At 45.6% G+C, this 230,686-nt stretch carries 213 protein-coding genes, 2 tRNA genes, 7 pseudogenes and 1 other annotated feature (2 of these 223 only partly in view); of the genes and pseudogenes, 58 read left to right on the forward strand and 164 right to left on the reverse strand.

The window, feature by feature from the left end; genetic code table 11:
- From spoIIIAG to MKY35_RS15635, 11 genes are all read right to left on the reverse strand, one after another.
- Positions 1-410 carry the 5' portion of a stage III sporulation protein AG gene (gene spoIIIAG / locus MKY35_RS15585; protein ID WP_029517255.1) on the reverse strand. 232 nt of this gene lie to the left of the window's left edge, so only the first 410 of its 642 coding nucleotides appear in the window; it begins with the start codon at positions 408-410; its stop codon lies beyond the left edge, outside the window.
- A gap of 16 nt (positions 411-426) precedes the next feature.
- Entirely contained in the window at positions 427-1,197 is a 771-nt protein-coding gene (gene spoIIIAF, locus MKY35_RS15590; RefSeq protein ID WP_342444181.1) for a stage III sporulation protein AF, read from the reverse strand.
- Between the two features lie 39 nt (positions 1,198-1,236).
- Positions 1,237-2,427 (reverse strand): stage III sporulation protein AE, encoded by a 1,191-nt coding sequence (spoIIIAE, locus tag MKY35_RS15595; protein ID WP_029517253.1) that lies wholly within the window; start codon positions 2,425-2,427, stop codon positions 1,237-1,239.
- Positions 2,428-2,439: 12 nt separating this feature from the next.
- Positions 2,440-2,829, reverse strand: coding sequence for a stage III sporulation protein AD (gene spoIIIAD, locus MKY35_RS15600; RefSeq protein ID WP_013310826.1), 390 nt, complete (start codon positions 2,827-2,829; stop codon positions 2,440-2,442).
- 8 nt (positions 2,830-2,837) lie between these two features.
- Positions 2,838-3,041 carry a stage III sporulation protein AC gene (spoIIIAC, locus tag MKY35_RS15605; RefSeq protein ID WP_010345636.1) on the reverse strand — a complete coding sequence of 68 codons (204 nt, stop codon included), beginning with the start codon at positions 3,039-3,041 and terminating at the stop codon, positions 2,838-2,840.
- A 12-nt stretch (positions 3,042-3,053) separates the two neighbouring features.
- On the reverse strand, positions 3,054-3,572 hold the full coding sequence (gene spoIIIAB / locus MKY35_RS15610; RefSeq protein ID WP_029517252.1) for a stage III sporulation protein SpoIIIAB: 519 nt from the start codon (positions 3,570-3,572) through the stop codon (positions 3,054-3,056).
- The gene (gene spoIIIAA / locus MKY35_RS15615) at positions 3,565-4,560 is read right to left on the reverse strand and encodes a stage III sporulation protein AA (protein ID WP_322251772.1); all 996 of its coding nucleotides are present in this window, start codon (positions 4,558-4,560) and stop codon (positions 3,565-3,567) included. Before spoIIIAA ends, spoIIIAB begins: the two co-directional genes overlap by 8 nt.
- A gap of 412 nt (positions 4,561-4,972) precedes the next feature.
- Entirely contained in the window at positions 4,973-6,226 is a 1,254-nt protein-coding gene (locus MKY35_RS15620; protein WP_029517250.1) for an aspartate kinase, read from the reverse strand.
- Positions 6,227-6,420: 194 nt separating this feature from the next.
- A complete protein-coding gene (gene efp, locus MKY35_RS15625) occupies positions 6,421-6,978 on the reverse strand; it encodes an elongation factor P (RefSeq protein WP_029517249.1) in 558 nt (185 codons plus the stop codon).
- Between the two features lie 33 nt (positions 6,979-7,011).
- Positions 7,012-8,085 carry a Xaa-Pro peptidase family protein gene (locus tag MKY35_RS15630; protein WP_342444182.1) on the reverse strand — a complete coding sequence of 358 codons (1,074 nt, stop codon included), beginning with the start codon at positions 8,083-8,085 and terminating at the stop codon, positions 7,012-7,014.
- Positions 8,086-8,166: 81 nt separating this feature from the next.
- Positions 8,167-8,748: a YqhR family membrane protein gene (locus tag MKY35_RS15635; RefSeq protein WP_340955816.1), complete on the reverse strand. Its 582-nt coding sequence runs from the start codon at positions 8,746-8,748 to the stop codon at positions 8,167-8,169.
- A 285-nt stretch (positions 8,749-9,033) separates the two neighbouring features.
- On the opposite strand from MKY35_RS15635, the gene MKY35_RS15640 reads away from it, so the two are divergent.
- The 3 genes from MKY35_RS15640 to MKY35_RS15650 all read left to right on the forward strand — a co-directional run bounded on the left by MKY35_RS15640 (position 9,034) and on the right by MKY35_RS15650 (position 11,527).
- Positions 9,034-10,032, forward strand: coding sequence for an iron-siderophore ABC transporter substrate-binding protein (locus tag MKY35_RS15640; protein WP_340955818.1), 999 nt, complete (start codon positions 9,034-9,036; stop codon positions 10,030-10,032).
- A gap of 174 nt (positions 10,033-10,206) precedes the next feature.
- On the forward strand, positions 10,207-11,199 hold the full coding sequence (locus MKY35_RS15645) for a DUF1385 domain-containing protein (RefSeq protein ID WP_342444183.1): 993 nt from the start codon (positions 10,207-10,209) through the stop codon (positions 11,197-11,199).
- A gap of 7 nt (positions 11,200-11,206) precedes the next feature.
- On the forward strand, positions 11,207-11,527 hold the full coding sequence (locus MKY35_RS15650) for a hypothetical protein (protein WP_029517244.1): 321 nt from the start codon (positions 11,207-11,209) through the stop codon (positions 11,525-11,527).
- 120 nt (positions 11,528-11,647) lie between these two features.
- On the opposite strand, the gene MKY35_RS15655 is transcribed toward MKY35_RS15650, so the two are convergent.
- From MKY35_RS15655 to mntR, 3 genes are all read right to left on the reverse strand, one after another.
- Positions 11,648-12,637, reverse strand: coding sequence for a patatin-like phospholipase family protein (locus MKY35_RS15655; RefSeq protein WP_029517243.1), 990 nt, complete (start codon positions 12,635-12,637; stop codon positions 11,648-11,650).
- Positions 12,638-12,732: 95 nt separating this feature from the next.
- Entirely contained in the window at positions 12,733-14,475 is a 1,743-nt protein-coding gene (locus MKY35_RS15660; RefSeq protein ID WP_342444184.1) for a family 10 glycosylhydrolase, read from the reverse strand.
- Positions 14,476-14,611: 136 nt separating this feature from the next.
- Positions 14,612-15,037, reverse strand: coding sequence for a transcriptional regulator MntR (gene mntR / locus MKY35_RS15665; RefSeq protein WP_013310838.1), 426 nt, complete (start codon positions 15,035-15,037; stop codon positions 14,612-14,614).
- 252 nt (positions 15,038-15,289) lie between these two features.
- On the opposite strand from mntR, the gene splB reads away from it, so the two are divergent.
- Positions 15,290-16,354 (forward strand): spore photoproduct lyase, encoded by a 1,065-nt coding sequence (gene splB / locus MKY35_RS15670; protein ID WP_023989268.1) that lies wholly within the window; start codon positions 15,290-15,292, stop codon positions 16,352-16,354.
- Here splB and MKY35_RS15675 read toward each other — a convergent pair.
- From MKY35_RS15675 to adhE, 8 genes are all read right to left on the reverse strand, one after another.
- Positions 16,347-17,063 carry a cytochrome c biogenesis protein CcdA gene (locus tag MKY35_RS15675; protein WP_029517240.1) on the reverse strand — a complete coding sequence of 239 codons (717 nt, stop codon included), beginning with the start codon at positions 17,061-17,063 and terminating at the stop codon, positions 16,347-16,349. The genes splB and MKY35_RS15675 overlap by 8 nt on opposite strands.
- A gap of 160 nt (positions 17,064-17,223) precedes the next feature.
- Positions 17,224-19,242 carry a methionine--tRNA ligase gene (metG, locus tag MKY35_RS15680; protein WP_342444185.1) on the reverse strand — a complete coding sequence of 673 codons (2,019 nt, stop codon included), beginning with the start codon at positions 19,240-19,242 and terminating at the stop codon, positions 17,224-17,226.
- Between the two features lie 414 nt (positions 19,243-19,656).
- The gene (yidD, locus tag MKY35_RS15685) at positions 19,657-19,947 is read right to left on the reverse strand and encodes a membrane protein insertion efficiency factor YidD (RefSeq protein WP_029517238.1); all 291 of its coding nucleotides are present in this window, start codon (positions 19,945-19,947) and stop codon (positions 19,657-19,659) included.
- Position 19,948: 1 nt separating this feature from the next.
- Positions 19,949-20,440, reverse strand: a complete 492-nt coding sequence (locus tag MKY35_RS15690) for a Fur family transcriptional regulator (protein WP_039270917.1) — start codon at positions 20,438-20,440, stop codon at positions 19,949-19,951.
- A 253-nt stretch (positions 20,441-20,693) separates the two neighbouring features.
- Positions 20,694-22,916 carry a copper amine oxidase N-terminal domain-containing protein gene (locus MKY35_RS15695; protein WP_342444186.1) on the reverse strand — a complete coding sequence of 741 codons (2,223 nt, stop codon included), beginning with the start codon at positions 22,914-22,916 and terminating at the stop codon, positions 20,694-20,696.
- Between the two features lie 219 nt (positions 22,917-23,135).
- Positions 23,136-23,894 carry a pyruvate formate-lyase-activating protein gene (gene pflA / locus MKY35_RS15700; RefSeq protein ID WP_029517235.1) on the reverse strand — a complete coding sequence of 253 codons (759 nt, stop codon included), beginning with the start codon at positions 23,892-23,894 and terminating at the stop codon, positions 23,136-23,138.
- Positions 23,895-23,945: 51 nt separating this feature from the next.
- Positions 23,946-26,207, reverse strand: a complete 2,262-nt coding sequence (gene pflB / locus MKY35_RS15705) for a formate C-acetyltransferase (protein ID WP_029517234.1) — start codon at positions 26,205-26,207, stop codon at positions 23,946-23,948.
- Positions 26,208-26,535: 328 nt separating this feature from the next.
- Positions 26,536-29,148 carry a bifunctional acetaldehyde-CoA/alcohol dehydrogenase gene (gene adhE / locus MKY35_RS15710; protein ID WP_029517233.1) on the reverse strand — a complete coding sequence of 871 codons (2,613 nt, stop codon included), beginning with the start codon at positions 29,146-29,148 and terminating at the stop codon, positions 26,536-26,538.
- Positions 29,149-29,406: 258 nt separating this feature from the next.
- Here adhE and MKY35_RS15715 point away from each other — a divergent pair, with 258 nt between their 5' ends.
- Entirely contained in the window at positions 29,407-30,123 is a 717-nt protein-coding gene (locus tag MKY35_RS15715) for a Crp/Fnr family transcriptional regulator (protein ID WP_013310849.1), read from the forward strand.
- Positions 30,124-30,261: 138 nt separating this feature from the next.
- On the opposite strand, the gene MKY35_RS15720 is transcribed toward MKY35_RS15715, so the two are convergent.
- Positions 30,262-31,029 carry a class III extradiol ring-cleavage dioxygenase gene (locus tag MKY35_RS15720; RefSeq protein WP_342444187.1) on the reverse strand — a complete coding sequence of 256 codons (768 nt, stop codon included), beginning with the start codon at positions 31,027-31,029 and terminating at the stop codon, positions 30,262-30,264.
- Between the two features lie 318 nt (positions 31,030-31,347).
- On the opposite strand from MKY35_RS15720, the gene MKY35_RS15725 reads away from it, so the two are divergent.
- The gene (locus MKY35_RS15725) at positions 31,348-31,647 is read left to right on the forward strand and encodes a hypothetical protein (RefSeq protein ID WP_223821919.1); all 300 of its coding nucleotides are present in this window, start codon (positions 31,348-31,350) and stop codon (positions 31,645-31,647) included.
- Positions 31,648-31,769: 122 nt separating this feature from the next.
- Here MKY35_RS15725 and MKY35_RS15730 read toward each other — a convergent pair whose 3' ends face one another.
- The 6 genes and pseudogenes from MKY35_RS15730 to MKY35_RS15755 all read right to left on the reverse strand — a co-directional run.
- The gene (locus tag MKY35_RS15730; protein WP_034095058.1) at positions 31,770-32,114 is read right to left on the reverse strand and encodes a helix-turn-helix domain-containing protein; all 345 of its coding nucleotides are present in this window, start codon (positions 32,112-32,114) and stop codon (positions 31,770-31,772) included.
- Positions 32,115-32,361: 247 nt separating this feature from the next.
- Entirely contained in the window at positions 32,362-33,093 is a 732-nt protein-coding gene (locus tag MKY35_RS15735) for a ThuA domain-containing protein (RefSeq protein ID WP_029517231.1), read from the reverse strand.
- Positions 33,094-33,113: 20 nt separating this feature from the next.
- Positions 33,114-34,082: a sugar phosphate isomerase/epimerase gene (locus tag MKY35_RS15740; RefSeq protein ID WP_029517230.1), complete on the reverse strand. Its 969-nt coding sequence runs from the start codon at positions 34,080-34,082 to the stop codon at positions 33,114-33,116.
- Positions 34,083-34,158: 76 nt separating this feature from the next.
- The gene (locus MKY35_RS15745; protein ID WP_029517229.1) at positions 34,159-35,241 is read right to left on the reverse strand and encodes a Gfo/Idh/MocA family oxidoreductase; all 1,083 of its coding nucleotides are present in this window, start codon (positions 35,239-35,241) and stop codon (positions 34,159-34,161) included.
- Positions 35,234-36,001: a sugar phosphate isomerase/epimerase gene (locus MKY35_RS15750; RefSeq protein ID WP_029517228.1), complete on the reverse strand. Its 768-nt coding sequence runs from the start codon at positions 35,999-36,001 to the stop codon at positions 35,234-35,236. The genes MKY35_RS15745 and MKY35_RS15750 overlap by 8 nt, the downstream gene beginning before the upstream one ends.
- 183 nt (positions 36,002-36,184) lie before the next feature.
- A pseudogene (locus MKY35_RS15755) lies at positions 36,185-36,478 on the reverse strand (Gfo/Idh/MocA family oxidoreductase); the annotation flags it as partial.
- A 166-nt stretch (positions 36,479-36,644) separates the two neighbouring features.
- Here MKY35_RS15755 and MKY35_RS15760 point away from each other — a divergent pair.
- Complete coding sequence (locus MKY35_RS15760) at positions 36,645-37,463, forward strand: AraC family transcriptional regulator (RefSeq protein ID WP_340885784.1); 819 nt, start codon at positions 36,645-36,647, stop codon at positions 37,461-37,463.
- Positions 37,464-37,547: 84 nt separating this feature from the next.
- Here the strand turns inward: MKY35_RS15760 and MKY35_RS15765 are convergent, their stop codons facing one another.
- The 5 genes from MKY35_RS15765 to MKY35_RS15785 form a co-directional block, all read right to left on the reverse strand.
- Positions 37,548-39,032 (reverse strand): alpha-N-arabinofuranosidase, encoded by a 1,485-nt coding sequence (locus MKY35_RS15765; protein ID WP_069012739.1) that lies wholly within the window; start codon positions 39,030-39,032, stop codon positions 37,548-37,550.
- Positions 39,033-39,352: 320 nt separating this feature from the next.
- Positions 39,353-39,631 (reverse strand): hypothetical protein, encoded by a 279-nt coding sequence (locus MKY35_RS15770; RefSeq protein WP_029517224.1) that lies wholly within the window; start codon positions 39,629-39,631, stop codon positions 39,353-39,355.
- 95 nt (positions 39,632-39,726) lie between these two features.
- Positions 39,727-40,047 (reverse strand): hypothetical protein, encoded by a 321-nt coding sequence (locus MKY35_RS15775; RefSeq protein WP_342444188.1) that lies wholly within the window; start codon positions 40,045-40,047, stop codon positions 39,727-39,729.
- 72 nt (positions 40,048-40,119) lie between these two features.
- Positions 40,120-41,064, reverse strand: coding sequence for a Gfo/Idh/MocA family oxidoreductase (locus MKY35_RS15780; RefSeq protein WP_039270905.1), 945 nt, complete (start codon positions 41,062-41,064; stop codon positions 40,120-40,122).
- Between the two features lie 165 nt (positions 41,065-41,229).
- Positions 41,230-41,919 carry a TerC family protein gene (locus tag MKY35_RS15785; RefSeq protein ID WP_029517222.1) on the reverse strand — a complete coding sequence of 230 codons (690 nt, stop codon included), beginning with the start codon at positions 41,917-41,919 and terminating at the stop codon, positions 41,230-41,232.
- 351 nt (positions 41,920-42,270) lie between these two features.
- Between MKY35_RS15785 and MKY35_RS15790 the strand changes: the two genes are divergently transcribed.
- Together MKY35_RS15790 and msrA are read left to right on the forward strand one after the other, a co-directional pair.
- On the forward strand, positions 42,271-42,888 hold the full coding sequence (locus tag MKY35_RS15790) for a TVP38/TMEM64 family protein (RefSeq protein WP_029517221.1): 618 nt from the start codon (positions 42,271-42,273) through the stop codon (positions 42,886-42,888).
- A 177-nt stretch (positions 42,889-43,065) separates the two neighbouring features.
- Positions 43,066-44,037 (forward strand): peptide-methionine (S)-S-oxide reductase MsrA, encoded by a 972-nt coding sequence (gene msrA / locus MKY35_RS15795; protein ID WP_342444189.1) that lies wholly within the window; start codon positions 43,066-43,068, stop codon positions 44,035-44,037.
- Between the two features lie 108 nt (positions 44,038-44,145).
- Here the strand turns inward: msrA and MKY35_RS15800 are convergent, their stop codons facing one another.
- A complete protein-coding gene (locus MKY35_RS15800; RefSeq protein ID WP_342444190.1) occupies positions 44,146-44,949 on the reverse strand; it encodes a lipid II flippase Amj family protein in 804 nt (267 codons plus the stop codon).
- A 151-nt stretch (positions 44,950-45,100) separates the two neighbouring features.
- Here MKY35_RS15800 and MKY35_RS15805 point away from each other — a divergent pair, with 151 nt between their 5' ends.
- Complete coding sequence (locus MKY35_RS15805; protein WP_029517218.1) at positions 45,101-45,292, forward strand: hypothetical protein; 192 nt, start codon at positions 45,101-45,103, stop codon at positions 45,290-45,292.
- Positions 45,293-45,405: 113 nt separating this feature from the next.
- Here MKY35_RS15805 and MKY35_RS15810 read toward each other — a convergent pair whose 3' ends face one another.
- Positions 45,406-46,110, reverse strand: coding sequence for a YitT family protein (locus MKY35_RS15810; RefSeq protein ID WP_029517217.1), 705 nt, complete (start codon positions 46,108-46,110; stop codon positions 45,406-45,408).
- 460 nt (positions 46,111-46,570) lie between these two features.
- A complete protein-coding gene (locus tag MKY35_RS15815; RefSeq protein WP_342444191.1) occupies positions 46,571-47,461 on the reverse strand; it encodes a DMT family transporter in 891 nt (296 codons plus the stop codon).
- Positions 47,462-47,762: 301 nt separating this feature from the next.
- Between MKY35_RS15815 and MKY35_RS15820 the strand changes: the two genes are divergently transcribed.
- The 6 genes and pseudogenes from MKY35_RS15820 (at position 47,763) to MKY35_RS15845 (ending at position 49,140) form a co-directional block, all read left to right on the forward strand.
- A complete protein-coding gene (locus MKY35_RS15820) occupies positions 47,763-48,164 on the forward strand; it encodes a hypothetical protein (RefSeq protein ID WP_039270894.1) in 402 nt (133 codons plus the stop codon).
- 16 nt (positions 48,165-48,180) lie between these two features.
- Positions 48,181-48,306 carry a hypothetical protein gene (locus MKY35_RS15825; RefSeq protein ID WP_342444192.1) on the forward strand — a complete coding sequence of 42 codons (126 nt, stop codon included), beginning with the start codon at positions 48,181-48,183 and terminating at the stop codon, positions 48,304-48,306.
- 6 nt (positions 48,307-48,312) lie between these two features.
- Positions 48,313-48,462: a hypothetical protein gene (locus tag MKY35_RS15830; protein ID WP_342444193.1), complete on the forward strand. Its 150-nt coding sequence runs from the start codon at positions 48,313-48,315 to the stop codon at positions 48,460-48,462.
- Positions 48,441-48,497: pseudogene (locus tag MKY35_RS15835) on the forward strand (hypothetical protein); the annotation flags it as partial. The gene MKY35_RS15830 and the pseudogene MKY35_RS15835, both read left to right, overlap by 22 nt.
- 85 nt (positions 48,498-48,582) lie before the next feature.
- A pseudogene (locus MKY35_RS15840) lies at positions 48,583-48,678 on the forward strand (spore germination protein); the annotation flags it as partial.
- 159 nt (positions 48,679-48,837) lie between these two features.
- Positions 48,838-49,140, forward strand: coding sequence for a Ger(x)C family spore germination C-terminal domain-containing protein (locus tag MKY35_RS15845; RefSeq protein ID WP_342444194.1), 303 nt, complete (start codon positions 48,838-48,840; stop codon positions 49,138-49,140).
- A 14-nt stretch (positions 49,141-49,154) separates the two neighbouring features.
- On the opposite strand, the gene MKY35_RS15850 is transcribed toward MKY35_RS15845, so the two are convergent.
- Positions 49,155-51,680, reverse strand: a complete 2,526-nt coding sequence (locus MKY35_RS15850; RefSeq protein ID WP_342444195.1) for a transglycosylase domain-containing protein — start codon at positions 51,678-51,680, stop codon at positions 49,155-49,157.
- A 217-nt stretch (positions 51,681-51,897) separates the two neighbouring features.
- Between MKY35_RS15850 and MKY35_RS15855 the strand changes: the two genes are divergently transcribed.
- Positions 51,898-53,166, forward strand: a complete 1,269-nt coding sequence (locus MKY35_RS15855; RefSeq protein ID WP_342444196.1) for a DNA polymerase IV — start codon at positions 51,898-51,900, stop codon at positions 53,164-53,166.
- A 150-nt stretch (positions 53,167-53,316) separates the two neighbouring features.
- On the opposite strand, the gene MKY35_RS15860 is transcribed toward MKY35_RS15855, so the two are convergent.
- The 4 genes from MKY35_RS15860 to MKY35_RS15875 all read right to left on the reverse strand — a co-directional run bounded on the left by MKY35_RS15860 (position 53,317) and on the right by MKY35_RS15875 (position 58,469).
- The gene (locus MKY35_RS15860) at positions 53,317-53,604 is read right to left on the reverse strand and encodes a stage VI sporulation protein F (RefSeq protein WP_013310877.1); all 288 of its coding nucleotides are present in this window, start codon (positions 53,602-53,604) and stop codon (positions 53,317-53,319) included.
- Between the two features lie 111 nt (positions 53,605-53,715).
- Positions 53,716-55,764 carry an ATP-dependent DNA helicase RecG gene (gene recG / locus MKY35_RS15865; protein WP_342444197.1) on the reverse strand — a complete coding sequence of 683 codons (2,049 nt, stop codon included), beginning with the start codon at positions 55,762-55,764 and terminating at the stop codon, positions 53,716-53,718.
- A 1-nt stretch (position 55,765) separates the two neighbouring features.
- Positions 55,766-56,635: a DegV family protein gene (locus MKY35_RS15870; RefSeq protein WP_039270887.1), complete on the reverse strand. Its 870-nt coding sequence runs from the start codon at positions 56,633-56,635 to the stop codon at positions 55,766-55,768.
- Positions 56,636-56,684: 49 nt separating this feature from the next.
- Entirely contained in the window at positions 56,685-58,469 is a 1,785-nt protein-coding gene (locus MKY35_RS15875) for a DAK2 domain-containing protein (RefSeq protein WP_342444198.1), read from the reverse strand.
- Between the two features lie 509 nt (positions 58,470-58,978).
- Between MKY35_RS15875 and rpmB the strand changes: the two genes are divergently transcribed.
- Positions 58,979-59,167: a 50S ribosomal protein L28 gene (gene rpmB, locus MKY35_RS15880; protein ID WP_013310881.1), complete on the forward strand. Its 189-nt coding sequence runs from the start codon at positions 58,979-58,981 to the stop codon at positions 59,165-59,167.
- 224 nt (positions 59,168-59,391) lie between these two features.
- Here rpmB and spoVM read toward each other — a convergent pair whose 3' ends face one another.
- The 19 genes from spoVM to MKY35_RS15975 all read right to left on the reverse strand — a co-directional run bounded on the left by spoVM (position 59,392) and on the right by MKY35_RS15975 (position 81,955).
- The gene (gene spoVM, locus MKY35_RS15885) at positions 59,392-59,472 is read right to left on the reverse strand and encodes a stage V sporulation protein SpoVM (RefSeq protein ID WP_010345573.1); all 81 of its coding nucleotides are present in this window, start codon (positions 59,470-59,472) and stop codon (positions 59,392-59,394) included.
- Positions 59,473-59,862: 390 nt separating this feature from the next.
- Positions 59,863-60,531, reverse strand: coding sequence for a ribulose-phosphate 3-epimerase (gene rpe, locus MKY35_RS15890; RefSeq protein ID WP_342444199.1), 669 nt, complete (start codon positions 60,529-60,531; stop codon positions 59,863-59,865).
- Between the two features lie 4 nt (positions 60,532-60,535).
- Positions 60,536-61,453, reverse strand: a complete 918-nt coding sequence (gene rsgA / locus MKY35_RS15895; RefSeq protein WP_039270882.1) for a ribosome small subunit-dependent GTPase A — start codon at positions 61,451-61,453, stop codon at positions 60,536-60,538.
- Positions 61,454-61,525: 72 nt separating this feature from the next.
- A complete protein-coding gene (gene pknB, locus MKY35_RS15900) occupies positions 61,526-63,805 on the reverse strand; it encodes a Stk1 family PASTA domain-containing Ser/Thr kinase (RefSeq protein ID WP_342444200.1) in 2,280 nt (759 codons plus the stop codon).
- The gene (locus MKY35_RS15905) at positions 63,802-64,578 is read right to left on the reverse strand and encodes a Stp1/IreP family PP2C-type Ser/Thr phosphatase (RefSeq protein WP_342444201.1); all 777 of its coding nucleotides are present in this window, start codon (positions 64,576-64,578) and stop codon (positions 63,802-63,804) included. Before MKY35_RS15905 ends, pknB begins: the two co-directional genes overlap by 4 nt.
- A gap of 6 nt (positions 64,579-64,584) precedes the next feature.
- Positions 64,585-65,625: a 23S rRNA (adenine(2503)-C(2))-methyltransferase RlmN gene (gene rlmN / locus MKY35_RS15910; protein WP_029517204.1), complete on the reverse strand. Its 1,041-nt coding sequence runs from the start codon at positions 65,623-65,625 to the stop codon at positions 64,585-64,587.
- A 187-nt stretch (positions 65,626-65,812) separates the two neighbouring features.
- On the reverse strand, positions 65,813-67,228 hold the full coding sequence (rsmB, locus tag MKY35_RS15915; protein WP_342444202.1) for a 16S rRNA (cytosine(967)-C(5))-methyltransferase RsmB: 1,416 nt from the start codon (positions 67,226-67,228) through the stop codon (positions 65,813-65,815).
- Positions 67,225-68,184 carry a methionyl-tRNA formyltransferase gene (fmt, locus tag MKY35_RS15920; RefSeq protein ID WP_342444203.1) on the reverse strand — a complete coding sequence of 320 codons (960 nt, stop codon included), beginning with the start codon at positions 68,182-68,184 and terminating at the stop codon, positions 67,225-67,227. Before fmt ends, rsmB begins: the two co-directional genes overlap by 4 nt.
- 6 nt (positions 68,185-68,190) lie before the next feature.
- Entirely contained in the window at positions 68,191-68,688 is a 498-nt protein-coding gene (gene def, locus MKY35_RS15925; protein WP_013310890.1) for a peptide deformylase, read from the reverse strand.
- 139 nt (positions 68,689-68,827) lie between these two features.
- Entirely contained in the window at positions 68,828-71,404 is a 2,577-nt protein-coding gene (gene priA, locus MKY35_RS15930) for a primosomal protein N' (protein ID WP_342444204.1), read from the reverse strand.
- Entirely contained in the window at positions 71,404-72,708 is a 1,305-nt protein-coding gene (coaBC, locus tag MKY35_RS15935; protein WP_342444205.1) for a bifunctional phosphopantothenoylcysteine decarboxylase/phosphopantothenate--cysteine ligase CoaBC, read from the reverse strand. Before coaBC ends, priA begins: the two co-directional genes overlap by 1 nt.
- 90 nt (positions 72,709-72,798) lie before the next feature.
- Entirely contained in the window at positions 72,799-73,002 is a 204-nt protein-coding gene (gene rpoZ, locus MKY35_RS15940) for a DNA-directed RNA polymerase subunit omega (protein ID WP_039270867.1), read from the reverse strand.
- A 122-nt stretch (positions 73,003-73,124) separates the two neighbouring features.
- A complete protein-coding gene (gene gmk / locus MKY35_RS15945; protein WP_013310894.1) occupies positions 73,125-73,697 on the reverse strand; it encodes a guanylate kinase in 573 nt (190 codons plus the stop codon).
- 14 nt (positions 73,698-73,711) lie between these two features.
- The gene (locus tag MKY35_RS15950) at positions 73,712-73,972 is read right to left on the reverse strand and encodes a DUF370 domain-containing protein (protein WP_005548256.1); all 261 of its coding nucleotides are present in this window, start codon (positions 73,970-73,972) and stop codon (positions 73,712-73,714) included.
- 56 nt (positions 73,973-74,028) lie between these two features.
- Positions 74,029-74,916 (reverse strand): YicC/YloC family endoribonuclease, encoded by an 888-nt coding sequence (locus MKY35_RS15955; protein WP_342444206.1) that lies wholly within the window; start codon positions 74,914-74,916, stop codon positions 74,029-74,031.
- Between the two features lie 35 nt (positions 74,917-74,951).
- Positions 74,952-76,838, reverse strand: coding sequence for a bifunctional homocysteine S-methyltransferase/methylenetetrahydrofolate reductase (locus tag MKY35_RS15960; protein WP_340955859.1), 1,887 nt, complete (start codon positions 76,836-76,838; stop codon positions 74,952-74,954).
- 147 nt (positions 76,839-76,985) lie between these two features.
- Complete coding sequence (locus MKY35_RS15965) at positions 76,986-78,008, reverse strand: hypothetical protein (RefSeq protein ID WP_342444207.1); 1,023 nt, start codon at positions 78,006-78,008, stop codon at positions 76,986-76,988.
- A 205-nt stretch (positions 78,009-78,213) separates the two neighbouring features.
- On the reverse strand, positions 78,214-79,047 hold the full coding sequence (dapF, locus tag MKY35_RS15970; protein ID WP_342444208.1) for a diaminopimelate epimerase: 834 nt from the start codon (positions 79,045-79,047) through the stop codon (positions 78,214-78,216).
- A 109-nt stretch (positions 79,048-79,156) separates the two neighbouring features.
- On the reverse strand, positions 79,157-81,955 hold the full coding sequence (locus MKY35_RS15975; RefSeq protein ID WP_342446657.1) for a calcium-translocating P-type ATPase, SERCA-type: 2,799 nt from the start codon (positions 81,953-81,955) through the stop codon (positions 79,157-79,159).
- Between the two features lie 229 nt (positions 81,956-82,184).
- Between MKY35_RS15975 and MKY35_RS15980 the strand changes: the two genes are divergently transcribed.
- Positions 82,185-83,930: an NFACT RNA binding domain-containing protein gene (locus MKY35_RS15980; RefSeq protein ID WP_342444209.1), complete on the forward strand. Its 1,746-nt coding sequence runs from the start codon at positions 82,185-82,187 to the stop codon at positions 83,928-83,930.
- 93 nt (positions 83,931-84,023) lie between these two features.
- Here MKY35_RS15980 and MKY35_RS15985 read toward each other — a convergent pair whose 3' ends face one another.
- The 9 genes from MKY35_RS15985 to MKY35_RS16025 all read right to left on the reverse strand — a co-directional run bounded on the left by MKY35_RS15985 (position 84,024) and on the right by MKY35_RS16025 (position 93,392).
- Positions 84,024-84,893 (reverse strand): PHP domain-containing protein, encoded by an 870-nt coding sequence (locus MKY35_RS15985; RefSeq protein WP_342444210.1) that lies wholly within the window; start codon positions 84,891-84,893, stop codon positions 84,024-84,026.
- Positions 84,893-85,849 carry a selenium metabolism-associated LysR family transcriptional regulator gene (locus MKY35_RS15990; protein ID WP_342444211.1) on the reverse strand — a complete coding sequence of 319 codons (957 nt, stop codon included), beginning with the start codon at positions 85,847-85,849 and terminating at the stop codon, positions 84,893-84,895. Before MKY35_RS15990 ends, MKY35_RS15985 begins: the two co-directional genes overlap by 1 nt.
- A gap of 211 nt (positions 85,850-86,060) precedes the next feature.
- A complete protein-coding gene (locus MKY35_RS15995; protein ID WP_025717787.1) occupies positions 86,061-86,498 on the reverse strand; it encodes a hypothetical protein in 438 nt (145 codons plus the stop codon).
- Positions 86,499-86,727: 229 nt separating this feature from the next.
- Entirely contained in the window at positions 86,728-86,988 is a 261-nt protein-coding gene (locus MKY35_RS16000) for a YlbG family protein (protein WP_029517637.1), read from the reverse strand.
- Between the two features lie 39 nt (positions 86,989-87,027).
- Positions 87,028-87,468: a YlbF family regulator gene (locus MKY35_RS16005; RefSeq protein ID WP_342444212.1), complete on the reverse strand. Its 441-nt coding sequence runs from the start codon at positions 87,466-87,468 to the stop codon at positions 87,028-87,030.
- A gap of 108 nt (positions 87,469-87,576) precedes the next feature.
- Positions 87,577-89,601, reverse strand: a complete 2,025-nt coding sequence (locus MKY35_RS16010) for a helicase-associated domain-containing protein (RefSeq protein ID WP_342444213.1) — start codon at positions 89,599-89,601, stop codon at positions 87,577-87,579.
- Positions 89,602-89,607: 6 nt separating this feature from the next.
- Positions 89,608-91,374, reverse strand: a complete 1,767-nt coding sequence (locus MKY35_RS16015; protein ID WP_342444214.1) for a DNA repair helicase XPB — start codon at positions 91,372-91,374, stop codon at positions 89,608-89,610.
- Between the two features lie 299 nt (positions 91,375-91,673).
- Complete coding sequence (locus MKY35_RS16020) at positions 91,674-92,102, reverse strand: CBS domain-containing protein (protein ID WP_023989320.1); 429 nt, start codon at positions 92,100-92,102, stop codon at positions 91,674-91,676.
- A gap of 84 nt (positions 92,103-92,186) precedes the next feature.
- A complete protein-coding gene (locus MKY35_RS16025; RefSeq protein WP_342444215.1) occupies positions 92,187-93,392 on the reverse strand; it encodes a M20 family metallopeptidase in 1,206 nt (401 codons plus the stop codon).
- Between the two features lie 249 nt (positions 93,393-93,641).
- Between MKY35_RS16025 and ftsW the strand changes: the two genes are divergently transcribed.
- The gene (gene ftsW, locus MKY35_RS16030; RefSeq protein ID WP_342444216.1) at positions 93,642-94,901 is read left to right on the forward strand and encodes a putative lipid II flippase FtsW; all 1,260 of its coding nucleotides are present in this window, start codon (positions 93,642-93,644) and stop codon (positions 94,899-94,901) included.
- A 226-nt stretch (positions 94,902-95,127) separates the two neighbouring features.
- Here the strand turns inward: ftsW and MKY35_RS16035 are convergent, their stop codons facing one another.
- Complete coding sequence (locus tag MKY35_RS16035; protein ID WP_013310912.1) at positions 95,128-95,493, reverse strand: Asp23/Gls24 family envelope stress response protein; 366 nt, start codon at positions 95,491-95,493, stop codon at positions 95,128-95,130.
- Positions 95,494-95,685: 192 nt separating this feature from the next.
- On the opposite strand from MKY35_RS16035, the gene cax reads away from it, so the two are divergent.
- Complete coding sequence (gene cax, locus MKY35_RS16040; RefSeq protein ID WP_013371868.1) at positions 95,686-96,756, forward strand: calcium/proton exchanger; 1,071 nt, start codon at positions 95,686-95,688, stop codon at positions 96,754-96,756.
- A 140-nt stretch (positions 96,757-96,896) separates the two neighbouring features.
- Here cax and MKY35_RS16045 read toward each other — a convergent pair whose 3' ends face one another.
- From MKY35_RS16045 to MKY35_RS16065, 5 genes are all read right to left on the reverse strand, one after another.
- The gene (locus MKY35_RS16045) at positions 96,897-97,187 is read right to left on the reverse strand and encodes a YlaN family protein (protein ID WP_007431028.1); all 291 of its coding nucleotides are present in this window, start codon (positions 97,185-97,187) and stop codon (positions 96,897-96,899) included.
- A 141-nt stretch (positions 97,188-97,328) separates the two neighbouring features.
- Positions 97,329-97,571, reverse strand: coding sequence for an HPr family phosphocarrier protein (locus MKY35_RS16050; RefSeq protein ID WP_013310915.1), 243 nt, complete (start codon positions 97,569-97,571; stop codon positions 97,329-97,331).
- An 89-nt stretch (positions 97,572-97,660) separates the two neighbouring features.
- Entirely contained in the window at positions 97,661-98,776 is a 1,116-nt protein-coding gene (locus tag MKY35_RS16055) for an aminopeptidase (RefSeq protein ID WP_342444217.1), read from the reverse strand.
- A gap of 76 nt (positions 98,777-98,852) precedes the next feature.
- Positions 98,853-99,704 carry a hypothetical protein gene (locus tag MKY35_RS16060; RefSeq protein WP_342444218.1) on the reverse strand — a complete coding sequence of 284 codons (852 nt, stop codon included), beginning with the start codon at positions 99,702-99,704 and terminating at the stop codon, positions 98,853-98,855.
- A 195-nt stretch (positions 99,705-99,899) separates the two neighbouring features.
- A complete protein-coding gene (locus MKY35_RS16065; protein WP_342444219.1) occupies positions 99,900-101,885 on the reverse strand; it encodes a sensor domain-containing diguanylate cyclase in 1,986 nt (661 codons plus the stop codon).
- 436 nt (positions 101,886-102,321) lie between these two features.
- On the opposite strand from MKY35_RS16065, the gene rpsD reads away from it, so the two are divergent.
- Positions 102,322-102,921 carry a 30S ribosomal protein S4 gene (rpsD, locus tag MKY35_RS16070; protein WP_013310919.1) on the forward strand — a complete coding sequence of 200 codons (600 nt, stop codon included), beginning with the start codon at positions 102,322-102,324 and terminating at the stop codon, positions 102,919-102,921.
- A gap of 78 nt (positions 102,922-102,999) precedes the next feature.
- Here rpsD and MKY35_RS16075 read toward each other — a convergent pair whose 3' ends face one another.
- Together MKY35_RS16075 and tyrS are read right to left on the reverse strand one after the other, a co-directional pair.
- Positions 103,000-103,869, reverse strand: a complete 870-nt coding sequence (locus MKY35_RS16075; protein ID WP_342444220.1) for an AraC family transcriptional regulator — start codon at positions 103,867-103,869, stop codon at positions 103,000-103,002.
- 201 nt (positions 103,870-104,070) lie between these two features.
- Positions 104,071-105,324 carry a tyrosine--tRNA ligase gene (gene tyrS / locus MKY35_RS16080; protein WP_342444221.1) on the reverse strand — a complete coding sequence of 418 codons (1,254 nt, stop codon included), beginning with the start codon at positions 105,322-105,324 and terminating at the stop codon, positions 104,071-104,073.
- 65 nt (positions 105,325-105,389) lie between these two features.
- Positions 105,390-105,655, reverse strand: a binding site (T-box leader).
- Positions 105,656-105,790: 135 nt separating this feature from the next.
- Here tyrS and MKY35_RS16085 point away from each other — a divergent pair.
- Positions 105,791-108,814: a transglycosylase domain-containing protein gene (locus tag MKY35_RS16085; protein WP_342444222.1), complete on the forward strand. Its 3,024-nt coding sequence runs from the start codon at positions 105,791-105,793 to the stop codon at positions 108,812-108,814.
- Positions 108,815-108,903: 89 nt separating this feature from the next.
- Here MKY35_RS16085 and acsA read toward each other — a convergent pair whose 3' ends face one another.
- On the reverse strand, positions 108,904-110,619 hold the full coding sequence (acsA, locus tag MKY35_RS16090; protein ID WP_342444223.1) for an acetate--CoA ligase: 1,716 nt from the start codon (positions 110,617-110,619) through the stop codon (positions 108,904-108,906).
- 240 nt (positions 110,620-110,859) lie between these two features.
- Between acsA and MKY35_RS16095 the strand changes: the two genes are divergently transcribed.
- On the forward strand, positions 110,860-111,492 hold the full coding sequence (locus MKY35_RS16095) for a GNAT family N-acetyltransferase (RefSeq protein WP_069010578.1): 633 nt from the start codon (positions 110,860-110,862) through the stop codon (positions 111,490-111,492).
- A 13-nt stretch (positions 111,493-111,505) separates the two neighbouring features.
- On the opposite strand, the gene MKY35_RS16100 is transcribed toward MKY35_RS16095, so the two are convergent.
- The 4 genes from MKY35_RS16100 to MKY35_RS16115 all read right to left on the reverse strand — a co-directional run bounded on the left by MKY35_RS16100 (position 111,506) and on the right by MKY35_RS16115 (position 114,323).
- The gene (locus MKY35_RS16100) at positions 111,506-112,204 is read right to left on the reverse strand and encodes a 5'-methylthioadenosine/adenosylhomocysteine nucleosidase (protein WP_025724019.1); all 699 of its coding nucleotides are present in this window, start codon (positions 112,202-112,204) and stop codon (positions 111,506-111,508) included.
- Between the two features lie 114 nt (positions 112,205-112,318).
- A complete protein-coding gene (gene ccpA / locus MKY35_RS16105; protein ID WP_029517652.1) occupies positions 112,319-113,326 on the reverse strand; it encodes a catabolite control protein A in 1,008 nt (335 codons plus the stop codon).
- Between the two features lie 107 nt (positions 113,327-113,433).
- Entirely contained in the window at positions 113,434-113,775 is a 342-nt protein-coding gene (gene ytxJ / locus MKY35_RS16110; protein ID WP_069010576.1) for a bacillithiol system redox-active protein YtxJ, read from the reverse strand.
- Between the two features lie 101 nt (positions 113,776-113,876).
- On the reverse strand, positions 113,877-114,323 hold the full coding sequence (locus MKY35_RS16115) for a hypothetical protein (RefSeq protein ID WP_039270826.1): 447 nt from the start codon (positions 114,321-114,323) through the stop codon (positions 113,877-113,879).
- 338 nt (positions 114,324-114,661) lie between these two features.
- On the opposite strand from MKY35_RS16115, the gene MKY35_RS16120 reads away from it, so the two are divergent.
- Complete coding sequence (locus tag MKY35_RS16120) at positions 114,662-115,192, forward strand: type 1 glutamine amidotransferase domain-containing protein (RefSeq protein WP_029517654.1); 531 nt, start codon at positions 114,662-114,664, stop codon at positions 115,190-115,192.
- A 193-nt stretch (positions 115,193-115,385) separates the two neighbouring features.
- Here MKY35_RS16120 and ptsP read toward each other — a convergent pair whose 3' ends face one another.
- The 4 genes from ptsP to aroA all read right to left on the reverse strand — a co-directional run bounded on the left by ptsP (position 115,386) and on the right by aroA (position 121,075).
- A complete protein-coding gene (gene ptsP, locus MKY35_RS16125) occupies positions 115,386-117,131 on the reverse strand; it encodes a phosphoenolpyruvate--protein phosphotransferase (protein WP_342444224.1) in 1,746 nt (581 codons plus the stop codon).
- The gene (locus tag MKY35_RS16130; RefSeq protein ID WP_023989337.1) at positions 117,128-119,011 is read right to left on the reverse strand and encodes a glucose PTS transporter subunit IIA; all 1,884 of its coding nucleotides are present in this window, start codon (positions 119,009-119,011) and stop codon (positions 117,128-117,130) included. The genes ptsP and MKY35_RS16130 overlap by 4 nt, the downstream gene beginning before the upstream one ends.
- 303 nt (positions 119,012-119,314) lie before the next feature.
- Positions 119,315-119,749 carry a CoA-binding protein gene (locus MKY35_RS16135; protein ID WP_069010574.1) on the reverse strand — a complete coding sequence of 145 codons (435 nt, stop codon included), beginning with the start codon at positions 119,747-119,749 and terminating at the stop codon, positions 119,315-119,317.
- Between the two features lie 33 nt (positions 119,750-119,782).
- Positions 119,783-121,075 carry a 3-phosphoshikimate 1-carboxyvinyltransferase gene (gene aroA, locus MKY35_RS16140; RefSeq protein ID WP_342444225.1) on the reverse strand — a complete coding sequence of 431 codons (1,293 nt, stop codon included), beginning with the start codon at positions 121,073-121,075 and terminating at the stop codon, positions 119,783-119,785.
- Between the two features lie 268 nt (positions 121,076-121,343).
- Between aroA and MKY35_RS16145 the strand changes: the two genes are divergently transcribed.
- Positions 121,344-121,649 carry a rhodanese-like domain-containing protein gene (locus tag MKY35_RS16145; RefSeq protein WP_010345522.1) on the forward strand — a complete coding sequence of 102 codons (306 nt, stop codon included), beginning with the start codon at positions 121,344-121,346 and terminating at the stop codon, positions 121,647-121,649.
- 248 nt (positions 121,650-121,897) lie between these two features.
- On the opposite strand, the gene gndA is transcribed toward MKY35_RS16145, so the two are convergent.
- Together gndA and MKY35_RS16155 are read right to left on the reverse strand one after the other, a co-directional pair.
- Positions 121,898-123,304 carry an NADP-dependent phosphogluconate dehydrogenase gene (gene gndA, locus MKY35_RS16150; RefSeq protein WP_013310934.1) on the reverse strand — a complete coding sequence of 469 codons (1,407 nt, stop codon included), beginning with the start codon at positions 123,302-123,304 and terminating at the stop codon, positions 121,898-121,900.
- A 173-nt stretch (positions 123,305-123,477) separates the two neighbouring features.
- Complete coding sequence (locus tag MKY35_RS16155) at positions 123,478-124,077, reverse strand: hypothetical protein (protein WP_039270817.1); 600 nt, start codon at positions 124,075-124,077, stop codon at positions 123,478-123,480.
- Positions 124,078-124,356: 279 nt separating this feature from the next.
- Here MKY35_RS16155 and MKY35_RS16160 point away from each other — a divergent pair, with 279 nt between their 5' ends.
- The gene (locus MKY35_RS16160; protein WP_165150291.1) at positions 124,357-124,989 is read left to right on the forward strand and encodes a DUF1054 domain-containing protein; all 633 of its coding nucleotides are present in this window, start codon (positions 124,357-124,359) and stop codon (positions 124,987-124,989) included.
- A gap of 25 nt (positions 124,990-125,014) precedes the next feature.
- Here the strand turns inward: MKY35_RS16160 and MKY35_RS16165 are convergent, their stop codons facing one another.
- Positions 125,015-126,298 carry an MFS transporter gene (locus tag MKY35_RS16165; protein ID WP_029517662.1) on the reverse strand — a complete coding sequence of 428 codons (1,284 nt, stop codon included), beginning with the start codon at positions 126,296-126,298 and terminating at the stop codon, positions 125,015-125,017.
- 187 nt (positions 126,299-126,485) lie between these two features.
- Between MKY35_RS16165 and MKY35_RS16170 the strand changes: the two genes are divergently transcribed.
- Positions 126,486-127,961, forward strand: coding sequence for an aminotransferase class I/II-fold pyridoxal phosphate-dependent enzyme (locus MKY35_RS16170; RefSeq protein ID WP_029517663.1), 1,476 nt, complete (start codon positions 126,486-126,488; stop codon positions 127,959-127,961).
- Between the two features lie 107 nt (positions 127,962-128,068).
- Here MKY35_RS16170 and MKY35_RS16175 read toward each other — a convergent pair whose 3' ends face one another.
- Together MKY35_RS16175 and MKY35_RS16180 are read right to left on the reverse strand one after the other, a co-directional pair.
- Entirely contained in the window at positions 128,069-128,374 is a 306-nt protein-coding gene (locus MKY35_RS16175) for a DUF1292 domain-containing protein (protein WP_007431055.1), read from the reverse strand.
- 79 nt (positions 128,375-128,453) lie between these two features.
- Complete coding sequence (locus MKY35_RS16180; protein ID WP_013310940.1) at positions 128,454-129,011, reverse strand: hypothetical protein; 558 nt, start codon at positions 129,009-129,011, stop codon at positions 128,454-128,456.
- A gap of 201 nt (positions 129,012-129,212) precedes the next feature.
- Here MKY35_RS16180 and MKY35_RS16185 point away from each other — a divergent pair, with 201 nt between their 5' ends.
- Complete coding sequence (locus MKY35_RS16185) at positions 129,213-129,971, forward strand: MBL fold metallo-hydrolase (protein WP_342444226.1); 759 nt, start codon at positions 129,213-129,215, stop codon at positions 129,969-129,971.
- A gap of 108 nt (positions 129,972-130,079) precedes the next feature.
- Here MKY35_RS16185 and MKY35_RS16190 read toward each other — a convergent pair whose 3' ends face one another.
- On the reverse strand, positions 130,080-130,316 hold the full coding sequence (locus MKY35_RS16190; protein ID WP_029517665.1) for a DUF3892 domain-containing protein: 237 nt from the start codon (positions 130,314-130,316) through the stop codon (positions 130,080-130,082).
- 87 nt (positions 130,317-130,403) lie between these two features.
- The gene (locus tag MKY35_RS16195; RefSeq protein WP_029517666.1) at positions 130,404-130,847 is read right to left on the reverse strand and encodes a GNAT family N-acetyltransferase; all 444 of its coding nucleotides are present in this window, start codon (positions 130,845-130,847) and stop codon (positions 130,404-130,406) included.
- A gap of 142 nt (positions 130,848-130,989) precedes the next feature.
- Here MKY35_RS16195 and MKY35_RS16200 point away from each other — a divergent pair.
- Positions 130,990-131,061, forward strand: a tRNA-Val gene (locus tag MKY35_RS16200).
- Between the two features lie 248 nt (positions 131,062-131,309).
- Here MKY35_RS16200 and nirD read toward each other — a convergent pair.
- Entirely contained in the window at positions 131,310-131,639 is a 330-nt protein-coding gene (gene nirD, locus MKY35_RS16205; protein WP_342444227.1) for a nitrite reductase small subunit NirD, read from the reverse strand.
- A 12-nt stretch (positions 131,640-131,651) separates the two neighbouring features.
- Positions 131,652-134,084 (reverse strand): nitrite reductase large subunit NirB, encoded by a 2,433-nt coding sequence (gene nirB / locus MKY35_RS16210; protein WP_342444228.1) that lies wholly within the window; start codon positions 134,082-134,084, stop codon positions 131,652-131,654.
- Between the two features lie 445 nt (positions 134,085-134,529).
- On the opposite strand from nirB (MKY35_RS16210), the gene MKY35_RS16215 reads away from it, so the two are divergent.
- On the forward strand, positions 134,530-135,132 hold the full coding sequence (locus MKY35_RS16215; protein ID WP_342444229.1) for an ANTAR domain-containing protein: 603 nt from the start codon (positions 134,530-134,532) through the stop codon (positions 135,130-135,132).
- A gap of 19 nt (positions 135,133-135,151) precedes the next feature.
- Positions 135,152-136,225, forward strand: a complete 1,074-nt coding sequence (locus tag MKY35_RS16220) for an anthranilate phosphoribosyltransferase (protein WP_342444230.1) — start codon at positions 135,152-135,154, stop codon at positions 136,223-136,225.
- A gap of 126 nt (positions 136,226-136,351) precedes the next feature.
- On the opposite strand, the gene MKY35_RS16225 is transcribed toward MKY35_RS16220, so the two are convergent.
- Positions 136,352-138,532, reverse strand: coding sequence for a molybdopterin oxidoreductase family protein (locus MKY35_RS16225; RefSeq protein ID WP_342444231.1), 2,181 nt, complete (start codon positions 138,530-138,532; stop codon positions 136,352-136,354).
- A gap of 81 nt (positions 138,533-138,613) precedes the next feature.
- Positions 138,614-140,788, reverse strand: coding sequence for a nitrite reductase large subunit NirB (nirB, locus tag MKY35_RS16230; RefSeq protein WP_342444232.1), 2,175 nt, complete (start codon positions 140,786-140,788; stop codon positions 138,614-138,616).
- A 418-nt stretch (positions 140,789-141,206) separates the two neighbouring features.
- On the opposite strand from nirB (MKY35_RS16230), the gene MKY35_RS16235 reads away from it, so the two are divergent.
- The 4 genes from MKY35_RS16235 (at position 141,207) to MKY35_RS16250 (ending at position 147,695) form a co-directional block, all read left to right on the forward strand.
- Positions 141,207-142,448 carry a nitrate/nitrite transporter gene (locus MKY35_RS16235; RefSeq protein ID WP_342446658.1) on the forward strand — a complete coding sequence of 414 codons (1,242 nt, stop codon included), beginning with the start codon at positions 141,207-141,209 and terminating at the stop codon, positions 142,446-142,448.
- Positions 142,449-142,827: 379 nt separating this feature from the next.
- Positions 142,828-144,546 (forward strand): NAD-dependent malic enzyme, encoded by a 1,719-nt coding sequence (locus MKY35_RS16240; protein ID WP_039270797.1) that lies wholly within the window; start codon positions 142,828-142,830, stop codon positions 144,544-144,546.
- Between the two features lie 99 nt (positions 144,547-144,645).
- Entirely contained in the window at positions 144,646-145,605 is a 960-nt protein-coding gene (locus MKY35_RS16245; RefSeq protein WP_342444233.1) for an AEC family transporter, read from the forward strand.
- 326 nt (positions 145,606-145,931) lie between these two features.
- On the forward strand, positions 145,932-147,695 hold the full coding sequence (locus MKY35_RS16250; protein ID WP_342444234.1) for a HAMP domain-containing methyl-accepting chemotaxis protein: 1,764 nt from the start codon (positions 145,932-145,934) through the stop codon (positions 147,693-147,695).
- A 96-nt stretch (positions 147,696-147,791) separates the two neighbouring features.
- Here the strand turns inward: MKY35_RS16250 and MKY35_RS16255 are convergent, their stop codons facing one another.
- The 7 genes from MKY35_RS16255 to MKY35_RS16285 form a co-directional block, all read right to left on the reverse strand.
- The gene (locus MKY35_RS16255) at positions 147,792-148,844 is read right to left on the reverse strand and encodes a glycosyl hydrolase 53 family protein (protein WP_342444235.1); all 1,053 of its coding nucleotides are present in this window, start codon (positions 148,842-148,844) and stop codon (positions 147,792-147,794) included.
- A gap of 102 nt (positions 148,845-148,946) precedes the next feature.
- On the reverse strand, positions 148,947-151,034 hold the full coding sequence (locus MKY35_RS16260) for a beta-galactosidase (RefSeq protein ID WP_342444236.1): 2,088 nt from the start codon (positions 151,032-151,034) through the stop codon (positions 148,947-148,949).
- A gap of 26 nt (positions 151,035-151,060) precedes the next feature.
- Entirely contained in the window at positions 151,061-151,939 is an 879-nt protein-coding gene (locus MKY35_RS16265) for a carbohydrate ABC transporter permease (protein WP_029517680.1), read from the reverse strand.
- A 27-nt stretch (positions 151,940-151,966) separates the two neighbouring features.
- Positions 151,967-152,857, reverse strand: coding sequence for an ABC transporter permease subunit (locus MKY35_RS16270; RefSeq protein WP_029517681.1), 891 nt, complete (start codon positions 152,855-152,857; stop codon positions 151,967-151,969).
- Positions 152,858-153,108: 251 nt separating this feature from the next.
- Positions 153,109-154,791 carry a sugar ABC transporter gene (locus MKY35_RS16275; protein WP_342444237.1) on the reverse strand — a complete coding sequence of 561 codons (1,683 nt, stop codon included), beginning with the start codon at positions 154,789-154,791 and terminating at the stop codon, positions 153,109-153,111.
- 136 nt (positions 154,792-154,927) lie between these two features.
- A complete protein-coding gene (locus tag MKY35_RS16280; protein ID WP_342444238.1) occupies positions 154,928-156,553 on the reverse strand; it encodes a response regulator in 1,626 nt (541 codons plus the stop codon).
- A complete protein-coding gene (locus MKY35_RS16285; RefSeq protein WP_342444239.1) occupies positions 156,528-158,348 on the reverse strand; it encodes a sensor histidine kinase in 1,821 nt (606 codons plus the stop codon). The genes MKY35_RS16280 and MKY35_RS16285 overlap by 26 nt, the downstream gene beginning before the upstream one ends.
- Positions 158,349-158,462: 114 nt before the next feature.
- Here MKY35_RS16285 and MKY35_RS16290 point away from each other — a divergent pair, with 114 nt between their 5' ends.
- Positions 158,463-158,615 (forward strand): hypothetical protein, encoded by a 153-nt coding sequence (locus MKY35_RS16290; protein ID WP_165150326.1) that lies wholly within the window; start codon positions 158,463-158,465, stop codon positions 158,613-158,615.
- A 16-nt stretch (positions 158,616-158,631) separates the two neighbouring features.
- On the opposite strand, the gene MKY35_RS16295 is transcribed toward MKY35_RS16290, so the two are convergent.
- On the reverse strand, positions 158,632-159,072 hold the full coding sequence (locus MKY35_RS16295) for a NucA/NucB deoxyribonuclease domain-containing protein (RefSeq protein ID WP_342444240.1): 441 nt from the start codon (positions 159,070-159,072) through the stop codon (positions 158,632-158,634).
- Positions 159,073-159,212: 140 nt separating this feature from the next.
- On the opposite strand from MKY35_RS16295, the gene MKY35_RS16300 reads away from it, so the two are divergent.
- Together MKY35_RS16300 and MKY35_RS16305 are read left to right on the forward strand one after the other, a co-directional pair.
- A complete protein-coding gene (locus tag MKY35_RS16300; protein ID WP_029517686.1) occupies positions 159,213-159,407 on the forward strand; it encodes a hypothetical protein in 195 nt (64 codons plus the stop codon).
- 385 nt (positions 159,408-159,792) lie between these two features.
- A complete protein-coding gene (locus tag MKY35_RS16305; protein WP_013310964.1) occupies positions 159,793-160,095 on the forward strand; it encodes a hypothetical protein in 303 nt (100 codons plus the stop codon).
- A 68-nt stretch (positions 160,096-160,163) separates the two neighbouring features.
- On the opposite strand, the gene MKY35_RS16310 is transcribed toward MKY35_RS16305, so the two are convergent.
- The 5 genes from MKY35_RS16310 to MKY35_RS16330 form a co-directional block, all read right to left on the reverse strand.
- Complete coding sequence (locus MKY35_RS16310) at positions 160,164-162,050, reverse strand: Ig-like domain-containing protein (protein WP_342444241.1); 1,887 nt, start codon at positions 162,048-162,050, stop codon at positions 160,164-160,166.
- 120 nt (positions 162,051-162,170) lie between these two features.
- On the reverse strand, positions 162,171-162,593 hold the full coding sequence (locus tag MKY35_RS16315) for a hypothetical protein (protein ID WP_029517688.1): 423 nt from the start codon (positions 162,591-162,593) through the stop codon (positions 162,171-162,173).
- A gap of 16 nt (positions 162,594-162,609) precedes the next feature.
- Positions 162,610-163,278, reverse strand: a complete 669-nt coding sequence (locus MKY35_RS16320; RefSeq protein WP_029517689.1) for a uracil-DNA glycosylase — start codon at positions 163,276-163,278, stop codon at positions 162,610-162,612.
- A gap of 259 nt (positions 163,279-163,537) precedes the next feature.
- Positions 163,538-164,200: an S-layer homology domain-containing protein gene (locus MKY35_RS16325; protein ID WP_342444242.1), complete on the reverse strand. Its 663-nt coding sequence runs from the start codon at positions 164,198-164,200 to the stop codon at positions 163,538-163,540.
- A 120-nt stretch (positions 164,201-164,320) separates the two neighbouring features.
- Complete coding sequence (locus MKY35_RS16330) at positions 164,321-166,381, reverse strand: glycosyl hydrolase 115 family protein (RefSeq protein ID WP_342444243.1); 2,061 nt, start codon at positions 166,379-166,381, stop codon at positions 164,321-164,323.
- A 257-nt stretch (positions 166,382-166,638) separates the two neighbouring features.
- Here MKY35_RS16330 and MKY35_RS16335 point away from each other — a divergent pair, with 257 nt between their 5' ends.
- The 3 genes from MKY35_RS16335 (at position 166,639) to cysK (ending at position 170,788) form a co-directional block, all read left to right on the forward strand.
- Positions 166,639-168,582, forward strand: a complete 1,944-nt coding sequence (locus MKY35_RS16335; protein WP_342444244.1) for a serine hydrolase domain-containing protein — start codon at positions 166,639-166,641, stop codon at positions 168,580-168,582.
- Positions 168,583-168,763: 181 nt separating this feature from the next.
- A complete protein-coding gene (locus MKY35_RS16340) occupies positions 168,764-169,321 on the forward strand; it encodes a carbohydrate binding domain-containing protein (RefSeq protein ID WP_342444245.1) in 558 nt (185 codons plus the stop codon).
- Positions 169,322-169,849: 528 nt separating this feature from the next.
- Positions 169,850-170,788 (forward strand): cysteine synthase A, encoded by a 939-nt coding sequence (cysK, locus tag MKY35_RS16345; protein WP_342446659.1) that lies wholly within the window; start codon positions 169,850-169,852, stop codon positions 170,786-170,788.
- A gap of 79 nt (positions 170,789-170,867) precedes the next feature.
- Here cysK and MKY35_RS16350 read toward each other — a convergent pair whose 3' ends face one another.
- The 3 genes from MKY35_RS16350 to MKY35_RS16360 form a co-directional block, all read right to left on the reverse strand.
- Entirely contained in the window at positions 170,868-171,074 is a 207-nt protein-coding gene (locus MKY35_RS16350) for a hypothetical protein (RefSeq protein ID WP_342444246.1), read from the reverse strand.
- A gap of 162 nt (positions 171,075-171,236) precedes the next feature.
- Complete coding sequence (locus tag MKY35_RS16355) at positions 171,237-171,584, reverse strand: YolD-like family protein (RefSeq protein WP_342444247.1); 348 nt, start codon at positions 171,582-171,584, stop codon at positions 171,237-171,239.
- A gap of 854 nt (positions 171,585-172,438) precedes the next feature.
- Positions 172,439-173,665, reverse strand: a complete 1,227-nt coding sequence (locus MKY35_RS16360; protein ID WP_241081056.1) for a beta-lactamase family protein — start codon at positions 173,663-173,665, stop codon at positions 172,439-172,441.
- Positions 173,666-173,964: 299 nt separating this feature from the next.
- Here MKY35_RS16360 and MKY35_RS16365 point away from each other — a divergent pair, with 299 nt between their 5' ends.
- Positions 173,965-175,758, forward strand: a complete 1,794-nt coding sequence (locus MKY35_RS16365; RefSeq protein ID WP_241081055.1) for a response regulator — start codon at positions 173,965-173,967, stop codon at positions 175,756-175,758.
- A gap of 43 nt (positions 175,759-175,801) precedes the next feature.
- Here MKY35_RS16365 and MKY35_RS16370 read toward each other — a convergent pair.
- The 9 genes and pseudogenes from MKY35_RS16370 to MKY35_RS16410 all read right to left on the reverse strand — a co-directional run.
- Positions 175,802-176,080 (reverse strand): annotated as a pseudogene (locus MKY35_RS16370) (transposase); the annotation flags it as partial.
- Between the two features lie 1,341 nt (positions 176,081-177,421).
- Positions 177,422-178,090 carry an MFS transporter gene (locus tag MKY35_RS16375; RefSeq protein WP_342446660.1) on the reverse strand — a complete coding sequence of 223 codons (669 nt, stop codon included), beginning with the start codon at positions 178,088-178,090 and terminating at the stop codon, positions 177,422-177,424.
- Between the two features lie 30 nt (positions 178,091-178,120).
- Positions 178,121-178,648 (reverse strand): annotated as a pseudogene (locus tag MKY35_RS16380) (MFS transporter); the annotation flags it as partial.
- On the reverse strand, positions 178,645-179,787 hold the full coding sequence (locus MKY35_RS16385; RefSeq protein WP_342444248.1) for a glycosyltransferase: 1,143 nt from the start codon (positions 179,785-179,787) through the stop codon (positions 178,645-178,647). The gene MKY35_RS16385 and the pseudogene MKY35_RS16380, both read right to left, overlap by 4 nt.
- Positions 179,788-179,800: 13 nt before the next feature.
- Positions 179,801-180,502 carry a polysaccharide deacetylase family protein gene (locus MKY35_RS16390; protein WP_342444249.1) on the reverse strand — a complete coding sequence of 234 codons (702 nt, stop codon included), beginning with the start codon at positions 180,500-180,502 and terminating at the stop codon, positions 179,801-179,803.
- 30 nt (positions 180,503-180,532) lie between these two features.
- Complete coding sequence (locus tag MKY35_RS16395; protein ID WP_342444250.1) at positions 180,533-181,699, reverse strand: glycosyltransferase; 1,167 nt, start codon at positions 181,697-181,699, stop codon at positions 180,533-180,535.
- Positions 181,700-181,723: 24 nt separating this feature from the next.
- Positions 181,724-182,245 (reverse strand): phosphatase PAP2 family protein, encoded by a 522-nt coding sequence (locus tag MKY35_RS16400; RefSeq protein WP_039272208.1) that lies wholly within the window; start codon positions 182,243-182,245, stop codon positions 181,724-181,726.
- Positions 182,223-182,849, reverse strand: a complete 627-nt coding sequence (locus MKY35_RS16405) for a VTT domain-containing protein (protein ID WP_342446661.1) — start codon at positions 182,847-182,849, stop codon at positions 182,223-182,225. Before MKY35_RS16405 ends, MKY35_RS16400 begins: the two co-directional genes overlap by 23 nt.
- Before the next feature lie 153 nt (positions 182,850-183,002).
- Positions 183,003-183,632: a polysaccharide deacetylase gene (locus MKY35_RS16410; protein WP_342444251.1), complete on the reverse strand. Its 630-nt coding sequence runs from the start codon at positions 183,630-183,632 to the stop codon at positions 183,003-183,005.
- 918 nt (positions 183,633-184,550) lie between these two features.
- On the opposite strand from MKY35_RS16410, the pseudogene MKY35_RS16415 reads away from it, so the two are divergent.
- A pseudogene (locus MKY35_RS16415) lies at positions 184,551-184,880 on the forward strand (response regulator transcription factor); the annotation flags it as partial.
- Between the two features lie 192 nt (positions 184,881-185,072).
- Here MKY35_RS16415 and MKY35_RS16420 read toward each other — a convergent pair.
- From MKY35_RS16420 to MKY35_RS16505, 18 genes and pseudogenes are all read right to left on the reverse strand, one after another.
- Positions 185,073-185,338 (reverse strand): annotated as a pseudogene (locus tag MKY35_RS16420) (cupin domain-containing protein).
- 1,723 nt (positions 185,339-187,061) lie between these two features.
- Positions 187,062-187,340, reverse strand: a complete 279-nt coding sequence (locus MKY35_RS16425; RefSeq protein WP_342444252.1) for a phBC6A51 family helix-turn-helix protein — start codon at positions 187,338-187,340, stop codon at positions 187,062-187,064.
- Positions 187,333-187,722, reverse strand: coding sequence for a hypothetical protein (locus tag MKY35_RS16430; protein WP_342444253.1), 390 nt, complete (start codon positions 187,720-187,722; stop codon positions 187,333-187,335). The genes MKY35_RS16425 and MKY35_RS16430 overlap by 8 nt, the downstream gene beginning before the upstream one ends.
- 50 nt (positions 187,723-187,772) lie before the next feature.
- Positions 187,773-189,812 carry a phage tail tape measure protein gene (locus tag MKY35_RS16435; protein WP_342444254.1) on the reverse strand — a complete coding sequence of 680 codons (2,040 nt, stop codon included), beginning with the start codon at positions 189,810-189,812 and terminating at the stop codon, positions 187,773-187,775.
- 42 nt (positions 189,813-189,854) lie between these two features.
- The gene (locus MKY35_RS16440; RefSeq protein ID WP_342444255.1) at positions 189,855-190,199 is read right to left on the reverse strand and encodes a hypothetical protein; all 345 of its coding nucleotides are present in this window, start codon (positions 190,197-190,199) and stop codon (positions 189,855-189,857) included.
- A 51-nt stretch (positions 190,200-190,250) separates the two neighbouring features.
- The gene (locus MKY35_RS16445; RefSeq protein WP_264453569.1) at positions 190,251-190,451 is read right to left on the reverse strand and encodes a phage scaffolding protein; all 201 of its coding nucleotides are present in this window, start codon (positions 190,449-190,451) and stop codon (positions 190,251-190,253) included.
- Positions 190,452-190,510: 59 nt separating this feature from the next.
- On the reverse strand, positions 190,511-191,392 hold the full coding sequence (locus tag MKY35_RS16450) for a hypothetical protein (protein ID WP_342444256.1): 882 nt from the start codon (positions 191,390-191,392) through the stop codon (positions 190,511-190,513).
- 19 nt (positions 191,393-191,411) lie between these two features.
- Positions 191,412-191,732: a cold shock domain-containing protein gene (locus MKY35_RS16455; RefSeq protein WP_342444257.1), complete on the reverse strand. Its 321-nt coding sequence runs from the start codon at positions 191,730-191,732 to the stop codon at positions 191,412-191,414.
- The gene (locus MKY35_RS16460; RefSeq protein WP_342444258.1) at positions 191,729-192,007 is read right to left on the reverse strand and encodes a hypothetical protein; all 279 of its coding nucleotides are present in this window, start codon (positions 192,005-192,007) and stop codon (positions 191,729-191,731) included. Before MKY35_RS16460 ends, MKY35_RS16455 begins: the two co-directional genes overlap by 4 nt.
- A gap of 151 nt (positions 192,008-192,158) precedes the next feature.
- The gene (locus MKY35_RS16465; RefSeq protein WP_342428428.1) at positions 192,159-192,323 is read right to left on the reverse strand and encodes a hypothetical protein; all 165 of its coding nucleotides are present in this window, start codon (positions 192,321-192,323) and stop codon (positions 192,159-192,161) included.
- Positions 192,324-192,476: 153 nt separating this feature from the next.
- Positions 192,477-192,689 (reverse strand): hypothetical protein, encoded by a 213-nt coding sequence (locus MKY35_RS16470; RefSeq protein WP_342444259.1) that lies wholly within the window; start codon positions 192,687-192,689, stop codon positions 192,477-192,479.
- A gap of 67 nt (positions 192,690-192,756) precedes the next feature.
- A complete protein-coding gene (locus MKY35_RS16475) occupies positions 192,757-193,692 on the reverse strand; it encodes a hypothetical protein (RefSeq protein WP_342444260.1) in 936 nt (311 codons plus the stop codon).
- A 412-nt stretch (positions 193,693-194,104) separates the two neighbouring features.
- Positions 194,105-194,404 carry a helix-turn-helix transcriptional regulator gene (locus MKY35_RS16480; RefSeq protein ID WP_342444261.1) on the reverse strand — a complete coding sequence of 100 codons (300 nt, stop codon included), beginning with the start codon at positions 194,402-194,404 and terminating at the stop codon, positions 194,105-194,107.
- A gap of 415 nt (positions 194,405-194,819) precedes the next feature.
- Entirely contained in the window at positions 194,820-195,158 is a 339-nt protein-coding gene (locus MKY35_RS16485; RefSeq protein ID WP_342444262.1) for a hypothetical protein, read from the reverse strand.
- A 67-nt stretch (positions 195,159-195,225) separates the two neighbouring features.
- On the reverse strand, positions 195,226-195,666 hold the full coding sequence (locus MKY35_RS16490; protein WP_342444263.1) for a helix-turn-helix transcriptional regulator: 441 nt from the start codon (positions 195,664-195,666) through the stop codon (positions 195,226-195,228).
- Between the two features lie 931 nt (positions 195,667-196,597).
- Complete coding sequence (locus tag MKY35_RS16495) at positions 196,598-196,963, reverse strand: hypothetical protein (RefSeq protein ID WP_342444264.1); 366 nt, start codon at positions 196,961-196,963, stop codon at positions 196,598-196,600.
- Between the two features lie 2 nt (positions 196,964-196,965).
- The gene (locus MKY35_RS16500) at positions 196,966-197,166 is read right to left on the reverse strand and encodes a hypothetical protein (protein WP_342444265.1); all 201 of its coding nucleotides are present in this window, start codon (positions 197,164-197,166) and stop codon (positions 196,966-196,968) included.
- A gap of 93 nt (positions 197,167-197,259) precedes the next feature.
- Positions 197,260-197,748 (reverse strand): hypothetical protein, encoded by a 489-nt coding sequence (locus MKY35_RS16505; protein WP_342444266.1) that lies wholly within the window; start codon positions 197,746-197,748, stop codon positions 197,260-197,262.
- Between the two features lie 197 nt (positions 197,749-197,945).
- Here MKY35_RS16505 and MKY35_RS16510 point away from each other — a divergent pair, with 197 nt between their 5' ends.
- Positions 197,946-198,188: a helix-turn-helix transcriptional regulator gene (locus MKY35_RS16510; RefSeq protein WP_342444267.1), complete on the forward strand. Its 243-nt coding sequence runs from the start codon at positions 197,946-197,948 to the stop codon at positions 198,186-198,188.
- A gap of 52 nt (positions 198,189-198,240) precedes the next feature.
- Here MKY35_RS16510 and MKY35_RS16515 read toward each other — a convergent pair whose 3' ends face one another.
- On the reverse strand, positions 198,241-198,816 hold the full coding sequence (locus tag MKY35_RS16515) for a hypothetical protein (RefSeq protein ID WP_342444268.1): 576 nt from the start codon (positions 198,814-198,816) through the stop codon (positions 198,241-198,243).
- A 269-nt stretch (positions 198,817-199,085) separates the two neighbouring features.
- Here MKY35_RS16515 and MKY35_RS16520 point away from each other — a divergent pair, with 269 nt between their 5' ends.
- Both MKY35_RS16520 and MKY35_RS16525 read left to right on the forward strand, forming a co-directional pair.
- Complete coding sequence (locus MKY35_RS16520; protein ID WP_342444269.1) at positions 199,086-199,298, forward strand: hypothetical protein; 213 nt, start codon at positions 199,086-199,088, stop codon at positions 199,296-199,298.
- A gap of 40 nt (positions 199,299-199,338) precedes the next feature.
- Positions 199,339-200,505 (forward strand): hypothetical protein, encoded by a 1,167-nt coding sequence (locus MKY35_RS16525; protein ID WP_342444270.1) that lies wholly within the window; start codon positions 199,339-199,341, stop codon positions 200,503-200,505.
- Positions 200,506-201,652: 1,147 nt separating this feature from the next.
- Here the strand turns inward: MKY35_RS16525 and MKY35_RS16530 are convergent.
- Positions 201,653-202,603 carry a tyrosine-type recombinase/integrase gene (locus tag MKY35_RS16530; RefSeq protein ID WP_342444271.1) on the reverse strand — a complete coding sequence of 317 codons (951 nt, stop codon included), beginning with the start codon at positions 202,601-202,603 and terminating at the stop codon, positions 201,653-201,655.
- Positions 202,604-202,745: 142 nt separating this feature from the next.
- Positions 202,746-202,831 (reverse strand) — tRNA-Leu (locus tag MKY35_RS16535).
- A 237-nt stretch (positions 202,832-203,068) separates the two neighbouring features.
- On the opposite strand from MKY35_RS16535, the gene MKY35_RS16540 reads away from it, so the two are divergent.
- Together MKY35_RS16540 and MKY35_RS16545 are read left to right on the forward strand one after the other, a co-directional pair.
- Positions 203,069-203,227, forward strand: coding sequence for a hypothetical protein (locus tag MKY35_RS16540; protein WP_013311032.1), 159 nt, complete (start codon positions 203,069-203,071; stop codon positions 203,225-203,227).
- Between the two features lie 129 nt (positions 203,228-203,356).
- Complete coding sequence (locus MKY35_RS16545; RefSeq protein WP_023989396.1) at positions 203,357-203,545, forward strand: hypothetical protein; 189 nt, start codon at positions 203,357-203,359, stop codon at positions 203,543-203,545.
- A gap of 75 nt (positions 203,546-203,620) precedes the next feature.
- Here the strand turns inward: MKY35_RS16545 and MKY35_RS16550 are convergent, their stop codons facing one another.
- The 3 genes from MKY35_RS16550 to MKY35_RS16560 all read right to left on the reverse strand — a co-directional run bounded on the left by MKY35_RS16550 (position 203,621) and on the right by MKY35_RS16560 (position 204,430).
- Positions 203,621-203,773, reverse strand: a complete 153-nt coding sequence (locus tag MKY35_RS16550; protein WP_165149143.1) for a hypothetical protein — start codon at positions 203,771-203,773, stop codon at positions 203,621-203,623.
- A 95-nt stretch (positions 203,774-203,868) separates the two neighbouring features.
- Complete coding sequence (locus MKY35_RS16555) at positions 203,869-204,195, reverse strand: YnfA family protein (RefSeq protein WP_023989398.1); 327 nt, start codon at positions 204,193-204,195, stop codon at positions 203,869-203,871.
- A gap of 52 nt (positions 204,196-204,247) precedes the next feature.
- Entirely contained in the window at positions 204,248-204,430 is a 183-nt protein-coding gene (locus MKY35_RS16560; protein WP_029517708.1) for a hypothetical protein, read from the reverse strand.
- 353 nt (positions 204,431-204,783) lie between these two features.
- On the opposite strand from MKY35_RS16560, the gene MKY35_RS16565 reads away from it, so the two are divergent.
- Together MKY35_RS16565 and MKY35_RS16570 are read left to right on the forward strand one after the other, a co-directional pair.
- Entirely contained in the window at positions 204,784-205,062 is a 279-nt protein-coding gene (locus MKY35_RS16565) for a hypothetical protein (protein WP_342444272.1), read from the forward strand.
- 31 nt (positions 205,063-205,093) lie between these two features.
- Positions 205,094-206,125 (forward strand): glycosyl hydrolase, encoded by a 1,032-nt coding sequence (locus tag MKY35_RS16570; protein ID WP_029517710.1) that lies wholly within the window; start codon positions 205,094-205,096, stop codon positions 206,123-206,125.
- Between the two features lie 72 nt (positions 206,126-206,197).
- Here the strand turns inward: MKY35_RS16570 and MKY35_RS16575 are convergent, their stop codons facing one another.
- The 6 genes from MKY35_RS16575 to MKY35_RS16600 form a co-directional block, all read right to left on the reverse strand.
- Positions 206,198-206,413: a hypothetical protein gene (locus tag MKY35_RS16575; protein ID WP_013311038.1), complete on the reverse strand. Its 216-nt coding sequence runs from the start codon at positions 206,411-206,413 to the stop codon at positions 206,198-206,200.
- A gap of 187 nt (positions 206,414-206,600) precedes the next feature.
- Entirely contained in the window at positions 206,601-207,704 is a 1,104-nt protein-coding gene (locus MKY35_RS16580) for a glycerol dehydrogenase (protein WP_029517711.1), read from the reverse strand.
- Positions 207,705-207,837: 133 nt separating this feature from the next.
- Positions 207,838-208,386 carry a GNAT family protein gene (locus tag MKY35_RS16585; RefSeq protein WP_029517712.1) on the reverse strand — a complete coding sequence of 183 codons (549 nt, stop codon included), beginning with the start codon at positions 208,384-208,386 and terminating at the stop codon, positions 207,838-207,840.
- A 201-nt stretch (positions 208,387-208,587) separates the two neighbouring features.
- The gene (locus MKY35_RS16590) at positions 208,588-209,574 is read right to left on the reverse strand and encodes a ketoacyl-ACP synthase III (protein ID WP_342444273.1); all 987 of its coding nucleotides are present in this window, start codon (positions 209,572-209,574) and stop codon (positions 208,588-208,590) included.
- 31 nt (positions 209,575-209,605) lie between these two features.
- Complete coding sequence (locus tag MKY35_RS16595) at positions 209,606-209,956, reverse strand: hypothetical protein (RefSeq protein WP_029517714.1); 351 nt, start codon at positions 209,954-209,956, stop codon at positions 209,606-209,608.
- Positions 209,957-210,138: 182 nt separating this feature from the next.
- Positions 210,139-210,792 (reverse strand): cell wall hydrolase, encoded by a 654-nt coding sequence (locus MKY35_RS16600; RefSeq protein WP_342444274.1) that lies wholly within the window; start codon positions 210,790-210,792, stop codon positions 210,139-210,141.
- 457 nt (positions 210,793-211,249) lie between these two features.
- Here MKY35_RS16600 and MKY35_RS16605 point away from each other — a divergent pair, with 457 nt between their 5' ends.
- Both MKY35_RS16605 and MKY35_RS16610 read left to right on the forward strand, forming a co-directional pair.
- Positions 211,250-211,915: a cupin domain-containing protein gene (locus MKY35_RS16605; protein ID WP_342444275.1), complete on the forward strand. Its 666-nt coding sequence runs from the start codon at positions 211,250-211,252 to the stop codon at positions 211,913-211,915.
- Between the two features lie 112 nt (positions 211,916-212,027).
- Positions 212,028-212,258: a hypothetical protein gene (locus MKY35_RS16610; RefSeq protein WP_029517718.1), complete on the forward strand. Its 231-nt coding sequence runs from the start codon at positions 212,028-212,030 to the stop codon at positions 212,256-212,258.
- Positions 212,259-212,447: 189 nt separating this feature from the next.
- Here the strand turns inward: MKY35_RS16610 and MKY35_RS16615 are convergent, their stop codons facing one another.
- The gene (locus tag MKY35_RS16615) at positions 212,448-212,576 is read right to left on the reverse strand and encodes a hypothetical protein (protein WP_013371969.1); all 129 of its coding nucleotides are present in this window, start codon (positions 212,574-212,576) and stop codon (positions 212,448-212,450) included.
- 168 nt (positions 212,577-212,744) lie between these two features.
- Between MKY35_RS16615 and MKY35_RS16620 the strand changes: the two genes are divergently transcribed.
- The gene (locus MKY35_RS16620) at positions 212,745-213,011 is read left to right on the forward strand and encodes a DUF2642 domain-containing protein (protein WP_025719729.1); all 267 of its coding nucleotides are present in this window, start codon (positions 212,745-212,747) and stop codon (positions 213,009-213,011) included.
- Positions 213,012-213,082: 71 nt separating this feature from the next.
- Here MKY35_RS16620 and MKY35_RS16625 read toward each other — a convergent pair whose 3' ends face one another.
- Both MKY35_RS16625 and MKY35_RS16630 read right to left on the reverse strand, forming a co-directional pair.
- Entirely contained in the window at positions 213,083-214,627 is a 1,545-nt protein-coding gene (locus MKY35_RS16625) for a GH25 family lysozyme (protein ID WP_342444276.1), read from the reverse strand.
- A 239-nt stretch (positions 214,628-214,866) separates the two neighbouring features.
- The gene (locus tag MKY35_RS16630) at positions 214,867-215,892 is read right to left on the reverse strand and encodes a putative sulfate exporter family transporter (protein ID WP_342444277.1); all 1,026 of its coding nucleotides are present in this window, start codon (positions 215,890-215,892) and stop codon (positions 214,867-214,869) included.
- A 118-nt stretch (positions 215,893-216,010) separates the two neighbouring features.
- Here MKY35_RS16630 and MKY35_RS16635 point away from each other — a divergent pair, with 118 nt between their 5' ends.
- On the forward strand, positions 216,011-216,898 hold the full coding sequence (locus tag MKY35_RS16635) for a LysR family transcriptional regulator (RefSeq protein ID WP_342444278.1): 888 nt from the start codon (positions 216,011-216,013) through the stop codon (positions 216,896-216,898).
- 60 nt (positions 216,899-216,958) lie between these two features.
- Here MKY35_RS16635 and MKY35_RS16640 read toward each other — a convergent pair whose 3' ends face one another.
- From MKY35_RS16640 to MKY35_RS16670, 7 genes are all read right to left on the reverse strand, one after another.
- Positions 216,959-218,536: a glycoside hydrolase family 43 protein gene (locus MKY35_RS16640; RefSeq protein ID WP_342444279.1), complete on the reverse strand. Its 1,578-nt coding sequence runs from the start codon at positions 218,534-218,536 to the stop codon at positions 216,959-216,961.
- Between the two features lie 16 nt (positions 218,537-218,552).
- Entirely contained in the window at positions 218,553-219,509 is a 957-nt protein-coding gene (locus MKY35_RS16645; RefSeq protein ID WP_342444280.1) for a pectinesterase family protein, read from the reverse strand.
- A gap of 25 nt (positions 219,510-219,534) precedes the next feature.
- Positions 219,535-220,419: a prolyl oligopeptidase family serine peptidase gene (locus MKY35_RS16650; RefSeq protein WP_029517724.1), complete on the reverse strand. Its 885-nt coding sequence runs from the start codon at positions 220,417-220,419 to the stop codon at positions 219,535-219,537.
- 23 nt (positions 220,420-220,442) lie between these two features.
- Positions 220,443-221,804, reverse strand: a complete 1,362-nt coding sequence (locus MKY35_RS16655; RefSeq protein ID WP_342444281.1) for a glycoside hydrolase family 28 protein — start codon at positions 221,802-221,804, stop codon at positions 220,443-220,445.
- A 170-nt stretch (positions 221,805-221,974) separates the two neighbouring features.
- On the reverse strand, positions 221,975-223,495 hold the full coding sequence (locus tag MKY35_RS16660; protein WP_029517726.1) for an extracellular solute-binding protein: 1,521 nt from the start codon (positions 223,493-223,495) through the stop codon (positions 221,975-221,977).
- Between the two features lie 28 nt (positions 223,496-223,523).
- The gene (locus tag MKY35_RS16665) at positions 223,524-224,147 is read right to left on the reverse strand and encodes a DUF624 domain-containing protein (RefSeq protein WP_342444282.1); all 624 of its coding nucleotides are present in this window, start codon (positions 224,145-224,147) and stop codon (positions 223,524-223,526) included.
- Between the two features lie 21 nt (positions 224,148-224,168).
- Positions 224,169-225,128, reverse strand: a complete 960-nt coding sequence (locus MKY35_RS16670) for a sugar ABC transporter permease (protein WP_023989418.1) — start codon at positions 225,126-225,128, stop codon at positions 224,169-224,171.
- Between the two features lie 268 nt (positions 225,129-225,396).
- On the opposite strand from MKY35_RS16670, the gene MKY35_RS16675 reads away from it, so the two are divergent.
- Positions 225,397-226,296, forward strand: coding sequence for a carbohydrate ABC transporter permease (locus MKY35_RS16675; protein ID WP_013311057.1), 900 nt, complete (start codon positions 225,397-225,399; stop codon positions 226,294-226,296).
- On the opposite strand, the gene MKY35_RS16680 is transcribed toward MKY35_RS16675, so the two are convergent.
- Positions 226,293-228,554, reverse strand: a complete 2,262-nt coding sequence (locus tag MKY35_RS16680; RefSeq protein WP_342444283.1) for a helix-turn-helix domain-containing protein — start codon at positions 228,552-228,554, stop codon at positions 226,293-226,295. The genes MKY35_RS16675 and MKY35_RS16680 overlap by 4 nt on opposite strands.
- Before the next feature lie 168 nt (positions 228,555-228,722).
- Between MKY35_RS16680 and MKY35_RS16685 the strand changes: the two genes are divergently transcribed.
- On the forward strand, positions 228,723-230,219 hold the full coding sequence (locus MKY35_RS16685; RefSeq protein ID WP_342444284.1) for a GDSL-type esterase/lipase family protein: 1,497 nt from the start codon (positions 228,723-228,725) through the stop codon (positions 230,217-230,219).
- Positions 230,220-230,511: 292 nt separating this feature from the next.
- A protein-coding gene (locus MKY35_RS16690) for a hypothetical protein (RefSeq protein WP_342444285.1) crosses the window boundary here: on the forward strand, positions 230,512-230,686 show its 5' portion. 158 nt of this gene lie beyond the right edge of the window; the window shows 175 of its 333 coding nt (coding positions 1-175); its start codon is at positions 230,512-230,514; the stop codon falls past the right edge of the window.

A 230,686-nucleotide genomic window follows, 5' to 3' on the forward strand; every position in this document is an offset into this window, starting at 1 on the left:
TGTCCACCATTGGCGTCCGTCTCGTTGTTCTCTTCCTGCATGTCTTTTACATTGCGTTGAACGATAACTTCTTCGGTGGAGTCTACCGTAACCATGACATCAACGGTTCCTACGCCAACAATCTGCTCCAGCATCTGTTTCATATTGTCCTCAAAAACCTTCTCAATCCCGGCAAAGGAACTTTCTTCACCTGTTGTTGTCTCTAACGTAGGCTCATTTTTCATCACGCCAGGCGGCTCACGCCCTACGTTTTCTGGATCAACCTTTTTTACATTAACGAATGAATTAAAGAGCATAATCGCTACACCGATAAGGCCAAGAATAAGCAACCAACGAAATGAATTGAACCTTTTCGCCCCATCCGCCCCTCCACCCAGCCATTGCTCCAGCTTTTTCAGCCATTTGCTCATTCCTGCTCACCTCCTGTTACCATTCATGTGTTCCATCCTGCGAAGAAAGCACCTGAACATTTTTGCTATCTATCCCCCATTTTTCACGTAAAAGTCCTGTAATTAAGCCAAATGCTTTCGTATCTGTTGGCTTTCCGTCCTCAACAGTTTTGTCAGGATTACGATCATCCTCTCGCGTTCCTTCATTAAAATCTGAAGTTTTTGCATGTGTTGGCTCTACACGAATATTCACTGTCTTTTCGGCTACAGGCTCCACCATAATCGGCTTGACATCTGCACCAGGCGAGACGTCTGTGTTTTTCTTTTCTTTTTCTGGCTGCTGTTCTGCCAATTGGACCACTACCGACTGGACACCCGTTCCTGCCTCCAGCTCCGATTCCTTCTGTTGAATCTTTGCAAGGGTAACCTGGACCGACTGAATTGCTAACCCAGTATATTGTTCCAATTGTCCTTTCATTTCCTTAGCTACCTCTTTGCCAGCCCATTGCATGGAGCTTTGTTCTTGCTGTTGCTTCAACTGGCTGCCTTTTGCTAAAATCTCCTCCAATGTCGGTTCCCTTTTGCCTGTCTCAGCCTGACGTTGAAGATCCAATGCTCGCCCTAGAACCTCGGAGGGGCTGCTGCTCAGTAAGCGCACGACCGGAGACAGCAACGTCAGCAGAATAAGCAGGCTGAGAACGAGTTTGACATACCTCTCCATAGATCGGCTCGGTAAGATCATATCGACAAAAGAAGCCAGCAACACGATTAGCACCAGTTCCTTGAGCCAGCCTCCCAGCCAGGTCACGTCACTCTCCTCCCCCCTTGTTGGTTTACGTGCATTGGTTCACCTCATCATGACTGTCATATTGCCTGCTGCGAGCATGACTGTAATTGCAAGGAAGGACATCAATCCCACTGCTGCCAGCGCCGCGAAAACATAAATCATGCTCTTGCCGATCGCATCCAGACATGCCACGATAGGCGTATCACCCAAAGGCTGCATGATCGCTGCTGTCACTTTATAAATGAGCGCCAGCGTCAGAATCTTGAGGGCGGGAAAGGCGCATAGGAACAAAATAATAATGACTCCTACCAGACCAATGGCATTTTTAACGAGCAGCGAAGCCGAAATAACTGTATCTGTCGCATCTGCCAACGCCTTGCCGACCACCGGAACAAAGCTACCTGTAATATATTTGGCTGTACGGATCGTTAATCCGTCAGTAACGGACGATGTCAAGCCTTGTACCGAAATGACTCCTAGAAAAATGGTCAGCAGCACTCCCAGCACTGCTACTCCAGCGTTCCGCAACAGATCGGCTAGCTGGGTCAGCTTGTATTTGCCCGTCAGCGAGTTGACCAAATACAGCACAGCCGAGAAGAACAGCAGCGGGAAAACCAGCGTATGAATGACTGTTCCGACTGTGTTGATCATAAATACAATCAGCGGGTGGGTCACCGAAACTGTTACGACGTTCCCCATCGAGGCCAGCATGGTAAACAGCAAAGGCAACATTGCCATCATGAAGTGAATCATGCTATCAATCGCTTCTTTGGCATAACCAATCGCTACACTAAAGCTATTAATCGCCAAAATGATAATGACCATGTATACAATAGCGTAGGCCACTTTGCTGACCTGTTTGCTTTCAAAAGCGCTTTGTAGCGTTTCCAGCACCATACTCATAATGCTGAGCATGACGATGGTGACGAGCAACTTGGCATTTACTCGGATTTCATGGATGAAAAAATCAGCTATAGCGCTCAATACACCCTTTATGCTGAACCCTTCACCGCCTGGAAGCAGCATGTCCATGAAGGAAGGCGTTTTCTGATCAGGGAAAAATCCGCCGTATTGCTGCATGAGCCCGTCCCAATAATGTTCTACTTCGTCTTTGGGCATTTGCTCCGCCTGCTGTCTGATCCATTCGTTTGTCGGTGTATCTGCAAAGAGGAACGCAGCCGAGGCACACCAGAGACATAGCAGCAACATTGCAATTACTTTGAGATTCGGCATGCCCCCCAGCCTTTTCATGGCATCACCTCCTCAGGCGGGCATCAGCTTCAGAATGGTATCAATAATAATGCTGATAATTGGGATTGCGAGCACCATAATGAGTACCTTTCCGGTAAGCTCAATTTTGGAAGCAATCCCGTCTTGTCCTGCATCCCGAACGATTTGCGCTCCAAATTCAGCAATATAAGCGATACCGATTATTTTCAAGACGGTTTTAAAATAGATCATATCCATGCCTGAAGACCGGGCCAGTCGCTCCAGTACAGCAACCACAGATCCGATCTTGCCAATCAGCAGCAAAAAAATGACGATTCCCGCAGCTGTTGCAATCAAAAAGGCAAACATCGGCTTCTGTTCCTTAATGACTAAAATAAGGACTGTGGCAATGAGGGCGAAGCCCACTACCTGAATAATTTCCATGTGTCCACCTACTGAAAAAGAAAGATAGATTTGATCTCTTGCAGAAGGTTATCCAGCATTCGCACCACCATGAACAGGACCACGACGAAGCCGATGACCGTTACCCAGTGCGCCATGTCTTCTTTGCCCATTTGCTTTAATACGGTATGAATCATAGCGATAATAATGCCAATTCCAGCAATTTGGAAAATTGCGTTCACTTCTAAATTCATTCGAGCACCCCGCTAATAGATCAAAATGACGATCAATGCTCCGATCAGCAGTCCCAGGCTCCTGCTCATACGCTCGTACCTCACCTGATCTGCCTGCGCCTGCGCTTCCTCATGGGATAACTGCTGGATGGTCAACGCAATGTGCTTGATCTGGTCTTCACGGTCGCTGGTTCCAAGACTGTAAGCAAGCTGCCGCATCGCTTCCTTCTCGGCTTGCTTCATAGAGGAACGGCTCCACGAGTCTTCAATGGCTTTATGCAAGCTTTCTCTGGCAGTCAGGCCAAAAGAGGGGTGCATCCAGCGTGAAGCTTGCTGAAACAGAGTGCGTAAGGGCTCTCGCAAGGGCTCTCCTGTCTTGGCGAAAGCATCTGGTAGCGGAGACACCCCGTAGGAAACCTCGGTCGTCAATCTTTGCAGCGCAAGAATCAACTCCCTGATTTGCCGCGGCCTCATTGCAAACTGCCTTGCCCGTTGCCAACCTGCCAGCGTAGCGGCCAGTATAACCAAGGCTGCACCCAGCAGCTTAAGCATAGGAGATGCCCCCATTCTGCCCTTCTCCAGACAGTGTAAGCCTGCGTTGCTTGGCATCTGCCAGTCGGAATGAGACGCCCCGGCTCGTCCGCTCCAGCATGACGTAGAGTTGAAATAGCTCTTGTCCTGTAGTTAATCCAGCAAAAGCAGGCCGGGTCGCCATTTCAGCCACATCGCGACCATGTGCGGAAGCAATGACTGCAATGCCTGCATGAAGCGCTTCGCGCACCGCCTCCGCATCTTCCGGTCGTCCGATTTCATCAACAATGAGGACATCCGGTGACATCGAGCGGATCATCATCATCATGCCTTCTGCTTTCGGACATCCGTCCAATACATCGGTGCGAGGCCCGACATCAAAACCGGGGATACCTTTGTGACTACCAGCGATCTCAGAGCGTTCGTCTATAATGCCTACCTTGAGTCCATTCCGTCGCCCCCCATGGCTTTCCATCCCTCCGTAACTGAGTTGCCGAGCCAAGTCCCTAAGCAGTGTCGTTTTGCCATGCTGAGGAGGGGACAAAATGAGGGTATGCCGGATTTTCCCGGACATTCGATCTGCTACATAAGGCAATATCCGATCAGCTATGCCGGGAATTGCACGCGCAATTCTTACATTAAAGCTGCTTATATCCCTCAAATGCTCCACTCGTCCCCGGTTGAGCACGGTTCTCCCTGCCAAGCCAATACGATGACCGCCAGGGATCGTAATAAACCCTTTACGAAGCTCCTCTTCCATCGTATAGAGGGAATGATTGCTGATAAAATCCAGCAGTCGGTGGGCATCCTCACGGTCAGGCTTATAGGCTTCCACATGGTTCAAAGTCAGCTGACCAGCAGACGTTACAAAATGATGTTCACCGTTTGCATTAATTTCCAACGGCCTTCCTTCCCTGACCCGGATTTCTTCCAGTTGCTCAAATACCGTTTCTGGAAGCCTTCCGAGTATACCGTGCAACGGTTCGGGAAATAACTCCAGCCATTCCATACCGATGCCGCCCCCTCACAGTTGTCCTTTTTCTTTAAGACAAGTCTATGGTTGACTCTCGCTTTTTATGCCGAAAATATATTGAAAACCTAGGCAAACTTTTGCTAACTCCTATCAACGCTCAACAGACCTTTCCCCCGCTTGTTTAAGCACCATTCTCTAATTTGCACAAATAAAAAAGGGCCTCTCAAAGCCTTGTCGGCTAAGGGAAACCCTTGGGTAGAAAAGATAGATTCAGAAAAAAAGAGGCTGCCCTCAGTTTAACTCTCACTGATGGAACAACCTCTTAACCTACTGCTGTATTCTATGATTTATCAAACTATAAATAGAGGGCATATAATGTATCGACCTTCACCAGTCATAAGCATCGTTCACTTTATACATATTCGGTGTCTAGATCACCTTGCAGTTATTAACGACGGTCTTGCGGACCACCCACAAACGCTTGCTCCTCGGTGTCCAGGTTATAAGCTGTATGCAACGCCTGAATAACCTCATGAAGCTTACCCGCTTCAATTACACACGATACTTTGATTTCAGATGTGCTTACCATTTTAATGCTAACGCCTTGCTCTGCCAGTACGGCAAACATTTGCGCAGCAACACCCGGATGGCTAACCATTCCTGCACCTACAATGGAAACCTTCACCAAGTTTTCCTCAGACGTTACTTCACGGTACGGAAGCTCTCCACGAATACCTTCCAGCGTCTTTAGTGCCGCTTCACGATCCGTCAGAGCTACTGTAAAGGAGAAATCCGCTTTACCAGCTTCAACCCCGCTCTGTACAATAATGTCTACATCAATTTTGGCTGCCGCCAGTGTTCCAAATACTTTCGCCAGTACGCCGGGAATATCGGCGACGCCCAAAATACTGATTCTTGCTACATTTTTATCATATGCAATCCCACTGACTACAACGCCTTGTTCCATTACTGCATCCTCCTTTACGACCGTTCCTTCATTATGGTTAAAACTGGACCGCACGATCAGCGGTACCCGGTTATGTTTGGCATATTCTACCGCACGAGGATGCAATACAGCTGCACCCAGATTAGCTAATTCCAGCATTTCATCATAAGAAATTTCTTTTAGCTTACGAGCAACCTTCACGATCCGTGGATCTGTTGAATAAATGCCGTCCACATCCGTGTAAATTTCACAGGCATCCGCTTGAATCGCCGCCGCCAGCGCAACCGCCGTCGTATCAGATCCACCACGTCCCAACGTCGTAATGTCTCCCTCTACAGACATCCCTTGGAAACCAGCTACAACAACGATCTTGTTGCTGCTCAGTGCATCCAGCACACGCTGAGGTTGAATATCCGTAATCCGTGCTCGACCAAAGTCAGATTCAGTACGGAAACCAGCCTGCCATCCCGTAAACGATACCGCTTCATGACCCAACTGCTGAATAGCCATCGACAACAAGGCGATTGAAATTTGCTCACCTGTCGTCATCAACATATCCAACTCACGTGCAGGCAACTGCTCATTCAACAATTTGGCCTGGTCAATCAGTTCGTCTGTCGTGTCTCCCATTGCGGAAACGACCACTACACATTGATGCCCTTCACTCTGTTTCTCCACAACGCGTTTTGCCACGCGTTTCATGCGCTCCGTGTCACCGACGGAACTGCCTCCGAATTTCATGACATACAAAGACAACGATATTCACTCCCTCAGACTCAGTATGTAACCTTGAGATGGCACCCAACGACTTGAACGTGACATCCTGCGGAATAACTTTAGTACAGTATAATACGAAAGTGCTGTGCGGAGCCATTGTTTTTTAATATTAGTGCTTATAAAAATATCCCCTGCCCTTCACAAGGACAGAGGAAATCTAAAAGCAGCAAATTTTATGCGCGAGACATGTATTTGCCGTCACGTGTATCAATTAACAATACGTCATCTTGGTTAATGAACAAAGGAACTTGAACATTCAAACCCGTTTCCAATTTGGCATTTTTGGTAGCACCTGTAGCTGTATTACCTTTAATACCTGGTTCTGTTTCGATTACTTTGAGTTCCACGCTGGTAGGCAGGTTAATACCCAGGATTTCGCCATTATAGCTGACGATATTTACATTCATGTTTTCTTTCAGGAAGTTAAGTTCCCATTTCAGTTGATCGCTGGACAATGTGAATTGATCATATGTTTCATTATCCATGAATGTATGATCGTCTGCACTAGCATACAGATAAGATACACCGCGATTTTCGATTTGCGCCCGACCGATCGTTTCACCCGCACGGAATGTACGTTCAACGGTGTTACCGTTACGCAAGTTTTTCAACTTGGAGCGTACGAATGCTGCACCTTTACCCGGTTTTACGTGTTGGAAATCCAGTACCGTAAAAATATCTCCGTCTACCTCGACGGTCAAACCTGTTTTAAAATCATTAACGTTAATCACTAAAATACCCCTCCTACAGGACTGTTATCGTTATTAAACGACTCTAAATTCTTTGCTCGAATGTGTTAATAATTTGATGCCGCTATCTGTAATAACGATATCATCCTCGATCCGTACACCGCCCAATCCAGGCACATAGATACCTGGCTCGACCGTTACCACCATACCCGGCTCCAGAATATCATCACTCGCCTTCGACAGGCGTGTAGATTCATGTACTTCAAGACCCAGACCATGACCTGTACTGTGCCCGAAATTGTCTCCATAGCCATGGCTTGCAATAATATCCCGGGTCAGAGCATCCGCTTCACGGCCTGTCATGCCCGGCTTAATATGTTCAAGTGCGTGAAGTTGCGCCTTAAGTACAATATCGTAGATCTCACGCAACTGGGGCGCTAAATCCCCTTGTGTGGCCACTGTACGTGTCAAATCGGAGCAATAGCCATCCAGCAACGCACCAAAATCAAACGTAATCAGCTCGCCTGCTTGTACTAACTTAGCACTGGCTACGCCATGAGGCAATGCCGAACGAACTCCAGAAGCCACAATTGTGTCAAATGAAGAGGATGTAGCTCCCTGCTTGCGCATGAAGAATTCCATTTCCAGATCCAGCTCACGCTCGCTGACACCTGGCTTGATGTAAGGTAAAATGTGTGCAAAAGTAGCATCTGCCAAATCCGCTGCCCGCTGCATCACTTCCAGCTCTTCCGCATCCTTGTACACCCGTAATTTCTCTACAATGCCCGACACCGGAACCAGTGAAATAGGTGACAAATCTTCGCTATAAGCTTTATGCGTCGCAACAGTTACAGCGTCTTGCTCAAAGCCTGTTTCGCTGATCTGATGGGAAGACAGCAATTCTTTCACCGTTTCCATGACCTGTGCAGCGTGCTGCACTACCGTGAAGCCTTCGGCTTGTTCGGTCGCTTGCGTCATATAGCGAAAGTCAGTCAGCAAATAGCTATGGGATTCCGTAATCAGCACATAACCTGCCGAACCTGTGAAGCCTGTCAAATATCGACGATTGACAGGGCTAGTAATCAGCATAGCCCGCAGATTATGCTCGCCCAGCGCCTGCCGCAGCTTTAACACCCGGTCATTCTTCATCTTTCATTCCGCTCCCCTCTGTCAAATAACCAAATGCTATTTTAACACAGGGAATAGGCGCTTGAGAAGTTTTTGTTACGTTCAGCCCTCAGCTTTCTCAGGCTCGCGCTTTCTTTCATCCGTATACTCGACAGCAACGGTATATCCGATAAATAGTCCCCACAGTAAAAACACACAAATTTCCGTATATAAGGAATTCCATGTTAACCGATCAGGAGCATTCATCATCCCTAGCTTAGGACCTGTTAATACAAATAAAACAACCCACCAAATCAGGCCATACACAATGCCGGGTAAAGGACCCTTAAATCTGCGCAGCAACAGAGTGTACACCAGTGAAGCTACGACAGATAATCCAATAAAAAACAGTAGCCCTACCAGATGTCCCGCCATGGTGTTCATAAATGAATGCTTGAAAAAAGGCTCTGCGAGAAAGCCAGGCGCTACTACGGTAAAGTGCAACTTATAAAACAGCCAGCGCAGCAATCCCCAGAGCAAACCCGAAAAAAAACCCAACTCAAGCGCAAAAGGAATGAGAGGCGTATGTATTTTGCCTGACTGCTGCCTGCCTCTACCACTGTCGTTATGATTACGTGGATCCTGAGATCCACGAGGCTGCTCCTGTTCATGTCCTATCTTGGGTATAGAGAAGGTTTCGCTCATGTTGTTTAATCCCCTTTCAATATGAAAACTTTTCCCCATCGTAAAGACTATTGCAATCGGAAATGCATGTACTTCCATCGGATTCTGCATTCCATTTTGCTGGTAGTATGCTCCAAGGGGGGAGAGTTTAACAATGAACAGGAATGCTGAATAATGGCAGCTTTCGACTTGAGTGCACGGACCCGTTTTTTACATTGACAAAATTTCAATCCTCTATCATAATATAATGGTGAAAATGATAATCATTATCATTTTATAAAAACATATATACGGGAGAACGCTTCTATGAAAAAGGGATTCATCGGGATTTTATTGTTAATGGTTTTTACGCTCACTCTGGCAGGTTGCGGAGCAGCCGACAATGCATCGGACAAAGATCAGGTAGCCACGGGTAGTAAACCGACTGACACAGCGACCGGTCCTGTGACGGTAAAGCATAATCGTGGTGAGGTCACGCTCGACAAGCCCGCACAGCGTGTCGTAGTGCTGGAATGGACATTTACAGAGGATTTGGTTGCGTTGGGCGTTCAGCCGGTGGGTAATGCTGACAATGCCAACTACAAGGTGTACGTGACACCGGAGGCGGCTCTGGATAGTAGCGTGGTCGATGTCGGCACGCGTAACGAACCGAATCTGGAAGCGATTGCTGCATTGAAGCCGGATCTGATCATTTCCAATGTTGATGGGAATGAAGCTATCTATGAGCAACTTAAGGCCATCGCTCCTACGATCGAATATAATCTGAACAATGGTAATGGCTACGATCATGATAAAATGGTAGAAATTTTTAATAGCATCGCGGTTGCTCTGGGAAAAGAAGACAAAGCTAAGCAGGTGCTTGCCGAACTGGATCAGCATTATGCTGAAGCCAAAGAAAAGCTCGCCGCTGCTGGCAAATCGGATTATCATTATGTACTGACACAAGCTTTCACTTCGCAAAATGCGGCCAGCCTCCGTATGTTTTCGGATAACTCAGTGGTCGTGGCAACACTGGCCAAGATCGGTATGATTAATGATTGGAAACCAAGCAAAGTTGAACCGTATGGCTTTACAACCGTCGGTATTGAAGCTCTGTCTGCTGTTCAGAACAGCAACTTTATCTATATTGTGCAGCCGGACGATGATGTTTTCGGGGCACCTATGAAAAATAATTCGGTCTGGAACGGTCTGAATTTCGTTAAAGAAAAACGCACCTATCCACTGAACGGTACGACATGGACATTTGGCGGCCCTCTCTCATCAAAAGGACTGGTTGATCAGGTTGTTGGGGCAATTACGCAATAGGTTGTTTCCGAATATTATTCGGTTTTATAATGACTAGCATTTATGTGAGCAGTCTGACGCTCCATAAATGCTTTTTTTATAAGCCTGTGGTTACACCAGTTTCATCTAACTAGATATTCCCTTCCAAATTCGATACAATATACAAAAAAGCATGTATTAAGAGAGGTGAGACGGTTGTCACAAGCATCCAAGCCTGTGAGCTACGGCGGTCAGGCAGTCATTGAAGGTGTCATGTTCGGCGGCAAGCGTGTCAATGTCACGGCAGTTCGCCGCAAAACTGGCGAAATCACATATTTGGAAGTACCACGCAAGAAGCAATCCTGGGTATCCAAATTCCGCAGAATTCCTTTATTGCGGGGGATTGCAAGCATCATCGACTCCAGCGCCAAAGGTACCAAGCACTTGAACTATTCAGCCGATGCGTATGCTGATGATGAAGTAGATCCGGAAGAACGCGCTGAGCAAAAGAAAAAAGAAGAATCTCGCTGGAGTCTGAGTATGATGATCGGTGTAGCGGCAGTCGGGATTATCTCCTTTTTGTTCGGCAAAATTGTGTTAACCCTCGTTCCGGTTGTTGTAGAAGACTTCCTGTTCGACGGCTTGTTTCACAGCCAAATTTTGCATAACCTCGCCGAAGGAGCCATTAAGCTGATTCTGCTGCTGGCTTATTTATGGGGCATTTCCCAAACTCCATTGATCAAACGACTGTTTCAATATCACGGTGCAGAGCATAAAGTAATTACGGCATTCGAAGCTGGAGAAGAACTAACCCCGGCCAATGTGCAAAAATACAGCCGTTTGCATTACCGCTGCGGTAGCAGCTTTATTATGCTGACCGTGATCATCGGGGTACTAGTCTATTCCCTATTCACCTACGATAATCTGTGGGAGCGTATGGGGCAACGGCTTCTACTGCTTCCGATCGTACTGGGGCTTTCTTTTGAATTTCTCAAGCTGACCAATGCTCTTCGTGAAATTCCGGTACTTCGTTATTTAGGTTACCCCGGTCTGTGGCTGCAACTACTTACCACCAAAGAACCGACTGATGATCAAGTGGAGGTATCCATTGCCTCATTTAAGCGTATGCTTGAATTGGATGCTGAGTTGGAAAATGTACCTGTAAAGGAGACCTTCAACAGTCCTGCCCTTGATCCTGTGAAAGGATGAGTGAATAATGAACAGACATGCTGTTATTTTCTGGCTTACCCTTGCTTTGGGTGCATATGGGATTGTGGATATGCTATGGAGAGGAAGCTGGGGCTTTCTCATGAGTTTACTCATTCCCGTCCTTGTTTTTGCAGTTATATTTCTGCTATACAAATACCTGCCAGGACAAAGCAATCGTACTCCCAAAATCAAACCCTCTGTGCGCACCATGGCCAAAACAGCCAACGCACGTAAGCAGCAGACTACGGGCAAGCGCAAAGCGTATCCTTTTCATGTGATTGAAGGTTCCAAGGGCAAAAATGAAGAAGAACAACCTAAATATCATTAACGATAATAATCATCCTTTAAAATGCAACACAAAGGAGCCGTCACCCGCGTATTAAAATATGACCGGGAAGAGGCTCCTTTTTTCACACCATTTTAAATTACTTTAACTGCCAATTAGTGTTCATTTCATAGCGTACATGGTATCCTTCATCAATTGGTATTTGCTATACTGCTGCTGGTAAGAAGTGATGCTCCATTTGTGGAAAAAAGCATCCCCTGCCTGCACACCGGAAGCATACAGCAAATCACTTTGCACTGTAGAAATGTTAAATTGTGCAGTGCGGATCCCCAATGTTGGAATTTTAATCGTCCGATACCGATTCTCCTGCTCAATATATCGTTCATCGTGTGCTGATAGCATGGTATCGAAAATAGCCTGCAGCATAGTCAATGGACCCCGTATATAAGAAACTTTGGTCTCCGTCCCCGTTTTGCCCACCATTTGAAACCCTACAGTTGGAATCGTTTTGGCTTCACGTTCATTTACAGGCTCATCAAAAAGCCACAAAGGCAAATTGCTTAGTAAAGCCCCATCAACTACAAATACAAATTGCTGGGAAAAGGTTTTTCCCTTGGCAAGTGCAGAATCAAGTCTTAACATAACGGGATCAAAAAAGTAAGGGATACTTGTGCTCATCCGAATGGCCTTTGCTACCTCCAGTGAAGAGGGATTGATACCAAAACGTTTGATATCCTCAGGTAGCACCAGAATGCGTCCATTCGTGATATCTGATGCAATAATGCGCAGTTTGCCAGGAGGTAAATCCGCAAACGTACGCACTCCCTTAGCTCGTAACAGCTCACGTACCCAGTGCTCCAGTGCCTCCCCTGAGTAGAGACCTTTTTTAAGAAAGATACGAGCTGCTGGTCCAACCCACTTAATATTGAACACTGGAGAACGTCGTAACAACTTGACCAAGGGGGTTTTCTCAATTACGGCTTTCATTTCATCCGCAGAGTATCCCGCAGCCAATAAAGCAGCTACAATAGCACCTGATGATGTACCTGCTAAACGATTGAATACAATTCCATGCTCCTCCGCAGCCTTAACTGCACCCGCCAGCGAAATTCCCTTAACCCCTCCACCCTGGAACACAGCATTGATCAGCATAGATCAAAAAACCTCCGTTCTCTTGGGAGTAAGCAGTTCTACTGCTTATCTATGAGAACGGAGGCCCAAATAGAACCTATATGATCCAATTTATATCACATTTGATAATAATTTTGAAGAAGCTGAATGAGTCCATATGGATTTTTACGCAAATGCTGTGCACTAAAGTAAATATCCCCTTTGACCTGTTTATAATCTTTGTTCAGTTCAAGCTGCTTAATTAGCTCTTGAGCCGTTTGCCAGCCCTTTTCAGGGGTGCCGATTTTATACGGAGAATGACCGATATACAGCTTAACATCTGAATTTTTGACCTCATTGGACCACCATGCGACAAGCTTGTCATATCCCGCCGCAGGGAAACCGATACTCCAGTAAACTTGTGGAGCTACATAATCAATCCATTCCTTGTTAATCCAGGTTCTTACATCCGCAAACGTTGTATCATACGCTGTAACGCCTGCCTTCGTGTCTGAGCCCGTTAAGTCCTGAGATTTGTTACGCCATACCCCAAAAGGACTGATTCCGAATTGAACTTTCGACTTGCTGGCATGAATGCTTTTGCCCAAGTCCCGAACAAAACTGTTCACATTATCTCTCCGCCAGTCGCCCTTGTTAGAGATTTTGTTGGTATTATTTGCTTTGAAGGTCGCATCATCATCAAAAGTCCCGCTGTAAGGATAAAAATAATCGTCCAAATGGACGCCGTCAATATCATATCCGTTCACGACCTCCATAATCGCCGCAATGACATGCTGACGTGCAGCTGGGATTCCTGGATTGATGTACAATTGGCTACCATTCTTAACAATCCAATCCGGGTGTTGATTAGCCACATGGTTTGCAGCCAAACCGTTGGTCGTTCCTGTAGAATTCGCACGGAACGGATTAAACCAGGCATGAAATTCCATCCCTCGCTTATGCGATTCGCTAATCATAAATTTCAAAGGATCATAGCCTGGATTTTTACCTTGGGTGTTGGTCAAATACTTGCTCCATGGTACGAGACTCGAGGGATAGAGCGCATCACCGCTGGCACGAACCTGAACAAATACCGCATTAATGCCCATCCCCTGCAAATCATCGAGCATTTTAGTAAACTCCTGCTTTTGCTTCTCGGAGCTGCTTCGGGCAGAAGAAGAAGGCCAATCTCCATTGATGGTAGAAATCCATGCTCCACGCATGGAAGTTGAAGCCTTTACCTGAACAACATTTGCCTGTGAAGAACTTGAATCATTCACACTAGTAGACGTTGACGGTGAAGCGACAACTGCCTGCTCATCATCGATGGCTCCCTGACCTGAACTTACACTGTCCTGATTGCCAGATGCAGACGTATCTGATATGGAGCCACTGCTTCCCGCAGAAGTGTTCCCGCCAGTAGAGACACCTTCCTTACCACTGTTTAACGTAATGACTCGCTGTGAAGCTTGCCAATCCACTTTTAATCCCAACTCTTCCCCAACAAAACGCAGAGGCACCATGACTCTCCCGCTTGTCATACGGGCAGATGCATCCAATCGAACGGACTTGCCATTCACCGTAGCGCTTTGTGCACCGTTCTCCATAGATATATTTTTGTTCTGTGCTGTAATCGTTACCATACCGGACGATTCCGACCAGTTGACCTGAGCGCCCATTCCCTCACTAATCACGCGCAAAGGAACCATCGTAACATTGGCTCCCTGTACAATATACGGTGGCGCGTCGCTTTGCAGGGACTGTCCGTCCAATATAATTTCAATATCACCAGTTGGAGCTGCTTGAACTCCAGGAACGATGGCAGTCTGCACTGCTAAGAGTAGGCCTGCAGCCAATGCCACTATTTTCTTTTGATTCATATTATTACAATCCTCCGCTAACCCTGTTAATTTTAACCCCTATCTTGTCCTGCTATATAATGGATAGACGCTAATCACCGGATATTTGTTGCGGTCGGGACAAATAAAAAAGCATCGTCCATAAGGACAGATGCTTTTAGGAATCTCCACTCAATTCCTTGTGTATGTCATGAAGCTGGCGCAAGCGATCTTCATCCCGACGAAAATATTCAACCAATGTTTCGATACGGGTGATGGAATCCCAGCTCAAATGATGCTCAATACCTTCCACATCTTTATATATCAGTTCCTTGTCAACCCCAATCATATCCAGAAATTGCTCTAATAACTGATGGCGATCAACCAACCGTTTGCCGACCTTTTTCCCTTTTGGTGTCAAAATGAGTCCCCGATACTTCTCATATACAAGATAATCGTCCTTATCCAACTTCTGAATCATTTTGGTGACGGACGAAGGATGCACCTCTAAACCCTCTGCGATGTCCGAGACACGAGCATATCCCTTCTCATCAATCAGTTGGTAAATGCGTTCCAAATAATCTTCCATGCTTGGCGTTGGCACTTGTTTCCCTCTTTTCTGTTATTGAACGGGCGCTTACCGCCTTCATTTCCTGCGTTAAACCTACTATGTAATGATACATGTTATCATTGCCCATTGGCAAGTCTCATCCCTTCACTCACATCTATTGCCACGATTTGTTCAATTTAAGCCGGGTACACTAATATCGTCGTCCCTGTATCGTTTACTTCTGCGGCAATATGTTAAAGTTGGACACCAGAGCACTGTGGATTTATTTTGAAAGGAGCGTTAGCCATGTCTACGCTTGAGCGTACTCCTGTTCAAACCAGAGGAACCAAGCCATTTTTGCCTGACCTGGTGTTTTTTGAGCCAGACGCACTAAATTATCCCAAGGGCCAGCGTATTATGGATTGGGTTAAAGCCAAGGATATTCCGTACCGGATGACTACCTCTCACAACCGAATTACCAATTTACCAGGTGAAACTGAAGTTGAAAAGTACCGAATGGCAAAAAAAACTTTGGTAGTCGGTATCCGTAAAACGTTAACTTTTGATCAATCCAAGCCTTCTGCTGAATATGCCATCCCCATTTCGACTGGTTGCATGGGGCATTGTCACTACTGTTATTTACAAACAACCTTGGGAGCAAAGCCGTATATTCGTGTATATGTCAACACTGACGATATCTTATCAGCAGCTAAAGCTTATATCGAGGAGCGTGCGCCTGAAATTACCCGTTTTGAAGCAGCTTGTACCTCCGATCCGGTTGGTTTGGAGCATATCACCGGAACGCTTGGAGACTTGATTCGTTTCATGGCAGATGAGGAATTTGGCCGTCTGCGTTTTGTTACTAAATATCATCATGTTGATCCATTGCTGGATATTAAACATAATGGTCATACTCGCATCCGCTTTAGCATTAATTCCGATTATGTTATTAAACAGTTTGAACCTGCAACTTCCCGCTTCGAGGAACGTATTGAAGCCGCGGGCAAAATCGCACGAGCCGGTTATCCGCTGGGGTTCATCATTGCACCCATCATCTGGTATGACGGCTGGGAAGAAGGTTACGGCGAGTTACTGCGCAAATTGGGAGAAACCTTGCCCCAGCATGCTACAAAAGATTTGACGTTCGAATTAATACAGCATCGCTTCACCAAAACATCCAAAGCTGTCATCGAGAAACGTTATCCGAAAACCAAGCTGGAGATGGACATAGAGAAACGCAAGAAAAAATGGGGACGCTGGGGACAAAACAAATACGTTTATCCCGATGAACAGCAAAATGCACTGCGAGAGTTTATCACAGAGCGTATTTTTGAACATTTTCCTTTAAGTCGTATTGAGTATTTCACATAACTAGCATCCAACCCGGGGTAATCCGTTGTAAAAATAGCGTTACATCGGTCATATGATCCGTTACCAGTAAAATGCCAGTGATAACAAGTAGTATGCCACCTGTTTTGATGAGGATGGAGGTATAGCGAGAGGATAGCCGAACAGAGCCTACCAGCAAAGCTAATACAAAAAATGGAATCGCAAACCCAAGCGCATAGCCTGTAATCAGTTTGAACCAAATGTGATGCTCTACTGCCGCCAAAGCGATAATAGCTGTTAGCATGGGACCAATACAGGGCGACCAGCCTGCCGCAAACCCAATTCCGATTACAAAGGAACCGGCGTACCCGGCAGGCTTCCATGTCCAGCGAAGCTTATGCTCCCTCATTAGAATCAAAGGACTTACCACACCAAGAGATACCAGTCCCATTAGTAAAATAAGTAACCCTGCTACCACTCTTAGCGTATCCCCATAATTGGCAAACCATTCTCCAAGCAACCCGACACCTGCACCCAGTGAATAGAAAACGACCGAAAAGCCCAGTACAAAAGCAAGTGTATGCCCCATCGTACGATAACGAACCTCGGCCTTATGCCGTCCTTCAGCCAGTTCACGCGCAGACATCCCTGTCATATACGATAAATAAGATGGATACAGCGGTAAACAACACGGTGAAAAAAAAGAAACCAGTCCGGCTACGATCGCCAATCCGGCGTTAATATCTGTCATCCTCATTTCCTCCCCTGTCTTAAGTGAACACGAGCAAACAAGCCCTGCCTACTAAACATACGTGTAGCGGGAGCAAAATATGATGCACGCCAAAAAGCGCATGCCCAAGAAGAATGATTCTCGGGCATACGCTCATTACGTTCTTTTATTAACTAGCATACTACTTTACAACTGCACCATTCGGCATACCTTCCGGTACGGTGGCGAGCGTAAGCTGATCTCCATGTGAAGCTGCCAAAATCATACCTTGCGACAGCTCTCCCCGAAGTTTTACTGGCTTAAGATTGGTCACACAGATCACCTTGCGCCCAATGATATCTTCAGGTGTATAAAACTTCGCAATCCCTGATACTACCTGCCGTTGCTCATAACCAAGATCAAGTTGGAGCTTCAACAGTTTATCGGCCTTCTTTACAGGCTCGCAGGCGACGACCTGAGCAACGCGCAGTTCCACCTTGGCAAAATCCTCAATGCCAATCTCTTCCTTTGCCTCCGGCGCTTCCTGGCTCGCCTCAGATGCATTCTGTGGTTGAACTTGTGTCGTAGCTTCCTCTGGTTTCTTACCTCCTGTCATTGCTTCCACGATAAAAGCAACCTCTTGCTCTGAATCCAGACGTGGGAAGATCGGATTACCTTTGACCAACTGTGTTCCTTCCGGAATACGACCAAACTGCTTGCCGCTATCCCATGTAGTCAGCTCACCTTTGCTAATACCGAGCTGTTCCCAAATTTTATGAGGAGCACGGGTTAAGAATGGCTGAAGTAAGATGGAAGCGATGCGCAAGCTTTCTACCAAATGCAACATAACCGATGCCAATTCACGACGTTTTGCCTCATCCTTAGCCAAATTCCATGGTTGCGTCTCGTCAATATATTTGTTGCTACGGCTAATAAATTGGCTAATCGCCGTTAATGCCACGGAAAACTCCATGTTTTCCATGGCTTCTTCTACTTTGCTATAAGTCGATGTTGCCATGTCTTCCAAAGCTCCGTCGAATGCTGTTACATTCGCTTCATAAGCCGGAACTTTGCCGTCAAAATATTTATCTACCATCGCCACGGTACGATTCAACAAGTTGCCCAGATCATTTGCCAAATCCGAATTAACTCGATCTACAAAACTTTCTGGTGTAAATGTTCCATCTGCCCCAAAAGGCACCTCGCGCAGCAAGTAGTATCGAAGTTGGTCCAGACCATAACGGTCAATCAACGTTACCGGGTCTACCACATTACCTTTAGATTTCGACATTTTACCATCTTTCATGAGTAACCAACCATGTGCAAATACTTTTTTAGGCAACGGAAGATCCAGCGCCATCAGCATGATCGGCCAATATATCGTGTGGAACCTTACAATTTCTTTACCTACGATATGCACATTTGCAGGCCAGAATTTATCATACAGCTCGGTATTGGAAGAGCCATAACCCAAGGCTGTGATGTAGTTGGAAAGTGCGTCAATCCACACATACACGACATGCTTCGGATCCCCCTTCACCTTAATGCCCCAATCGAAGGTAGTACGAGATACAGCCAAATCCTCCAGACCCGGCTTGATGAAGTTATTGATCATCTCTTTTTTACGTGATTCCGGCTGGATAAACTGTGGGTTCTCTTCATAAAATTGCAGCAACCGATCAGCATACTTGCTCATGCGGAAAAAGTAGCTCTCTTCCTTGACCAATTCTACAGGGTGTCCACTATCTGGGCTCTTACCGCCAGTCACATTGCCTTCAGCGTCCTTCACCACGTCAACCAGCTGAGTTTCTGTGTAGTACGTCTCGTCAGGAATGCTGTACCAGCCTTCGTATTCTCCCTTGTAAATATCGCCTTGTTTTAATAAACGATCAAAGATTGCCTGTACGACAGCCTTATGACGTTCCTCCGTAGTACGGATAAAATCGTCATTGGAAATGTCGAGCTTCCGCCACAGGTCTTGGATGCCTGCCACAATGTCATCTACGAAACGTTGTGGCGTTTTGCCAGCTGCACTTGCCTTTTGCTCAATCTTCTGACCATGCTCATCCGTTCCTGTCAAATAACGCACTTCATAACCGCGTAGCCGCTTGTAACGGGCCATTGCATCTCCCGCAACTGTCGTGTAAGCATGACCTATATGTAGCTTGTCGCTCGGATAATAGATCGGTGTCGTAATGTAAAATGTGTTCTCATTGGACATGTATGTTGCCTCCTATTTTGTTCACGGCAGCTCGATAAGACCTGCTGACATGATGGTACTCCAATTTATGAATTTGGCACAAATTGGGCACAAAAAAGACCCCCGCCCCTATGGGACGAGAGTCACCTCACGCGTTACCACCCAATTTTCCTGTATCCTCGCAGACTACAGGCTTCACCGGTCACATCTGACCGCCCATTAACGCTGGAACACGCCTCCCCCTTACGTTTGCCTTCCGTGCACAAATAACTGTGGCAAATACGCTCGAAAAAGGTTCCTCCAGGACCATATTCAGGCTTAGCTCCAGACCGGTTTGCAGCTAACCCCGGCTCTCTGTACTGGACAATTCACCCTACTCATCCCTTCGCAGGAAAACAATATTAACCAAAATATAACCAAATCCGCATAGCGCTGTCAAGTCAGACTCTTCTCGGAATGAGTAGCCAAACGATCTTCGCTAGACCTGTCTGTCTCCTTTTTTGCAGGAGGAACCAAATCTACGCCTCCTGGATGAAAGGGATGGCATTTGGCTATACGCTTAGTAGCAAGCCATGAACCTTTGAGCGCACCATGCACTTCTACCGCCTCCAACGCGTACGCTGAACACGTTGGATAGAATCGGCAGGTAGCCGGCTTTAACGGTGAAATATAGGAACGATAAAACTTAATCGGAGCCTGTACCACTCTGCGTGTGGTGATTTTCATTTCAGTAGCCCCCGTGGCTGTGAGTGTGACTGCTCGTCTGTCTGAATCCCCCATCCGAATTACTATCAGTATGTCCATTTTTCTGTTGACATTCTTTACAATAACCAAAAATTTCAAACTTGTGCTCGACGATTTGGAATTGATCCGTTGTATCCGTCATTTGCATTGGGCAAAAAGAAATCGGTAATGTTTTCTGACAGCTCAAGCAAATCATATGGTGATGGTGATGATGCTCATTACAGCTCACCTTGAACTTCATTCCATCCTCAAAAGATACCTGTTCCAGCACACCCAATTCCTGCATTACACGCAAATTACGATAAACTGTATCAAAGCTAAGTCCACTGTACTTCTTACCCATATATTCATAAACGTCTTTGGGGGACAGATACCCTTCATTCTCGGAAAATAACGTGGCCAACGTCTTGCGCTGATCTGTAATACGCAGCCCCTGAGCGGACATTGTTGCAATAATCTCATCCTTTGTCAGCATGCGTTTCACCCTCCCCTGTCTGTAGTTTCAGGTTTTCTGATGCAGGCTTAGGCTTGCATCTATTTATTATACCACGATTAAAGTCAATATTATAAGAGATATTCGCATCTATACATAAGAAAAAGACGCTCTCCAGCGCTACGATCAAATTCGCAGCAGGAGAACGTCTATATTCTGCAAGTGACATCGACTTTTAAACGGTGAATGACGAGACCCAAGGTCTAAGCCGGTAAACAGTACCGGTTAATTCATATTAATTTTTAATAGCTGGTAAAGGCATAACTACTACGGAAACCGGCAAGTTACTTCCTGCAGCAGCAGTGAAATACATCTCTACACTTTCCTCGATATGCCCTGTGCGATACAGCACACTCATCTCATTTGGAGCCCATACCGAGCCGTTTGTCGGGATACCCACAACCTGATTGTTTACCATCGCATAGCCGGAATATTCGCCTCCACGCGGGTTGAACGTAATCAGTGAATACGGCGCTACATGATCCAATTTAACTTTATATACAACACCAAAATTACCGGCATTGGAAGCAGAAGAGCCGTCCAGACCGTCCGTACCAATCAGGTTCGGGTCTACCTTATTATCGCCAAGAACGATACGTTGAGCTGTTTTACCAACCTCTTCGGTATAATTGAGCGAGATATCCGAATTAGCGTACGTTCCACGGTTATGAATACCGTCCTTAGGCAGTTTTGCCAAAGTAGGCAACACGGTCAACGGATCTGTATTTGCATCTAACACAATAACCGTGTATTGAATAGGTTGATCCGTATATAAATCGGATAATAGAGAAATGACTTGTTTTTGCTTGATTTTTTGTGCGTTCAGATCCTGTAAAATAACGCGGCTTTCGCCAGGATTTAGAACTGTGCTAGAACGCTTGCTTCCATCCTGCATGGATTGAAAATATCGTTGAATCGAGATTTTACCCGCAGCCGTTGCAAATTCAGATGGTCCGGCAAAACCAGAATTTTCGACATTCATGTTGGCAGGAGTAATATTGTTGTTGGTTGCAATCACGTACATTTTCACATCTCGACCCGTTTCATTCACATGATGGACGAGTATGCGCGTGCTTCCTGATCCGGTTTCCTGATACACAATTCCGTCCTGAAATACACGTTCCGGGCTGTTAGCACGGATCAAAAGACGCGGTGAAGATGTACTTGTCAAAGGAATGGTAGCCATGGTAGGCACCTGACTGCCGTCTACTGTATATTTATCACCATATGGTGTGAAGATTTTATTGAAATCATCTTCGTTGTACAGCAGTTCATTCGTAATTTTAATCGTTTCACTTTTGGTACCTGTTGCGCCGTGCTTATCAGTCACGGTTAACGTAATTGTTACATCACCTGGTTGGAAGAAGGCAAGTTTCTTGTTCTCCCAATCACGCTTAGTAATAGCATTCTCATCATCCGTACTCAGGTCCGTAATGGTGATCTTTTCACCCATCTTGTACTCTTTTTTATCTGTAGTAAACAGAGCGACTGGCGGTTGGTTCGGCGGTCTTACTGTAATTGTAACTGAGTAAGGATCACTCCAGTTTCCAGCAGAGTCAAGAACAGAATAGGTAACTACATATGTACCCGGCTCCTGAAATACGTCCTGCTTACCTTCCCAACGTTGGTTCACAATCGGTAGACCTGTAGGAGAAGATTCCTTCGTCAAATACGTAACTTGAGTTTCGCCCGCATATATATCTTTTTGCTGAACCGTGAAGGAAGCTTTAGGCTTCTGATTCAAATCCATGATAACTTGTTTAGTCGTATTATTCACAGTATAAGGAATATTTAAGGCCTGTGTAATCGAGGTCAACGGCACCATAAATACGTTCTTTTGCTGAAAAGCCGGTCCCTTCATTTGTCTGGCTTCACCGTTAACCGTATAAACCTTGCTGTCTGTTTTGAAGCGCATGACATTTGTTCCTTGTGTAATTACGGTTTCTTTGGTGGCAGTGTCATAACTAAACTGCAATCCGACACGGCTGACAAGTGAACGGATAGCTACATAGGAAACTCCGTCCTTAACAGTCATCGGCTGAGTTGCCGTATATACCTGTCCGTTTTGTTCCATTTTCGCGCTGTTTAAATACAAAATCAGTTGATTAGCACCCATGTTTGTTGGAGCTCCACCAGGATTGGTGATCGTTCCGTCTCCACCGTATACATCATTGGATACGTTCGATCCGTTGGTTGTATCCGTAGGTAGGCCAGTCAATGGATCATTGGTTACGCCTGTGTTATCTGGTGTTACCGTGTTGTTTTGTGTGCCTGTTCCCTCTTGAGCTCCGATACTATTCTGAACGCTGGAATCAGCAACATTGGTCTGAGCCTGCTGTGCGCTAACCGAATCGGTGGATTGAATGGTTGTTGATGCTGCTTCTGCTCCTACAGGGGCTACTGCGGCCACCTGAGCTACCGCCAAAGCGGTGAGCATGGTCCATTTCTTGAAATTCATTGTCTGTCTCCTTCTATCACCAAATTATTATCATTCCCGTAAAAAGTCATACTATTAGACGCGTCAGTTGTTAAAAAGTTTCTGGAAATTTTGCTTATCATGAAAAAAAGGGAACTTTCTCCTGTGACTGCAAAAAATTCAACAACAAAAAACCGCCACCCATCTGACCTGATGTGGCGGCGGCTTCATTACTAAGAAATAGCTTTTGCACCATTTACATTATGATGGACGACAGACAGCATTCTTTCCTGCAGTCTCCAGACGACCCTCTTCAATGAGTCGGTAAGCACGTTGAACTTCTTCGTCTGTAGGAGATGGAACTCCCTCCAACGGATACTCCTTACCGAGCATTTCCCACTTGTAAACACCCATTTGATGGTAAGGTAAAATTTCGAATTTCTCGACTCCGTTCAACGTTCCGATAAACCGTCCCAAATTCAATAAATCTTGCTCGTCATCATGAATACCCGGTACAAATACGTGTCTAATCCACATTTTACGCCCTTGCTCAGACAACCAGCGAGCTGTGCTTAGCATACGGTCGTTGGACTTGCCTGTAAGCTTAATATGCTTGTCGTTGTCAATATGCTTAATATCAAGTAACACCAAGTCTGTTACGTCCAGCAGATCATGGATACGGCCCGCATCATTAAAGCCATTACTGTCCAGTGTCGTGTGCAAATTCCAGCGACGTTTCACTTCTTTGAACAGCTCTGCTACAAAATGAGCTTGCAATGTCGGTTCTCCACCGGATACGGTCAATCCGCCTCCCGAAGAACGGTAATAGGCTAAATACGGCTCAATTTCAGCCAATACTTCCTCTAGGGTCATTGGATTGCCTTCATTCAAGGCCCAAGTGTCCGGATTATGGCAATACTGACATTTCAACAAGCATCCTTGCATAAAGAGCACGAAGCGGATGCCGGGACCATCGACGGTCCCGAAGGTTTCCAATGAGTGTATGTGTCCTTTCAACATGTTGCATCATCCTTCCCGCATCCGCTATGCGTGCGTCATTGTAATACTTATTTACATTGTACCGTGGAAAGTACGGTTAATAACATCCAATTGTTGTTCACGAGTCAGCTTGATAAAGTTAACGGCATAACCGGAAACACGGATCGTCAGCTGTGGATAGTTTTCTGGGTGTTCCATTGCATCCAACAGTTGTTCGCGAGCAAACACATTGACATTCAGATGATGTGCGTGGCTTCCAAAATAGCCATCCATCATCGAAACAAGGTTTGTTTTGCGTGTTTCTTCTTCTTTACCCAGTGCTTTAGGCACGATAGAGAAGGTGTTCGAGATACCATCCAGACTGTGTTCATAAGGCAATTTGGCTACGGAACTCAGAGATGCCAAAGCACCTTTTTTATCACGGCCGTGCATTGGGTTTGCCCCTGGTGCAAACGGTTCGCCTGCTTTACGTCCATCCGGTGTTGTACCTGTTTTCTTACCATACACCACGTTAGAAGTAATAGTCAGTACAGATTGAGTAGGAAGCGCATTACGATAAGCTTTATGCTTGCGAATCATGCTCATGAAGCTCTCTACCAGTTCCACAGCGATGTTATCTACACGGTCATCGTTGTTACCGTAGCAAGGGTATTCGCCTTCAATTTCAAAGTCCACAGCAATCCCTTTTTCGTTACGGATTGGTTTAACTTTTGCAAATTTAATGGCACTCAAGGAGTCGGTAGCAACTGACAGACCCGCAATACCACAAGCCATGGTGCGGAGAATATCACGATCATGCAACGCCATTTCAATGCGTTCGTAGCTATATTTATCATGCATGTAGTGAATAACATTTAAAGTGTTCATATACAGTTTTGCCAACCATTCCATCATAGGTTTGAAGCGACTCAACACTTCTTCATAATCCAGAACTTCACCTGTAATGGCTGGGAATTCAGGCCCTACTTGGACGCCAGATTTTTCATCTTTACCACCGTTAATTGCATACAGCAGAGCTTTAGCCAAGTTAGCACGAGCACCAAAGAATTGCATTTGTTTACCGATTTTCATTGCCGATACACAACAAGCAATACCATAGTCGTCTCCATAAATCGGACGCATCAGATCGTCATTCTCGTACTGAATGGAGCTAGTTTCAATAGAAACTTTCGCACAATATTTTTTGAAGCCTTCAGGCAATTTTTCCGACCACAGTACAGTCAGGTTCGGTTCCGGTGCAGGTCCCAGATTGTAGAGGGTGTGCAGGAAACGGAAGCTGTTTTTAGTTACCCGAGTTTCTCCAGTTACGGACATACCACCAATGGACTCAGTAACCCAAGTTGGATCTCCACTGAACAGTTCATTATAGTCAGGTGTGCGCAAGAACTTAACAATACGCAATTTCATAACAAAATGATCGACCAGTTCTTGAGCTTGTTCTTCTGTCATTGTACCCTCTTCCATATCACGTTGAGAGTAAATATCAAGGAAGGAAGATACACGTCCTAAGGACATTGCTGCACCATTTTGTTCTTTGATTGCTGCAAGATATCCAAAATATACCCATTGGAAAGCTTCTTTCGCATTGTTAGCAGGTTTTGAAATATCAAAACCGTGCTCAGCAGCCATTTGTTTCAGTTCATTCAAAGCACGAATTTGCTCGGAAATTTCCTCACGCAGACGAATTACGTCTTCTTCCATGGAATCAACTTCAAGGCTTTTCAGTTGCAGCTTTTTATCTTGGATCAAGAAGTCTGCACCGTATAAAGCTACACGACGATAGTCACCGATAATACGACCACGGCCGTATGCATCTGGCAGACCAGTAATGATACCAGCTTTACGAGCTGCTCTCATTTCATCTGTATAAGCGTCAAATACACCTTGGTTGTGAGTTTTACGAATATGAGTGAAGATATCAATGATACTTTCTGGCACTTCAAAACCATAGGCTTTGCAAGCGTCGATCATCATTCGAATTCCGCCAAACGGCTGTAAAGAACGTTTGAATGGAGCATCTGTTTGTACACCGACAATTTGCTCTTTATCCCGGTCTAGGTAACCCGGTTTATGTGAAATAATAGTGGATGGCGTATTCACGTCTACATCAAGCACGCCGCCGTTTGCCAACTCTTTTTTGGTAAGATCGGATACAATATCCCACAATGCAGTTGTGTTGGCCGTAGGACCAACCAAAAATTCTTCATTGCCAACATAAGGTAAGATATTGGTTTCAATAAAATCGTTGACGTTGACTTCTTTAGTCCATTTGCCTTTTTTAAAACCTCTCCAGCCAGATTGTTGCTCTTGTAATTCTCTCTCAATCACCGACATGTAAATCCCTCCAAATTGTTTGGTCTTCCGGACTTGTGATTTTTTTCACGATAAAGCTATTTCTTGAGCCCGGCCTGTTCACCGATGCCTTACGCTCAGTGTCGGGACCTTTCTTACACCCTTATTGTAGAATAATGATAGAGTGTAGTATGTGACAAAAATCACAATATGAGTGATTTTTGTCACTTTATTTTCCCTAGCTTCGCGCCTATATCCTTAGCCTTGCCTTTCACCTCCCTTCCCAAACCAACAGGCCCTCTATATAGAGAGCCTGCATCGGTATTGAACGAGAAAATGCTTTTTCACAAGCCTCTTCTTACCTATTATATTATTGGTCAAAACGTCCGTAGAAGGCATTGCGATAGACATCAGCCAACTCAGTAACCAGTGGCAACTTAGGATTCGCAGTTGTACATTGATCTTCAAATGCGCGGTCAGCCAGATAATCTACACGTGATTCGAAATCTTTCGCATCGAAACCGATTTGTTGGAACGATTCCTCGATACCGAGTGTTTTGTTCATTTTACGGATCGCTTCGATCAAGCTGTTAACCCCTTCTTCGGTGGTGCGTGCAGGCAGTCCCAGTATGCGCGCGATTTCTGCATAACGCTCATCCGCAACAAAGTGCGAATATTTAGGGAACGAAGCAAATTTTGTCGGTTTTTTCGCATTATAACGAATAACGTGCGGCATCAAAATGGCATTCGTGCGGCCATGCGCTGTATGGTATTGTCCACCCCATTTATGTGCAAGACTGTGGTTAATGCCCAAGAATGCATTAGCAAACGCCATACCAGCAAGTGTGGAAGCATTATGCATTTTTTCACGAGCCAGCTTATCACCGGTCAGAGCCGATTGTTCTAGGTATTGGAATACCAATTGAATGGCTTTAATTGCCAGACCATCTGTGTAGTCATTAGCCATTACGGACACGTAAGCCTCGATAGCATGTGTCAGAACGTCCATACCTGTGTCCGCTACAGCTGTTTTAGGCAGCGAATATACAAACACTGGGTCAATAATTGCCACATCAGGAGTCAACTCATAGTCAGCCAGTGGGTACTTCGTGTCGCCCAGGTTTTTGTCCGTAATTACTGCGAACGATGTAACTTCGGAACCTGTACCCGATGTTGTAGGGATAGCTACAAATTGTGCTTTTTGGCCCAGACGTGGGTACTTGTAAATCCGTTTACGGATATCCATGAATTTTTGTTTTAAGTTATTGAAATCAGTATCTGGATATTCATAGAACATCCACATGCCTTTAGCGGCATCCATTGGCGAACCGCCGCCCAGTGCGATGATGCAATCCGGTTGGAAACGTCTCATCATTTCAGTACCACGTTCTACCGTAACTGTCGATGGATCTGGCTCTACTTCAGAGAACACTTCGATAGCTACTGGTGTTTGGCGCTGATGCAGATAATGAATAACACGATCTACATATCCCAGTTGTACCATCATAGGGTCTGTGATAATAGCTACACGTGTAATATCAGGCATTTTAGCAAGATACTGTGTCGAATTTTTTTCAAAATAGATTTTGGAAGGTACTTTGAACCATTGCATATTCACCGTCCGTTTCGCCACCCTTTTCACATTAATCAGATTGACTGCCGATACGTTCGACGAAGTCGAGTTACGACCGTACGAACCGCAACCAAGTGTCAACGAAGGAAGATTGGTGTTGTAAATGTCGCCAATCGCACCATGTGTGGAAGGTGCATTTACAATGATACGTCCTGTTTGCAAACGGTTTGCAAACCGAGCGATAACATCCTCATCGTTCGAATGAATAGCGGACGAGTGACCCATGCCCCCGAATTCCACGACTTCAGCAGCGCGTTGAATACCTTGTTCCGCATTTTTCACTTTATAGCAAGCCAATACAGGACTCAATTTTTCCGCAGACAATGGGAATTTTGTTCCTACCCCTTCAATCTCAGCGACCAAAATTTTAGTTCCTGCTGGTACTGTAATACCACTCATTTCAGCAATTTTCACAGCAGACTGCCCGACAATAGCTGGGTTCACTGCACATTTCTCGACATTCATAGCTCCTTGAGTGAGCTTAGCTGCTTCTTCTTTATTTACAAAATAGCAACCGTTAGCGATCATCAATTTTTTCACTTGTTCGAAGATTGGCTCTTCGATAATAACCGCTTGCTCCGAAGCACAAATCATACCGTTATCAAAAGATTTCGAGAGGATAAGATCGTTCACGGCCTGTTTGATATCTGCTGTTTTTTCAATAAAGCAAGGCACGTTACCAGGACCTACACCAAGTGCTGGTTTACCGCAGCTATAAGCTGCCTTAACCATGCCTGATCCACCAGTTGCCAAAATTAGCGCCACATCAGGGTGGTTCATCAATACATTGGTCTTATCCATCGAAGGTGCTTCAATCCATTGAATACAATCGGCCGGAGCACCATGTTTAACAGCTGCTTCGAGCAAGACGCGGGCTGCTTCCGCACTACACGATTGAGCAGATGGATGGAAACCGAAAATGATTGGGTTACGTGTTTTAATGGCAATCAGCGCTTTGAACATCGTAGTCGAAGTCGGGTTTGTCACTGGAGTGATCCCCATGATAATACCGACTGGCTCTGCTATCTTTTGAAAACTGTCAAAATCATTGTCTTCAATGACACCGACGGTTTTTTCATTTTTGATACTATGATAGATATATTCTGTTGCAAACATGTTTTTGGTGATTTTGTCCTCGTACACACCGCGTCCTGTTTCTTCAACAGCCAACTTCGCCAGGTACATGTGTTTATCCATCCCTGCGAGTGCCATAGCTTGTACGATTTCGTCAATCTGTTCCTGATTCATACTCATGAAAGCTTGCTGTGCCCGGTTCCCCCGGTCAATCAGCGTTTGAATATACTGCTCTGCGCTTTGCTCTTTTTGAATAACCTCGTTTTTAACAGCCATTTCCCTCATCCTCCTGTTATCTCGTGTACTATCTCTTGTTCACGCACTGATCGTAACACAGCTTTTCAAGATATATTGTGATTTTTTTCACAATCTATTTAAAATTTTATTTTATGAAGTGAATTAAATCACAAAGTTTGGAATTCTGCCACTTTTACCCCCTCTTCTTGCCCCAAAAACTCATTGCACAAGTATATAATGAATTTGAATTGATCAAGTTGCAGATAAAAAACATAGGATACAAAGGGGAAATGGACGATGAGAAACCCTACAAATGTAATGGAAGCCCGCGGCAACACCTGTTGCTTCTCGGAGGCCAGCTTCAACCGATTGCAAGTAATGATGAAAGATCGAGTTATGCCAGAAAGCTCGCATCTGTTCTGGGAAGGAGATACAGCGGATAAGCTGTTTTATATTAAGCGCGGACGCGTGAAAGTAACCAAAACAACGGATGAGGGCAAGGAACTTATTCTATATATGTATCAAAGCGGCGATCTTGTTGGTCAAGCCGATCCATTTTTCGGTACTAAGCATTCCTTTTCTGCTGAGGTTCTGGAAGACAGTGATATTGGCGTAATCGATCATACAGATTTGGAACTGCTTATTTGCCAGCATTGTGATTTTGCGATTGACTTTATGAAATGGATGGGTTCACATCACCGCATTACTCAGACTAAGTTCCGCGATTTGATGATGTACGGCAAGCCAGGCGCTTTATGTTCAACGCTCATTCGTCTATGCAATACCTATGGTGAGCCTCACGGCGAACATATCCTGATTCATAAAAAAATTACTCATACTGACTTATCAAATATGATCGGTGCGACCCGGGAAAGCGTAAACCGGATGCTTAGTGATCTACGTAAGAAAAATGCAGTTGAATATGATAATGGTATGATTGTTGTCAAAGATTTGGAAATGCTGCAAGGTGTATGTCATTGTGAACTATGCCCTCGTGAGATTTGCCGGATATAATAAATCGTTTTTTTATGTAAAAGGGAGTGTTATAAGCCACTATAGCTTATAACACTCCCTAATTTATTTCCACTCCCCTACTTATACAGGAGCAGTAGCGAAGCATTTTAACGACAGTCCTTCTTCTGGCAACACTCTTTAAAACTGTAAGCATAGATAACTTAAATTCCCCATCTCATAGCTTCTATGGATGACCTTGGCTTCGTTTGCAGGATTGCCACTCCCCATTGCAATAAACAACGGTACAAAGTGTTCTGCTCTGGGTACGGCCTGGCGAGCATACGGTGCTTCGCTTTCATAGTGATCCAAAGCCTCTATATCTCTACTTTGTACTTTTTCAATAATCCAATCATCAAAATCTATAGCCCAAGGTTCTGTTTTCGTTTCCCCCCATTTGACGATACGCAGATTATGAACAGTCACGCCACTACCAATGACCAGAATATCCTGTTCTCCCAGTCCTCGCAGCACTTCACCAATAGCATATTGTGCTTTGGGCGAGAGATATGGATTTACAGAGATCTGAACTACCGGAATGTCTGCCTCAGGATACATACGATGCAACAATGTCCAAGATCCATGATCCAATCCCCTCACCCGATCAGTTTCTACGTCAATGCCCTTTTGTTCATATAATTTTTTCAGCTTATTGGCCAGTTCCACAGAACCATGTGCTGGATATTTCACTGTGTACAGTTCCGGTGGAAAACCGCCAAAATCATAAATGGTATCGTACACGTCATCCATCGAACTGATTGTCAACGTTTGTGTTTCCCAATGAGCAGTAAAGATAACTATTGCTTTAGGACGAATACTTTTCCCCAGTTGCTCTAAAAATGAAGTATAGTCCGTCTGTTCAATAGCAAGCATCGGTGAGCCATGGGCCAAAAATAAAGATGGCATCATATAAAGATCCCCTTATCATCAACAATTTATTTTATTCATCAAGTAACTTTATGTAAGTAATGATACATAAGTAACAGAGTCATGTCAACACAGATTTTAACATACACTTAAAGGTCAAAGATTCTATAAATAAAGATTGATATAGGTATAATGTCATAGTAATATGTAACTAATAAATTTAAAAATTTCACTTTATTTCGATACAAAGGACTGGTTTCTATGGAGATACATACTTCTAATTGCCCAAAATGCGGTTCCGTTTTTCGTCAAAACCTTAGAAACCTCTGTAGTACTTGTATTCAGGAAGAAAATATATTCTTGGACCGCTGTTCTAACTATCTATGGAAGCATCCTTCTACTCATACTCGCCAGCTCAGTGACGTAACTGGTACACCTATAGAATTGCTCACAGATTGGGTAAGAGCAGGCAAATTTCCCTCCACATACAGTCAGCTTGATTATCCTTGTGAGTCCTGCCGTTCCCCTATTTATGCAGGGAGACTTTGTCATTCCTGTCTGGGTACATTCCGTTCGGCCGCGCTGGATATTCAAACCCGTGTGCCTCGCCGTGCAACAGCAGCATTATTCTCAGTTGCAGGGCGCGTCAAAGGCTATTAAGCCGTGCTGCCTAAGCACATCATTTCTGCAAAATGGATAAGTAGTCCTACGCAATATAAAAAACAGCCTTTTTTCTAGGAAAAGGCTGTTTTGCTATGAAAAACGCTTATTTAGTTTGGTGCTCATCTAATCCATTCCTCAGCCCAAAATTGAATCTGTTCCATAACCGGCTGAAGTGCACGGCCTTTGGTTGTTAGCTCGTATTCAATGCGGACAGGAGTTTCTGGATATACATGACGTGTAAGAATTCCCTCATTTTCCAAATCTTTCATCCGCTCTGATAACATTTTGTCACTCATTGTGGGAATCAGATTGGAAATATCCTTAAACCGCTTAGGACCGCTCATCATGGATTGAATAATTAATCCATTCCAACGCTTGCCCAAACATGAAAAGGCGGTTTCAAAACGCGGACACATTTTTGTACATTGCGGTTGACTCTCCAAATTTTTCACCTTCTTTTGCATTTCGGTTTGATAAAGCTTTCCTTTTGTTAGTATATATCATTTTAGCATACTTTATCCCGAAAGAAAACACTTTCTTCTTAAATTAAATACCTGCGCCGATAAAGTTGCCATGACCAAAACTGATTATACAACAAACCAACACAGCAGGTATATGTCTAAATCGTTAAATCAAAAAAGGCGGAATCCCCTAGAGGTTCCGCCTTTCAATCTATTCATTATATAGCTCATCAAAATGTGATGATTGTCATTATACCAACACTCCACCGAGAGGTCTTACCGGTTCACTTCTACCATATATTGGTTTGTTAATACTTGTTGGAGAAGTCCAACGAATACTATTGGCAATAACCTTCAAAATATCAGGCTGGTAATAAGTCGGATAGGTCTCATGGCCTGGGCGAAAATAAAATATTTTACCACTACCTCGACGGAAAGTACATCCGGTTCTAAATACTTCGCCACCTTCAAAGTTACTAACAAATACCAATTCATCTGGCGCTGGAATATCAAAGAACTCGCCATACATCTCTTCCTGCTTCAACAATATTTTGGCGTCAATGCCTTCTGCAATGGGATGTGACGGATTCACCGACCAAATAATCTCCTGTTCACCTGCCACCCTCCATTTCAGATCGCAGCTAGTGCCCATCAGGGCTTTGAATGGCTTGGAAAAATGGCCTGAGTGCAGCACGATTAAGCCCATTCCTTCCTGCACTCGCTTGACAACACGCGCCGTAACTTCATCGCTCACCTGATCATGGGCTTTATGCCCCCACCACAGCAGCACATCTGTGGAATTCAAGACTTCTTCTCCCAAACCATGCTCTGCATCATCACGCAGTGTAGCTGTTCGAATGGCAAATCCCTCTCCTGCCAGGCCGTCAGCCAACGCTTTGTGTATCCCGTCAGGATATATCTGTTTGGCTTCATCATTCAACTTTTCGTTCAAAAATTCATTCCAAATGGTGACGTTAATCATCAACATTTCCCCCTATTAGGTTAGACCCACCACATCTCGCTCAGCGGTTCTTCAATCAGTACCTGGCGAAGATTGTGGACAGCCTTAGTAAAGCCCTCTTCCACGGACATCAGACCATCTTCATGCTCAATACTCACTACATGATCGTATCCCACCAGGCGCAGAGCACTGATAATATCTGCCCAGGTTTTTACATCATGTCCATAACCCACAGTACGGAACTGCCAAGCGCGATCTAGCATTTTCGTATATTCCTGCATATCGGTAAGTCCATATTTATTTACATTAATTGGATCAATCGTCGTATCCTTGGCATGAAAGTGGTGAATAGCTCCCTCTCGGCCCAAAATTTGAACTGCCTGCACTGGGTCAATTCCCTGCCACCACATATGGCTCGGATCGAGATTAGCACCAATAACCTCTCCCGCAGCTTCACGTAAACGAAGCAAGGTCGCTGGTGTATGAACGGAGAAGCCTCCGTGTAGCTCCAGTCCAATTTTAACATGATGATCTGCTGCAAATTTCCCCGTCTCGGTCCAGTAAGGAATAATTTTATTCTCCCATTGCCACTTCAACACTTCTTGAAAATCATTAGGCCACGGAGCCACAGGCCAGTTTGGATATTTCGCATCCTCATGATCTCCCGGACAGCCGGAGAAAGTGTTCACAACTGGAACTTCCAGCTTTTCTGCCAATCGAACGGTTTTAAGAAACGTATCATGATCAGCCTGGGCCAAATGCTTTTGCGGATGAAGAGGATTGCCGTGACAGCTAAGTGCGCTAATCGTTAGTCCGCGGGACTCTACTGCCTTTTTAAAATTTTTGAGCGCTGCATCATTCTCCAGCAATTCATCCGGCTTACAATGCTTATCCCCCGGGTTGCCGCCTGTACCGATTTCTACAGCATCCAATCCTTGAGAAGCCACATAATCCAACGCTTCCTCCAGCGAACGTCCACCGAACAACACCATAAATACTCCAAGTTTCAAAAAAAATCCCTCCCTGTATCATATGTGAAAAAAGCTGCTTTCATTATAACGATGGTCTATTCGGGATAATTACGGCTTAGTCAAAATAGACAGCTTTCCCCGTACGTGCCGATTCATAGATAGCTTCCAAAATTTCAGTAACAACCAGTGCCTGTTCCGGCTTCACAAGAGGTTCTTTGTCGTCCAGAATAGATTCGATCCACAGGCGGGCTTCGCGGTCTGCTTCATTTTCCGTCTCTCCAGAGTAAAAGGCAACACCACCTGCATCCAGATCTATTTTCGTATCAAACAAACGGCTGTTCTTTTCTCCGTTAATGCGCAATCCATCCTGCATATCGGCTCCGCCTTCGGTACCGCATAACAGTGTCTTCGCTTCGCCAAACTCTACAACGTTCAATGCCCAGCTGGATTCCAGTACAATCGTAGCTCCATTTTGCATCGTAATAAAACCAAAAGCTGAGTCCTCTACCTTAAATTCCTCAGGGTTCCAAGGTCCAAAGGCATTTGCCGCATCTTTACGATCCCCTAGCTTATGGAAAGTTGAACCTAGTACGCTTTTAGGCTTGTAATTATCCATCAGCCAGAGTGTCAGGTCTAGTGCATGCGTGCCAATATCAATAAGAGGACCACCGCCCTGCTTCTCTTCATCCAAGAATACTCCCCAAGTCGGAACCGCGCGACGGCGTAGAGCAATGGCTTTGCCCAGATAAATTTCTCCAAGCTCTCCTTGCTCGACTAATTGCTTCAGGTACAAACTGTCATCGCGATAACGGTTTTGATACGCTATGGACAGCTTCTTACCTGTGCGGTTGGCCGCATCAAGCATCTCCCGTGCTTGCTCAGCAGTTTTAGCCATCGGCTTTTCACACAGCACATGCTTACCTGCCTCAAGCGCCGCTACGGTAATTTCCGAGTGCGAGTCGTTAGGTGTACATACATGTACGACTTCAATGTCTTTATTTTCTAACAGCTTACGGTAATCGCTATAAACTTGCGAGCCATCAACACCAAACTTTTCTGCTGCCTCTTCAGCGCGCTCCTGAATGATGTCACAAAATGCAACGATCTCCGCACGCTTCTGCTTGGCAAGACTCGGCAAGTGTTTGCCGTTGGCAATGCCTCCACAACCAATAATCCCGATTTTAAGTGTTTTAGACATGAATATTTCCTCCCTGAGCTGCGTATTGTTGGAGCCATTTAATGCTGGTTTCAATGCTTTCGATTGGAGGGTTTGAGCAGAAATCCTGTTCCACGACGACCCAATCCACACCTGCCTGAATAGCGGCGTCTGTAATGGCCTGAAGCTGCACTTCGCCTTTGCCAAGCTCTACAGTCACTGCTTTTTGCTGCTCGTCACGTGCCATATCCTTTAAGTGAATGATAGGCAGGCGTCCATTATAACGTCCGATGTATTCCACTGGATCATAGCCCCCGTAGTATACCCAACAAGTATCCATTTCGACCTGTAACAAATCATCGGAAACTGCATCATATAAAGCATCGAATACTGGGCGATCATTGATCTTTTCTGTTAATTCAAAATCATGATTATGATAAGCCAGTATCAAACCCTGTTCCTTCACTTTTTCACCAATACGATTTAAATTAGCAAAAAGTTCATCCCACTCCCGCTGTTCTTCGGTTAAATAAGGAACGATTAGGTACTTATTGCCCAATTCTTTGTGGTATGAAATCTCCTCATCCAAATGATCCAGCAAGCGAGAATATTGTACATGAGTTCCGACAACTTCCAGATTCAGTTCATCCAAGAGCGCTCTGACATCCTTGGCATTGCGTCCGAAAAAGGTATGAAATTCTACTCCTTTATAGCCAAGCTCAGCTACCTTGCGCAATGTACCTTCAAAATCCTGTTCAAGCTCTTCCCTTACGGTGTACAATTGCAATCCTACTTTAGCCATTACCCTTCACCTCTTTAAGTTAGGAACCATTATATCTGTTCCATAATACACACCTCGTCCGGCTTGAACGTACTTACCAGCGTAATGTATTGCCTTCCAATGATGAGTGCTGAAAAGCATGCATGGCTTCTAACACATGGTAGGCCAGCTCAGCATTGGCACGATGGTCCGTGAATTTCAATGCGCCAAAGGCTTTTCACTGTACACATGCTTGCCTGCCTCTAGTATCGCTATATCTGACCATACGTGGCTGCCAGGCACGGTCAGATTAAATACAAGCTCAATTTCAGGCTGGCACAGTAATTCATCCGATTTGTATACGTTTTCAATGTTGAATTTATCGGCCCTCTCCTTTGCCCTCTCATCCAGTAAATCAGCGATGGCCACCACTTCAATGAGTGGGCTCTTTTGGAGATTTTCAAGATATACCGAGCTAATAGTACCGCATCCGATAATCCCGGCCTTCATTCGTTCCACGTCGTCACACTCCTTGGCCTCCAACATGTACTTTCTCATCTAACATGTAAGCTTTACAGTTCACATAGTATTCTATTTCTGTTTCGTTTAAAATGAATAATATGATTAAAACATGAACAATCTGGTCAATATTTGAAACAGCCATATGCCCAAAGGAGTCATCATCATGTCTATCGTCGAGCCTTGTCAGGTTCTTACCGCAGGCTATTCCTTCCATCGAAAGCCCTTTTATTCGAACCAGCCTGAGGGGATCAAAAATTATTTATTCCGTTTGCAAACAGATGGACGTTGCCAAGCCCGCATTAACGGGGAAATGACACGGATTGAGGCAGGTGACCTACTGTTATTCAATCCTACCGAGCCTTATGAACTGGATATTCATAGTGAGTTGAATCCCATGGGAGAGCTGGTCGTGGAAAGCGGAGATTATCACATTTTTTTCGGTGGTTCCTGGGTAGATGAGTGGTGGAACCATCATAAACGACCCAACAGAATTAAGGTTCAGCTCACAGAAGCCCTGCTTGGTCTATTTCGTCAGCTTGTGATGGAGCAGCGACGTATTTCTAATCCTTACCCGGAAATATCAGGTTATTACATGCGCATTTTATGTTTGGAGTTTGACCGTATGCTATCCGATCATCCTATCGCTACCCATCATAACTATCTTGCGTATCAGATTAAAAATTATATTGAAGAAAATGCATCCTCTAACTTCAAGCTGGATGACGTGTCTTCACACGTCGGTATCAGCGTATCCCGAGCAGTACATCTGTTTAAGGAAACATTCGATACGAGCATTATGCAGTACACGCTGGACATCAGGCTTAACATGGCGAGAGAACGAATCATTTTCAGTCCCATGTCACTGGAACAAGCCGCCGAATCGTCAGGATTTGCAAATTACACGTATTTTCACCGTGTATTTCGTTCCCGCTTCGGTATGTCTCCCAAGGAATTCAGGGTGATTCACCGCGAGCAATTGTAGGACAAAGAGAGCGTTCACCTGAACGCTCTCTTTGTTCATAACCAATAATAGTGGATACTGCTTCCATACCACGACCCAGCTTTTTTACGGAGCAATTGTCAGCATCACTACTGACATTGGTGGCAGTGTAACATCCAAATGCTGACCTTGAAGCTGATAGGATGTGAAAGCTTCCTTTTTCACACGCTCTGGCTGATCAAACGTATTATGTGCCTGCATATCGTCGTTGGCAAGGACAACACCACTGATCTTTTTAACCTCTTCCAGTCCTCTTAGCTCCAAATTCAAGTTTGCCGACTCGCCCGGATGGACGTTGCAAAAGCTGATATGAATATTACCATCCTGCGCCTTGGAGGCGGACACGCTTACTTGCGGGATGGAATCCCCGTCATATTCATAATCGCCTACCTTTACATGAACAGCCAGTGCTTGCGCATCCTGATGCACCTTAAACATTTCAAATATATGGTATGTCGGCGTCAACAGCATAGCAGGACCTTCGGTCAGAACCATTGCTTGTAAAACATTGACCATTTGAGCAATATTCGTCATCTGTACTCGGTCATGGTGATTATGGAAAATGTGTAGATGCAGCCCAGCTACCAGCGCATCGCGCATCGTATTTTGTTGATACAGGAAGCCCGGATTGGTCCCTGGCTCAGTCAGGAACCAAGTTCCCCATTCATCGATGATCAGTCCGACCCTTTTGTCAGGATCATATTGGTCCATAATAGCAGAATGACGAGTAATCAATTCATCCATGTGCAGTGATTTTTTCATCGTCTCGAACCATTCCGCTTCATCAAAGCCGAGTGCTTGCCGTTTCCCTTCCCAGTTTCCCGGGATCGTATAGTTATGCAGGCTCAAACCGTCCATAAGATGCCCAGCTTCACGCATCAACACTTCGGTCCAACGATAATCGTCCACATTCGCCCCACCTGCAATCCGATAAATGCGGTTCTCGCCATAGTTACGGACATATGTCTGATAGCGGCGATACAGGTCGGCATAATATTCTGGGCGCATGTTACCGCCACAACCCCAGTTTTCGTTACCCACTCCAAAATATTTGAGCTTCCATGGTTTCTCACGACCGTTTTCCTGACGCCATGCAGCCATTGGGGACTCTCCATCGAAGGTCATGTACTCTACCCATTCCGACATTTCCTGAACTGTACCACTGCCGACATTTCCACAAATATAAGGCTCTGCATCTAACAGCTCGCACAATTGAAAAAACTCATGTGTGCCAAAATGATTATTTTCAACCACACCGCCCCAATGCGTATTTACCATTCTCTTACGATTTCCTTTGGGTCCGATACCATCTTTCCAATGATATTCATCGGCAAAACAGCCTCCCGGCCAGCGCAGCACAGGAATATTCAGCTTTTTCAGCGCTTCCACCACATCATTACGAATTCCGTTTGTGTTCGGAATCGGTGAGTCCTCTCCAACCCATATGCCTTCATAAATGCAACGTCCAAGATGCTCAGCAAATTGTCCATAAATGTTTTTATTAATAATGCCTTGTTTCCAATCGGTATTAACAACAATAGAACCCTTCACAACAAACCCTCCCCAAAAATATTAAGATTGTTGGAACACCTGCACAAATGTTTGCGCTTTCATTTTGGTCTAAATATCACTCATATCACCGATTTTCTTTCGATCTTAATTTTTACGCATCATTACTTTTAGTAAACATTAATATAAATATTAATAATTAAACAAAAATATTTCACGTGTTTAATATATTTTATTGTCTACTTTTTGTCAATCTTTAAGAAAAGATCCAATCAAACCAAAAAGCCTGCCATTAAGGCAGACCAAGGTATGATTACTTTAACACGTAATCCAGGTTCAGCCGAGCCTGAGCATTGTATCTTTTAGGCTGTTCCTATCCAGCGTGAACCGTGGTAACTGGGACAATTTTGAGCTGCCGCTAAAGCACGTACACGAACAATACTTCCGCTGATGCCACATGTATGCCCGGACATTAACTCTTCACATTGTGAGCAGGCCAACAGTCTAGCTTCGTACACTTCATCGTTTACACATTCCATTTTGGGTCTCATGTTGGTTAGAATTCTGGTAATTTGCTCTTCCGATATCGAGATATCTCTTTCACAGCCTTTGCAGGTGCTTGGCACAGGTATATCTTCCATCGTCAGCTTACCTCCTCATCAACAATATCTTAAGCAAATACAATGAGTCCATGATGCCATAAATGATAACAGTATATCCTTTATTCTGGCTAGCCCTATTTCCGTTCCGACGGAAGGCCGGCAGCCGCCTCGGATACGATCATCGCCAAGTCCTCATTTCCGAACATGGATAGTACCCCTAATACTGTATCCAGCGGAATATCACCCGCTTCTTCACGCGATACAGTCAATTTGCGTACTCGTAGCAGACGCTCGTTGCTATCCTGATGCGGATACGCTACACGATATAATTCCTCTGGCTCCAACCCGTGATTGATACACCATTGCGCAAATACAAGAATCATCATATCTTCTTCTTGCTTATAATTTTCGATGATGGCTTCTTCTAGCTGTTTACCACGATTATCTTCTTCCATTCATTCATTTCTCCTTCAACCTAATTCTTGATGTCTGTCTGGACTGTTAAGATCATGTTCGGACGTTCCATATTAATCACTCAAACGGTTGATCAGTTCGTCAGCCAGCATATGGCTTTCCAATACTTTTCCAGCTCGTACAGCACACTCCTCCGGACGATGAATATGCTCCAGAAAATGATTCACGACTCCTGTGAATCCTCGTCTTTCCAAAATCGTATCCCAGCTTCCAAAAGCTTGCGTTAATGGTGAATGATTTTTTTGCATAAAAACAGCCTGTTCCATATTTGTTACTTCAACAGACCGTCCTGCCCCGTGAAGCTCCAGTTTTTCTATGTCAGCTCCTGCCTGTCTACTCATACTGTAGCTTCCGGTGGCATTTCCCAAACGTACAGTCCCGAACGCAGCATCCATATATCCTTCACTCGTCGTATTCAGACTACTATGCAGCAGTTCATAATCATCGCCACCCAGCCACAATAGCAAGTCAAGCATGTGAATTAAATCATCATAAACCGTCTGTGCCGCCGATCTTCGATCATATCCAGTACGATGTTTAATAGCCGCACATTGACTGAATCCACCCGCTTCCTCTAACCAAGCCTTAGCAGCAACGTAATGCGGGGCAAAACGTCGATTAAAGCCCACCGCCAGCAGCACGGCCTGCGCTTCCGCAAAAGCGGTCATCTCCAGATTCTGACGAACATCATAGGACAACGGTTTATCCACATACACGGCAATCCCTTTTTCAATACACGCCATAACCAGATCAAAATGAGCTTCGGTCGCGGCATGTATAAATACAGCCTCCGGTTCCCATGCTAGCATCTCCTTCACATCTGTCGTTCCTCTAGACAACCTATATTGCTCCATGACGGAACTTACCGGCTCCTGTGAACGGTTCATGACACCTACAATGTCTACACCTTGGTGTGCAGCCAGTAACGGCAAATATACTTTACGAGCAATACCACCCAGTCCCGCAATGGCTACCCTTGTCTTCGTTTGCTTGTCCATATCATTCCCACCTCTAATCACTCATTCATCTGTTGTCTAGTTTACATGGAAGTCTGCTGACAAGTAAAGAAAAGAGACTGCTCCGGGTCCAGTTGGACAATAACGGAACAGCCTCTATGGCATGAACATTCAGCTTCAGCTAAGTTTACCTCAATGTAAGTTAGCTTAGGCGTGCTGCACTTGCTTTCTTGTTTTTTCACTTTTGATTTTTTTAACACGCATCCCAATGGCTACAACCAGAACCACAACCAGAACCTCAAAGCCGTATTTAACGACCCCGTTCATAAACCAGTGTGCAATCAACGGTTCCGCCACCACCATTTTGGCAGCAGTATAAGCAAGTACAGCAGCCCCAATCGTAATAACTACTGGGTAACGTTCTGTCAGCTTCAAGATAATCGTACTTCCCCACACCATGATTGGAACAGAGATTGCAAGCCCCAATATAACGAGTAGCATATTTCCATGAGCTGCGCCCGCTACAGCAAGTACATTGTCGAGCCCCATCATCGTATCCGCGATAATAATGGTGCGGATCGCTGCCCACATTTGATTCGTGGCTGAAATTTCATGCTTCTTCTCTTCGACCAGTAGCTTATAGGCGATATAGATAAGTGCGAGTCCCCCAATCAAACGCAATCCATAAATTTGCAATAAATACGTGACCAGCACCGTAGCAATCACACGAATGATGACCGCTCCGACCGTCCCCCAAATAATGACCTTCTTTTGATTGGCCTTATCAACATTGCGAGCCGCCAAACCGATTACGATTGCATTGTCACCAGCTAGCACCAGATCAATGATAATGATGGATACTAATGCGGTTAAAAACTCAATTGACAACAAATCCATACGTTTCTCCCACCTTTTTTTATTTATTTGTTATACTGTACATAGTTCAGCGCTTTATACTAAAAAAGCGCCATTTCACGGAATCCGGAAACGGCGCTGACCCAAATTTGGCATCAAAAAAAGACCATTTACCCGGATTCCTAAAATCCTGGCAAAGGTCTCGCTTACAACATTACGTTGCCAATAAAGCCGGGGATTAAAAATCCCGTAATGACGACTTTACTCGTTGAGCTACTCCCCTTTGGGAACTATTCTATTAGTGGCAGTATAGCACACATTATTAGGAATGTGAACCCTATTTTTTTCTGTATAAGCGATAAGCCGAACAGGGATATTGAAAGAGGTATGTAAATGAAAAAATGGCTACTCGCCGCTGCTTATGTTTCGCTGCTTTGCATCGCGTTTATCTACAGATATGATTGGCTCGCCTGGGCGGACAAGCAAACCTCCTTTCCAGTTCTGCTACTGCTCGCATTTTTATTCGCGTTAATACCGTTTGTGCCTTACAAGCTGATTATCGCTTCTATTGCTTATGCCGCAGGTCCTTGGCAAGGTGCTCTGATTTGCTGGCTAGGCACTACCATGGCTGCACTGGTCGTTTTCATTGCAGTACGTACCCTGTTTCGTGACAAAGGACGAGCCTATTTGAAGCGGGTTCCCGCATTGGAGCGCTTCAATCGGGTCATGGAAAGGGAGCCTTTTGCTGCTGTTCTGCTGGCTCGCCTGATTCCGGTCATCCCCCAGGCAGCGGTAAATGTATACGCTGGAGTAGCGGGGTTTCCGTTCTGGAGCTTTATCCTAGGTACAGCTATTGGCAAGCTTCCCGCAATTGCGGTGTATGCTTATGCTGGCGGCACCTTTGCAGAACACCCAATCACTGGTTTGCTCATTTTGGTGCTATATACTGCATTGGTGGGCGGCGGCTTTATACTCTACCGAAAAAGGCTTCAACGCATCAATAGAATTTAATGCGACAGTTTGCTACCGTTTCTGTAGGATGTTTCATTGCAATTTTGAGGACAGAGCCAGTTACACGCCGTTTGGTTTCTGACGTTTCGTTGGATTTTGCAAAAATCTCGTATATAATTTAATTGTAAACTATTTAAATAACAACTAATTAAACATTCTCAGATTGGAGTGACAAATATGAGCACCAACAATCCACACACGGTAGAAAAAGCAACTTTTGCAGGTGGCTGCTTCTGGTGCATGGTTTCCCCTTTTGAGGAATTACCCGGTATTTTGAAGGTTAGATCTGGATACACAGGGGGACATACCGCAAATCCTACCTATGAAGAGGTATGCTCTGAAACAACGGGGCATGTGGAAGCCGTACAGATTACATTTGATCCACAAGTTTTCCCGTATGAAAAACTGTTGGAGCTATTCTGGCAGCAGATTGATCCGACGGATGAAGGTGGACAGTTTCACGATAGAGGTTCATCTTACCAAACGGTTATTTTCTATCATAATGAAGAGCAGCGAATCAAGGCAGAAGCTTCTAAAGAAGCTTTGGCTCAAAGTGGCCGCTTCGACAAGCCCATTGCTACACCGATCCTGCCTGCGACCACTTTTTATGAAGCAGAAGAATATCATCAGGACTACCATAAGAAAAACCCCGCTCATTACAAACGCTACCGCAAAGGTTCGGGACGTGAAGATTTTATCGAACAAAATTGGTCTGGCAAGATTGATAAATCCGATCTTAAAGATCGGCTGACGCCTATTCAATACGAAGTAACACAAAAAAACGCGACCGAGCGTCCTTTTCAAAATGAGTTTTGGGATCATGAGGGTGAAGGCATTTACGTAGATATCGTATCAGGAGAGCCCTTGTTCAGTTCATTGGACAAATATGATGCAGGTTGCGGTTGGCCCAGCTTTACCCGTCCGCTGCGCAGCTATAATGTCAAAGAAAAAACCGATCTCAGCCATTTTATGATCCGTACCGAGGTGCGAAGTCGCGAAGCTGACTCCCATTTAGGGCATGTATTCGATGATGGCCCAGGTCCAGATGGTCTGCGTTATTGCATCAATTCCGCCGCGCTCCGCTTCGTGCCTCAAGAAGACTTGGAACGTGAAGGATACGGAGCATATAAGTCATTATTTGAACAGTAAGTATCCATAAAATCATTGGAGCTGGCCCGCGATCTATCTTTAATAGATGATCACGGGTCAGCCCTTTTTTGGGATATGGCAGCAGCACATCATTACAAAAGCTAGCAATTAACTCATTACCCATCCAAGCCAAATTGCTAGCGGTACTAGCAATAGCTGAGCTAATAAAGTACCTGCCAAACGCGACATGATCATCCAGCCGTACATACTGTTCATCCGAGTTAAGGGTAGCTCCCCTCGTAGCGTTTTCTCCGACAGGACCGCCAACCTTGGATCAATTAACAAGGTCAATAATACCGTTGCAACGCCATTGATTAGACCTGACGACATTGACATTGCTGTACCTTGAGCAGGCCACAGGAATGATGCATATAAAGCAGATACTACTCCTGTTGTATAAATCGAAGTGACAGCTATATTCAGAATAATTAGACGCTTGGGTATCGCTCCGCTAATCAGTGAAGTAAGCATGGACCAGGTGGGACGTTTTATGTAGTAGCCTGCATGTTTCCAGCGACTTCGCAGTATTAAATGACGCACCAAAGCCGGAATAGATCCGGTATGCTCCAAATGCACAATCCATCTGGCTGACATGCGTACCACTGTTGGATACAGTAATATAGCAAGTATGGTTCCAACGGTTGCTGCCAGCAGTACCCCATGCATATATAGTTCCAGTCTAATATCCGTTCCGCCCACTTGTGCTGCAGCTTTAGCCTGATCGACCATCCCTCCGAGTAAAGGCCCCTGCGCCATGTTAGAGGTGCGTGAAACCAACAGCAGCATTCCCGCAACGGTTAACGCTAATCCAATCCGACGCGCTCGCAAACCACCAAGCCGCAGAGCATAGGACAAGCTATCTGTAGTATGAATGATGATAGTCAGCAAAAAAACAAAACCCCAGGCAAGCAAATGCTTCACTCCTTTTTCTGGTATTCTGCACACCATTATACGCTTTTTCTCAAGATACATTTTACAATATATTCATTTCTTTGATTTCCGTTTGTTTAATCCTACAACGGGTAATACATAATACATCATCTGCTATAAGGAGTGTGCAACTATGCCTTGGAACAAACATGATTACCCTCCATCCATGAAAAACCTGGAACCTCGTGTGCGAGAAAAAGCCGTTGATATTGCTAACGCTCTACTCCGTGACGGCTATGAAGAAGGTCGCTCGATTGCGATTGCCACTTCCCAAGCCGAGGAATGGAACGATAATCATCCAGCCGAGCAAGATGAGAAACAGTAGAAAAAATATAAAACGGACGCATTCAGTCTACTTTAAAACCTTCCTGATAGAAGCTGAATACAGCGAAAGGGTGTTACGTAAGAAGATTTCTCTCCTAACGTAACACCCTTTCCTTATTGACGAAGGCTGTGGACGACCGGCACTGTTTTGGCAACCACCTTTTTAGCGGGAATAGCCGCTGGCAGTACCTTTTTCACAGGTCGGTGCAGTTGGAACGTGGTCGTCCATGTAATTATTTTTCCGGCAAGCCACACAGCCAGTATTGTAAACATTGTTTCCTTCATAGGCAGATACAATAGTGATAATCCCAGTACGATGATGTCACTGACAATAAACACGTTGCCGATTTTCCACCCGCGCCACTCACTGATCAGCAGAGATAAGATATCATCGCCCCCGGTTGCTCCACCGAATCGCAGTACGATTCCGGCTCCCAAACCTGTAAGCACCCCACAAAGTAGAGCAGCTATCAGCAGATTTCCATGTAGATCTATAACCAGAGTCGAATACTTCTCAAATCCTGCATAAAACAGTGAAAAAGCGACGGCTCCGATTAACGCAAGCAGCATAAATCTTTTGCCCTTCAGTACCCATGCCAGCAATATGACGGGAATATCAAGCAGCAACATACTCCATGCTGGAGATATGCCAAACGCGTAATGTCCCAGCAGGGCCAAGCCTGCAAATCCGCCTTCTGACAAATGATTTTGGGCATTAATGTGATAGTACGTAAAAGCTAAAATGCATGTTCCGAGCAACATGACAGCAATCTGTCTCAATGCTCCATTGTTCACGATAGATTCGTAAGTTTTCCTCATACAGGCTCCCTCGGTTTCTCGTAAGTTTAATGTGGATGAACCCACTCTTACGGAAACTACCAGGTAAGATGTGCCTGGAGGACTTGGTCCTTCGCATGTACAATCCCCTCTTCCGCAGAGTTGGCTTTCGCAACTTGACGTTACTCCGCGGAAAAGCTAAGTATAAGACAGATCAAATCGTTTCCAAATCGTCCTTTGGGGAAGTATCCTTCGGGGACACATGGTATCCTGATCCTTTCTTTTGTGGAATAAAACTCCGACATTTCTGTGGTACATATAATTCTATAATTTATTATACCACACCTTGTCACCTGCTAAACAGCTTGCTTTTTTGCTGCACCATATTTTATTTTATGTGTGAGCATGCTTTATTGTATGTGTGAATTAACGCATTATACCGAAGGTTTGGCGAATGTACATTTAATATAACCCAAATTGTATTTTATTTTTGTTTAGATTATTATCCACTTAATTTGGCGGTTCTACGCTGATTGGCCATAAACACTCCTCCAAGTATAAGGACCAGCCCGGTTAGAACGTTCCAGCCGATATGTTCATTCAAGAGCAAAAAGCCCCATACAATGGCACTTACTGGTACAAAATACGTCACCGAAGAAGCAAATTCCGCACTCCCCCGCAAAATCATGTAGTTGAACAAAATATATGCTACTCCTGATCCCAAAACTCCCAGTCCTATAAGAGAACCCAATACACCTGAATCAGAAACAATCGACAAATCAGGTCTCTCCACCATTGCCATCATAATGCCACCCCCTACCGCCGCACCAAGCAGTGTCGCAAAGGTAGCCTGATACATGGAAAGATTGGAAAGAAAACGTTTGGAGAGCTGTGTTCCAAATCCGTAGCAAAGAGTCGCAAGCAGCATACACCCAAAACCCACAGGATCAACAGAAATAATAGATGCAGGATTAATACCCAATAAAATAATAATTCCTACAAAAGCGAAACCCATTCCTAACCACTGCATTCGATGAAAAATAGCTCCGAAAAAAACAAGCCCCACCAACATGGTCCATATGGGCGTGGTAGCATTCAATACAGAAGCCATGCTGCTAGCTATTCTGGTCTCGCTAAAACCGATCAATGTCCATGGCAAGACCATGTTGACCGAAGCTACCAGAGTAACCGATTTCCACGGAATGCTTTTGATTTTAAACGGCCTGCGCATAAGTATCATTAACAAGACAATAAAAATAAGCCCAAAGCTGGACCTGAGAAATACAATAGTCCACGGCCCTACCTGATGTAGCAACAACACCTTGATAAACATAAACGAACCGCCCCAAATGAGGCTCAACAGTAATAAAGCTGCATATAACGAACGTGACAATATGTATACCTTCTTTCTCCACTTTCTTAAGTTAAATAGTAAAGGCTGACCGCAGTCAGAACGATCTCCCCTTTTATGTAAGTTTTTATCCATTAGCTTAACATAAACTCTGTTTGACTGTCATTGGCGATAAACGTAAGATTCTTTACATAATGGCACATGGGTATCGCTCCCCATCACTTTTCCAATAATTGATGATTGCTTTAGCCATGGAAAAATTCCTATGATGAGGTATAAATAGAACATACGTTCTATATACTGATTATATATTGTATTCTTACTCGGAGTAAAGGAGATTTTTATGCCAAGCCAAAAGATACTGAACCACAAGAATAAAGCTCCTTTACCTTCTGAAGAAGACACAGGGCTGGTCAAGATCTGTGTACTTTTAACTCTTGTTCTGGATGTGCTGGAACGAGACATTCGTATTATAAATACCTCTCCTCTAAAAATGCCCGATTTGTATGTTCGTAGCCTGACTGGAGTACAACAGCGCGTAGCTGTTCAATTAGCAGAGACAAAAGCGCGAATGAAAACACTAGGAATTAAAATTTACAGCGAAATCCGAAATCATGAAGGCGTAGAGGTTTTGTATGTATGCCGTGGCTATCAAAGGCGATTTTTCATGCTTTCATCCTTTGCTCGCAGCGAGGTCCGGCGGAAACTGGGACACTATCTAGGAATTGATCCGACGCAAGATTAAGCCCCCTTGTAATCTGGTGATTCAAGAATGGATAAGTCACCAGATCATGGATAAACTCAGTCCATTTGGCACACATTATGCCTATCTCATCCAAAAGGAGGTGCTCTCTTGGCTGGACATGACGCAGCTTCCGTTGAATTAAGCAGAAATGTTTGAGCAATTATCCATCAATCTGAATCTGATTCGCAAACAAATTGTCACCCCGTCACTGGTTGTACGCTACTTTATGTGGGATCTAAAACCCGAACTAAAATCGTTATTGTCTATGTTCAAGACTTGGCTAATCCTGAGCTGGTGAAAGCAGTGAAAACGAGAATTAAAGCAATCTCCTCCGATATGGCGCTCCCTCCCGGTTTTATTCAAGAATTTAAGGAGGACAATTCTTATTCTCTTCCCTCAATAGCTCACGGAACGACCGGATCGTGTGACCGCCAATCTAATGGAGGGACGGATTACGATTTTGGCTGAAGGTAGCCCAACTACTCTAATAGCTCCCGTGCTATTTTGCCATTAGAGCTGGCGCATACCATCAAATAATAACTGGGCATTTGTTCCACAGCCAATAATTCTGCTTATTTTTTCCTAATTGTGTTCCCTTTTCTGCTGCTGATTCTATCCTATCTCTTCAAAAAAAGGAGGGACCTGAAACATAAAAAAGAGCAGAGCGCTTGGAATGCTGGCTCTACTCATGTTTATAACAGGCTGCTGGGATCAGGACAATTTGAAGGATGCCCGATTGGCAAATGCATCGGCTTATGATCTCACTCCTGAAGGCGTGTTGTCGCATACGCTAGAGGCTGTAGATGATCCTCAAAGCAATCAGGAAAATGGATATGATCCCTTTGGCGTAGACAGACAGTTGATCGCTCATCATCCAGCAGTATGGAAAAGTGTAGATTGGAATGAAGAATACCCCAATGTTCGTTTTCATCCGCAGGTCACTGTAGACATTGTTGGGAACGGCATTTTAAACTAAACCGTTCCTGTCGTTTAGTTTTTGGGTTGATCAGATATTATTTCTGGATAAGTAACTTCGTCAGATTGGTTTTTTGGAGTCTCACTCTGGCTTTCCGATTCAGAAGGAGTCTCCTGTTCATTTTCAACAGAAGGTTGCGAAGTATCTGTTGATGGCACATCGTTGTTCTCATCAGGCATATCTACCTCTGTGTCTGCGTCAGGAACAGCAGGATCCGTTTCCTCTGGTGGAATTTTCTCTTGATCTATTGCAGGGACCTCAACCTCTGGGACTGCTTTTTCCTTGATATCTGGTTTGGATGGGACCACTGGTCTAGCAGAACGCGGAATCTGTTCTCTTCCAACCTCGATAGGCACATATTTTTGATTAAACCAGTCAGTCACGAGTTGACCCGATTGACGGGAATAACGCCCTGGTAGCTTACCTGTAAGGCTAGAAACCGTAACTCTTACAACACCTTCCGGCTGTATAAAGTGCTTATTCTTAAAAAGCTCAGGCTGGTCCTTGACCGCCTCATTCATGATCAGTGCCCACACTGACTGTGCTCTGGAATGACCTTCTTGAGATAATGTATTAACCTGTTGGCGGTAACCAGCCCAGACGCCTAGTGTAACGTCGGGTGTGTACCCCATAAACCACACATCACCAAAGTTTTGTGTCGTACCGGTTTTACCGGCGATATCAATGGCACCGTAGCTTTTAAAAGCATTTTGCAGACGTTTGCCAGTTCCCCTCGGATCTGATATAACCGTTTTGAGCATATCCGTCATCAAAAATGCGGTTTGCTGCGAATATACACGTCTCGTCTGCGGTTTAAATTCATATACGATCTTCCCGTTGGCATCCGTAATTTTGCTGATCAGATGAGGTGCATTATATACACCCATATTGGGAATCGTTCCATATGCTGCGGTCAGTTCCTCGACGGATACCCCTTTACTTAGTCCACCCAAAACCCCTGTCTGTGCATGTTCATCCTGCGACTGAATGGTCGTAATTCCAAGAGAACGCACAAAATTCCAAGCGTTAGGAATTTTAACTTCATATAAGAACAGCCTCAGCGCAGGGATGTTGATTGACCGATTGAGTGCTTCACGGGCTGTCATAAGCCCCTCGTACCGTCTGTTATAATTTTTAGGAATATGATAACCTTTACGTCCGTCTTTCAATATGATTTGTGAATCATCAATAAGACCGGCTGGCTGAGTGTAGCCTTTTTCCAAAGCAGGTAAATAAGCAGCAATAGGCTTCATGGCAGAACCGGGCTGACGTGTCATTTGAGTTGCATAGTTCATTTGCTCGGTATTAAAATCTCTGCCCTCGATCATACCAAGTATAGCCCCTGTTTTATGATCAATCATGATTGCTGCAATCTGCTCTAATCCCTTCTTCTTACTGTACGGAGAAAAGTTTTGTGGATTGGCTGCAATCTGCCGCATATTATTATAAATTTTCTTATTTATCGTTGTATAAATTCGATATCCGGACCTTTGCAACTCTTCTCGCGTATTTTGAAGAAGCTCGGCATGCTCAGGCTTGGAAATTTCGGCTGGCGTGATATCCGGATTTTGCTGGAGCGCTAACAATTGAGCGGCTTCCCGCTCTGTCTCCAGCATCAAATAAGGGAATGTGTTATAACTTTTTTCGCGATGTGGCGCAAGAGTGGCTTTCACATCAAATTGAAGCGCCTCATTATATTCGGATAGCGTAAGTTTACCTGTTGCCAGCATTCTTCCCAACACGACACGCTGACGCTCCATCGCTTTATTGAAGCCTTCTTCATCAAAGTTCCCTTTACCATCAAAAGCGGAATAAACAGATGGCAGTTGCGGGAGACCTGCCAAATAAGCCGCCTGAGCAATATGAAGCTTATGTAGATCACTTACATTGAAAATTCCTAACGAAGCAGACTTGATTCCATATAAATTGTAACCAGCGGAACCATTACCAAAAGGCATTTTGTTTAAGTAAGCCGTTAATATTTTATCCTTGCCCATAAACCGTTCCATACGCAATGCTAGCAGCATTTCCTTCACCTTGCGGCTGTCCGTCTTATCCAGACTGAGAAAAACCCTTCGGGCTACCTGCTGCGTCAGTGTGCTGCCGCCTGTTTGGCGGTTTTCATTCAAAAGCTTCTGCTTAACGGCACGAGCTGTTCCCTTTAAATCCACACCACGGTGCTCATAAAATTGGCTGTCTTCCGTTGAAATGAGGGCGTCCACAATCGACTGAGGGACATCCTTCAGATCAACGAGCTGTCGATCCTCCTCCATGCGCATTCTTCCAACCGGAGTTACCTGATCATTAAAAAATACAAAGCTGGTCAGAGCGTTCTCATTTACCTTTTCATATATCAACTGACGTGATCGTACAGGTTCATCATGAACCAGTGCCGCTACATAGCCGGATATAAGACCTCCAGCAAATAGCACTCCAAGTACACCCGCAAACGAGAACCACTTGATATTAATTAGCAAAACTCTGCCAAAAATACGCCACCTACTGCGTTTTTGAGATGATGGTCGACGTTTTGGGTTCATAAAAATGGTTTTCTCCCCTCAATATTCATTCATTTCCAACTTGTTTTTGCTCAAGATATTATGATACGCCATGTTAGGTTTTACGTAAACTCTAACGTTCCAAAAAATACATTTGTATTAGGAACACTTGTTCTGTATATAATACTACTATAAGAGTATACATTCAAGAATATTTTGGTAGGATGATCAACACCTATCAGGAGAGGAGGTCGAATTTTTGAAGGAACGCAGAAATAGAACCATATTCTTATCGGACTGCCAAAGTTTTTATACCAGCATCGAAAAAGCAGATGATCCCAAATACCAACATAAGCCACTCGTTGTGGCCGGTGACCCTGCACTTCGTTCAGGCATTATTTTAGCTGCATGTCCGCTGGCCAAAAAATACGGTATATCTACAGCAGAACGTCTGGGAGAAGCGGTGAAAAAATGTCCTGACCTTATCATTGTACGCCCGCGTATGCAGCATTATATCGATGTCTCATTAAAAATAACAGAAATCTATAATGAATATACGGATTTGGTTGAAGTTTTCAGCATTGATGAACAGTTTCTGGATATGAGCGGAAGCCTCTCTCTGTTCGGAGATCCGGTGAGTATTGCAAGTGAAATTCAGCAAAAGGTACTGGCACAAACAGGAGTATGGATTCGAATTGGCATCAGCTCCAACAAAATGCTGGCTAAAACCGCGACAGATATATGGGCTAAAAAAAATGACAGTGGCATTTTCTTGTTGCCTACATCCGATATTGCAGCGTTGCTGTGGCCTCAGCCAGTACGTCTTATGTTCGGCATTGGTTCGCGTATGGAACGGCATTTGGAGAAGCTTGGACTACACACCATTGGAGATATCGCACGTACCCCCTTACCCCGGCTACAGGACAGATTCCGGTCTCATTTCGGCAAGCAGTCCGATATTCAGGCAGAGGTGATATGGCGAACTGCTAACGGGATCGATCACAGCCCGGTCAAGCCGGAAACATTTAATACACCTCCCAAATCCATCGGTCATATGATGACTCTTCCCCGCGACTATCTCCAGCCTGCGGAAGTGGAAACCATCCTGCTTGAACTAACAGAAGAGGTGTGTCGGGACGCCCGCCGCAAAGGATATATGGGCTCAGTTGTGACTGTTCATTGTATATGCAGTCCCTACGAGGCACCAACTGGGTTCTCCCGACAAATGAAGATACCCGATCCTACAAACCATACCCAAAAACTATATGAAACCGTTAAAAAAATCTTTTATACTTTTTGGAATCATATGCCCGTGAAGCGCGCAGGGGTTACTTTAAGCGGATTGGTGGATGATCAACTATATCAGTTGGATTTATTTGAGGATCAGGAGCGATCCCGTGCTTTGGAAAAGGTGACGGACACTTTAAAGGATCGGTATGGTCAGTCCATCATCATGCGAGCATCATCGTTAACAGATGCCGGGCAGGCCATGGAACGCTCTATCAAAATTGGCGGTCATTACAAATAAAAAGTCTCATGATAAGTGCACACTAGCTATTGCCCGGGGAATGAACTAAAACAAACCAAAAAGGATCGCCTGATATCAGGCAATCCTTTTTTTATCTGTGCTTCACAAAAAAACATGGAGAACGCTTTGAAGCACCTCTTCAAATAGCAATCAACGGAACATTCCCCACAGCTTGATTAGATGAAATGTATTGGACGGATCAATTTTTTGTGCCAATACGAAGGCGGTCAATTGCTCCTCCTGCGCAGCCGTCAAACGCTCGTTTAAAATAGCAGAAGTGGACTTCACAAGATGACGCACCTTAGCTTTATTTTGCAGGTCCGCTTTAGTCACACCTTCAATCTGCTGCTTAACCCGCTCCTTGAGCGCACGATTCTTCATTTTCAACTTAATCCGCTCCACCAGTTGCGGACTGATTCCATATTGCTGATAGCTCAATGTTGCCACACCTCCCATATCATTCGGTCATTCCCAAATATATGACGGCCAGCCTGTCCATTGTGCCTATCTGTTTAAAACGTTTAAAACAATCTCATAATTCATGGTGGATTAGTCGATGAGATCCCCCTGAAAAATCTGCTCTTTTTGCAAATAACCGCGCAATGCTTCATACTGCGGAGATGTCCAAAAGGACGCATCCTTGATCAGATCAGTTGCATCCTCACGCGCCTTTTCCAGCACCTCAAAATCCGCTACCATATCTGCTAAACGAAACTCGGGTAGCCCACTCTGCTTGGTACCAAAAAAGTCACCCGGCCCCCTCAAATCCAGATCGCGTCTAGCCACCTCAAAACCATCGTCCGTATCGGTCATAACCTTCATCCGCTCCTGACCAACCTCCGACTTAGGGTCAGCGATCAATACGCAATACGAGGCATGTGCACCCCGTCCGACTCGTCCACGTAATTGATGTAACTGGGATAGTCCAAAACGATCCGCATCCATAATGATCATTAGTGTCGCATTGGGAACGTCTACGCCTACCTCCACAACCGTCGTTGAAACGAGCAACTGAATTTCATTCGCATAGAAAGAACGCATAACTTCTTCCTTTTCTGCGGGAGTCATTCGTCCATGTAATAGCCCAACGCGGTAATGTGGAAAAGCCTGCTGCATTTGAATATGCAAATCGATGGCATTCTGTACGTCTAGCTTCTCCGACTCTTCAATCAACGGACAAATCAGATAAGCCTGCCGTCCCTGGTCTACCTCGCGGGAAATAAAACCAAGTACCCGATCCATCAGTTCGTGCTTCACCCAATAGGTGGAAATTGGAATACGCCCCTTCGGCCGCTCTGACAACGTAGAAACATCCATATCGCCAAACGCAGTGATGGCCAGCGTACGAGGGATCGGTGTGGCCGTCATCGTCAGCACATCGGGATTATAGCCTTTGCGACGCAGTACACTTCGCTGGTTCACTCCGAATCTATGCTGCTCATCCGTTACAACAAGCCCAAGCTGACGAAAATATACATCCTCCTGAATGAGAGCATGGGTGCCTACTACAATGTCCAGCAGACCCATTTGGAGAGCAGCTAGCAGTTCCTTACGCTTCTTCCCGGTTGTACTCCCAGTCAGTAGACCAACGCTGATTCCAAAGGGCTCAAACAGCTTGTGAAGCGATCGCATGTGCTGCTCGGCCAATATTTCGGTTGGCACCATCAGCGCTCCCTGAAAACCGGAACGTACTGTGGCAAATAAACCGATGGCAGCAACAACTGTTTTACCTGACCCAACATCCCCCTGAAGCAGACGGTTCATACAATAAGATGAGCGTAGATCGTGCAGTATTTCAAGCTCTACCTTCTTCTGTGCATCCGTTAATTCAAAAGGCAAAGCCCTTACAAATTCACGAATCGTGGCGTTATCCACCGTATGTACCACCCCGTCCGCACGACCGCGATTTAACGCCCGGAATGCCTGCATTTTCAGCTGAAATAAAAACAGTTCCTCATACACCATCCGCCGACGAGCCTCTTGCCCCTCGCGGTTGTCCTGAGGCTGGTGTATACCCGCAATAGCCTGCTTGCGCGGCATCATACTATATTTGCGTACAAGCAACTCAGGCAATATTTCGGGGATCATTTCACCAAACTGCTGGAGCGTCTGGTTCATTATTTTTCGCATCCAACTTTGGGTGATCTTGCCGCCTATAGAGTACACCGGTTGAAGTGTCCCCGAGCGGGCTACTCCTTTATCAGGAAACTCAGAATCTGCAACAGTCATCTGCATACGTTTGAGGTCCCATTTACCAGTCACCACAATTTCACGACCTGAGGTTAGCTGCTCCTTCATGAAATGCCGATTAAACCACGTTGCGGTAAACATCCAATCCTCGGCCATCAATTTACAAGTCAACCTTGATTTGCGCCCGTAACGCTGAAGCACTGGAATGCCCATAATTTTGGCTTGTACCGTAATCTTATCTCCGTCCTTCACTTCGCTTAGCGAGCGCAGTCGGTAATCTTCATACCGAAACGGATAATATTCCAGCACATCCTGTATGTTAAAAATGCCAAAAGCGTGAAGCTCTCCCTCTTTGAGAGCACTCACGCCATGTATTTGTTTTAAAGGTATTTGATCCAATTGCAGCATATTACCTCTCATCTCCGGCCGGCCACACAAAAATGCCAATCGTTCCTGGCCCTACATGGGTCCCAATCACAGCGCCAAGTTCAGTATATATTCGATCTCCTAGCTCAAAATGCTCTGCCAGCTGAGCCACGAACGCTTCTGCCGCTGAGCGATCTGCCGTATGACCCACAGCAATATTAATTTTTTGGCCTTTTAAGTCCCGCTCCAGTAGTTCAATAATTCTCGCTGTCGCTTTTTTATGCCCTCTCGCCTTATCAACCGAATAAATAATGCCTTCTTTGTCAATCGAAAGTATCGGCTTAATGTTAAGCAACGTGCCCACCATTGCCGCTGCCTTACCAATACGTCCGCCTTTTTGTAAGTATTGCAGAGTATCCACCAGGAAATACAAACAACGACGCTCTCCACGACGTTCCACAGCCCGAACAATATCAGCCGGGGAGTGCCCGGCTGCCGCCAGCTCTGCCGCATAAACCACTAGCATACCGTATCCGTATGAAGCTGATTTGGAATCCACCACAGTCACTCTATGTTCATGCTTCTCCAGCATGGATTTGCCCAGCAGAGCAGACTGATACGTTCCGCTCACACCCGAGGATAAATGGATAGAGATAACCTGGCTCTCAGGGTATTGCTCCAACAATGTCGTGTATGTCTCCAAAAAACGGGCTGGTGAAGGCTGTGAAGTCGTAGGCAGCTCATCAGCCCGTACCAGTTCGCTGTAAAACTGCGCCGCTGACATCTCAATGCCGTCCAGGTAAGCTGTGCTGCCGAACATCACTGTCAGTGGTACAACGACTATACCGAGACGGTCTGCTAATTCCGGTGGAATATCAGCCGTGCTATCCGTCAAAATGATGGTACTACTCATCAGTCAGACCTCCTTTTGTAGTGGACTTCCATGGACGCGCAAAAGCACATCAGGTTTCCACTGAGAACAAATAAGGATAAATCGGCTGACCACCTTCATGAACTTCCACTTCAGCATCCGCATAATTTTCTTCAATCCATGCAACAAGCTGATCTGTGTCTTGTTGATTCGCGTCCGAACCTGTAAGAATCGTAACAATTTCATCGCCATTCACCAGCATTTTCGCTAGCAAAAAACGGGACGTTGCCATTAAGTGTTCCTCGGTCGCAACAATCTTGGAATCCTGAATACCGATGTAGTGCCCTGCTGTAATATGCAGATCATCAAGCGTCGTATCCCGTACCGCGTAGGTCACTTGCCCAGACTTCACCCGGGTGACTGCGTCACGCATATTGTCCTGATTTACCTCAAAAGCCTCTTCCTCCTGAAAAGCAAATGCTGCCGCAATGCCCTGAGGAATTGTTTTGCTCGGAATAACCGACACCAAACGTTCCATCTCTAGCAGTTCACGTGCTTGTTCTGCCGCCAAAATAATATTGGAATTATTCGGAAGAATAAAAATATGTTGAGCCGCAATCGAGCGGGCCGCATTAACGAAGTCTTCTGTGCTCGGATTCATTGTTTGGCCGCCAGCAAGGACAACATCGACGCCTAAACTTCTGAAAATATCAGCAATTCCTTCACCGGAAGCCACAGCTATAAAACCAAAGGATGCCAGTTCATGAGCGGGAGGCTCAGACGGCTCTTCCTCACGTACAGGCTCTGTTGGTATTTCAGCAAACCACTCAGGCTCAGGAGCAACATCCATACCCGCAGACAACAAATCACGATGCTGCTCGCGCATATTTAAAATACGAATCTGTGTAATTTCTCCGTAACGCAGTGCCAAATTCAGTACTTCACCAGGAGCCTTAGAATGCACGTGAACCTTGATGACATCATCGTCTGAAATCACGATAATAGAATCACCATCTACAGATAACGCTTTCCGGAAGGCTTCCTCATCAAAATAGGTACCTTGCGCATCGCCCAGTTGTCGATTAATAAAAAACTCCATATCATACAAAAATTCAATATTATCCGTTTCGAGCTTCGCTTGCGCAGAAATCGGCGCATCTGGGGAAGGAACAACTGCAGGAGCAGTAGGTCTCTCCGATACGTGAGGAGCAAAAACCTGGCGTGCATTATCACTTTTTGCAATTGGAGACGTCACCAAGCCGCTTCCAAGATGCTGCATAAAGCCTTCATAAATATACACAAGACCTTGCCCACCCGAATCTACAACTCCTACTTGCTTCAGTACAGGGAGCATGTCCTGCGTCATGGCAAGCGTTTCCTTCGCTTTGGCAAGCACTTCTTCCATCAGTTCCGTGATATCGTTCGTCCGGCGCGAGAAAAACACAGCATGCCTGGCCGCTTCCTTCGCCACGGTAAGAATTGTACCCTCCACCGGCTTAACCACCGCCTTGTAGGCCGCATCCACCCCGCTCTGCAATGCCGATGCGAACTGAAGGGTATTCAATTCCTCGTATGGGGCAGCGTAACGGCTGAAGCCACGAAACAACTGAGACAGGATAACCCCTGAATTGCCGCGGGCTCCCATCAGCAAACCTTTGGATAATATGCCGGACATGACACCGATGGAGGAAGAATCCCCCCTCTTTAATTCCGTTACGCCCGCGCTCATCGTCAAATTCATGTTGGTTCCCGTATCACCGTCTGGCACCGGGAATACATTTAGTGAATTGACATGTTCCGCATGCTGCTGTAATTGTTCCGCCCCGGCTAAAACCATTGCGGTAAAATCTGTTCCATTCAAAGAACGATTACTCAAGAGAATTCCCCTTCCTAGCTTAATACACTTGTTTTACTATCAACCTTCACCACACCTTATTCAACTGTGCCTACAGGTTCAATTAAATTATACTAAAGCCAGACGACGAATACGAATGTCACACTTTCATAAGCTCTTGTACTCACGTCTGGTCGTTCTTCTACAGGTCATATACAATGAAAAACCAGTCAACTGCCCCACAATAAATCATCGGCTGGAATGATAACTATAGTCCCGCCTCTGAACCGCCGGCATGACTGGAATAAGAATTCACATTCCATTTAAATACAAAATAATCGCAACAATAACTATCCCATATTGTACTATAATGCGAAAGAGAAATAAATAAAGTTTTTGAATCAGTTGACGGAGCTTTTTTGACTATGATATTATATTTAAGTATTGTTTTGTTCAGGTTAGTGACTTACAAAGTCCGGCTGACCCAGTCGGCCTGAAGAGAGACCCGTTCCATATGGAATTTGGTTATTTTCAGAATAGGAGGTGGAATCATGTCTCGTAAATGTTCTGTAACAGGCAAAAAGCCTGGCAGCGGTAACCACGTATCTCACGCTAACAACCGTAATCGCCGTACTTGGGGCGTCAACGTACAAAAAGTTCGCATTCTCGTTAACGGTAAACCGAAACGCGTTTATGTCAGCACTCGTGCATTGAAAGCCGGTAAAGTGACTCGCGTGTAGTCGTAAAAAAATATCGTTATAAACAAAAGGCACCTCGTTTTAAACGGGTGCTTTTTTGGTTATTCGAAAAGTAATATCCGCCTAGTTCAGGAGAATAAAATGTCAGGCACCTTCCCGTGCGTTCTTATCTTTTACTACCGAGCTACCTATCTGTTCTGCCCGGGAAGCGTGCCCTGTGTAACTCTAGCTTTCATCCTACATCCTGTGTTTACATTACGTTGAATTCAGTTTTTCTGGAATGTATTCAAAATGGCTTTAACGAATCCACCCAGAAATTTTGGCAGCTTGATTGTGTAAAACTTCATGCCTCACCCTCCCCATCATCCTCCTGCATCCGTTCTCTGTAGTTTATGCAACCTGTCAAGGGTTGTTACCCCACAAAAAAAGGCTACATGAGAATCCCGCTCATGTAACCATATTTATGCACAACCATCCCAGGCTATACCATCAGACAAGTCCGCGAACATAGAGATATGCTGAGAGTATGAAAATAAACAGGATATAATAAAGTACGCTGCACACCACAAAACCTATTCGTAAACCACGCCGTTCATTTTTACGAAAATAAAACAGTACAACTAGAACAGCCAAAAGTGAAAGAACGGCATTCCAAGGAGCCTTCACAAGCGAGAAACAGCTAAGGGTCAACCCCGTCGCCATGCTCGCGACAGTCATCCACAATGCTTCGGTCAGCTTCACTTGGACAAACGAGCTGCACTGTCCCGAATCGTAGCAATAGCCGCTGCGCGGTCTGCTCTGCCGAATACCGCACTACCAGCCACCAGCACGTTAGCCCCCGCTTCAAATACGGCTGGTGCCGTCTCCTCCGCAATACCTCCGTCTACCTCGATATGTACGTCTGGACGACCCAATTCGTTCAACCAAGCACGGATTTGTCTGATTTTATTCAACGTCTCTGGAATGAAGGACTGTCCTCCAAAGCCAGGATTGACCGTCATCACTAGAATCATATCTACATTTGGCAGCACTTCCTTGATCGCGTATGGTGAAGTACCCGGATTGAGAGCCACTCCAGCCAGAGCGCCTTGCTGCTTGATCAAGTGAAGGACACCATGCAAATGAACACACGCCTCAGCATGAACAGTGATGATATCGGCTCCTGCTTTTACGAAATCGCCAATATAACGTTCAGGATGCTCAATCATCAGATGAACATCCAAGGGAAGAGTCGTATGCGGACGAATAGCCTGAACGATAGGTGGACCCAATGTAATATTGGATACAAAATGTCCATCCATTACATCCACATGAATCCAGTCTGCCCCTCCTGCCTCAGCTTCCGCAACTTCACTGCCCAAGCGAGCAAAATCAGCGGATAAAATCGACGGTGCTATTTTTAACATAAACTTAGTACCTCCGTTTTTTTTCTTTTAATTCCTGATAGAACTGCAAATAGCTATCATACCGTCCCTGTGAAATATGTCCTTCTTCCAGGGCCTCTCTTACTTTACAGCCAGGCTCGTGAATATGGGTACACCCCCGAAATTTACATCCTTCCGCATACTGCTGGAATTCACGAAAACAGGGAGATAGTTCATCCACACCCAGCTCCAGAAAATCCAACTGGCTAAACCCCGGCGTATCTGCTACAAACCCTCCGTTGTCTAAAGGAATAAGCTCTACATGACGAGTCGTATGTCTTCCTCGGCCCAGCTTATTGCTTATGGCGCTCGTCTCCAGCGTTAACCCAGGCTCCAAAGCATTAAGCATGGAAGACTTCCCTACACCTGACTGCCCGGAAAACACGCTGATTTGACCAGCCAACAGCTTCTTAAGCTCAGCCGTTCCTTCTCCGGTACGGGCACTGGTTACCAGCACTTCATAACCGATCTTCCGGTACATTTCCTGAACGGCCAGCACGGTGTCATCCTCTGAAGGGCTGCCTTCATACAAATCGCGCTTAGTCAGACAGATAATCGTATCCAGCCCGGCGTGCTCAATATGGACTAAAAATTTGTCCAGTAAAGGCAGGTTTAAATCCGGCTCACGCAAGGAAAACAGCAGCACAGCAAGCGTGGTATTAGCTACCGGAGGACGAATCAGCTCCGTCGTACGCTTTCTAATCTCCTTGACCATACCTTCCCCGTTCTCAGTCAGTTCGTAAACGACCCGATCACCGACAAGAGGCGTGATCTCTTTTTTCTTAAAAATGCCGCGTGCTCTGCATTGTACCGTAGCTTCGCCAGATACCGGACGCCCATCCTGATCCAGGCTGGAGACATAATAATATCCGCTAAGCGCCTTGACGATCAGACCTTCAGGCATGTGTAAGATGTCCTCCTTCATAATGTTCAAGTTTTATTGCGTATAGCAGGTTGAGCATCTCCTATTGCACGTTTACTGATGCTGAACAGCCTCAATCACTTTTTCCTTCTTTTCGTGGGAAGCGTAAGCTGGGTTGTTTTTATGGCTAACTGCCAACTCACTGCGCGTAGCCCCCGTGGAATTCGTTCCAGGAACAAAGGCGGAAGGGTCACCATTACCTCCTGTGCCCTCCTGATTGTTCGAGTCGCCTCCACCGTTACCACTATCATTAGAAGATCCCCCGTTATCACCTTCCTCGCCGTTTCCACTTCCATTTTGCGAGGAATTACCATCAGGTGTATCCGTTGGTGAAGTTCCAGCAGGTGGGGCAATTTGAGGCATCGTCACTGTTCCATTTTTCGCATCAATATAAGAGACCGGATACGTATCAATAAAGTCACCATCTCTAAATACTGAGACAACACTGTCTTTGTTCGGAGCCATTAGCAGGTTGATAGTGAACACCTGTGTCGTATTAATCGTACGGCTTCCCCATTCCTGATTTTCTCCACGTGCATCCGTATAAGTGATACGAATTTTGCTGTTTTTACCCTCTTCCTTCGGTGCAACAGGCACATTAAATGGCAGCGTAATCGCTTCTGGCGGGTAACCAGTGCTTACATAAAACGTAATTTCCGTATTTGGTGGCAACTCACTGCCTGCCTCTGACGGCCATTGTTTGGTTACTCTTCCTTTTTCCTGCTCATAGCTAAATTCTTCTTTAATCGAGCCAACCTTCAGCCCTGCCTTTTTGACCTCATTTTCCGCTTGGTTCTGCGTTTTCCCTACGAGACTTGGCATTTTTACAGTGTCAGCGCCCTTGCTGACTGTGAGCACAACCTGGACTGAATCCTTATCAAATGGCTCATTTGCAGCTGGCGTCTGACTAAGGACGGTTCCAACGGCCTGATCACTGAACTGCTCATTTTGCTGAATCTGCGTCTCCTTAATTTGCTGGGCGGTCAGCAGCTTAACAGCATTCTCGTAGCTTTGGCCTTTTACATCCGGCATTGGGGTGAGCGGCTTGGCAATCCCGACTTTCAGACTAATCTTGGTTCCTTCCTTGACTAAAGAATCTGCAGGATAGCTTTGATAAAATACAATTCCAGGCGCGATCCCCTCTTTGTATTCATGCTGGATTGGCTCCTCAATGAGTAATCCCGCTTTACTGAGATTAACCTTCGCTTGGTCTTCTGTTTGTGTCAATACACCTGGTACTTTTACCTCAGGCACGACAAGTACACTTTGCACATAGTACACCACTCCGCCCATGCACAGAAGTAACACCAACACTAGTGTTACCCACAAGATCGCTTTTTTTCTATTTTTCTTGGACGATTGCTTGCTCAGAAGCTGTTCAGACTCACGCGGTTGGGCAGGTACATCTTCACCGCTAGAAGACATCCCTAATTGTTGAGGCTTAATAGCCGGAATAACCCGTGTTTGATCCTCATCATCCAAATGTGTAAACTCCAGCTTGGATTCATTACGCCGTCCCGGCAGCAAACAGGTTTCCAAATCTTTTAGCATTTCATCTGCCGATTGATAACGCTCTTCTGGATTTTTGCGCATGGATTTTAGAATGACATTTTCCACACTTTGCGGAATCAACGGATTAATTTTACGCGGTTCCTCAAACTCCTCTTGCAAATGCTTGAGCGCTACACTAATTGGACTTTCTCCGAGGAAAGGGAGCTGCGCCGTCAGCATTTGATATAAGACAATACCTAAAGAATATAAGTCCGATTTTTCGCCGGTGACGACACCCTTTGCATGCTCAGGTGAAAAATAATGAACAGAACCTACAACAGAACCCGTCTGGGTAATGGTCGTTGACGTAACAGCTCTAGCAATCCCAAAATCGGTTACCTTAACCCGTCCATTACGTCCAATTAATATATTATGAGGCTTGATGTCTCGGTGAATGATCTGATTTTGGTGAGCATGCTCCAGCGCATCACAAATCTGGGAAGCAATCCGTACGGCTTCATCCACCTGCAATGGCGCACGTTCTTTAATAATCTCATTCAAATTTTTACCTTCGATGCACTCCATTACAATATAATGGATTTCATCCTCTTGGCCGACATCATAAATACTGACCACATTCGAATGCGAAAGCGAAGCCGCAGACTGCGCCTCACGCCGAAACCGGCGAATAAATTCCTCGTCATGAACAAATTGCTGGCGCAACACTTTAACTGCGACATTGCGATTCAGCAAAATGTCTTGAGCCTTGTACACCAGAGCCATACCGCCGCCACCGATACGCTCAATAATTTCGTATCTTCCCCCTAGCAGGTGCCCGATCATGCGTCACACCCCTTTTCATTCAATGAAACCGTGTCATCGGGCAATTCAAACAAAGCTACAGTAATGTTATCGTCTCCTCCGGCAAGCAACGCCAGATGTAGCAGACGATCCGCACGCTCCTCCAAAGGATTCTCTGCGGCACCTACTACTTTACTGATTTGTTCTTCCGTTACCAGATTGCTTAATCCGTCGCTACACAGTAACAGTACATCGCCTTTTTCCAGCGTAATGGAGTCAATATCCACTTTCACCTCGGAATCAGTGCCCAGCGCCCGTGTCAGTACATTGCGACGAGGATGGTTCTCCCGTTCTTCCTTACTGATCTGACCGTTTTTGAACAGCTCGTTAACCAAAGTATGGTCTTCTGTAAGCTGATGTACCGCTCCTTTGGATATGACATAGGCGCGACTGTCACCGATATGTCCGATAATTCCGGATGCGTCGTTTAGTAAAACCGCAACAACTGTCGTTCCCATATTATGATACTTCTCATCGCGTGCAGCCGTCTGGAAGATGACTTCATTGGCATGCAAAATAGCGTCGCTGAGCGCCGCCGTCAAAGAATGTGCGGATAATCCGCTCTCCAGCGTCGCCAAATCAGCGGCAAGTGTCTCTACCGCAAGGCGGCTGGCCGTATCACCGGCCAAATGCCCCCCCATACCATCGGCAACAATCCCAAGAATATAGCCTTGCTCTAAGTGCCTGATCCAGGCAGAATCCTCATTCACCGAACGTACACGTCCGACATGGCTGACATGAACTGTTTTGATCAAATGGTTTCACCCCAACTCCATATGCTTTGCACGCAACTGACCGCAGGCAGCGGCAATATCGTGACCCTGTTCACGCCGGATCGTCACATTGACGCCTTTTTCGGCAAGAATACGTTGAAAATTAAAAATATCGCTACGCGATGTGCGCACATACTTGCGCTCAGGCACATGGTTGACTGGAATCAAATTGACGTGACACAGCATGTCCTTTAACACATCCGCTAGCTCTTCAGCATGTTCTGCCTGATCGTTTACCCCACCAATCAGGGCATATTCAAACGAAATTCTCCGCCCCGTCTTAGCAAGATAGTAACGTAGAGAATCCATAACATCCTTAAAGGGATAACGCCGATTTACAGGCATTAGCTTCGACCGAAGTGCATCATTAGGCGCATGAATGGATATTGCCAGATTAATCTGGGTATCCTCGTCGGCAAATTTATAAATATTCGGTACAATACCGCTGGTCGACACTGTGATATGACGTTGACCAATGTTCAGACCTTTTTCATGAACCATTGTACGCAAAAACGTCATGGTCGCTTCATAGTTTTCGAAAGGCTCGCCCGAGCCCATAATCACGATGCTGCTCACTCGTTCATTCGTTTTATCCAAAATTTTCTGAGCCTGTACTACCTGTGCAGTAATTTCACCAGCTGTCAGGTTCCGTTTGAGGCCTCCAAGCGTCGAAGCGCAGAAAGTACAACCAATTCGGCAACCCACTTGTGTCGTTACACAAATACTGTTTCCGTAATTGTGTCTCATAATGACCGTTTCAATGGCATGATCATCATGCAAACCGAACAGGAATTTTACTGTACCGTCCTTTGATTCCAACTTTGTAATTTCACTAAGCGTCACAAAACTAAATTGCTCCTCAAGCTTCTCTCTCAGCGCCTTGGGCAAATTCGTCATCTCGCTGAAATCATTGACCCGCTTCACATACAGCCAGTCAAAAATTTGTCCTCCACGAAAAGCAGGCTCGCCATTGTTCTTGGCCCAGTCCTGAAGCTCCTCCAAAGTTAAATCATATATAAAAGGTTTCATCAATGTTTGCACCCGTTCCTTCTTCATTAAGTTCTGTTTGATCGCAGATCATATTTTTCATTCTTCCTATTTTAGCACAAATCCCTGAGGGGGTAAAAATTTTTCGTCTTCATGCAAAAAACCGCCGGAAATGTTCCGGCGGAATGTGGAAATGCTGGTGGGCAGCTGCATGGAATTCTCTTCCGCGCTATTTCACCCGACGCAGGCGCGCGATATAAAATCCGTCGCTGTGGAAATGCTGCGGTAACAGCTGTACCGAGCCTCCCTGTATACTATCCTTTTCGCGGCTCACGTCCGGGAAGGAATGACCCTCTGCCAATTCATACTCCGAATGTTCGCTTAAAAACCGAGTCAATTGTCCTTCATTTTCGTCCGGCTCAATCGTGCATGTGCTGTAGACCAGAATACCACCTGGCTTCAACAGTCCCGCTACACTATCCAGCAGCTCATGCTGAAGCTGTGTAATGTCGCGAACATCCTGCGCAGTTTTACTCCAACGCAGGTCTGGTTTACGACGAATTACTCCAAAGCCAGAGCATGGCGCATCCAGCAAAATACGGTCAAAAGAAGCTGGAGCATATCGTTCCTTCAGTTCTAGCGCATCACCAGTGACTGTTTCCACGGCATCCAGGCCAAGTCGATTAGCCTGTTCGCGGATTAATTGATGCTTATGGGCATGCAGATCATTTGCAACGATCCGACCGCGATCCTTCATCAGCTCAGCCATATGAGCTGTTTTGCCGCCTGGAGCGGCACAGCAATCCAGTACCAGCATACCGGGCTCAGGAGCAACTGCTTCGGCAACGAGCATCGAGCTTTCATCCTGTACGGACAGCAAGCCGTCCGTATACCACGAGGTAAGCGCCATATTGCCACCGCTACGAACAACAATCCCATAGGGACTAACTGCCGAAGGAACGGCATCAAGTCCTTTTGAACGCATCTCGTCCAGCAGCTGATCACGGCTGGTCATTGTCGTATTCACCCGTACGCTGACCGCTGGGGGCTCATTATTAGCCTGACAGATAGCCTCAGCAGTATCTGCACCGTATTGCTTAACCCAGCGCTTAACCAGCCACTGTGGATGGGAATGTTCTAATGAAATCCGTTCCTCCGGTGACAAATCGTCAGGAATACGCAGCTTGTCCGGCTCACGCAGCATGCTGCGGAGCACGCCATTGACCATACCGGAAATCCCCTGATGTCCACGACGCTTGGCAATGGTCACCGCTTCACTAACGACTGCATGATCCGGAACTCGATCCAGATACACCACCTGATACACACTCATCCGCAGCAACGAACGTACCCAAGTCTGAAGCTTGGCCGTTCCTTTTTGAACAAATTTATTCAAAAAATAATCAAGTGTATTTCGGCGTGCGACTGTACCGTATACAAGTTCAGTCGCCAAACCAGCGTCACTTGCAGATAAACCTGCCTGCTGAAGTCGACGATTCAATTCAAGATTGCTATACGCACCCTCTTGCTCCACACCGGTCAACACATCAAGTGCAACTTCCCGCGCCGTCTGTTTGCGAGTATTGCCGGATCTGGCACCCACTCCCTTGCCTTGGCCTCCCTGACGGGAGTGACTCCCGCTCATCCGAGCACCGTGCCTGGCTTCATCTGTCCGCCGCGCGCAAAGGTTCCGGCATCCATAACCTTTTTGCCAGCCGGTTGAACCTGAGTCAGCCAGAGAGTTCCTTCGCCTGTCTGCACCTCAATGCCACGAGCGGTCAATTGAAGAACCGTTCCGGGTGCTGGAGCATTTGAGCCACTCACTTCATTATTTATGAAAGGCTGCTCAGCAGCCCATATTTTAAAAACATTTTCCTCCCAAAGCGTAAACGCGCCGGAAAAAGGTACAAGGCCGCGAATCCGGTTGTATATCTGCTGTGCATTGTCACTCCACGAAATACGCTCATCGTCGCGGTTCAGATTCGGAGCATAGGTCGCCTCGTCCTCGTTTTGCGGCGTACGGTCTGATTGCCCTGTCAGCAATTTAGGCAGCTCGCCCTGCAAAAGCTTTGCTCCAGCTACGCTTAGCTTTTCAAAAATCGTACCGGAGGTATCCTCCGGCTCTATAGCAACCTCAACTCGCGATATCATATCGCCGGTATCCAGTCCTTCCGCCATATACATCAGCGTCACACCCGTCACGGTCTCACCGTTAATAATCGCACGCTGAATCGGTGCACCTCCCCGATAACGGGGAAGTAACGAACCATGAACATTCAGACAGCCGAAACGAGGCAGGTCTAGTACGGATTTTGGCAAAATTTGCCCATAGGCTGCGGTTACGATCAGATCAGGACGCAGCTCCGCCACCTGAGCCACCGCTTCTGGCTGGCGCAGGCGGGTCGGTTGCAGTACAGGTAATCCGCGTTTTTCTGCCGCTTCCTTAACTGGTGTAGGCGTCAATATTTTTTTCCGTCCCTGTGGCTTATCGGGCTGTGTAATCACACCGACCACGTTATAACCATTATCCAGTAACATGTTCAACGATGGCACTGCAAACTCAGGCGTACCCATAAAGATAATACGAATGTCTTGACTCATCGAACCTCACTCTCCTATCTGACGGTTCGGTCCTGGCTGTTCCAGCGCAACCTCATATACTTTTTCTGCAATATCCGTGAACAAAATTCCATTTAAATGGTCGATTTCATGCTGAAAAGCACGAGAAAGCAATCCTGTCGCTGTAACGGTAATGGCCTTACCCTCGCGGTCCAGTCCCTTGACTGTAACTTTCTCGGCACGACGCACATCCCCGTTCAACCCTGGTATACTCAGGCAGCCTTCTGGACCCAATTCCTCCCCTTCTTCGGCCACGATTTCTGGGTTGATCATTTTAATCAAACCATGTTCATCTCCAGCATCTACAACGATGAGACGCTTCAAAATACCTACTTGCGGAGCAGCAAGACCTACACCCTCCGCTTCATACATCGTATCTGCCATATCGTCGAGCAGCTTTTGCACGTTAGGCGTAATTTTAGTGACTTCCTTTGCTACTTTGTGCAATACATCATCCGGCTCCAACACTATAATTCTAATTGACATGACAACAGAACACCTTCCTCTTTATCCTTTTTCCTTCGTTTAGGCTTAACTGTATTCATCACAAACGCGACTGCTACATTATCCTATGTACGGACGACTTGTCCGCATTATTTGTGCTAATAACTTTTGTGGTAACACCCTACATAAGCATTTGCGGATCAACATCCAGACTAATCAGCAACTTTTGCGCCTGTGCGGATTCGGCCATTTCATCAGCTACTTGCTGAGCCAAACTGATCGCGTCGATATTTCCACGCCATTTTATCATACATTGAAATCGGTATCTATTCTTGATTCTCGAAATGGGTGAAGCTACTGGTCCCAAAATGTCGAGTACATCCGATGTAAGACGATCCATATTCCCGAACCAGCCCCGTTGTCTGGCCCGTCCCTGTAGTGTTGCTGAATAATTCTCAGCCAGCCGAACCAGCACCGGGAGTTGTTCATGAGAAAAGGTTACCAAAATAAGACGACAATATGGTGGATAGTGCAAATTGCGGCGGTGTTTCAATTCTTCCCTCACAAAAGAAGCATAATCATGGCGATTTGCGTGAATCACCGAATAATGCTCTGGAGTATAGGATTGTACGAATACTTCCCCTGGCAATTGATGTCTCCCAGCACGTCCAGCTACTTGTGTTAACAGCTGAAAAGTCTTTTCCGCAGCCCTAAAATCTGGTAAATTGAGAGCCGAATCCGCAGTAATGACACCAACCAGTGTCACATCGGGAAAGTCCAGGCCTTTGGCAACCATTTGAGTACCGAGCAGCACGTCCGCTTTTTTATCACGAAATTGCTTGAGGAGCTTTTCGTGGGCATTTTTTTCTGTCGTTGTATCAACATCCATTCGAACAACACGTATACCGGGGAATAGCTTTGCCAGCTCTTCTTCCACTCGCTGGGTACCTGTACCGAAATAGCGAATATGCTCACTACCGCACTCAGGACAAGTCTGAGGCACGGGCTCGGAATAACCACAGTAATGGCAACGTAAATTGTTCGACCGCTGATGATACGTAAGCGAAATATCACAATGCGGACAGCCCGCCACATAGCCACAGCTACGGCACATGACGAATGTGGAGTGTCCACGCCGATTCAACAGGAGCACCGTCTGCTCCTTACGCTCTAACCGCTCTGCAATCCCATTATGCAACGCACGGCTAAACATAGAGCGGTTGCCAGCACGCAGTTCCTCACGCATATCCATGATATGTACTTCGGGTAACGTGTTCCCCAATGCGCGAGTTGGCATTTCAAGTAGCAACGGCGCAAACTCGTCGTTGCTTTGTGAGCGAGCCGCATAGTAGCTTTCCAGCGACGGTGTAGCCGAGCCGAGAATAACGACAGCCCCATGCTGATGGGCTCTGCGAATGGCGACATCACGCGCATGGTATTTAGGTGTCTCTTCCTGCTTATAGGACGTTTCGTGCTCCTCATCCATAATAATAAGACCTAACTCACGAAAAGGCGCAAATACTGCCGAGCGAGCACCAATCGCCACTTTCACACGGCCTTCGCGTATTTTGCGCCACTCATCGTACCGTTCTCCTCCAGACAACCTACTGTGCATCACTGCTACCTGATCGCCAAACCGACCTTTAAAACGCTCAACCATTTGTGGGGTTAACGATATTTCAGGTACCAGCACAATGGCCTGCCGATTCTGCTCGATACAACGCTGAATCGTCTGTAGATAGATTTCCGTCTTACCGCTCCCCGTGACTCCATGCAACAAATAAGCTCCTTGCTCACGCGTGTCCAGCTGGCGAATAATCCGTTCATACACCGACTGCTGCTCTGCCGTGAGAGGGAGTGGCTCTGTAGGCTTGAAGTGTCTGCCCCGGTACGGGTCGCGGAACACTTCGACATCCTCCAGCGAAACATAGCCCTTATCTTCCAGCGCCTTAACCGTTGCAGCAGACACACTCAATGAGGTCATGACTTCCTTGAGCGACAGAGGCAGAAACTCGCTACGTTCCAGCAAAAAAGCAAGTACCTCCCGCTGACGCTGTGCTTTGGCAGAAAATTGCTCCAGTACCGTTGATGCCTCGTCTGTGCCGATAGCCAGATCAACGGATTTCATGGTCTTTTTGCCAAGTTTGTCTTTAATAACTTGACTTTCCTGAAGCACACCCCGGCGTAACAGTGATTTAATAACCTCCGCTTCCTCAGGGAAACGTCGACTGAGTTGCTGCAATGGGACTTGCTCCTTCTCCTGAATGAAGCTGACAATCCGACGCTCTGTCGGATCACTCATACCATCGTCGGTCAGAAGTGCCCATTCGAGCTCATCGCCCTGATTCGGTTGTATAGTACGCTGTGGATGCGTTAACTCATGCTGTTCCGCAATTGAGATATAACGTTCTGCTTTGCCCTTGAGCGCGGTAGGAATCATCACTTGCAATGCCATAATTTGATTACAAGCATAACGTTCGCTCATCCATTTGCCCAGTTCGACTAGGTCGGCAGATAAGGGCGGTACCAAATCGAGCAACTCCTGGATCGCTCTCATCCTGTATTTCGGTGGTTCCTCAGCTGGGACTACCGAGATGACGAAAGCCTGCACCGTCCGTTTGCCAAATGGCACAGCTACCCGACTACCCGGCTCAATCCAAGGTCTCATTGAATCCGGTATCAGATAATCGAAGGTGCGGTCCGTATCCTTGGCAGGTACATCGACAATGACCTTGGCAACTAAATTGCCCGTCTCCATTAATGCAGCACCCCACCCATGCGTCCCGCGGCTATAGTAAGCAACTTACGCGCAACTTCTTCCTTTGACTGTACAGGAATACGCTCAACGATCCCGCTTCGGTCATAAATTTGAACAGCATTCGTATCGACGCCAAAACCAGCACCATTCACAGTTACATCGTTTGCCGCGATCAAATCACAATTTTTACGTTCTAATTTATCTTTCGCATACGTCTCCAAATGTTCAGTTTCAGCTGCAAAGCCAATTAAAAATTGATGTTTCTTACTCCGTCCGAGTGATTCTAGAATATCGACGTTCTTCACTAACTCTAGCGTAAATACACTATCTTTTTTCTTGATCTTGGTCTGTGCTATCTCACGTGGTCGATAATCTGCAACTGCAGCAGCCATAACGACCATATCGCTCGTTTCCCATTGTTTTAATACAGCTGCGTACATGTCTTCAGCCGACTGGACTCTTTCAAGCATAATACCAGCAGGCGGTTCCGCACTGGTATTGGCAGCAATCAAGTGCACCTCTGCCCCCATCTTTTGAGCCACTTTTGCAATGGCGAAGCCCATTTTTCCAGATGAATCATTTGTGATATAACGCACTGGATCAATTCGCTCGATCGTGCCTCCAGCCGTTACAATGACTTTTTTACCTGAAAGCACCGATTCATTCTCATTCACAGGTGACTCAGGCACTTGAGCCTCCATAGATTCGCCACCAAACCATCGGGATTCAGACTTAATGTTGTTTTTTTGTTCCTGGGCTTGCTGATCAAAAAAGTGCTCTATGGTTTGCACAATTGTGTCCGGCTCTTCCAAACGTCCTTTGCCAACGTAACCGCAAGCCAGTAATCCTTCACCAGGCTCAATCATCTTCACGCCACGTGATACAAGCGTCTCCATATTTTGCATGACTGCCGGATGAGTGTACATATGTACATTCATCGCAGGTGCCACCATAATAGGCGCTGTTGTAGCCAACAACGTTGTAGACAACATATCATCAGCAAGGCCATGCGCCATTTTTCCGATAATATTCGCAGTTGCAGGTGCAACAAGCACCAAATCAGCCGCATCTGCCAGATGAATATGGGATACGACGGACGGCTCTCTTTCATCAAACGTATCACTGTACACCGGATTACGAGAGAGCGACTGCAACGTAAGCTCGGTAATAAACTCCTTAGCAGAAGCTGTCATAATCACATGAACATCGGCGCCCTTTTGTGTCAACCTACTACATAACGCAGCCCCTTTGTAAGCAGCAATTCCACCGGTTATACCAAGAATAATAACTTTTCCCTTCAACATCGTTAACTCCCCCTGACCTAAAAAAATAACAACCTTGCGGTTGTCAAAGGAATTGGCATTACGCCCGGTTATAATGATTGTCTATAATTCTTATTCTTCTTCGCCGCTTTCAAGTAGAAGATGATCTGCATAGATCTCTTCCAAAGCTACTCCAACCTGTTTGTGGGATTTAGGATTCTTGAGGGTCGTCTTTTCACCCTCGCGCAACTGTCTGGCACGACGTGAAGCCGCTACAACCAACGAATACTTACTATCTGCCTTTTTCATCATTTCATCAATGGAAGGATACAGCACGAATAGACACCTCTTCATGTAGTTTTAGGACTGTATAAGCTGAACTCCAGTGTACACCTTCAAGCTCAGCTTATACAGTATTATTTCTCTTTAGGTACGCTTGGCATATGTAAAGCCCTCGTTTAAGGATGAACCTTACAATGTTCGGCGATAATAATGGATTCTATTCGTTTACAAGCGAAATCAATCTCATCATTGACGACCGCATAATCATAGTGACGCAACAGATTCATTTCATCCACAGCTACCGACATACGGTGGTCTATGGTCGCTTGAGTTTCTGTGCCCCGTCCCCGGATTCTATCCTTTAATTCATCTAGCGAAGGCGGAAGCAGAAAAATGAATATGCCTTCTGGAAATTTTTCTTTAACCTTTAGCGCTCCCTGAACTTCAATCTCCAGAAAAATATCTTTTCCCTGCGCAAGCGTCTGATCTACAAAATCACGTGGAGTACCATAATAGTTCCCTACATACTCAGCATACTCCAGCATTTCATCTCGTTCAATCATACCCAAAAATTCTTCACGCGTTTTAAAAAAATAGGTCACTCCATCCTGTTCACCCGAACGAGGTGTTCGAGTTGTAGCAGAAACGGAGTACGTTATCTCTGGTAGCTTGTCACGCAATGCGTTGCCTACCGTCCCTTTACCGACACCCGAAGGTCCGGATATTACAAATAATAATCCCTTAGCCATAGTACACTCCATTTTTATTCGTCATTGTCATCATCTTTAGTGGATAGGCGATGAGCGACCGTCTCCGGCTGCACCGCAGACAGGATTACATGATCACTGTCTGTAATAATAACAGCCCGCGTCCGGCGGCCATAGGTAGCATCAATTAGCATATGACGGTCCCTGGCTTCCTGTATAATCCGCTTGATCGGAGCAGACTCCGGACTGACGATGGAGATAATTCGGTTGGCCGACACGATATTGCCGAAACCAATATTGATCAATTTGATTGCCATATTCAGGTCTTTCCCCCTATACATGTGACTCTTGCAGCCGTGCCGCTACCAGGTAGCTACTCAATATTTGCAGCCTGCTCACGAATTTTCTCGAGCTCTGCTTTCATATCAACGACCAAATTAACCAAGTTGAGATGATTAGCCTTGGAGCCGATCGTGTTGACTTCTCTGTTCATTTCCTGGATTAAAAAATCTAATTTGCGACCGGCCGGCTCGTCCGATAGCAGCAACCCCTTGCACTGCCCAAAGTGACTTTGAAGCCGGGTAAGTTCCTCATCAATATTGCTGCGATCCGCGAATAACGCAATCTCCATTCCGAACTTATGTTCATCAAGCGTAAATGAACCGTCCTGAAGCTCTTTAAGCCTGTGTTTCAGCCTGTTACGGTAGTCGTTCACAACATGAGGAGCCAGCACCGTCATTTCATGATGCAGGGATTCCAGACGTAAAATACGGGATTTCACATCTTGCGCCAAATGCCCGCCTTCTCGCCTTCTCATCTCCAGTAAACCTTGCAAAGCTTCATTCAAAGCTCGCTGTAGTTGCTCTTCCCAGTCCTCTTCGTCTCCATGGAAAGCCTCTCCAGGCTCACCCAGAACGTCAGGCAAAGCAAGAATATCGCTTATCCCTAACGTTCCTTTCACTCCATAACGATCCGCCAGCTGCTCCGCTGCATGCAGGTAAGCCTGCACCACAGTGTCATTTAACCGCGCGGCGGGCATCTGTTCTTCATCACGTTCCCTGTGGATAAAGACATCGATACGACCGCGTTTAATCTGCTGTTGAACCGTTCTTCTCAAGCCATCTTCGTAACGAGTCCATTCGCGCGGAATTCTCATCATCACTTCGCAATAGCGGTGATTCACTGATTTCAATTCCAAGCGCACTTTATAGCCCTCATAATGAAGGATGGCTTGACCGTATCCGGTCATACTCAATGACATCGGCATCACATCCATTATACTATTGTAATTGATTATTATAGTCGAAACAAGGGGGCCTGTGCGCGGCCTGATTTTTGCCATACGTAAGAAGTCAGTTCAGCTGTCATTTCATAGAACATAAATGGAGTCATAAAATAGATACCATTAAAATGTTCCATTGCCGTATCGAGTAACTCCTTGGCAATAGACACACCCATTGCTCGTCCTTCCGGACCCTCAAGACCAGACATACGTGCACGCACCTCATCGGATAACTGAATGCCTGGTACTTCATTGTGCAAGTATTCTGCATTGCGCCCACTAGCCAGCGGCATAATACCGATAAAAATCGGTACTTCCAAATGTCGTGTCGCTTCCGCGATGGCTGCAATCAACTCGTGGTCGTATACGGGCTGAGTCATAACATAGTCGGCTCCGGAGGCAATTTTCTTCTCCAACCGCTGTACGGCTTTACCCAAATGCTTGACGTTAGGATTAAATGCGGCACCTACCACAAAATTAGCTTTCTGCTTCAGTGGCTTACCGGAAAATGCGACACCATCATTTAATTGCTTGATCATACGTATGATTTCAAAAGAGGTCATATCATACACCGAACTGGCGCCTGGCAAATCACCGAACCGCGCCGGATCTCCAGTAACCGCCAGTACATGGTCAATACCGAGCGCGTCAAAACCCATCATGTGGGATTGAGTACCAATCAGATTGCGATCACGACATGCTATATGAATTAATGGACGCAAGCCTGTTTCAATACTGACCAAATGTCCAAGCGCCATGTTGCTCATGCGAGTGACTGCAAGCGAGTTGTCAGCCAGTGTAAGCGCGTCGGCCCCGGCTTTCTTCAACGCATGAGCACCTTGCATAAACCTCGTAATGTCCAGATCGCGCGGAGGATCCAGTTCTACAATGACCGTATGTCGTTCCTTTACAAGATCCACGATGTTGGGCTCACTGGTATGTCTGCCATTTCCTCGTTCCCCTTCATCTGCAATCTGCTCCGCCACTTGAAAGGACTCTTTCGACAAAGCTTCTTTTGAAGCAAGAGGAGGCGGTTGCAAACGGTTCAAGGCTTTGGATATAGCAGCAATATGATCCGGTGTAGTTCCGCAGCAACCACCTAGCAGCCTCGTTCCCAGGTCTACAAAGGATTTGGCACATTCTCCAAAATATTCAGGTGATGCACCGTATACATAGTGACCGTCCACATAATCTGCTAGTCCCGCATTCGGATATACGGACAACGGTACAGACAAAGGACCGTCCAGCTGCTCCATTACACTCATAATTCCCTGCGGACCCGAGTGACAGTTAAATCCAAGGATGTCTGCCCCCTCATTACGCAGCACCGAAAAAGCTTCCGCCACTAAAAAACCATCCTGAGTACGACCAACCTGATCGACCGCAAACTGACAAATCACCGGAATATCACTATATTTACGTACACTGTGAAGCGCTATGCGTATTTCATCCAGTGAATAAAACGTTTCGCACAAAATACCGTCGACTCCTTCGGAGAGAAGGGCATCAATTTGCTGTTCATAGTTTCTTGCCAGCTCCAGCTTTGATATGTTAAGCCGCTTTCCCCCACATATGGAACCCACTGCACCTACCACATAATGTTCAGGTCCGGCCGCATCTCTGGCAATTCTCACACCAGCACGATTGATCTCTTCTACCTTAGATTCCAGTCCAAACCGGGCTAACTTATAATCATTTGCAGAAAATGTATTAGTCTCCAGCAATCGAGCTCCTGCACTTAAATATTGACCATGCACGTCTGATATAACATCAGGCGAAGTGATGTTCAGTTCTTCGAAAGACGTATTTACTGGAAATCCTAGCTGATATAAAAAAGTCCCCATTGCGCCGTCTCCGACAATAATTTCACGATTCAGCACAGTACGCAAATCCGGTTTCATGTCCTCTGCTCCACCCCGCTCTTTATTTTCATACTAATGTAACATAAAGAGACTTCAAACATAAGCCAAAAACTAAAAAAGCCGCCCCACTCCCCGACAATATGATATCAGGAGTGGAGCGGCTTGATTCATCTTTTCTATTTCCTACTACATTTTCCCATCGGAAGAATGGAGAGAGTAAGCATAAAAAGTCCCTTTTTTATTTACTTTAGCCACAATAGAATCCGTTCCCTTTTGCTGCTTGTAGAACGTATATTGATTCCCTTGAACTTTCACTTTATAGCCGGTCAAATTGATATTAAACAACATCTGAGCCTTGGGCTTGACTAGCTTCAAAGCTTCTGAGGCAGTATATTTCGGGCTTGCAAATGTTTTTTTGAAATCTGCGTCATCATTCCAGTCCACCCCATAGGTGGATACGGCCAGCACTTTACCGGTTACCGCGCTAATTTTGACCTCACTGGCCTCGTTTGCATCCTCAAACGACCAATATGAAAGCCCCTTCGCTTCGTCCTTGTACCGTGAAGCGTGCTGTACCTTAATTGGCTGTCCACTCACACGCTTAAATGTGTTCATTGCACGGTTCAGTATCAGAGGGTCCACCCGCTTCAGCGCATAGTCCGCGTTGATGGTAATAGCGTTACCTCGATCCACATCCACATACAACGAGGAAGCCTGTTCTCCTGCGCCCCAAAATACCCAGTAATTTGATGGCTTGTTGGACTGATAAGGGGATTTGACCCGCCAAAATGCTTCAAATTGCAAAGGACGCTTGCTGTCAAACGCTTTGGCGCTGTTTAGCACTTTCGTCTTGAGGGGCGCGTTCATCGCTTTTCCCAAGCTGCTTATTTTATATCGTATGGTGGTAGAATCTACTCTATTTTTTTCTTTATTATATTCTGTCTGCAACGTAGCAGTTCCATCTTCCAGTCCGCCCTCTACAATCCAAGTTTTCCCCATATCCGTCACATCGTCAAATTGAAATGCTGTCTTCGAGCCGATGAGTTCTTGCACCGCTTTTTCTAAACGGCTTACCACTGTCGGAGTTAGCGACCCAACCTGCTTGTCCGTCGTTTCCGCGGCGGCAGGAATGGTCGCCGCCTGAACCGGAAGCGCGGTGGCTACAAATATGAGGACTGCAACTGCTGAAATCCAACGAAATTTCCGCACTATGAACGGCCTCCTTATTGTTTTCTCATTTTCTATATTATACATCGTTCAGGCGCCAAAAAAAGACAGAATGTTGCTTTGTTCATCATATTCCTTGTATACAAGGGCATCTAAGTCCAAAAAAAGAAGACCTACTAAGGTCTTCTTTTCACTCACTTCTATACGATTCATAAGTAGTTGCACGTTATCTTTATAGTCACATGATTCAGAACAGACGACCTACGTACACGATCTCAGCCGGACCCGTCATATATATGTGATTATCTTCCTCACTCCATTCGATATCCAGATCGCCGCCCTTCAGGCTTACAATGGCGTGGCGGTCGCTATATCCGTTTAGTACAGAAGCAACAAGCGTAGCACAGGCCCCGGTTCCACAAGCTAGCGTCGGCCCGGCTCCTCTCTCCCATACTCTCATATCTATATGCTTACGGCTACGTACCGTGGCGAACTCAACATTTGTTTTTTTAGGGAATAACGGATGGCATTCCAGCTTTGGCCCCCAGGCTTCCAGATCAAAGCTTGGCGCATCCTCCACATATATGACACAGTGCGGATTCCCCATAGATACAGCCGTAAAGCGAAAACCACTTCCTCCAGCTTCAATGGGCTCATTAATTACGCTAGTCAGATCCAGTGTAGTTGGAATCTTCAAACCCTCAAGAATTGGCTCTCCCATATCTACCTTCACCATACGAACAAGTCCATTCTCTACTGTTAGTTCGACCTGCTGTACACCTGCACCCAGGGTCTCAATCGTGATCTGTTCACGGTTGATATGCTTACGGTCATATACGTATTTGGCAGCACAACGGATAGCATTACCGCATTGTTCGGCCTCTGAGCCGTCCGAGTTAATAATGCGCATGCAGAAATCCGCTTTTTCTGATGGCAATATATATACCAACCCATCGGCGCCAACACCAAAATGTCGATCACATAGCCGAACAGCTAATTCCGAGGCGTCAGTCGGCAACTCCTGATGCCCAAACCAAACGATAAAATCATTACCTAGACCGTTCATTTTTGTGAATTCCATAGCTTACCTCCGCCGTTGCTGCTGATATCATGTTCCTCATGAAGCTTTGATCCCATGATATCATACAGGGCAATAGCGGGAAAGCGATGCGGTATACATGATCCGATTTCTAGGCTGAAAACTTCGTACGTCCCGCTGAAAAGTGTGTATTTCCGCCGCGACGACGGTTGCGTCGACCGCCCCACACACTTCCCGCTCCCATCAGAAACGTCGGAATCCCAGCTGCGACAATGGATAGCGCCCACTCACGCAAACCGAGCGGTACCGTTTTGAAAATAGGTTGCAGCATAGGCACGTACATAACCACTAGCATTAACACTACGGAAGACAGCACGGCAAGCACAAGATAACTGTTTTGAAACGGATTACGATGGAAAATAGAACGGGAACTGCGGCAATCAAACACATGAATTAACTGCGCCAGAACTAGCGTAGCAAAGGCAACGGACTGTGCTTTGATCAATTGTCCTGCGTCATCCGGTGCAATACGTAATGTCAGCCAGAAAGCCGCTAGCGTACATAAACCAATCAACAAGCCACGACTAATGATTTTCCAGCCCAGTCGACGAGCAAAAATATTTTCCTTTGCGCCACGAGGTTTGTGCTCCATGAGATCCTTTTCTGGTTGGTCCACCCCCAGAGCCATCGCTGGTAGGCCATCTGTCACCAGATTCACCCATAAAATCTGGATCGGTAACAAAGGTAACGGCAGCCCGGCCATCATGGCAAAAAACATCGTCAAAATTTCACCCACATTGGAGGCGAGTAGATAACGGATAAATTTACGGATATTCTCGTAAATATTCCGTCCTTCCTCAATTGCGGCTACAATCGTAGAGAAATTATCATCACTCAGAACAAGCGCAGCCGCTTCTTTGGTCACGTCCGTCCCTGTAATGCCCATTGCAATGCCGATGTCCGACGCCTTTATCGCTGGAGCGTCATTGACGCCATCTCCAGTCATGGCTACGACATGTCCGCGTCTTTGCAGTGACTTGACGATCCGTAGCTTGTGCTCCGGCGAAACCCGTGCATATACAGAGACGGTATCAACGGCTTTGTCCAGCGACGCATCATCCATCGCAGACAATTCCTGTCCTGTTAACACGTGGGATCCGCGCTGAAGAATGCCCAGTTGCTGTGCAATGGCCTCTGCAGTTGTACCGTGATCTCCGGTAATCATCACAGTGCGAATGCCAGCACGACGACACTTGCCAATGGCTTCGCGAACCTCGCGACGTGGCGGATCAATCATGCCTGTCAGCCCGATAAAGATCAGTTGTGCTTCAGCCTCCTCAACCGTGGAGACACGCTCATGCGAGCGGATATCACGGTAAGCGACACCAAGTACACGTAGCGCCTCCGAGGCCATTCCTTCGTTAGCTGCCAGTACCTTTTGGCGCAGCGTACCCGTTAACGGAACGACATTTCCTTCCCATAAAATGTAGGAGCACTGGCCCAGCAATACATCCGGTGCACCTTTGGCAAAGACAATGTGTCCTCCCTGGTGGCGTACGAGTACCGACATTCGCTTCCGATCCGAGTCAAAAGGAAATTCTCGCTCCCTTGTGTATAGCTCATATAGCCCTTGTCGCGTGACTCCGCCCTTGGCAGCTAACGTGACCAGCGCTCCTTCCGTCGGATCACCCTTTAGCTCCCAAACAGCGGACGGCGTCGGCTCTTTGGTTTTCTTTTTCGAACGTAGCTCCTCTGTATCGGCTTGAACAATTTCCGCATTGTTGCAAAGCACACTGGCTTGCAGCAGTCTACGCAGAGATTGTCCGTTTTTAAGATCGGCAGGAAGGTCTCTATCCATAATATGCCCGTGAGGGTCATAGCCCTCTCCCGTAACTCCCCAGAAGCGGCCGTCCAGCCATAGCTTGGTAACCGTCATTTTATTTTGGGTCAGGGTACCCGTTTTGTCGGAACAAATGACAGATGCACAGCCGAGCGTTTCAACAGAAGGCAGCTTACGCACAATCGCCTTTCGTTTAATCATACGCTGCACACCCAATGCGAGCGCAATCGTCACAATAGCTGGCAACCCTTCCGGTATAGCCGCCACAGCCAAGCTCACTCCGGCCAAGAACATGCTCATGGCTGGCTGTCCATGTAAAATGCCTGCTACGACAACGAGCACCGTTAGCGCCAACGCTACGATAATCAAAATTTTGCCCAATTGCTCCAATCTGTGCTGCAACGGTGTCTCCTGCGACTCCGTATTTTCAATCAAGTCTGCGATCTTACCCATTTCGGTACTCATACCTGTACGTATAACCATTCCTTGTGCGGTTCCTCTGGTCATCATTGTGCCCATAAAACCGATGTTTTTTTGATCCCCCAGTGGTACTTCGGCGGCATGAATAGGGCGGGAATGCTTACTCACAGGAACCGATTCACCTGTCAGGGCGGACTCCTCTACATCACAGCCGTTTGTACTCAACCACCTTACATCTGCGGGAATGCGATCACCACTTTCCAGCAGCACAATATCACCCGGTACCAGTTCTCTGGCTTGAACTTGAATTCGTTTTCCGCCCCGCAACACTTTGGCAGTTGGAGCCGATAGTTGTCTCAAAGCTCGCAATGAACGCTCAGCTCTGAATTCCTGTACAAAGCCAAGAATTCCATTCAGTACAACAATAGCAATAATGGTAATCGCGTCCAAATACTCGCCAAGCAGGCCGGATATCAGGGTCGCTCCCATCAATACAAGCATCATAAAATCCTTAAACTGGTTGAGCAGCAGCAAGATTGCCGAAACTCGCTTCCCCTCGCTCAGCTCATTCCATCCTGACCTTTCTCTTCGTTCCGCAAGCTGTTCCTCCGAAAGACCCTGCTTCGGGTCGACTTCCAGACTTGTTGAAAGCTGTTCATTGCTTAATTGGTGCCAGTGTGCTTGTTCCATTCTCCCCAATTCCCTCCCGGTCAGATAGTCCGCTTCCGTCGGTTGTGCGTAGGATGGCTGCCCGTTATTATATTTTTGTGCCGCGATTGCTGATAAGCTGGACAGACTTTCTAGATTCAATCTATTCGGACAGGATCTGAAATATCACAAAGCCGCTTAAGTTTTGTCCCAAAGTTATGTATCATAGTAGGAAGGCGAAAATACATTTGCTTCAAAGGAGAACATAATTATGGCATTGGACGGAATCGTAACCCGCGCTATCGTACACGAACTGCAAGGCATCCGGGGCGGGCGCATTAATAAAATACATCAGCCAAACGATCGCGATATCGTGCTGAATCTGCGGGCACAAGGCGGAAGCATAAAGCTGCTACTGTCGGCTAATCCGACCTTCCCGCGTGTACATTTTACAGAACAAAGCTTTCTCAATCCGACAGAAGCCCCTATGTTTTGTATGCTTCTTCGCAAGCATTGCGAAGGAGGCGTTATCGAGAAAATCACGCAGGTGGGCATGGAGCGTATTATTCACATGGATATACGTCAACGTGATGAACTGGGGGATATTTCACTCAAACGAATTATCATTGAACTGATGGGCAGACACAGCAACATTATTTTGCTTGACCCGGAAACAGGCGTGATGCTAGATGGCATTCATCATGTTACACCGTCTATTAGCAGCTATCGGGTCATTATGCCCGGCTTTCAATACACGGAGCCTCCTGAACAAAACAAGCTAAATCCACTAGAAACAGAAGAGGCAGCTTTCATATCCTCGTATCAAACAGCACTCGAGGCCGGAGAAGCTCCCAAACGCTGGATCGTGAACACTTTTACTGGACTCAGTCCCCTCATTGCTGAAGAGATACTAACTCGAGTAACTAATGAAGTATCTGGTGATAGTGATCGTTCACTATGGAGTACATTCAGTCACATCATGGATGACGTGCGGAACCATCGTTTTCAGCCGGTATCTGGACTAAACGCACAAGATAAAGTGATATTCTCAGCCATTCCACTGACGTTGATCCAAGGAGAACGTAAGGAGTACGCTACGATCAGTGAGTGTATGGAAGACTTCTTCGGTGAAAAAGCAGAAAGGGATACGGTTAAGCAAAAGGTCAGTGACCTACTGCGGTTTCTGCAAAATGAGCGGAGCAAAAACGTAAAAAAACTCGACTATCTCCAACAGGATTTGGCCGAGGCGGAAGATGCCGATCAATTTCGCATTTATGGAGAGTTGCTGTTCGCTTCGCTGCATGAGGTGAAAAAAGGGGACAAAGAAGTGACGATCATCAACTTTTATGATGAGGAACAGCGTCCAATGTCCATCCCACTGGACCCACTACTCAACCCGTCGGATAATGCGCAACGGTATTTTAAAAAATACAACAAATATAAAAACAGCCTAGCTGTCATTGACGAACAACTGGAGAAAACGCACGAAGAAATCCGTTATATGGACAGTCTTCTTCAGCAGCTAGCCCATGCCTCTATGAATGACATTGAGGAAATACGTGAAGAACTGGTTCAGCAGGGCTATCTCAGAGATCGGGTCAAAAAAGGAAAGAAAAAGAAGAAAAACGACCGTCCAACCCTGCACGTCTATACATCATCCGAAGGTATCGAGTTACTGGTTGGCAAAAACAACTTGCAAAATGAATATGTAACAAATCGACTGGCCGGACCAAATGACACCTGGCTGCACACAAAGGATATTCCGGGGTCACACGTCGTTATACGTGCTGAGCAATTCGGAGATGCGACGCTGGAGGAAGCAGCTCAACTCGCTGCTTATTTTAGTCAGGCCAAGCAGTCCAGCAGTGTACCTGTGGACGCCACCCTGATTCGACATGTACGTAAGCCTAGCGGAGCCAAACCTGGCTTTGTCATCTACGACCATCAGCGTACGCTTTTCATTACACCCGATGAGGAACTAGTCAAAAAGCTGCCGAATCGCATCAAAAACGGGTAAGTCCTACTAGCCTATTGAATCCACCAAAAAAGCCCTTTGTTCTTTGCACGATACACTTCTTGTGTTCCATGCATAAGGCAAGGGGCTTTTTATTTACTTTTGTCCAACAGCAGCCTTCCTCAATTCCTCGACTACCTGCCCTTCCACACTACGGCTACCCAGATCACCGTGGAAAATAACACCTTGGCGTGCACCGTGAAAATCTGAGCCGCCAGTTGCAATGAGCCCATATTGCGCCGCCATCGCAGTATATCGGCTCTCAGCCTCAGCATCATGGTCCGAATGTCGCACCTCCAAGCCCGCAGGCTTCGCCTCCTCTATAATAGAACGAACCAGCTCATCATTTCCGTACAAGCCAGGGTGGGCCACCACGGGTACCCCTCCTGCTTCACGAATCCAGTTTATGGCCTCCGCAGGCTCTACACGGGGTACAGACACATATCCGGGCGCTCCTTCCGCCAAGTAACGGTCAAACGCGTCCCGCATATCCTTCGCATATCCTTTTTGAACCAGCGTATCCGCCATATGCGGACGTCCAATGCTTTCATCTGATGCCAGCGGTCTGCCCATCGTAGCCACCACTTCATCCAGTGTGATTTCCACACCCAGACTACGCAATTGGCTCAAAATCAAATCATTACGGGTATCCCGTGCCTGGCGAAGCTTTTCCAACTGTTCCAAAAACACTTTATTGCGGTAATCCATAAAATAACCGAGTATATGAATATCCTTATCGCCAGCTCGAGTACTAATTTCCACTCCTGGCACCACAGTAATTCCTATGCGTTTTCCCTCTTCCAGAGCTTCCTCTAGGCCAGCTACCGTATCATGATCTGTAATGGCCACACCTGCCAGCCCTTTTTCCTTGGCCCAGCGCACATTATCTGCAGGTGGTTGCATTCCGTCAGATGCTTGGGTGTGTGTGTGTAAATCATATCGTTTTACGTTAATCTGCTCCTTCATTATACATCCTCCTTCTTTTCCACCTTTGCAAGCTCGTCCTGCGAGTCCCTCAGCACGTCCGTTCCCTGATCATGACGACGCAAGTAAGACAGGAAGGTTACTACCGGAATCGGCAACAACGCCGACTTCAAATGAATTGCATAAAACTCTCGTTTGAACGTGATATCTGAAATATTTACAATTTTCAATAATCCGAGCGCAACTTCATGCTTCACCGAAGAAGGTGATAGCATGGTAATACCCAGTCCAGCCTCCACCGCCGATTTAACCGCTCCAGTGCTCCCCATCTCCATTACAATCCCAAGTCGGGAGGCATCCATACCACGATTTTTCAGCTCATCTTCTATTACTTGACGTGTACCAGATCCCTTTTCTCTGGCTACAAAAGGATGCTTGAACACATCTTCCAGAACCACTTTTTTAGCCTTGGCCAGCGCATGTCCTGAAGGCACAATCAGTTTCAGTTCGTCCTGCATCACAGGTTCCACCACGATATCCGGATGCTGGACTGGGGCCTCAATCAGTCCTAAATTCAGCTGATGTTTTAGTATATCATCCATAATCTGAGTTGTATTCATCACATTCATCGCCATGCGTATATGAGGGTATTCCTGACCAAACGGTCCCAGCATTCTGGGTACAATATACTCACCAATCGTTAGGCTGGCGCCAATATGCAATCTTCCCTCCAACATGTGAGTAAAAGCAGACATCGCCTCGTCAGCTTCCCTGATCAGTTGCATGCTTTTTTTCGCAAAAGGCAGGAGTGTCGCTCCCGCCTCTGAAAGTTCGATTTTTTTAGTCGAACGTTGCAGCAGTTTCGTGCCAAAATAATCTTCCAAAGACTGAATTTGCATCGTCACCGCAGGTTGTGTCATATGCAGCGCTTGTGCCGCCGCCGAGAAGCTCCCGCGTTCCGCTACGGTATAAAAAATGTGCAACTGATGAAAGTTCATACTGACAGCCCTCTCCCCTCTGTTCTCCCTATTTTAACATAAGAAAAACGTCTGTCGAAGCATTTCCAAGTAAACTTACTGAATTGGGTAGTTTTATTATTGGAAAATAAAAAAAGCATGCAGCTAATAACTGCATACTTTCTACTTAAACTTAACGGTATTCAGGAAGTTTGGAGATTTTTTCATCTGAAGCCGTTCTCCAAATGACCGTCTATTTTTGCTTACGAGTGCTTTTCATCAGTGTCATGCGCCGCGAATGGCGTAACCATGAATAGTATGACTTCAAATCCCTTAATTCAATGGTCTCCGACATCCGGCCCAAAAAGGTAATGACAATCATTTTGTGAAGCGGATTCCCCGCAATATCCATCTCGCCGGGCAACTCTCCAAATTCGGCCACGACGACCAGATCACCATCAATTAAATATACATCCTCTTCGTTATGATAATAGGACTCCATCCTGTTTTGCTTCAGGCATTCCCAAAGCCAGGCGGCGATATGATTCGTCTCGGACTGTTTCTGCTCTACCCGATCTAAGTAACGTGTTTTCGCATGATTTGTTATCACGATATCGGCGACTTTTTTATCGCCCATCTCCACATAGAACGGTTCGTATGTACTCCATCGCTGCATTGCTTTGTCACGCACGGGATCACTCTCCCCACCAGATAGGTCTTTATATCTACCAATATATTCATATGTTACCTCAACAGACCCGGGACTACAAGTTACAAAATTGAAGTTTATGGGTGATATTTAAAGATTTTTTAGGTCTAACAGCATCAAGACCATTATGCAAAAGTCCTGACTTCACAAAAAAAAGCCAGCCTGTAGGCTGACTTTTCAAGAAAAGTTTACAATTTATAGACATTTGAGCTTATATTTCATATTCTTTCATCTTTTCCTTATCGTCGTTGTAATCCGTCCTAATCTCATTTCGAAAAGAACGCTCGACCTTACGCACATAGGAAAGTCTGCGAATATTTTTAACGGTGTCTTCTGCCCGATCCGCATTCATATATATCACTACATAATGCATACGCTTTGAAATAAAGTGGACATTTCCGTATTTCTCCAGATTGCGGGCAGCCTTGATATCGCTTACCCAAATGATGTACCCTGTCCGCTCGGCAAACATTCGCTTCATCTCCCCTCCACTCGGTATCATTCCTATGACCTATCCACAGGAGCATTTCCCTCCGCTACCACATCCGCCTTTTTTCACATTCGGATCGTTGCTCGGCACCTTAATAGTCTCGGACACGGAATATGCAATCGTTTCAGACAAGGCATGAAGCATATCATCCAGCGCCTTTTCGGCTCGTTTGAACTCCTTAACATCCACGAATTGTTCCAGTTCCAGCTCAACGACCTGCACTGCATCCTTCGCTTCATGATAGTTCGGATGAAAATGCCCAAAACGCTCCGTTTCCGCGAATAGCTCCTTTTTGGCATCCAGCTTGCGTACACACGCCTGAATAGACGGATTCAATTCCACACGCTGTTTCCAATATAAATAATCCGATACCTCAAAGGATCGGTTGACCATATCGCCCAATTCATAGGCGTTAATAAGCACTTCTGCCATATTGACCGTGTTCAATTCGGCTACGCTCATGAATGTTCATCTCACTTTATATAAAGTTCTACCCTGTAAAAGTAGACTCATTTATCATACCACATCCTTCTTTTGAGAAGAAGGAGTTTCATGCACTTCCTGGCCCTACTATGTAATAGGAACCAGCAAGCGCATGTCTGACCATTCACTTGGCTGTAAGGTCGCAGGAGAAAGTGTTTCGTCATCCCTTCCTGAGGCATACCAGCCTGTGACACTCCATGGTGCACCGGAAACCACCGCCTCCGGTATCCATTTAACCTCTTTCCCACCGATTCGCAGCCCCACAGCAGCCTGCCAACGAATCGCTTGCTCGATCAACTGCCGGGCAGTGGAAGTATGGTAACTCCTCCATTCTTTTGTCCATGAGGAGGGGACTGTAGATCTTTCTGGAAAATAGTCAGACGGATCAGGCAGTGTATGCTCTTGTTCGTAAAAGTGCAGCGTTCGCCCTGTATAAACCAAACCTGCTCTCCCCTCTTGGGAAAATATAGAACGGGCTTGAATAGGTTCGGACTCCATTTCACTGTTGAGGCTGCCTGAATTTATGTTCTCTGTTTCCGAAATCAGTGGATAATGATGAGCTGGCTCGTCCACACCTTCGGGTTCACGACGTGGACCTAATCCTATTGCAGCAAGCGTTTTTCGTATTTTGACAGCAGAGCTCGCCGGAATAATAAAGTCCTTGTCGCCAAGCCGTTCCAGCAATCCTTCCAGCGCGGGATGGCGTGCAACCATGTCTGCATCCTCCTGTGTGCCACATCGCAAAAGTGTTACCGTTGCAAAAGCCGTCCGTCCGACATCGCCTGCCCACTGTTCTACCGCCATACGTACATGATCAGGCACGCCTGTCCGGCTGAACTTGTCCAGTAGAGCAGGGATTGCTTTGGCTTCCATCCCTAACTCGATTGCCTCTGTAACACTTTCTCTGGTGATCCGGTATATTGCCATCCGATCTCCTGTCACACGTTCACAGCAGCATTCCAGTCGCCAGCGCACATCATATGCCACATCTGGCGGAACCAATATTTCAAAATCAGGTTGTACATAAAAAGTACCTTGTTGTTGATGTGTATCCTCGTAATTATTGGGACGAAGCATGTCTAACACAGATACATTCCAGCGAAAACACAGTTTACCCGATGCAGTCTGGCCCCAATCACCCATTCCAAACGCAGTCAGGGCCTTCAGCCAACCCTTCAATCCCTCCATGAAAGATCCATTAAAATTAAAATCAGAACCCGTTTCTCCCGCAAACCCTTCCGGATTTGAGGATGTAGGAATGAAGTCTAAAAGGGCGCCGTTCTTGGAATCAGCTCCGCTCGTACTCTCCTGCTGGATTAGGCCTACTTGAAGCATCCATTGCAGCAGACACTTGATAGATATCCACCCTTCTGTTCCCATATACTGGGAGACGGCACACAGCATATAGCGAAAATGCTGCATGGATGCTTCGGCCTTGCCGTATCTTTCCATGAGTGTAGCAAAAATATGCTTGCGCATTTGCCAAGCAGACAAACGAATCCAAGTCGCCAGTTCCGTTTCCTGAATGCGAAAAGACACCGTTTCTTTCACTAACAGCCCCAAACTGAGTAGCAAATCCATCATGACCACCGTTTGCACAGGATACAGCTCTGCATGCGCATAATGCAACCCAAGACCCATCAGGTCCTCTAGGCGAAAGGGGGTCAGTTCATTCAATTTTTGCAATGATCGCTTATGTATGGTTCCTTTGGCCGTCAAAGGGACGCCCTGTACTGCAATACGTGACAACGCATGCAGCAATTCCGACTCCAGGCCTGTCATTGATTCATGTACCGTTATCGGATGATCCGAATGCACCATGTTCATTGGATTTTGCTCTAACAACATATCGTACAGATCCGGTAGTCGATAAACCGGGATATATAAAATTCGTTCGCCCCACGATTTGGTAACAGCCTCCAGCCAGCCCCGTGCACGTAATCCACGCAGTGCCAGTTTCGTTTCGACTCCGCTTAACGATCCCCGGGTAAACTGTATAGGTTCTTCTTCCTTCATGGGCTGTCCCGCGTGCCGAATAAAGCATCGTCTAAGTACCAACAGCTCATCCGATGAAAGCTCATTCCAGCTGTCTTGCGTGTTCGTTACGCCCATTCTGGATTAGGCCTCCTTTTTCTTTCCACGATCTCCAGACTTAGCATCCCTGCTTCCAATAGCCTCTGTCACACTAAATCTGCGAACCGCATATTCATAGCCTTGCTCAATCAGGAACAGCTGACGACGAGCTGCAAAATCCGTCTCCTTGCTATTCTCCGTCACTAGCGCATAAAAATAAGCTTTATTCTCGCCTGACTTTGGTCGCAAAATGCGTCCCAGTCGCTGCGCTTCTTCCTGGCGAGAGCCAAAGCTACCCGATACCTCTATGGCTACTGCTGCATCCGGCAGATCCACCGCAAAGTTTGCAACCTTGGACACCAATAGGGTCCGAATTGCACCCTTGCGGAATGCATCAAACCAACGCACCCGCTCCGTCTGGCTCATTGAACCCGTAATCAGTGGGACACCGAGCTCCTGAGCCAATGTACGCAACTGGTCCAAATATTGACCAATAATGAGCGTGGGCAAACCGCTGTGCTGCTGCATCAGGCTACGCACCGCCTCCAGTTTGATCGGATTTTCGGCTGCAATTCGGTACTGCTGTCTGCCCTCAGCACGCATACTGCGCTCCAAAAGTTCAGCTGTCATTGGAAGCCGTAGCTCCACACAATCGACCTGAGCGATCCAGCCCTGTCGCTCCAGCTCCTTCCACGGCATATCATACCGTTTGGGCCCAATTAAAGAGAATACATCCCGTTCACAACCATCCTCTCGAACCAGCGTGGCTGTTAACCCCAAACGACGGGTAGCCTGAATGTCAGCCGTCGCCCGGAATACTGGCGCGGGCAGCAAATGTACCTCATCATATATAATGAGTCCCCACTTCCGCTCACTCAGCAGTTTCATATGCTCAAAATCCCCATCTTTGGTGCGACGGTGTGTCAAAATTTGGTAGGTTGCCACCGTAATCGGGCGCACTTCTTTTTTCTGACCACTATATTCCCCGATGGAATCGGCAGAAATATCCGTCTTTTGCTTTAATTCTTCTACCCATTGCCGTACAGAAGTAGTATTAGATGTTAGAATAAGCACTTCACACTGAAGCCGATTCATCACCGCCATGCCTATCACTGTTTTTCCAGCTCCGCATGGAAGCACCAGTACACCACTACCCCCTAAGCCGTCCGCTCCTTCAAACGCATCAGCGGCCTTTACTTGATAATCACGAAGCTGCAACTTCGTTTGTCCCTTTCCCAAGGTAAAATTAAGCTGATTCCCTTCAAGATAGCCTGCCGTATCCACAACGGGATATCCCAAGCGAGTTAATTCCTGCTTGAGCAAGCCCCGATTTTCGGGCGGGACCGATGCGCTTTCCTCATCAACGCGAAGTAAACCAAGCTGTTTTAGCTCTTGCTTGGTCAGTAGCTCATCCAGTAAAGCGGGGGTCTCTGCTGCCAAGATCAAGTGATCACCTATTGTATAGCTGTTGGCTTTCCCTGTCTTTATACCTCCGTCTTCTTTCGTACCTCGTGAAAGCGTCAACGTCCCATAGCGAGAAACGAGCTGTTCAATATCATTCAACAAATCACGTGGAATATCCCAACGGGACATGGAATACAAACTATTTTGAATGTCCTCAGCACTCCATCCGAGGGCAGCTGCATTCCACAAAGACAGTGGAGTGATGTGGTATGTATGAAAAGCGGACGGACTTTTAACCAGCTCCGCATAAATCTGCAACTGTGAACGAGCCCATTCCGAACCGGGCAAGCCCATTTCCAGCAGAACGGTAAAATCACGTTGTACAATACAAGGATGATCTGGATTCATGACTACCTCCTGATAATCTAACAATACATCATTTTAAAGTTGAATCAATTTCATAACTCATTAAAGTTTGGTGGTTGTAACTAGATACAGACAAATCGAATCATTTTGATCTATATCTAGTTTTGATTGAAGCAGCTAAAGGTATTATGAAATTGATTCAGTTATATAATAAATAGCTTATCCGTTTATTCGAATATCAACCAGAATAGCAAGGAGCCCAACCCATATTCGGGTTGAACTCCTGATTAGAAGCTCGGGGTAAAGACCTTCCCAAACTAATGTCTACCTTAATTATTCTTCTAATGGACCTGCTCGGAAATATGACTAAGGGCCTCTCCAGCGTTGTCTGCAAAAATATTACGAACAGCCAAATCCCCGATCGAGACAATCCCGATCAGACGGTCTCCTTCCGTCACAGGCAACCGACGGATTTGCTGCTCCGCCATCAGTTCAGCTGCTTGGTCCACCGACATGTCCGCACTGGCTGTACGAATACCTGTCGTCATAACTGTATCGACCGAACCCGAACCCGAATTTTTAGCCGCATAACCGCGAACGACAAGATCACGGTCTGTTACTACACCGATCAACTTATCACTGCCTTCGCTTTCCACAACCGGAATAAAACCAGTATCATTGTCCTTCATTTTGACCGCAATTTCATAAATATTGTCCTGCGGGGTAACCGTTACGCATTTTTTAGTCATAACTTCCTGAACTTTTTTCATGGGTACTCCCTCCTTTTCAAGAGTAGGGTACCCCATTTCATTCAGCTCATACTCCAGATTGAACCGTTCCCAATTCCACTCATTTTAGCCCTTAATTGCCCCTACTTTTCGTTCCGCAGCGTATCCCGTAGACATTGCAATAAACAAACGAACCGCGTTAATCATAGCATCCTCATCAAAATCAAATTTAGGATGATGGTGTGGATAAACCGCTCCTTTAGCTGGGTTACCCGCTCCTACGAACATGAAGCAACCTGGCACACGTTCCAAATAATACGCAAAATCTTCAGCAGGCATCAGCTTCGATGCTTCTTGTACATTCTCCTTGCCGAAAACAGATTTTGCTTCATTAAAGAAACGAGATGCTTCATGTGCGTCATTGACAACTGGTGGGTATCCCATAATATAGCGAACCTGTGCTGTTGTACCGTATGTTGCGGCTGTGAGCTCTGTTACCTCATGCAGTCGCTCCTTCATCACCGTTCGTGTCTCCTCATCAAACGTACGAATCGTTCCACTCAAGCGACACGTTTCTGCGATCACATTTTGCGCAGAGCCCCCTTGGATGGTTCCCACCGTCAGCACGGCAGGTCGTAATGGGTCAACTGAACGGCTTACGACACTTTGCAGTTGCATGACAAGAGCTGAACCCGCCACGACACTATCCTTAGTGGACTGGGGCATCCCACCATGCCCACCCTTACCTGTGATTTCAATATAAAAATCATCTGCCGCCGCCATCAGCGGCCCTGCACAACTCGCAGCCGTCCCGACAGGAAAAGGTGTCCATAAATGGATACCATAAATGACGTCCACACCTTCCAATATACCATCCTTTATTACACTGACTGCTCCGCCAGGCAGCAATTCCTCCGCAGGTTGGAACAACAACCGAATTTCTCCTTGCAGCTCGTCCCGGTTCAGACTGAAATAGTAAGCCGTTCCAAGTAGCGCGGATGTATGTCCATCATGGCCGCAAGCATGCATGGCTCCGTCTACGTTGGAGCGATATTCACATTCCTTTTCATCCTGAATAGGAAGAGCATCCATATCGGCACGCAGCAAGACGACAGGCCCGGGTTTAGCACCACGAATGGTGCCTACAACACCGTGTCCCCCTACCTGACGGCGAATCTCGATTCCCCAACTCTCCAACTTATCCGCTACAAAAGCTGCGGTTTTGCTTTCCTGAAAGGAAATTTCGGGATTCTTATGTAAATGTCTACGCCACTCCACCATATTTTCTTGCAACTGGTCAAACCAGGTCTTGTCTAGCGCATGTTGTGTCATAATGCTCCACCTCTCCTTTTAAAGCACCGGGCAAGTTCCCGATTCATCATGCAGCGTCACCACGTATGCACCGCTGCTCTCAAGTCTTCATTTTTATCCTATTGTAGCAGATATGGAATTGTTGTGATATCTGTTGCTCCAGGGAGGTTGCAGAAGCCCATCAAACATAATATGATAAAATGGGTAAACGATAAAATGATAACCGTCTGCGAGGAATATACCTTGTGGCGAATACCGGGGGAAGCTGATATGAGAAATACGAAGCCGGAGACTCGAAGAAGAGGCACACCGGATTTCCAATTGCTGATCCTCACTTTGTTACTGGTTGGATTCGGTGTAATTATGGTATTTAGCTCCAGCTCCAGCGTAGCTTTGCTGAATAAAGAATACAATTTTGACTCTTTATATTTTGTGAAGCGCCAATCTGCATTTGCTGTACTTGGACTTTTTATTATGTTGGTAGCTATGAATATTAAGATGGAAAAATATAAAAAGCTTTTTGTACCTTTATTTTTCATAACTATATTACTGCTAATCATCGTTCTTTTTACAGGCTCACTTAACGGCGCAAAAAGCTGGCTCAGGTTTGGTAGTGTTGGTTTCCAGCCAACGGAGCTTGCGAAAATTTCCATCATTCTTTACTTATCTGCACTGATTGTCAAAAAAGGAGACCGCTTTAGAGATCTGCGGACTGGCTACATACCTGTAACAGTCATTGTAGGCTGTGTTGCAGGACTCATCATGCTTCAACCTGATTTAGGCTCCTGCTTCATTTTGGTTGCTACGAGTGGTCTGATTATTTATGCCGGGGGAGCCAGTGTCAAGCATATTACAGCATCAATTGTTCTGCTCGTGCTAGGCGCCTCCATTGTATTTGGTATTGGGTCGTTGTTTGGAGGAGATTCTGGAAACACAGATGGACAAGCTGCTGCCAAGCAAGATTACAAAATCGGACGCTTTCAGGCCTTTCTTAATCCCGAGAAATATAGACAAGGAACGGGATACAATCTGGTACAGTCCTTGCAAGCTATAGGTGAAGGCGGCTTAAACGGGTCAGGATTTGGTAAAGGTATTATCAAGCTTCACTATCTTCCTAATTCATTTAATGATTTTATCTTTTCTGTAATTGGTGAAGAATTCGGATTTATCGGAACAGCCATATTCCTGATGCTATATTTGTATTTCATTTGGCGAGGCATGATCATTGCTCTGCGCTGCCATGATCCGTTCGGAACGTTGGTAGGCACCGGTATCATGGGTTTGATCGCCATTCAGGCCTTCATTAATATCGGCGGTGTAACCCAAACAATTCCAATCACTGGCGTAACGCTTCCATTTATCAGCTTTGGTGGCTCCTCCCTGCTTGTTATGATGTTTTCCATGGGCATTATGCTCAGTATTTCTCGTGAGAACACCAAACAAGCGGTGCAGGAACGCACCACAGGGGTAGCTGTCCGTAATGAAGTACCCAATCGCTTTCAAACTCGTAGAACCAACCGTTTTCGCTAAAAAAAGAACTTCCAAGGACCACTTACAACGGTGGCTTTGGAAGTTCTTTTGGTTATGTATAAAAGACGAGAATTCTTCTGCAAAAATGGCTATACTGTTGATTCACAAAACGAAAACTGGCGATTGTATAACCACCAGTTTTCGTGTTTTTATTCGGGTTATCCTACGGAATTCCCGGCATGTATACAATTGGTTAAAAATGTAGAATTATCGGCCCTTGATTCTATTACACTGCGTCGTCCTTGAACGCCACACCTTCCACTTTTACGTTCACTTCCACGACCCGCAAACCTGTCATACTTTCGACGGCTTCTCGCACATTTTGCTGAAGAATTCGGGACACCTCATGAATAGGTGTTTCGTAGAGTACGATAATACGTAGATCAATGGCAGCTTCCAGCTGTCCAACCTCCACTGATACGCCTTTTTGCACATTTTTACCGCTCAGCCTTTTGGCCCAGCCTTCCGATAAGCCGCCTGACATTGCAGCAATGCCCGGTGTCTCTAATGCGGCCATCCCGGCAATTTTACCTACGACATCGTTGGAAATCTTGATGTTTCCTGCTTCCAGTTGTTGAATTTGCTCTGCCATGACCTATGTCCCCCTTCATCCATCCTTTATTTGTATTGTAAAGCCTCAGCCACTCCAAATGCAAACCCTACGTATGAAAAACAACTTTCGTTTACAACCTATATCATTTTGGGTATATTAATTTAGAAAATCCATACAAGTGACAGCTTTCACCAAACTTGTACACATCTATTGATATCGAGGTGCTCTTCATTGAAAAAATGGTTATCTCCCGCTTTGCTTATAGCGACATTTGCTCTTAGCGCAGTCGCTCATTACACACATTGGAACGCTATAGCCCAATTTGTCATTTGTGCAATTTCTGTTGTATTCGTAGCCGGTTTCCTCGGCAGGGCGACCGAAAGTGTCGCGCATTATGCTGGCCAACGTTTAGGTGGATTCTTAAATGCCACCTTTGGTAACGCAGCCGAACTGATCATCGCCATCTTTCTTGTTAAAGAAGGTCTTTACGATATGGTAAAGGCCAGTCTTACCGGTTCTATCATCGGCAATCTGCTGTTGGTGCTAGGAGCAAGTCTGTTCGCTGGCGGTTTAAAGTACAAAGTACAAAATTTCAATATATCGCTGGCTGGATTAAGTGGTTCTCTGATGATTGTGGCTGTTATTGCCTTGTTCGTTCCAGCTGTCTTTTTGAACACACACGTTATCACGGATAGCGAATCAGATACGCTCAGCCTCATTGTCGCAGGCACGCTCATTGTCGCGTATATTGCGTGGCTTATTTTTTCTATGATTACGCATAAGGACTATTTAGCTGACGTGACCGAACAAAAAGATGAAGAATTACCACATGAGCATGCCCCTGTATGGTCCAGAAACAAATCCATTGCCTATTTGGTACTTGCTACCGTCATGGTCGCTTTTGTCAGCGAATGGCTGGTAGGTACGCTGGAGGTGTTTACGACCCAATTTGGGCTCAGCGAATTGTTCGTAGGTGCCTTCCTCGTCGCTATTATTGGTAATGCAGCCGAACACAGCGCTGCTATTTTACTGGCGATGAAGAATAAAATCGGTGCATCTGTCGAAATTGCTGTCGGCAGCAGTTTGCAAATTGCGTTATTTGTTGCCCCCGTGCTGATTTTTGTCAGTTACTTTATGGGAAACACGATGAATATTGTTTTCACCACAATTGAGCTGGTCGCCATTGCTGTCGCTGTATTTATCGCCAAATCCATCACCCAGGACGGCTCAACCAACTGGTATGAGGGACTCATGCTACTGGTAGTGTATGTATTGTTAGGTGTATCCTTCTTCCTTGTGTAGCTTTTTAAGGTTTTAAAATGTTCATTAGGATGGTGGAAGGGGATGCGCTTTTACCATCCTAAAAGAACATTTTTTAAAAAAAGGCATCAAAAAAAGCATGCTCTCAAGCTCCGCATGCTCTCATCAATTCAACCGTCTTCCTAATTGGCCTTATTATTCATGGCCTCATATAGAATAGCCAGATTGCGTTCCAGCTCACTGACCAGCTGTTTACCTACCATTTCCGGAAGAAGTCCAGCGCGAACCGCAAAATCCACTTCCTTGGAAAATCCGTACATCTGAGTATCCAGCACTTCCTCATAGAGAGGGCAATAACGGGTTGCCAGATTCTCCATCTGTACTTCAATAAGCTTCTTTATTTTATCTGCATCTTCCTGAAGCAGATTAATAGCCTTGATATTCAATTGTTCCTGCAAATCAGATGAAGTCATGGATTCTTCCCCCCTATGTCTCAATGTCGCACAAGACGTCCTATCCTTAATATTAGACCAAATTGCAGGCTAATACAAGAACCTGACAAAAAAAGCATCCCTACAGTTACAGGTAGGGATGCTTTTGCTTCAAGAATAAAGTTAGCTGGCTACAGAAATATGAAGTCCGTGCTTCTCGAACACCTCGATGATCGCTTTCTTAGCTTCCTCCGCATCTGGTCCATGAACGTGTAGTTCATAGCTATGGCTGCTGACTAGGGTCGTAAACAAGCCCAGTATACTTTTCACATCAATATACTTATTTTCGGAATGAAGGACGATGGAAGAGGTGAACTTGCTCGCCGTCTGTGCAATTTCAACAACCGCCGCGTTATTATTGGACATAGAAATCCCTCGCTTTACTGAATTGTCATGTATCGTTACTCATCCATAATGATACATTGAAATCGCTTTCTCAGCAAGAACGGATATCGTTATTTTAAATTCTCTGGGTTTAATGGCTCCAGTTCAGGCAGTACAAAGATGCCGTCTTTACGAATCAAAACATCGTCAAAATAAATTTCACCACCGCCATATTCTGGACGCTGAATCAAAACCAAATCCCAGTGGATCGATGAACGATTACCGTTATCCGCTGTTTCATAAGCTTGACCTGGTGTAAAATGTAAGCTGCCTGCGATTTTCTCGTCAAATAAAATATCCTTCATTGGATGTAAGATGTGCGGATTAAACCCGATGGCAAACTCGCCAATATAACGTGCTCCCTCGTCAGAATCGAGAATATCATTCAGCCGCTTCGTATCGTTACTCGTCGCTTCCACAATCTTACCATTTTCAAAACGGAATTTAACATTTTCAAAAGTAATGCCATTATACAGGGTTTGTGCATTGTAGCTGATCGTTCCGTTAACGGAATCACGTACAGGCGCGCTGTATACTTCGCCATCCGGGATATTACATTGACCTGAACACTTGATAGCTCCAATTTGCTTAATAGAGAAATTCAAATCCGTACCCGGTCCGCTGATCCTTACCTTGTCCGTCCGATTCATCAGGTCTGCCAATGCATCTTGAGCTTTGTCCATTTTTGCATAATCCAGATTACACACATCGAAATAAAAATCTTCGAACGCTTCTGTGCTGATATTCGCCAATTGAGCCATGCTGTCATTCGGATAACGCAGCACTACCCATTTGGTGTGTTTCACACGTTGTTCGCTATGTACCGCATGCTGATAAATGGAATTATACAATTTCATTTTATCTTCCGGCACATCTGACAAATCATTTACATTTTCACCTGCACGAATTCCGATATAGCAGTGCATTTGCTTCATCCGGTTAAGGTCAATCTCAGCCCAGGTCTCAAGCATCTCCTTTGTCGCGTTACGAAGCATGGCGCTCTGTACCTTACGGTCTGTAAGTTGTACAAAAACATTTCCACCTTTTTTACCAACTTCATGAATGATGGCGTTAAGTAAGTCGCGCTCTGTACCAATCATTTCGATTAATACATTTTCTCCAGGCTGCACTTCAACAGAGTAACCTACTAAATTTTCCGCCAGCTTAAGTATTCTAGGATCTTTCATGTAGTGTCTCTCCTTCTCTATTTCATTCTTTTTGAACAATGGTTAATTCAAAATCCATTGTATCACGCCCGCCACGTTACTTGTAGTCCTCAAAAGTAACTCTGGTTGTCAAAGCCTCTTGATGCAGATCTTCATTTTCTCCCTGTCGGGTAATCTGGCATTCGGATGAAAGCTTTAAGGGTAAACCTGTTTGGCGATCTATGGTCAAATGATACACCGTATGCACAATGGATTGCTCCAGCTGGTTGTTCATATCCTCACAACTTTGCGCCCATATTTGGCTCAGCTTCTTTCGCAGCTCTCGATTCGTTCCTGTCTGCTGCGTTTTTAATATCACGATTTGAGGGTTTAACGTATTCATTTCTTTTATTAAACGATCTTTCAACCAGCGCTTTGCCGAAGCAGATTCCGGTTCAATCCTCAACACCCAAGTTCCTCGGGCAGCTCCCGTTTCCATACGAATGCTCTTATTCAGTGTATTTAATTCCTCAAGCTCCTGAATCGGATTGAAGCGATTTAACATACCATTTCCAACCACAGGAGGATAACCGGATGTCAGCGCAACCCATTTCCCACTCTGACGAAGAAAACGTTCCTGTGTAACATCATGCTTGGACTTACCTTGTTTCAGTGCTGCGTAGCCACCTTGCTTACGGAAAGCCTCTGCAGAGCCCCAGTGCATGGTCAATTCATCGTGATTTCTTAGCCTACCACGATATTCAAACTGCTTATTCGTTAGCTGACCATTGTCAGCTCTAATTGCAGTCCGTCCAGTGAACGTTACCATCTCTTTGCCAGCCATTCCTGCAACAGCTCTCTTAAAAATCTGCTCAGGCGTATATTGTCGATCCAGTGCACAACCACTTAACACACCTATTACAAGCAACACACCACAAACCTGCATCATCCATTGCTTTTTCCAATGCATCCCATCATCCGTCCTATCCTGAACATAACTGTACTCATGAGCAATAATCCTGCTTCAAGCCAGTTATGCTACCTGGTTCACTTCATCGCGTTATCCCTATAGTTCAATCATACACACGATATAGCTGCGTTTAGGATTACCTGTCTGCAAAGGGTTATGCAAGACAAAAAGAGAACATTCCCTAAGGAATATTCTCTACACATTGGCTACATGATCAACAACTATTCGATTGCGTCCTTCATTTTTCGCTTCGTACAAGGCCATATCAGCCCTATAAAATAAAGATTCAATACTGATCTGCTCGTCCAGCCAGTTCCATTCAGCAATCCCGCAAGAAACAGTCACCTGAGGCTCAGTTTCATGCTGTACGCGGTAACGTATTTTTTCTGCATATCCGAGCGCTTGCTGCACCCCCAGCTGCGGTAAATAAATGGCAAGCTCCTCGCCGCCCCATCTCGCACATACATCCTCATCGCGAGTCGCCGAACGAACGATATTGCTGACGCTTTTCAAAATTTCGTCACCCGTCTGATGCCCATGCGTATCATTCACCTGTTTGAATTGATCAATATCTACCAAAATAAGAGATCCACAGAAATCCTTTTCCTGATGTTGCTGAATGATTTGGTCCACATAATGACGTACATACAGACCTGTTAACATATCCATATTAGCCAACCGCCGCACCTCAGCGTGCAGCATAGCATTGGTTACCGCCAACCCGATATGAGGGGCTAGCATTTGCAACATTTTGTAATTATCGTAAGAGAAAAAGTGTGGAAGCTTGCTGGACAATAGTATAACCCCTTTAGGAGTACCGCTGGTCTTCATAGGTACAGCCATCAAAGACTGGGAGTGCGTCGCATCCATAAAATGAGAGGATATCTTCCCATCCTTTCTATAGTCCGACACAATCACTGGTTCCCCTGTTAAGCGTATTAGTCCAGCAAATCCATCTTCAAGAGGGTAACTTTCCAGTCTTAAGCTTTCCACATTACTCGACATGACCTTAAAACAGTTTCCATCCTGGTCAAGCTGTACAATACAACAAAAGTCCGCCATGAACATTTTTAATAACTCCTGCACGGCAAATTCAAATATTTCATTTAACTTCAGGCTCTGATTCAAGCGCTGAACCAGTTCATTAATGAGACGCAATTCATGGATAAGTACATTCGATTGCTCAAGCAGCTTCGCATTTTCAAATGCGGTGCCAGCCGTATCCGCCATCATGGCAATCAGCTCTACATCCACTTTTTTCATACTATCCGCGCCCGATGGAAGAATCATATGGAAAACACCGTATACGCCCTGCTTACCACGTAATGGGATGCCGATTTCAGTTATTTCATCTTGTGTACCGACAGGCTCATTCACAGCCATTTGCCCTTTCATAAATGCACGGACGCATACATCTTCGTCCCGTTCATGCAGCAGTAAAGGTTTGACCTGCGGATTGCGACTATGTCGATCCTGACTCATATACAAGGTGATATCTACATGGGGAAACAAATAGGCGATGCTCCCGAATACCTCATCCAGCACGCCTTCTACGTCAATTTTGTCATGCATCCGTTTTACAATCTGAAATAAAATAGAACGGCGTCTACCTTCACGATCGCTTCGATTCCGCATCCCAAGGACATCTTCCATAAATATGTACTCAAACTTCGTGTAAAAGCAGGATTTAAAATGTAAAGCAGCTGATAACAATGTGTCCAGATTTGGGATAGAATGTTGAGCAGGCCGTGTAAAACGAAGAGCGGCAAAGGGCTCGCTCTTGTAATTACGGCATAGTATGGGAACCATATACACAAACGAAAGGCTTCCATCACGAAGTTTGCGCTGGCTCACTTCCATCTCTCTAGATATGCAACAACGTTCGACCAAATCCAAATCCTCGTCATCATCTTCTTTTTTACCAGCAACACGAACACCTATAAAATTAAAAACAGCAGTATATTCTTCGTTAATCCAGGATATACCATTGCCCTGTTGTAACCAACTCCGATATCCTTGGACAAGCAGCTGGTTAATATAGGGGAAATCATAGGGTGTCATATCCATGTTCTGGAGCCAGGCAAAAGAAGTATATCCTTTATCATCAAACAGCGGAGCACCGCTAGCCTGGACCGTTTTACTGTCAAGCATTTGCTGATCCGTTGTTGAAAATTCCGACATATTAAGGCGCTCCTTCACAGCAAAATTAGCTGTACCAAGACAGCGGCTATACACCACTATAGCTCATAATATGATCTATTTTACTCCCAACTCTAGAAATTTGCATCCATTTTCCAGAAATTCGTCCCACTTTTTTAGTTCTAAAGCCCTATCGACAAAATTTGACGTTTTCATTCTTTTTCTCTTCTTGACATTGACCTACTCTTACATGTAGTATATATTATTGAAAAAGACTGTACGGCAGAACTATCTACTGTGCGGATCTTAAATTTTGGGCGTAACAGTTTGTGTCACCCTCATCTTTTTTGTTGCTGACAGGACAGCGGCTGAACTTTTCTGTCAGTAGTGCGTCTCACCTTAATAGGTAGCGCCGAACAAATTGGAGCGCAAAGAGAGCCCCAACTCAAATTTTAATTATGAAGGAGTTAACTCTATAATGGCACGTTACACTGGTCCTAAATTTAAATTGAGCCGTCGTCTCGGTATTTCCCTGAGCGGCACAGGTAAAGAATTGAAACGCCCTTTCCCTCCGGGACAACATGGTGCAAACCAACGGAGAAAAATCAGCAACTACGGTATGCAGCTTCAAGAGAAACAAAAGTTGCGTCACATGTACGGCTTGGGTGAAAAACAATTCCGTACCCTGTTCAACAAAGCTCAACACATGCACGGTATCGCTGGTGAAAACTTTATGTTCTTGCTGGAAAGCCGCCTGGACAACCTTGTATTCCGTCTTGGCTTTGCTAATTCCCGTGCAGGCGCACGTCAATTGGTAGCTCACGGTCACGTTACTGTGAACGGTAAAAAAGTTGACATCGCTTCTTACCAAGTAAGCCCTGGCGACGTGATCGGTCTTCGTGAAAGAAGTCGTTCCCTGTCTTCTATCAAAGAAGCTTTGGAAAACCGCAACCACTTGGTAGCTTACCTGGAGTACAATGACGCAGCTCTGGAAGGTAAATTCATTCGTTTGCCTGAGCGTGGCGAATTGTCCCAAGATATCGATGAAAAACAAATCGTCGAATTCTACAACCGCTAATCCCTGCATTAGCACCAAAAAGCACCCGAATTTATTCGGGTGCTTTTTTTATATTCCTTATGATCGAGCCTGAGAGTTTTATTCAATGGGGATGTATACTTTCATGCTCAAATGATCTGGATAGGAGGAATTCATCACGTCCGTAATTTCAAAATCTGGTCCCTCCCTCCGTTCAAAATTAGAATTAGGAAGCCATGTGCCATAGATAAAGTCTCGTATATTCTGAACCCGTCCATCTGAACCCGAAGCGTCAAACTCAGCATACTTCCCTGCTGGAATCTCCATATATATGAAACCCTCTGCCAGTTCATTTGACTCTTTTTCAACTGCCTCGCCCACCACAAATGAAAATGCACCATTGTCTTCAAATCGACAGGCAACCCCATATGACATTCCCGGTGCGATCTTGTTCGGGATACACATAAAATATTCATTGGCTCCAAAGTGCCCATAAAATCCTGGAATTTCTTTATAGTGCTGCTCATTATTCAGATTTGTTTTATATTCATACCCTATAATTTTGGTCGTTTCGAGCTGCAATATCACTGGCTTGTTCACATCCAAATCCCCCTTCGTATTTTTTTGATAATCCAGAAAATTAATTTTGCTTTGTCCAGGAAGCTCAATATCACTGTTACGATATTTCCCAGGGGTGATCCCAAAATTCTTTTCAAAAGCGCGGGTAAAGGCTTCTTGCGAGTTGTACTGAAACTCAATAGCAATGTCCAACACTTTTTGATTGGATTGTTTTAGCCGTTCAGCCGCCTCGGACAATCTTCTCCTTCTTATATACTGTTGAACCGTAAAACCCGAAATGGCCTGAAAAACCCGCTGGAAATGAAAAGCTGAAAAGCATGCTTGTGAAGCAATCTCGGCAATTTTTAAATCCTCCCGCAGATTCAATTCAATAAACTCAATCGCACACTGAATTCGTTTAAAGTAGTCCATATAATCCTTCCCCACACTCGTAATTGTTCTGATTATCGATCCTACACCCAAATTGTGCAACCCACGTTTTCATTATGTATAACTCTTTACCTACATGTTTGATTATTTGTGCTAAGTTTACCATGACTTTTCACTTGGCAGAAATAAAAAAGCAACGCTGAGATCGAGACAATCTCAGCGCTGCTTTTGATTATATTTTCATTATCCAAGCTTGATTTTAGCAAATTTCCGTTTACCTACCTGCACAATGTCGCCTTCCTTCGGCGTGTATGCTTCGTTCACATCGGTCCATTTCTCTTCGTTAATTTTGACCGAACCCTGCTGAATACTGCGCTTGGCTTCACCGTTAGATGCTGCAAAGCCCAGATGAGTCAGCAACTGGATCACACGAATGCCACCTTCTTCTAACTGATCAGCCGTCAAGGTGAACTCTTCAATATCGTCAGGCAGCGCGCGCTGCTGGAATACGGTCACAAAATGCTGCTTCGCTGCTTCCTCTGCTTCTTCACCATGGTACATGCGCACTAACGTTCCAGCCAGCTTCATTTTGGCATCACGTGGATGCACTGAGCCGTCCTTAACACCTTTCGCCAGCTCTGCCAGCTCCTCGTTGTTGATATCCGTTGCAAGCTCAAAATATTTCAGCATCAGCTCGTCAGGAACGGACATGGATTTTCCGTATATTTCGTTCGGCTCCTCATCAACACCAATGTAGTTCCCCAAGCTTTTACTCATCTTCTGAACTCCATCCAGCCCTTCAAGCAATGGTAAAGTAATAGTAGCCTGTGGCTCAACTCCGTATTCTTTTTGCAGGGTTCTACCCATCAGAAGATTAAACTTCTGATCCGTTCCCCCTAATTCAATATCGCTTTGGAGAGCCACGGAATCCATGCCCTGCATCAGCGGGTAAAAGAACTCATGGATGCTGATCGGCAATCCGTTTTGGTACCTTTTTGTAAAATCATCCCGTTCCAACATACGGGCAACCGTTACTTTGGCCGACAGGGTTACTACATCAGCAAAAGACATTGGCCCTAACCATTCGGAATTGTAAAATACCTTTGTTTTTTCAGGATCGAGAATTTTAAAAATTTGTTCCTTGTATGTTTGGGCATTGCGCTGTACATCTTCCTCAGTCAGTTGCTTACGAGTCTCCGATTTACCTGTCGGATCACCAATTCTGCCTGTAAAATCTCCGATAATCAGTTGTACTTGATGGCCTAATTCCTGGAACTGGCGCAGTTTGTGCATAACAACCGTATGTCCGATGTGAATGTCGGGAGCAGATGGATCAAGGCCCAGCTTAATTTTGAGCGGCTCGCCGTTAACGACCGATTTGATCACCTTACGCTTCAGCTCATCCTCCGGTACAATTTCCGCTACACCCCGCTGTATCACCTCTAGCTGTCGTTCTACCTCTACCTGCTGCTCTGGCTTCAATTCTTCCCACTTCATCCTGTATACCTCCTATTTTTCATCCAAATATTACATATTAGACAAACCAAAAAGCCCCTTTCATCCCAAGGGACGAGAAGGAGCTACTCGCGTTACCACCCTAATTAAAGAAACGTATGTCAAAGACAGACATTTCTTTCACTTCATTCCTATAACGGGCCTACACCCGGTACTGGATTACTATGGTGCTTCGCAAACCTGCAAAAGCTTTCCATTCATCCAGACAGCTCCAGACGGTAATTCAAAGGAGGGACGCTACCGATTCACACCACCCATCGGCTCTCTGTACAACGTGAATCCGCCTTCTACTGAAGTCTTTCTCTGCTTTTCACGATATTTACTTTGACCTATTTATAACACACTGCTTTTATGTAGTCAACGACACCAAAAGACAGGCTTTTTAGCATATGGGTTCATTTTGTAATTTTATGCTATAATAATGGCTGTTATAAAGGAGGAAGACTTAATGGTTGAAGAAAAAAACAATGTATCAGAGCCAAAGCCTTCCCGCTTGCGGACAACCATGCGAAGGCTCGGCCGTGTCATAAAGTGGGTCGTCATCATCGGTTTTATGGGGGCACTATTTGCAGGAGGAGCGGCCGCCGGCTATGTTGCTTCTATTGTAAAAAGCGAACCCGTGCGTTCCAGATCCATGATCCTACAGGAAGTAGATAAGAATGCAATTACAGGCTTCGCTTATTTCAATGATGGCTCTCCCATCGGACAACTCCGGACAGAAGAAGATCGAAGACCTGTCACGTTTAAGGAGATTCCACAACTCGTCATTGACGCAGTCATTGCCATTGAAGATAATCATTTTTACGAGCATAAAGGTGTCGATCTATCGGGAACACTGCGTGCTGTGAAGCAAAAGGCGCTGCATGAATCCGTACAAACCGGGGGTAGTACCCTCACCCAGCAGCTTGCGCGTCGTGTCTTTCTAAATCTCGATCGCACGGATGATCGCAAGGTCAAAGAAATTTTGCTGTCTCTGCGCCTTGAGCGCTTCCTAAGCAAGCAACAAATTATTACGGCCTATCTTAATAAAGTACCTTTTGGTAACGGTTCAAGCGGTTACAACGTCTTTGGCATTAAAGCAGCGGCCAAAGGTATCTTTAATGAGAATGATCTGAACGAGCTTAATATAGCCCAGGCTGCCTATCTGGCAGGTTTGCCACAGCTTCCTTCTTCCTATTCTGCTTACAACGGTAAGGGTGAGTTTAATGAAGCTGGCTTTAAAAGAGCCATCAACCGCCAGCACCTGGTGCTCAGTCGAATGCTGGAGGAGAACAAAATCAATAAAGCACAGTATGATGAAGCGATGGCTTTTGATATCAAAAAATCTCTCGCACCACGTACTGTTAAGGCTTATAACACCTATCCATATCTTATGATAGAAACAGAACGACAAGCTGCGCAGGCACTCATGTCTGTCACCAATCCGGGTCAAGCAGCTAATGCCAGTGCAGATGCCAAAACCAAGGACGATAATGATTTGCTCAAAGAAGCTGAACAGCAGCTTCGCACAGGCGGTTATATGGTGTACACCACCATTGATAAGAGCGTATACAAATCTATGCGTCAAATTGCAGAAAATAAGAATAACTTCTCTGCCACTAGTAAAACCAAGGGTGACGAACAAGCAGCGGCTATTCTGATTCAGCATAAAACAGGCGCCATTCTTGGAATGATGGAAGGTCGGGACTTCCAAAAGGAGCAGATGAATTATGCCACCCAGATGGTTCGTCAGCCGGGTTCGGCAATGAAACCGATTGCTGCCTATCTCCCTGCTTTGGACAGCGGTCTTGTGCAGCCTGGTAGTATCGTGGATGATGCCCCTATTATTTTGAAGGATGGCAGTAATGGGTATCACATTCCGAAAAATTCTAACAACCGCTATCAAGGATTGGTCACGGCGCGTTATGCACTGAATCAATCGCTCAATACGATAGCACTCAAGCTGTTTAACGAAAAAGTAGGGATCAGCAAAGCCTGGGCTTTTGCCAAGAAGCTGGGCATCACCACCTTGGAATCCAGTGATAACAACGCCCAAACGGGTGTACTTGGCGGCTTGGCCCATGGGGTGACCGTCGAGGAGCTTACGAATGCATATGGAGCCATTCCAAATGGCGGTGTGTTTAATGACGCCTATATGATCGAAAAGATTGTGGATTCGCAAGGCAATATTATATACAAGCATCAGCCTAATCCTGTGCAGGCCTTCTCACCGCAAACCGCCTACCTGATGACAGATATGTTGCGTACAGCCGTGTCGGAAGGCACAGGCAGACTGGTGAAGCGGAACTTTGATCAATCCGGCAAGATTCCGATTGCCGGCAAGACAGGCACTACGCAATCCTACACTGATGTTTGGTTCGAGGGCTTTACGCCTGACGTCACACTGGGTGTATGGGTTGGTTACAAGCAACCTGTCAATAAGCTTGAAACGAAAGTCCAAAAAGAGCGGGCTCGCCGCTTATGGGCTCTAATCATGAATGAAGTAACAGCTAAAGATGCTCAGTTGTTCCAAACGGACAGCTTCAAGAGACCTGACGGCATTGTAAGCCGTACAGCATCCGCGTATGGTTCGGACATTTATAACAGTAAGTATCCACCTAAAAACAGTGAAAATGGTGTGAGTCGTGCGAAATATATTACCTACCAAGGTGTGAATTATATTCCACGCGATGGTACACCGGATGATATGTTATATGAACGGACCGTTAGGAAACGGGAAAAGTCAATCTCAGAATTGATTAAAGAGCTTCAGCAAGCCTTTAAGGTGATGAGACGACATAATTCGTTGTCCTACTATCTGCCTCAGGATGCAGATAAGGAAGCTCCTACTCAGATTGATCCACGCAAGGACGATGGAGCAGCTCCTAACGCTCCATCTAGCGTCAACGTAAGCTATAGTGATGGTAAAGCCATAATCAGCTTTAGCCCAAGCGGAAACAGCGACGTCGTAGGATACCGTCTGTATCGTTCTACAGATGGGGGTAGCTTCCAACGGCTTGGCAAGGTCGTTATGGCTGACGGCTCCAAGGTGTTCTCTGACAGCCCTGGGGGCAGCAGCTCTAGCTACTACGTGACCGCCGTTGATGTGGGCGGCCATGAGTCCGGTCCAAGCACGAAAGCAAGCGCAACACCTGTAGTGCCACCTGCAGATTCTGAGTCTCCAGACGTTCCGGGCGAGGGAGATGGAACAGGTGCGCAGCCTACAGAAGTCCCTACTGCCCCTGGACAGCCTCAAGCTAAAGCCGCAGGCTCATCCGTAGCGCTCCAATGGAGCGCAGGTAAGTCGGCGGACGCTATTACAGGCTATAACGTGTATTACAGCGAAAGCGGTGCGGAGCCTTTTACAAATATAGGCTCTACCGCATCTACCAGCTTTGAATATAAGTCGAGGAAAAAGCCAAAAGGCTGGTTTCGTGTCACTTCCATGAATGCCATGGGGGAATCGGCTCCTTCCGGAGCCGTCCGTCCATAACTGAAGACAAGAGCAGAAAGTGATAGGAGTCCCCTTAGCCACTAAGGCTTTGGAGACTCCTTTTTTTTAATTCTAATATACACAGTACTTCAATCCTCTATGGTAGATAAGTCACCTGTAGGAAGGTTAAGCTCCCAGGCTTTCAACACGCGTCTCATAATTTTACCAGAGCGGGTTTTGGGTAACTTTTCCTTAAATTCAATTTCGCGTGGAGCAGCATGGGCAGACAGCCCTTCCTTAACGAAGCGATAGATGTCCTGCTGTAAAGCTTCAGACGGTGCATAGCCTTCACGCAGTGCAACAAAAGCTTTGATAATCTCTCCCCGCACGGTATCTGGTTTTCCAATGACTCCGGCTTCCGCTACAGCAGGATGCTCCAGAAGCTTGCTTTCCACCTCAAAAGGGCCGATTCGCTCTCCAGAGGAGTTAATGACATCATCAATCCTACCCTGAAACCAGAAATATCCGTCCTCATCCATGTAAGCTGAATCACCCGATACATACCAACCGGGAAAGCGGAAATATTCCTGAAACTTGTTCGGATTGTTCCATATACGTTTCATCATGGATGGCCATGGTGTACGGATCGCCAAGTGACCCATTCGGTTAGGAGGCAACACCTGCCCTCTGTCGTCCAAAATAGCAGCTTGAATACCTGGGAGTGGCTTTCCCATCGAACCCGGCTTAATCGGCAGCTCAGGGTAATTACAGATCAACTGTGCTCCTGTTTCCGTCATCCACCAAGTATCATGAATGCGCTGTGTATATACTTGCCATCCCCATCGCACCACTTCGGGATTCAGCGGTTCCCCAACGGATAATACATGCCGCAGACTGCTGAGATCATATTTGGAAACAACCTGCTCCCCTGCGCTCATCAGCATCCGAAACGCTGTAGGAGCACTATACCATATGGTCACTTCGTGACGCTCAATCGTACGGTACCAGTCTTCCGGGCTGAAACGCCCCCCACGAATGACATTCGTCGCTCCATTTAGCCATGGAGCAAAAATACCGTATGACGTTCCCGTGACCCAGCCAGGATCAGCAGTACACCAATACACATCATCTTCCCGCAAATCCAGCACCATTTTGCCAGTATAGTAATGCTGAATCATTGCATTTTGCACATGATACACGCCTTTGGGCTTGCCTGTTGAGCCTGATGTATAGTGAATAATTAATCCATCTTCACGACCCAACCATTCAGGCTCAAGTTCCTCTGAGGACGTAAGCATTTCTGTCTCAAAATCGATAATTCCCTGCTCGCGTTCATCCATATCACCAACCACAAAAATATGCCGTAGCTCAGGAAGCTCCTCACGTTTTACCCGTGACAGAAGCGCAGGTGTGGTCACTAATGCCACTGCCCCACTATCCTCCAATCGATCCTTAACCGCAGTTTCCATAAACGCCTCAAACAAGGGACCGACAACAGCCCCTACCTTTAGAACACCAAGTAAACTAATAACCAGCTCAGGTGAACGTGGCATGAAAATAAACACCCGCTCCCCTTTACCAATACCGTATTTGCGCAGCACATTTCCGAACCTGTTAGAGCTAGCACGAAGCTGAGAGAAGGTGTAGGTTTCATGACGGTTTGCGTCACAATACAATAGTGCCGCTTTCTCACCCCGTCCTTCCTGTACATGTCGATCAATGGCTTCATGTGCCATATTTACCTTGCCTGTTTCATACCACGTAAAATGACGCTCTGCATCCTCCCACTGAAAGTTGTTGTAAGCTTGTTCATACGGACCCATGTTGGATGTGGGAACTACAGTCTGGAGTTCTTCAATCTTCATGCGTTCAGCCTCCTCACAATGGATTAATGAGAAACACGCAGGACAAGATAACGCTTACAAAAATCAATAAAGCAGATAGATTCCTTTGGTTTACTGGTTGATTTAAATTGTGAACATTTTATGTCTAAAACAGTATATCATAGGTCACGATGTGACGACCATCCTTTTCATTTAATTGTTTTTTTGCTATAAGTATGGGATATGAGGAACGAGCTCATGGCGAACAAGGAGGGCGTACGTATGCAGCATTTAAAACTGTACCACTCGGATACGCTGGATCATAACGGACAAACAATCTATGTAGAAGGCCCCGTATCCGCGGATCAACTGCGTTCATTTCAAATGCACAAGCAATTAGATGCCTTTCGCAAACCAAGGGAGCAATTCGACGCGTTGGTGGATATTTCGGAACTGCCAGAAGGCAGAATTATCATTGCCCATAACGGGGAAACCCTTTTGGGATATGTTACTTTTCATTACCCAGATGAGATGGAGCGCTGGTCGGAAGCTGGCATGAAGGATTTACTGGAACTCGGAGCTGTTGAGGTAGCCGATGACTATCGTGGTCTAGGCCTGGGTAGCCGAATGATTCGGATTGCCTTTGAGGATGGACAGCTTGAATCCTATATTATTTTTACGACCGAATACTATTGGCATTGGGATTTAAAAGGCAGCGGTCTCTCCGTATGGGAATACCGCCGCATGATGGAGCGTCTAATGAAAACTGTAGATATGGTCTGGTACGCCACGGATGATCCTGAAATATGCTCACATCCTGCTAACTGTCTGATGGTACGAATGGGAAAGGATGTGCCCCTCGCATCACAAGAGCAGTTTGACCATATCCGATTTGTCCGAAGATTCATGTATTAAAAAAATTATACCATTAGCCCAAATGCTTGAGCATGAACTCCACAATACGATGCGAACGATGTGAAGCTTCTACCGTAAATTCAGCATAATTAACGTGGGCCGATCCATCAGCCTTATCTGACATAGATCGTAGTACAACATAAGGCACAGCGTTCATATGAGCTGTCTGAGCCACAGCCGCACCCTCCATTTCGGTACAAGCGCCGTCCATTTCCTGATGCAATGCAGTCACTAACTCACGATTTGCAACAAATTGATCGCCAGAAAGTACCTTGCCGACAATATACCGATCGCCAAACGATTTGCAGGCTTGCTCAGCTAGACTTACAAGCTCGGGATCAGCCACAAACTCTGAGGTGTCCTGATAAGGAATGACCCCTCTGGCATAACCCAAAGGCGTTACATCCATATCATGCTGCATACATGTTGATGAGATGACAATATCCCCAATGTTTAAATCAGGATGAACCGCCCCTGCCACTCCCGTGAATATAATCTGTTCTACACCAAAATGATCAATCAGGATTTGTGTTGTTACCGCAGCATTAACCTTGCCTACACCGGATTTACAGACGACGACTCTTTGCCCGTGAATGATTCCTGTAGTGTAAGTGATTCCAGCCTTGACCGTCTTACTCGCTTCCGTCATCGCTGCCAGCAGCAATTCAATCTCTTCATCCATAGCACCCATTAATCCATAAAGTCGGCTCATTACGCATCCCTCTATTCTTAGTTTGATGATGATGTCCAGAAGAAGCTTTATATCCACGAAAAAAGCTCCATCAAAGGAGCTTTCATCGAAGGTATATCCTATTCAGCACTGCGTCTAGTCTAAATAATTAACTGACAACCGCAAAATAGTTTCATGCGGCAAAATAACGCGAGGGTTCTCCACGTTTTCCTTTTTCATCAGCTTGGTCAGCAAACGCATCGCTACCGCACCCAAATCGTACATCGGTTGCGCGACGGTTGTCAGCTGAGGACGAACCATAGAGGCCATACGAATATTATCAACACTGATTACCGAAAAATCATCAGGAACTTTCAATCCCTCATCCTGAATACTATGGATCGCACCAATTGCCATTTCATCCGTTGCAGCAAAAATCGCACTTGGCTTCTTCTTCAGGCCGAGAAAATATTTCATGGCTTCAACACCAGATTCATAACGGTAGTTCCCGATTCGCACGAGATCCTCCTGATAATCAATTCCGGCTGCTTCCAATGCTCTCTTGTAACCTTGGAAACGTGCATAGCCGTTTGCAGGGTCTTGAAGCGTACCACTGATCATTGCGATTTGACGGTGTCCATGGCGGATCAACGTGTTTACTGCATCAAAAGCAGCCGCTTCATGGTCAATATCGACCGAAGGATAGCTTCCTTTTTCATCACTCGTTGCACATAGAACGATAGGGACCGCAGCTGTATGGAACGCCTGAATATGCTCGTCCGTTACTGTACCACCCATGAACAGAAGACCATCCACTTGCTTTTCAAGCAATGTGTTGATGACACGAATCTCTTTTTCTTTTCGCTTGTCGGCATTACACAAAATAATATTATAGTGATACATATTCGCTATATCCTCAATACCGCGTGCAATTTCTGCAAAAATTGAGTTCGATATATCCGGTATAACCACGCCGACGGTCGTTGTCTTCTTGCTGGCCAGACCTCTAGCGACCGCATTTGGGCGATATCCCAATTGTTCAATCGCTTCGTACACTTTCTTGCGGGTCTGAGGTTTCACATTAGGATTATTGTTAACTACGCGGGACACTGTGGCCATTGAGACACCAGCTTCGCGAGCTACATCATAGATCGTTACCGTCACATTCCTTCTCTCCATTGCCAATAAATTTTCAACCGAATCCTAGATCAACTAATTAGAACCATGATACGACAAAATACTACTTTATGCAACGACAGCACACATTCTATCTATGTGAGATGATCGTGGAGTGCACGGGCTGTAATATTCGAATGGGATGTATGCCAAACAGCTTCTCCGCCCTTGATTAAAATGGCCTGCGGAGATTCATGCTTCACCTGAAGCCTGTCCGCGGTTTCATTGGACACCGGCCGATCTTCTACTACATAAATGATACCGTATTCAATATTTTCGTTGGGAGCGTCATGCAAATAGGACTCCACTTCCTGATATGCGCCTGCACTTATCGGACAACGTGTGCTATGTTTAAAGAGAAGCAACGGCTTGTCTGATGACGCTTCCAGAGCCGTATCTAATTGTTGAACAGTAGTCATTTTTGTCATCGTCGCCATTGGATATACATTCCTTTCTGTGTCTTGTCGTATGGCCTATTCCCATCGTAACAAAAAGAACATGTAAAATCCAATGGTGACCATGAAAATTTTCATATTTTTTAGTTTTTTGTATTCGTAAATACCGATTCACTGGTAAAACCGGATAATTGGACCAATTTTTTCTCTACATCATTCATCCAATCTTCGTCTCCCAGACTTCTCGCATAGCGATAAAGATCCAGTAAGAGATTAATTCGAAGCTCCATCCGCTCCTCCAAAGCAGATTGCCAATCTACATTGGGATTGTCCGCTTCCTCCAGTACAAGCTTGCGAATGATTTCTGCCAGTTCATTGTTGCGAGCAAAAGAAATTCTCCGCGCCGTAGGTTTGCTCCCTAGACTTTGTAATAGTGCCTTAATGTCCTTCGTCACATGCTGCAAAACCTCACTGGAAAAGCATGACGAGCATGAGAATACAGGGACGTGCAAAATTTCAACCTTGTCCGCATAGATTACCTTTCGCAGTTCCAGTCCCATCGGTTTGCCACATTGACATTGCTTTTGCATTTAACCACCTCATTACGTAGGATCAAACTATACGAGGATCTCATCAGAATCCAAATATATCTATCTACTAGTCTAATAAATATTTGTTAACTCCATTAAATCTATCATACCTTGTTTTATTTCGACTTTGGGACTTCAAATCCTTCCACACGTTGCAGCTATGAACAAATTACCAAAGCTTTGGCGGGTCAGAAAATGACGACAATTGCCGTCAAAGAGCAGACTACTAACATAAGAATCTGCGAAGGAATGGACTTCGGGCGTTCTTTTTCTTAAGATGTAAAAGTACAGATTACAAAACAGAGGTGTCATCATGTGACGCACGAAAGGATGGTTGGATGTCAAGACTTGCCGGAAAAAAGGTTATCGCCCTAGTGGATGAGGAATTCGAGGATCTGGAGCTGTGGTATCCAATTTACCGTGTTCGTGAAGAAGGTGCAGAAGTGCATTTAGCCGGTGCGGAAAAGGGTAAAAAATATATTGGAAAATATGGCGTACCTGCTGAAGCGGAATATGCCTTTGAGGAACTGAATAGCAGTGATTATGACGGGATTCTTGTCCCTGGCGGTTGGGCACCTGATAAACTGCGCCGTTATCCCAAGGTCATTCAACTCGTACAGGAGTTTCATGCTGCTCATAAGCCGATTGGACAAATCTGTCATGCAGGCTGGGTACTGATTTCTGCTAAAATTTTGGATGGTGTTACGGTAACCTCCACACCAGGTATTCGTGATGATATGGAAAATGCAGGAGCTACCTGGAAGGATGAAGCTGTTGTGACGGACGGACATATTGTTTCTGCTCGTCGGCCGCCTGATCTTCCACCTTACGGAAAAGCGTTCTGCGATTTGTTAGCAGATAACACCTAAACCGTAATCACAACAGACTGTCAACAAGATGAAAAAAGAACCTTCAAAACCATGAATGAGGTGGTTTTGAAGGTTCTTTTTCGTCCAAACCATGCTACGCCATTAAGGTTTGCCACGACAAGTCTAACAGTATGGAGTTATTGGCTCCCCCCAAAGGTGTATGCTAATTGCGAAGCTTTGCGGACATTACATATTACTGCCGTCCAGGCCCGGCCGGAGTGCAGCTGACATTAGCTGCAGTCAGCTTGTCTTCAATCGCTGCACCAGTGGACATGCCAAAGCAAACCTGAGCGACCGTCGTTGCCTCAGATGCAGTCGTATTCAGCACACGATGCTTGACCCGCAATAAAGATTGGGGAGACATGCTGAGTTGATGTATCCCCAGTTCCAGCCAAAGCGGAACGGACCGTTCATCTCCAGCCATCTCACCACATACACTCACATCAATTCCTGCTTGATGTGCCGCTTGTGCAGTCATGCGCAGCATTCGAAGTACAGCTGGATGGTATGGATGGTACATATGTGCAATCTGCTCATTCATACGGTCTACAGCCAGCACATACTGAACCAGATCATTCGTTCCGATACTAAAAAAATTGGTTTCAGCTGCCAATAAATCAGCGATCATCGCTGCAGCCGGTACCTCAATCATAATTCCTCGCTGAATGTTCGGATTATAGGCAAGCCCTCTTGCATCCAAATCCGCCATAGCCTCCTTCAAAAGAGCATCTGCCTGGCGGACCTCCTCTACAGATGAGATCATCGGATACATTACCTTGATATTTCCCGTTGCACTGGCTCGCAAAATTGCAGTCAACTGGGTTTTAAACAATTCTTTCCAATCCAGACTGATCCGTATAGCACGGTAACCCAGAAAAGGATTTTCTTCCTCTGGTAGTTGAAGATAGTCCAACGGCTTATCTCCACCGATATCCAATGTACGGATAACTACGGAGTGGTTTCCTGCCTTTTCCGCTATCAGCCGATATACTTCATACTGTTCCTCTTCATCTGGAGCAGATTTGCGATCCATGTATAAAAATTCCGTGCGGAACAGTCCTACACCTTGAGCGCCATGCTTCAAAGCTGCCTCCAGCTCTTTAATCGAACTAATATTGGCCGCCAGCCTCAGGGTGGTTCCATCCTTGGTCACAGCATCTACAGAAGCAAGTACCTGAAGCTGCTCTTTTCTGCGTCGCTGCTCGTCGCGCAAAATTTTATAATGATCAGTTACCGCTTTTTCCGGATTCACATAAACTTTGCCCAGGTCTCCGTCCACAACCATTATGTCTCCCGTTTGAACGGGCAAATTCAGATTGCTCTCCAGTCCTGAAACGAGTGGAATCCCAAGTGCACGGGCCATGATCGCAGAATGCGAAGTTTTACCACCATTCATAGTTACAATCCCTAAAACATAGCTAGGATTCAAGTGTGCCGACTGGGAGGGTGAGAGCTCCTTGGCTACCAGAATATAGGGCTGTGTGTCCTTGGGAAGAGTCACCTCCGGTGCACCCAGCAAATGCTTGAGTAACCGGTTCCCCACATCTTTGATATCGATTGCCCGCTCCTTCATATATTCATCGTCCAGTAAATCAAACATTGTCACAAAATGATCAATGGCTTCCTTCACGGCCACCTCGGCCGCCTTGTACTGACGCTCAATAATTCCACGAATTTCATTCATGAATTCCGGATCTTCCAATATCGCAAGATGAGCATCAAAGATGCTGGATTCTTCTGGCCCCACCATCTCTCGAAACTCATCCTTAATAAACTGGATTTCACTTTTGGATGTGCGTATCCCTTCATACAAACGTTCAAATTCCTTTGCAAGATCTACCGCATCCATTTTTTGATCAGGTAAATCCCACTCCCAGCTCGGCAGGACAAATGCCTTCCCGATTGCCACACCTGCTGCGGCGCCGATGCCTTCTATCATGTTTCTACCCCTCCAACATTCCTGTCATGCAGCACAACGGACATTACCGAGGCCTGACCTTTTTTCACTGTTTTAAACGGAGCAAAGCTCCACGACTTGACGCGATCCGGATTCGTGATGACCATAGGAGTCACCAGCGATGGAGCTTGCTCTCGCAGCGCCTGCAAATCAAATTTGATCAGCAATTGCCCCGGTTCCACCGTATCGCCTGCTTCTACCATAGCAGTAAAATTCCCTTTTAGCTGTGAAGTATCAATCCCTATGTGGAGCAGAACCTCAAGTCCCTCTCGTGTGGAGATGCCTAAAGCGTGCATAGTCGGATACAAGTGCATCACAGTACCATACACTGGAGACACAAGTTCACCACGTTCAGGAACAAAAGCAACACCGTCCCCGACCAGCTTCGTCGCAAAAATTTTGTCAGGCACTTCATGAATCGGTAGCATTTTTCCATGTACAGGAGCGTTGAACAAAATTTGAGGGAGATCACGCTCCATCAGCTTCGCGATTTCCTCACGAATCAGTTCTGAATACGTTCCGAATACAACCTGCAAATTACCCCCACCCAGATTGATAAGCCCAGCCGATCCCAAAGCCTTCATCGCTCCGGTATCAATCAGCCTGTCATTGTGGACGGTCAGCCGCAAACGTGTGATGCAGGCCTCTACCTGCACAATATTTTCCTTCCCGCCAAGTGCTTCCAAAATAAGCGGAGCACTATAAGGAATATTGCCGGCCCAATCCTCCAGAACCGAACCTTCCTCGCGCCCAGGAGTTGGAATACGGAACCGCCGGATAGCCCATCGAAACAGTACATAATACACAAGCCCGTACGCGACTCCCACTGGAATTAACAACCAGGCGTTATGTGAGAGATGAAAATTAAGGACATAATCTATAAAACCCGCCGAATAGGAAAATCCGTGATGAATGTCCAGCTCAAAGGTAAGCCACATGGCCAGCCCAGACATTACTGCATGCACGAGGAACAAATAAGGAGCAGCAAATAAAAAGGCAAACTCAATCTGTTCCGACACTCCAGTAAAAAAGCAAACAAGCGCAGCTGTCAAAAATGTTTTTTGCACCTTTGGCTTCAAATCTTCACGCGCTTCCTGAATGATCGCCAGCGCAATGGCAGGGATCGCAAACATCATAATGGGGAACAACCCGGACATGAAATAGCCCGCTGTCGGATCGCCAGCAAAAAACCGGGGTAAATCTCCCTGTACAACGTTACCAGACGGCGTTTTATATGTACCCAGTTGAAACCAAAAAATATTATTAAGCAGATGGTGAAGACCAAAGGCCGCCAGTAGTCGGTATAGAATACCGTAGATAAACAGTCCAAAGCCGCCCAAGCTCGATTCCAAACCTACTATAAATTGCAGCCCTCTCTGTATGAGTGGGGCAATAATTAGCATGAGTCCTGCAAACACAGCCGAGAAGAGGCCAATAAGCAGCAGAACAAATCGGGTACCCCCAAAAAACTGAAGCACCTCGGGCAATTTGATGCTTTTGAAACGATTATAGGCCACCCCTGAAATGACCCCCAAAATGATACCAATGAGCGTCGCTGGTTGAATGAGTCCGTTTCCAAATCTCAATGTGACCTGATCGTATATAGCCATACCAGCCAATGCTGCCAGTCCCGCCTGACCTGCCTGATTCGACATACCCAGGGCAACACCAACCGCAAATAAATATGGCAAAAAATAAAAAATCCCGTGTCCTGCCGCATTTGCCATATCAGACACCATGGGGAATCCCCATGTCGACCAAGGAAGGCTGCCGAGACTTAGCAATATTGCAGCGGCTGGTAGCACCATCGTCGGGAGCATGACAGCACGACCGAGCTGTTGTAAGGATCCGAGCCAATTCATGGCATTCCTCTCCTTTCTATCCCTGATGGTAAGCCGAATAAATACTTTTGTCAAAGCAATGATTCCATCCTGCAAAAATATTTATTTACGCTACTACAGGTCCAAAGCTTTATCATCACAAGATAACACTATGAATCCGTTTAAATCCATTTCATCAACAAGGCATACATACATTATATGGATTCCCGAGAGGATAATATACTGTACCATATTCCTCATTTCGCACCAAAAACCTTCAACCCTGTGAAGCAAGGGAAGAAGGTTTTTATTCATCTGCGTATAGCACAGATTACTGATCCATGTTTATCCTTTACGCACAGCCTGGGTCACTGAGTCCTCCACCTTAATGCAACGATCCATAATAACCGTCATTCCATGCTCCTGCGCAATGTCAGCGGCTTCCTGGCTTATAATTCCCTGTTGAAGCCACAAAACCTTAGCTCCAATAGCAGCTGCTTCACGCGCAACCTCTGCACAGTATTCACTGCGGCGGAATACATTGACCAGCTCCACAGGCTCAGGTACTTCAGCAAGACTGGCATAGCAAGTCTCCCCAAGAATCGTTTGCCCTGCCGCCGCAGGATTAACCGGAATAATCCGATATCCCCGTTTCTGCATGGCATAAGAAACCATGTATGAGGTACGGTCCGATTTATCAGACAAACCAACAACCGCAATATTGCCTACTTGTTCCAAAATGCTTTTAATCTCTTCTCTCGACGGATTTTCAAAAGCCATCCTGTTCCCTCCTATTCGTATCTTCGTTTGCTTTTACTTTACCCATTCTACAGAAGCACCAAGCGCCGTTAGATGGTCAAAATACTGCGGATACGATTTGGCAACATGATGTGCATCCTTGATCACTAACGGCTTCTGTGCGCGTAAACCTACAATCGTCAAGGCCATAATAACACGGTGATCAAAATGCGCGTTAATTTCCACGCCACCTTCGACACCCTCCGGTCTGCCATGTACGATAATTTCCGCTTGACGTTCTTCTACCCGAGCTCCAGCCTTGGTCAGCTCATTCAAATAATCGGTAATGCGGTCACACTCCTTATACCGTAAATTCTCCACGTTATAAAAACGGGACGTGCCTTCAGCAAATACAGCCGCAGCCACCATTGCGAGCACAGCGTCTGTTGCAGCATCACCGTCAAATTCAACTGCTTTCAATCGACCATTGCCCTTCACAACGACGGTATCGTTCTCATGTGTCAGTGGTACTTCCATCATGCGCAGCACATCTACGATAGCGCGTTCTCCCTGTTTGCTCTGCTCCTTAAGACGATGGATGGTAACATCGGAATTCGTTACTGCAGCAGCCGCCAGCACCGCTGCACTCCCTGGATAGTCTCCCTGTACCGTATACGTACGTGGCTGATAGGATTGCCGTCCCGGGACACGGAAAAACATATAATCATCGCTTGCATGAATGATAATACCAGCCTCTTGCAATACCTCCAGAGTCTGCCCAATGACCACCTTGGATTTCAAATCATGCAGCACTTCGATTTCACTGTCTTCCTCCAGTAAAGGCGTAAGGAATAGCAGGGCGCTCAAATATTGTGAGCTAACCGAGCCGGACACCTGAATTTTACCGCCTTTCGCCTGACCACCCTGAATACGAATTGGCAACTTACCTTCACGATGGTCTACTTTCACACCCAATTGCCCCAGTGCATCGATTAGATCATCATGTGGTCTTTTGCCCAATGAGTCGGGATATGTATTAACAAATGTAACATCCGGACATAGAGATGCAATACCCATCAAAAAACGGAGCACCGCTCCTGCATTTCCCACATTCAATTCCTTCACAGCTTGAGGATGGCTACCAAAACCTGTAATAACTATTTTTTCATCATCCTCTTCCAGTACTGCACCCAGATCGGCGATACAACGACGCATAGCATCACTGTCTTCACTATGGGCAGGATAATAAATGGTACTTTGTCCCTCAGCAAGTGCCGCAGTGAGCAGATAACGAGTAGTGTAGTTTTTGGAGGACAGGGCCCCAATATCTCCTTGTAAGGAAGGGGTAGGTCTAACGATAACATCCATAATGTACATGCTCCTTTTCGGTTCAACCATCCTATTATACGTTAATTATACAAGTTGTAGCATTCATTTCTCCACCCAAAAAATAAGAAATATTAATCTAGGCCACCCGAGTGAATCCCGTCGGTTATTTAATCTATACCTGCCTTCAGGATTAAGCCGATTGACAGCCTAGAGATAGCTTAGCTATCATACATAGAGTGTGTGTGACATTTTGCACACCTCAAAAACATACGCAGCACCCATTATATATCAGAAAAGAGGTCCGGCCATGACGCAAATCGCCCTGATTGAACCTTCTGAGTTGCGCGCACGTCTGCAAGCAGGAGAGCAATTGCAACTAATTGACGTCCGCGAAGCGGAAGAAGTAGCGGAAGGCATGATTGAAGGTGCCAAGCACATTCCGCTCGGACAGCTTCCGGGTCGTCTTGAAGAAATTGAACGCACCGGTGAAATTATCTTTATTTGCCGGAGCGGTTATCGCAGTGAACGAGCCTGCGAATATCTACAGCAGCTAGGTTATGAAGGCTGTACTAACATGACTGGCGGCATGCTGCAATGGTCACAGGAGCAATAGAATACCTACTTCACAAAAGAGACGGGAACCTTCCCGTCTTTTTTGTTTTAACTCAAAGCTTAGACGCGGTAATGCATTAAAATATTTTGTCCCTATCATAACATAGCGCCAAAAGATTACACAATCCTCTACTGCCATCATAATCGTATCCATAATTATAAATTAAAAAACGGAAGCTTCTTCTACCCATAGGGCAAAAAAGCTTCCGTTGTATTACATAATGCTATTCATGCATATCCATCCGTTCATTAGAACCATTGATGATGAAATACGCCTTCTTTGTCCACACGTTTGAACGTATGGGCACCAAAGTAGTCACGTTGTGCTTGCAACAGATTTGCTGGCAAACGCTCAGTGCGGTAGCTGTCATAGTATGCAAGCGCGCTGGAGAAACCAGGCACTGGAATACCTTGGGATACAGCCACGGAAATCACTTGACGCCATGCATCTTGATACGTTTCAACTACATTTTTGAAGTAAGAATCCAGCAACAGGTTTTTCAAGGCAGGATCGCGGTCATATGCATCCTTGATATTTTGCAGGAATTGCGAGCGGATAATGCAACCGCCGCGGAAGATCATAGCGATTTTTCCGTATTTCAAATCCCAATCATATTCATCGGAAGCTGCTCGCATTTGAGCAAAACCTTGAGCATAGGACACAATTTTACTTGCAAACAGTGCTTTACGTACGCTTTCGATAAATTCTTTCTTGTCGCCGCTGAAGGACTCAGCATTAGGACCGCTCAGCACTTTGCTTGCCGCAATGCGCTCGTCTTTCATAGCAGACAAGAAGCGGGAAAATACAGATTCAGTAATCATGGACAATGGCACACCCAGATCCAAAGCGCTTTGGCTTGTCCATTTACCTGTACCTTTTTGACCTGCAGCATCCAAGATAACATCTACCATTGGCTTACCTGTTTCAGCATCGTACTGGGAGAAGATGTCAGCTGTAATTTCGATCAGGTAGCTGTCCAGTTCCCCTTTATTCCATTCCGTGAAGATTTCATGCAGCTCTTCTGCATTCACGTTTAGGACTGATTTTAACAGGTGATACGCTTCACCGATCAATTGCATGTCACCGTATTCGATACCGTTATGCACCATTTTTACATAGTGACCAGCACCGTCGGGACCAATATATGTACAGCATGGGTCGCCTTCCACTTTAGCAGAGATTGCCGTTAGAATCGGCTCTACCAGTTTATAGGCACTTTCTTGTCCACCCGGCATGATCGCAGGACCATTCAAGGCACCTTCTTCACCACCGGACACGCCTGTACCAATAAAGCGAAGTCCTTTTTCCTCCAGCTCCTTGCTGCGGCGCTGTGTATCAGGGAAGTAGGCATTGCCTCCGTCTATAATAATGTCGCCCTTGTCCAGATGAGGCACAAGCTGTTCAATCGTGGCATCTGTAGCTTTACCGGCTTGAACCATGATCAGGATTTTACGGGGCGATTCCAATGAGTTCACAAATTCTTCAATGGAGAAAGTACCCGTCAGTTTTTTACCTTCTGCTTCTTTGATAAGATCGTGCGTTTTTTCTGGAGAACGATTAAAAACCGAGACAGTGAAGCCTCTGCTCTCAATATTAAGGGCTAAATTCTTACCCATTACCGCCAGGCCGATCACACCAATTTGCTGTTTTGCCATCTGGTTCCTCATCCTTTGCAACATATTTTGTCTTCTATATCGCCGCTTTACCGCATTACACTTTATGTGAATCGGAATACGTGCACTTCTATTTTAACGTTTTTGGTGTAAGAAGTGAACCCCTGTCTATTCACAGATGAAAACACCCCATTTACATGAGGTGTTCAGATGTACTACGCTTCCATCATCAGCAGTTGGTGGGATAGCGTTTGCAGGCGTTCATGGCAATTCCCGATTTCAGCCTTATCTCCATCTGTCATCGCTGTGAACAGCTTCTCCAATGCATCGTCCACTTCCATTTTAAGCAGCAGCAGTCGGGTTTCTCCTTCATTGGAAGCGTACATATCCTCCATTTCCTGTGCTGACAGCACCGGTCCCTTCTGATAAATAACACGCTGCTTAAAGCCTGTAACCTCGACCAGACGAATGACCTCACCAAACAAAATATTTTCTACTAAAATATGATGGTCCTTGACTCTTTTGACAATGGCATGGCCCCGGGTGCTTCCAATCAGCTTCTCCAGCCACTCAGCCAGCTTGGCATCGCGAATTACATAATCTCCAGCCAGCTTGTAGTGTCCTGTGCGCAATTGTTGAAAACGGAGCTTCACCAGCTTGCGCCCGGTTCTCACCGACAAAACCAGATACGACTCATCCTCGCTCCAGTACAGCGAATACCCTTCCGATATCAAATCCTTGATCAGATTATGGATATGCCGACGGCTAAACCGGAGCTCTAGATTGCAATATTCTACCTCACAGCCCTTGTTCACGGCATTCCCTCCTTTTTCAAGTCCGATTCAAGAAGTCCGGCTACAGCAAGCCTGCGGCTTTCCCGCTTGATCTTCCCTTGCTCTATTTTATACTTCATTTTATGTAAGGGTACTTGGTTATTTGACCTATTTTTATGAGTAACAGCGCACAATCCTACTTTTGCCTTATATGCTTGTACCGAGCCTGGCCTAAAGTCGGTCAAGCCCGCTGACATTATGCTATAATCGGACATATTACGCCACACGACATGGCTTAACCCATTTACAGGAGGAAAAGGAATGACATTTAGTGGATTTACTGCAAAGGACTTCGATGTTTTTGAAATACCGGGGTTGGAGCCTCGTATGGAAGTGCTGATTCAGCAGATTCGGCCCAAGCTGGAAGCGATTGGCGAGGAATTAGCTCCATTTCTAACAGACTTATGTGGGGAGCCTATGTATGTTCACGTTGCCAAGCATGCACGACGCAAAGTCAATCCCCCGATAGATACATGGGTAGCCTGGGCGGCAAATAAGCGCGGGTATAAGGCGTTGCCCCATTTCGAGGTAGGTATGTTTGCTTCCCATATTTTCGTCATATTCGCAGTCATTTATGAAAGTCCCAATAAAATAACGTTTGCCCAGGCGCTTGAAGCCAACCTGAGCGATGTGCGCTCTAACATACCGGGCCATTTTTACTGGTCCATGGATCATATGGCTCCAGAAGGTACAGAACAGCAGCACATGGACACTGAAGAGTTTCAAACGATCATCCACAAGCTGCAACAGGTAAAAAAAGCCGAGGTCATGTGTGGGCTCCGTATTGATCGTAATGACCCTCTCGCCAGTGACGGAGCAGCATTGCTGCAGACGGTGCGTTCCACCTTTGAGCATTTGCTGCCGCTGTACCGAATGTCTTTCTCAAAAGAGTAGCCCTCGCTGCTTTTCAAGGCGCTGTTCAGGCCTCCACAGTCTTCCTGCGTGGATTCCGCGCCAGAGCCAAGTGGCAGCCAAACATGAGCAGCATCACGACCCCACTGATGATAAATGGAGCTGTGTGTCCAGCACGGTCCCATAGCACTCCTGAAACGAGCGGGCCTATAACCATGCCGGAGCCTTGAAGTGTTAAAAAAAAGCCCCATACCGTTGCTCGCTCGTTTTCCGGAATCAGTCGGGCAAGAAACGTGTTCCATGCAGGCAAAATGAGCGCATATCCCAAACCAATAAGCGCTACGGATACAAACACCAGCGGAATAGATCGAACGATTGAGAAGAAAAACAGCGTAATTCCGGCTAACAAAAAGCCAACATGTAGAAAATACTCCGTTCCAAGTCGGTCGACCAATTTGCCGCAAGGGATCAGTGCCAGCACAGTCACCCCACCGCCTGCAATCAGGAGCACGCTGTACAGGTTCGGTGAAATCCCAAGGTCCGTCCGAGCGTATAGCGTAAGTACTGGGCTGATCAAACCGATAACAAAAGACTGCAAAAACAGCGCCGGGTAAATTAACGGATTGACGTTAAGCTTTGTTTTGAGTACGCCGATCGTCTCTTGGATTCCCCTTAGAATCCCCCGCTTCTGCTTTATGTACCCATCAGACGACACTAGAGCGCTCTGTTCGAGGTCAACTTTGTCAGCAGACCTTTTCGGTCCTGGCAGCATGAGAGCAACCAACAACAACACAATACTGCATCCTATCAACATCATGAACACCATGCCGTAAGAATGTCCATAGTGGGATATGGCGAAGTTCATAATGAGCGGGCCCAATCCTGTTCCGCCCATAGACGCAATTTCCAGTGTACCCATCGCCGCGCCATTGCTGTTATTAGGCCCGGACATTTCAGTCGTTCCGGTCATAACACAAGGCCAGAGCGGAGAAGTGCCTAGACCGAGCAGCAGACACGCGACGACGAGCCACACAGGCTCTGTCAGTACGCTCAGCATAATAATCGCTACAAGCGTAAACAACAGCGCGGTCGACATCGTTCCCCGGTAGCCGAGTCGTTCAGCCATCCAGCCCGCCGGTGCCCGAAACGCGTTGTCTCCAAAATACTGAAGTGAAAAGGCCAAACCAATAACCCCAGCCGACAAACCAAGCGTTTCTCCCATATATACCGGCAGGATGGATACCAGAAGAGATCCTTTCATAAATTCGACCAGAAATACCAAAACCCATAATTTAGTAAAAAAAGGAGTCCACAACCGCTGCGGAGCTTTTTTTCGTCCTATTTGTCTCATCTAATCCACATCCTCCACCTTCATTTTTTGGCTATAAAGACCGGGTTCTCCGCCTACTCCACTCTTTCGCAAATAAATGCGCCCTCAATCGCTTGCATTCCTACTTTAAACTGCTATACTCAATTTTGTTCTATTATCACTTGCACAGGATTGTCGAAATCCTGCACGAAAGGTTGTGACAACACTAATGAATCAAAGCAACACCCCGCTTTTTACTGCTTTGAAAAAGCATGCTCAGAGCAACCCGGTTCAATTTCACATCCCAGGTCATAAAAAGGGAGTGGGAGCAGATTCGGAATTTCGCGAATTTATGGGGGATAATGCCTTTTCCATAGATATGATCAACATCGCTCCATTGGACGATCTGCATCAGCCTTCAGGCGTCATCGAAGAAGCTCAAAAGCTTGCAGCAGAGGCCTTCGGAGCTGATTATACGTATTACAGTGTACAGGGGACAAGCGGAGCCATCATCACCATGATTATGTCGATTTGCATGCCTGGTGATAAAATTATTGTACCCCGAAACATACACAAATCTATAATGTCTGCCATTATCTTCGCTGGTGCGAAGCCGGTATTCATTTCTCCAGTCAGTGATGAGAATCTCGGTATTCACCACGGGGTTACAACCAAGTCCGTACGCCGGGCATTGGAACGCCACCCTGACGCCAAGGGCGTCCTTGTTATCAACCCGACATATTACGGTGTGTGCGCCGATTTGAAGGAAATTGTAGATCTCGCTCACAGCTATAATGTGCCGGTCCTGGTCGATGAGGCTCATGGAGTACTGATTCATTTTCACTCTGATCTACCGATGTCCGCCATGGAGGCGGGAGCAGACATGTCAGCTACAAGCGTTCACAAGCTGGGTGGTTCCTTGACTCAAAGCTCAATCCTGAATGTAAATACGAAAAACGGATTCGTTAATCCCCAGCGTGTACAAACGATTTTCAGTATGCTGACAACAACGTCGACTTCGTATATTCTGTTGGCTTCGTTAGACACATCCCGACGTAATCTGGCCCTTAACGGTCATGAAATAGCACAACGCGCCCTTGATTTGGCTGAATATTGCCGCTCAGAGGTTAACAAGATTGAAGGGCTATATTGCTTTGGTAGTGAAATTCTCGGCACGGAAGCTACCTACGATTATGATCCAACCAAAATTACGGTTCATATCCGCCATTTGGGCCTTACCGGATACGATGTGGAAAATTGGCTGAGAGATCACTATAATATCGAGGTTGAACTTAGCGATATGTACAATATTCTCTGTTTGGTGACCCCTGGTGATACCAAAGAGGAAATTGAAATTTTGTTGAAAGCTCTGCGTGAGCTGGCTTCTCTGCACTATTCCACAGGTCAGGAGCATGAGCTGGTTGTAAAGATACCAGATATCCCTCAGCTCTCCCTCATTCCAAGAGACGCTTTTTATGGAGATACGGAAATCGTGCCCTTCAAGGAATCTGCTGGTCGCATTATTGCAGAATTCATTTATGTGTATCCACCGGGTATTCCGATCTTACTGCCAGGAGAAGTTATTTCGCAGGACAATATTGATTATATTGTTGATCATGTAGAAGTAGGCCTGCCTGTTAAAGGACCCGAGGACCGAACAGTACATCAGGTGAAGGTTATCGTCGAGACTGACGCTATTTCATAATATTGATCGGACAACACATGCTTACAAAATATATTGATAGTCAAGAAAAAAAGCCTCCATTTGGGGGCTTTTTTCTTAAATAACTATAACAGCTACTACATCCAATTCTATTCGTATTGGGCAACAAGCTCGCTATATGCAGCTTCTACACGTTTCCACTCATCTTCGTCCTCAATATTGTAAAGCACCATTTCTTCGTTTTCTTCTTCCATACGAAGAATAATGCCATCCGCTTCGGGATTGCCTCGCTCAAGCAGAAGAGCATAAACGTGATCTTCTACATCAAAGGTCTCTACCAGCACCATTTCTACATCTTTACCATTTTCATCAGTTAGCGTAAGAACCATTTCTTCATGTTCGTGGTCATGATCGTGGTTGCAGGCTTCACCGTGTTCATGTTTGTGATCACTCATGGAAATACCTACCTTCAAATTGTTTTATTTTCCCCCGTATCGTAACATGATCAAGGGTGCAGGTCAATTTGTGGTATGCCTAATTTATCGCTGTAATGACTTTTTCGGACACCAAGGTATAGCTGCCGTCTTTGCTCTCTTTAATGTAGAAACCAACCCGGTAATTCCCTGCTGTTTTGAAATCATACGTAAAGTCGTTCGTACGGAACCAGAAGTTATCCTTTTGCGCTCCTTTGATATCTTGAGACTGAATATCCTTCACGTTGCCCGAAGGGTCGGTGATCGCTACCTTCACTCCGGAGATATCTGTTTTCAAGGTATCAATTTGACTAAATACATTAAATTTCACTTTATTGCCTTTATTCACGTTACCAAACACAGTATCTCCCTTGAACAGGAACATATGCACGTTAGGCTGGTCGAAAACAACTTTTCCACCGGATGGATCAAAATTTACAAGTCCGTTAAAATCACGGATGGGCACATAGGTCTTCCCATCAATGACAACTGCACCATCTTTTGACACCTCTCCATTAATAATCAACTGCACTTGGTCCTTGGCGGATTCCGCCGAAATGGCGGTCCCTCCCATTATTGAAAAGGCCATCATTAGGGCCATCACTCTTCTCCATTTCATCACTACTAATCCCTCCATCGTCATCTGTTAAAAACCTTCTGTCGTACATTTATACCTAGCTCAGCCGCACAAGTTGCGCTGTGTTTCACAAATTGTCCAAAGTTTTTACATAAGGAGCCAAATCTTTAGTTCCAGCAGCATAGGTGGTAAAATACGACTGTAGAATGTCCTAGTACACAAAGTCTGGAGGATAGATCCATTATGAGCCTAACGATACAAATGCTTGGCACAGGCAGTGCCTTTGCCAAACATTATTACAACAACAACGCGCTGCTGGACAGCGGAGAAGGCAAACTGCTAATCGATTGTGGTACAACCGCTTCGTTAGCATTACACCAAATGCGCGTTCCTTTGCCTGAAATTGACGCCATTTTAATCACACATATTCACGCAGATCATGTCGGAGGTTTGGAGGAATTCGGTTTTCAAATGAACATTCTCCATCGTCGCAAGCCTCTACTTTATATCGCCGAACCCCTAATCCACCCTTTATGGGAGCATACACTCAAGGGCGGGATGTCACAGCAGGGTATGATTGACAAGCTTGAAGATGTATTCGAGGTAAACGTAATAACGCCTGGTGTGCCCACTACATTAGTATCCGGTATCCAGGTGGAGCTGATCCCTACACGGCATATTCCTGGTAAAAACAGTTATTCCTTATTCATAAATGACCGACTTTTTTATAGTGCAGATATGGTTTTTGACCCTGATTTGCTTCATCATCTGGTGCATGAACGAGGATGTCGGAGTATTCTGCATGAGGTTCAATTACAAGGTGCCGGAGAAGTCCATACGACGTTGAACGAGCTGCTAAGCTTGGCGCCATCTCTTCAAGAGCGGATTCATTTGATGCACTATAGTGATGATATGGAACAATTCAGGGATAAAGCTGGCGTCATGTCCTTTCTGGAACAGCAACGATTATATCAACTTGCAGAGTTGGAACGTGCAGAGTAGCATGCTAAATACAGCTTAACAATTAACAAAAAGCCGCCTGGCTATCCTTTGTAGGAAAGCCAGGCGGCTTGCTGTTCTTAAATATAATGCTAATGTTGCGAGTTAAGGTCAGAACAATGGCAGTTGATCCAGGTTATTAGAAGGATCTCCGTCGGCATCTCCCCGAATTCGTTTGCTGCCATCCTTGGCCTTGAAAACGTTAACGCCTGCAATTGAGCCTGTCTCAATCTCATTCAATGCTTGGCTATAATCTAAAATTCGACCGGTAGATGTCTGAAAAGACGTAAGGTCGCCATCCCCATTTTTACGTACTGCTGTAATTTGCTCCCGTTCTGTATTAGCCATGCTGTATCGCTCCTTATCCATAGTATAGTGGAGGAACTTTTACTAGCATGCGCATTGTACAGACTTGTATGCACCTTGCGCTGCCGACTACAACTTTTTGCGCATACGAACATGCGGTATTCCCGCATCGTCAAAAGGCTCATCTGAGATCGTCTCGTAGCCAAGCTTTTCGTAAAACTTCTCGGCTTGACATTGGGCATCTAGCAACGAGTATCTTAACCCCAATTCACGTGCACGTTCCTCCAGTGCTAGCAGTAATACACGTCCATAGCCTGCGGCACGATGCTCCTTGAGAACGGCAATACGTTGCATTTTAGCTGTATCTTCCTCATAGTATGTCAACCGACCAGTGGCCACCATTTCACCATGTTCACAAATTAGCAAATGATGGGCCGTATCTCCCAGCTTGTCATAATGGTCAATTTCTAAATCGAGAGGAACCTTTTGCTCATCGACAAACACTTTGGTACGGATCGATATTGCCTCCTGTAGCTGCTCCTCTGTTGTTACACTTATAATTTCTGCGGCCATCGCCTGTTCCCCCTATCATTAACTCCAAATTTATAAACTCACTAAATTCGAATTATATATATAAATGGTCATGAAGTACAGGCTGACTTCTATTTTTTCACTTTACATATATGGTTAATACATGATATTATCTAATAACCGAAGGACGGTAGCTCAGCGGGAGAGCATTATCTTGACAGGGTAAGGGTCATGGGTTCGATCCCCATCCGTCCTATTCGTCAAAAGCCTTGATATTCAAGGCTTTTTTTGTTTGTCTAGAGATAAATCCAGTTATCCTGTTTTTTAATCAAAATGATACTTATAAGATAAAAAAGCCGCCCGGAAAGATAGGGTCGACTTTTCTGTATACTCAGATCGTTGTAATTTAACAATGCCATTTTTTCTTCAGCAAAGCTTTTCACCTTAATCCTTCTATATATAGAAGAAAAAAAGCAGGACCTCAGCACAATACGCATAGAACTCTTAGATTACGATATAAACTGCCCCGCTCTCACCATCAATCTCCGTCGGGTAAGCAGTCACACATCCAGTATCCGGCTCTTGCACCCGGCCAGTGGAAAGGTCAACTTTCCAGTCATGGAGCGGACAATGGATTGCTGAGCCACATATCATTCCTTCGGATAACCGTCCCCCTTTGTGCGGACAACGATTCTCAAGCGCATGCACGCTGCCATTGCTCAGACGGAATACAGCTATTTCTGTATTATGAATGCGAACTGTCCTTGCTCCACGTCGGTCAATTTCGTTCAAATTAGCTATTCTGATTCTCTTGGTTGTCGTATTGGTCTCCATTTTGTCAGCCCCCTATTCCATTACTGGCTTAAGTTCCGGCAGCTGCACAAAATTTTTGCGCAGCTCTTCGTTGTGAATAATTTCGTGCCACGGATCAGTCGTCGTGCTTAATGTCTCTTCAATTCTGGTCACCAGTTGCTTCCTCGTCTCTGCATCCGAAAGTGCCTGTTTGATGGATTCCACTCCGACCCGTTCCACCCAATGGGCTGTGCGTTCGTTCCAATTGGCCTGCTCACGATAATACTGCAGATAGGCACCGGTCCATTCCATCACTTCATCCTCGGTTTTAACGGTACAAAGTAGTTCAGCTGCCCGAACCTTGATACCGCCGTTACCTCCAACGTAGATCCCCCAGCCACCGTCAATAGCAACGACGCCCAAATCCTTGATCGTCGCTTCAGCGCAGTTACGCGGGCAACCGGACACAGCCAGTTTGACTTTGGATGGAGCATTCAGACGTTCAAATACCTTTTCCAACCGGATGCCCATCCCCATAGCATCCTGAGTGCCAAAGCGGCAAAAGGTATTACCTACACACGTCTTAACCGTTCGCAGCGTCTTTCCATAGGCATATCCAGACGGCATATCCAACTCGGCCCAGATCCCTGGCAAATCCTCTTTTTTCACACCAAGCAGGTCAAGACGTTGGCCACCCGTAAATTTAACCAGAGGCACATTGTATTTCTCCGCGACAGCAGCAATTTTCTTCAGGTCGGCAGGTGAAGTAACTCCTCCATAAATGCGGGGCACGACAGAATAGGTGCCATCTTTTTGTATATTGGCATGGTACCGTTCATTCGTAAATCTGGATTCCTTCTCATCTTCATAATCCAGTGGCCATAGCATACCTAGATAATAATTGAGGGCCGGCCGACATTTAGTGCAACCTTCCGGTTCGTTCCATCCCAGCACATTCATCACTTCTTTGACACTCTTTAATCCCATCTCCCGAATGCCATCAATGATCGCTTCCCGGTCAAGCGTCGTACAACTACAAATACCCTCTTTCATCGTTTCTCCGGCTTCTGCGCCTGCGTATAGCTGTAAGAGTCCCTCCACTAATGGCTTGCAGCCGCCACATGATGCCGATGCTTTTGTGCATGCCTTAATCTCCCCGACACTCCGGCAGCCAGCCGCAACCGCCTCTCCAATGTCACCCTTGGATACACCATTACATCCGCATACAATTTCGTCATCAGGCATCTGCTCCAGCATCATGGAGCCACTAGCTTCTGGTTGACCAGGATTGAAGCCAAGTAATAACTCTTTCTCTCGGCCAACCACCGACTCGCCACTTTTGATCAACGAAAACAGCATGGCTCCGTCAGACGTATCCCCAAACAGAACGGCTCCGATCAGTTTTTCTTCCTTGATTACGATTTTTTTGTAGACGCCACCAATATCATCCTGATACCGCAGGGAACGTGTTCCCGGTTCATCCTTGTAATCCCCTGCTGAAAACACGTCGACACCCGATACCTTCAACCTTGTCGAGGTAACTGAACCACTGTAGCCGGGAGTCTCCATTCCCGCGAGTCGCTGAGCCAGTACACCACCTTGCTCATATAATGGAGCAACCAGCCCGTAAGTGATTCCCCGGTGTTCTGCACATTCTCCAACGGCGTAGATACCGGGGATATTCGTTTCCATGTGATCATTTACGATGATCCCGCGGTTTACAGGGATTCCCGCCGACACCGCCAGTTCAATGTCTGGTTTGATGCCTACCGCCATAACGATCAGATCCGCTTCCAACTCGCTGCCATCGGCAAATTTCAACCCTTCCACGCGGCGACGTCCTGTTATAGCCGCCGTCCGCTTATTGACCAGAAATGTCATTCCCTGCTCTTCCAGCTCGCGCCGTAGCATAAGGGAAGCAGCCTCATCCAGCTGCCGATCCATAATATATCCGTTAATATGGATAACTGTGACGTCCATCCCCAAGTTAAGCAGCCCCCTGGCTGCCTCTAGTCCAAGCAATCCGCCACCGATGACGGCTGCTTTTTTGTGCGTCTTCGCCGTCTCCATCATCGTTTCACAGTCACGAATATCCCGGAAACCGATAACACCATCCTTGTCGGCCCCTGGAAGCGGCAGAATAAAAGCTTTAGACCCCGTTGCCAACAACAACAAATCATAAGAGATGCATACGCCGGAGCGTGATGTCACCTGCTGCTTTTCCGTGTCGATAGCTGTGACAGGATCATCGGTATACAATCGAATATTGTTGTCTTCATACCAACTCCAGTCGTTGATGACAATATCCTGCAAACCAGCCCCTCCCGCCAGAACGGAAGACAGCATGATCCGGTTATAGTTTGGATGGGGCTCGGCCCCGAATACCGTAATCTCATAGCTACCTGGTGCAAGCTTCAGCAAATGTTCGAGAGTGCGTATCCCCGCCATTCCGTTGCCGATCAACACTAACTTTTGGATATTGTTCATCAGGTCACTCCCTTTCCATTTGTATCCTCAAAACATAAAAAGCCCGCTTCACATATGGGGATTCAAAATATCCCCCACATGAGAAAACAGGCTCCATTGCCGTTTCATCGAATACGCCGTTGTATCCATTAGAGTATGGAATTAAAAAGTATTGTAGCTAATATATAATGGTTCAAATGATATGTCAACATTCCTCACGCATTAACTTGTAAAAAATTATATTTTATCACCATGTAACATGTCTATGACGTATAAAATATCACTCCCCTACAAAATTAGGATTGATTTTCAGACCAAAACACGCCAAAATGGTTTAAAAGTCCGTTTTAACTTGATGATGGTGGAAAAATAAAGCAAACGGGTAAAATCCCATGTCATATTTGTTATCAATGAATACCATCCCCATCGCTAACTACCCTTCATATTACAGAGAGGAGGAGCCCGCTTGCGTTCCTTGTTGGTAATTCACTTACATTCTGACCATGTATCTGAGCAGACACACGCCGTTTCCTCATGGCAGGCAGGACCTGAACACCTTTTAGAATCCAACGGATACCTAACTCTGCCTTGCCGCAATGAATCTGAAATCAAACAGCTAATCCTTAATGCAGATGCGGCGGTACTAGACATACCTGTCGGCACGATCAGCATGTGGGGTGGCAGGCTGGAGCAAGCCAAAGCAGTCCCGTTGCTCTGGTGGTGCAGCGCAGAATCAGCGTTATCATCGACAGAGGCTTGTGAAGCTGATGTCACTGTTGATGGCATTCTAACCCCTTCTATGGCAGCCCATGAGCTGAATTGGGCTCTTCATTTTAGTGCCAAACGCTTTTTTGAACGCCAGCACTGGCAAAGTGAACGCAAGCAACTGACCGCTCGATTGGAAGAACGCAAATGGATTGATATGGCGAAAGGAATACTTGGAGAAGTAAACGGTATCCCGGAAGCGGAAGCATATGATGTGCTGCGGAAAAAAGCAATGAACGAACGCAAACGTATCGTTGATGTGGCAATTTCCATCGTCAAAGCACAGCAAATGTTAAAAGCATAAATCTGAAAGGGGCCTGAACATGAATATCATAGAAATATTAAAAGAAGTGGGTCGTGGCAAAAGGGGCGCCCGGGATCTGAATTACGCCGAAGCCGAAGCTGCTGCCGAACTTATTATGACCCAGTCAGCAACCCCTGCTCAAATCGGAGCTTTCTTTGCCGCGGAGCGCATTAAAATGGAGAGTGTTGGCGAGCTGGAAGCATTCGTAAACGTCTGCCGTAAATATACCCATCGCTACCCGATGCATAAAGGTATTGATTTCGCCGGTCCGTATGATGGCAGGAAGTCTTCATTTATTGCCACCTTCGCAACGGCCTTTCTACTCGCCTCATGCGGAATTCCTGTAACGATGCATGGTAGTGCACCCCTCCCTCCCAAATGGGGTGTTACGCTCCCGCTTTTATTGCAGGAAATGGGGGTAACGCCCCGGAACATGACGCGTGAAATCGCCGTTCATGCCGCGAAGCTGACTGGTGTACTGTTCGTAGCCTCCGAACAGTGGTGTGTGCCCCTGCGAGATATGCGGCCCATTCGCGAAGAACTGGGGCTTCGCACAGTGCTGAATACTGCCGAGAAACTGGTTGATTACGGTTCTTCCCCATATATTGTATTCGGCGTTTTCCACAATACTGTGTTCGAAAAGACGGCGAAACTCATACAAAATCTGAATTACCACAGAGCTCTGATCGTCCAAGGGAGCGAAGGATCGGAGGATCTGTTCATCGATCGGCCGACCCGGACTTACCTGCTTGCTAACGGCGAGGTATCATTACAGGTTATTGATCCGGAAATGTACGGACTGGATTCGGTGGTACCAGAGCATAACTGGACCCCCGCTGAACAACTGCGCATTACGGAGGAAGTGCTACAAGGCACAGCTTCTATAGCCTTTTCGAATCAAGTGTTACTCAACAGTGCGGTCCGGCTGTTCGTTGCAGGGCGAGTTGACTCCATAGAGGAAGGTTTGTATACCTGCAAACCGCTGCTAGAAAATGGGCACGCCTGGGGTTTGTATTGTCACTGGCGGGAAGCCATGCTCAGAACAGAAATAAAAACGGGAGCAGACAGATCTGAAACCCGATTGCATTTATAATTACTGGCGTCACGCAGTCTAGTGATTACGAGCCCTAAACTGTCCAACTCAAAAAAGCCAGCTCCCTCACTCATACAAGGGGGCTGGCCTTTTATGCAAAGAAAAAGTCACTTACTCCGTCCTGCTCTAGAACTCCGACCATTCCTCGTTATCTGCACTGGTTGCGGCTGCAGCCAGATGAAGGGGACGGATGCGTACAGCTGCCGTTTTGAAGCCAGGCATCCGACAGAACGGATCAAGATCAGGGCGGGTCGCCCGATTAACATTTTGTATCCCACCCCAATGCATGGGCACGAAGAGCGTATCTTCGCGGATATGTGGTTTGATCCGGCTGCGGACAGTGAAGCTGCCGCGCTGTGATGCTATTTCTACCCACTCCCCGTCCCTGATGTGCCAGCGTCGCGCTGTCCGCGGATGAATTTCCACATAATTCTCAATCTCTCGCGCGGCCAGCGACGGACTTCTGCGCGTTTGTGCACCGGTCAAATAGTGAGCCAGTACACGGCCGTTCGTCAAAATAAGCGGGTACTCCTCTGATATCTCCTCTCCTGCTCCACAGCTTTCAACCACCGTAAAAACAGCCTTTTGATCGGAATGGCCAAAGGTTTCCCGAAACATTGTATCCATACCGGCTCTGTCCGTAGACGGGCATGGCCAATATACTCCTTCTTCACGACGCAGCCTGTCGTATGTGATCCCGTAGTAATCGGAAGGACCGCCCCGGCTGGCGAGCCGCAGTTCTTCAAAGATATGCTCGGCATCCCTGTACGAGAAATAGCCGCCCTTGTTTAGCTTTGCAGCCACCTGACACAAGATGTTCCAGTCATCTCTAGCCTCGCCTGGTGCGGACCTCGCCGCTTCCCGTAGCAGAACGCGGCCCTCCAGATTGGTCATGGTCCCCGTATTCTCCAAATAAGATGTCACAGGCAAAACAACGTCAGCCATCCGCGCGGTTTCCGTGAGAAACATATCCGCCACAACCAGCAGATTCAGCTTTTTGAGGGCTTTCTCCACCAGCCGGACATTCGGGTTAGATACAATAGGATTAGAGCCCATCACGAACAAAGCTTGGATTTGTTTCTGATGGACAAGCTCCATCATTTCATAGGCGGACACCCCCTTTCCTGGCAAACTGCTTGGTTTTACTCCCCATACGGACGCCACATAGGCTCGATCTTCTTCATCCTCAATCGATCTGTAACCAGGAAGCTGGTCAGCCTTTTGGCCGTGCTCTCGTCCCCCTTGCCCGTTTCCCTGACCTGTGATAGCTCCATAACCGCATCCTTCCCTTCCAATCTTGCCAGTGGCCAGCACCAGATTAAGAAATGCACGCACCGCCATATGTCCATCTGTCTGCTGTTCAACACCCCTGGCCGTAAAAACGATGCCCGTCTCCACACTGCCAAAGGCACGTGCTGCCTGCTGGATCATTTCTACTTCAATTCCGCACAACGCAGCCGATTCTCTCAGATCCACACCCTTCAAATGAGTCAACAGCTGGTCATAGCCGTTGGTCCGCTTGCGGATAAACTCTTCATTCGCAAATCCCTCATCCACGATGACCTTTAGCATGGCATTGGCCAGCACAGCATCCGTACCCGGCTTGATTTGCAGGTGCAAATCAGCGGCGGCCGCCGTTGGTGTCGCGCGCGGGTCAATTACGATGACAAAGGCGCCGTTTTCCTTCGCCTGGTGAAAGTAAGGCATTAAGGTCGGCTGGCATTCAGCGATATTTGTACCTGCGAGCACAATACAACGAGCCAACGGAATATCAGCCAGCCTGCAGGTCAGTCCGCGATCAACGCCAAACACTTTACTGCCAGCGGATGCCGCTGCCGACATGCAGAAGCGCCCGTTATAGTCGATATATCGCGTACCTACAGCCACTCTTGCAAATTTGCCGAGTAAATAAGCCGTTTCATTGGAGAGTGAACCTCCACCGTAAATTCCGATTGCATCAGGACCTTGTGTGGACAGTAGCGTAGAGAAACTGCTAGCTATAGTATCCAACGCCTCCTCCCACTTGACGGGAACCAGTTGGCCCTCTTTGCGAATGAGGGGCTGTACCAGCCTTTCCGCATGAGTCGCATGCTGATGCGCATTCATTCCCTTGATGCACAACCTACCCTGCGAGGCTGCATTAGGCTTCCCTTCCGCCTTAAACACTGTACGAATGATACCCGCAAGTGTCTCTGTACCCGTGCTAACGGTCATCTTACATTGCACGCTGCAAAACGGGCACTGCGTATCCATTACTGACGGTACATGTAGCCCAGCTTCCGGTTTGCCTTCTCCTGACTGACACATCAAAGCCACCTCCCTTTCGCCATTTTTCGGAATTTTATCGTCTGCACGATAGATAATTCGCCATAACTCCAACTCAACCCGTCATCCTGTCAGCATTGTGGTCCGCAGACTACCCGCTAGACCACTTCGAAGAGCAGCGTCAAGCACACTTTCCCGTAATGCCAGAACACCAGTCCTTTCAATCCACTCCCACATTTTTTCCCCATACCGGGCACTATGTCGGTATATTTGCAAGCAAGTTGCAGTCAGCAGAACCGCTTCTGTCGGGTCTTCCTCCAATCCAAGCAGCTGCCCCTGGCGAACCGGATGCTCTGCATGGCCACCCGCATAGACCTCCCAGCCTGCTGGAGAACGAGATATTCCAATATCGTGGACAAGTACACCTCCGGGATATGCCGATCCAGGACAAATAGCAACTGTAACTAACGCTGGCAATGCGAGACTTCCCCATAAAGTTGCCAACCGCTCTCTTAGCCAGGCTACTTCTACAAATGCCTGATCCATCAGATCCGACTCAACAAAAGACCGATCCTCGGCATTTAGGTTCGTAAAGCGCAGACCCGCAGAGGGCGCCGCTCCTCCGTACTGCGGTGTGACCTGAACCGCAACGCCAGCCCCTAATGGATTTGTCGCAGATCTGTCGCGCAACCCGAGAGATTCCAAGTAATAAAGTACAGCCGGACGACACAATTCACACCCCTGCTGTCTAGTCCAACCGAGACGGGATACTACTTCATCTGGAGTCTGACAGATTGCGTCCACCATAGCTGTTTTAAGCGAATCATGATCGTAATGCGTACATCCACACACAGGGACAATTTCTTGGGCGGTTGGAGTAACTACAGGTCCGGAATCTGTGGATCGGGACAAACTATTTTTGACCAGTGCAGCCACCAGCGGCCGACAGCCCCCACAGGAACCGGACGCTTTGGTCCGGCTCTTCACCTCTTCCACCGTCTTCAGCTTATCCGTGGCAATCGCTCGCAAAATAGCCCCCTTACTCACGCCGTTGCACGCACATACCGTTTCTTCTTCCGGCAGTGCGGCTGCCGCATCCTCTGCTTTGCTCCGGCTGTTATCCCGGGATGTAAGCTCTGTAGCGGACGCCCCGCGCCGTACCATTCCGAGCAACGAGGTACTTTCCGCCGTATCTCCGTACAAAATGGCGCCAGTAACAGCACCGCCGTGCATCATCACTTTTTTATAAACCTCCAGCATCCCGTTATATTCCATAACTGCTGTCTCGTTTCCCTCATCGCGAATGTCTCCTGCGGAAAACACATGGATCCCCGCTACCTTGAGCTGCGCATACGGAACCGTCCCTTCATAGGGAGCCGTTTCACGACCACAAATAACTTTTGCCAGCACTTTGCCCTGCTCATATAGCGGCGCCACCAGTCCGTATGAAATCCCGCGGTGCTCAGCACATTCGCCGACGGCATAAATACCAGGAATACTCGTGCGCATATAATCATCCACGACAATGGCTCGGTTTACGGTCAGACCGCTATCCTGAGCTAATTCGATATTCGGTCGGATACCAACCGCCAGCACAACCAAATCCGTTTCCAACCTGTTCCCGTCCGCAAACATCAAGCCTTGCGCCCTGTTTCGGCCTATGATGTTGACCGTTTCCTTTGCCAAATGAAACCTCATGCCCTGTTCCTCCAACTTTCGCTGCAGAAGCACAGCTGCCGTCCGGTCAAGCTGACGGTTCATAAGATACTGCGCATTATGAACAACCTCAGTTTCCATCCCTAGATTCAGCAGGCCTTGAGCAGCTTCAAGTCCTAACAGCCCCCCTCCGATAACCGTGGCCTTGCGGTATGTTTTGGCATATCTCGCCATGGTTTCACAATCATTCACATCACGAAAAGCAATTACTCCCTGTTTTCGCACTCCAGGAATGGGCGGGATGAAAGGTAATGAGCCCGTTGCCAATATGAGCATGTCATAAGGTTCTTTCATGCCGGATTCCGTTTCCACCATCCCGGCTGCAACATCAATACGACAGACGCGTTCACCCGCGTACAGGTTTACCCCGTTCTCTTCATACCAGTCCCAGTCATGGGTAACGATATGTTTAAATGAGCTCTCCTCCTGAAGCATTTTGGACAGGAGCACTCGGTTGTACCCGGGACGGGGCTCTGCACCAAATATCGTGATTTGGAACCGCTCTGACTCCAAATTGAGTATTTCCTCCACACATTTGATGCCTGCCATACCATTGCCGACGACGACCAGTTTTTTCATCATGTTAAACCAGCCCCATTCTCCGAATAAAATAAGACAGAAAAAGCCCTTCTCCATTCAATGGAAAAGGGCACCGTTGCCGTAAATGCCGGCACATCGTTGTGCCGATATGTATCTAAGATTACTGAATTGTGAATATCATGTCAATATTCAATACATGAAATCTATATTTTCACCTTTTATTTAATTTTTTCTCTCATTTGTGTTATGTATATTGACATACAATAGATCCTTTTTTATAATTTGAATTAAAATCACTCCAACGTGATCATACCAAGTCGACTCACAATGAAGTGTGTCAACCACGGCAATGAAGCCGCAAACCGTTTCCTAGATACCATGTAGGGGCGATTTGCGGCTTTTCATGTTCAAATTACATTTTGCAGACAAAGAACAACAATTAGAACAGGAGAGATGGAGAATGAACAAAAAAAGTTTCTGGAAAAGCGGACACAAGCCCACCTTATTTGGTTCCTTTCTGTATTTTGATATCAGTTTTATGATATGGGGGATGATCGGACCGTTGGCCGTTGTAATTGCCAATGATTATCCAATGGATCCTGTACAAAAAGCCAATCTTGTCGCTCTACCCATACTCGGTGGTTCCCTGCTGCGGCTCGTGCTCGGATTCATGTCGGATTATATCGGTCCCAAGCTCACAGGACAGATTGGTATGCTTGTCACGATCATCCCGCTCTTGCTCGGCTGGCTGTGGGTTGATTCGCTGGAGCAATTATACGTTGTTGCCCTGCTCCTGGGCGTAGCTGGAGCCTCATTTGCAGCTGCGTTGCCGTTAGCCGGTCAATGGTACCCCAAAGAGCATCAAGGCTTGGCTATGGGAATTGCCGGAGCCGGTAATAGCGGTACCGTCCTTGCGACTTTGTTCGCCAACCGCATTGCTCAACATTTTGGCAGTTGGGAAGCCGTTTTCGGATTGGCCATCCTCCCCATCTTAATCGTCTTCATTCTGTTCAGTATTTTTGCCCGCAACAGCCCTCACCGCCCGGCACCAAAAAATCTGTCGCAATATGCTTCGGTGCTCAAACAGAGGGATGCCTGGGTATTCTGTGCCTTTTATTGCGTGACGTTTGGCGGATTCGTTGGCCTTTCTAATTATTTGACTATTTTCTTCAATACCCAGTATGGCCTCTCCGCGGTACATGCCGCCGATTTTGCAACCGTTTGTGTGATTGCCGGAAGCTTTTTTCGTCCTGTAGGTGGTTTTTTATCCGATCGGATTGGTGGTTCAAGCATGCTAATGTACTTGTATGCGGGGGCCGGGATTATGCTCGCCGGCATTGCGTTTTTACCGCCACTTACCGTGGTAGTTGTGCTGCTGTTCGTAGGCATGATGTGCCTTGGCGCTGGCAACGGCTCTGTATTCCAGCTCGTGCCGCAGCGCTTCGGCAACGAAATCGGGCTCATGACCGGTATCGTCGGCGCTGCTGGTGGCATAGGCGGGTACTTTCTCCCTCTTATACTGGGTCATCTGTACAAATCAACGGGTTCCTATATGCCGGGCTTCATCTGTCTGAGCCTACTTACGTTCTGTGCCTTTACCCTCGTCATCATAATGCAATTGAAATGGCGTAACAGCTGGATGCGACGCTCTGCTACAGTTACTGATGAAGCCGTCAATCGCATTGGAGAATTAAATGCCTGATATTCATTAAATATAAAGCTGCGAAGCATTGAATTGTCCCTCAACCATCCCTATAGCCCAAAAAATGGCTTAACTTCGTTTATATAAAATGAAGTTAAGCTATTTTTCATGCACACTCAATCGAATCACACCTATAAAAACTATGATAAACATCACATTAGATCAATATTTTCCGAAAATATTATGAAAATTAAATGAAATTTTCATTTAAAAAACATTGAAAATCGCTTTCATTTTCATAATTTCTCTTATGTAAACACTTATATAACCATTTTTCACACAACATACTTGTTCACTTGGTTTAAAATAAGGCGTATACTTGTTCACGAATTGTTCAAGGATGAACTAAATGTAATTTTCTAGAAAGAAGGAATTAAAAATGCGTGCTTTTCATTTTACGGAAGACGGATCTATCGAAACCAAATTAACCGGAAAAGATCTACTTGCCAACCCACTGCTGAATAAAGGAGTGGCTTTTACCTTGGAAGAACGGAAACAACTTGGACTTGACGGTCTCCTTCCTCCTACGATATTAACTATTGAAGAGCAGGTTCAACGGGTTTACGAGCAATTTCAGAGCCAACCGGATAATTTGCGTAAAAATGTTGCGTTAAATGATCTTTTTAATCGCAATACGGTCCTTTATTATCGTTTGCTCTCTGAGCACCTAAGCGAAATGCTCCCGATTGTTTATACACCAACAGTAGGCCAGGCTATACAGGAATACAGTCATGAATATCACAAGCCCGGTGGTATGTATTTATCTATTGATAATCTGGCGGGTATCGAAGAGGCTTTTAAGAATTTGAACCTGGACCCTGATGATATCGACCTGATCGTAGCCACAGATTCCGAGAGTATTTTGGGAATCGGGGACTGGGGAGTCGGAGGTATTAATATCTCTATTGGTAAGCTTGCTGTGTATACAGCTGCTGCTGGTATAGATCCTAGCCGGGTGCTGGCAGTTGTTCTTGATGCAGGTACAAACAACGAGAAGCTATTGGAAGATCCTTTATATATGGGGAATCGTCACAAACGTGTACGTGGAGAACAATATGATCAATTTATTGACACTTATGTTCAAGCTGCACTTTCCTTTTTCCCGAATGCCCTGCTGCACTGGGAAGATTTGGGCAATGTCAATGCACGGAACATTATCAATAAATACGGAAATAGTATTTTGACTTTTAATGACGACATTCAAGGTACTGGAGCGGTTACACTCGCAGGTGTGATGTCCGGTGTTCAATTGTCCGGAATCCCACTGAGCAAGCATCGGGTTCTAGTCTTTGGTCCAGGAGCTGCCGGAATCGGCAATGCAGACCAAATTAGCGCCGCCATGATGCTGGAAGGACTGTCAGAAGCAGAAGCAAGACGTAACTTCTGGGCTTATGATTATCGTGGCCTGCTTACCAACGAAACAGAAGGACTTTTTCCATTTCAGGTTCCTTATGCGCGTGATGCTGCAGAATGCCGTGACTGGGAACATGCTGAAGATGGAAAAATCCCTCTGCTTGAAGTCATTCGCCGCGTGAAACCGACGATTATGATTGGTACTTCCGGTGTTAGTGGGGCATTTAGTGAGGAAATCGTTAAAGAAATGGCCAAACATACAGAACGTCCTATAATTATGCCTATGTCCAACCCGACTCCACTTGCAGAAGCAACTCCGCAAGATTTGATCCACTGGACCGAAGGAAAAGCCCTGATTGCAACAGGAAGTCCTTTTGAGCCGGTGATCTATAACAATATTAAGTTTGAAATTGGGCAATCCAACAATGCTTTCGTGTTCCCGGGTCTTGGTCTTGGCGCAATCGTGGTAAAATCCAAAATCATAACAGATAGCATGTTTGCTGCAGCTGCCCATGCAGTAGCTCAAATGGTGGATTTGTCGCAGCCTGGTGCTTCCCTGCTGCCAAAAATCAATGAATTACGCGAAGTATCTGAAGCGGTAGCCGTGGCTGTGGCCAAGGCAGCAGTTCAGGATGGAGTAGCGCGTCATCAACCGGACGATATCGCACAAGCAGTTCGAGATGCGATGTGGGACTGTAAATATAAACCCATCAAACAATATGGTCAGGAAACGGTCCTGGTTTAAAAAATAGCGAACAACATCAAATTTATACTTGCATACGCAAAGTGATTATTTAACTGATGTCCGCCATTTTTGGCGGACATCTTCATTGGAGGCGACATCATGGCTACAGGTCATATTTTTATTATCTTAATTCCTATTTTCTTTGTCATTTTAATTGGTTATTTCGCAGGATTGTTTAAAGCTTTTAACCCCGCTTCTTCTAAGGGATTAAATACACTCGTGACGAAATTTGCTCTACCCGCACATTTGTTTATTGGTATTACGACGACACCAAGAGAGACGTTGATTCAAAAGTGGCCCTTTCTTGTGGCTTTGCTACTTGGTGTAATCGGCTTTTATATTGTATTGCTCATTGTTTATCACTTAATTGCCAAAAAAGGCCTGACTGAATCCTCCATGTTCGCATTGAATTCAACACAGCCTTCTTTTGCATTCATGGGAATTCCGGTTCTGGGCAGCTTGTTCGGAAGTGCGGCAGTCGCCATCCCGATTGCGATTACCGGGATCGTCGTTAATGCCATTCTTGATCCTCTTGCAAGTATTTTGGGAACGGTCGGCCAGCGCAAAACAACAGAATCCGACGGCACTAAAGGCAACTTATTTAAAGTCACTATGAAATCAGTCCTTCATGGACTCAGCGAGCCACTTGCCTGCGTACCTTTGTTTGGTGTCATATTGACTCTATGTGGATTCCACGCTCCGAAACTTTTACAATCCATGTTTGATCAAATCGGCAATGTTACCGCCGGTACAGCCCTATTTGCCATCGGGGTAACCATTGGTATCAAGAAGATTACGTTCAGTCCAAAAGCACTAAGCATCGCTGTGCTGAAAGCCATCGTAATGCCTATTGTTATGCTCGGTATTGCTGTTCTGATAGGACTATCCCATGAAGATGTAAGCAAAGCCGTACTGCTTGTCGCTTTTCCCGGCTCGGCTGTGGCCGCTATGATTGCTACCCGTTATGAAACACTGGAAACGGAAGCTGCATCTGCATTTGTTATTAGCTCAGTCTTATCGCTCATTTCACTACCCTTGCTCATTTCACTTCTTTTATAAGGGACAGAAAAGTTAAGAACCCTCAATGCAATCCAGGTATTTATAGGTGTAAAGCAAACCCGTTTGTCCTCATTTATCTTATTTTTTAAATATTGTCTGAACAATAAAGTGATTTAGTAAGAATTGAGTTGGAAAAACAACATAAATCCAGTTTGCCGACAAGCGGCGGCCCCATCGTTTCATTCACTCGGGGGCCGCCGTTCTTTTTGTATAACCTTCTACTCTCCCTTTTAATAAATACCTAACAATTAGAAAGCAAATTGTCGAAATATATATGGGATAGGTTGTATATGAAACTAAATCGCTAATTCAAAGGAGAAGAAAACGTGAAAAACTTGAAGTGGAGAACTATGTCCTTTTTTGGTAAAAATCTATTAATCTCTTTTCTTAACATCGTATTAATAGGAGCTATTCTCATCACATCCAGCTATATACTTCAAAAGAACATTCTCACCACACAGCTGCAAGACCAAGTTAAGGTATTGACTAAAAAATGGGCAGAAGATGTTGATAAAACAAAAGTACAACAAGCATTGAATGAAAAAGATTATAACGGCTCTGTGCAACAAGATTTACGCAAATTTCTCGATTCTATTCACACACTTTATCCTAACGTTGCCCAAGCTTACATATTCGGCACAGAGCTAACAGAAGGAAATCAAACTTCCATTATTGGCGTTCCCACAAATTTAGTCCAAGCTTTCCAAGACTCGAAGATGAATATTGGGGATATGTACACTCTTCCAGACGAAAATGTACAAGGTGTAAATAAAATGCTTCAATCTAAAGACTCAGCGTTTAGCAGTTTTTATACTGACGATTTTGGTACATGGACGACCATTGTTTACCCAATTACAGATGAAAGCGGTAAAATCACAAGTGCGATATACTTTGACGTAGACGCGAGCTCTGTACCTACCGGACTTCATAAATTGCTTGTATACGGTATTTCATTGCTCATTCTGTTCCTTGCGATCTTCTTAACGATCCAATATTTATTGGTAAAACGCACCCTCTCCCCGATTCGTAGCCTGATGAAGGGCATTGAAGAAGTCAGCGAGGGAAATCTGAATGTAAAAATCAAGACAGGCGAGGACGACCTTGGCATTATCAATCAAAAATTTAATTCTATGATCAAGCGCCTTAACGATACAATGGTGAAAGTACAGGATACGACGCAAGAAGTTACGGGATCTGCCCAGGAATTGTTAAGCATTAGCGAGAAAAACAGTACGAATACGACCGTCATTAACAGCAACATTCAGGAAATAACCCAAGGTCTTGAAGCTCAGGATCATGCAGCACTTGAAAGCTCCAGAGCTATGAATGAAATGTCGACGGTTATCCAAACCATTGCGGAGAGCTCCTCTTCCGTAGCCGATCAAGCTTATTCTATGGAAAAACGCTCCGTTGAAGGCAATCAGGTAGCCCAAAAGCTTTCCGCTCAAATGGACTCCATCTCCACTACAATGGAAAGTACAGCTGATTCCGTTAATGCGCTGCAGAACCGTTCTAACGAAATCAGCAATATCGTCAGCATCATTACAGGCATTGCCAGTCAAACGAATCTGCTTGCACTGAACGCTTCTATTGAAGCTGCCAGAGTCGGTGAAGAAGGCAAAGGTTTTGCAGTCGTAGCGGGAGAAGTGCGTAATTTGGCTGAGCAGTCTCAAGAGTCTGCCAAACAAATCGCAGAGCTTATTGAAGAAATCCAAAAAGAAATTGAGCAAACTGTAAAAGGCATCAGCCTTGGTACAAAAGAAGTTCACGTCGGGCTGGAAGTTACAAAGCAGACAGGCGAAATGTTCTCTGAAATTTTAGATGCGTCCAATAAAGTGTCGTCACAAATCCAGGAGGTATCCAGTGCAACGGAGCAGATCTCGGCCAGCACGCAGGAAATGTCAGCTACCTCTGACGAGCTGTCTTCCACAGTTAGCAAAACAGTGGACAGCAGCAAACAAATTGAACAAACCATTGGAGAACAAGCTGAGTCTATGGCTTCTATTGTCAAAGCTTCTGACAAGCTTACATTGATGTCTGGCGAGCTGGAAGAGCTTATTTCTTTCTTCAAGGTGAACCGAGAAGCCTAATTTTATAACTTCTAAATACCCATAGATAATAGTAAAGAACCTCTAATCTGCATATAATGCGCATCAGAGGTTCTTTGATGTACTCTTACGTACTTCTTAATTTATAAATCCTTCCAAAGCTGAAGTTGGCTTACCGTCAGCCTGCCAAGCACCTTTGTTATAACCCTGATTGTAACCTGGAGTTGCAGCAGGCTCCCAATAAAATACCCCTGTACCTTTACCGCCTCCGATGTTCCGAACCTTCGTTTTGATTGCAGATATAAATGACTTGGAAGCTGCAGGTTCATTATATTCCATCCCGATTTCACTGATGACAATACCTTTGCCGTATTTTGCAATGAGGTTATTGGCATTGGTAATCGTCTGATCCACCTTGCCCTGCCAGTCCGAAGGAGACGGATACAGAGACAGCCCGATGAGATCAAACTGAGCTCCATTATCAATCAGCCCGCCGATATTCCAGTTCAACACGGAATCATTATCTCCATTGGCTAAATGTACGATCGTTTTAGTACTACTGCTTACCGATTTCACAGCATTATTACCTGTATTGACGAGCCAGGCATAGTTTTTCATGTTCACCGAAGCTTTGCCATCTTCCCAGAGCATTCCATTGTTCGTCTCATTACCGATCTGCACCCAGTCCGGTGTTACCCCCTTGCTTTTCATCGTGTCCATAACATAGACCGTATGGGACCAGACTGCATCCATAAGTTGTGTAAATGTGAAATTGCGCCACGCATAAGGTTTGTTCTGTTGCCCTGGATCTGCCCAAGAATCACTATAATGCAGAGTCAGCATAACGCTCATACCTAACTTTTTAGCTCGCTGCGCCAGTTCTGCTGCCTTTTCGGCATTCATGTATCCGCTTGCATAATCTTTCATGTCAGGGTTTACCCACACACGGATACGTACCGAATTGATCTGATAGTCATCATGCAAAATTTGCAGTATATCTCGACGAACACCCTTTTTATCCTTCCAAGTCATACCTTGCGCTTCCATTCCTGCTACCCAGCTTATATCTGCTCCTTTGGCGAAAGCAGGGGCGGCCGAAGCCGCACCCAACCCTACAGAGTCGAACGGATACAATAAGCTGGATAACAAGATCAACATCGCAAATACCATCGTACGGTTACCTGTTTTCATAAGTCATCTCCCATCCGAATTGTATAATTCTCATTGCCTCTGACCAACCTACCAGCTCCCTCACTCGGGAAAAAGACGGAAATCACATTTTAATATCATGTTCTATTTATTGCGCTCTGTCTTTAAAACCTTAACAGCGTAGGCATCCAATTGAACGCTGCCGTCTTCTATCGCATGATTTTCAAGCATATCCGTATAAGTTCGTCCATCCAATGTAATCCTTTGCGGCTCATGCGTGAAATTCAGTATAAAAATATAATCATGAACCCCATCGGTACGAATCGCTGTATTCACTCCATGAGGCAACTTCACATTGAGCGCTTTACTGATTCCTGCATCCTCAATTAAACTTCTGTAAAAATGACTGTGGAACAGTCCGGTGTTGCGTGATGCGATGTAATAAGCCTTTCCCTCTCCCAAACGGTTCACCGTCAAAGCCGGGCGTCCTGCATAAAAGTCTGAGCCGTACACAGCCAGTACCTCTGCACCCTCCGTATGAATGAGATCACACAATTCTACAGCTTCATACTCCCCTTGCAGATCCAGCTCATTGCCTTCAACCGGCAAAATGTGATTACGGTCATGATCATGCAATCCGTCAATCTCTTCCGACCAGATCCCCAGCGTCTTACGAAGCGGTCCCGGAAAGCCTCCAAGAAAGCATAAATCATGTTCATCTACGATACCAGACCAATAGGTTGCTACGAAAACACCACCGTTTTCAACAAACTTCTGTATACGCTCACCCACACCACTGCGGACCATATACAACATCGGAGCTACTAAAAGTTTGTATTTGGAGAAATCTGCATCCATATGAATGACATCTACAGGCACTCCCTGCTCCCAAAGTGCCAAATAATGCGCTTCAGCTGTCTCTTCATATTTCACACCTTTGTTCCGCGGTCCCTGTGAATCGTTGATTCCCCAACGATTCTCCCAGTCAAAAATGACTGCGGCCTCCGCCGGTACAGAAGTACCGATAACCTCCTCCAGTTTTTCCAGCGCATTACCTACATGGGTCACATCCCCGAATACCCGAGTGTGCTCATGTCCGACATGATCGACAACCGCACCATGCAGCTTTTCACTTGAACCGCGGCTTTTCCGCCACTGAAAATATTGAACAGTATCTGACCCGTGTGCCACAGCCTGTAAAGACGATAGCAGATGCATTCCCGGCCGCTTCAGCTTGCTAACGTCTTGCCAGTTCGTCAAGCTCGGTGTACTCTCCATGAGCATCCAAGGCTTGCCTCCCTTGATTGAGCGAATAATATCGTGCATCATGGCCACTTTAGCAGCCTGACGACTATCATCTCCCTCATGGTCATGCCATGTTGGGTAACTATCCCAGGATATAACATCGAGCAGATCAGCAAACTTCCAGTAATTCAATCCTTCAAAAAACTCCATTAAATTGGTTGTGACCGGAATTGCTGGATTTGCAGCCTTGAGCGGCACAATCTCATGTTTGATAAAATCTGCGGTCTGATCGGTCACAAACCGTCTCCAGTCCAAATTCATGGCATGGACCTGTGTTTCACCGTGAGGTGCCGGAGACTCAACTTGGCTCCAATCTGTAATCGTATGACTCCAAAAGGTCGTCCACCATGCGTGATTAAGCTTGTCCAGCGTACCGTATTTATCCTCGACCCAAGCACGAAATGCCCCCTGACAATAATCACAGTGGCAATCTCCACCAAATTCATTGGAAATATGCCAGCCAATCACAGCCGGATGGTTAGCATAACGCTCGGCTAGCTTCGTATTCATGATACGTACTTTTTCCCGGTAAACAGGCGATGTAGCACAGTGATTATGACGAAACCCATGTAGATTACGGACGCGGTTAGCCTCCACACGCAGCACCTCAGGGTATTTTTGTGACATCCAGGCTGGTCTTGCTCCACTAGGAGTAGCCAAAAATGCATAGATTCCATTCTCAGCAAACGAATCCAGAATACGATCCAGCCACTCAAACGTAAATACACCTTCCTCAGGCTCCAATGATACCCATGAGAAAATGCCAACAGACATCACGTTACATTTGGCTAGTTTCATTAGACGGATATCCTCCGCTAACACCTCAGGGTAATGCTGCCATTGCTCCGGGTTATAGTCCGCTCCATGCAGCATACGTGGAATTCGCTCACTAATCGGGGGGTACTTAGTTATGTTTTGATACGTCACTGTAAATCATCTCCTTATTATTTCTATTACTCTTTGACGGAACCTAGCGTCATACCTTTAACAAAATACTTTTGTAAAAATGGATATACAATGAGAATAGGCGCTGCACCAATGAAAATTTGCGCTGCATTAACCGTCGTTTGAGAAAGTAATTCCATCTCCTTTGGACTCATGCTCATGGAACTCATGTCCTTCTGAATAATTACAGTTTGCAGGAACGTCGCGAGCGGATAGTCCTTTGCATTGCTCAAATAGAGTAGACCGTCAAACCAGGAGTTCCAATGAAATACCATACTAAACAGCGCAATCGTCGCAATGGAAGGCATGGATATCGGTAAAAAGATACTAAACAATGTCCGAAAATGTCCTGCTCCGTCGATCAATGCGGCCTCTTCCATCTCTTTGGGAATTCCTCTAAAAAAGTTCAACATAAGGATGACCAGAAATGTGTTGACCGCTCCTGGCAAAACAAGTACCCAGAAGCTATCCATGAGATGGATCTTTTGAATAACCATATAGAATGGAACCAGACCACCGTTAAAAATCATGCTGAACACGAACAACCATGAATATACGTTTCGGCTACGGAACACAGATGTTTCCTTTGAAAGTGGATAAGCAGCTAAAAAGGTAATCAGCAGTGTCAAGCCGGTTCCCAATACAGTCCGACAGACAGAAATCCAGATGGAGTGCAGAAAAATCGGGTTATTCATTGTCTTCTTATAGGCTTCTAATGAAAACTGCACTGGCCACAGTCCAACCAGATTGGCATCTGCTGCTGATTTAGCACTAAATGATACCGCCAACACATGAATCAGTGGAACGATACACATGATAGACAACATCACTAGTAAGCAAATATTAAACACATTGAAGATGCGGTATGGCGTTGTTTTATGATACATGACTCTCCCTCTTTCAGCCTCGTGGAATCAGAATATGCGGTAACCTGCCCATTTGTAAGCAAGTCGATAAGATATCAGAATGAGAATCATACTGATAACGGATTTGAACAAGCCGATAGCGGTGGCAAAGCCCATTTCCCCATTGATTAACGCTGTCCGGTAGACGAATGTATCAATAATATCGCCTTTTTGGTAAACCAGTGGATTATAAAGGTTGAAAATCTGGTCAAAACCGGCATTCAGTACATTGCCAAGTGCAAGCGTTCCAACAACGACTACCATCGGAATTAACGAAGGTACAGTGATGTGTAGCGTCTGTCTCCAGCGGCTCGCTCCATCCATTTCAGAAGCCTCATACAACGAAGGATTAATACCCGCCAGTGCAGCGAGAAATACGATGGTGTTGTAGCCGAACTCCTTCCATATATCTGAAACAATGACAGTAAACCGAAACCAGTTATTATCTCCCAGAAAAAAGATAGGCTGGATCCCGAAACTACCGAGAATACGGTTCATAAATCCATCTGTAGCCAACAGGTCAATCAGAATTCCGCCCAAGATGACCCACGACAGAAAGTGTGGTAGATAAACCAGTGTCTGAATGGATCGCTGAAGTCCGACCTTGCGAATTTCATTCAGCAGTATAGCAAAAACAAACGGAACCACCAGATTGAAAAACATCTTTAACACAGCAATAATCAGCGTGTTCCATACAACTTGAAGACTGTCCTCTCGTTGGAACAAAAAACGGAAGTTATCCAGTCCAACCCACTCGGAACCCGTTATGCCTAGCCAAGGCTTGTAATTTTGAAAGGCCATCACGATGCCGCCCATCGGAATGTAGCTGAATACAATTAAGAATATGATGGCTGGCAGCAGCATGATATGAAATGGCCACGTACGTTGCAGACTTCTCATTGCAGTTCCTCCTGTAACTTTCATTCATGGTATACTTCAATTATAAAAGCGTTTTCGCAGTCCCGACAGTTCAAAAAACCAACATACATGGCACAAAAGCAATCATTTTTTTAAGCTCGCCAAACGAATAAAACTTTTTTTCAAATACACCATGATAGCGCATTCATTTCTACTCGATACGGGTGAAGCTGTAGTAAAAAGGCTGCCCACCTCGGGACAGCCTTCGTACTCTGTTACAACATCATTGGTTTTTACTTTTCGACGCTTTTATACCATTCGTTTACTTCATTAGTAATTTGTTCGCCACCAGCTGTTTTCCACGTCTGTACAAAGGTATCAAAAGCAGAGATCGGCTGCTTGCCATAAATAATTTCATTGAAGGTCTGACTTTCAATCTTATCCAGATAGTCCTTTTTAGCCTTCATGGTTGGCGTAGTTGGACCTGTGAACTGATCTTTCATAGAGATATCCTTCTGTTCCATAAGCACTTTGGCAGCTGCGGGAGTACCTTTCCCGTAGTTCACCATTACATCTTTCTCCAGACGGGTCTTCGGTTCTGCGCCGTTAGCTAAACTTAGCAAAGCCTTCATTTGGGCATCAGGTATACGCGCACCATCACGAACCAGCAAATAACGAATAGAGTTTACATAACCGCCTGGTATTTTATCGATAGACATTAGCTTTCCGTCCGCATCCAAATCATAATCGTAGCCCTTAAACAGCCCATTCGACAAATCGCTATCCGGTTTGGCATTAGCATAATGGTCAAACAAATAGTTTTGATAAGTGAAAAAAGCTTCAGGATGCTGCATTTGTTTGTTGATTAGTACAACACCATTGGTGTATTGCGTACCGTGACGCATGGCTTTGTTGTCAGGACCTGCTGGAATCTTAATCGGCTTCCATATGGCACCCGGCGCATTTTTGACTGTATCCTGAAGCGGCCAGCCGCTCATCCAATATGGCCCAGGAATCATGCCGGCTGTTCCTGCGACTGTAGGTTCTGCCGTTTTATTTTCATCCCACAATGCTGCTTCCTGAGGGATATATCCCTTTTTGAGCCACTCGCTCAGCTTTTGCAAACCCGGCTTCATGCCAGGCTGCACGGAGCCATATTCCAAACTGCCATTCGTGCCTTTGTTCCACTGCTGAGGTAGTGTGCCATATGCCCCGAAAATCCAGGACGGGTCACCCATCCAAGTGTTCATGGATGTTTTAAAACCGATACTGAGCGGAACCACTTTGTTCGGAGCCAGTCCGTCCGGATTTTTATTTTTAAAGGTATCCATCACTTTTTCCAGATCATCCATCGTCTCAGGAGCCTTCATACCCAGCTTATCCAACCAATCTTGTCGTACCCACAATACATAATCATGGTTATAGGCGAAATCAAGCACAGGAATACCCATTTTCTTACCATCTCGGCTATACTGATTCCATACATTCGTATCCTGATTCATCGCCTGCTTCCAGGAATCCGAAGCGTACTTGTCAAACAACGGACCAGCCTCTGTAAACATACCGGAATCGATCATGTCCTGTGCCAGTTGCTCATTTTCCGTCCCCAGTACAACGACGTCCGGCATCTCCTGACCTGAGGACATAGCCAAACGCAGCTTCGTAGCAAATGCGCCATTCGTATCCGTGACGGACCAGAGTGATTTGATATTAATACCGAATTTCTCTTTAGCCCATTTGGTCGCAATGTTATTTTCGATAGATTCACCATTTTTAAATTTTAAGGCGGGATCTACACCCCATACCGTGGAAATTGTGACTTCTGGATTGTATTTTTCTTTGTATACGTTTTCAGTTTTAGCTGTGCCGTCCGCATTCCCATCATTTCCCGCACCTGAGCAGCCCACAAGGCCAACTCCTAATACCATAGTTGCGGCGAGCAACGACAACAGCTTTTTCTTCGAATGAACTCGCATATTGTTCCCCCTCTAGAAATCATTTTCTACTCTTTTATTATAGAAGGGATTTTCTTCACAGCCTATGTCACAAAATAAATATTTCTGCACCTTTCCCAACTGATCTTTACTGATTTCGTCTTTACTCGTCCCATCTCTACTGATCTCGAAATTCGTGCGGAGTCATTCCGTAATGCTTTTTGAACATTTTACTGAAATATTGGGGATTCTGGTAGCCTAGTTCCGTCGTAATTTCGTATATTTTTTTGTTGGAATATTTGAGCAAATAAAGAGCCCGCTCCATTCTCATTCGGATAATATAGTCACCCAGACCTTCTCCGGTTTCAGCTTTATAAATTTTAGACAGATAGACTGGATGAAGATAAACCTGATCAGCAATCGTCTTAACAGACAGCTCCTGGCCTTTATCCTGGGAGATGAGCTCCTGAACCTGCTTGACCACATAGCTTTTAGCGCTTTGCTCGCTTGCGGACCATTCAGATTTAAGTTTGTTCATCATGGAAAATATCCACTCTTTGAGGTGGGGGAACGAATGAACCATTTTCTGCGCATGTAACGGATCGAAGCCTACTTGATCCATCTGTGTAATGAAACGTCCTTGTTTGTGCGCTGTATACATAAAGGCGCTCGTCACCGAAATAAACAGCTCATATAAATGCTCGCGTGTATATCCCACCTCTTCCATTTTTCCAAATACACGGCTCACTTTTGCTTCGGCCTCGTCCCATTGCCTGGATTCAAGCAGATGAGTAAGCGTAGGGTGCATATAAAGCCCTTCCAGTGACTTAACTGAGCTGTGTGGCTGTTCTGTCTGTTCTTCTATGAATAGCAGTGTATCCGTCTCCTCTTGATGGTTCCAGTATAAGGATCTAATCGCTGTCTGATATAGCTTAGGCAGCTCCTCTGGAAACTTAAACCAGCCGGTTAATGCGACGTAAATTTCCCCTTTCAAATAATTGCTCACATTTTTTCGAAAGGTCTCAATCGCCGCACGCAAACAACGATTCTGCTCATCCACACTCCGTTCAGGAAATGAATCCCAATTCCCTTCTATTAATACAATTAAGCAGTCATGCGGCGCTTTGCAATGCCAAACGTGAAAATCAGGTGCGAACACTTCCTCGGCAATATTTCCAATCGCATACTCAATTAAGGAGACTGAATGATAGTCCATATCGGAAAAATGCTTCCCTAGCTGAATCAGCAGCATACTGGCAGGATGTCCCGTGCGTAGCTTGATTTCGTACTCGGACATTTTGCTCTCTATTTTTGGTACTGGTAAATCACGCCCGAGTAGCAAATCATGCATCAAATGGGTCCGCAGCACACCAAAATCGTTTCTGCGGCTATATTGTAATTGATGAACCTTGTCAAATGCTTCCCATTCTTCCTTTAGCGAATCCATGGCGGCTGACACACATTTGATAAACTCTTCATCATCCACCGGCTTTAAAATATAATCAAAAGCCTTAAGCTGAAGCGCTTTTTTAGCATATTCAAAATCGGCATAGCCTGTCAGTAACAAACTTCGGATATGCGGCCATCGCTCGTTTACTTCAACAATCAACTCCAGTCCCGTCATACCAGGCATACGAATATCTGTTACCAGAATATCAATATCGTACGCTTCCAGCACATCCACTGCTGCTAATGCGGAAGCCGCTTGATGAACCCTCTCGATGCCTAGCGTCTCCCACGGAATGGTAGCTGCCAGACTTTCTGTTACATAACTCTCATCATCTACTAGTAATATCTGAACCATCTGGTCCCTCCGTTTTAACTATATTCGAATCTGGCGAAGGCTCAATTAAACCATTCGCATGCTCTCCTTCTGTTGAGATCGACCATTTTAATACTGCACGCAATCCTCCCAATGGAGACAAAGAGAACTCCAGTCCGGCATCTTCCCCAAAATGTAATCGCATGCGTTGATGCACATTCCACAAACCGTATCCATGATCCTCTTCCACAGGCTTGTCAAGCGTTGATGTCAGGGCAGCTATAGCCTCTCTACTCAAACCGAGTCCGTTATCATCCACAATCAGGTACATATACGAGCCAACACGCTCAGTCAAAATATGAATTATTCCCTCCTCCGCTTGAGGCTCTATTCCGTGCAGCACCGCATTTTCCACCAGTGGCTGCACTATAAGCGGCGGAATCGGCAGACTGCTGGCCTGCGAAGAAACATGAACTAAGAACGTTAGCCTTGGCATACGCATCTGCTGTATCTTCAGATAATATTGAACAAACTCGACTTCTTCTGACAATGGAACCAAATCCCGCTCCTGTCTTGTCGTATACCGATAATACCTGGATAAATTATGAGCCATAGCCACGACCGCCTCATGATTGCGCAGCTTCGCCATACTTGTGATAAACGAAAAACAATTATAAAAAAAATGCGGATTGATTTGTGACTGGAGCTGCTTTAGTCGCGCTTCCTTGACATGTAGCTGCTCAACATACACCTTCTCAAACAGCTCCTGAATCTGTTCGACCATCAGATTGAATTGACTAGACAGGAAAGCAAACTCGTGACTCCCCCTTAGACTTAATCGAACAGCATAGTCTCCATCCTTTAATCTCCGAAATGCCCGCACAAGCTGAAGAATCGGCACTTGTACCTGTGAATGAAGCAAGTAAGCGCCAATCAAGCCTACCAGCAGCGAGCCAACAACAGTTATATAAAACAGTCGATTCGATGAGTAAATCGGAGACATCATATCGGACAAAGGCATGTAATCAATCAAATACCAACCCGTCGTTTGCGAAAGAACGGCATGAACCAGGTAGCTTTCTTCTCCAATTTTCACAGTCAAATTGTCAACTTCATGGAGTCCCATTTTTTCCAATTTTGAAATCAGCTGTCCAGACAGCTCTTCATTGGCAGTACGATTATAGATCGCTCCTACGCCTTTTTTATAATAAAAAGGCTCCTTGCGTCCATCACCTTTGAAGCGGTCAAGCATATCCTGAATATTACTACTGTCAAATTCAACTTTAATAATCGTGTTAGCGGTTTCTGGATTACCGAGTGAAGAAAACGGGGATAATGTATATAATGAAAATATAAATTGGTCTTTCCCGTATGATCTTTTTTTAGATACCTGCCAGCCGTCTTTTATCAGCTGATTTAGTTTTTTCTGGTTATATAAACCTGCTCCATTCTCCGATACAACCCGTCCCAGCGAAGGAGAATAGATACTCAGTCCGGTTCTCCAATTAGAAGAGCTTTCCTGAAGCCCAAGCTTGGTTTGAATCCGTTTGACAAGGTTAATTCCATCCAGATTGAGAACCTTGTCCTTCAAAAAAATCGCTTGAAAACTGGCTACATCGGGATCATGAATCAGCAGATGCGGCCAGGAGGAAATCATTTCAATATTCGTATTCACCTGGTTTTGAAAAAAAGTCAGCTGATTATAATTAGATTGATTCAGCTCCTCACGTAATACACCTGTCGTTGTCTGATTAGAATAGACATACAGGATCAGCACAGGTATAAGCAATACGATAACGATGGAGACGATTTTAGTATAAAAATTAAATTTAAACATGAGTTCTACACATCCTCTGCACAAGAAACAGGCATACTTAATTGGTATGCCTGAGCCCTGACCTTCGTTGCCGTCAGTACATACACTACATTATCAATGGTTGGCGGTGATAATATGTTTGATGCTAAGCAAATGGAATGGTTTAACCAACTATCCGCTGAAGACTTGGCCATTTTAGGTGCCGGCTTCAATACACTAGGTGATTTTTTTGATTTTCTGGCGTTGGTTAAGGCCAAACAGGAAACAGCGAAAGGAAATAAAAAGTAAATATACTAAACGGCAACTATTTCACAACAAATTTCACACGAGTTCCATCCTCATACTCATCCAATTGATGACTAACCCATGATCCTGCCCCACGATTATCCTTAGGGGCTATGTATTTGACATTTGCACCTTTGCCACCTTCTGAACACATAGCCATCGGCCATTCATCACGATCGTATCCCTTACGAGTGGGAACACCTGTAAGCGAATGCTTGCGATTTAGCTCGGCTCCTTCACGGTCAATTGTGCATACTGGTGATTTTCCCGCCTGAATGGCTTCCTTAATATGCTGCGCCGTTTCAGGGTAACGACCTGACGGGAATTGCAGCGTTACCTGAGCCGCCGAGGAAGGCGGGTTCTCTCCTGTTATTTTCGTAAGAAGATTGCCTCCTTCAAACCAGTACGCTCCCGCAGCTAGCAGAACTAAAGCTATAAAACTTAGCAACTTTTTCTTCAATTTCTCTCTTCCCTTCAAGCTATTCCAATAGATGCCTTCAACTAAGGTGATCCCCGGATTTTATTTTTTGTAACCCCTTACTAACTATAAAAAAAGGTTGAATATTGGACGACAAATAGTATAGAGAGGAGGTTGCACGAATGAACGATGAGATCAAACTGGCCGTGAGCCAAATGCAAGCCGTTGTAGTCCGGTTACTGAATGGAAGTACCGTAATTGGCTGGCCTAAGCTCCTATCAGACCAAGAAACTCAGCAATTCAAGCTCTATGATGACGAACACGTATATACGATTTCTGTTAATGACGTGGATACAGTCGCAAGAGTTATTGTATAAGATACAGGAAGCGACTTAATGAGACATCCAGCGGACAAGCCCAAACAAGGCACACCACAGAAGAAGACTAATCAGAATCCCCCAAAATAAACCTTTAAAAAGCTTCATACCATACTGACAACCTTTCCGACTGGGCTTTTCCCCATTATAACATGTCAGAAAGACAGCTGTCGCAGCTTGCTCTTGCATCATCTTCGTATCATATATTTCAAATTTTAAAATCACAATACAAAGGAAAATAATGAAATTTCCGAAAATTATGCCTGATCACCATTGAAAATGCAATCATGACATAATAAAAGTCACATTTTAATCAAAATTTAATGAAAGTTTTCCGAAAATGATGTATAATTATTGACATAACAAAACGCACGAGGTGATCATCATGGCATTATTAAACAGAGTTCATGAATTAAAATTGCAACTGCCTAACGAGCATCATAGCATTTCCCAATACGTGGAGCATGCATTGCATTCGATTGACAGTTTTGTGGAGCAACATCGTCAATTTATAGCCGCTCAGGCTCTATATGGTGAAAAGATCAATGGTACGGAAGAAAGACTGTTCCGAGACACAATTTCTGAGATTAAAGCCCAACTGGTAGCTACTTTGGAAAAGACAGTTGAAGACTTCGCACACAAAGGCGATAAGCATTGGAAAAATCATTATCAGGACGGCGTAGAATAAGCTGAAAATAACCCCCGGTCTTTGGACCGGGGGTTATTTTGTATAAGTGGATGTGGCAATGTACGTAGCTATTTTAACACTTTGGCAGATGTCGTTACCTTCTTACCGCCATAGACTACTTTAATACTGGAGCTTCCGCTTTCCAAGGTCTTCACCTGACCAGCTGTAACCTGTACGATCGACGGTTTGGAGGATGTCCATACCGCTGAGCTTGTCACATTGGTAGTAGCACCTGAATCATAAACTGCATTCACACTAAGCACTTGAGAGGAGCCTTTAGGCAGCTTCAGGTTTTTATTGCTCAATACCAGTTTGAGCAGCTTAGGTGTGACCTTGATCTCGATGTTAAACGACTTATCCTGATATGTGCCCGTAATCGTTGCGTTTCCAATTCCAACGGCTTTAATGGAAGAGCCTTTTACGATCGCTACGGAAGCATTCGATGTTGTCCATTTCACTTTACTGCTCAGGGTAACTTTTTTACCATCCGTATATATACCGATGACTTTGATGGACTTACTTCCTTTCAAATTCATTTCGGCATTCGAAAAGCTTGGTGTCAATGTAGAAATGGCTCCTTCCACAATGACAGGTACTTTCACATATTTATTCATATACATAGCCTTAATTCCAGAGTTACCGCCATTCACCGCTTTTACTTTACCATTTGCTACTGTAACTGCGGCTGTTGTACCTACCCAGCTTACCTGATTGGTAATATCCAGGATTCCACCACCAGCCATGTGGGCTTTTACTGTCGGAATACTTGCTTCTTGGCCTGCAACCAGTACATATTTTTTCTCAGAAGCCGTCAGCTTGAGCACTTTATATTGCACAGTCACTGGAATATCCAGTTTGAGCGCACCTACCGTTGCTGTCAATGTTGCACTGCCTGGGTTCACTGCAACCAGCTTACCATTTGCTATTTTAACTGCACTTTCACTGCTTAAGCTCCATTTTACATCGGATTGAACTGCTTTTTTTGCTCCATTGACCAAATAAGCAGATATACTCGGAAGAGAAGTTTTGCCTCCTGTTTCGAGAGTCAGACTGGCTTTGCTTGAAACCAGTTTTTCAACCGTCGGAAGTACATTAATCTTTAGAGTCTTGCTCAAACCGTGATAGGACGCTGTAATCGTCGAATTGCCTGCATCCATCGGTGTGATTTTACCTTGCTCGACTGTGGCAACCAGCGGATTGGAGGAAGTCCATTCTGCCGTGTTGGTCACATCTGTTTTGCTGCCAGTCAGGTTGACATCAGTTGCACTAACCTGAATTGGGGAGCTACCCAGAAAGACCGATTTGGACCCAGTTGCACTCAATACTAGCGCCTGAGAAGAAGAACGCACATACACAATCGTTTGTGCTTTAAGTTCATCTTTGCTTGCTTTAATGTAAGTCACGCCTTTGGCAAGTGGACGAACAAGACCATCTTCAACGGTAGCAACAGCCGCATTCGAAGAAGTCCATTCGACACCGGATACATTTTCCGTCCCACCTCCAGTAAGTACACCTTGAGCAGTCAATTGCTTCGATTCCCCGCCAATCGTCAAATTAATGGGACTAGACGGATTTAATTGCAGCTTGCTGTAAGGCGATTTTACTGTAATCGTTGTACTTACCGTTTGCTGCTCATATGTAGCAACAATCTTAATCTGCCCTTTTGACACAGGAGTAATGAGTCCCTTATCTACCTTTAAAATGCTTGAATCCCCAGAGATCCATTCTGCCTTTTGTGTAACATCTTCCTTGCCCTTTTCTGTCAATGACCACACTTTTAATTGAGCGGGGCTTCCACCCAGATTCAATGTAGTCGGATTTTGACTATCCCACTCTACCGTGGAGGTCTTGCTCTCCTCAGCCCGGATCAAACCTGCTGGCCATGCTGCAAATACAAACATCAGCAACGCAAGTAAGAAGGTACTCCGTTTGCTCATACGTTTCATACGTTCCATTCGTTTCTCTCCCTTTGTTTCATTCTATAAAACAGGGTATTATTAACAATCCCATTATCTTTTATCGGTAAGCAGTTAACTAAATTGAACCCTTCATCAAAAAAAGGTGAATTATTACAGTTAAAGTTCTCCACGCAGTGACCTTACCACAAACAAATGCTCTTCCTTAGATAAGGTTTGTCCATCTTCAAGAATTACATCGTGTGCCGAGTGACTAACCAGCTTTACATTATAAGCAATCAGCTGATCCTCTCTCCAAATCGTCACCGCCGACTGAAAATGAATGGCATTATCAAACTGTAACGGAACGCTCATTACATAACCAGTAGCGTTCAGCTTCGCCGGATGGCGGCTTCTACGCTCACGCCCCGGAGGAAACATGGTAATATGCGTAATATTTTCAAAAGGAATAGCCAGCATTTTCGGGCCTAAAATAACACACTTTCGTATCTCATCCCATTTTTCAAGCGTGCCGCGCACCTTCTGGGTATGACCATTGTTGCCGTGATATAAAATGACCTGACGTCCCTTCCATTGACGCATGTCCTCACCTCCAGCGCTAGCGGCTATGAATCTCCCACCGAATCGGTTCCATTCCATGCTCCTGCAAAAATGCATTGGTACGCGAAAAAGGTTTGCTGCCAAAAAAACCTCTGTGAGCCGCCAATGGACTCGGATGAACGGATTTTAGCACCAAATGCTTGCTGGTATTCACGAAGCTTGCTTTTTTCTGAGCATGGCTCCCCCACAAAATAAACACTGCTGGCTGCTCGCGCTCATTAATCGCTTCAATGACAGCATCCGTGAAACGTTCCCAACCTATTCCCTGGTGAGATTGCGGTTGTCCTTCACGAACGGTTAACACGTTGTTCAGCAGCAGCACACCTTGCTCAGCCCAAGGAACGAGGTATCCCTGATTCGGAATGGGAGTACCGATATCATCGCGAAGTTCCTTGTATATATTTAATAGAGACGGCGGCGTTCGCACACCAGGTCTAACAGAAAAGCTTAAACCGTGAGCTTGTCCTTCTCCATGATATGGATCCTGCCCCAATATAACCGCTTTGGTCAGATGAAATGGCGTTAATTTGAGTGCGGAAAACAAGTCTTCTTTTGGAGGATATACCTTATGTAACTTGTACTCTCGGGCTAACGTATACCTTAAATCATTAAAGTATGGCTTTTCGACCTCTTCTCGTAGTACATCATCCCAGTCATTCCCAAACATACTCCTGTCTCCTCTCAATATGTAAATCAGTGAAAACGGTAAGCTTTTTGATCCAAAAAAATAAGCTGAACTCCTCATCCGGAGCCAGCTTATTTATTCGTTACCTGTGTTATATGCCGAAGGACCAGGAAAATATCCTTACGGTAATCAGCTACCGCAGGTCTAAATTCGATTTCCTTATTATAACATTAACGATAATGATGTCAAGTAACTGAAAGCTTAATTCCCTCAGAAGAAAAGCTCTTTATTGCTGTATTTATTACGATTTTGTATGAGTATTCAGGTATTCCAATGCATTATATAACATAACAGCAGCTTCGGCACGTGTAATCTCGCTTTTTGGATAAAACTTTTCATTTGCATCCAAGGTATTGACCTTGTAGACTAGCGAGCGTTGAATGCTACCTTGGTAAGAAGGCTCCAGTTCGCTGTCATCCGCAATATTCGCAGGTGCGATTTTAATCATCGGAAGAGCGCCTGCTTTTTCCATGCCCTGAATCAGCATATGGGTGAACTGTTCCTTAGTCAGAGCTTTGGCAGGATCAATATCCTTTGGAATAACCACACCATTATAATGAGCGTTGATAAAAGCTTCGGCGTACCATGCAGTATCCTTAACATGGGTAAACAGTCTACTGACCTGTGGCTCCTTGTTCAAATCAATGGTGGACAAACTGAGCTGGAGTCCGCCGGAGATCAACTGAATGCCTTGAGCAGCGGTCACTTTAGATGACGGGAGAAACTGCGTATCAGAGATACCTTTGAGCAGACCCTTATCTTTAAGGGATATAATTTCTTCTTTACCGCTTACGTTATCCAAATCCTTAAATTTGTGGTCTGCTGCAGACATTTGACCTCCAACGGAGAAGGACAAAATGGCTACAGTTGTAATGGCTGCAAATGCAACTTTTCTCATACTCATGTTAAATTCCACCTTGTAGTTGAATTAGGCCGCTTGGCCATTAACAACTTCATTGACGTAGTATAAGCTGGAAAGGTTGCAGGCAGACGCTGTTGCTTCTTATGCTACGTGCCTTCCTTTTTAATATAATACCTTCTCCAGACTGTGTGCCAACTCATCATCGGGAAGGGGCTTGCGATGCGTATTCTCTAGGTAGATATATTTCTCTGTTTCTGGCATTAAATATTGTTTGTACCACAGAAACATATCCGGACTGTCTCCCTGAAGACGAAGAAATCTCCGCACAGTGTCCGCATGTGAAATAGTGTTATCCAGATTGGTTAACCAATCTGCCCGGTAGAAATGCTCCCATCTTCCAGTTCCTGCGAGCGATAGCGCTTCTTTACCCATCCGGTAGCTCCAAACAGCATGAGAAGCTTGTATAAATGCTCGTGGATAATCTTTTTCAAGGAACAGCCCATAAGCGCTACATAAGCTTGCCAGTCCACGTGAACCACTTAGATGCAGTTCAATCTGCACAAGCAGTTGATTATACAGCCTGCGACATTCATCTTCAGACAACTGCTTCATGATTCGTAGACACCGCTCTCGCAGTTCAACCCAGTCGGGAATTGCCGACTCGGCTTTTTCCTTGAACCAGCGAACCTGTTCAGGAAAAGGCCTTTCTCCAGTAGCCCAGTACAGCCGTTCATCACTGCCTTCTTTGCCTTGTAGCCAATACCCCATAATTTGCCGAGTCGGATGGTGATAGAATTCCTCCCCTGCCCGATCATCCTTATGCGGGCCATAAACGATAGTACAATGGGAATAATCCCGGTATAATTGGGAAATCTCTTGAAGCTGACTACTGTACAGCCGCCCGATGAAATCAGAAAGCTGCTCTTCGGCATCTACGTTACTATTCGTCCATAAATTTGCTACTAAATCCAGCGTATATACATGCGGCAAAATATTACCTGAATTGACCAGCAGGTACTCGTCCGCCCCTGAGGTAAACGCTGCTGTTAATTCCTCTACAATCAAGCTGGCTGAGGAGGGAAATTGGGTAAGATGGTTCGACGCTTGCAAGTCGTGGAAGGTCACATGGTAATATACTCCATCTTCGCCCCCATCCTGCGCCTCAGGCAATGCTGGTACACGATAATTAAGATTCCCATGGCGCCGAGATACCATTTTACCGTAACCATTGTCCGCCCATACTTTAATCACCCCTTCGGGTACTTCCATATGCCCCTGCTTGTATAACTCGGCAATCTCACCATACATCGCCATACAGCACACAGGATGCTCCACAAATTCACAGATCATATTGTACTGCTTGCGAACCACATACGAGATTAATTGTCCGCGTTTGTCCGGCGTATTAAAGGAAGGATCATCTTCCCAAAAAGGCTTGTCACCCTGCCCGCGAAAAGATAATACCCATACAATCTTCTCTTCCTTTTGCCGTTCAATCGCTTCCTGCCACAGCTGTTCAAACAACTCGGGATGCTCTCTGTAGCTAGCTTGTTTACCCGGAAAGGCGCGCAAAAACATCTCCGCCCCCAACGGTTCAGCATGATGATGTGTGATCCATAAACCCATGTCTGCTGCAAGCTTATGATGGATACCTGTGCGTGGTAAATCGGTTCCGGGAATCACCATATTTCCACCACAGCGCAGTAACGCTTCAAAAACGGGCTTCCACACCTCCTCCGTCGGTGGGTAATCATCCTTCCAGCCAATCAAGCATACCTCATCATTGACAAACCATCCCCGATACCGGACCTTGGACGGTATACTGTCAACATTCTGGCTCGGTATTACTATGGTATCCCGCTTAGGCGGTAGAATCTCCGCCCAGAACCAGAACGGCTCCACACCCAGAGCGAAACGGCTGTAATGAAGCAGTCCATAAATAATTCCTAATTCATCACGGCCAATAATATGGAGTACCGTTCCCTTGCTACCAGCAACAAAACGCAGACAATAGCCCTCTGGCCAATGCGGACAGCTATCTCCTTCCTGTGCATAACGGATTATGATCGAAGGCTCTACTTCTGTTTGCAATGGCTCGCGGCCAAACACTTGCTTATGATCTCGCGCAATCATGTTCCAAGCGTGGGCAATGGGCAGACTTTCATCGGTTTGAAGATTGTATCCGCTTTCAGATGAAATAGTCAGAGGTTCACAGGCTTTCATTTATTGTCATCTCCTATTTTTTTCAACTATGAGGATTCTTCTTGTCTTTATTTTATAGGTTGTCAACATACATATAAAGCTGTACCAACGTAAATATAGCTTTTTTTCGGTAAATCATTTGAGAGTTGAAGCTTCATTTGAGAAAGAAAAAAGTAAGGAACAGGAGAGAAATAAGAAAGACTTGACTGCTACACTAAAAATGTTCCAAAAAACAGACTGCTCTTAAAGATTCAAGCGCAGCAAAAAGGAGACTTGATATGAAATTGAAAAAACGATTTGCCTCTTTGTTCCTGTTGGCATTGATGGCATTTATCCCGGTCCAGGCATATGCTTCTGGGTCCGTTCCAACCACTCCCTCTGGAATCCCGATTTCCGAAATCGAAAACAGAACAGATCAAATTATGAAAAAATATATAGGAACAGCGATTCCTGGTGCTGCGGTTTCCATAGTAAAGGACGGAAAAATTGTTTTTTCAAAAGGTTACGGATACGCAAACATCGAGAAACAAACACCCATGAGTACGGAAACAACCTATATGGAGGCCGGTTCCGTATCGAAATTGTTCACCTGGACGGCAGTAATGCAACTGGTTGAGCAAGGAAAGCTGGATTTGAATACGGACATCCGCACATACTTGCCTGACGGCTTTCTCAAGCCTTCTTTTGATAAGCCTATTACCCTGAAATCACTGATGAGCCACACGGCAGGTTTTGAGGAGCGCCTGGAAAAACTTTTGGTTCATGATCCTGCTGATCTTAGGCCTCTCAAGGAGCATGTCGCACCCGGAAACCAGCCTCAACAGATTTATGAGCCTGGAACAGTGATTGCTTATTCCAACTATGGGACCAACCTGGCCGGTTATATTATAGAACGTGTATCCGGAATGCCTTTTGAAACCTATATTCAGAAACATATATTTGAGCCTCTAGACATGAAACATTCTTACTTTACACAACGGTATGATCTTATTCCAGAGGTTATCGAACATAAAGCAACAGGCTACTCCAAGAAGGATGGAAACTGGGTGGCAAAGCCGAATGTTTTCTTTAATGATGTGCCGGCTGGTGCGTTAAACATTACTTCGGAGGACATGGCTCATTTTATGCTTGCTCATCTGAACATGGACCATTCCTTAAAATATTCGCTGTTCAACAAGAATGAAACCCTGCGAGAAATGCATGAGGCTTCGTATACCCACTATCCCGAGCTTCCGGGGAATGCCCATGGCTTTTGGGAACGGTTCGCGGGAGATTATCGTGTTATCGAGCACGGTGGAAATACAGATTCATTCTCCTCTCTGGTCTCTATCGTGCCGGATCAAAACTTTGGGATCAGTATTCTGACTAATGTGGAAAATGAAATGTCCGGGGCAAGAAGCGAACTCATTGACCTGTTTGTCGGGGGTTCCCACGCTACTCCGCAAGCGGACAGCACGTTGAAGCATAGCGCGGATGTGGAGGGAAAATACCGTTCTGCTCGCGCAGTATCATCTGGTATATTGAAGCTTATACCCGTATTATCCAATGCGGAAGAAGTGGTCACAGCCAACGGCAATGGCGGAATCACTCTGAGTATTCCATCCATGAATATTCATGTTGATTATGTAGAAACCAAACCCTATTTTTTTGAACGCGTGACTCCCGGGAGCACTCCTTATGATCACGCGGGCCTAAACATCAGCCGTCTTTTTTTCTTAACCAATGCCGATGGTAAAGTGACGCAGTTGTCATATGGAGTGATCGATGACCAATTGCCGATATCCTTCCTGCAAACATCCATCTTCAGTTATATTCTGGTCGGGGGATGCGGTATTTGGTTTGCGCTTGGGTCTATTTTCGGTATTATGGGATGGCTGCGGAAGCTCAAGGACGCAAGAAAGCAGAAGAGTGCTTCGCGGCTTCCCTTGCCTGACAGTGTAACCGTAATCCCCTTGCTGGGTCTGCTTGTGATCGTCAATCTCATTGCTTCAAGCATCCAATTGATAGGCGACCCCTATCAGCCTATGTCCAATTTCAATTTCAATATTATCTTTTTCTGGGTACTTGGGCTTGCCTTTGTACCGGCTGCCTATCTTGCTGTAAGAAAATGTAACGTTTCGGAGACTACATTGTTAAGAAAGGTATACACCGCGACGCTGATTCTTTCGTTTTTAGCTATTTCGTTTTTCCTGTATTCCTATAATTTCTATTTTTTCGCATAGATCTACTTAATTTTATCCTTTTTATAGCATGGATAGCCTCCACGACATATTTCGAGTCGAAACATAGAAAAGGCCGTCAATAGACGGTCTTTTTTGTATTCTCTTCTCTATGAACACTCTTATTCATATTTCATAAACTACTAGTGTAGCAAATATGTCTACAGAAAGAGGGTTAATTCAAATGAAACCAAAGAAAAGTGGAAAAGGCGCAGCCCCTGTCCGTAGGACGAAGAATAGACACACTACACAGCCTCTGGACTTGAAGAAAAAAAGAATTTCTCCTACCCAAGCAGTTGTTAGAAACGGTGGATTTGAAAATCAGGATTTAGCACCATGGATTGCAAACGTCAACAACATGACAGGCCAAATTTTTATTACCAATACTAATCCGCACAGCGGTAATCAAGCGGTCAGAATCTCGGCTAACCCGGGGCACAGTGTCTCACTTAGACAAACGATCTCAGATCTGCGTAGACAAAGAAGATACCGTGTGACCTTCTGGGTACGCAATCTAATCAAGCCTTTCGGTGGCCGGCTTCAGGTTAGTCTGGGGGAGCAAACCTACACGATTCAGCTTACTTCGCTACCTTCATCCCAATACGAGAGAGTCTCCCGCACTTTCTCAATCTCAGGAAATTCGGGAACTGTTTCCAGAGATTTAGTGTTCCGTGTTACAGCAGAGGATACCTTCGCCACAATTCTTTTAGATGATGTATCGATATCCTTATTAAGAACATAAATTACTTCGTATTGTAGGCATTTAGTCGTAAGCTCTCGCAAGAGCGACTTGATGGCGCGAATTGATACACCGTAAGCTTGCCAAAACAAAAACGCCTCCCCGTATGTTAACGGTGAGGCAGAAGGATTAATTCCTTACCGCTCTTTTTGCCTTCTACTAAATACAAATTCATTATCCGCCGACCACTAGGTTAGCGGGTAGTATCTTTTATCGTATGTGTTGTCCTGCCTCGTGTCACTATCGTTTATTGTACACTGTAATCTAATTTTCAATACATTCTAGGAAAAGCGAGTTTATTATAAACCGTGATAATTATTTCGAAATTAAAAAAGGATACACAGTATACAATCTTAATGACTCTCTGGTTCTGAATAAGCTTGGACTACTTTTTTATGAGTAGTACCTTAGGTTTAAACTGTTCCATCCGTTCCCGCTCCTCACTATGAATTAACAGGACATGGTTATGAAGAAAAATTCGTGATAATATCTATGTCATAGTAAGTAGATATGAATTAATTGTTTGGAGGGATAATTTTGATTCACCAAAAGTTGACTGAATTAATTGGAAATACTCCTTTGTTAGCACTGTTGAACTACAGCCAAAACCAAAATATTGAGGCAAACGTGGTAGCAAAGTTGGAATATTTCAATCCGGCTGGTAGCGTTAAGGACCGCATTGGATATGCTATGATTAAAGACGCTGAGGAGAAAGGCTTAATCAATAAAGACTCCGTTATTATCGAGCCGACAAGTGGCAATACTGGAATCGGACTTGCATTTGCAGCTGCGGCTCTTGGATATAAACTTATAATTACACTTCCTGAAACGTTTAGTATCGAACGTCGCAAGCTTTTGACTGCGTTCGGTGCTGAGCTTGTGTTAACACCGGGATCCGAGGGGATGAAAGGCGCTATCAAACGTGCTGAACTATTGGCTGCCGAAACACCAAACTCTTTCATACCACAGCAGTTTAGCAATCCTGCCAATCCAGAAATCCACCGCAAAACTACAGCTGTAGAAATCTGGCATGATACGGATGGCGGTGTAGATATTTTTATTGCGGGCGTAGGTACAGGTGGAACTATTTCGGGCGTTGGCCAGGGATTGAAGGAACGAAAACCTTCTGTAAAAGTGATAGCCGTCGAACCGTTCGATTCACCAGTGCTGTCTGGCGGTACTCCAGGTTCACATCAACTACAAGGACTCGGTGCTGGTTTCATTCCAAATAACTTTAATGAAGAATATGTGGATGAGGTTTTCAAAGTTAAAAACGAAGATGCATTTGAAACTGCACGCCTGCTTGCCAAAACAGAAGGGCTGCTTGTTGGTATTTCTTCTGGGGCTGCGGTTTATGCAGCAACACAAATTGCGAAGCTTCCAGAAAACAAAGGCAAGACGATCGTGGTCATATTACCTGATACAGGTGAGCGTTATTTGTCCACTCCGCTTTTCTCAGACGTAGAATAATAACAAAAGAGGCAGGAATCCAGCTGCCTCTTTTGTTAATTTTCCAAGTACACAAGCAAGAGCGCATAGAATTGTTTCATTAACCTGAATTGATTTCTTTCTTCGCTAGCCGTCCATTTTTTTGCACAACAAATGGACCGTTAGCGAAGAAAAAGTTACCTTGGCCCAGCCCGATGTTGTTGTAGCTCATCAGGCTTTTTCTGTAAAAGTGAGCTTCTCCGTAGTAGTTTTGTACCACTCTGTAAGCCTCTTTCTTTAACTTGATGCGGGTGTAACGCATCATCATCAGGAAGTCTTCGATTGCGATATGAGAATTCTGTTTTTTAATTAATGAGCTAAAACACTAGCGTCAAATGCTCCTAGAAAGACTCCGACTGAATTATCGTGGGTAAGGCGGTTGAAAACATTTCTTGTTTGTTGGATAACTTCAGTAGAATATTTACTCCCCTTAGATTTTTGCTAGATACTTGCTGAAAATGATATCCTCCAACTTGATCCAACTAAAATCATCCTCGCCACGAAACAGTTTCACTTCCCTGCGAGCAGTATTTATAGACGTGATTACACCTGTGAGTTCTTCGTCACCGAACGGGCTAAAAACCACTAGTGTTATAGGTTGACGTGTGTTGTAGGACTCTATAAGCGCTTGCTCGATCAACTGGACTTCCTGATCGTCAAGTTCCGGCTTGCCTCTCCGCTGACGGTCTTTCATGAGTCTTAAGTATGCTTCCTTGTGTTCTGGTATGATAATCCTGCTGCTTTCCCATAAGTCGTTACCTTCTAATTTTTTCGACATGTATGTAGCCTCCTGATGTATTATGTAGAAATTATATTCCGAACATACGTTCTAGACAAGGCTTTTTGTCTACCGAATCCAAAACTTTTGTCCTAGAAAAATATTCCTAGGTCTAATAGACTGGACGAAAATACAAAATCAGAGGGATAAAATGAAAATTTTGGAGCATTAAAATTGGCTAACCACCGCATATTCACCTGGTTAGATCAAGTTTTGAATAATGATTAAGTTTCTTTCCCTCAAATCCATCTCCTATATTGTTCCATACGATTGTATCGACATTATTCCATGCATCTTTCGAATTGTCATACCGCTAGTCTCCATAAAATAAGTTTTAGACGGACTTTGAAATTGGAACAGTGACAACCAGTACGAGAAAATAATGTCCTAGACTGTCGCTGTTCCATTGAACTAACGTATCCCGTTAGCGGAATAACATATACGAAATTCTGATATTTTTGTACAATAGTCTTAATGTTTGATTTTCCTTGAAGTCTTTTTTAAATAGAAATTGTAGTCTGGTGCAATGTGTAGGTTAGTAATATTACGTTGTCTATACCTACTATGTATTTCTAAAAATCCATATATCTCTTCTTATTCTCTATATCGAATTTGCGTCTAACCTATTTTACGATTTTGGCGGTAAACCATCTGTTGGCGGGAGTGGTAAAGAAGTCGATAGTAGAGCTTGACCGACCGAATATAAAATACGCCGTCGTTATGCCCCTCGTGAATCTTATCTATCGTTTTATTCTGAATGCGGACATTTGTGCCTCGATTGCATGAAACGACGGTTAATCACAGCAGAAACCGACATCCGCCCTCAAATAAAGGACGCGATGTCGGCTTTAAACTTAACGGCCAAACTCCTTATTGATTATTTTATTGTGAGCAGGCTCCACTTCCGGAGCTACCGAGTTGATGCACGTTACCAAAATATGCTGCCCGCCTAGAGATCCGAAGGCTCTCGATTCAAATCCGAAAGTACCGCCAGCATGCCCCCAGTATGATTGCCCGTCAGCTGTTTTTATTTCATAAATCCCTAGTCCAACTTTACCTATAGGTGAATCTACTGTCGTGAGCATCTGGTCCATTATCTCTTGATTTAGAAGCTTTCCGCCCAACAGCGAACTGAAGAAGGTGGTCAAATCTTTGGTTGTTGAGACTATATCTCCGGCTGCATTTGCCCATGATTGATTCATCTCTGTTAAATCATACAAATGACCCGATCTGTCCATATTATATCCTGTGGCATGCTTACCTGGAATATCGTGACTATTTTCCATTACAAATGTCCCTGTCATCCCGAGCGGTTCGATCAACCGTTTCCTGATCTGCTCCGCATACGTCTCTCCTGTTACCTTCTGAATAATTTGACCGGCTAGTATAGTATTCATGTTCGAATAGTTCCAGCCCTTCCCTGGCGCATATACAGGCGGCTTTGCTAGTCCCATGCTGATAAGCTCGTCGGACGAATAGTAACGGAATGGATTTTGAGGCAAGGTAATATCTCGAAAATCAAGATCAGTATAGCTCGCAAGCCCGCTTGTATGGTTCAATAACTGACGAATCGTAATTTTGTTGCCGTCATACCCATTACCCTTTATGACCCCCGGCAGCCATTTTTCGACCGAATCATCCAGGTTCAATTTTTTCTCCTGAGCCAACTGCAATACAACGGTAGCAGTGAATGTCTTCGTGATGCTTCCAATACGGAATGAAAAATCCGGCTCCACCGGGCGTGGTACTTCGAAACTGGCTGTACCCGTAGCGTAGGACCAGCGTTCCCCATCCTGTAGCCCGCCTGCCACGACACTTGGAACTCTTTTGTTGGTAACTACTTGATCCATGACGCGTTTGACTTCTTCCCGATGCTTTCTTTTCTTTTCTTTCTCGTTGAGTTCTTTTTTGGGTTCTTTTGCGAATTCCGACGATAAAATATTGTCGGTATTTGCAGCTTTATTGATAGCTTGATAAGTTGCCGTCTGACCCTCTGCGTGGACAGTTCCATAGGCCACTGTACCCGCCAATATAGCTATTAAAGTAAGTGCAACTCCTTTTCGAATGGTGAATGATTTCATAACGCATCGCTCCTATTATTTTGAATGTTGTTCTGCTTTACCCCCTCACCTTACCTCTGCTATTGTTAAATCGAACAGTGATAAAACCGTCTAGCTTTTGATGACATCGTACTTGGACTTGTCACATATACCGCATGACAAACTATCAACTGTCTTATATGACGTGCTTGCTAAGCTACGTTCTAACCGCTGTTACCCCACCCTCTTTCGCTTGACGGATCGGGAAGTTATATTGCATGATAGGTCTGAATCATTCGGAATTTGATTTGCAAAAAAATATAAGAAGGTGTGCGTAATTCGTGTTCTCGATAATGAAAAAAAGGGTCTGGTATGATTGGATACTTGTGGCCATACGAACGCTTTGGCTGGTCATTATCGCAAGCGCTGGTTTTGTCGATCCGTCATTAACCGTTGTGTCGCTTTGGGTTGTACTTTCTCTCGCTTTCGTCGTTTATCTCGTTCCATTAATCATCCTCTATAGGAAAGAAGACTGGTATCTCACAATCGAAGTCACGGTAACGGGCTTTTTTTATCTATATTTAGCTTACGCAGCCCCGGGATTGCTTTGGTCTTTTGTTTTACTCGTGATAACTATCGGCTTGACGAGCAGTCGAAGAAACTATGTGTGGACAGGTATCCTTAGCGGAATCGTATTCCCGGTATTGAACGGTTGGATTGCTGATCGTCTCCCGTATGAGTTTATCGTTAGCTGCAGCCTTGGTTTTGCCATCGGCTTCGCGTTTAATATTTTAATTCAGTCCCATAAGCAAGCCCGAATTATTCAAGAGCAAAAGCTGTTGCTGGAGCAGCATATTAAGCGGATTGAGGAACTTACGCTGATGGAGGAGCGCAGCCGGCTGTCACATGAGCTGAATGACACGATTGGCCATACGCTTACCTCGCTCATCGTCGGCGTCGAATCACTGCGATCGTCCGTACCAGATGCGCAAATAGAGAGGATCAATTCGCTTGTCGGAATCGCCCAACACAGTCTGGTTGATATCCGAAAGCATCTGCATCAGCTCTCTCATACTCCGTTGAACCATTCGTTAAGTGAATCGCTGCGGCAATTAACTGAAGATTTTATGAAGTCAACAGGTATAACGGTCAAATTCCGTGTGATCGGCAGTGAGACTCTTGTTATGCAAAAAATAAACAATTGTTTATATCGTTGCCTTCAAGAGTCTCTAACCAACGTGGTTCGGCACGGCAAGGCGAGCATGATATCCGTTCAGTTACATTTCAATAGTCAGCAGCTTCGATTACAGATCGAAGATAACGGCATCGGAATGGAAGAAATCCAATTTGGATCTGGGCTCAATGGAATGAAGGAACGACTTGAACTATTTCACGGCACGGTGTCCGTGCATTCCGAGTCAGGACAAGGAACTTTCGTCATATGTGATATTCCGTTGCAGACAGAGCCTGTACATGATGCAATCCGCCTGCTGATCGTTGATGACCAGGTGATCATTACCGACAGCTTGAAGCAAATTTTGGATCAGCATGCTGATTTTAACGTCGTTGGTACAGCCAGGGACGGGCGCGAAGCATTAGAACATTGTGATCGCTCCCAACCAGATATCGTGCTAATGGATATTCGTATGCAAGGAATGGGCGGGATTGAAGCTTTAGTTGAGATGAAACAACGATGGCCTGATATGAAGGTTGTATTCATGACAACGTTTAAGGATTCCTCGCAGGCAGCAACTGCATTGGAGCGCGGGGCAGAAGGCTACATGCTGAAGTCGATTCATCCGCGGGAGATGAAGGAAGCCTTGAAACTTATTTATAATGGAGGAACCTGGATTGACCAATCGGTCGCTACGCGAGTCTTCGAAGAGATGAAGCGTCAACGTGAGCAGTTGGAGAAAATCGGTTCAAGTCAGGGAAACTACCCGTACGGGCTTACGAAACGCGAGATGGAGATTCTGGAGCAACTGTCGAGCGGTCTGCGCTACAAATCGATTGCCGCCAAGCTATTTTTATCGGAGGGAACGATCCGCAATTACTGCTCGATTCTCTACTCGAAACTCGGCGTCAACAACCGTGAAGAAGCATTAGAAATGGCGCGAATGAAGAATATCGTGTAGCTGGAGAACTTCCCGATGGTACTCACGATATAGGGGTCACGTGCTGTTCTTTCACAAAATGGGCCAGGTTCAACCAGTAGTGGTCGGTTGTTTCCATGCCAACGATGACGTCCTGGAACCCTTGCTCCGTAGCAATCTTTCTGAACCAGCTAACGAACAATTCAAAGCCTTCACGGTCGTTCTCAAACGTAATAGCCTTCCCGAACTCGACTCCGCGGTAGTCTTGTGCCCGGGCGACATGTTTGAATTTAGCGATGTCTACACCGATAATTAAGGTAGAAGAAGTGATTTGATTAATACGTTCATTTTGAGTAGAATTCATCTTGTAGTCTCCTTGGTTTGTTTTTGGATCCAGTCGCTGGCCAGCATCGTGGACCCATTTACATCATACCAAGGAGTCTTTTTCATTCTGAAACCTCTTATTTCAACTTACGCTCATATAAAAACTAAACCTACTTCATTATCAATATAGGGGACAAACTTGATAAATAGTGATTACTTTCTCCGTTGCAACGGCATTTTAAATTGACTGATTATTTATGTATTTGAAAGTTTATCAAGAGTTGGGTAGCAGCAACTCCCTCGTGTAAATCTTCGTTTGTAAAATGAAAATGCTGGCTGTACTGAACCACGACTTGTTCTAAACCAATTTTCCTGATATCGATTCATAATACCCGGCCTGATTTGCAGCGTCCCAATACGATCCACAGCCGGAAAACCTTCGGTCACTGGGAGCTGGATACGGTCGTTTCCAGCCGAGGATAGAGTAAGCTTGCGTCGACACATCGTGGTGGCAAAAACACGTTTTTACCAAGTGATTATATGACGATCGCACGGCATTATCGATAAAGATCGCGTTTGGCTTATTGGCGGCTCAGTATCCGATGTCTGCGATTCGGAGCGCGACCGTGGGGAAAGAATTCGCCTGTCACAGAGAGTTGGAACGACTGTACGGCGTGGGTGTCTATTTCGCCGACCCGTACTCATCCTGGCAACGAGACTCCAACGAGAATGCCAAGTCTTGAGCGTGAATTTATCTCAAAGGGGCATAACTTCGCTCAGGTGACAGATGCTGATCTGGAGCAGGCTCTCGCCCTGATTAACAACCGGCCCCGAAAAACTTAAGATGGAAGTCCTCTCACGAATCGTTACAGGAGGAACTGTTGTACTTGTCTTGACAATCCGTCTATTAAAAAAGGTGAAAGAAAACCATCATTTCACTGGTAATCTTTCACCTTTTACGGTTTAAAGCTTTTTCAGTAGCTTATATAATGAATCTAATTATTCAAACCGTAAATTTCCATCAGTTATTATAAATCCAAATGTTTTATTTAAGGCTTGTAACTCACTCTCATGAACTTCCGTTATTTTGATTATCTTATTGTTATCATCTCTAATCACTTTGAAATCGGACTTCCTTTAGCATCATAGTAAAAGTTATTTGATCTACCTTCATTTTTTATATCCTTATCAACAAACAATCCTTAAAAGAATCGTAATTAAAATCGGCACCTTCACCAGCTTCTTGTACTGAGGTAGATGAACTGAGGCTTGTATCGTGATGATTTTCGATGGCTTGGATTTCAGGTGTACTCGGCGGAATGGGGAGCGCGATGAAGTCCAGCGGCAAGCCGATGAGCAAGACCAGGTATCCATACTCGGTTCAACTAACCCGATCAGGTCCATGAGCGTTCTCCCTCTTGTGCTGCAAAGTCCCGCCAGCCGAGACAAGCTTGTTTTGCGGCAAAATCAAATAAAAAAGTGCAAGAACCGCCAGTAAAGCAGCGCTGATGCTAATGGCAGCGGCATTCGTATACTGGCTGGCTATCCCTCCCCCGATGACCGGGCCAATCATAATACCGAGCCCTTCAATCCCGGAGAGTACTCCCCACCCGGTCCCCTTCTGATCCTCCGGAACAAGGTACGACAGCACCGCATTCCAGGCCGGAAGCACGGCTGAGTAAGACAATCCCAGCATAAAGGCAAACAGCATCGTTAATGCAGGCGGCGGCATGGATACGACTAACAGAGCCAATACGACCGTAAGCGATACGAAACCGGCGAACAGCATTTGCTTGTGCCCCCATCGATCGGCCAGCTTTCCCATCGGGACAAGAAACAGCATCGCGCCGGCCCCGCCTAATATGAGCATTAGCGAATATTGCGGCTGGCTCAGACCAAGATGGTCAGCGGCAAAACCGGGCAGTATCGGCAGCAGCAGTCCCGCGGCGGTCATCTGCAGGACCATGCCTGGCAGCAGCCATTTCAGCTGAACGAGCCTTCTTCGCAGTCCTGCCGCTTGTTCGGCAAAGCTGACATTCTGGAGATGCAAGGGGGTTGTTCTGTTAATCCCGAACGATGCGATGCAGCCGACGGCGAGCAGCGCAACCATCAGCCGGAAGGCAGGTTCGAAGCCATAATCGAAGGTGAGATTGATTGTGACCGGCCCCAGACCGATGCAGGCCAGCCACACGGTGTATATCGCTCCCATCTGGGCCGCCCGCTCCGTAAGTCGGACTTTCTCCAGACAAATGAGCCATATAGGCGACGCCCCCATCCCAAGCATCACGGAACCGGCAACAAGCCCCCAGGCATACGGACTAAAGAACACGGCGGCTAGTCCGGACAGCATCAGGACGAAAGTGGCGGGCAGCAGCCAGCGCAGCGAAAACCTGTCCAGCAAATATCCAGCCACACATTTAATCAGCGTATCGGCTGTATAATGAAGCGAGACGGCAAGACCGACCAAAGCAACGGTTTGCCCCGACTCGTTGACGGCAAAGTTCGGCAGGAACGAGAACAAGAAAGCGCTTCGGACAAACTCTGTGCAAAAAAGCACCGTGAACAGCGTCAGAGTAGAAAGCTTGAACGCGCTCCTCCCGCTCATCATATTTCACTCCTTCTTAAGGGACTTGCCTCAGGAAACAAATGCCGGACAATATGGTCCGCAGCCTCTTTCTGCCTTGCTGCGAGCAGCCCGTTCATCATCGACTGCTTGATCTGCTCAGAGGAGATCATCGCTTGTATCTGCAACACCAGATCATGAATCGTAAAGGCCACGACTGCCGCTCCTTTACGCTGCAAATACAGGGCATTTTCCTTCTCCTGCCCCAGAAACGGATTTAGGATGAAAATTGGAACCCCGGCCTGAATCGTCTCGGATAGTGTAACGCCTCCCGCTTTCGTGACTACGCAGCAGGCGCTGCTCATCAGAACATGCAATTGATCGGTGAAGCCGAATACATCCACTCTTGCATCATCCGCCCAGCTCTCCGCAAGCCTCCGTCTCCATCCTTCCTGCCGGCCGCAAATCACTTGAATGCGGACGCCTGACAAGAGCAGCAGCTTCCCGATGAGCCTCGATAGCGAATGCAATGTGCCGCAGACGTTAGCCATAAGCAGAATCACATGCTCATCTGCTTCTTTAACGGAGCCGGGACCACTCATTGCCGCATCATGAAATGACTCCCTGACCGGAATTCCGGTCACGGTAATACGACTCTCGGGGACGCCCTGCCTGACCATGGCCTCTTTCACGTCGCTGGCAGGGACAAAATAATGATCCGGCTTGGCGAACAGCCATCTTCGGTGAACGTCAAAGTCCGTTATGACAACAGCAGTCCGGGGACGGATCGCAGATAATGCCACGCTGCTTGGCAAGCTGCCGAACGGGAATGTATAAATGATGACTTCCGGCTGGTACTGGAGGATGATTTTCTTGAGCCTGTCGCCGCCAAGACTGTTCATCCAGGCTGCGATCTTTCCCTTCATGGGAAGCTGGTTGGTCAGATGGTAGGTCCATCCGTAATAGGGAATGCCCAGGCTGGCTGCATACAGGCTTTGCCGGTACAGATAGCGGATTATTTTGTTCAGCACAGGATAGGCTTCCCGGAACAAGTCGACAACCGCCACCTGGCAATAACCATTGCGGATCAAGCTTTGCTGCAACACCTTGGACACCTGATGATGACCTTCTCCGTAATCGGCCGTTAAAATTAAAATTTGCGGTTCCTGTCCCACTATTGTCACCTCATTTCCTTTGTCAAGCCATTTCATCCAGACGAACGAATTGCAACTTGCGTCCCTGTAATTGATGCAGTACTTCCTCCAGAGCCCGAAGCATAAAATATGGCGCGTGACGGTCCGCTCCCGGCGAATCTCCGCTGTCATGCAGCAAAATAACAGATCCGTCCGTAATTCCGTTCAGCAGCGTTGCCTTCAGCTTCTTGCGGCAGCTTCTGCTGCGCCAGTCCCCCGCCTTCAAGGACCAGAGTACAATGCGGTACGATTTGGGATGAAAGAAATCGAAAGCGTTCATAAGCCCCCACGGCGGACGATAGTGATCCGGCCTTTTTCCAATTATGGATTCAATAATATCTGCGGTCCGTTTCATATGATCACGCCGCACCGTCCAGGGAAGCATCAGCCAATTGGAGATGTGATTGTAATTGTGGATTCCAATCTGATGTCCTTCACGATCCATTCTTCTGATCAGATCCGGGTGCAGCTCCGCCTGCGAGCCAAGCACGAAGAATGTGGCCTTCACTTGATAATCCTGCAATAAATCCAATAATTCCGGTGTATACCTCGGATGCGGCCCATCGTCGAACGTGAACGCTACCTGGTTCTTGGTCGTTCCCTTACGAAAGGCTCCAAATTTGATCATTCTTGGCAGAAAACTAGGAATTAGCATATACAGACTGATGAAGCCTATGAGCCCAATCAACAAATATTTAATAAGCAACGTCTTTATCCCCCTTAGTGAAAATTAAGCTTAAGCATACTGCTGCAAGGAGCAAACCCATTTTTCTTCCTGTGTATCGCTCTGCATGCTCAGAATTTGCATGACCGCATGTCTGGCGGAATCCTGCTGTCTGCACAGCCCTGCCTTCTCCCTCATTTCTTCCAATTGGGAAGGCTGTTGAACCAGCCGCTGAAGCTGATCCTGCAAATTGTCAATCTGACATAGATACGCTACTCCCGCTTGAATCAAATAATCGGCATTATCCTTTTCCTGCCCCAGCCGTGGCTCCAGCAGCAGCATGGGAAGCTGAAGCGCCAGCGCTTCGGAGGTCGTCAGTCCGCCCGGCTTGGTAATCAATACGTCTGCGGACGCCATCCATTCATGGATTCCCTCCAGGAAGCCTGTCAGTATGACGTTATCCCTGTCTCCCAACGCTTCACGCAGGCGGTACAGCAGCTTCACATTGCGTCCGCATACGATGACAAATTGCACGTTAGGGGGAAAAGAGTCAGATTGCATTTGCTCGATGAAGGATTTATCGATAATCCCGCAGCCGCCACCCATCACCAGCACGACAAAGGCGTCAAGAGCCAAGGCCAGCTTCTCGCGCAGCCGGTCTTTATTGTCATGCTGACTGTAGGATGGGCGAACAGGGATGCCCGTTACAGCGATTTTGTGGTCAGCAACGCCTTTTCTCTGCAGAGCTGCACGCACGCCTTCGGAGCCAACCAGATACAGATCCGTAGACGGATGTATCCAATAGCTGTGATCGGAATGGTCGGTAATGACCGTTGCCGCAGGCAGATCCGTCATCCCTTTTTCCTTAAGCAAGGAAATGGCGGCTGATGCCAGCGGGAACGTGCTGACAATCAACGTCGGCTGTTCCTCATTCAGAAGTTTGAGCAGCCGCTGCAGGCTGGTCGTGAGAAAATGCTTCAGGAAGAAAGTAAGTGTACTGTCCGTCCGGGTCTTCTGATACATATATCCGTATGAGGAAGGAAAATGCTTCACCCATTGCAGGAAGCAATACCGTTCAACCACATGCATGCGGGGATGGATCCATTGCATGAAGTCGACCACCTCTACTCCCTGTTTGTACAGCACCGATGCCTCTAAAATCGCCTTGGCCGCCTGCATATGTCCATCCCCGAGCGCGCCGGACAGAATCAGCAGCTTTTCCCGTTTCATGCTATTCATCAACAATCGCCTCCCTCGTGAAATTTAACTGTGCATGAACAAAACAACCAGCACCGCCGTTAGGAATCCGACCATCCCACCAGCCACACAATCGATCGGATAGTGATAACCCCAATAAACCCGGGATATGGCCACCAACAAGGCCAGACCAATCAAGACAAGCATAATTGCCGGCGATGAGGCCAACATAAAAGGTGTAACCAGGGCGAAAATAGCGGTAGTATGGCCGGATGGGAAGGAATAATCCTTCAACGGGAATTTGCCTACCTTCACCTGCTCCAGCTTGCGGAAAGGCCGGTCTCTGCGCACCTTTCTCTTGATCAGGACAGCAATGATATGGCTAACAGCCAGTGCGATCAAGCTTTGCAGCCCGATTCTGCTGAACTCCCCCTCGGCGAACCATGCCAAGGACACTGCGCAAATGATGGTAAACAAAGCTCCGCCCAAATGGGTAATCCATCCGAACAATCGGTCCATTGCCCGACTGCTCAGCCGCTGGTTGCACCAGAAGAACATCGTTTGATCAATTCGCCTTATCCACTGCATCCTGTTTTCCGCCTCCATTCCCTGTTTTTTCGATTGGTTGATGTTCATCCCTTATCTTCCTCCGCTCGCACAGCTTCCGTATCAAGAACCATATTGCCGCAATCGCAACACCAACGCCCACCAGCGTAATCGTGAGAACTTGGTTCACCATATTCTCTGCCGCGCGGCCATATATATAGAAGAGAAAACCGACTACATAAAACTTCACCGCCCGGCCAATGGCCGCATAGCTGAGCAACTTCCATAACGGATAATTCATGCATCCAGATAAAATCGTAAATATTTTAAATGGGATCGGAGTGAACGATCCGATCAGGATTGCGGCCTCGCCGCGGCGGGCAAATAAGTCGCTTGCCGAATCCAGCCATTTCTTCTTCATTACACCGCCCATAACATGCTTTCCCGACACCTTGCCGATCCCATAACCGATCGGTGTCCCAAGCAGACTTCCTGCAAAGCCAACCGTAGCGAGCCATAAAGCCGACTCCGGTTGCACAGCGCTTAAAGAAAGCTGCAGGAAGAACGCCGGGATGGGGAAAATAATCGCATCGAGCATAGCGTGAATGAAAAGTCCCGTCGCTCCAAAGTTCTGTAAAAATTCCATAATTTTATCCATGAATGCCTATCCCGCCTTTGTTACAGAGCATGATGAAAAATAGGTTGCCTCCGGGCGGTATGGGTTTCCACTCGCTTTGTTCCAACTCCATATCGCCCTCCAGGAACTTACTAACCACGCTCTTAGTTTCTTTTGTTTTAATTAATTGGAGCTTGATTTGGGTAGACATAACTCCTTTGAAACGGACTGTCTCTTCACCGTCATAAATCGGTTCCTCAGCGAGCTGCGGGAGTGAATCAGCATCATCGGTATCAATTTTTCGGTCTTGCGGCCAATCCGCTTCTTGCCTTCAGGGTGCATGACGGATAACAATAATCGTAGATAAGCCGTTGTAATGCGTTGGAACAGATCGGACTTCATCGGTTGTTGTTCGAAACCAAGACCATGTATCAAACCACGATGAAGCAACGTAACGCCGACTAACGCCTTCACCTCTCTGAACTCCGGCTGACTTGCGAATGCCTCGCTGATCTGCTGCATGGATTTCCGTGTAAGCCGGGCCGTCATGAGCGCCGCGCGGTCTGAGTCTTCGGATTTGATCAGCGTCAGAATCGTTTCATTATTGAGATGGAGTTCCCCGACCAGATCGCCTTTATCGATGATGGTGGAGTCCGCACAGACGATACTCTCCCCTCGGTGTTTCTTAATCATGACTTTGCAAATTCCAAAGTGCGATGTATGCGAGCCGCGAAAGCGTGAAATCCAATCGAACCCTCTTTCCCACACCATCCAGGCCGCCTGCATTGAAGATTTGCGTAAACGAAGCAACATTGATCCAATCATCCCTCATTCTTATTTTAATCGACAAATTTTATTGAAATTGTCCAACTGAAATAATATTCCTATGTGAATTCCTTATTTTTGTTACTTTTATGATAGAGGATTTAACCAAAAAAGCATCCGGGCTGAGGTACTGGATGGTGGCCCGTCTTGAGGGGGGGCCTTCACTCAATTTGATGCACATCGCTGATCGCTCAAGTTTAATCTGATATATAAGTGCGACCAAAAATAATTTCGTTACATGCTAGTTGAGATTCATTTGCACTCCTAACAATCCAATCAGGTAATACCGATAAGATGGCTTCTCCTTCTGAAAGTCCGGATGACCCGAATCACATCAGTACGATGCTGATCGGAAACCTTCAATTAAAGCAGTGTGCAGCGCGTGCCGGGAAAATGACGGAAAGTCCCCTCATAGACATCTTCTTCAACAAACCCTGCAACCTAAGGATTCGTCGCCCTCTTACGGCCGAAGCTAAACAATTCATTCAGTTCTGCGTACCACCTGTAAGAAATATACAGCTGAATAAGAACGTGAGTCCAAATCCCTGAAGTAGCGAATCGTTAAAGAGCAGCGTTAGGAATCCGTCTCCAATATAGCTATTATAGTAAGTGCAACTCCTTTTCGAATGGTGAATGATTTCATAACGCAATCGCTCCTATTATTTTAGAATCTTGTTCTGCTTTACCCCCTCATCTTACCTCCGATACTGTTAAATCGAACAGTGATAAAACCGCCAAGCTTTTGATGACATTGACTTGGACCTGTCACATATACCGCATGACAAACTGTCAACTGTCTTATATGACGTGCTTGCTAAACTACGTTCTAACCGCAGTTACCCCACCCTCTGTCGCTTGACGGATCGGGAAGTTATATTGCATGATAGTCTGAATCATTCGGAAATTGAGATGAAGGAAGCCTTGAAACTTATTTATAATGGAGGAATCTGGATCGACCAATCGGTCGCTACGCGAGTTTTCGAAGAGATGAAGCGTCAACGTGAGCAGTTGGAGAAAATCGGTTCAAGTCAGGGAAACTACCCGTACGGGCTTACGAAACGCGAGATGGAGATTCTGGAGCATCTGTTGAGCGGACTGCGCTACAAATCGATCGCCGCCAAGCTATTTTTATCGGAGGGAACGATCCGCAATTACTGCTCGATTCTCTACTCAAAACTCGGCGTCAACAACCGCGAAGAAGCAATAGAAATGGCGCGAATGAAGAATATCGTGTAGCTGGAGAATTTCCCGATGGTACTCACGATATAGGGGGCACCTCACGAAACGGAAAAAATCGTACGCTAAGCAATGCGTTGCAGAAAAAACCGGGCCCTTACAGGGGAATCCGGTTCTCGTCATAGCAGCAAGTGAAGTTGAACTATCGTGTCCCGTTACTTTAACGATGTAATCGAACTGAAGCTAAATGCATTAGATCCAAATATCATTGACTGCTGTTAATTCTGACTCAGTCTCGCCAGTGTTTACTACGCCCCTGGGCTCTACTAACATGATATGATACTCCTGATTAGCAAAAGTTTTGTGTTCGACACCCTTGGTACAATAAACATCTCTTCTTGGGAAATCTTTACTTGGCCATCGCGGAAATCAATGAACATCTCCCCTTCGAGCACGATAAACACCTCGTCGGTATCTTGATGAGGAGACCAATGTATTGATCTTAGATAATTTCTCATTCAGACTATTACTTTATTTTTCAGTCTAGAACTTTAGACACCTACAATAAAGACCGCAAAGGCTTAAGCCCTTACGGTCTAATTTACTTCTGGCATCCTGGGTCCAATTTCACTTTTCTTGTTTCGTTTCGTCCCCGTCCATAGTCGTTGGTGACGAAATCCAGTATTCGGTTGACAGCACCAGAAATGGCCAGGCGGACATTACAGATACCAAGAATGAAGCATCTAACGATTATGTAGATATGCCGCAATGGTATATTAAGGAACTGGTCGCTCATGCTAAAGGCATGAGTAAACTAAGGTTTGAGGCAAAGGCAAATGGGACATGGAAAGGTGGGGATCGCAACTTTGTTTTTCACTCAGGTACAGGGAAACCCTATTACCATACAATGCCGTTCCAGCAGTGGAAAAACTGATGTAAGCGGCACGGCTTCCGTAATGTATCACTTCATGGTCTCCGCCATACAAATGCAACGTATTTGCTTGGCCAGGGAGCATCTATCAAGGAGATTCAACATCGATTGCGACATTCCACATCTCAGGTGTCTTCAGATACCTATGCTCACGTCATCAAGAAGCTTAATCGTAAAACAACAGCACACCTCGATGTCTTCGATCCAAAAGTTCGTCCCCAACTCGTCCCCAGGAGCGAAAAAGGCGCTCGCCCCTTGTGATATGGGTTTTAGATCTCATCCCCTAAAAAAGCAAAAAACCCTTGAGTATCAAGGGCTTCATGCAATAAACTAGTATGCCGAGGACCGGGATCGAACCGGTACGGTAGTCACCTACCGCAGGATTTTAAGTACCTTACGAATAGTTAGCGGTTAAAAACCGCGCTATATCAACGTTTTAGACCGATTATATACGTTAAATTGACGACAAGTACCCGAGGACCTCACCGTTCATTTATGCGTGATGTGATTTCGTAGGCTCCCGCTCCTGTGCGGTTGCTACCGTTATATTATACGGTAAATATTTCTGGTATACAAGCGCCCCTAAACGAAGAAAAAGCGCCCGCCCACGGATCACTACCGTAGACGAGCGCTTTATTATTTTCGGAAGTTTATTTTGATACGCCGAAATTTTGTACACCAGATTTCGAGCCGTCGCGCAGGGCCCTTGGGGGTACGGCCCTCGCAATCTCCACGCAAAAAGACGCTTATTCCTTCGCCTTCGATAGCGTAAATAAGCGTTATTTTCGATCGAATATGCGCTGCCACACGTACCACCCGGCCGCTTTTTATGCAGCGGATATTCACGTACATGTGCACAAAATCCATATTATGCGAATATGTCTGCGCTCGAAACCCGCGCCGTTATGCGGTTCCTACGGCGCTGTATAAACGTACCGTATGCACTGTATATACATTATCAGCGTATAATCCGTATAAACCCCGGAGCTACGCGGCTTTACGCTCGGCACGGCCACCTACTCGCTGGTAGCGTATGCAGTGAAATACGCTGGTTCTCTCGTCCGTTATACACTGCGTATGCAGCCGAAACGTATGGCGGATTCACGCTATACCCGAAAGTTTCAGTAGCTATAAAACTGCGAGACTCCGCGCTCCTACTGGACTCTCAGCTATTAGCACGCTTTCGTATCCGAAAAATTCCGAAGGGGTCACGCGTCAGGAGCTTCGTGTAGGAAAATTCGCTATATCGGTATCATTGTAACACGTTATCCCTCATTAAATCACGCGTCAGCCCTACGTATAATGGACATTCACACGTACTTACGGAAGAACCATTCAATATCCCCCGCAGCCCTTACGCGTACCCTTTCGCGGTTCTCACGCATAAACTCGTCGGCTCGACGTCGCCCCTCACGCTTTAGCTCCCGTTGGAAGTCCGGACGCTCACGATAACGATACAAGGTCATACGCGTAATCCCGAGTCTACGCGCAATATCTTCGTGACTCGGACGCTTGATGTCACATAGTAACGCAATCGCCGCGTAATGAATATCGCTGAGAGGCAGGCGGCGGCTCGGCCGTTTATTCATCGGTGGTTCTCCGTTCCTTCAGCGCTTCAATACGCGCCTTTAACGCTGCTATATCCGTGCCGCCTCCGCTGGTTGCGGTTGTGCTTACCTCGACCTTATCCGACAACATTCCGTGAACCTGTAGCGCGAGCTTCGCCATAGCTGCATTCTTTTCAGTGATCGCGATCTTAGGTATCAGCGCAATAAGTTCCGGCAAGTCGTCGACATTATTACGTACGATTTGGCGCTTGAGTTCCGCTTCGAATATGCTGTCTTGACGCCATTGAGATAGAGCTGACGGAGTTACTCCGCATTCCTCCGCAATCTCTGCGAGTATAGGACGCTCACTAGGCGGAAGCGACAAATATCGTATCGCAGTATAATGTTTCATTTCGAGATTCATATAACGTTCCCCTTTCGTAATAAAAGAGCGAGCCGCAGCCCGCTCGTAGATTATCGCGCTAAGGCAACGGCCAATTGGTGTGCCACTTGCTCGACGTTCGTTTCGTAGTTGAATACCGGATTGTTGATTATAATAGTCGGTGCATTATTTCCGCCATTGCCGCGTTGTTGATCTCGCCATTCGATTGCTTCGTGCTTCGTGAGGACCGCTTCATCACGATGGAGTGTAGCGGGATAACCGTTATAAGGTACGGTGTCGAGTCCGCCGGCGTGCTTATTGCCGAACTTATTTCGACGTTCAGCGTTATGTGCCGCTAACTGATCGTCCGGAACACCGCCCATCCACGTAGGTAAGTGCTTATTCGTCCAGTCAAAGAACCCGTTCACAGCGTCACTCGATCCGAGAGACTTTGCTCCCCGGCCAATGTAGACGTTAGATGCACCACCACCTGCACCTATTGCAGCCCCTGCGAGCGCACCGCCAGGACCAAACACACCACCAACTATCGCACCGCCACCACCATTAATCACTGCACTAGCGATAGGGTCATTAGCGATCGCTTTCTGTATCCCGTCAATTAATCCAGACCCAAGTTTTAACCCGACACTCACAAACGTTGGTACGGCTGCTTCGAGAGACGATGCCATGAACTGAACGACCTGTGCTGTCAATTTCTCTACAGCGTCTCGTCCCCCACCATTCCACCAATTGGAGAACGCCTTTTCTATCTTTTCGAAGGCGAACGCTACTTTACTTTTAATGTCTGGAAGCTTCGTAAACTCGGGGTTATTAATAAAGTTGTTCTTGAGGAACGTCTTAGCGGTATTGACCGTACGCTCTACCGCTGCGGTAATCTGCGGAGTGTACTTAACGACGAAGTCTGCGGCAGCTTGTGCGAGCTTCTTCAGGATCGGCATCGTCGGAAGCAATGCGGAAATTCTTAAAGTTTCCAGTGCTCCTTCGAATTGTTCTACCGCACCTGCCGCGCTGTCCATCTTCTTAGTTGCGACCTGTAGCGCGGTTACATTCGCCATTTCCTGCTGAAACTTCTTAACGCCAGCCGCGCCTTCTTTAAAGAGGATGTTACCGGCACGAATAGCATCGGACCCGAATATCTGATGCAAGTAGTATTGACGTTGCTCGTTCGTAAGCTTTCCGAATCGATTCTTCAGCAGGTCCGCTACTTGCGCTAGGTCTTTAATCTCGCCCTTATTATCGTAAAATGACGAATGTATCAAGTTGCTCGCCGTCAAGAACTTCTTCGTTTCCTTCGCGGCCTTAGACGTACCCACCTTGAGTCCCGTCTGCGCTGCGACGTACTTCTCGATATCCTTCGTAACCGCTTGGACAGACGTGCCCGTTGACTTGATACCCTTCTTGCTCATAAACGCGAGTGCGTCCGTTGTATTAACGGTCAGCAAGTTAAAATCCTCGAACAAACCGTACGCCTTGTCCGTTGCCGGCACGAGGTTCGATAGCATCGTTTTCAGCGACGTACCAGCGTCTGAGCCTTTCAATCCGTTATTCGCGAATAGACCTAGCGCTGTATTCGCATCCTTAAACGACATCCCTACGCCATCCGCAACGGAACCAACCGCGGCCAACGAGTAACGTAAGTCGTGTACGTCCGTAGCTGACGCATTCGCAGTCCCAGCGAGAATATCAGCCGCTTGCGCAGCGGTTAGACCGTCCTTTTTGAACGAGTTGAGCGCAGTGGACATGACTTCCGCAGCCTCCGCGAGACCGAGACCGCCTGCTGTTGCGAGGTTGAGCGCTGCGTTCAGACCACCCGCTTGGACCTGCGCGGTAGACATGCCCGCCTTTAAAAGCTCTTCGATCCCTTGCGCAGCTTCAAGTGCGGAATATTTCGTTAACGCCCCTTGTTCGAGCGCAAGTTGCTGCATGGCTTTCGTTTGCGCGTCCGTTGCGCCCGTTAACGCCTGTATCGTAGACATTTGCGATTCAAAATCCATCGCTTTTTTAACGGAATCCGCCGCAAAGGATACTCCGGTTACCGCTACGCCAAGACCAGTTGCGGCCGCTCCGAACTTCGTTATGCTGCTAAAAGCCTTGCGCATGGGACGGCTCATATCGTCGACTAGGCGTAAGTGTCCTATCAGATCGAATGAAATTTAGATCGCCGTCCTTTCGATCACACGAACCAGGAGTCCCAACGCCTTGTAAACGGCCATTGCCGGCCCTACTATGCCTTTTCCAGTCCGGACGGCTTCGTCTACGTCGTCGATCGCGGGAAGTAGTTTCTTCATTCGGTAGCCCATCGCTTGTACACGCGCCATGTTTGAAGCTTCAAATTTTGCGGCCACTTCGTTCCATACCGCTGCCTGCTCAGGAAAGCTTTCTGCGAAATCATACAAACCGGGGCGCTTGTACGTTAAGACCGATTCAACCAGTCGGATAACGGGCGTCACGCGCTCCATATCTGTGAGAACGCTGTCCGGTAGTTTAGACTTACTCATTCGTATTCCCCCCTTATCTTTGTTGCGCCGCCTTCGCTTCCTTCGGCCAACTTATAAGTACCAACTGCCAATAGCTTTCGGCTTCACTGGCTCTACTGGTGCAAATAAATAACCACTCCTAGTCCTAAGTGTTTCAATCGCGTCATCAACTCCCCACACCTTGCCGTTATCGTCAATGGATACGCCGGACAAGTCCGCCAGTGTGTACGCGGCGTCGAGTGCATCCGGAAGCACGCCAGCATTTCTTGACACGACCAGAAACTCCGCCCGGACAAGGCGTTTATTTGCGGTCTCTAAAACACCATCGCTCATTACTCCGCCGCCTTTCCTGCCCCAACGCTTAACGTCTGGTTCTCGTCGTCTTTATAAATCCAAGCCAAGTCTTCCTCAGTTTGGCGGATACGGTCCCCCTCTTCGTCCACAAACGGCTTTGGCGTGTATTCTGGATGTTTAACAAAAAACGAATCCGTATCGTTGATATAGCGCGCATAATCCGCCCCGAATATTTCTTCTGCCGCGCTGTTTACGATAACGCTACGGTGAACGCGTGAATCCTCAACGAGCATTTGCGCAATCTCAAGGACTTCGCTGGCCCCGCGAAAATCCTCGCTTTGAAACGGCCTCATCAAACCGTCGTACATCTCGCCGAGTTCTCTACGGACGGAAGTCGTTACCGCCGCAGCGCCAGTGCCTTTTTGGGAGTTACCGTCCCCTGGAGTAGCGAGGACTTTCGTTATGAGCTCCGCAAAGTCGTCACGGACAAGCTTCGCAAGGTACGGGTCATCCAACTTTTCGATGAAGCCGCGCAGCTTATCAAACGCCGACTTCTGCGACGTGGCGAACATTAATTCCGTTTTCAGTGACCGGAAAGCGTTCTCAAATCGGCCAAGTTTCGTCGCATCCGGCTTTCTCGGCGGCGTGTAAATCACCTTTTCGGCTTCCTGGATTGTCTTTTTGATGTTCGTGACGTACTTTTGTCTCATCGTGTGTGTTTTTTGCAAGAATTCAATCGCATGTTTTTGTTTAGCTTCGGCTTTGACCTCCTGCTTGCCCTCTTCGGTGAGGCGGCGGTCCGATTCTATCTGTGAAATTTCAGCGGAGAGTTTCCTTTTATATTCCAGCATCATACCAGTTGAGGATTGTTCAATTTCGCGTGCTCTCTGTAAACTTGCCTTTGCTTTTGCGTAACTCATTTTCATTTCCCCTTTTAGTTTAGTTTGCTTGTACGTCCTTCGCCGCAGGCTTGCAGCCTCTACCCTCCGTTAATACGTAACTCACGTGCAAGCCGACCGGCACCTCCGCCGTATCGAGCGGTTCGCAGTCAGATAGATGGAAGAATACGCGATCCTCACCGGACGAGATGAACCCGTAGCCCCGATCGCTAAAGTACGAAACCACACCGGATTTACGCTTTACTCTTGCCGGCTTAACCGACTCCTTCCGACTGATACCGAGTGACCGACCGATGCTGGCGATCTCGTCGCCGGTACCGACGCCGCCTGTCCACGTTTTTGAGTTAATGAATTTGCTCACGCTGATTCCTCCCCTTCAAACTCTTTAACAAACTGATCCACCGCCCCATTGACGTTTGACACCACAGCAACCGGATAATTCCCGAAAAGGTGACGCCGGTCTTGTACCTCGAAGTACCCGGACCATAGCGCATCAACGGCGCTTTCTAACGGTGTCCTCTCTGCATTAACAGGCCAAGTCCCAGTCAGTGTATCAATGCCGGACGCGTCATAAATCTTGACGATATCCTGGCCGCCCTCTTGCTTATGGATAACTTGCGTACATTGATCGTTCATTTCCGTTTCCCCCTTCGTCTACGTTTCCGTTCCTCTTCCGCGATCATAGGCGCAGCGAATCGAATCCACGCGCGGGATACGGAGTCACCGAATGTAACATTTATACCGTCAGCGAACGTTACGACTGTTTGATACTGCGGATTAACGTTTACTACCTCCTCGCTACTTGTGTACTTAAATACCGACATTGTACGGAATCATCGCCGCGCCAGGCTTTACACCGCTTATCCGCTTTTGACATCGCGTGAAGCAATACGCAGCTCGAATCCGGCTTGTAATACGGACAATATGTAGCCGCATCCTCTCGATCGCTCACTAGCTCACCTCCCGTTTAAAGCGTGCATAATCCGTACTCATTTCCGTGTTTTCGCTTGATTTCAGACGCGCAAAAATAAGCCGAGGGTCATAGTTCCTCCGCTTGTCTAATACGCTATTACCACGCTAATTCAACGTATAGGGTACTACGCTGTCATACGCTGATTGGGCAATTTAACAGCCGCTTGATTGACCGTTTCCGCGCTTCCGGTACACGATACTGAATCGCGATTAACTTGCCGATTCGGAAATACTCGGCCATGATATGAAAACCCGAATAGCTACGCTTGATCTTCTCCATAACGGTAGCATCCTCTGTGTAAGCTGCGAGGTTGTCCGAATCAATCCGCCATATCTTGTTACTCACGGAATGCCTCCTTTTGGGTATGACAAATAAGCCGCCTCGAAGTTCGGGCCGCCTTGGTGATGCGTTTTTAATTGAAGAGAACTTTAATCGCCGCCAGCTTTTCCGCTGAACCTGCGAAGACGATACGCGGATTAACTATAACCCGGCGCTTCCGTTTATCATGGACGTCGGGCACGAGCAGGAAAACGTTCTTGCCGTTGAGCTTAACCGCGTCGAGTGCTTTGCGAAGTTTCTGCGCGTCCTTATACCCGAGTAATGCCGCGAGTCTCTCAACGTCCATCGGCTGCAGCCGGTCTTCCTGCGTCTCTTCAGGATTAAAACATACGATGTTAGTGTTGAAGTTGATAAACGGAAGTACCGCGTAGAGGATCGCTAATTGTTTGACTTCACGCCCTTTACCGTAAGTCTCATACAAGCCGCGTACAGTATTGCGGAACATACAGATATAGCGGTACTCGGAAAGATCGTATGTGTTCTCTTTCTTGATCTCGCCGCGATAGAATATTGACGGGTTCATGTATAAGTCCCCGGTTCCCTCGTCCTCCGAGATGATTGATTCCGCGACCAGCTTCTTGTGTAGTTCGGAGCATCTAACACGGTGCATGCCGAGGAGATTGGCAAGGCCGGCGCGTTTAATGGGCCGCCCGTTGTCGTGCTGGAGCCTGCCGCCGTCGTAGCTCGTATAAGTCCCGAGGAACATTACACGGGCATAATCGGATTGACTAAGCGACGGGAACCGCTCGATAAATGTTTCGCAGCCTTTAAAGAGCGCGAACACAAAACCGCCGTGCTCCTCCGCCCATTGGCTGAGGACTGTGACGTTGCGCGCCCCGCGTGCCTGCGCCTCAGTTGTCCGGATGACTGTGTCAATCGTAGAGGAAAGTCCGGCTTCTGCTAGCAGTTTATCCGCACGCTCCTGCGCTACGATCGCAGCCCCCTTCGTCTTTTGCGGTAGGCTCTTCCAAACTCGATTGGCACGTGATCTTTTATCAGAATTGCTCATGTTACCCCTCCCGGATGAAAAATACCCTGCTTTTCAGTTACAAAATCGGCCAGATACCCTGCTTTTCAGTTACATAACTTTTTGGTGAGTAGAGGCTAAAAACCCACGTCTGGCGCGGCTTCCCTCCGTTTTTATCGACTTTTCGGAGATTCTATCCCTATAGTAAGTCTTATGTTTTTTTTCTTCTTGGACGCGCAGAATACATATGAACATACCATAACACCATACTGCCGCCTCCCTTCGGTCGTTGCCTCACCGCACCCAAAAGACGGCACGGTGAAAATATATCTCTACCATAATCTTTCTCGCGTTTAGAATATGTACAGACGTCCCGGTAGGGGCGGATGTCCGCAGGAGCGTAGCGACGCGGAAGGTAAATCGGATGAACACGTTATATCTACCGTTGCAGCGTCTACTTTCCCGGTAGTAACGTATCCTGGTACATATCGAGTAGGCGCGTTAATTTATCGGACGTAAGTTCGAGTTCCTCAACACAGCGCCTGCGCATCGTTTCATTAATCGGGCGTTCTCCTTTCTCCACGCGCCATAGATGCGATTCGGACACGCCGAGTAAGGCCGCCATTTCCGCAAGGGATAGACGGTAGATCAGCCGCAGCTTTTTGACGGTGGTAAAATCGATAATCATAACGTTAGCCTCCTTTAATTGCGCAAGATTTTTTGCGTGTAGTGTAAATAAAAAGATCGCCGTCATGTCGTCAGGCACTCGACACGAGAGCGATTCTACTTCTACGTATATGTCTTTGAAATTACAAGAAAAACAACCTCAACCTAAAAAAGTTTCCTCATAACAAGAGGATAACTAAAGGCATAAAAAGCAGGGTGAAAGACTGAATGTTCACATAAAATTCACAATTAGAAAGAGATTCGTGAGCGTACCCGCAACGTTCTACTTCCTCAATGTATATAGTCATGAAACCTCTAAAAAAGCAACCATAAAACGGAGGAATCTACGCGGTTCTCTCATATATAGGAGAATGTCGCCACCTAATATTCAACCTTTCGCACGGATTTCCGACGCCCACCCATCATCTCATATCGTTGTTTGGCCGCAACTATAGTTAACAACTTGTCCGGATCGTGCGGACGCTCATAGCTACCGACGTGACTCAACATCCAACGTTCCGACGTCCAATACGGATACTCCAGCCACCCAGATATCGTATTGGCTCATTCGTCTTAATTGTGATATTCCGCCCTGGTTTAACCTTTCGTTGCTTCCGCCGTTGCGCAGTTTTTTGCATCGTTTTACACGTCGGCCCGCAAACCTTTGCGTTCCCCGGTCTTGTGACGTCTCTAAACGGATATCCGCAGACAACACACCATTTTACACGTGGGTCCTCAAACGGTCCGATCATTATGGTATGTATAATAGAAGCGGCTTCCTCTCGCGTCAGCCCTTCCGTTAATGACTTTGCGTACTCGACCGCGCCTTCTCCCGGTTCCATCTCGTACCTCCTCCCGTAAGATAATTGAGCGACAGCCCACAACGGAGCCGCCGCGTTGTAGAACCGATTAATACGTAAAGTAATACTCTCCTCCGGATTTCTCACATAGCTCAATAGCGAGGTCTACGTTAAGATCAAGGCATCCTGTATCAATCTCGGCCACTTTCGTATACTCCTTCTTTCTAATCTCAATCTTCCCGGTGCCGCCGAGTTCTTGGTCAATTAAATAATCTGCGTTCTGAAAGGCTCTGCTTTCCTCGCACACGATCTCGTAAAGTTTAAGAGCGAAGTACATCTCGTATGCTTTTTCAATGATGTTGGAAGATCGTACCGGCTGGCCCATTTCGAAACGACGAAGCGTACTTGTACTAATTCCGAGTTTACAAGAGACTTCTTCGAGCGTGAGTCCATCCGCCTGACGCCGCTCCTTAAAACGCGCCCCCTTCTCCGCCCATTCTCCGGCTTTCTTAGCCACGTACTGCTCTCGTGTCAACAATGCATTTGTCATAATAAAATCGCTCCCTTTTCGTTTGGTTTATATGAGATACGGTTTCCCGCGGTCTACCTAGTTAACCGAATGCGCGTGGTCGTTATGCACACTTACACTACGTTTGTTTCCGGCGGAATGAGTTTCACACAGTTGAGCGTAATGTTTTTCCGTCTTATACTTATACCGACGACGCTTTTCGCGTTTTCGCACACTTTTACGAAAATTCTCCGCCGTCACTTACTTCAACGCCGTCAAACAGCTCGTGACACACTTTTGAGGAAATTTATTTTCGTCCACCATAGTTAACACGTCGGTCGATGGCCGTTTTCGCACATCGGTCCTATATTTGTATCTACAGCGAATCTTGGCCCGGCACAGATTCACGTGAAATTTTTTCCTCGTAATATATAAGGACACGAAATCGCAGAACAGGGCAGGCCCGCACACACAAATTGTGTCTAAATCGTGAACAAATAATTTTTTTCGCAACAAAATGGAACCTACGTTCGCATCCTGCGTATTACTCGATATAACAAACAGACGACCGGTGCCTGAACCGGATTTACCGGCCGATCGTCCGAGGATGAAAAATCTATATTAACTACGCCTGCCTGACGGATATTGCCGTATCCGGACGTAGGAACTATTGAAGGAACCGATCAGCCTACGAGATGTTGGCGCATCTGACGTAGACTGACCGGAGAACTTGCGACGTCGCGAAGTATTCTGAACGTTTGGGACGTTCGCTGTCGGGACCTCTGGATCCCCGTGTTGGTACATACCAACGTTGTACCGATCCGGACGATGTCGTCCGTTTTACCCGCATACGACCTCTCCGATTGGCGTCGGAAAGTACGGACATTTAGCCGCCAATGTTGGCGCAAAGGCAGCCGGGTAATACACGCGCGTCTCCTCCCCGTTATGGCGTTTAGATTCATCGGAGGACTCGCTATCCCTTCTTCTTAACGAGATTTAATTCGATGTCACCGCGGTTATTGAGCCATAAGAGTTCGTCGATTAGAAACGTCAAGCCGTCCATAACCCGGAGCCGGTCGAGCGTTTCTGTGACTACTGCTAATAAGTCGCGCTGAACGTTATTCGCGAGTTGAAGGCCGCCGGAATCCCCGTCGATAAATAAGTGCGTGTGTTCCGGATGGTCGACTTTGCGGACGTGACGAAGCCACAGGATTCCGTCCTCAAGGTGAAAAAAGTAGTGACCGGCGTACAAAACGCCCTCCACGAGCTCATACATATGCGGCATGTCGTACGGGCCATAAGCAAGCGCCGCCCGTTCTAATATTGTTGACTCACCCATACTCAAACGCCTCCATTCGGAAATACGTTGTTAAATGCTACATCTAACTCTTTTAACGTCTCAATTCGTTCGGCCTCGGTGAAGTGCGAACTTTCTAATACGTTGCCGACCGCGAGAACATAGAACCGAAACGCGATCATTAACGCCTCGCCCGTCGTTTCGGAACCAAGCCGATAGTCCGTGAATATTTCCAAGTACGACATTACGTCAACACCTCACGAGCAATTAATACGACTGTGTAGATGAATTTTAGGACTGCGACAATACGCTTGCGATTTTTACGTGATAATACGGTGTTACGCGTAGCTGGCGAATTTACTGTAACGTTCAATCTGGACGCCTCCCTTCCCGACAATGAATCCGAGTTCCTTCATAACGTCCATTGATAGCGTTAAACTACCGAGTGGTGAACGCCGGCTGACTCCGGTTATCTTCCAGAATGTACGCGCCTGTATGACGAGTTCCTGACGTGTGCCGACGTACCGAACTATGTAGTTCCCTGTGATCGGATCGAGTACATAACGGACTTGAGCCGGAGTAACTAGAGGGCGTACAACACGGAAGACTTCCCGTTTCATTTCTGCGTCTAATTCAAAGCCAAGTTCAACGAGCTGTGCCGGAGTGGCTTGGACAATGTCACCGTAGAGATATGGATTAGCTTGCGGTATAATGGAAAAGAATAATTCCGATGTAACGCGGAGTTCTTGACGAGTGCAGCCGCTTCCGACCGTGATGATGACGTTACCTTCGCGACGATTACGGATGAAACCTAACGTGATTGACATATGATTCGCCTCCAAACGGGATTTATAGGATGAATTGCGTGATGCTTCGTTACGGTACGATGTTGCTCGCTGAGTTTATTCGGTTACGTTTTTCGTAATTTTACTATAATTACGTTTTTCGTTATTGTCAACAGCTAAATTACGTTTTTCGTATTTTATATTTCATTGCAGTAAGCTAAAAGAAAGAAGGGAAAATTTTGAGTAATAAGATACTTGTATGTGATTTAAAAAATCTTTTACTTGAGAAGGGGTGGGAGCAGAAAAAGCTTTCCGAGTTAACTGGTATTCGTGAAGCGACAATTTCGGAGTTGGTTAGAAACAAAAATAAAATGTTTTCACGTCAGGTACTAGAGAAAATTATTAATGTTCTCGATATAAATGATATAGCAAAGTTAATTCGTATTGAATACATAACTAATACTGAAGAAAGTGTAGATTAAAGCACAAAAAGGACCGCAGCCCACACACATGGTTAGCAGTCCTTTTCATATTTTATTCAACAAGTTTTTTTAATTTTTCTATGATCTTATTCATTACCATAATTAATAGATCAACACTATAACCTAACATAAAACTCCAGACATTTTTATCGTATACATCGAACACTTGATTTTTCTCCTTGAACAAAAACAATATACATATAAAAGGTATTATCAAGGCAATTACTATTCTAAATAACGGTTCGTCCTGCTTGTTCTGTAGATTACTAGTTACAAAATAGAGCAAAGCTCCCACTATACTAACTACCAAATAGCTTAAATACTTCACAGGGGAAATATTATTAAGAATTAAATATTGAATTATATAAACAAGAGCAATAGCTATAAATCCGAAAAATATACCGCCTTTTCTCCAAAATACAGACTGGTTCACGTCAGTTTCTAACTGTAAGATGTTGTATTTTATTCGCACAAAACCTTGGGGGTCGTTCTCATTCCAAGCAAGAACTTCTTCCTCCAATTTTCTACAACGTTCAATTAGCCCCTGTCTTCTAGCATAGTTGGCAAAACTTATGCTTTTTATGAGATCACTTATTTTTGATATAGCTTCTTCTTTATTGGTAATCATGGTTCTTTACCCCAATCTTGCTAAATGATTAATCCTATAGTACCATATAGTAGGAACTTTTATCCATATAATTTTCGGTTAAACCGTGACTTTTTACTTATTAAGGTGGGAAAATGAACATACGAAAGCTAATTAATAAAGTGTGCAGATTTCTTAATGGTCGTAGGGGAAATATTCAGTTAGGATTATTATTATTTCTTGCAGTTTGCCTTCTAGTAACACTTGTGATTGTTTATTTATTTAAATAATTCGATAAAAGAGGTACGGCTATGAAAGACAATAACACTCGCCAACTGAGGCATGATATCGATTTTCTAACTGCTGCTACTATATCTCAAACAGAGGTACGTGCTTGGCAACAACTTGAACACGTTGGTAACGGAATTGTAGAGCGGATTACTCCGGATTACGTGAAGTTACGAAGCGAGGACGGATCGGGAGCGTATTATGCACGTGTGATGACCGTGTTCGTGCGGGATTAAAATCTTCAATACTAAAATTCTGATAAGGCAGTTGATTCGTATGTTAACTCAGCAAGTACAGGATTTGAAAAAACGCTTGGATAATTTCGAAATAAATTTTAGTTCAACAGCAGCGTCAAATAAAAGGGACATAAGCCATATAAGAGAAGTAATTATTGATGTTTTAGCGGCTTCATCAAGTAAATCGTGGATTGGATTCCATGCAAACCTCTATTTTAAAGAATTTCAAAAACCAAGTTGGGAGAATTCGTTTGATTCTGAATGGGGTTCAATTCACGGTTTTCCAGAAGGATGGATCGAGAGAGACTTAAAAGATATTAAAACATATATTACCAAACGAGCCCCGTATTTTAATATTGGAATAATTGAAAAAAATATTGATTACCAAGTATCAGAAGCAAAGAATTTAAGAAATGATATTCTCTCAGAATTAGTGTTAATTGAGAATAATGAGCGTTACACAAGCGAGCAGAAAGCTATTAAAGATCTTTCTGATTTTTCTTGGGGGTTAACACAAGCTGATGTAATAGACTTAAAAAGACCTAAGCAGGCCGTGACACGAGATAGTTTTGCCTTACACCAAGGAATTATGACTCCTCCTCATGAGTTTTATGATGGGATATTAATATCATGCCTTTCAAAAATAGAACAAGTTGAAGATTTTGTTGCTAAGTGTAAACGCTTGCTGAGACAAATAGAAATCAAATGTAATTACCATGAATCTATAAAGGAAAATAGAGATACGGATAAAGCACTTACTATATTGCTAAACATATTTGATAGATTTCATTTCGTTGCACGTCAATTAAGGCATAGGTACTCTAATAGAGAAACATTAAAAATAACAGACGAGTATGATGTTCAAGATTTATTGCACGCACTTCTTAAAATGAACTTTGATGATATACGACCAGAAGAGTGGAATCCTAGTTATGCAGGCGGTTCAACTCGCTCTGATTTTCTTTTGAAGCCTGAACAAGTTGTACTAGAAATCAAAAAAACGAGACCAAGTATGACTGATAAGGATTTAGGAAACCAACTTATAATCGATGTAGCGAAATACAAACAACATCCTGACTGTAAAGTTCTGATATGTTTTGTTTATGATCCGGAAGGAATTATAGGTAACTCCAAAGGAATGGAAGATGATTTAAACAAGTTGTCTACTGAAAACATGAGAGTATTAACTATTATAAGGCCTTTATGACGAAAAATAGCGCAAGCTCGTCTTGTTTGGACTTGCGCTATTTCACATGAAATTAGCGACTATGGCACTGACTTTGCTTTGAAAACGCGTGATGATTACACTTAATAACTATGTATATACTTGTACCTCTGTCTTTCTTACTACCCTTTGTGTACACCTGCATACACCCCCCCCCCCCAAAAATCCGAGCACACCACACGCAACCGCCGCGATCATAATTACCGGTCCTTGTATATCCCGTCCTTCAACTTTTTTCGTAAGGAATCCGAGAATAACCGCTATCGGAGACGTAACTATGGGGAACCACAACAGCGAGAGTACAACGAACGTCCAACCGAGGAACGCGAGCGCACTTCTCTTTCGTTACCCTTGCCTTTCTGTCGGCGCATCGTTCTTTACGACACCGTTAATCAACCGAATCCCTCCGTATCTCACGTTACGTTTACCTAAATAATACCATTGGACTAGTACGTTGTCACTAAAAGAAAAACGGACCCATCTACGCAGTATCGCGCAAATGAGTCCGCTAAAGTCCGTTACTTCGTATCTTCCGCCTTCTGCTCCGCTTTAAACGTTGAGTACACGCCAGTCCCGATCAACGCGTACGAAACGATGTCTACTCCGATTTGCCACGTTCCGAAGTCGGGCGCCACTCCGTACTTACGTGAGACCGACGACGGTTGCGATGAATAGCGGATTAGTTATTTTTTTCTAATTAACTAATAGCCAATTTAACTATTTAACTAAATAACCAATTTAACTAATTAGTTAATGACAATCAGGACGACATTGTGTAAACTAAAAATGTAACGTATTACAAAAAGCAAAAGGCCGCTAATATCGCAAGACATAGCGCGGCCCTGTTTGATTATTGAATTACGGAAAAATAGCCGTTATCTTTGGACGGATGGTCGGCTATTTTCCGTGTGTCATTACATAAACGAGTGTTGCGAAATTTATCATAATCGACAACGCCTCATATACGGTCATAAGCGGTCACCTCCCCTCAATAAAGAGAGTACCGCTCTTTGCTATGCCTTGCTTGCCTAAATTATACAACACCTCCCTCGCACTGCCTACTATTTTTATAACTCTCATAGAAAAAAAACGCCCACCTCCGAAGAGATGAGCGTTACGCACATACGTTTTATATTTTCGTATTCCGTTTCGCCTTCGTATTCTTAAACAGCCGATCCACCGGACTCGCCTTCGCGTGTTCCGTTTTCAAATCATCGTTTACAAGCGCTACATAACGCCGTGTCATTTCCATTGTAGCGTGACCGAGAGCCCGCTGTGCCGCGAAAGCATTCGCCCCGTTACGCAAGAACTCCAACGCGAAGACATGCCTCAAGTCGTACGGTCGAATATGCGTTCCGATCTTTTTGCAGTATATCTCCATTCGGTCGCCCCACGTATGGCGATTAAGCGGCCGCCCTTCGTACGAACAAAATATCGGAACGTCATCGCCCCATTCAGGCGCACGCGCCGATATCAATTTCCGTAGCGCCTTCGTCGTAGTCTCCGATATAGGAAGCGTCCGGGCAACGCGACCCTTCGCCACCTTCGCCGGCACGTAAATTTCCCGCAAAGATGCGTTAAAATCCTGCGGTATTAGCTTCGTACCCTCTGAAGGGCGGATGCCTGTATCTAGCGTTAATAGGATGAGTGTATAGTCGCGTAGACCAACAAATGTGTTTTGGTTAGGCGCGGCCAACAACGCATTAAGTACGTCTACCTCGACAGAGACCGCTCGGTCTTCTGTCTTACGTTTCTTCATAGTTGCGAGCGGGTTCGTAGATAATTCGCCCTCACTTATACAATAGTTAAAGAACGTGCGCAAGTAAACGAGTCGGTTGTTAAACGTTGGTGGTGCGATGTCTTGCGCTAGATGCTCCATTACCGCGTCTCTCAACGCTTGCTCCGAGTCCCATGCGTTGGGGAACCGCTTGAATAGTAGATTAACGGTTCGATCGTAGTCGTCCAACGTATACTGACCGACTCCGTCCTCTAGCTTCTTATACGCTAGGAACTCCGTGAGAAGCTGACGCCAGTCCGTTCGGTTGCCCGCCGTAGGTTTTATACTTCGTAATCTTGCCAAAACAAAAACGCCTCCTCCGCATGTTAACGGTGAGGCGCTTCGTTGGTCCTGTGTACCTGCGGATTACTCCGTTACAGCTACACAGGACCTCGCGTTATTTTCGTCCATTTAACGCTGATGTGATCGTGGTAAAACGTTGTGATGCCGAGGACCGGGATCGAACCGGTACGGTAGTCACCTACCGCAGGATTTTAAGTCCTGTGCGTCTGCCAATTCCGCCACCCCGGCATAATCTTAGGAACGCTACTCTTTACACATACTTGTTTTACAAGTATCTGAGAAACACAGAAGTGTTCTCGTTATGTAAATGTCGTTCAATTGGGCACCAACATATAATACGATAATTTTATCGGATTGTAAAGTGTTTTTTTAAAAAAAATAATAAAATTTTCTTTTTGTATAACTTATGCACATTTGAATTACACTAATAAACGTCTTTCCAAACTACCAGAAGGGGTGTTACGAATGCGTGAAGGTATGATTCCAGCTGTTCTTGGAACGGTAGTATCGGCTTCAGGCGCTGTGTTGCTGAGCAGTAAGTACAAACTTGCAGCTACAGGCATTCTCGGTTTCGGACTGGCTCATGTTGTTCTGGGAGCGATTGATCTGATTGAGCATCGCTAGTTGTTTGGGAAGTGCCGGGCGGGATTTACTCCCCCCCGGTTTTATTTTTATCAACGTTTAGTCTGGAGTACAAACGTTTATGTAAAGTATAGAAGCTGATGTACCTAATAAAAGGAGCTGTGATGTGCTATGAGAGATAATAACTCTGAAAAGAATCGTACTGACGATCAAATTGAACATAAACAATCCCTGGACAAGCGCGAGCCAGGATTTAATCGCATTCCTGACACCGATGCAGATACACCTGCTGCTACTGATATGATCGATGAAGCCATAGGTCGCGGGATAGACAAGTTACGTAACGATTTCACAAAATAAAGCATGGGTAATAGGACATAGGTTTAAAGTAGCCCTTAATGCATTTGTTTTGATATGTACAGCGATTTCGTAAAATCACTTAAAGATCAGCATGATCCAGCCAATGATCGAGATCCACAGCACGATGCTGATTAAGAGTCCACACATGATACCAAAAGAGAAATTACCTTCATTCTTTGGCATGGTACTGCCAAATTTCAATCTAAGCTTCATTTGATTCCAGTTCATAGAACCCCCTCCTTAAGTTCTATTTCGGAATATGAAGCTCATTTTTGTAGACCTATAGTCATGTTTTTGAAAATAAAAAAGGGTTTTTCGTCCTATCACCCTGATCGCGGAAACAGGATTACAGCTATACCGACCAAACAAATCAATCCACCAATGAAATCGTACAAGTCGGGTGTCTTTTTATCAATCCACCAGCCCCATGCAATGGAAAGAACAATAAAGACACCACCATATGCTGCATATACACGCCCAAAGGAGGAAAATACCTGAAAGGTAGCAATAATTCCATACACAGCTAAAATTACTCCGCCGCAAAGTCCGACATACCATGTCTTCCCTTCCCGCAGCCACTGCCAAATCAAATATCCTCCTCCAATTTCAGCGATGCCAGCCAATATAAAAAGTAAAGCTGCCTTTAGCACCATTTCACATCCCTAATTCTTCAAATTCTTTTTGGTTTTTTTGGACATCTCATTAGAGCACTCGACCTAAAATGATAATCAATGCAATCACACCAACCAGAATCAGCAGGTTGCTGACCTGACGCCATAAGCTAGGCACTCCCTCGGAGTGGAGCTTCCGCTGATTGGCATCAAAGTTCGCTTTTGCTCCTTCAGCATCTGCCGATCTAGAGAATGGTCTGTTTTCTTCATTCATAAGAGTACCTCCTTTTCAATCCACTTTAATCATACCAAAATTTTCCGTCGATTTCGCGTTGCTTTTATGTATATACTTACCACATATTTCTGATTGCATCTTCATATATGTGAAGTGTACCCCCTTATGTCAATATTTCGCTGAATATAAAGTCTGATGTCGAATCAAGGTAGAGTGGGTATTTAGACGTCTTTCATTGCAGGACGGTAGTTATGGTATAATTTAGTCAACTTGTTCAAGATCGTAACCAGTGCTCAATTGTTTACTCAACTTGCAATTAAATTCACATCCAAAAATCCACATTCCGTTTACAACCTGCATATTCTGTTTGTAAACCCAGGAGGAGGATACCGATGTCCCCAATCTTTTTAGCAAGTTTAATGATAATGGGTATATTTTTATTTCAGGCAGCCATCGTTTTCGGCATCATACATTGGATTTCGAAACGCACTCAACGTCCAGCACAAACCAAAATGTATCTCACAATGAGTTTGCTCGTTGTAATTTTAGGCTTCCTTGTATGGGACAACTGGATACACTCACAGGAATTCAATGGATGGGCCATGATTAGTCTGCTGATGATTATTATTAGTGCCTATATACAGATTAGAAAGCAAAAAGAAAAATACTAATCCCATTACCATGCATCAAAGGAGGAGCGCCATGAAATCTCACTCAACACGCTTTTGGTTACAGAGGGTGCTACTGCTAATGCTTGTTTTACTCTTCAGCGGCTCTCAGCAATCGTTCATTGTTGCCGATGCCGCCCCGCCAATTAATGTTCAGGCCTCTGCCAAAGCCAAGCAATTACTTGCCTACCTATCTAATGTACCGGATGGTATGCTAATTTCCGGGCAGCATGATTACTTAGAGGCACCGGATGAACAAAATAACAAGCTACAACAAATCAGCGGACAATACGCAGGGCTTCACGGCTATGAGTTTGGAGGATTAGCCAATCAGTCTCTTACGGCCCTACGAGAGCAACGTCAGCATGTTGTGAATAGTGCTATCCAATGGAGTCGGGGCGGCGGAATCGTAGCTGTTACCTTCCATCAGGCGCTACCGGGCAAACCCAAAACGTGGAAAAACGTACAAGCAAAAATTACTCAAGCTGAATTTAATCGTTACATCACGCCAGGTACCCCGCAATATAAACAACTGATCGCCGATCTGGATGAGGTGGCTCTGTCCCTTAAGACCTTACGAGACGCGGATGTACCTGTTTTATGGAGGCCCTATCATGAAATGAACGGCAACTGGTTTTGGTGGGGAGACAAGCAAAATTACGCTAAGTTGTGGAATTTAATGTATGATCGATTTACTCATGTCCATCATCTGGATAACCTGTTGTGGGTGTGGAGTCCCAATGCCCCAAACGCATATAGCACTCCTTATGATCTTTCCTTCCCAGGTATTAACCGGGTAGATATTCTAGCAGCTGATATCTATAACAATGATTACAAATCCTCTTACTACACCGAATTACTAAAGCTTGCGCAGGGCAAGCCTATGGGAATCGGAGAAAGTAATATTCTGCCGAGTGCGAAGGTGCTGCAAAACCAGCCAGCCTGGGCCTATGCCATGACATGGGGTAAGGAACTGTCGGCAACCAATTCACAAGCAGCAATCAGACATTTTATGAACCAAAATAATATCATTACACGAGACCTTCTTCATGAATCTCTGGACTGAAAGAAAAAAGCTTTCACTTCGCTCTAGAAGCAAAGTGAAAGCTTTTTTATACCAAAATCCAAATAAAGTTCTCTAACTATTCCTGATAACCTCTTCTAGATCAATATCGGCATATGCCTCTTCTCCAAGATGTACGGATACAATGGTGTAGATCCGCTTGGACAGTCTAGACATCAGCCGATCACCCGGTGCTACAGAGTATTCTTCCCGATAATCTCCAATTTTGTGAAAACCACTGGACATATGGATGTACAAGTTGCCCCTACGTGTTTTACCATGCACCAACATCAAATCTCCTCCTGCTGTGTAACCAACCTAATTTCCCTGTTACATGTATATCGGTCAGAACAAGATAGGATATAAGTCCCTGGTATCCTTCTTTCGTTTCACATGTTAGTGCACGTACACGAAACGGGTCTGCCAGTGATGTGACAGACCCGTTTTTGCAAACCCATTTTCGTGATTTAGGAAGAAACTATTCTTGATAGGATTCTGCTATTGCATTCGCTGCAATGATTGCATTGTACACGTCAGCAGGACTAACCGGGAACGGCATGTTGACCATTGTATCATTCGATGCGCAAGCAGCTTCAGCCACTTGGCGCCATTCAGCCTCAACAAATTCCTCTACACCCAAGTCACGAAGTGTCAATGGAAGGCCTACATCCTTAACCAGTTTAATCACGGTTTCCAGTTCTTCTTTCGGTGCATTTTCCAGCACTAGCTGGGTTAACAAACCGAATGTGACTTTCTCACCATGCTGTGCTTTATGAAGCGAAGGAACAGCCGTCATACCATTATGAATGGCGTGTGCTGCTGCCAATCCACCTGATTCTGCACCAACACCGCTCAGATAAATGGTAGCTTCAATCGTATCCTCCACCGCACGAGTATATACTTTACGATCCACAGCACGTTTGGCCTTCACAGCATTTTCCAGCAACGTATCATAACAAAGACGAGCAAGTCCCAGCCCTGTAGTGGAAGGCTTGTTCAGAACCAGGTTATCCCCGTTGGCCTGATAGCAAGCACGAGCTTCAAAATAAGTGGCCAGTGCATCACCGATTCCAGCTGCAAAGAAACGTGCAGGCGCTGCTGCCAGAATGCCTGTATCCGCCAGTACAACGTCTGGATTAGTAGGCAGGAACAGATATTCATCAAAAGAGCCATCTTTTTTGTATATAACCGCAAGCGCGGTACAAGGAGCATCTGTAGAAGCAATCGTTGGGAAAATAACAACAGGCAGCTTTTCATAATAAGCCGTTGCCTTAGCGGTATCCAATGTTTTTCCCCCGCCAATGCCTATGATGATGTTCGAACCATGTTTACGCACCAATTCGCGGTTACGATCAATCTCTTCTTTTGTACATTCATATTGGAATTTCTCGAAGACCACTTGGTTACCAGCTGCTTCAATTGAAGCGCCTGCCTCCTTTTGGGCCCTTTCAAGTATGAACTCATCGCAAATAACAAAGGCTTTATCGCCATAATCCTTAATATAGTCATTTAACGACGAGAGCAGATTTTGTCCAGAAATAAATTTCTTGGGTGAAGTGATGGACCTTACAACGTTTGCCATGTAAATTCCTCCTCAGCTTTGACTCATACTCAAATTAATAACCATTTGGGCATGTGACCCCTTAACTATAAACCTCTTTTCACATTATTAAAAGGCTTATTATGGAATATTTTATGAACAAATTGTGTATCTATTATACTTGAACAGTCGAGCTCCATTCAGAATACAGGATACCCATCATGATACGATCATAACTGTTGCCATCACGAAGAACAGCGGAACGAACTCTACCCTCAAGCTGGAACCCCGCCTTCTCATAAGTTCGGATCGCTTGTGTATTGTACTCAATCACATCCAAGCCGACCCGATTTAAATTGAGCTCATAAAACGCATAACGAAGAATGAGACCTACAGCTTCTGCCCCAAAGCCCTTGCCACGGTACTCCGTATTACCTATACCTATTGCCAGTTGTCCGCTGCGATTATTCCACTCAATCCCGTGGATAGCAACAAATCCGATCAAGACATCATCTGCCAATGTTCTTAATCGAAAATAGACCTCGTTAGATCTGGGAGATCCTTCTGACTCCATCTGTTTCAACGTGTAAGGAAGCGCTAAATCCGTATCTACATTTCGCAGATACTTCGCATCCTCACCCCATTTGAACATCACTTCGGCATCTTCTTCCCTGACTGCGGCCAGCTTTATTCGTTCTCCATAAAATAAATTTTCGATCTTAATGACCCTTCAGCTCCTATTATGAAATCTGTGCTATGTTTTCTGTCATAATTGTCATGCTATCCGATGTCCGCAATATAAGCTCTCCCTTATGAATTCAATGTTTAAATTTTACAAAATAATCAAACATAACACAACCAAATCATTACAATTGTCATTGTGTGATACACAAAAAGACCTTGCAGCTGCAAGGTCTTCGCATAACTAATATTTAAACAACATAGCAACCAGCTGATACCCAGCTCCAATCGTCCAGAACAGCACATAATCACCGCGCCGGATACGACCCGATTCAATACCTTCATATAGAGCAATGAACGGGCTACTGGTTCCTGTGTAACCATATCGATCACCCACATAAATCATTTGGGCATCCTCTAGCTCCAAGTGATCCTGAATCTTTAATACATTTGCCAACGAGAACTGAGACAGACAATAAGCCCGTACATCCTGAGGCGACAGCCCATTCTTTTTTAAAATGCGTTCAAGCAGATCAAATGTAGGAGGCAAGGCCATATTAGCATCGAACGGAAGCCACTGAATATATTTTCCGGGGGCATTCCTTTGGAGTGTTGCCGCTAACCCCTGAGCCGGGTACAAAATTTTATCTATATTGACTGGGTCCGTAAAATACATAGAATCTATAAATCCGGTGTCTTCTTCTGTACGCTCCAAAATAACCGCACATGCAGCATCTCCATAGTTCGCATAAGTAATCTCATCCTCCGGACCGGAAATGAGTGAATTATAATCCGAACCGATAATAAGCGCTGTCCGCACGTCAGGATTAGATAACATCGACCGACTGGCTTGATCGACAGCGACTGTCATCCCTGCACAATTCGCGTTGGAATCCATCACGGCCACATCATGTCTGGCCCCAATCGCATGGTGAACAAACAAGGCATTCATCGGAAACAGTGACTCAGGAACTTGAGTGGAGAACACGATCATATCCACGTCACGGCCTGTCATACCAGCCTGTTCCAGAGCTTTTTGTGCAGCCGCAATTCCCATGGTTAAACCGTTTTCGTTCGGGTCATCAATGATATAACGCTGTCTTCTGCCCATATGCTCCATGAAGCGTCGAATATCCTTGCCCCGCTCGTCAAAATGGCGAACATAGTATTCGTTATCCAACGAATGGGACGGATGGTACACACCCAGTGCTTTTATTTTGATATGGCTCATCAGGCTTCCCCCTTACACATACGTCAGCGCATTATTGTACAACAATATCTACGTTGTTTAATCCTGCTTCGCGTGCTACTCGACCAAGCTGCATTTTAATAATGGTTTGTTGAAGGCTGATACCAAAGATTACTTTGGCAAATCCGGTTTCTTTATAACGTACAAATGAGCCCTTCAATTTTTCCACTTCTCCCGGACCCAAAAGTGCCATCTGGGTACAATCTACCTTGAGTGTAAAGCTGGACGCCTGAATGGATGAGGTTTTGGCTACATAATCTTTTACAAAGCTATCATACTCCTCCTGGCTAAACACTCCATTCACCGCCATATGTACCGTTTTCATGGCTTGATCTACTTCGATAGTGTAAGGATGTTGACTCATTTTAGAAAGACTCCTTTAATTTCATTTTTTTGTCTATTAAGAGTATCGGAATAATAGGTAGAATTTTTAATATTAAATCAGATAAATCACCACTAAAATATTACAAATTTGCGAATATAAAAAACCGTCACTGCTCCTAAAGAAGCAACTGACGGCTAGAATTTGCGTATTCTCATGTAAAATTAATTCGTAAACGTATGGCGACCGAGTGAGATAACAGCCGGGCGACTTTTACTCCATTTGGCTGTGGCAATGGTCGGGTTGTAATAAAACAAGGACCCATTGGTCGGATCAGCACCATTAAGTGCCTGTCTGGCTGCACGGTACGCAGTCTTGTTGGGTTTCAGACGGTATTGTCCATCCTGTACAGCGGTGAATTGGCCAGGCTGCAAAATAACATCCGGGATCGAGCTTGGAAACTCGCCGGACTGAACACGGTTTAATACGACAGCACCGACAGCCACTTGACCTTCAAACGATTCTCCGCGCGCCTCAGAATAAATGATACGAGCCAGTTGATCCAGCGCGGTTACGCGCACCCTACCGAAGGATTTCAGCTTGGCTTGTGTAGCCGCTCCGGCTACTCCATCAGGTGTCAGACCGTTATCGCGTTGAAAACGAGTCACCGCTTTACTGGTCAGAGAACCATAGTACCCAGTAAACCCGGCTTTGAAATAACCGAGCGAATGAAGCTGCTGTTGAAGCTCCAGCACCCGTTCGCTTTGAACCCCTTTCTTCAAAGCTGACGATTGTGCTTGTGCTTGTCCTGGTGCGACTGACAATACAGTACCTAACATACATGCGCAGGACAGGATTAAAATAGATAATTTTTTCATATTCCAGACAACCTCCTCTTTCATGTTCTGTCCGGTGCAACCATTCCGGCCTGTACAACTCAGGGACGTTTATCCGATGATGTTTCTTATGACATAACTTATGCCTAGCTGCAGAAATGACGCGTGGCTACATACGGAATGGGACAATCATGCTTTCACACGTCCGTTGCAGTATACCACAAGCCGCATTTACGTATCATCCGGCTCTGGTCCTAAGACTACCCAAGCAAATAAAACGCCATCCCTAAAGGAATGACGTGTATTAAAAGCAATGGAGCATGTTCTGGACACACTTGAATACGTGACTTTTTTCGCTATTTTTCGCTTTAACTTACCCGGGACCGAAGCCTGATTTCTATGAATTCAAATCACATTTCCGCGCACACATATATGGGCGTATGCATAGGATAGCGTACGATCCTCAAATTTCGAATAACAGAAAGGCTGGAAACGACGCGTGAATTCATATATGGATTACACCTCTCCTACTGTACAATTCACCTATGATTTAAGAGACAATGTTTTGTTTCAGAAGGATGCTCAAAATTCGATCAACGAGCTGTCGATCCAGCAGCTGAATACATTGGCAAATGTATCGCTGCTGGATATTCGCCTCAGCACTGCTAATGTTGTGGAGCCTCACTATCATCAAAATGCCACAGAACTGGTCTACTGCATCTCTGGAGCCGTAACCGTGTCACTGATTAACCCCTTTACCCGCGAGTTACGACATTTTCCGATCACACCTGGCCAAGTGGCTAACGTCCCTCAAGGATGGTGGCATTATCTGGTCGCCACGATGGATAACACTCATTTGTTGACGATTTTTGATGCCCCGACCCCTGAATTTATACTGGGATCTGACATTTTGCGCCTAACGCCAAATAACATTATGGCTCATACTTACTGCCTGGATGAGAATAAGGTTCAGGAAGCGCTCGTCCCTATTAAAAAGCCTGTCATCATCGGTCCTCCCAATGACTGCAAGCAGCAGCCCCCCCGAAAACCTGGGATACATGTGAGGCTTGCTGATGCTTCACCACACTATCAAGCCGTCCCCCAAAGAGATTACGCCTATACTAACGGATATCCTGGCTTCTCTTTTAATCCCTATCAAGAATAGGCTAACTCTAGTCAGGTCTTAAGTTCGAGGGAATACCTTTTCCCTGTATGTTCGCCGTTACCATAAGACCGTCCCTCTCATAAAATGCCAATGTATAAGAGGGGGTGATGGAATGGACGCTTACTACAACTGTTTGAACTGCATGAATAAAAAGGTGCGTATTCTCACCATGGACGGAAAACAGTACGAAGGAACCATTATGGATGTGGATCGTAATAATGTGTACTTAAAAACAGAACGGAACGGACGTGTACAAACGTCTGCCTTTTACCCTGGCTACGGGTATGGGAATCAAATCTTAACATTGAGCCTGTTTACCCTGCTGGCGATTGCGTTAATTTAATCCCTGACCCATTGTCCGTTCCTGTCTATAGATGCCAATGTACCTCAAATGACAGCTGTCCCGCCCGGCACCATTTGTGTAGGGCTTGTACGCTGTTATTTGAGGTGTTTTATCATATGTTCCATCCTCTAAAACACTTAACCCCCCATCAGTTATATACCGATGGGGGGTTAAGCTACTCATTTTAAATTAAACCCATAAAGACTTCGTAATGATAACGAGCAGAATGAACAGTACCAGAATAGCTCCTGTCGATGTCCAAACTCCTGGGTAGCCTCCTACTGAACCGCCGCCACAACCTCTTTCACATTCACTCATGGTCATTGCCTCCTTCAATTCAAGGTACAACATAGCTTATGTATTGAGCTTTCCTATGGACCGGGCTTTTTGGCAATGTTATGAATGTTTTCGCTGATGGGCATTAGCCTACACCTTTCCTAGGCAGGAGCATAGGATAACACAACTAATCTTGAAGGAGTGAAGCAATTGAATTCAAATCAAATGCTCAATTACAACGTTAATCAACCTTTTCCTCACCATCCTACCTCTCACCACGTCGTGGTGCACCCTGTAGATCCATACGTCGTAGAAACATTAAAATCGGTGATCGGCAAGTACGTTGTACTTGAGACAACACGTGGCAGAATTGATGGATGCGTAGTTGATTGTAAGCCCGACCATGTCATTTTAGATGTATATGGGAAAAAATTCTTTGTTCGAATCAGCGAAATCGTATGGATCATGCCCAACTAAACAAATCAGACATTAAAAATCCTCGCAGATCCTGTTCCGGATTCGCGAGGATTGATCATGATATGATTATGCTAATCGAGCTCTCCTCCAAGTGAAGCCCGGAGTTCATCTATCGTTCCGTTGTATTCATCCAAATCCACTTGGCCTCGAATCCCCGGAACACTGCCTGTGCTACTGTACTGCCAAGCCCACCAGTTATTCCAAGCTGGAACCGCGGTCGGCTTTTGCGTAGTGCTGTATCGGGCTACCCACAGTTTATACATAGAAAATGTAGGATCAAACTTGGAAGCAAAGACATTACCCGTGTATACGATCGGCTGACGTCCGGTAAGCCTCTCCATTTCATCCAAAAAGGCATGAGCCACTTCATTAATTTGTGCAGGAGTAAGACCTTTGGGGTTATTTTCATAGTCCATCACAGGGGGCAGATCCAGCCTGCCTCCTGCTGAATCTAGAGCCCTAGCAAAGTTAGCAGCTTCCTGACGAGCTCCATCCGCGGTAGTTGCGTTCAAAAAGTGGTAAGCGCCAACCAAGATGTTAGCCTCTCTGGCACCCTGTACATTTATCAAAAATTGATTATCTTGATATTTTGTGCCCTCTGTAGCTTTAATAAAAGCAAATGTTTTACCTGCCGCTGCCACTTGCTGCCAATCAATATTGCCATTATAGTGTGAGACGTCAATTCCTTGCGCGTGTCCATCGGAAGAAATCACAGGTGCAACAGGTATGGTAGGTATAACGTTCTCGGTAGTTGATGGCTCCTCCGTTTCCTGATCCAATGCTATAACAACCTTACCATCATCTGCATTGAGTATATGAAAAGGTGTGCTGTTATTAAGATCAACCACAATACGTACCGATGCGGGAGTTGTACTAAACATGGAATATCTTACTTGGGAAACATCTGGATCTTCTGTGACTGGAAAACTTCCTTGTCCACTATTGTCAAATGATTGCGATGCTAGAAATTCCTCAGCAAACTTTGTATCCGGTATGTCTACAACAATACGGTCTGCATGAGTCAACGTAGTTACTTTGGGGGTTACTTTTCCATTAACAGCTATAGTCAATTGGTGATTAGCGAAGCTAATTTGGTTTATAGCCGTGCGCGCACTCTCTTTAGGATTACTTACAGCTGGAGTAGCAGAATGATCATGAGTGGACTCGCTATTCCCGCTTGAAGTAGGCAGAGTCGTCAGGAACACGGTTTTAAGCTCATTGTTCCAGACCACATCAACCCCTGTCTGTTCGGATACAAAGCGAAGCGGAACATAAGTCGTCCCCTCTCTAAGCAAAGGCGCTACAGCCAATCCCATTTGATGATCATTAACAGAGGCCATGGGATTGTTGACCTGAAGACTGAGGTTAAGATTTTGCTTATGTATAGTTATGGTCCCTGTCTTGGACTCCCAATTCACGCTATAACCCAATTCCTCTACAATGAGACGGAGTGGAACCAGTATATTCCCCTTTACTTCTTGAATCTGAACACCTTTGCCAACACTTATATCTTTACCGTCTAACTGAAGATGTGAACTCGAAGAGGCAGCGTGACTCTCTCTTGGAAATGCTAGTAGAAACAGAAACAAAAAAGCAAATAAACAAATTTTCTTCATTATGTACCCTACCATTCTCTATATTTTCGCTTATGAAATCCTTGCACTCTATGATTCTCAGGACCTCCATTTTGATAGACGCGAATCATATGTAAAAAGTTACGATTGATTCAGTACATATTTCAGTCTTATCATACAAAAGTACTAAAAAACTCTACCAGCTATACAGCAAGCAGAGCTTTTTCCAGTTTTATTAATCTGGTTTACTAGCAATCTTATCATAAACGAAAACTTCATGTTCAAACCGTTAAAAATGTTAAACCTATAAGAATGATCGAGGTAACAGACAAAACCAGTAGGGGAAGCATTGCTTTCTCCCGCAAAGCCTTAAAGCTCACATTCAGCCCCATGCCTACCATAGCCATCGTTAACATAAAGGTGGTAACTTGAGAAATTCCGTTTGTCAGACTAGATGGAACTACAATATATTTCCCAAAAACATAGCTACCCACAACACTTGTAGCCATAAAGCCGATGAGGAACCAGGGAAACTCCACTTTAGCGTCTGTACGAATTTTCCCGGTTCGTTTCATCCAATACATTAAAACAAAGCTGAGCGGTATGAGTAAGAAAACACGCCCCAGTTTGGCTAATAAGCCCATTGCAAGAGCATCCTGTCCGGCAGGCGCTGCAGCTAAGGCGACATGTGCAATTTCATGTAAACTGACGCCCGACCAGATCCCAAATTGCATATCCGTCAAAGGAAGCCAGGGTCGAAGCACGGTAAACAAAATGGCAAATATCGTACCAACCAAGGCAATGAGTCCTACTCCTATGGCTGTATCCTCATCTTTGGATTTTAACAAGGGAGAAACCGCTGCAATCGCTGCTGCACCGCAAACTCCTGTTCCAATACCAAGAAGAAGCGAAAGCGAAGCATCTGCCTTGAAACGTTTTGCCAGCCAAACCGTAAAAAAGATGGAAAATACAACGGTGCCCACATCACGCAAAAGTAAACCCAGTCCATGATGAATGACAACATCCATATTCAGCTTCAGCCCAAATAGCACAATCGCTCCACGTAGTATTTTCTTTGCTGAAAACTCAACCCCCGAGCGCACAGCTTCAGGGTATCCCCACAACTGTCGGTACAGAATAGCGAGAAACATGGCACAAGCCAATGGACCTACATAATGAAAGCCTGGCAATTCGTTCAGACCGTAGCCTGCCAAAGCAAATAACATCGTGAGGATAATGCCAAATATACGCTGGAATAATCGCCCTCTGTTCGAAAATAATTTGGTATGTTGTGTATGACTATTCATGGTGAACCCCTCCAATTCTACATACATCCAGCTTAATATGTTTTTTGTCATAAGAAAAATAAATCATTATAATTATGATAATAAGTAAATAGATATAATAAATTTGGAGGAATGGGCTTTGGACCAATCTTTAATCGTATTTGTTAGGGTCGCGGAGAAACAAAACTTCACACGAGCTGCCGAGGTATTACACATGACCCAACCTGCGGTAAGTCAGTATATTCAAATGCTGGAACGTAGCGTAGGAACCCGTCTCCTGGAGCGTAGTAATAAATATGTGCGCTTAACCAAAGCAGGTGAAATTGTGTATCATCATGCCCAGGAGATTATCCGACTCCATACACGTATGCAGTACTTGGTGGATGAGCTAATGCATACGGCAAAGGGTAACCTATCTATTGGTGCAAGCTACACGTATGGCGAATATGTGCTGCCGCATGTGATTGCGCAAATGAGAATCCAGTATCCACTCATTCAGCCCTCCATTACCATCGGCAATACATTGGAAATTGAAAAGCTCGTGATCCATAATCAACTGGATGTGGGGATTATCGAAGGAGAATTTCAGCATGACCATCTACACATTGAATCATTTGCTGATGATCGAATGTATATCGTTGTTCCGCAAAATCATCGTTTGGCTGGTAAATCTCAAGTGAATATAAATGAGCTGCATGAGGACATCTGGATTCTGCGGGAAGAAGGCTCTGGAACACGGGAGGCGGCTGAAAAGATGTTTGCACAGCTTCGATTTTATCCTTCTCATATGATGAATTTTGGCAGTACACAGATCATCAAAGAGTCTGTAGAAGCAGGCTTGGGGATTTCTTTGCTGTCCCAATGGGTCATTCAGAAGGAACTTGCTTTGGGAACATTAGAAGTATTGGATATTCTCAATCTCCCGTTCATTCGGAAATTTTCTTTTCTGACCCCTTCTGCGGTATTTGAGACGAAAGCATGCACCGCTTTTTTGGAGATTTTGCGAAGTTATAATGTGAAAAGATAACGTGCATAAACAAAAAAGCACCCATAAAGGTGCTTTCAACATTAATCATTATAATATTTTTTATGAGGAAAGATGATCCATACCATGATATAAGAAATGAGAAAAATCAGCGTAGCTTCCTTGGAACTGTTGCATATCATGAGCAGCAATACCTACAAAATTTCCTGTAAAACCACCGGATAAAAAGCTGATATCCTGCATTTCAAAAAGTCGCTTCCAGGCAGGTCTATCTCCGACTCCATAATAAAATTGCCCGTGGGATGCATGGACTTCCACAGCTAAATGTATAGGAAGATCGTCCTGAAGCGTAATCGCTTGGGGAACTAAAGTAAATGTATTGGCTTCACATCGCATCAAGCGCAGTACCTTCCCTTGTCCTTCCTCATAGCTAATATAGGCGTACAAATAATCTTCTTCATTAAGGTACAGTAGTAGCCCCGCCATCTGCAAATAGCTTGTTGGCTGGTACTCCAGTGCTGTTTCTACCCGGAAATGATGATCTGTTTGCCGAATGGCAAGCACGTGATGCTGGAACAGACTTTGTATGGATTCCCCAGCATGGATTCGAAGGTAGCCCGGGCGCTGACTTAATGAACACCAGCTCTCGTTCGCTAGGATACGCAATGTGTTCCACGTTTTATCTAATATGCTTCCCTCGAAAAAATCCTCGAAAATATTACTCTTTTGCTCTTGGTTAACCGAAATTGTCCCTTGAGGTGCAGGCACCTCCAATTGAGGCGTATGGCCCCCCGCGGTTAATCGCAGCCAGCCTTCATCATTCCAGTACACTTGCTGCAAGGCTGTTTCCCGTCCTAAAATGGCATATTTCCCCTCTACCGGACGTGTGCATAAATGAGCCATGTACCATTCGCCGTCCGGTGTTTGTACAAGACTGCCATGTCCTGCACATTGTAACGGGAAATCCTGTCGATCACGTGATGTAAGCATCGGGTTGTGCGGGTCTACTTCATATGGTCCGGTTATTTGCTTCGAGCGTGCTACGGTAACGGCATGCCCCGTACCCGTTCCGCCTTCCGCTGTAACAAGATAGTAATAACCGTTTTGCTTGTAGATGTGAGGCGCTTCTGTTTTCTTCAAAGGAGTACAATCAAAGATTTTAACAGGCTCCCCAATGAGCTGTTGTTGCTTGCTGTCATACTCCTGCATGACGATGCCGGAAGATTTATTGCTTTCCAACATGCGGTAATCCCACAATGCGTTCAACAGCCATTTGCGTCCGTCCTCATCATGAAATAAAGACGGATCAAATCCGCTACTATTAAGATAAACGGGGTCCGACCACGGTCCTTGGATCGTAGGCGCCATCATCACAAAATTATGAACATCCTTGAACGGACGTTTGGTGCTTTTCACATCCGTATAGAGCAGATAAAAAAGGTCATCCGCATAGCTAAGCTGCGGTGCCCAAATGCTGCAATTTTTAGGATTACCTCTTAAGTCAACCTGATCGGTCAAAATATCTGTGCAGTGCTCCCAATGGGCCAAATCTTTGGACTGGTACACCCGTACTCCAGGCAGCCACTCAAACGATGACACCACAATATAGTAAGTATCTAGGGCTCGTGTAATACACGGATCGGGATTAAAGCCTTTTAATATGGGATTTTGGATCATCATGAAACCTCACTTCTCCTTACTTCCAAAATGTGACTTCAGCAAAAACCTGTTCCTTACTCCATGCTTCTGTTTCCGCTTCAAAACAATCCGCCCACGGAACACGCCGCTTACGTAACGCAGCAACTTCATTGGGTCCGTTATATTCCTGATAACAGACGGTTTTCTCGTTCGCAACATTGTTCCAATTGTCCCAGCCACGTGGGTCAATATGATCGCCCATTTTACAATCGACAAATACGGTCTTGGCATATTCCCGCCACGGACGCCCCAAAAAAACCGGGGTAATATCAGGCTCTGCAGTTAGGTAGCATTGGTTGAATACATAGCCATACGCTTGTCCTTGCGGCGTAGAGGCGGCTGTGACGTAGCTCGTTCGGTTCTTATGATGGCGTAAACTGCGAATTTCGCAATCTTCAAAATACGCGGTAGCCCCACCAAAAATAAAGTCCACCGTACCCTCTATATAACAATGCTGATAGAGCTGCCGATAGTGTCTATGGTGCTCCTTCAAATGGATTCCACCAAACTGGAGTCGTTCTTTCGGTGCAGGAGGTAGAGGGCCTGTAAATAAAGTATCCTGGTGCCCTTTAAAGGTACAGTTTCTAAAGACCGTTTCATCGCAATGAGCGTATACCGCAACGGCCTGCCCAATGGCTTCTCCCTGTCCTGCCGTGTTGGAAATCGTGAGATTTTCCAAGATCAGATGGCTACCGCCTAAAAATAAAGTGGGTGTCGCAAAGGTCCCTATTTCCTCACCCGCTTCATTCCGCTCCTTGGCATACCGATTCATTCGAATCTCTACCTGCCCGATGCCTATAATATGAAGATACGAACGGTAAATTCGCACCTCTTCCTCATAAATACCTGATAAAATAGTTAGCGTTTCCATTTCGTTGGAAGCCGACTGCTCCAATACTGCAATTGCCTCCTGAATCGTATGGAAATCACAAAAGGATTCTTTTCCAACTAGCATGGTTACCCCGATCCTTTCATTTGATTTACAGGTGCTTGGCTAAAAATGTCTGCCACGCCGTGCGCATTTGCAGCGTCTCCATATGTCCACCGCCTGCAATCACAGGCTGCCAATGCTCTGGGTGACCTGCCTGCTGGTAAGCTTCCAGCAACCCTTTTGCCAAATGCTCGACTCCTTCAATAGGACACATCCGGTCATTTTGACCTGTTATACTCATCCGTGGACGAGGTACGATCCGCTTTTGAATATCAAGGGTGGTAAAATGCTTCAGCAAGCCGGGGACATAGGAATAAAAGCCATGATGGTCCAATCCCCGTTTAGCGATTAGCGTATGGGCATCTACCTGTCCACAAATATCAACCGTAACCTGTATCCGTTCATCTAACGCAGCCATCCACCATGCCATGAGTCCGCCCATCGACATACCGATTGTTGCGATACGGGAAGCATCAATGTCTTCACGCTGGCACATATAATCCACCAAACGACGGTTATCATACAGCATCATGCCCCACAGCACTTGGCCCTGCCAGAGCATTTCCTTTACCAGCTCGCTTTCGGTTTTGCCCCCACGTTCATTGAAGCCCCACATGTCAATGCAGCATACGCAGTACCCCATGTCTGTCAGGGTTGTAGCAAACGAGGGCTGCTGCAAGTAAGAGCTGCTATGGAGCAGTTCCTTACGTCCATTCGTATAGTTGCCCCCATGCGAATGGTTAAAAACGACCATTGGAAACGGACCGTTCCCTTGCAAGGGTGTAGCTACATAAGCGGGTACAGATTCGATCCCGTTCAAGTCCAGCAGGAGACACTCCAGTCGGTACCCCTCACGCTCTTCTTCATTCAACAGAGTTGCCGTTATAGGGCGATCTGCCGGAAGGTCTCCCAACAATGCTTGTAATTTATCCACGTTGTACCTCCTTTCATGTCCTCCTAATTCATCCTATTTTGTTCAGAAGGTTGTATCGTTACTTGTTCTATCAGCTTTTCGGGCTGAGCTGTATTCTTCGAATGGCAACGATTGATTTCAACGTCTTCCCCATTCTCAATATAAAAGGCAGGACCTTGATGATTCTCAATCGTCACCTGTTGAAAACGAATATCCCTCACGTTACCTAGATAAAAACCACGGTTGTTCATATCTTCGATCCCTGTCATCATGGCCGGACGACCGGGAATTGCATTTTTAGCCATAGAAATATCAATATTGGAGAATGTAATTTCAGCAATATATTGTTCTGCTAGTCCGTATAAGAATCCAGCAGCCGCATGAACCTGTCGTGCTGTAATATCGGAAAAATGGATTCGTCTAAAGCATGGGGTTTCATCAGTAATCGGATAGGGATTTTTGTCCCACACATATTTGTCTTTGCCCCGAGGGCCGCAGAAATAATACAGATTTAGAATAAATGGACAAATGACATCTTCCATCACAATGTTGCTGACGCGAATATCCTCGATGGTTCCGCCACGTCCTCGTCTGGATTTCAGACGTATGCCCCGATCTGTTTGCTTGAACACGCAATTGCTGATCGTAACATTACGAATATCACCACTCATTTCGCTTCCCAGTACGACTGCGCCATGTCCATGCACCATCGTACAGTTGGTAATCGTAATATTTTCACATGGAATTCGCTCTTGTGTATCTTCGGTTCCTGCTTTGATCGCAATACAATCATCGCCCACATCTATATTGCAGTTGCTAATACGAACATTGGAACAGGATTCAGGATTAATGCCATCCGTATTGGGGGAGTCCGCCGGGTTAAGAATGGACAAATTATCAATCGTAACGTTATAGCAAGCGATGGGGTTCACAGTCCAACTGGGGGAATTTTTTAACATAACATCTTTAATGGTAACCCGCTGACAACGGTCAAAGCTGATTAATTTGGGTCTCGGATACTGTAACTCCTCTGGATGATTCCGGTGCTTTTCCCACCACGGCTGACCATTTCCATCCAGCGTTCCGCTACCTGTAACTGAAATATTCTCAAGATTCTGTCCATAAATGCATGACGCATGCACTTCCCGCTGAACGCCTTCCCATCTGGATTCTACTACAGGGTAATCAGCCAGATCCGTACTGAAGGACAGAATTGCTCCAGGACTTACATGTAGTTCAATGTTATTTTTCAGAAAGATAGCACCTGTCAGATACGTCCCAGACGGAACAACAACGGTTCCTCCTCCAGCATTGCTGGCCGCTTCAATGGCAGCCGCAATCGCTCCCGTAGCCAACGTTGTGCCATCCTGAACTGCTCCATAATCTACAATGTTATACAATTGCATTTCGTTCTCTCCTGTCTTTTTTTGTGAATACGAAAATGATTTATAGACTGGGCTTGAAAATACACTGGAAAACGGAATAGGCGGAATGGTGCTGGACAAGTGTCAGCGATGGTAAGCACCATCCGCCTGCGTAGTGGCAATTCATGTACACTCATGTTCAACCTATATCTTTATTTTTTCGTTTTCTTATACGCTTCCTCATACTCAGCGGTAATCCGTGATCCACCAGAGTTTTTCCAGTTTTCTACGGCTGCTTTAAATCCGGCTTCGTCAAGCTCACCCATAATAAATTTGAAGGAGGCGTCGGTAATGATTTTCTCCAGCTCTGTTCCTTGCTCATTAGCGGTGACTGAATCCAGTGGCACGGTCGGGTCCAGAACAGCAAATTCATTATTTTCTCGGACTAATTCATTAGCCAGTTCCTTTTCTGGATTGGCATCTTTTAAGTTATAAGTCACTTCACTTGGTCTGGAGCTTGAAAACGGCTGAACATCTGCTTGCCACAAATCTGTATTCGTAATTTTGAAGGCTCCATCTTTTTCGATTTTATAATGAGTGCCTTCAATACCACCGGTCATATACATATATACATCTTTGTCAATTAAATCATCTACAAATTGCAGCAGTCTCTTCAACTCAGCTTCAGTCTTAACTTCTGATTTCGGAAATGCCAGCAAACCTCCTACCCCGCTTCCCTCAGACCATACGTGGTATTTGCCATCTCCATTTGAAATCTTGTTAACTGGTACCAGCTTCAGCCCCTTTTGCAGGCCTTGGGACAAGGTTCTGAGATTAGAGATATCGATCATGCCTGTATAAATACCTGCTTTACCTTGTGCAAATTGTTGCTGCTGGTCCGTTTTAGCGGTTACAGCAAAGTCTTTAGAGAGATATCCGTTTTTGTATAACTTATTCGAATACTTTAAGGTCTCCAAATATTGGGGAGTATCAAATTCCGGCGTAAACTTTCCGCTTTCATCTACTTTCCAGCCATTAGGTGTGCCAAAGTAGGAACTTAAAGTTTTGAAGCTGCTGTAGCGTAGATCCGATCTGTCAACAAATCCAGTCGTATCCTTTTTTCCATTCCCATCCGGATCATCTTCTGTAAACGCTCTCGCAACTTCATACAACTCATCCAGTGTCGTCGGCACCTTCAATCCTAAGCGATCCAGCCAATCCTGACGAATGACCAGACCTGCCCGAGCCAGATTCTTCTGGAACGGAACGCCATACAGTACCCCTTCAATGGATGCGGCTTCTCGCACTTCAGGCGGGATCTTCTTCAAGTTTTCATAATCATCCAAATACTTTCCTACATCCCAGAATAGTCCTGATTTCAATGAACTACGCACTGAAGAGTTAGTCATCATCGTCAGCGTCACCATATCAGCCAATTCACCAGAAGCCAGTGCGGTGGTAATTCTCTCTTCTTTGGAAGCATCCGGCACCCAGTTGAACGTGATTTTAGAATTGGTGTATTCTTCAATTTTGCTTTTGATCGTTTCTGTAGGCGGAGAAGCTGTATGCAGTACGTTTAACCAGGTAAATTCCAGTTTGGATTTCGGATCATAGGTTTGGCCGCTTTGATCCTCTCCCCCCTTATCACCACAAGCTGCTAAAAAAACACTCATGACCATAAGTACAGCAAGAAGGCCTGATACTCCCTTTTTCGTCGTGATTCCCTTTTTCATCGTGTTTGCTCCTTTTCTGTTTGTATATTTATGCCATATCTTCCTCTTTCACCAGAACCTCTCGCTCTATTTTGCTGAATACCTGATGCGTCATCCACATCACGAGATAGCCCATAATACTTGCTCCGGCAAAAGTTAGAATTCCTGGGTACAAGCCTAGAATCAATGCAAATAGCACGACAATGGCTACAAAAAGAACAAGCGTGTATTGTAAATACGAAAATCCAATCACGATTGACATCTTGACCTTCAGTCTGATGCCTTTCCAATCATAGTGAGCCAGCAGCGGGAAAATATAGGCCAAAGAGATGAGATACAAAAAGGCTCCAATAAGCGTCACCACACGAACATACCAGGACGAGACGTTGACGATATCCACGTAGAGCACATAGCCCACAAGGCTGTAAAGCCCCCCAATGATGGCTGCTTCTTTAAAGCTTTCTCTAAAGTAACGTACAAACGTCGGGAAAATGGCGACTTCCTCATTGCCCCGAATCCACTGTCTTAAAATACTAAGCATAGCAACGGTTGCAGGCCCAACGCCTATAAAACCCAAGCCCAGAATCGTCGCAACCGTCCAAAGCAAATTAAGGTAGACCAGGCGCAGCAGGCGCATGCACCATTTGTTCATGTTTTCTACAAACCGTACCATTTTGCATCCTTCCCGTCGTCATTAGTAAACGCCGTCTTCACCAAATTTCTTGGCCAGTCGATTGGAGCCCATAATCAGGATTAAACCTACCACACCTTTAAAAAGTCCTACCGTCGTACTAAAACTTAATTGTCCATTCTTTAAGCCCGCAGTATAAATGTAGGTGTCAAAGATTTCGGCAACCTCGCGGTTTAAGGAGTTCAATAGCAGATACATATGCTCAAAGCCCAAATCCAACGTGCTACCGATCTTCAAAATTAACAATGTAATAATGACTGGGCGGATCGCAGGCAAGGTAACGTGCCATGTCTTTCTCAGGCGTCCAGCTCCGTCCATCTCTGCTGCCTCATACAATTGCGTATCTACCACTGTAATCGCAGATAGATAAATGATGGTAGACCAGCCAAGTTCCTTCCAAATCACTTGCCCGATGTAGACTGTTCGCAGCCATTGCGGAGAAGTTAAGAAGCTGATCTTCTCACCACCTAGCGCGGCAATCATTTCATTCAGTACCCCACCGTCTACGGTTAGGAATACATAAGAAATCGAAACAATGATAACCCATGACATAAAGTGCGGGATGTAGATAATGGTTTGGATAATGTTCTTAAAGAACATCTTCCTGACCTCGTTCAGCATAAGCGCCAAAATGATGGGCAATGGAAAAAAGATTACAATGTTCAGTGCAAACAAAACCAGCGTATTACGAAGTAGCATAAAAAACGTAGGCTCGGTAAACAAACGAATAAAATGCTTCATTCCTACCCATGGACTACCCGTGATTCCCTGAAAAGCTTGATAATCCTGAAACGCAATCACCAAGCCCCCCATAGGAAAGTACTTAAAAATAATGAAGTACACCAGTCCGGGTAAAACCATTAAATAGAGCAGCTTGTGTTTCTGCATTCGTAAAAGGCTTTCCGTCGTTCTTTTGTTCTTTTTCATTTTCATGTTTGGTGCGGGGACACTTGAAACTTTCATTAGTTCGACCTCCTTCAAACGTTCCTGTATACGTTTTCAAGAGTATGCGATTTTCAGCATTCCGCATATAATCACCAAATGATAGCGTTTACAAAATTGGGTGTGCAGCCTACTTTTCAACCTTTCACCTTAGCTAATGATTACTACACAACCTAATGATCATTCGCTTTTTTCCAGGCTTAGGGAACACCTCAAGATTTGATTATATACGGAATTCTTTCCTCTTGATAAGGTTGCCATGTAAACGATTACGAGGAGGTCAACCACATTGACACAGCCATTACGAAAACAAAAATTACGAAAAAAAGAATCGCTGGGCAGCCGTATCTTCAACATTGTAAACAGTACACTATTGATTCTCATTGCCCTCACTTGTCTCTTACCTTTTTTGAATATCATCGCCAGCTCTTTTGCCTCAACCGAAGAAGTGATAGCCAAGAAGTTCATTTTATTCCCAGTTACTTTTTCCTTGGATGCCTACCGCTATATTCTGTCGACTCCCACCATTTTTAGAGGTCTCGGGGTTTCGGTCGGCGTAACGATCGTCGGTACAGTTGTAAGTATGATATTTACTGCTTTTATGGCTTATGGATTATCCCGAAGATATCTACTCGGCCGCAATACGATTAACTTCATTGTCGTGTTTTCTATGTTGTTTAGTGGGGGGATGATTCCAACATTCCTGGTTGTAAAAAGCATGGGGCTTATCAATTCGTATTGGTCCTTGATTCTTCCTGTGGCCATTAATGCGTTTAACCTGATTATCATGCGTAACTTCTTTCAGGCGCTGCCAGATGATCTGGAGGAATCAGCCAAGATGGACGGGTGCAACGATTTTGGTATCTTCTTTAAAATTATGTTGCCATTAGCCCTGCCTTCTATTGCCACCATCTCTCTATTCTACGCTGTTGCCTACTGGAATACGTATATGCACGCCATTCTCTATATCAATGATTCTGCCAAATGGCCGATTCAAGTCTTGCTACGTCAAATTGTAATCGTTTCCAGTGGTATGCAGGCAGAAGGAACTGCTGTAGATGTCATTCCGCCTGCACAGACGATTAAGATGGCGGTCATTGTCATTGCGACCGTTCCGATGTTAATCGTGTATCCATTTGTGCAAAAGCACTTTGTCAAAGGAGCTTTGTTAGGAGCGGTTAAAGGTTAATTGGCTTGCTTCATCTTTCGGTAAGCTCCGGGTGTAACCTGTTCCTTTTTCCGAAAAGAGCGGATAAAGTTTTGCGAATTATGATATTGCAGTCGCTCGGCGATTTCTTTAATCGTCATATCTGTCTCAACGAGCCACTTCTTACTCATTTGCAGCCGGTAGCCCATCAGATATTCACTAAACGTCGTTCCGTATTCTTTTTTGAAAATACTGCTTAAATAATTCGGATTGTAATGAAGTCGGTCTCCAATGAGTTCTAATGATAATTCCTGGTCATATTCAGCACGGATAATAGCAGCAATTTTCTCCGAGAGACAGCGGAATTGCTGGTTGGTCTTCTCCTTCATGCTTTTTACCATGGGGAAAATAACTTGCTCTATCAGCATACGTTCTATCTCTTCCGGGTTACGGATGTCCAGCAAACGATGATACAAGGCATGATTGTCTTGCGTCAGCAGCACTTCAATCCCTAATAGTTGCTCTAATTGGATGAGGTTATTCACAAACCGTACCAACAGCACCTCAAAGTTCATGGAATGATTGTTTTTTATCATCATTTCCTCCAATAATGAGTGCACGGTATGATATACCTGCTCTTCGTCCCCTATTCGGATGGCATCAAATAGTTTTGATTCCAATTCCGTAGGATAATGAAGCAGCACCGGACCTGAAATGACCATGGAAATATCTTCATAAAAAATAATCGACTCTTTGCCTAAATTTAAACGGTGATGCAAAGCTTGCTTGCTCATCTCACAGGCTTCTTTACTTTCTAATAAGTTATCATACGCCGTACTAATGCCGATGCTGATGGATACATTCAAATACTCTTTTACGTTTCGAACCAAAAGGGTCGCATCATCCAGGACTTGCTTTCTCATTTCCTGTTCGCTCAACCCTGTCAAAATTAATATGGTGGCCTGAGTGTTATCGTTCAAAATGATGGGGAGCATTCGCTGCTGTTCTGGAATCGTTTCTTCTACGATTTTGTTAATAGCCAGCAGCAAAACATCTTTATCCGAGGGCTCTCGATCTCCCAGATTATCCAGTTGGACTAACAAGGTAATATACATTTGATTCTCGATCTGCGGATAACCCAAGCGTGGCATTTTTCGTGCCAATTCCTCTGCAGAAATACGTTTGCGAAACAGGTTGAGAATCAATTGCGTTTCCAACTGTGGCATTTCGGACTGAATGAGACTTTCCAAGCTTTCCTTCTCGGTAACAATATTGTCAATGGAATTAATAATCCATTCAATTTCATTTTTAGAAGGTTCATTTTTGAAAGCGAAATTAGGATTTTTAGGCAAGCTTCGTTTTATTTGCTGAAATGGCTTTGTAAAGTAAACGGCAATGAAGTACGCCACTACCACCATTAAGAGCGTTAATACAAGTCCCATCATGATGATCCCAAATTTGGTCGTTTGAAAGGCATCTGCAATTTCTTTTTTATCTAATACCGTTAAGTAAGTCCAATTATTATAGGCAGATTTGGCATAAATGACTTGTCGTGCAGGCTGCTGATCCGTTTTCTCCAAAGTTAACATACCTGTGTTGTTCGGCTTCACTGTAGCTTCTGAAATGTGCTGAAGCTGCTGGGTGGACAATAATTGTTCAGCAGGCTGGGTTTCATACATTAAATCGCCTTGCTTATTCAAAATAAAAACAGCCATATGATCCTCGGTTTGAATCGTATGATTTAACGTTTGTAGCGAAATATCCGACAGAGCAATGGCTTGCTTCTTCTTAGAGAATACAGGCAAGGTATTCACAAAACGGATTCCTTTATCTGTTTTAACCCAGAATAGTCCCTTCTCTTGGTGGTCGATATAGGTATTAACCAGCTTCTCCTTTTCTGATTTCGTTAAATAAGACAGGCTTCCATTGGAGATTCTCCAATTCTGATCCAGACTGATGAGTGAATATTCCGTTCCCTCTAATCCCATCGTAGCAATATAATTGAGCTGAGTATTCACATTCCGATACGCTATAAAATCTTTTTCTGTAATGGGATTTTTCACAACATCATTAAAGGAACTGGTCGTGCTATACGTATTAAAAGCATATTCAATCGTTTGAATTTTCTGCTCCAGGCTATTCCTGATCTGTGCCATATAGCTTTGCTTGGTATTGGAAACCCTCTCCACAACGGAGCTAATTGTTGTAAAATAGATGTAGCTGCCAAAACTGGCCACAAATCCTATTCCTAAAACCAGAATCGTAATAAAAATGGTGTAGAACATTCTTCCTTTTTTCATTGCGCTCCCCCTCTGGCTCTTTGCATCACATCAAAATTATAGCGCTTTCATAACAAGGTTTAAATCATTTTTTTCACGTGTGCATTATTTTTTACATCCGTATCATTCCAATTTAAGTCGATTTTGTTTGGTTGGCGGCAGTTAAAAAGAAATTTGGAGGAATTACTTATGTTACATGTTGTTAGTCCTAAAGAACCGATTGTAAAAGAAGAATTTCCGTCAGAAACTTCCTTTCTCTCCCTCTATCCCGTAGCAGTTCGTGAAGCTCGTCCTTTTATATTGGTATTACCTGGCGGTGGTTACGAGCATTTGGCCTCACATGAAGGAGAGCCTATAGCTCGGTGGTTGAACGATCTAGGTATTCATGCGGGTGTGCTGGAGTATCAAGTCGGTGATTTCGAGATTACTTCCTTGTTGGAGGATGTAGAACATGCTCTGCAATGGATTCGCCAAACACCGCATGACTGGCTGGTCATCCCTGACCAAGTGGGGCTCATCGGTTTTTCAGCAGGCGGTCACTTGGCCTCCATTGTCTCCACTATAGGGACGGTAAAGCCAGATCTTCTGTTGTTGGGATACCCTGTAATTTCATTTTATGAGCCTTATACACATATCGGAAGCCGTACGCATTTTTTAGGGGAACAGCCGACGCTGGAACAGCTTCAAGCCTTTTCATCCGATCGGCAAGTGACTTCAAAGACACCTCCTACTTTGATGTGGACTACAGCCAATGATGGCGCTGTACCGGTAGAAAATAGTCTGTTGTTCGCTTTTTCATTATCCAGGGAACGTATTCCGTTTGAACTGCATGTATTTGAGGAAGGACGACACGGCTTGGGACTGTCAGAGGACAACCATGAATGCCATCAATGGCTCAATCTGGCGGAAACTTGGCTTCAAAAACATGGATATGCTCGGGCGAGACAACAGATGACAACTCGACTGTTTATCGCCGGGGACTCCACTGCAGCTCAAAAAGGGGCTACCGAAAAACCGATGACAGGCTGGGGCGAATACTTGCAAAGCTACTTGGCACCGTCTGTTCATGTGGACAATCGTGCCGTCAATGGGCGAAGCACCAAATCTTTTATAGCAGAAGGCCGATTAGCTGATATTGAGAAAGACATTCAAGCTGGAGACTATCTGTTTATTCAATTTGGACACAATGATGAGAAAAAAGAAGACCCCACTCGCTACACCGATCCTGATGGAGAGTATCGTCAAAACTTAATTCAATACATTCAGTCCGCTAGAGAGCGTGGTGGAATTCCAGTGCTATTGACCTCTGTAAGCCGCCGCCGATTCACCGCAGACGGTGAACCTGATCCGCTGGCTGTAGGAGCCTATCCCGCTGCCATGAGACAAGTAGCCGAGGAAACCCAAACACCGTTGCTCGATATTTTTGAAGCTTCTCAGCGGCTTTATCGTTCCATGGGTGAAAAAGAGTCCCAGCAGCTATTTATGCATTTGCCTGAAAAAGCGCACCCTAATTACCCCGCTGGTGTAACGGATAATACCCATTTTTCTGACAAAGGAGCCAAACAGGTCGCCCAGCTTATAGCGGAAGCCATTCGTCATTGTGCGGAACTGTCTGCATTAAAACAGCGTATGGTAGAAAAGAATCCAGACAGCGGTGAGAGGCTTGCGCACCAACTTGTCAACTGATATCAAGAACTAAATAGATATAAACACGAAAAACGGACTTGGAACTAATCACTCTGACGTCCGTTTTTTATTCGCTTTAGGTCAAAGATTGCCCAGCTATAGAGAATAGTTCAAAAATGCAGTACAATAAAATGAATTTCTTTAATTGTTATATTTTAATTATTTTGTATCTTATAGGACTTTAGAATCGTTTTGTTGTATTATTTTGACAACATTTGTCGAATAAAACGAAGTCAATAATTTTACATGGTATATTTTAGGAGCTCATATCATACATCAGGAGGAATTTTTTATGAATACTAAGAAAATACTATTATCAACAGCTATGTCTTTGGGGCTAATTGGTAGTATCATCGTCCCTAGCGCTTCCGCGGCAGTAGGCCCTTCTCCGGTAATTACGCCAGTTGTACAAGTTAACGGAGTATATTACAGAACGGCTACATTGCCACGAAATTATTCCTATGCGC

Origin of the sequence: Paenibacillus sp. FSL L8-0638, assembly GCF_038593075.1 — a bacterium.
In the GTDB taxonomy this organism is placed as follows: domain Bacteria; phylum Bacillota; class Bacilli; order Paenibacillales; family Paenibacillaceae; genus Paenibacillus; species Paenibacillus polymyxa_D.

Bases quoted from the DNA above. Each gene is read 5' to 3' on its own strand.
- spoIIIAE (WP_029517253.1), bottom strand. From the start codon at position 2,427: ATGAAAAGGCTGGGGGGCATGCCGAATCTCAAAGTAATTGCAATGTTG.
- spoIIIAD (WP_013310826.1), bottom strand. From the start codon at position 2,829: ATGGAAATTATTCAGGTAGTGGGCTTCGCCCTCATTGCCACAGTCCTT.
- spoIIIAC (WP_010345636.1), bottom strand. From the start codon at position 3,041: ATGAATTTAGAAGTGAACGCAATTTTCCAAATTGCTGGAATTGGCATT.
- spoIIIAB (WP_029517252.1), bottom strand. From the start codon at position 3,572: ATGCTTAAGCTGCTGGGTGCAGCCTTGGTTATACTGGCCGCTACGCTG.
- spoIIIAA (WP_322251772.1), bottom strand. From the start codon at position 4,560: ATGGAATGGCTGGAGTTATTTCCCGAACCGTTGCACGGTATACTCGGA.
- MKY35_RS15630 (WP_342444182.1), bottom strand. From the start codon at position 8,085: ATGAAGAATGACCGGGTGTTAAAGCTGCGGCAGGCGCTGGGCGAGCAT.
- MKY35_RS15635 (WP_340955816.1), bottom strand. From the start codon at position 8,748: ATGAGCGAAACCTTCTCTATACCCAAGATAGGACATGAACAGGAGCAG.
- MKY35_RS15640 (WP_340955818.1), top strand. From the start codon at position 9,034: ATGAAAAAGGGATTCATCGGGATTTTATTGTTAATGGTTTTTACGCTC.
- MKY35_RS15650 (WP_029517244.1), top strand. From the start codon at position 11,207: ATGAACAGACATGCTGTTATTTTCTGGCTTACCCTTGCTTTGGGTGCA.
- MKY35_RS15655 (WP_029517243.1), bottom strand. From the start codon at position 12,637: ATGCTGATCAATGCTGTGTTCCAGGGTGGAGGGGTTAAGGGAATTTCG.
- MKY35_RS15660 (WP_342444184.1), bottom strand. From the start codon at position 14,475: ATGAATCAAAAGAAAATAGTGGCATTGGCTGCAGGCCTACTCTTAGCA.
- splB (WP_023989268.1), top strand. From the start codon at position 15,290: ATGTCTACGCTTGAGCGTACTCCTGTTCAAACCAGAGGAACCAAGCCA.
- MKY35_RS15675 (WP_029517240.1), bottom strand. From the start codon at position 17,063: ATGACAGATATTAACGCCGGATTGGCGATCGTAGCCGGACTGGTTTCT.
- metG (WP_342444185.1), bottom strand. From the start codon at position 19,242: ATGTCCAATGAGAACACATTTTACATTACGACACCGATCTATTATCCG.
- yidD (WP_029517238.1), bottom strand. From the start codon at position 19,947: ATGAAAATCACCACACGCAGAGTGGTACAGGCTCCGATTAAGTTTTAT.
- MKY35_RS15690 (WP_039270917.1), bottom strand. From the start codon at position 20,440: ATGCTGACAAAGGATGAGATTATTGCAACAATGTCCGCTCAGGGGCTG.
- MKY35_RS15695 (WP_342444186.1), bottom strand. From the start codon at position 22,916: ATGAATTTCAAGAAATGGACCATGCTCACCGCTTTGGCGGTAGCTCAG.
- pflA (WP_029517235.1), bottom strand. From the start codon at position 23,894: ATGTTGAAAGGACACATACACTCATTGGAAACCTTCGGGACCGTCGAT.
- pflB (WP_029517234.1), bottom strand. From the start codon at position 26,207: ATGTCGGTGATTGAGAGAGAATTACAAGAGCAACAATCTGGCTGGAGA.
- adhE (WP_029517233.1), bottom strand. From the start codon at position 29,148: ATGGCTGTTAAAAACGAGGTTATTCAAAAAGAGCAAAGCGCAGAGCAG.
- MKY35_RS15715 (WP_013310849.1), top strand. From the start codon at position 29,407: ATGAGAAACCCTACAAATGTAATGGAAGCCCGCGGCAACACCTGTTGC.
- MKY35_RS15720 (WP_342444187.1), bottom strand. From the start codon at position 31,029: ATGATGCCATCTTTATTTTTGGCCCATGGCTCACCGATGCTTGCTATT.
- MKY35_RS15730 (WP_034095058.1), bottom strand. From the start codon at position 32,114: ATGCAAAAGAAGGTGAAAAATTTGGAGAGTCAACCGCAATGTACAAAA.
- MKY35_RS15735 (WP_029517231.1), bottom strand. From the start codon at position 33,093: ATGATTAACGTCACCATTTGGAATGAATTTTTGAACGAAAAGTTGAAT.
- MKY35_RS15745 (WP_029517229.1), bottom strand. From the start codon at position 35,241: ATGTCTAAAACACTTAAAATCGGGATTATTGGTTGTGGAGGCATTGCC.
- MKY35_RS15750 (WP_029517228.1), bottom strand. From the start codon at position 36,001: ATGGCTAAAGTAGGATTGCAATTGTACACCGTAAGGGAAGAGCTTGAA.
- MKY35_RS15760 (WP_340885784.1), top strand. From the start codon at position 36,645: ATGTCTATCGTCGAGCCTTGTCAGGTTCTTACCGCAGGCTATTCCTTC.
- MKY35_RS15770 (WP_029517224.1), bottom strand. From the start codon at position 39,631: ATGGAAGATATACCTGTGCCAAGCACCTGCAAAGGCTGTGAAAGAGAT.
- MKY35_RS15775 (WP_342444188.1), bottom strand. From the start codon at position 40,047: ATGGAAGAAGATAATCGTGGTAAACAGCTAGAAGAAGCCATCATCGAA.
- MKY35_RS15780 (WP_039270905.1), bottom strand. From the start codon at position 41,064: ATGGACAAGCAAACGAAGACAAGGGTAGCCATTGCGGGACTGGGTGGT.
- MKY35_RS15785 (WP_029517222.1), bottom strand. From the start codon at position 41,919: ATGGATTTGTTGTCAATTGAGTTTTTAACCGCATTAGTATCCATCATT.
- MKY35_RS15790 (WP_029517221.1), top strand. From the start codon at position 42,271: ATGAAAAAATGGCTACTCGCCGCTGCTTATGTTTCGCTGCTTTGCATC.
- msrA (WP_342444189.1), top strand. From the start codon at position 43,066: ATGAGCACCAACAATCCACACACGGTAGAAAAAGCAACTTTTGCAGGT.
- MKY35_RS15805 (WP_029517218.1), top strand. From the start codon at position 45,101: ATGCCTTGGAACAAACATGATTACCCTCCATCCATGAAAAACCTGGAA.
- MKY35_RS15810 (WP_029517217.1), bottom strand. From the start codon at position 46,110: ATGAGGAAAACTTACGAATCTATCGTGAACAATGGAGCATTGAGACAG.
- MKY35_RS15820 (WP_039270894.1), top strand. From the start codon at position 47,763: ATGCCAAGCCAAAAGATACTGAACCACAAGAATAAAGCTCCTTTACCT.
- MKY35_RS15830 (WP_342444193.1), top strand. From the start codon at position 48,313: ATGTTTGAGCAATTATCCATCAATCTGAATCTGATTCGCAAACAAATT.
- MKY35_RS15845 (WP_342444194.1), top strand. From the start codon at position 48,838: ATGCTGGCTCTACTCATGTTTATAACAGGCTGCTGGGATCAGGACAAT.
- MKY35_RS15850 (WP_342444195.1), bottom strand. From the start codon at position 51,680: ATGAACCCAAAACGTCGACCATCATCTCAAAAACGCAGTAGGTGGCGT.
- recG (WP_342444197.1), bottom strand. From the start codon at position 55,764: ATGCTGCAATTGGATCAAATACCTTTAAAACAAATACATGGCGTGAGT.
- MKY35_RS15870 (WP_039270887.1), bottom strand. From the start codon at position 56,635: ATGAGTAGTACCATCATTTTGACGGATAGCACGGCTGATATTCCACCG.
- rpmB (WP_013310881.1), top strand. From the start codon at position 58,979: ATGTCTCGTAAATGTTCTGTAACAGGCAAAAAGCCTGGCAGCGGTAAC.
- spoVM (WP_010345573.1), bottom strand. From the start codon at position 59,472: ATGAAGTTTTACACAATCAAGCTGCCAAAATTTCTGGGTGGATTCGTT.
- rpe (WP_342444199.1), bottom strand. From the start codon at position 60,531: ATGTTAAAAATAGCACCGTCGATTTTATCCGCTGATTTTGCTCGCTTG.
- rsgA (WP_039270882.1), bottom strand. From the start codon at position 61,453: ATGCCTGAAGGTCTGATCGTCAAGGCGCTTAGCGGATATTATTATGTC.
- pknB (WP_342444200.1), bottom strand. From the start codon at position 63,805: ATGATCGGGCACCTGCTAGGGGGAAGATACGAAATTATTGAGCGTATC.
- rlmN (WP_029517204.1), bottom strand. From the start codon at position 65,625: ATGAAACCTTTTATATATGATTTAACTTTGGAGGAGCTTCAGGACTGG.
- rsmB (WP_342444202.1), bottom strand. From the start codon at position 67,228: ATGAGCGGGAGTCACTCCCGTCAGGGAGGCCAAGGCAAGGGAGTGGGT.
- fmt (WP_342444203.1), bottom strand. From the start codon at position 68,184: ATGAGTCAAGACATTCGTATTATCTTTATGGGTACGCCTGAGTTTGCA.
- def (WP_013310890.1), bottom strand. From the start codon at position 68,688: ATGTCAATTAGAATTATAGTGTTGGAGCCGGATGATGTATTGCACAAA.
- priA (WP_342444204.1), bottom strand. From the start codon at position 71,404: ATGGAGACGGGCAATTTAGTTGCCAAGGTCATTGTCGATGTACCTGCC.
- coaBC (WP_342444205.1), bottom strand. From the start codon at position 72,708: ATGTTGAAGGGAAAAGTTATTATTCTTGGTATAACCGGTGGAATTGCT.
- gmk (WP_013310894.1), bottom strand. From the start codon at position 73,697: ATGGCTAAGGGATTATTATTTGTAATATCCGGACCTTCGGGTGTCGGT.
- MKY35_RS15950 (WP_005548256.1), bottom strand. From the start codon at position 73,972: ATGGCAATCAAATTGATCAATATTGGTTTCGGCAATATCGTGTCGGCC.
- MKY35_RS15955 (WP_342444206.1), bottom strand. From the start codon at position 74,916: ATGTCATTGAGTATGACCGGATACGGTCAAGCCATCCTTCATTATGAG.
- MKY35_RS15960 (WP_340955859.1), bottom strand. From the start codon at position 76,838: ATGAAACCGGATTTGCGTACTGTGCTGAATCGTGAAATTATTGTCGGA.
- dapF (WP_342444208.1), bottom strand. From the start codon at position 79,047: ATGGAATTCACAAAAATGAACGGTCTAGGTAATGATTTTATCGTTTGG.
- MKY35_RS15975 (WP_342446657.1), bottom strand. From the start codon at position 81,955: ATGGAACAAGCACACTGGCACCAATTAAGCAATGAACAGCTTTCAACA.
- MKY35_RS15980 (WP_342444209.1), top strand. From the start codon at position 82,185: ATGGCATTGGACGGAATCGTAACCCGCGCTATCGTACACGAACTGCAA.
- MKY35_RS15985 (WP_342444210.1), bottom strand. From the start codon at position 84,893: ATGAAGGAGCAGATTAACGTAAAACGATATGATTTACACACACACACC.
- MKY35_RS15990 (WP_342444211.1), bottom strand. From the start codon at position 85,849: ATGAACTTTCATCAGTTGCACATTTTTTATACCGTAGCGGAACGCGGG.
- MKY35_RS16000 (WP_029517637.1), bottom strand. From the start codon at position 86,988: ATGTTTGCCGAGCGGACAGGGTACATCATTTGGGTAAGCGATATCAAG.
- MKY35_RS16005 (WP_342444212.1), bottom strand. From the start codon at position 87,468: ATGAGCGTAGCCGAATTGAACACGGTCAATATGGCAGAAGTGCTTATT.
- MKY35_RS16010 (WP_342444213.1), bottom strand. From the start codon at position 89,601: ATGGGCGTAACGAACACGCAAGACAGCTGGAATGAGCTTTCATCGGAT.
- MKY35_RS16015 (WP_342444214.1), bottom strand. From the start codon at position 91,374: ATGAATCCAGATCATCCTTGTATTGTACAACGTGATTTTACCGTTCTG.
- MKY35_RS16020 (WP_023989320.1), bottom strand. From the start codon at position 92,102: ATGAAAAAAGTTCAGGAAGTTATGACTAAAAAATGCGTAACGGTTACC.
- MKY35_RS16025 (WP_342444215.1), bottom strand. From the start codon at position 93,392: ATGACACAACATGCGCTAGACAAGACCTGGTTTGACCAGTTGCAAGAA.
- ftsW (WP_342444216.1), top strand. From the start codon at position 93,642: ATGAGAAATACGAAGCCGGAGACTCGAAGAAGAGGCACACCGGATTTC.
- MKY35_RS16035 (WP_013310912.1), bottom strand. From the start codon at position 95,493: ATGGCAGAGCAAATTCAACAACTGGAAGCAGGAAACATCAAGATTTCC.
- MKY35_RS16045 (WP_007431028.1), bottom strand. From the start codon at position 97,187: ATGACTTCATCTGATTTGCAGGAACAATTGAATATCAAGGCTATTAAT.
- MKY35_RS16050 (WP_013310915.1), bottom strand. From the start codon at position 97,571: ATGTCCAATAATAACGCGGCGGTTGTTGAAATTGCACAGACGGCGAGC.
- MKY35_RS16055 (WP_342444217.1), bottom strand. From the start codon at position 98,776: ATGAAAGATCCTAGAATACTTAAGCTGGCGGAAAATTTAGTAGGTTAC.
- MKY35_RS16060 (WP_342444218.1), bottom strand. From the start codon at position 99,704: ATGCATTGGAAAAAGCAATGGATGATGCAGGTTTGTGGTGTGTTGCTT.
- MKY35_RS16065 (WP_342444219.1), bottom strand. From the start codon at position 101,885: ATGTCGGAATTTTCAACAACGGATCAGCAAATGCTTGACAGTAAAACG.
- rpsD (WP_013310919.1), top strand. From the start codon at position 102,322: ATGGCACGTTACACTGGTCCTAAATTTAAATTGAGCCGTCGTCTCGGT.
- MKY35_RS16075 (WP_342444220.1), bottom strand. From the start codon at position 103,869: ATGGACTACTTTAAACGAATTCAGTGTGCGATTGAGTTTATTGAATTG.
- tyrS (WP_342444221.1), bottom strand. From the start codon at position 105,324: ATGAAGTGGGAAGAATTGAAGCCAGAGCAGCAGGTAGAGGTAGAACGA.
- MKY35_RS16085 (WP_342444222.1), top strand. From the start codon at position 105,791: ATGGTTGAAGAAAAAAACAATGTATCAGAGCCAAAGCCTTCCCGCTTG.
- acsA (WP_342444223.1), bottom strand. From the start codon at position 110,619: ATGAAGATTGAAGAACTCCAGACTGTAGTTCCCACATCCAACATGGGT.
- MKY35_RS16095 (WP_069010578.1), top strand. From the start codon at position 110,860: ATGCAGCATTTAAAACTGTACCACTCGGATACGCTGGATCATAACGGA.
- MKY35_RS16100 (WP_025724019.1), bottom strand. From the start codon at position 112,204: ATGAGCCGACTTTATGGATTAATGGGTGCTATGGATGAAGAGATTGAA.
- ytxJ (WP_069010576.1), bottom strand. From the start codon at position 113,775: ATGGCGACGATGACAAAAATGACTACTGTTCAACAATTAGATACGGCT.
- MKY35_RS16115 (WP_039270826.1), bottom strand. From the start codon at position 114,323: ATGCAAAAGCAATGTCAATGTGGCAAACCGATGGGACTGGAACTGCGA.
- MKY35_RS16120 (WP_029517654.1), top strand. From the start codon at position 114,662: ATGTCAAGACTTGCCGGAAAAAAGGTTATCGCCCTAGTGGATGAGGAA.
- ptsP (WP_342444224.1), bottom strand. From the start codon at position 117,131: ATGATAGAAGGCATCGGCGCCGCAGCAGGTGTGGCAATCGGGAAGGCA.
- MKY35_RS16130 (WP_023989337.1), bottom strand. From the start codon at position 119,011: ATGAATTGGCTCGGATCCTTACAACAGCTCGGTCGTGCTGTCATGCTC.
- MKY35_RS16135 (WP_069010574.1), bottom strand. From the start codon at position 119,749: ATGGCTTTTGAAAATCCGTCGAGAGAAGAGATTAAAAGCATTTTGGAA.
- aroA (WP_342444225.1), bottom strand. From the start codon at position 121,075: ATGGATGTTATCGTTAGACCTACCCCTTCCTTACAAGGAGATATTGGG.
- MKY35_RS16145 (WP_010345522.1), top strand. From the start codon at position 121,344: ATGACGCAAATCGCCCTGATTGAACCTTCTGAGTTGCGCGCACGTCTG.
- gndA (WP_013310934.1), bottom strand. From the start codon at position 123,304: ATGGCAAAACAGCAAATTGGTGTGATCGGCCTGGCGGTAATGGGTAAG.
- MKY35_RS16160 (WP_165150291.1), top strand. From the start codon at position 124,357: ATGACATTTAGTGGATTTACTGCAAAGGACTTCGATGTTTTTGAAATA.
- MKY35_RS16165 (WP_029517662.1), bottom strand. From the start codon at position 126,298: ATGAGACAAATAGGACGAAAAAAAGCTCCGCAGCGGTTGTGGACTCCT.
- MKY35_RS16170 (WP_029517663.1), top strand. From the start codon at position 126,486: ATGAATCAAAGCAACACCCCGCTTTTTACTGCTTTGAAAAAGCATGCT.
- MKY35_RS16175 (WP_007431055.1), bottom strand. From the start codon at position 128,374: ATGAGTGATCACAAACATGAACACGGTGAAGCCTGCAACCACGATCAT.
- MKY35_RS16180 (WP_013310940.1), bottom strand. From the start codon at position 129,011: ATGAAATGGAGAAGAGTGATGGCCCTAATGATGGCCTTTTCAATAATG.
- MKY35_RS16185 (WP_342444226.1), top strand. From the start codon at position 129,213: ATGAGCCTAACGATACAAATGCTTGGCACAGGCAGTGCCTTTGCCAAA.
- MKY35_RS16190 (WP_029517665.1), bottom strand. From the start codon at position 130,316: ATGGCTAATACAGAACGGGAGCAAATTACAGCAGTACGTAAAAATGGG.
- MKY35_RS16195 (WP_029517666.1), bottom strand. From the start codon at position 130,847: ATGGCCGCAGAAATTATAAGTGTAACAACAGAGGAGCAGCTACAGGAG.
- nirD (WP_342444227.1), bottom strand. From the start codon at position 131,639: ATGGAGACCAATACGACAACCAAGAGAATCAGAATAGCTAATTTGAAC.
- nirB (WP_342444228.1), bottom strand. From the start codon at position 134,084: ATGAACAATATCCAAAAGTTAGTGTTGATCGGCAACGGAATGGCGGGG.
- MKY35_RS16220 (WP_342444230.1), top strand. From the start codon at position 135,152: ATGAATATCATAGAAATATTAAAAGAAGTGGGTCGTGGCAAAAGGGGC.
- MKY35_RS16225 (WP_342444231.1), bottom strand. From the start codon at position 138,532: ATGTGTCAGTCAGGAGAAGGCAAACCGGAAGCTGGGCTACATGTACCG.
- nirB (WP_342444232.1), bottom strand. From the start codon at position 140,788: ATGATGAAAAAACTGGTCGTCGTCGGCAATGGTATGGCAGGCATCAAA.
- MKY35_RS16235 (WP_342446658.1), top strand. From the start codon at position 141,207: ATGAACAAAAAAAGTTTCTGGAAAAGCGGACACAAGCCCACCTTATTT.
- MKY35_RS16240 (WP_039270797.1), top strand. From the start codon at position 142,828: ATGCGTGCTTTTCATTTTACGGAAGACGGATCTATCGAAACCAAATTA.
- MKY35_RS16245 (WP_342444233.1), top strand. From the start codon at position 144,646: ATGGCTACAGGTCATATTTTTATTATCTTAATTCCTATTTTCTTTGTC.
- MKY35_RS16255 (WP_342444235.1), bottom strand. From the start codon at position 148,844: ATGAAAACAGGTAACCGTACGATGGTATTTGCGATGTTGATCTTGTTA.
- MKY35_RS16265 (WP_029517680.1), bottom strand. From the start codon at position 151,939: ATGTATCATAAAACAACGCCATACCGCATCTTCAATGTGTTTAATATT.
- MKY35_RS16270 (WP_029517681.1), bottom strand. From the start codon at position 152,857: ATGAGAAGTCTGCAACGTACGTGGCCATTTCATATCATGCTGCTGCCA.
- MKY35_RS16275 (WP_342444237.1), bottom strand. From the start codon at position 154,791: ATGCGAGTTCATTCGAAGAAAAAGCTGTTGTCGTTGCTCGCCGCAACT.
- MKY35_RS16280 (WP_342444238.1), bottom strand. From the start codon at position 156,553: ATGGTTCAGATATTACTAGTAGATGATGAGAGTTATGTAACAGAAAGT.
- MKY35_RS16285 (WP_342444239.1), bottom strand. From the start codon at position 158,348: ATGTTTAAATTTAATTTTTATACTAAAATCGTCTCCATCGTTATCGTA.
- MKY35_RS16290 (WP_165150326.1), top strand. From the start codon at position 158,463: ATGTTTGATGCTAAGCAAATGGAATGGTTTAACCAACTATCCGCTGAA.
- MKY35_RS16300 (WP_029517686.1), top strand. From the start codon at position 159,213: ATGAACGATGAGATCAAACTGGCCGTGAGCCAAATGCAAGCCGTTGTA.
- MKY35_RS16305 (WP_013310964.1), top strand. From the start codon at position 159,793: ATGGCATTATTAAACAGAGTTCATGAATTAAAATTGCAACTGCCTAAC.
- MKY35_RS16310 (WP_342444241.1), bottom strand. From the start codon at position 162,050: ATGGAACGTATGAAACGTATGAGCAAACGGAGTACCTTCTTACTTGCG.
- MKY35_RS16315 (WP_029517688.1), bottom strand. From the start codon at position 162,593: ATGCGTCAATGGAAGGGACGTCAGGTCATTTTATATCACGGCAACAAT.
- MKY35_RS16320 (WP_029517689.1), bottom strand. From the start codon at position 163,278: ATGTTTGGGAATGACTGGGATGATGTACTACGAGAAGAGGTCGAAAAG.
- MKY35_RS16325 (WP_342444242.1), bottom strand. From the start codon at position 164,200: ATGAGTATGAGAAAAGTTGCATTTGCAGCCATTACAACTGTAGCCATT.
- MKY35_RS16330 (WP_342444243.1), bottom strand. From the start codon at position 166,381: ATGAAAGCCTGTGAACCTCTGACTATTTCATCTGAAAGCGGATACAAT.
- MKY35_RS16335 (WP_342444244.1), top strand. From the start codon at position 166,639: ATGAAATTGAAAAAACGATTTGCCTCTTTGTTCCTGTTGGCATTGATG.
- MKY35_RS16340 (WP_342444245.1), top strand. From the start codon at position 168,764: ATGAAACCAAAGAAAAGTGGAAAAGGCGCAGCCCCTGTCCGTAGGACG.
- MKY35_RS16350 (WP_342444246.1), bottom strand. From the start codon at position 171,074: ATGATGATGCGTTACACCCGCATCAAGTTAAAGAAAGAGGCTTACAGA.
- MKY35_RS16355 (WP_342444247.1), bottom strand. From the start codon at position 171,584: ATGTCGAAAAAATTAGAAGGTAACGACTTATGGGAAAGCAGCAGGATT.
- MKY35_RS16360 (WP_241081056.1), bottom strand. From the start codon at position 173,665: ATGAAATCATTCACCATTCGAAAAGGAGTTGCACTTACTTTAATAGCT.
- MKY35_RS16395 (WP_342444250.1), bottom strand. From the start codon at position 181,699: ATGAATAGCATGAAACGGGAAAAGCTGCTGATTCTGTCCGGCGCGCTC.
- MKY35_RS16400 (WP_039272208.1), bottom strand. From the start codon at position 182,245: ATGCAGTGGATAAGGCGAATTGATCAAACGATGTTCTTCTGGTGCAAC.
- MKY35_RS16405 (WP_342446661.1), bottom strand. From the start codon at position 182,849: ATGGAATTTTTACAGAACTTTGGAGCGACGGGACTTTTCATTCACGCT.
- MKY35_RS16410 (WP_342444251.1), bottom strand. From the start codon at position 183,632: ATGTTGCTTCGTTTACGCAAATCTTCAATGCAGGCGGCCTGGATGGTG.
- MKY35_RS16425 (WP_342444252.1), bottom strand. From the start codon at position 187,340: ATGAATAAACGGCCGAGCCGCCGCCTGCCTCTCAGCGATATTCATTAC.
- MKY35_RS16430 (WP_342444253.1), bottom strand. From the start codon at position 187,722: ATGAATCTCGAAATGAAACATTATACTGCGATACGATATTTGTCGCTT.
- MKY35_RS16435 (WP_342444254.1), bottom strand. From the start codon at position 189,812: ATGAGCCGTCCCATGCGCAAGGCTTTTAGCAGCATAACGAAGTTCGGA.
- MKY35_RS16440 (WP_342444255.1), bottom strand. From the start codon at position 190,199: ATGAGTAAGTCTAAACTACCGGACAGCGTTCTCACAGATATGGAGCGC.
- MKY35_RS16450 (WP_342444256.1), bottom strand. From the start codon at position 191,392: ATGAGTTACGCAAAAGCAAAGGCAAGTTTACAGAGAGCACGCGAAATT.
- MKY35_RS16460 (WP_342444258.1), bottom strand. From the start codon at position 192,007: ATGAACGATCAATGTACGCAAGTTATCCATAAGCAAGAGGGCGGCCAG.
- MKY35_RS16475 (WP_342444260.1), bottom strand. From the start codon at position 193,692: ATGAGCAATTCTGATAAAAGATCACGTGCCAATCGAGTTTGGAAGAGC.
- MKY35_RS16480 (WP_342444261.1), bottom strand. From the start codon at position 194,404: ATGACGGCGATCTTTTTATTTACACTACACGCAAAAAATCTTGCGCAA.
- MKY35_RS16485 (WP_342444262.1), bottom strand. From the start codon at position 195,158: ATGGAACCGGGAGAAGGCGCGGTCGAGTACGCAAAGTCATTAACGGAA.
- MKY35_RS16490 (WP_342444263.1), bottom strand. From the start codon at position 195,666: ATGACAAATGCATTGTTGACACGAGAGCAGTACGTGGCTAAGAAAGCC.
- MKY35_RS16495 (WP_342444264.1), bottom strand. From the start codon at position 196,963: ATGGGTGAGTCAACAATATTAGAACGGGCGGCGCTTGCTTATGGCCCG.
- MKY35_RS16500 (WP_342444265.1), bottom strand. From the start codon at position 197,166: ATGTCGTACTTGGAAATATTCACGGACTATCGGCTTGGTTCCGAAACG.
- MKY35_RS16505 (WP_342444266.1), bottom strand. From the start codon at position 197,748: ATGTCAATCACGTTAGGTTTCATCCGTAATCGTCGCGAAGGTAACGTC.
- MKY35_RS16515 (WP_342444268.1), bottom strand. From the start codon at position 198,816: ATGATTACCAATAAAGAAGAAGCTATATCAAAAATAAGTGATCTCATA.
- MKY35_RS16520 (WP_342444269.1), top strand. From the start codon at position 199,086: ATGAAAGACAATAACACTCGCCAACTGAGGCATGATATCGATTTTCTA.
- MKY35_RS16525 (WP_342444270.1), top strand. From the start codon at position 199,339: ATGTTAACTCAGCAAGTACAGGATTTGAAAAAACGCTTGGATAATTTC.
- MKY35_RS16540 (WP_013311032.1), top strand. From the start codon at position 203,069: ATGCGTGAAGGTATGATTCCAGCTGTTCTTGGAACGGTAGTATCGGCT.
- MKY35_RS16545 (WP_023989396.1), top strand. From the start codon at position 203,357: ATGAGAGATAATAACTCTGAAAAGAATCGTACTGACGATCAAATTGAA.
- MKY35_RS16550 (WP_165149143.1), bottom strand. From the start codon at position 203,773: ATGAACTGGAATCAAATGAAGCTTAGATTGAAATTTGGCAGTACCATG.
- MKY35_RS16560 (WP_029517708.1), bottom strand. From the start codon at position 204,430: ATGAATGAAGAAAACAGACCATTCTCTAGATCGGCAGATGCTGAAGGA.
- MKY35_RS16565 (WP_342444272.1), top strand. From the start codon at position 204,784: ATGTCCCCAATCTTTTTAGCAAGTTTAATGATAATGGGTATATTTTTA.
- MKY35_RS16570 (WP_029517710.1), top strand. From the start codon at position 205,094: ATGAAATCTCACTCAACACGCTTTTGGTTACAGAGGGTGCTACTGCTA.
- MKY35_RS16575 (WP_013311038.1), bottom strand. From the start codon at position 206,413: ATGTTGGTGCATGGTAAAACACGTAGGGGCAACTTGTACATCCATATG.
- MKY35_RS16580 (WP_029517711.1), bottom strand. From the start codon at position 207,704: ATGGCAAACGTTGTAAGGTCCATCACTTCACCCAAGAAATTTATTTCT.
- MKY35_RS16590 (WP_342444273.1), bottom strand. From the start codon at position 209,574: ATGAGCCATATCAAAATAAAAGCACTGGGTGTGTACCATCCGTCCCAT.
- MKY35_RS16595 (WP_029517714.1), bottom strand. From the start codon at position 209,956: ATGAGTCAACATCCTTACACTATCGAAGTAGATCAAGCCATGAAAACG.
- MKY35_RS16600 (WP_342444274.1), bottom strand. From the start codon at position 210,792: ATGAAAAAATTATCTATTTTAATCCTGTCCTGCGCATGTATGTTAGGT.
- MKY35_RS16610 (WP_029517718.1), top strand. From the start codon at position 212,028: ATGGACGCTTACTACAACTGTTTGAACTGCATGAATAAAAAGGTGCGT.
- MKY35_RS16615 (WP_013371969.1), bottom strand. From the start codon at position 212,576: ATGAGTGAATGTGAAAGAGGTTGTGGCGGCGGTTCAGTAGGAGGCTAC.
- MKY35_RS16625 (WP_342444276.1), bottom strand. From the start codon at position 214,627: ATGAAGAAAATTTGTTTATTTGCTTTTTTGTTTCTGTTTCTACTAGCA.
- MKY35_RS16630 (WP_342444277.1), bottom strand. From the start codon at position 215,892: ATGAATAGTCATACACAACATACCAAATTATTTTCGAACAGAGGGCGA.
- MKY35_RS16640 (WP_342444279.1), bottom strand. From the start codon at position 218,536: ATGATGATCCAAAATCCCATATTAAAAGGCTTTAATCCCGATCCGTGT.
- MKY35_RS16645 (WP_342444280.1), bottom strand. From the start codon at position 219,509: ATGCTAGTTGGAAAAGAATCCTTTTGTGATTTCCATACGATTCAGGAG.
- MKY35_RS16655 (WP_342444281.1), bottom strand. From the start codon at position 221,804: ATGCAATTGTATAACATTGTAGATTATGGAGCAGTTCAGGATGGCACA.
- MKY35_RS16660 (WP_029517726.1), bottom strand. From the start codon at position 223,495: ATGAAAAAGGGAATCACGACGAAAAAGGGAGTATCAGGCCTTCTTGCT.
- MKY35_RS16665 (WP_342444282.1), bottom strand. From the start codon at position 224,147: ATGGTACGGTTTGTAGAAAACATGAACAAATGGTGCATGCGCCTGCTG.
- MKY35_RS16670 (WP_023989418.1), bottom strand. From the start codon at position 225,128: ATGAAAGTTTCAAGTGTCCCCGCACCAAACATGAAAATGAAAAAGAAC.
- MKY35_RS16680 (WP_342444283.1), bottom strand. From the start codon at position 228,554: ATGAAAAAAGGAAGAATGTTCTACACCATTTTTATTACGATTCTGGTT.
- MKY35_RS16685 (WP_342444284.1), top strand. From the start codon at position 228,723: ATGTTACATGTTGTTAGTCCTAAAGAACCGATTGTAAAAGAAGAATTT.